The organism is Phyllobacterium myrsinacearum (genome assembly GCF_002980555.1).
Taxonomy (GTDB): domain Bacteria; phylum Pseudomonadota; class Alphaproteobacteria; order Rhizobiales; family Rhizobiaceae; genus Phyllobacterium; species Phyllobacterium myrsinacearum.
Map to the genome: position 1 here is coordinate 228,939 of NZ_PVBT01000005.1, position 183,052 is coordinate 411,990.

Consider the following 183,052-nt stretch of genomic DNA (forward strand, 5'->3'; position numbering starts at 1 on the left):
GTGCTTTCCCGGATTATCTATGGCGCGCGCATTTCCCTGACCATCGGCCTCATCGGCATCACCATCAGCTTTGTCCTCGGCATCATCATCGGCGGGCTTGCGGGATATCATGGCGGGTGGTTTGACCTGCTCGTCCAGCGCGTCATCGAGGTATTGCAATCATTGCCTAGTCTGCCGCTATGGATGGCGCTTGCCGCCATCATGCCGGTGACATGGAGCCCGATCATCATCTATTTCGGTATTACGCTCATTCTTGGCATGCTGGACTGGACGGGCCTTGCCCGTGCGGTGCGCTCCAAGATTCTGGCGCTGCGCGAAGAGGACTATGTTTTGGCCGCCCAGTTGATGGGCGCGAAAAGCGGACGCATCATCGGGCGCCATCTCGTTCCGGGATTCATGTCGCATCTGATTGCAACGGCAACCATATCCATTCCAGGCATGATTCTGGGTGAGACGGCGCTGAGTTTTCTCGGCCTCGGCCTTCGCCCGCCCATCACCAGCTGGGGTATTCTGCTGACCGAAGCCCGCAGTGTCAGTGTGATCGCCTTCTATCCCTGGCTGCTTTTTCCAATGATTCCGGTCATTCTTGTTATTTTGGCGTTCAATTTTCTGGGAGATGGGTTGCGCGACGCCGCAGACCCCTACAGATAAGTGGAAAGTTGACATACCAATGGATTTGCATTCTCCCAGCCGTCCCGAATGTGCTGTGCAGGTGAACCTGCCAAGGCCATTCGTCTCAAAGAGGTTTTGACCATGATGCGGCGTTTTGAAGATGCTCGGATCCTCATGTACAGCCACGATACGTTTGGCCTCGGCCACCTCAGGCGCTGCAGGACCATCGCCCACTCGCTTGTCGAGGACTATCGCGGGCTTAATATACTCATCATCTCCGGTGCGACCATCGCCGGGGCATTCGACTATCGCGCCCGCGTTGACTTCGTGAAGGTTCCAAGCGTGATCAAGCTGCGCAACGGCGAATACACCTCGCTTGCCCGGCACATCGATCTGCATGAAACCCTGAAAATGCGCCAGTCGATTATCCGGCACACCGCTGAAACGTTTCAGCCGGATATATTCATCGTCGACAAGGAGCCCATGGGCCTGAAGGGCGAGGTCGAGGAAACCCTGGCCTACCTCAAGTCACGCGGCACGACGCTTGTGCTGGGTCTGCGCGAGGTCATGGACGCACCGCATCTGCTCGAGGCCGAATGGAAAAAAGCCAACGTGATGCAGAAGATCGACCAGTATTACGACAATGTATGGGTCTATGGCCCGCCGGATTTCTACGATCCGCTGGTTGATCTCGACGTGCCGGCCGGGGTGCGCAACAAGATGGAATTTGTCGGCTTCCTGCAGCGCAGCCTGTCGCATGACAAGGCTTCGGTGCATGTGCCGGAGGGCGACTACATCCTGGTGACGACCGGCGGCGGCGGTGATGGCGCCGATCTCGTCCACAACGTCATCCATGCCTACCAGCAGGACCCGACGCTGACGCACAAGGCCTTCATCGTGCTCGGGCCCTACATGCCCGCCAAGCAAAGGGCCAAGCTGGTGAAAAAGGGCGGCAAGATCCCCTATATCGAAGTCATCGAGTTCGACAACCGCATGGAAGAGCTGATTGCCGGTGCCAAGGCCGTGGTGGCCATGGGCGGCTACAACACCTATTGCGAGATCCTGTCGTTCGACAAGCCGGCGCTGATTGTGCCGCGCATCCAGCCGCGTGAGGAACAGCTGATCCGCGCGCAGCGCGCCTCGGAGCTTGGTCTTGTCGATATGCTCCTGCCGGAAGAGGCCGAAAATCCGCAGCTGCTGGCCGAAGCGCTCAAGCGCCTGCCCGAACGCGCGCCGCCATCGAAAAGCGGCAAGGGGGAAGGCATGCGCCTGGAAGGGCTGGTCCATATCTCGACCATCGTCGGCGACTGGCTGGATGAACGCCAGCAGCAGCAACCTTTGGCCGTTGCCGAGTAAAGAGCCGATTTTGCCCCTACGCCGTAAAACACTGGTGGTGCTGAAAGGCTATCCGCGCCTGTCGGAAACCTTTATCGCCCAGGAACTGCTCGGGCTGGAACGCGCCGGGTTCGACCTGACGCTCATCTCCATGCGCAAGCCGACCGACAAGAAGCGCCATCCCATCCATGATGAGATCAAGGCGCGGGTGGTCTATCTGCCGGAATATCTGCACGAAGAGCCGCTGAGGGTGCTCCGGGCACTGTTTGCCGGCCGGTCAAAGCCGGGTTTCAAACCTTTGCTGCGGCGCTTCTGGGCCGATCTTCGCCGCGATCTGACCCGCAACCGGTTCCGCCGCCTCGGCCAGGCCCTGGTGCTTGCCCATGAATGGCCCGATGCCGGGGAATGGCTGCATGCGCACTTCATCCACACGCCCGCGTCGGTGACCGCCTATGCCAGCATCATGACCGGCGTGCCGTGGACATGCTCTGCCCACGCCAAGGACATCTGGACCTCGCCGGACTGGGAACTGACGGAAAAGCTGGCGGAGGCCCGCTGGAGCGTCACCTGCACCCGCAGCGGCTATGAACATATGCGCGCGCTGACCGATCGCCGGGAACAGGTGCACCTCAGCTATCACGGCCTTGACCTGGCGCGATTCGGCCATTTCACCGAGGCACGATCCGGCCGCAACGGTTCGGACCCGGCCGATCCGGTGCAAATCCTCAGCGTCGGACGTGCGGTGGAAAAGAAGGGCTATGACGTCCTCCTGCGCGCGCTGGCGGCTTTGCCCGGCGATCTCGACTGGCGGTTTGTCCATATCGGCGGCGGTGACCAGCTGGCCAGGCTCAAGCCGCTGGCGCAGGAGCTTGGTATTGCCGGCCGCATCACCTGGAAAGGCGCGCTCGCACAGGAAGAGGTGCTGGCGCATTACCGCCGCGCCGATATTTTCGCGCTGGCCTGCCGCATTGCAGCGGATGGCGACCGCGATGGCCTGCCCAATGTCCTTGTGGAAGCCTCAAGCCAGAATCTCGTCTGCATCTCCACCAATATTTCCGGCGTTCCGGAACTGTTGACCGACCGGGAGAATGGTTTTGTCGTGCCGCCGGAAGACCCGGCGGCCCTGGCGCAGGCGCTGGAAGAAGCAATCCGCACACCGGCACTACGCCATCGTCTCGGCCATGCCGCCGAAGCGCGCGTGCGCGAGCACTTTGATCACAATTCCAGTATCCGGCAATTGACCAGCCTGTTTGAAACCGAATGGCGGAGGACGCAATGACCGCCCCCCGTGTCCTCATCTATGTCCAGCATCTTCTCGGCATCGGGCATCTCGCCCGCGTCAGCCGTATTGCCGCGGCGCTTGCCCGCGATGCTTTCGATGTGACGGTCATCACCGGCGGATTGACTGTTCCGGGATTTCCGGGCCCCGATGTCAAAGCCGTGGCCCTGCCCGCCGTTGTCGCCAGCAATGCCGGCTTTTCCGGTCTGGCGGATGCGAACGGCAATCCCGTTGACGAGGACTTTCTCCATCGCCGCCGCGATCTTTTGCTCGAAACATTTCATGCCGTCCGGCCCGATATCGTCATTATCGAGGCCTTTCCCTTTGGCCGCAGGCAAATGCGCTTCGAACTGCTGCCGCTGCTCGACGCCATAGCGGCGGCCTCGCCCCGGCCCAAACTCGTCACTTCCGTGCGCGACATATTGCAGGAGCGGTCCAAACCCGGACGGGACGAGGAAACCGTTGCGCTGATCAAGGCGCATTTCGATCATGTGCTTGTCCACGGCGACCCGGATTTCGTCACCCTGCCCGAGACCTTTCCGCTGGCCGCCGAAATCGCCGGGAAGATCATCTATACCGGCCTTGTGGCCGCGCCTGTTCCCGCACTCCCGGCGGAAAGCTTCGACATCGTCGTTTCTGCCGGCGGCGGTGCCGTCGGCCTCGACCTGATCCGCGCGGCCCTCGAAGCAGCGAGTATCTCGAGCCGTCACGGCCGCTGGTGCCTGATAACCGGCCCCAACCTGCCTGACGCCGATTTCGCCGCACTTGCGCGCGGCACGCCCGGCAATATCAGCCTGGTGCGTTTCCGCAAGGACTTCCCTTCCCTGCTGCAGGGCGCGGCGCTGTCCATATCGCAAGCCGGTTACAATACGGTCTGCGACGTGCTGCGCGCGCAATGCCGTTCGATCCTTGTGCCATTCACCGCGGGCGGCGAAACCGAACAGACGGTGCGGGCAAACCGCCTTGCGGAACTCGGCCTGGCGGTGGCGCTGCCTGAGAACGGCTTGACCGGCCATCTGCTCGGCGAGACCATCAAGGCATCGCTCGCTCAGCCCAAGCCCGGTGCCCATCGTCTCGACCTGAACGGGGCGGAACGCACCGCGACGCTCTTGCGGGACATGCTGTAGCGGCACCTGGCTCCCAGCAACAGCGGCGGCCGATCCATCCGAATGGCGGCCAGAACATTCCAGGTTCATTACCACTTGTTATCCCGCCTGCTGTATAGTCGCCCCAATACAGTGTGGATGAGATCACGCGAATGCCAGTAATACGGCCTTACAAATGGCAGATTGTGCCGCAAGTTGCTCTGGTTATCGCTCTCATCATCTTGGGAAGCCTTGCCGGATCATGGATCGGCAGGCTTGTCATCATCCGCAGCGACCGCGGGCACATGCTGTCCTTGTCGAACCAGTTGCTGAAACGCGCCGACTTCGTTTTCGCCGAGGCGGATACGATCCTGTCCAAAGCGAATGCAACCGGCTTTCCATTCTGTTCGGCCAGCGAGATCGACTACCTGCGCGATACGCTCTTCGATACAAAATATCTGAAGGACATCGGACGCGTGCAGGATGGGGCATTTCATTGTTCCGCAGTGTTCGGTTCGGCAAAACCCTCGCCGCTCGCCAAGCCGGATCTGGCAACGAATGACGGCACGCTTGTCTACGCCAATACACCCCTGGCCATTTCCAACACCACGGCGCCCATCATCGGCAGGGGCAATGCGAATGTCGTGCTCGACCCCACCGCTTTCGACGCCATGACCGATCCGAACTATAGTTTCGGCATCCTGTTCAAGCCGCCCGGCGCGCAAAATCCCGTCGCGATGTTCGGCGGGCTGGAAGCGGGCAAGCGGCATGAAAAGCTGCCGGAGGGTGCCGGGCGGGACGGCGATATCGTCTTCCGCAATCTCTGCGGCGAACGGGCATGTGTTTCCCTGCAGGCCCATGTCACCGACCTGGAGGAGGACGCGTTTCCGATTGAGGCCAGCATCACGGGACTCGGCGGCACTCTCGGCGGGGCACTCGCCCTGATCATCCTCCTTTTGCAGCGCAAGCGGCTGTCGCTCGGTGCCAGACTGGCCCAGGCGCTCGACAAGCGGCGTCTTACCGTCGTGTACCAGCCCATCTTCGATATCGGAACGAACACGCCGCGCAGTGCCGAAGCACTGGTGCGCTGGGTGGACGGCAAGGAGGCCATTCCGCCGGACATCTTCATTCCGGTCGCCGAAGACGAGGGGCTGATCAAACGCGTTACGCTCTCTGTCCTTGATCGCGTTCTGGCCGATATGACTGCCTTCCTGCAAGCCGACCGGACCTTCCGCATCAATATCAACATATCGGCTGCCGACCTCATCGATCCGGCATTTGCTTCGGCGCTGGAACAGCGTCTGCGGCAGGCCAATGTCAGAAGCGAACAGCTCGGTCTTGAAATTACCGAGCGCTCGACAGCCAATGCCGCTGCGGCGGTTGACGCCATCCGGACGCTTCGCGCCCGCGGCCACAGAATCTATATCGATGATTTCGGCACCGGCTATTCCAGTCTGGCCTATCTCGGCAACCTCAACGTCGATGGCATCAAGATCGATAAATCATTCACCCAAACGATCGGAACCGGCTCGGTAACCGTCTCGATTGTTCCGCAGATCGTCGACATGGCCCGTGTCCTCAACCTCGGGATCGTTGTCGAAGGTATCGAGACGGCCACGCAGCGGGACTATTTCGCCGGGCTGCAAACGCCGATCGACGGTCAGGGATGGTTTTACGGCAAGCCGGTCAGCGCCGCCGCAATGCAGGAACTGGTGCAGGAAAAGTTCTAGAGCCGCGGCGCCCAGAACGGCGCGGTATCCTTGAATGCCCGCCATCTGCCAATCAGCTGCTTGCCGCCCGCAGCCTGGCGGTGCCCCTGCCAGCCGATGATGGCCCCGACGGCCCGGTTTGCCTCCGCGCCGAGGGAATCATGGTCGAGCGTCTCCATGAGCTCATGCGCGCTCCTGATGTCGTTCGCCTCACCCAGAAGATCCTGCAGCCGCGCCAGACGCTTGATGTATTTTGCGGTCACCGGCCGGCTGGAATAGAGCGGCAGAAAAAACTCCGCGGCATAGCGCAAGCGCTTCAGGCCAAGACGCAGCCGGTGGCGCGCATCGGCGTGAAGATGGCGAAAGCCGTGCCCGCGCCTGCGGACCTGCCGTTCCACCCGGTCCAGCACCCGCGCCGCAAACTGCCCCAGCGGCTCGGTCAGTATGCGCAGATCCTCGCTGGCAATATCGTTGCGCCAGCTTCTCAGTTCGATCACAAGCCCGAGGGACAACAGGAACCGGTTGGTCCTGGGATCGCCGATAATACGCCGGACGGTCTGGTAGGCCTGATCGTGAGCGGGCATGCATGCGGCACGAAACGCGGATATATTGACATGCGGCAGAGCGGCTTCTTCAATCTCCGTCAGGGTCGAATGCAGGAAAACGTCCCAGTTTCGGGCGGGACCCAGCGCCTGCCCGAACAGTTTTGCCTCGGTATTGAGGCTTTCCAGCGACGGGGCCTGCAACTCGCGGCCGAGAAAATGCAGCGCCACACGCAATCGCCGGAGCGCGACACGCAACTGGTGGACGCCCTCCGGCTCCAGTCCGGTTTGACTGGCGCTGAGATTGGCCATGATCTGCTGCTGGCAATTGGTCAGAAGCTTGGCGATCGCCTCGTCGACCGTATCAGCCCTGACGAAGCCGGACGGTGCCGCCTTGACCGCCGATGGTTCATCGCCAAGCGCCAGGGCATAGCCCCGCGCCGACTTGCTCTGCGTTTCCAGGCAAAGCGGCGCAACGTCCATCAGATTGAGACCGAACTGATAAAGCGCCGCGACTTTCCCCTGCTTCAGCTCGAGTTCGACTTCCGACAGCGGCACGCGTGTCGCGCCAAATTCAATGACGCCGTCATCAAGCGCCAGTTCGATCCGGGCGTCCTGATGGTCGAGCACAAGCAGATGCCGCCGGACCCTGGTCGCAAAAACCGGTGCCAGCTCGTCCGCTGTCATCCCGTCCAAGGGCGCGCCGATTTCGGCAAGCGGCAGCAGGGCAAGGTCCGGCTCCATGTCAGGCACCACCGCCTCCCACTCATTGCGCTGCAAAGAGCCGTGCGCCGCTGCCCGCTTGACGGTCTGGACATGATGACGGCCCTCGCGCCGGACACGCAGAGACAACCCCGCCGCAAACAGCCGATGGTCGGAGGTGTCGTAATAGGTGGCTTCAAGCCGCCGGATCAGGCCCTTGTTGCGGGCGGCCTGCTGAACCGCCGCGGAGGCGCGAATGTCATCGAGCATACCGGCGGGGACGCGCAGCTTCAGCTCAATCTCGACAGGAGCACGCAGCGCAATGGCAACGGCATCGGTACCCGAACCATCCTCTGTTCCCTGAACCGAAGCTCCAGCCATTCCGTCCGCTCCCATCGATCGTCCCGTTGCACGGGCCATACTATCGCGTGCGCGCCATCTTGGTAGCGCAAATATTGTTGAAGCTGCATGGCCCGCCGGACCGGGCGCCGTGGCGGTTGTCATGAGCGTATTACATTCCGGTTCTAGACCCTACCGGAAAGGTCTCCTTGCGCGATTGCGGGGGGTGCGGTCTCTTCCCAAGACCGGCTCCGAGACCACCCGCCACACTGTCTTGTCAAAGGATTTTTCCATGCGCCACCTGCCGTCAATCCTGTTGCGGTTGCTTGCAACCTCCATGGCCATCTTTCCCGCTGCAGCCTTTGCCGATAATTCGGTTGCGATCAGCGGTGCAACGCTCGTCAACAAGGGACTGGTCGGCGTCGGACGGATCCCGGCCAATCAGCGCGACAAATTCGGTGAAACCTTCGGTTCCGGCTCGGGCATGGCGATGAACCCGGCCGACTGGAGCCGCGACGGCAACAGCTACAAGGGCACGATGCTGCTCCTGCCCGACCGCGGTTACAATGTGGCGGGTACAACCGACTATCGCCCCCGCCTCAACATGCTGTCGATCCGGTTCACGCCGGTGGCCCCCGGTGCAACACCGTCCGCCGACAAACAGCAGAGCGGCGTCGAGGCGGCACTCACCGACACATTGCTGCTGGTGGACGACAAGGGTGCCGATACGACGGGCCTTGATCCCCAGTCCGATGTCCGCGCCGCAGCGGGGGATTTCCCGATGCTGCCGCAGGCCGCCAATGGCAAGATATCCCTGGACAATGAAGCCATCGTCCGCCTCGCGGACGGCACGATGTTCATCAGCGACGAGTATGGACCGAATATTTACCGCTTTTCCGCCGAGGGCCGCATGATCTCGGCTACCCAGCCTCCGGCAGCGCTTGTTCCCATGCGCCATGGCAAGGCGAATTTCTCCTCCAACAATCCGGGGCCTGGCGCACAGGCGCCCGATCCGAAGGATCCCGATACCGGCCGCCAGAACAATCAGGGCCTGGAAGGCATGGCGCTGACACCCGACGGCAAGTTCCTGATCGCCGTTCTCCAGTCGGCCGCCCGGCAGGATGGCGGCGATTCCAGTTCAACCCGCCAGAACACCCGCGCCCTCGTCTATGACGCTGCCGATCCCGCCCATCTGAAGCTGGTGCATGAATATGTCGTGCCGCTTCCTGTCTTCACCAATGCCAAGGGCAAGAAGGCTGTGGCCGCGCAGAGCGAAATCGTGGCTTTGTCCGATAAGGCATTCCTGATGCTGGCACGCGACAGCGGCAATGGCTATGGTCTTGACGGCGACACGTCGCTTTACCGCAACATCACCGTCGTTGACACTTCGGCGGCCACCGATATAGCCGGAAGCGGTTTTGATGCCGACAAGGCCGTTGCCCCCAAGGGCGTTCTCGACCCTTCCATTACACCGGCAAAGCTGACCCCCTTCATTGACATCAATGACAATGCAAACCTGTCGCGTTTCGGCCTGCACAACGGTGCGCCCAATGACCGCAACAACCTGTCGGAAAAATGGGAAGCCATGGCGCTTGTCAGCGTCCTCGATCCCAAGCTGCCGGACGACTATTTCCTGTTTGTCGGCAATGACAATGACTTCCTGACCCAGGATGGCTTTCAGGTCGGCGCGAGCTACAAGGCCGAGGGCGGCGCGGATGTCGACACCATGTTCCAGGTGTTTCAGGTCACCATTCCCGGACTGCACAAGTAATCCGTTTGGCATATCAGCGGAGAGGGACGCCCCTCCGCTGATGCCGCCCTCCATGCATGCCCGTTCATGTTATATGGTCGGGTAAGCTGCGTACCATGGAGCAAAACAGATGCTGCGACTTCTCCTGCTTCGCCACGCCAAATCGGACTGGCCAGACGGTGTTGACGACCACGAGCGCCCGCTTGCCGAGCGCGGCCGCCGGGCGAGCCCCCTGATGGCCCGGTATATGGCGGGGGAAGGCCTCATACCGGATCTCGCCCTGGTCTCGACGGCGCGGCGGACACAGGAGACATGGGAACTGCTTCGTCCCGTCATCGGAGACGATACACGCTGGCGGGAGGAGCCGCGTATCTATGAGGCGCCGGCACGGGTGATCCTGGATGTCGTCAGAACGGCGGAACCCGGGATCGGGACATTGCTGGTTGTCGGCCATAATCCGGGGTTGCACGACGCGGCCCTCCGGCTTGCTGGCAGCGGACGGGAGTCCGATCTAACCCGCCTCCGGCAGAAATACCCCACAGCGGGCCTTGCTGTCATTGATTTCACCGCCGCACGCTGGTCCGAACTTGCCGATCAATCCGGGGAACTGGAACGGTTTGTGACACCGAGGACAATCGGCCATGGGTGAGGCCATTCGCTCAAACCCCGATTCCATCGGCACTCATGCGCTGGAAATAGCTGCACGGAGGCGATCATTTCAACTTTCAGCTGTTGATTATGACAATCATTTTTCGAATATGTGACAGGACCATTCACTGCAAACCGCGATTGGACGTCAGGATGCGCCTTAGAGAACTTCAGGAAATCAGGTACGAAGAGGAAACCGCCAACCTCAAGCTTTCGGGCCTCAACCCGTTCAAGGAAGCCAAGAGCGTCAACATTTCCATCGACAATCCCGAAGCATTCCTCAACGCGATCAAGACGGCGCTTGCGGACCCTGACGGCAAGCCTGTGAAATTCGGCAAGGTCAAATAAGCCTCCACTCCGGTTACCAAACAGCTTCTCCTGGCAAATGAAAACGTGGCAAGCCAGCAAGATAATGCTTGCCACGCAGCGCGTTATTCCGTTCATTCTCGGGACGACCCAGCCAAGGCCCCACGCGCTATCCACCATGTCCCCAGTGTTGAACCAAAGGAGCTCCTGTGACTGAACCGACCATCGCGCCCGCTCCGCCCGTCACCCTGGTCATATTTGGCGCAACGGGCGATCTGACCCGGCGGCTGCTCGTTCCCACCGTCCTCAACATGACGCAGAGCGGGCTTGTGAGCGACAGCCTGCACATTCTTGGCATCGGCATTGAACCTGGCGACGACGAAATGCTGCGCGCCAAGCTTGAGGACTTTCTCACGACATCCAACATCAAGGCCAATTACAGCGCCGAGACATGGCAGGGGCTGCGCTCGCGCATTTTCTACCGGCAGGGTGACTTCACGCAGGATGCCATCTATGCGGAGATTGCCGGCCAGCTCGGAGCACAGGCCGGGCGGAACGCCGCCTATTACCTTGCGGTGCCGCCGCTTTTCTTCGGCGATATCGTCGACAAGCTCGCCGACCACGACCTGCTGAAAGAAACGGACGGCGCCTTCCGCCGCCTTGTGATCGAAAAGCCGTTTGGCACCGATCTCGCTTCGGCCAGGGCGCTCAACGCCAGGATATTGAACCGGGTGCCGGAAACGCAGGTCTATCGCGTCGACCACTTCCTCGGCAAGGAAACCGTGCAGAACATCATGACGGCACGGTTTGCCAACATGATGATCGAATCCCTGTGGAGCAACAATTTCATCGATCACATCCAGATCACCGCGGCCGAACTCGTCGATGTCGGCACCCGCGGCAAATTCTACGATGCGACGGGCGCACTCCGGGACATGGTGCCCAACCACCTGTTTCAGCTTCTCGCCATGGTTGCCATGGAGCCGCCCAACAGTTTCGATGCCGAGGCAATCCGCGACGAGAAGGGCAAGGTCCTGAAGGCCCTGCGGATCTACTCGAGCGAAGAGGCCGGGCAGAACTCGGCGCGCGGCGCCTATACGTCGGGCGTTTCCGGCGGCAGAACCATACCAAGCTATACGGACATCCCGGATGTGGCACGCGACAGCGCAACGGAAACCTATGTCGCCCTGAAGCTTTTTGTCGACACATGGCGCTGGGCCGGTGTTCCCTTTTATCTGCGCACCGGCAAGGCCATGACGGCGCGTGATACCGAGATCGTCGTCACCTTCCGCCAGGTTCCCTTTGCTCAGTTCAAGGGGATGGGGCCGCAGCGCCGCCTGACGCCGAACCGGCTGATTATCCAGGTGCAGCCGGACGAGGGCCTGCACATCGAAATATCCATCAAGTCGCCCGGCCTTTCCGTCGAGACGATGCCGGTATCCCTCGATTTCAACTATGCGGATTTCTTTGATATCGGCAAACTGACCGGCTATGAATCCCTGCTCTACGACCTGTTCGTCGGCGATCAGACCCTGTTTCAGCGGGCCGACAGCATCGAAGCGGGATGGGCGGCCGTACAACCCTTTCTCGATCTGTGGGCGACGTCGGCAGAACGCCCTGACCCCTATCCGGCAGGCAGCATGGGGCCGCAATGCGCCGATGCACTGATCGAGCGCGATGGCCGCAAATGGCACCAGCCCGATGTGGAGCACCGGGTGAAAGCCAAGGTTTCCTGACTTGATCTGACAAGAAAAACGAGAGGGACGGATATGACCGAGACATTCGTAATTGCACAGGGCGGCGGGCCGACGGCAGTCATCAACCAGACCCTTGCGGGCGCCACGCTGGAGGTGCGCAAACGTTATCCCGGTGCCCGTGTGCTTGGCGCAAAGCACGGCGTGCGTGGTATTCGCGCCGGCAATTTCGTCGATCTTACGGCGCTGCCGGAACAGCAACTGCGCCTGATCGCGGCAACGCCCAGCGCCGCGCTGGGGAGCACGCGCGACAAACCCGACGCGGCCTATTGCGAGGCGATCCTGAAAAGCCTGCGCGACGTCGGGGCGACGGCCTTCATCAATATCGGCGGGAACGATACCGCGGGCACCCAGCAGATCCTGGTGGAAGCGGCAGGCGGGGATATTGCCTTTGTTCACGCGCCCAAGACCATTGACAATGATCTGGTTGAAAGCGACCACACGCCCGGTTTCATCTCCGCTGCCGAGTTCATCGCCGGCGCTTTCCTCAGCATCGATCTCGACTTCCGTGCATTGCCCGGCATCTATGTCGGGATCGTCATGGGCCGCCATGCGGGATTCCTGACCACCGCGGCCGCCGCATGGCAGCATGACGACGCGAGTGCGCCTCATCTTGTCTATGTGCCGGAACGGGCTTTTTCGGCAAAGCGGTTCATCGACGACGTGCGCGAAGCGCAGAGCCGCCACGGTCGCTGCATCATTGCCATGTCGGAGGGCGTGACCGGCGAGGACGGGCGCACCGTGGTTGAAAACCTTGTTCCCGCCGATCGCCTTGAACGCGACGCCCATGGCAATATCCGCCTGTCCGGCGGAGAATTGGGAATGGCCATCGAACAGCTTCTGCGGGACGGCTTGCCGGGCGCCCGCGCACGGGTGGATACGTTCGGCTACCTGCCGCGCGGCAATATCGCCACAACCAATGCGACCGACGCACAGGAGGCTTTCGAGGCAGGGGCCTTCGCCGTCGAAACGGCTGCGCGGGGCGGCGGGTCGGTGGCGCTGCAATATGCCGATGGCAGCACCCGTCCGCAGATCGTTCCGCTTGCCAGCGTTGCCGGCAAAACACGCCACCTGCCACACGATTTTCTCGAACCGGAACGCAACCGGATTTCAGCACCGTGCCGCGCCTATTTCGAGCGGCTGCTGCCAAAGCGCTTCACGCTCGCCGACCCGCTCGCATAGGCGGCGTCACCCGCCATTGACCAGGCGAAGCACAAGCTGCTGGATGTTGCCGCCCTCGCCCATCTCGACCCGGTCAAAATCCCGTCCCTTCTGCCGCTGGGCAAGGGAAAGCCCGGAAAGGCGCTTCGTCATCTCGACCCGGATTTTCCGGCAGCCGGGATCATCCGGCACCGACAGGCCGATGGTGGCGGCCTCGATCCCCTTGACCATGTCCTTGATCGTCTCGCCGTGCACCGCTTCATGGGTGCGCACACCGGCAATGAACGTATCCCAGCTCGCCTGCACCGAAGCCGGCAGCCGCTCGGCCGGCTTGGGCAGCGTATAGGTGATGATCAGTTTCGGCGTTGCGGAAACCAGGGTGCAGGCATTGCCCTGCCGCTCATACTTCCTTTGCCACGTCAGTTTGAAATTGGTGTGGGCGATCGTCCTTGTGGCACCGGCGATGATGGGGCCCCGCTCGCCGATCGACGCGTAGAGCGCTGCACCGGACGTTCCGGCAATGGCGTAGGTTTCCACCTGTTCCACGGCTTTCCATGCCGCCTGTGCCGCCGCAGGCATGCCGACAAGGCACGCGGCAACCAGGCAGTACCCTGCAGTTTTTATCATATGGCCCCTTCCCGCCGCATCCGGGCGAACTGCATCAGGCTCCCGATGCTGCCGCCTTGTCCCGCACGGGAAGCTTCCAGCCGGGCCGGATGAAATGGCAGGTATATCCGTTGGGGTACCGTTCCAGATAATCCTGGTGTTCCGGCTCCGCCTCCCAGAAATCGCCAACCGGCGCAAGCTCAGTCACGACCTTTCCCGGCCACAGACCGGAGGCATTGACATCGGCAATCGTGTCCTCGGCAATCCGCTTCTGCTCTTCATCCGCGTAGAAAATCGCCGAGCGGTAGCTCAATCCCAGATCATTGCCCTGGCGGTTGAGCGTTGTGGGATCGTGAATCTGGAAAAAGAACTCCAGAATCCGGCGGTAGCTGATCTGCTCGGGATCGAAAATGATCTCGATGGCTTCCGCATGGGTGCCATGGTTGCGGTAGGTCGCGTTCTCGACGTCACCGCCGGAATAGCCGACGCGGGTCGACAGGACGCCCTCATAACGGCGAATCAGATCCTGCATGCCCCAGAAACAACCGCCGGCAAGCACTGCGCGTTCTCTCGTCATCCGATTTCCTCCACCTGATTGAGATAGGCTCCATAGCCTTCCGCTTCCATGTCATCCCGATGGACGAACCGGAGCGAGGCCGAGTTTATGCAATAACGCAGCCCGCCGCGTTCCTGCGGGCCATCGGGGAAGACATGGCCGAGATGACTGTCACCATGGCTGGAGCGCACTTCAATGCGGACCATGCCGTAACTGTCGTCGCGCAGCTCGTTCACATGGGCAGGCTCGATCGGCTTGGTAAAGCTGGGCCAGCCGCATCCCGATTCAAACTTGTCGGATGAGGCAAACAGCGGCTCGCCGGAAACGATATCAACGTAAATGCCCGGTTCCTTATTGTCGAGATATTCGCCCGTTCCGGGACGTTCGGTGCCGTTCTGCTGCGTGACGCGAAACTGCTCCGCAGAGAGTTTCGCGATCACGTCAGAGTTCTTTTCATATTTGCGCATATGTTTCCCTTCCATCAGGGGTCAGCGTGATTGCGGCATGTCCGGCCAACCATGAAGTGTTGGTGCATATTTGTGTCCGCCCGCCCCGGTTATCAAGCCCGGAGCGGCGCAAACATCATCCGCTGCAAGCGTTTACACTGCACCATAGCGCGCGCGGATATGGCCGATGAAGTGGTCCGCATTGAGCTTTTCGCCGGTGGCGCGTTCAAGCAGTTCCGGTGTCGACCAGCGCGACGCCTGAGACCAGATCTTGTCACGCCGCCAGCCGTTGATGGCCGCAAACTCTCCCCTGGCGATGTCCCTGTCGGCAGCCGGGTATTCCTTTGTCAGCGCCGCCCATTGCTGCGCCGCCATCATCGCCCCAAGGGTATAAGACGGGAAATAGCCAAAGGCACCGCTTGCCCAATGCACATCCTGCATGGGGCCGTCGGCCGGGTTGTCGATCGTCGATAATCCGAGGTACTCGCGCATCTTCGCATCCCATGCCTCGGGCAGGTCAACCGGCTGCAATCTGCCCTGGATCAGGTCCTGCTCGAGTTCGAAACGCAGGATGACATGCAGCGGATAGGTCACCTCATCGGCATCGACCCGGATCAGACCGCGTTCGACCCGGTGAACATGCGGGATGATGTCGTCCATGGACCAGGATTCACCCAGATATTTGTCGACAACCGGCAGAGCCCATTGCCAGAATGCGGGGTTGCGGCCGAGCTGCTTTTCGACAAACAGGCTCTGGCTTTCGTGCACCGCCATTCCCCGCGCTTTCCCCAGCGGCCAATGCGACCACTTTTTCGGCAGGTTCTGTTCATAGAGCGCGTGGCCGGTTTCATGTAGCACGCCCATCAGCGAGGAGAGAAACTCCGTCGTCCGGTAGCGCGTTGTTATGCGCACATCGCTCGGCACGCCGCCACAGAACGGATGGTGCGACACGGAAAGGCTGCCATGGGAAAGATCGAAGCCAACCGCCGCCATCATGGCAAGACCAAGCTCGCGCTGCCTGTCGACCGGATAGACGCCGGACAAGGGTTTCAGCGGGCGTTTTGCCAACCTTTCCGCCTGCACGGCCAGCGCCTCCGGCACGAAGTCCTTGAGGAAAGTTTTCAACGTGTCGAATACCGGCGCGATATCCGCCGTGCGATTGCCGGGATCATATTGCTCGATCATCGAATCATAAAGACCAAGCCCGAGAACCTGCGCGCGCATGGCTGCTTCTTCGCGGGCCAGTGCAATGACACCTTCCAGCGCCGGCAGGAACCCCGCCCAGTCATTCTTGGCACGCAGGTCGCGCCACAACTGTTCACAACGCATACGTGTGTTCGTCTGGCGCTCGACGAATTCAGCGGGCAGGCAGGTCAGGTTGACATAGTGCCGCTTGAACTCCCTGACAGCCGCGGCCTGCTCCTCGTCCAGGTCCTCCCGCTCCGCCGCATCAATCCAGCCGGCGATTTCGGACGCGGATGCCTGGCGATGGTACATCCCCGCCAGCGTGCCCATGGCTTCCGCCCGCTTTTCGCCGCCGCCAACGGCCATGTGGATGGCCTCGTCGGCGCCGAGAATGGCAAGCGCGTGTTCCAGGGCTTCAAGCCTGTGGCCGAGTTCATCGAGTTTCTGGAAGGACATTCTGTTCCCCTTGGGCGAATCCTGATTCAAAACAGGGCCAGAGAGGACTTCAATTTTCCAGCGAGTGCAAGATTGAATCACGCGCCGGGATGTCAGGAGTGTGCATCGGAGAGATTGACAACCGCGGTTTCGAGGCGTTGAAGTATGGCGTGCAAGCCGCAATTTGATGCCCCTTGCCGCCAACCCGATCCCGATCCCGCACATATACAGCTCGCCTGAGGTCTTCCGTGACCCGTCAACCACTATCCCGGCGAGTGGAAAGCCAGAACAACTCATGTCTCAATCGGTTGAACGTTCAAAACGTCCGTTGATTGTTGCCTCCATCATGCTGGCAACATTCATGGTCGCCATTGAAGCCACCATCGTCGCCACGGCAATGCCGCGCATTGTCGGGCAGCTCGGCGGTTTCACCTATTACAGCTGGGTCTTCTCGGCCTTCCTGCTGGCACAGTCGACGACAACGGTCATTTACGGCAAGCTGTCCGATATTTTCGGCCGCAAACCCATGCTCATCGGCGGCATTGTCATTTTCCTCGCTGGCTCCGCACTGGCCGGTTTTGCCTGGTCGATGACGTCATTGATCGCATTCCGCCTGCTACAGGGGCTCGGCGCCGGGGCCATCCAGCCCGTGACGATGACCATTGTCGGCGATCTCTATAAGCTTGAGGAACGCGCCAAGGTGCAGGGCATTCTGGCCAGCGTCTGGGCGATTTCCGCCGTGACCGGCCCGCTCGCCGGCGGCCTGATCGTCGATCATTTTTCCTGGGCGTGGATTTTCTGGATCAACCTGCCGATCGGCCTGCTGACGATCATCGGCTTTACGCTGTTCCTGCATGAAAAAATCGAGCCGCGCAAAGCCCGCATCGATTATCTCGGCACCATCCTGTTTTCGATCGCGATCGTCTCGCTGATGGTCATCCTGACGGAAACGGATGCCGATCTGTCGATCCTCGCCGCGCTGGCTGCGGTGTTCATCGTGACTGCCATCCTGTTCTTCCTGCAGGAGCGCCGGGCGCCGGAGCCCATCATTTCGCTTGCCCTGTGGAGCCGCCGCCTGATCGCCACCAGCAACATAGCAACGCTCCTTGCCGGCATGGCGCTGATCGGGTTGACCACCGTCCTGCCGATCTACGTGCAGGGCGTACTGGGACGCTCACCGCTCGTTGCCGGTTTCACGCTGACCATGCTGATCGTCGGGTGGCCGCTTGCCGTGATGCTGTCCATCCGGCTGTTTCGCGCGTTTGGAATCCGCAGGACCCTGCGCGCCGGCAGCCTGATGTTTCCAATCGGTGCTTCCTTTCTGCTTTTCCTCACGCCCGACAGCAGCCCGGTCTCGGCCGGCATCGGTTCCTTCCTCATGGGTTTCGGCATGGGGCTGATCAGTGTCACCAGCGTCGTCCTGGTCCAGGAAAGTGTCGAATGGTCGATGCGCGGCAGTGCCACGGCATCGATCATCTTCTCGCGCAGCCTCGGCAACACCCTCGGTGCAACGACCCTCGGCGCCATACTCAACATCGGGATTGCGCATTTCGGCAGCGGCGATCTTGCCAGCAAACTGCATGAGGTGATCAACCAGCCATCGGGCTTGTCCAGCCTGGCGACCAACCCTGGCATCCGCCTCGTGTTTCACTCCGCCTTGCACTGGAGTTTCTGGGGCGTGTTTACCGTCGCCATCCTCACCTTTGCCACGACCTGGCTGATCCCCGTTTCACGCGAGGCGGGCCGCAAGCCGCCGACACAAACCGAGATGCAGGAGGCGCTATCGTCCTGACGGCAAGCCGCGGTTCCGGCGGTGGAGGGGCTGCCGCATCATTCCGGCAGCCCTGCCTTGCGCAGCGCATCGAGATAGCGCTGCAAATGCTCGGGGTTGCGCCAGGGAACGCCGGCACGCGTCGTGGCAATGCTGGTCCCGGGGGCCGCTGCAAGCAGACGATCAAGCGCGATGCGGCAGGCATCCGCATCCCCCGTTTCCCCTAGCACCGCCAGAAGAACCCGGTGACCGGTCGGAAAATTGGGATTGAGATGCAGCGCCTTGCGTGCCCATTCCGCCGCAGCGTCATAATGCCCGTCGGCAAACTCGGCCATGCCGAAAAATGCGAACGTCCAGTAATTGGCCGGATCGCGCGGGCTGAGCCGTATGGCCATCTTCAGGGTTTCGCGCGCATTGCCGCTTTCCCCCGCGAGCGCATAATATCCGCCGCCCCACATGCGCGCGAACGCCAGATTGGGATTGATATCGATGGCCGTTTCCAGACATCTGCGCGCATCGTCGAACCGCCGCGTGAACAGGGCGACCGAACCGAGGATCGTATGCGCCTCGGCATCCCGCTCATCCAGTTCAACCGCGACGCGCGCCATTTCGTGGGCCTCGTTCATGGCCTGCGGCGGATTGGGGCTCCAGGCGTACAGCACATCGATGATATCGCACATGGCATGCACCACCCGTGCCCGTGCCAGATTCGGATCAAGGGCTATCGCCTTCAGGGCGAAATCCTTGGCCGCGGCACTGTCTTCCCTTGTCCAGCGCCAGGCATGCCAGTTGGCACGCATCACATAGTCCCATGCGCTGAGGTTGGCGGGATCTTTGCGGCGCGCCCGCTTCATCTCGGCGCCGATGAGTTCTGGCGTCACCACGCCAACGATGCTGGCCGTGATGTCGTCCTGGACGGCGAAAATATCGTCCATCTGCCTGTCGAACTGCTCGGCCCAGATGTGATTGCCGGTCGCCGCATCAATCAGCTGCGCGGTGATCCGCACCCGGGGACCGCTGCGCCGCACACTGCCTTCCAGCACATAGCGCACACCGAGTTCTCCCGCGACCTGCTTTATGTCAACGGCACCGCCCCTATATGTGAAGGATGAATTGCGGGCGATGACGAAGAATGCCTGGTTGCGTGCCAGGCCTGTAATAATGTCTTCGGCAATACCGTCGGCAAAATACTCCTGGTCCTTGCCGGCGCTCATATCCTGGAACGGCAGGACGGCGATGGCCGGCTTGGCGACATCCCCGGCCGATGGCGCATCGGATCGGGGGCGTCTGGCACCCGCCATGATCTCCAGCACAACCCGATAGACGCGTATACGCTTCCTGATGTTCTTGACCTGCCGTTCGCCAAGATCTTCAAAGGTAAAGGCCACCTTGCCGGCGACCTGTTCAAACACATTCGCGGTGATCGAGATTCCACCCGGTTCAGCCAAGGCTTCCATCCTTGCGGCGATATTGACGCCGTCGCCAAAGATATCATCACCATCAATGACGATATCGCCTATGTTGATGCCTGCACGATATTGAATGCGATGTTCGCGCGGCATATCCGCTTCAGCGTCTGCCACGCCGCGCTGGATCAGAACCGCGCTTTCGACTGCGTCGACCACGCTGGCGAATTCGACAAGCAGCCCGTCGCCCGTCGTCTTGACGATGCGTCCATTGTGTTCCCGCAGAACCGGATCGATGAGCTGCTGACGATGAACGCGCATGCGCGCTATCGTGGCAGCCTCGTCGGTTTCCATATGGCGCGAATAACTGACCATATCGATTGCCAGAATGGCAACCAGTTTGCGTGCAACGCGGTCGATAGCCAACACTGCTCCCCATCTGAATGGCTCTGCAACCGACTTTATGAGTCTCTGCCAGCCAAGTCCATGTGAAACAGGCGATCGGAACAGCAATCACCAAGCCGCGATCCCATCGATAACTTCGGTCTCTAGGTGGAACTACCAATTTCCAAATCGATTTAAATGACTAAAGTGTGTTGTGAGGGCTTTAGTCTTCACATGCACTCTTTTTCAATGACCAAGATCTTTTTCAACGATCGAAGGCACCGGTCTGGCAACAGACCGGTGTTTTATTGTGTATTCCCCTGCGGCAATCCCAGGTGGATGGCGTCCCAACAACCATGCCACGTTGATTATATTCAGCAATTTCGAAAGCTTTCATCAAAACGGATTTAAAGCGCCGATCCCACGATTTTGCCGGAATCGAGGAGCACGATTTTTGCGTGCCGCCTTCAAAGCACACCCTAGTCCTGCTGCACATCTGTGCTTTGCAATGAGGTGATCAAGATGCGAATGATCCGGACTTGTCTTGCCGTGCTTCTGATGCTCGGCTCCCTCTCCATTCCCGGTCTGGCCCGGGCCCAGGCGCCGCTGGAGAAGAGAATCGCTCTCGTCATCGGCAATTCGGCCTATCAGACCGCTCCGCTGCCGACACCGGCCAACGATGCCGGCCTGATTGCACAAACATTGCAGGCCGCCGGGTTTGATGTCGTTGGAGCGAGGGATCTCGATCAGGATTCATTGCGCCACACGTTCCGGGATTTTCTCGACAAGGCAACGGCCGCCGGACCCGACGCCGTCGTCTTCGTCTATCTCTCCGGTTACGGACTGCAATATGAGGGCGAAAACTATTTCGCCGGGATCGATGCGAAAATGACCCGTGCGACCGACGTTCCCGTCGAAACCATACGGGTCTCCGACTTCACCAAATCGCTTGCCGCATTGCAGAACAAGGGCACCATTCTGGTGCTGGACGCAGCCCGAACCAATCCGTTCGTCCGATCGGATCAACCGCTGGCAGGCGGATTGTCCATCGTCGATCCCGACCCCAATGTCCTGATCGGCTTCAACGCAGCGCCCGGCACCGTCGCGCCGCCGGAGGCCGGACCTTACGGTGCCTATGCGCACGCCCTTGCCGAGATGATGCGTGTCGGCGGGCTGGCGCTTGATGACGTCTTCGATCGCACGCGCCTGCGGGTGAGCGATGCGACCAAGGGCGGGGAACTGCCCTGGAATGCCTCGAAATTCCGCACACCCTTCCTTTTCTTCGACAAAGGCCCCGATGCGCCGGCACAACAGGTCTCCGCGCTGCAAGGCAGCGCCATGCGCGCCAAGGCCATCCGCGATTTCGATGCCCGCGATGCCTATCTCGCCGCGCTCGATCGCGATACGCTGCGCGGGTATGAAGATTTTCTCGCCGCTTATCCCAATGACCCCATGGCCAAACGCGTACGGGCCATTGTCGCTGCCCGGCGCGAGGCGATCACGTGGCGGCAAACCTGGGTCGCCGATACACCGGAAGCCTATTGGTCATATCTGCGCCGCTATCCGCATGGTCCGCATGGCTGGGATGCCCGCCGGAGGCTTGACCATTTTGAAGCCGCGCTGGAGCCGCCCGCATCCTTCACGGTGATTGCCTACGACGTGCCGCCGCCGCCCGAAACGGAAATCATCTATGTCGACCGGCCGGTCCTCTATTTCGATGATCCCGAGTTCGACTTTGCGCCGCCACCACCGCCGCCGGTGATTTTTCTGCCGCCGCCCCCGCCGGATTTCGTCGTGCTGGCGCCACCGCCCGCACCCGTCGATCTCTACGTCCTGCCGGTGCCTGCCTTCGTACCCGTGGCCGAGTGGGTGCGCCCGGCGCGTGACATTGCCCCGCCCGAGAACAATGTGATCTTCAACAATATTCATAACACGGTGATCAACAACACCACGACAATCGTGCAGGATCCTGCGGCCGCCCCCAGCCCCGGTCTGAGCACCGGCGCGAAAGTGGCAGGCGCCGCCGTTGTGGCCGGAGCAGCGGCCGCTGCCCTGCACGTTGCCCTGCCGCCATCGGTGCAGAAGAAGGCGGCAGTCATGCCAAAGCAAAATCCCGTTGCGCCCGCCAAACCCGCCGCGCCGGGCCCGATACCCGCAGCGGTCAAACCGCAGGACAGCCATTCGCTCCCCGGCACCAATGGCAGCCGCCTGCCTCTCATCAATGGCAAAGCCGCACTGCGAAACCCGGCGCCGGCGCAGACACCGGCCCCGCAGGCTGGAACCAAAGCACCCGGGAAAGCCAGCACCGCGGCGGTCAAGCCGCCTTTGCCGGGGCACGCACTCCCGGCCCAGGCGACCCCAGGCAGTGCCGCACCGCTTGCGCCCGGCAAAACGGCGGTCTCCACCGGCTCGGGCAAAGCGAGGAAAAATGCCCTGCGCGCTGCCACCCAGCCCAATGTCACGGTACAGGCTAGCCACAAGGCCGCGCCAAACGTTCAACCACGCCGGATTCCGCCAGTGGCTGCAAAACTGAATGCCAGTCCGCGCCCGCACGATCAGGCGGCTCTCCGTCCGCCGGTTCAACGGGTGCGGCAACAGAACCAGGCACGGGTCAATGCGCCGGTGAGCAGACCGTCCGGTGCCATGCCGCAAGCGCATGCGCAAATGCAAATGCAGCCGCGCCGCCAGGTCCAGGCACGGCCGCCGGCCGCAAGGCCCCAGGCGCATGCGCCGCAAAAACCCGGCATGAAGAAAGAGTGCGGTGGCCGGGATCAGCCCGCCTGCCCCAAATGAGAATCGGCATCTGCAACGGGAAACGCCGTTGCGATGCACCACCCTTTATTCGGCGGAGTGAGAGCATGCGCAGAGGTCGAATAGCACTTTTTTCAATCTGTGGGCTGGTCCTGCTCAGCCCGTTCCATGCCGCAGCGGCGCCTGCCGCCGACAACCCTGCGGTGCAGATCGTGCGCGATCTTGCGCTGGTTGACGCGGTCACATGGGGCGTCAATCCATCGGCCATGGCGGCCTATCACACACTTGGCCGGGAAAAATGGCTGCAAACGCAACTCCATCCCGCGTCTGACGTCCTGCCGGCGGCGGTCCGGACACAGATCGATGCCTTGCCGGTCAGCCAGAAATCCGCCTTTGATCTTGCCACGGACTTCGACGCACAGGCGCGCGCCGCCAGCCAGACGGCCGATCCCGACCAGAAAGCCATTGCGCAAAAGGCTTTTCAGGATGGCATGAGCGATATGGCCCGGCAGGCCGCAACCGCCAGCCTGTTGCGGGCGCTCTATTCGCCCGATCAGCTGCGCGAGCGGATGACGTGGTTCTGGTTCAATCATTTCAACGTGCACCAGTACAAGGCCAATCTGCGCATCCTCGTCGGCGATTACGAGAACAAGGCCATCCGCGCGCACGCGCTCGGCCGGTTTCATGACCTGCTGGAGGCGACGCTGCGTCACCCCGCCATGATCCGCTACCTCGACAATGCCGACAACGCCGTCGGCCATATCAACGAGAATTACGCCCGGGAGATCATGGAGCTGCACACAATGGGCGTCGGCTCCGGCTATACGCAGAAGGATGTCGAGGAACTGGCACGTATCCTCACCGGTGTCGGGATCGATCTCAAACCGGACAATCCCAAGCTGAAACCGGACCAGCAGCCGCTGCTCGTGCGTGACGGCTTGTTTGAATTCAATCCGGCACGCCATGATTTCGGCGACAAGGTGTTCCTGGGGCGAACGATCAAAGGGCGCGGTTTTGCCGAAGTTGAAGAGGCGCTCGACATACTGTGCAAACAGCCGGCAACGGCCCAGCATGTGTCCCGGCAGCTCGCCACCTATTTTGTCGCCGATGTCCCGCCCCCAGCCCTGGTTGACCGGATGGCGCAGACCTTCATGCGGACGGATGGCAATATCGCCAGCGTCCTCGACACACTGTTCCATTCCCCCGAATTTACGGCTTCGCTTGGCGGGCATTTCAAAGATCCGGTCCGCTATGTTCTTTCCGCCATCCGTCTTGCCTATGACACGAAAGTCATCGTCAACAGCGCACCGGTGCAGAACTGGCTGAACCGCCTGGCGGAGGGCCTCTATAACCACCAGACCCCCGACGGCTATTCCATGATGTCGACGACGTGGAACGGATCGGGGGCAATGATGACGCGCTTTGAGATCGCCCACCAGATCGGGTCCAATTCAGCCGGGCTTTTCAAGGCGGCAACACCCGACGCAGTGGACCAGCCGGCATTTCCGCTCATCGAAAACGGGCTGTATTTCTCCAGCCTGCATCTGAAGCTTTCAACGCCGACACAGACCGCCCTGGACAAGGCGATTTCACCGCAGGACTGGAACACCCTGTTCCTGTCCTCGCCCGAATTCATGCAGTAGTGGCAACCCGAGGAGAAGACGATCATGCATATCAATCGCCGTGATCTCATTGGTGGACTGGCAGCCCTGACCTCCATGACGGTTGCCGGGCGTGTCTGGGCGGCGCCCAAAACGGACGCACGCCTGCTCGTGGTGTTCCTGCGCGGCGCCTATGACGCCGCCAATGTGGTGATTCCAGTCAGCAGCGATTTCTACTACGCGTCGCGGCCGAACCTTGCCATCGCCCGTCCCGACGCGGCCAATGCCGCCTCGGCGCTCTCCCTCGACGTCAACTGGGGCCTGCATCCGGCCCTGAAGGACACGATCCTGCCTTTCTATCAGAAGGGGCAGGCAGCCTTCATTCCATTCGCCGGTACCGACGACCTCACACGCAGCCACTTTGAAACCCAAGACACCATCGAGCTTGGACAGGACGTCAACGGCACACGGGATTACCGGTCCGGCTTCATGGCGCGCCTCGCCGGCGCCCTCACGCGCGTGCGGCCCATCTCCTTCACCGACCAGATGCCCCTCACCTTCCAGGGCGGCGAGCCGGTCCCCAACATCGCCATCAACAGCGTGGGCAAGCCAGGCATCGACAGCCGCCAGGCGAGTCTCATCAGCGCCATGTATGACGGACAGCCATTGGCCGGCTCGGTGCGGGAAGGCTTTCGCGTCCGCGACGATGTCTACCATGCGATCACCGATCACATGATGGAAGCCAGCCGCGGCGCTGTCTCCGCCAAGGGGTTCGAGCTGTCCGCACGCCGGATTGGCCGCCTCATGCGCGAGCAGTTCAACCTGGGTTTCGTCGATGTCGGCGGCTGGGACACCCATGTGAACCAGGGCGCGGCAAACGGTTATCTCGCCGACAGGCTGAGCGAGCTTGGCCGGGGAATTGCCGGGTTCGCCGAAGAGATCGGCCCGCAATGGCAGGACACGGTCGTGGTGGTCCTGTCCGAATTCGGCCGCACGTTCCGCGAGAACGGCAATCGCGGCACGGATCACGGCCATGGCAGTGTCTACTGGGTTCTGGGCGGCGGTATCAAGGGCGGCCGCATCGCCGGTGAACAGATCGCGGTCGATCAGGCCCATCTTTTCCAGAATCGCGACTATCCCGTTCTGACCGATTACCGCTCCCTGCTCGGCGGACTGTTCCAGCGCATGTATGGCCTGGACCAGACCGGGCTCAACCGCGTCTTTGCCGCCGTGCAGCCGCGCGACCTCGCCTTGATATGAAAGCCGGCCAGCGCCAATGTCTCCGTAGACTCAGCTTCCGGCCAGGCTCTTGATCGAGTCCCAGAATGGCTTCATCTGATCGGACTGGGTGGAGAAATAGCCCGGAGCGATGACGAGAAACGCCCAGAGGAAGCCCGACGGAATATTGGCGAGCTGAAATCTGAATTCGCTCATTCCAGCCACCCCGGCGACAACCGGAATGACGGCCCGGACCGGACCAAAGAAATGGCCGAGAAAAACGCTGAAGACGCCGTATCGCTCGAAAAACCGCTCCGACCGCTCGACCATGGCCGGATAGCGGGAAAATGGCCAGTTTCTCAATATGGGCTCGTGAAAGTACCGCCCCACCCAAAAGGAAAGCGTATAGCCCACGCATGCGCCGATACCGCCGGAAACAAGCAGCGGCCAGAAGGGAAGCCCGCTCGCTCCGAAGAGGCCGCCTATGCCCAGAAGGATAATCGTGGAGGGAACAAGCAGGGAGAGCAGGGCCAGGGATTCAACCAAGCCGAGCGCAAAGACGATGACTGGCGCCCATTTTTCATGTTCCCGCGTGAAGGAAATCGTCGCTTCGATAATATTGGAAAGGTCCATTGTACCTGACAAGAATGAGAAATCGTGGTGGTTGCAAAATGGCGGCAACAGAAAGGGACAGACCGGACAGGCCTGTCCCTTTCATGGTGGTCTCCGGCCTTCCGGTTATTTCGAGAAACCTTTTGTCGGATCTGCCGGGAATGCCGCATTGGCCTGTTCGCCGCGCAGCAGTTTCAGGGCTTCGATCAGCTGCAGGTCGTCCTTCGGATCCGGCGGGACATAGGCGATCGAGCCCGATCCTTCCGCATCCTCCTGAACGCCCTTGATATGGCCCTTCAGGCTGGATTCGCTCATCGGTTCGGCCCGGCCCTTCAGATCGTCCGGCAGCGGCTGTTCGACCGTGATATCCGGCACGATGCCCTTGCCCTGGATCGACTTGCCCGCCGGGGTGTAATACAGCGCCGTCGTCAGCCGCAGCGCGCCGTTCTCGCCTAGCGGAATGATCGTCTGCACCGAGCCCTTGCCGAAGGACCGCGTGCCCAGCACCGTCGCCCGGCGTTGATCCTGCAATGCGCCTGCAACGATTTCAGCCGCACTGGCGGAACCGCCATTGATCAAGACGATCATCGGCTTGCCATTGATCAGATCGCCCGGACGGGCATCGAAGCGGGTGATGTCCTGCGGGTCGCGGGCACGGGTCGAGACGATCTCGCCCTTGTCGAGGAAGGCGTCGGAGACGGCAACCGCTTGGTCCAGGAGGCCGCCGGGGTTAAGGCGCAGATCGAGCACAAAGCCCTTGAGCTTGTCGGCGGGAACCTTGCTCTGAATGTCCTTGATCGCCTTCTGCAGGTCTTCGAAGGTCTGCTCGGTGAAGGAAATGACCCTGACATAGCCGACATCGTTCTCGACGCGGTATTTGACGGCCTTTACCTTGACCACATCGCGCACGATGGTCAGCTTGATCGGCTTGTCGGCGCCCTGGCGGATCAGGGTCAGCTCGATGGGAGTGTTGACATCGCCGCGCATCTTGTCGACGGCATCGTTCAGCGTCAGGCCGCGAACTTCGGTCCCGTCGATCTGCGAGATATAATCGCCAGCCAGAACCCCCGCCTTGAAAGCGGGCCCGTCTTCCGTTGGCGTGATTACCTTCAACAGCTGGTTTTCCATGGTGACTTCAATGCCAAGGCCGCCAAACTCGCCCTTGGTCTGCACCGACATTTCCTTCGCCTGGTCGGCGTTCATGTAGGACGAATGCGGATCGAGCGATGTCAGCATGCCATTGATGGCGCTTTCGATCAGCTTCTGGTCATCCGGCGGCGTGACATACTGGTTGCGCACGCGCTCGAACACTTCACCGAAAAGCGACAGCTGCTTGTATGTGTCACTGCCCGCAGCTTGCGCGGCGGTTATATGCAGCCCGCCCTGCACAGCCACCATTGCCGTCGCCCCCATCAGGGCCCCGGCCATGAGAAGCGTTAACCTGCGTACCATTTGCATTCCTTCCAGAAAATCTGCGTGCCCAAAAAAGAGCAACAGGATCATTATATGCCAACCAAGGCAGGATTAACACGACCAGAATATGACCGACGCAGGCCGCGATCCAGAATGATACACTGCCGCTTCCGGTAAATTACACAAGAGCCGTTCACATGGCTTTTTGGCCTGAGTGCAACATATTTCGCTTGCTCCTATAGCCACTGGAGGATGCAGATTGGCAGCCGATTGTCAAACAGCAGCCGTGTGTTGACGCCCTCAAACGACGAGCGGCGCGCAAATTCCGGTGGCAGGGCGGTGCGCAATGCAGAACAGTGGCAGTGAACTGGACCATATCCTGGCAAAGCGCCGCCAATTGCGCCAGAACACGGCGCAGGCGCTTGCGCGCATCCAGAAAGCGCACCGGCAGCACCGCCAAATCCGTACCCCGCACATCCGGTCCGGTTTTCACCTCCAGCTGTGGCTGCAGGCGTGCCTGCGCTCCATGGAGGTCAGGGCCTGCGCGCATCTGGTTGCCCTGTTGAACTGGTGTTCCCTGCGCCTCGTCTGGTTTGCGCTGCCCCGGCTGGCCGCCGGCCGCCTGACAAAGCGGCATGCCCGAACCTTGCGGCGGGTCATCGGAAAACTCAACCGGATTGGCATGGGGATTGTGCGCTGGCAACTGCGCCGCCATGGTTGAAACAGCGGCAGCCAATCCGGCGATCCGCGCAATTTTTTCCGCTGCCCATTTTCCGTCATGACACTGTCATGATCGTCCTTCTTAAGTCCCTTGCAAATGCTTCGGCAACGATGGCAGAGTACCGCGAATAGCGTTCTTTATTCATTGCATTCAAGCCATTAAGGGCCTGGCTCATGGCGTTTCAAAAGTATACACCGCCTGCCATCGGGCGCTCGATGTGGCTGAGCATGTGGGATCTGATGGCTTTGCTGCTGGTAATCGGCGCCATTGTGCTGATCGCCTACGGTGCCCGCGTGACCACGGTTCCGCTGTCGACACTTGAGGCTGCCCCGCTCTCCCTCGATCCATCCAACCTGCCGGTTTACGCGCTTCGCACCATGCTGCGCATGCTTCTGGCCATCGCCCTGTCGCTTGTCTTCACGTTCATCTATGCCGCAGCCGCCGCCAAGAGCCGGCGTGCCGAGATGGTGCTGGTTCCCATTCTCGATATTCTCCAGTCCGTGCCAATCCTCGGCTTCCTGACCTTCACGGTCACCTTCTTCCTCAACCTGTTTCCCGGCAGTGTTCTCGGCGCTGAACTGGCGTCCGTGTTTGCCATCTTTACCAGCCAGGCCTGGAACATGACGTTCAGCATGTACCAATCCATGCGCAACGAGCCGAAAGACCTTGAGGAGGCAACGCAGAGCTTCCACCTGACGGGCTGGCAACGCTTCTGGCGGCTGGACGTCCCGTTTGCGATGCCCGGTCTTGTCTGGAACACCATGATGTCAATGTCGGGAGGCTGGTTCTTCGTCGTGGCCTCGGAGGCGATCACCGTCGGCGACACCACCGTGACCTTGCCGGGGGTCGGCTCCTACGTCGCCCTTGCCATCAAAGAGCAGAACATCATGGCAATCTTCTATGCCACGATGGCCATGCTCGCCGTCATCCTGCTCTACGATCAGTTCCTGTTCCGGCCACTCGTCGCCTGGGCCGACAAGTTCCGCTTTGAAACAACTTCGTCGGAGACCGTTCCGAGTTCCTGGATGCTCGACCTCTTTCGCCGGGCCCGGATCACACGCTTGCTGGCCGCCCCGCTCGCCTTTCTTTCCCGTCTGGTCTGGAACCTGCGCTTGCCGGCGCTGCCGACATTCGGCTCGGGTGATGCAAAGCCCGCGACCTCGCGCCTTCTCGACCGGCTCTGGCTCGCCTTCATCGTTTTGGCCGCAGGCTATGCCGCCTATATCAGCATCATCTATCTCAAGGCCAACATCGCCTGGTCCGATGTTGCAACCGCCGTCGGCAACGGGTTCATCACCCTGTTGCGGGTGACCGTTCTGATGATACTTGCGACCCTTGTCTGGGTACCTGTCGGTGTATGGATCGGATTGCGGCCGAAACTCGCGCAGAAAGTCCAGCCGCTAGCCCAGTTTCTGGCCGCTTTTCCAGCGAACATCGCATTCCCCGCCTTTGTCGTGCTGATCGTGCATTTCGGACTTAACGCCAATATCTGGCTCAGCCCGCTGATGATCCTCGGCACGCAGTGGTACATTCTTTTCAATGTCATTGCCGGGGCCAGTGCCTTTCCCAGCGATCTCAAGGAAGCCGCGAACAGCTTTCATCTCCGTGGCTGGCGCTGGTGGTTCAAGGTCATTCTCCCCGGCATTTTCCCCTATTACATCACCGGCGCGATCACGGCATCCGGCGGCGCATGGAACGCCAGTATCGTTGCCGAAGTGGCCAGCTGGGGTGATACGCAGCTGACGACACCGGGGCTTGGATCATACATCGCCAATGCCACCACGGCCGGAGATTTCCCGCGTGTCGTGCTTGGCATCGCCGTCATGTGCATCTTTGTTACGCTGTTCAATCGCCTGTTCTGGCGCCCGCTCTACGCCTTTGGCGAGCGGCGCCTTCGTCTCGGTTAGTGCCGGATTATCGGATCAAAGGAATGTTCAATGCTTGATCAAGCTGACAGAAACCTGCTCGTCGACATCCGCAATGTTTCCCGGTCCTTCAAGAAGGGCAGCGGCAACGATGTCATGGTGCTCGACGATGTCGATCTGAGCATCAGGGAAGGCGAGATCGTCGGGCTGCTCGGACGCTCCGGCTCGGGAAAGTCGACGCTGCTGCGGATCATCGCCGGTCTCATCGCACCGTCTTCGGGGGAAGCAAAGTGCCGTGGTTCCGTCATCCAGGGGCCGCCCCTCGGCATTTCCATGGTGTTTCAGTCCTTTGCGCTTTTTCCCTGGCTGACAGTCCTCCAGAACGTGGAACTTGGTCTTGAAGCGCAGGATGTCGACCGGTCGGAGCGGCGCAAGCGGGCGCTTGCGGCCATCGATCTCATCGGTCTGGACGGGTTCGAGAACGCCTACCCCAAGGAACTGTCCGGCGGCATGCGCCAGCGTGTCGGTTTTGCCCGGGCGCTGGTGGTTCATCCCGACCTCCTGCTGATGGACGAACCCTTCTCGGCCCTTGATGTCCTCACCGCCGAGACCCTGCGCACCGACATGATCGACCTGTGGATCGAAGGGCGCCTGCCGATCAAATCGGTGCTGATCGTGACCCACAACATCGAAGAAGCGGTGCTGATGTGCGACCGCATCCTGATTTTCTCGTCCAACCCCGGACGGGTCGCGCAGGAACTCAGGGTCGATCTTCCGCACCCGCGCAATCGCCTCGATCCGGTCTTCCGGCAACTGGTCGACAATATCTATGCCCGCATGACCCAGCGCACCGAGCCGCGGCTGCCATCCGTGGAAGGCATTCCGGGCACGGGAATGGGCATGATCTTGAACCCGGTTTCAACCAATATCCTGGCTGGCCTGATCGAGTCTCTGGCGGGCGAACCATATAATGGGCGCGCCGACCTGCCTGTGCTTGCCGGCACGCTGCAGATGGAGGCCGACGAGCTGTTTCATCTCGGCGAAGCCCTGCAGCTCCTGCGCTTTGCCCATCTGAACGAGGGCGACCTCGTCCTGACCGACGCCGGCATGCGCTTTGCCCATCTCGATACCGATGCGCGCAAGAAGGTTTTCGCCGAACACCTCGTCACCTATGTTCCGCTCATCGGCCTTATCAGGCGCGTGCTTGACGAGCGGCCGACACATACGGCTCCAGCAGCCCGTTTCCGCAACGAACTGGAAGATTTCATGAGCGAAGACTATGCGGATGAGACGTTGAAGACGGTGGTGTCCTGGGCGCGCTATGCCGAGCTGTTTGCCTATGACGAGCAGGCCGAGCTTTTCAGCCTGGAAAACCCTCAGTAAGGGTTGAGCCGTGGACGATCGGCATTTATGGGAGTTGGGGCCGGTTTCGCGGCGAACCGCCCTTGGCGCGTTTCAAGATCAGTATGGCGATGAAGCCGGATGCCACGACGCCGAGCAAAATCGCGCTCGGCGCTTCGATGCCAAACAGGGATGCAACCCCAAAAAGCAGCAGAAGCCCCAGCAAAGCCAGACCGGCCGTCCGCTCGGTCCGCCATTGATACCGGCATGATGCCCACAGAACGGCCATGCCGACGGCAAGCGCCAGCACGCCGATAATCATTGAGCTCAAGACTTCCGAAAACTCTGCCACTGCGATCCTGCCAACGGTCGATGGTGCGCTTTAAACTTCACACAATCATGATGCCATATACTGCATCGCGAGATGCGGCTTAATAAAGTCGCAGCCGCGTCAATTGCGTGGCGGACATTGCCGGACAACCGTGACATTTCGCGCCGCTGTTTTCTGTTGTTTCAGCAGCTCCAGACGCGCATGGCGTCTACACTCGGAACACATTTGCCTGTAGCCTACACCGCGCTCGAAGCAATCGATCGACATCCATGAGCCAGATTGAGGGAAACACTTTATGAGTGGCGTATGCACGCAAGGGGTAGACACCGGCTTTGTGGCCTTGGGTACTGCCAAGGTCGCCGTGCTGGGCGTGGTGCAGGGCATTACGGAATTGCTGCCGATATCATCAACCGCGCATATGCGGCTGGTTCCGGCGCTTCTCGGCTGGCAGGATCCGGGATCGGCTTTTTCGGCGGCAATGCAGCTGGCCGCTTTGACGGCGGTGATCTGCTATTTCCGGCGCGATATTTATACCATAACCGGGGGATCGCTCAGTGCGATCAGGACAGGCGACTGGATGTCGCCCCAGCTGCGCATGGCCATCGGCATCGTGCTCGGCACTGTGCCGATCGTCATTGCCGGCCTGCTTCTGGCGCCAGTTCTCAACGCCTGCGACAGTCCCTTGCGGACCTTGCCGGTCATCGGCTTTTCCTGTCTCCTCATGGGTGTTCTGCTCGCCGTTGCCGAATGGGTGTGCCAGCATAAACGCCCAGCGGAGAGCATGCGGCTGCGCGATGCGCTCATCGTCGGCGTCGCCCAGGTCGGCGCCCTGATCCCCGGCGTTTCACGCTCCGGCTCAACCCTGACAGCGGCCCTGTTTCGCGATTTCACGCGGCAGGACGCTGCGCGCTTTTCCTTTCTGCTCGGCATTCCGGCAATCGCGCTGGCGGGCCTGCATGAGCTTGTTGTCCTCGCCCGCGCACATCTTCCCTTTGAAGGCTGGATGATCCTGCTCGTCGGACTTGTCGTCGGATCGCTGTCATCCTTTGCCGCGCTGTGGGGACTGATGCGTATTCTGGAGCGTTTTTCAACGCTGCCCTTCATCTGCTACCGGATTCTGCTCGGCGTGGTGATCCTCTGGATCTCATACGCCTGACGGATCTGCAGTGAAGGACGGGCGATAAACAGGGCGCTGTCCCGTTTATCGCCCGGAGTATCACGCTACATTGTCGTCATCAGTATCGCTGTCCTGTGCATCATCATAGGCGTCATCAAGACGATCCATTTCGGCATAGTCGTTCTGCGTACCGGTGCCTTTGTCATCATTGTAGTAATTGTTGATGACCGTCTCGCCGGCTTGCGGCGTATTGCCGGTGGCGCCGCCCGAGCCGCCAAACAGCGAATTGCCGCCCATCATATTCTTGATGCCTTCAAACATGAGCGCACCACCGGCCACGCCGGCTGCCGTGGTCAAGGCGCCCTGCAGAAAGCCACCGCCCTGGGCCTGCGGTTGCGGCGGTGCTGCCCAGCGCCCGGCCTGCGGCGGCTGTCCTTGTGGTGCATAGGCGTCCTGGGGTGCTGCCCCGCCACCGCCCCAAGGCCCGCTGAACCGGCCGGGAGACGGCTGGGACGGCTGCGCACTTTGGGAACTGCCGAAGATCGATCCCAGCAAGCCGCCCGACTGTTGTTGCGGCGGCGGCGCATTCTGCAAATCCTTCACCTGCGCTTCCAGGGCCTGGATACGCTCGTTGCAAGCATTCAGGCCATGTTCCTGGACGATGACGGCCTGAGCCAGGAGATAGGGGGCCGAGGGCTGGCTCTTGATCTGTTCCAGAATGAAGCGCTCGGCTTCCGGGTCCCGGGGCGTATCGGCCGCCTGCCTTGTACGGTCAAAGAGGCCACTGAGAAGTTTCTGTTCATCGGCATTCATTTTCACTCACCTCCTTTTAGGGGAAGCGTGATCTCGATCCAGATTCATGGCATTTAGATGGCCTTAACAAAATGTAATTTTGCAGCCGCAGCGGCCTTCCCGGCAATGTTTTTAGCCGCATAAATGGTTGCGGGCGCCGGAATAGCCGAAGCGCTCGCGTTCACGCCATCCGGCACTTCGTCCCCTAGAACGAGTTGACAATCGGGCCGGTCTGCATCCGCGCGATCATCGTATGGGCGTGATAATGCATCGCGCATTTTATGGCATAGATCTGCATCACCACCGGCGAGCGGCGGCGCTTCAACATGCTCCATATCCGCCGGCGATAGGTGCGGCGCAATTCCCTGTCGGGAACCTGGCGCATCAGGCGCAGAAAGATGCCGGCGGCTTCGAGCATCCATTCCGCGTTGAGTTTTGCAAATTGCAAGGGATGGCGGCGCAAATGGCGCAGCCGCGTCCGCTCGGGTTCTATGCGTTCATCGAGATAAAGCGCGTCGAGCCGGTCGAAATAAGCCTGCGGCTTGTGAAGATCCTGCATGACGGCGAGATAGCCGTCGCGCAGTGCCTCGCGGCTGAGGTTGAGCGGAATGACATTGGTGCCAAATGGCTGCTGATCCTCGGGATCCAGCCGCCCCTCCTTGAGCAGCCGCGTGTAGAGCGGCGTCTTCGGTATGGCCGCCAGCATGCCGACCATCGCGTTGACAATCCGCGCTTCCTTAATGAAGGCGCGCTGCGCGTCGAAAATCGAGGCATCGTCGCTGTCAAAGCCGAGGATCATGCCGCACCACACTTCCATGCCTGAACGCTGGATCATATGCACCTTTTCCAGCATGGTGGCGCCTTTGCGCACATTCTGCAGCTTTTTCGTCTCGCGCAGCGCCGCCTCGTTCGGGGTTTCAATGCCGATGAAGACGACGCGAATGTTGGTATCGACCATCAATTGCATCAGTTCGGGATCATCCGCCAGATCAATGGAGGCTTCGGTCACGAACGTCATGGGGTAATTGTGCGCGACCTGCCAGGCGATGACCTCACGCAAAACCTCCTTTATCGCCTTCTTATTGCCAATGAGGTTGTCATCGACAATAAAGGCCGTGTCCATGCCTGTTGCCAGCAATGCCTCCACTTCGGCCAAAATCTGTCGACCCGTCTTGATACGGGGCTTGCGGCCAAAGACAACGATGATATCGCAGAACTCGCAGGTAAAGGGACAACCGCGCGAGAACTGGATGCTTCCCACCGCATAATCGTCCATTTTCAGAAGATCGAAACGCGGCACCGGAACCGTGCTCATATCGGTCTTGTCTGCCTGCTCATACCGGCGCGAATGCCGGTGTTCAGCCCATTCGGTCAGGAATTGCGGCCAGGTTTCTTCGGCTTCACCAATAAATGCCACATCAGCGAGATTGGCGAAATAGTTCTCCTGGACGGTGATCCATGGACCTCCGACCACGACAAAGCAGCCGCGCTTCTTCAACTCCGTGATGATTTCCTTCATGCGGAAGCGCTGCACGATCATGCCGGTGACCCCGACAATGTCGGCGCTGGCGCACAGGTCATAGTCGATGTCTTCAACGTTCTCATCGATGAGCGTGACCGTGTGTTCGGCAGGGGTCAGGGCCGCCAGCAAAGGCAGGCAGGCGACGGGAAGGTTGGCCTTTGCGTCGAATATGGGCAGGGCATGTTCCAGCCCCCAGTAAGACGCTTCAAAGCGCGGATTAATCAGCACGATATGGGGCATTGCAGTCACCCTTTTGTTTGCTGTTAAAATGCTATGTGTCTGTCCCGTTTCCGCTTGCGAATGGCATGCCTGTCCCTGAGGCTGATCCCTGCGACCTCATCGCCTTGAGAAAAATCCTGTTCCCGCCTGTATACTCCCCAATATCCGTCAATGATATCTCCAACTCTCGGCCAAAATGTGATGCGGAGAACAGCAAATTCATTGCGGACTCAGCTCCGGACACCGCTCCTCTGACGCGTGAACCAGCGGATGCTGCCGGCAACCGCAAAAGCGAGCAGCGGCCACTCTGCCCAGAACGTCCCGCGCCAGGTAATAAGATTGATGGCAAGGAGGACGGAACCGACAATGGCCAGCAAGGCGACAAAACGGTCGAGACGGGTGGTTCGCACCCATAGAAGAGCAGCAAGAGCCGCAATGGCCAGAAGCGGCCAGGCTGCCCAGAAATAGCCGTCCCATGTGAGAAAATTGATGGCGGCAAGCCCGGCGGCGATCGCGCCCAGCACACCGAGCCGTCCTCCTTTGAACGGCAACGGTTGCGCCTGTGCCCGGGTTTGGGCTCCGCGCAAACGGTCATGCAGCGGCGGCTGCCCGGATTGCGGCGCTCTTTGCGGTCGAAGCCCCTTGTCTTCGCCAATCCGCACGGCGTAGCTCGGGATGCCGCCTTCAATGTTCTTGAGCGAAAGCTGGCCCAGATAATCAAACCCGACGGTCAGCTTGTTGCGGACCTGATCGAAAACCGTGCTGGAAATCACGATGCCGCCGGGAGGGGCCGAAGCCTGCAACCGCGCGGCAACATTCACCCCGTCGCCATAGATATCGTCGCCTTCGGCAATCACATCCCCAAGATTGATGCCGATGCGGAAAAGCATGCGGGCATCGTTCAAACGTTTGGCGTTATAACCGGCGAGTTCGTTCTGTACATCGATCGCCGCACGCACCGCCTCGACGACGCTGGAAAACTCGGCGATGAGCCCATCGCCCCAGGTGTTGATGACCCGGCCGGCATGCGCTTCGATCAGCCGCTTCATCGCATCGCGGTACTGGTTGAGCGTGTCGAGCGTCCGCTCTTCATCCGCCTGCATGAGACGGGTGTAGTCCTGGACATCCGCGGAGAAAATCGTGGTGAGCTTGCGGCGCGTTTCAGACATGGTTTTCATTTTCCCGGTTCCTGGCTCTGGTAAGAAATCCATCCGATGTGGGGCGGAGAATATAGCGTGTCGCTGAAAGTGGGAAGCACCTGCCGGGGCAGGAGAACAAATATCGGGATCTGCCGTTCGGGCAGCGCATCGCAATGGGCTTGACATAGTATTTTTATTACTAGTATATGTATAACTATGAAAACAATCAAACGCTCCCCGATCGCCCTCGCAATCCTCGCCATGCTGTATGAGGCACCCATGCATCCCTACCGCATGCAGCAACTCATCAAGGAACGCGGCAAAGATGAGGTCATCAATGTCGCCCAGCGCGCCAGTCTCTATCAGACGGTCAACCGGTTGGAACGGGAGGGTTTGATTGCCTCGCAGGGCGTCTCCCGCGATGAGAACCGGCCCGAACGCACCATCTATGAGCTTAGCCCGGCCGGGCGCGCAATCATGCTGCAATGGATGCGGGAAATCCTTTCCACGCCATCACAGGAATTCCCGGATTTTCCCGCGGCGATCTCGTTTCTGCCGCTGCTGACGCCCGACGATGCCCGGCAGCAACTCGAACAGCGCGCTGTCGCGCTGCAGGCGGAAATCGACCGGATCGAACAGAATTTGCGCCACGCAATCGCGATGCCGGTGCCCCGTCTCTTTCTCCTGGAAATGGAATATCTGAACGCAACCTACAGCACGCAGCTTGCATGGGTGCGTGCCGTCATCGCCGACCTTCAATCCGGCAAACTGACCTGGAGCGAAGCCTGGCTTCGCCAGATTGCAATGGAGCTTTCCCAGCCCAGCGAACACTCTTCTTCCTAGCGAAAGGCCAAGACCATGAAAACGAATAGCTTGCAGGTGATTATCATCGGCGCAGGGACCGGAGGGCTTTGCCTTGCGCATAGTCTGAAGCGGGCCGGCATCGGCGTCCGGGTGTACGAACGTGACCACACGCGGCGCGACGGCCTGCATGGCTATCGCGTCGGCATCAGCCCTGCGGGAAGCCAGGCGCTCAAGAGCTGCCTGCCGCCCGAGCTTTTTGATCTCTTTGTTGCCACCTGCGCGCGGGCACCGCGCCATTTCAACATGCTGACGGAGAACATGTCCGAGCTGATATCCATGCCGGTCCCCGGCAGCGATGATCCGGTCGACAGCGAAAAATCGGTCAGCCGCATGACGCTGCGCCAGGTCCTGCTCACCGGACTTGAGGATTGCGTCGTGTTCGGCAAGACATTCTCAAGCTACCGGAACAATGAAGACGGTACTGTCACCGTCGTCTTCGATGACGGTTCAACGGATACGGGCGATGTGCTGGTCGGTGCCGACGGCGCCAACTCGCGCGTTCGCCAGCAACGCCTGCCGGACGCACGCATGGAGGATACGGGCATCGTCTCCATCGGCGGCAAGGTTGCGCTCACACCCGAAACCAGAGCGCTTCTTCCCGACAAGGTTTTTCACGGCATATCGATGATCATGGCACCGAAGGGCTATGGCGCCATTCTTCACGTCATGGAATTCAAATGGGACAATGACGGCGTGAAGCAAGGGGTTGGCGGCAATGACGCCGATCTGATTGCCGGGTGGCCCGGACTGCTTTTCGACAACACCCGCGATTACGTCATGTGGGGTGTCTGGGGTGCGCGCAAGAACCTGCCGGAGGACCCCGCTTCCCTCCCCGGCTCGGACCTCGCCAGGATCGCCGCAAAGATGACCCGGAACTGGCATCCCGACCTGCGCCGTCTGATAGCGCTTTCCGATCCCACCACCATCTTTCGTGTCAATATCCGCACGTCGGTGCCGGTTTCCCCATGGCAGTCGTCGAACGTGACGCTGCTCGGCGATGCCATACACACGATGACACCCGGGCGCGGCGTTGGTGCCAATACCGCCATGCGGGATGCTGCCCTGCTCTGCCGGCGGCTCACCGAGGTACGCGGCGGCAGGCCGCTGGTTGAGGCCCTGCACGACTACGAAGCTGAAATGCTGGAATACAGCGCGCGGGCAGTGCTGGAATCACGCAAGCAGATGGACGCAAACGGCCTCAGCCACAGGCCCGCGCTCGGCCGCATCCAGCTGGCTGTCATGCGCGGCGCATTGCGCATCATCAATGCCGTTCCGGCCCTCAAGCGCCGCATGGAGGACGCCGAAACCCGCCTGCGCAAAATCGACCACACGCATGAATTTACGGCCTAGGCCGGATCGCTTGCCGGGGATGGAGGCCAGCGCTTGAGCGCATCCATTCCCGCCTGCGTCAGGGCATAGACACCCCTGTCGACACGCTCGAACCATCCGTAGACATTGCCGCGCAATATCTGCGGAGCATTGGGGGCCACCGCGCGCAGATCGCGCGGCCGCAAGTGACCGCGCTGCAGCGCCTCGGCACAGGCAAGCGCCTGTTGGCGGTATGCCGTCATTATCGGCTCGCGGGAACCGCCGCCCGATGTCGGATCTCCCTTGCGGCGCCGGTGCTCCGCGACCAGCCGGGAGCGCTTGCGCGCATTGTTTCGCGGCATCGGCGCCGCCGGGCTGACAATGATGCTGACCACGCCGCCATCCGATACGCCCAGCATGCCGAAACCCAGCCGGCGGCAGAGGTCACGGAACCGGCGATCGCTTTCGCGCCCCTTGCCCCGCGCCGACATGCGCGCCGCAAGCCAGACTTCATCGCTGAAAGCCGCTCTGTTCACCGCCTGCAGGATAAGCTCGAGATTGAAACTGAGCTTGAGTTCGCAAATGACCACCAAAGGCGGTTCACCGTCACTTAGCGCGACGATGTCACAGCCGACAACCTCACCTTTGACGCTGTAGCCGGCCTCTTCAAGAAAGCCTTTGATCGGGAGATAGAGTGCAGTCTCCAAGGTGCATCCTTTGCCATACATGCCATCCCCCCGCGTTCGCAAAGCGACCGTGAGAGCGGGTGTCGCCCTATAGCATTTGAGCAGGCAGAGCGAAAAGGGTCAGACGACGGCAAGCTCCGTTTCCGGATCGAACAGGTGCACATTGCCCGGCGCGATAAAGAGTTCTGTCTTGCGGCCCTTGCTCACCCCGGGCCTGCCGCTATGGGCCGCCACCACCGGCTGGGAGGCTATGGATGCCGTCACGAATGTCATGCTGCCGGTGGACTCGACGGCGTCCACAACGACCTTGATCGCCAGGTCGCCTGTTTCGCGCGTGAAGGCAAGATGCTCCGGGCGCAGGCCGGCCAGCAAACGCCGGCCGGGAGCCAGTGTACGGTCGAGTGCAAGGGATTGAGCCTGATCCTGCTCCAGCATCAGCCTGTTGCCATCGGGCCCAACCGTCACCGGAATGAAATTCATGGCGGGCGAACCGATAAATCCGGCAACGAACCTGTTGGCGGGCCGGTCGTAAAGATCAAGCGGGCTGCCCTGCTGTTCCACCACCCCGGCGCGCATGACAACGATATGGTCGGCCATCGTCATGGCCTCGACCTGATCATGCGTCACGTAGACCGATGTCGCCTGCAAGCGTTCGTGCAGCTTGCGGATCTCGCTGCGCATATGCACCCGCAGCGCCGCATCGAGGTTGGAAAGGGGCTCGTCGAAGAGAAACACCTTGGGGTTGCGCACGATGGCACGTCCCATGGCGACGCGCTGGCGCTGGCCGCCGGACAGGGCTTTCGGCAGCCGGTCAAGCAGGGTGCCAAGACCCAGCGTTTCCGCTGCCGCCCGCGTGCGTTCGGCAATCTCCTGCCGCGGGCGCCGCTTCAGGCGCATCGAATAATTCATATTGTGCTCGACATCCATGTGCGGATAGAGCGCATAGGACTGGAACACCATCGCCACATCCCGCTCGCGTGGCGGCTTGCTGACAACGCTTTCCCCGGCGATGCGCAGATCGCCAGAACTAGTCTTTTCGAGGCCAGCAAGGGTGCGCAGCAATGTCGACTTGCCGCAGCCGGACGGCCCCACCAGCGCAACGAAGGCACCCTGCTTGATGGCAATATTGATGTCCTTCAGCGCGTGAAACCCGCCATAATGCTTGTTCAGGTGGTCGATTTCGATCTGAAACATGGTTCACCTCATTTCAGCGCGCCGGCGGTAAGACCGCTGACGATGCGCCGTTGCAGCAGCATGAATACGAAAAGGATGGGTGTGACGTAGATGGCGGCATAGGTCATGATCCCGTTCCAGTCGCTGGCGTCCGGACCCATGAAGGTTTGCAGGCCGACCGTCGCCACCTGCAGCTCGTTCTTGGCAATCAGCGACCGGGCATAGACATATTCACCGAAGGATTGCAGGAAGATCAGCACCGAGGTGACGAGAATACCGTTGCGCGCCAAAGGCAGCATGATGTTGAAGAACGCGCCGATGCGCGAGGAGCCGTCAACGAGGGCTGCATCCTCTAGCTCGCGCGGCACCTGCACAAATGTGGCCCGGCACAGAACGATGTAAAGGGGCAGCATCTTGGCCGTCTGCGCCAGGATCACCGCCACGCGCGGGCTGGCCAGGAGTCCGATCTGATTGAACATGACGAAGATCGGCGTCACCATCAGGGAGGACGGCAGCACCTGCATCATCAGGATGGCGAAGAGCGCCATGTCCATCCAGATATTGCGGACGCGCGAGAGAACATAGGCGCATCCCGTTCCCATGAACGTGACGAGAATGGTGACCCCAACCGCGATCAACAGCGAATTCCAGATATACCGCCCCATGCCGCGGGCCTGCCACACCTCGACAAAACTCCACTGGGGGGCGGTTGGCCAGAACGTCGGCGGATACTGAAAGATCTCCGAACTGCCTTTGAAGGCGGTGAGATACATCCAGTACAACGGGAACAGGTAGATGGCCGTCATCACCAGACCGATAGCGAGGAGGATGTAGCGTTTCACCGGCTCTCTCCTCAGTAACTGTGTTCGTGGCGGGTGGAACGGACATAGACGGCGGCAACGACAATGACGAAAAGGATCATCATGACCGAAACCGCACTGCCCAGCGATATTTCATAGGTCTGGAACGACAATTGCCACGACCAGTATTGCGCGACATTGGAACTGTCGGCGGGCCCGCCCTGCGTCAGGGCCGCAATAAGATCGAACTGCTGCAGGGTGAAGATCACACCGAGTGAAATGACTGCGCCAAGCTGCGCCCGCATCAGCGGCAGCGTGATCGACCGGAAGCGTTCGAAAGGCCCAGCCCCGTCAAGTTCGGCGGCCTCGTAGACATCGCGCGGAATGGCAGCAAGGCCAACGGAGAGCAGGATCATGTTGAAGGGAATGCCGAGCCACACATTGGCAATGATCACCGCATAGAGCGCCACGTCCGGATCGGACAGCCAGAAGACGCGCTCACCGGCAATCCCAAGCGACATCAGCACATAATTGATGACACCGAAATCCCCGGCGAACAGCCATTTCCAGATCGCTCCGACCACCAGAGCCGGCATGATCCAGCCCGCCAGGAACAACCCGCGCAGATAGGTGGCTCCGGGGAAATCCTGCTGGAAAAACAGCGCAAGGCCAAAACCGATAGACAGCTGGAAGACAATTGACAGGACGACGAACTTGACGGTGTTCCACAGCACCGCCGTCGCAATCGGTTGCGATATCACATCATAGTAATTCTGCAGGCCGACGAAGGGGCGGCTGAATGAGGTGATCGTGAACATGTCCACCGTCTGCAGCGACATGATGATGTTGTAGACAATGGGAAATGCCGAAAATGCGATCAGATAAAGCAGTGCCAGGCCGAGCAGCAGGATATCGAAGCCGCTGCCATCCCTGATGGTCCTGATGATGCCCTGCATAGTGCCCTCCCGCCCCATGTGGATTGTTGGCCTGTCCCCGCAGAACGAATGCGAGGACAGGATGCAGTCTACTTTTTCAGAACCACGTCAATCTGCTTCTGCGCCGCCGCCAGCGCCGCTTTCGGATCGCTCTTATGGGTCAGCGACGACTGAATGGCGGTGTAGATGGCCTTCGAGATTTTCGGCCATTCCGGATGCGGACCGCGATTGCGCGCATATTTCATGCTTTCCTCGAAGACCGCGTAGATGGCCGGAATCTTGGGATTGTTGGACTGAATCCTCGCGGCAGGCAGAAAGCCGAACCGGTTCCAGACATCCGGCATCTTGCCGTAGAGAAACTCCAGCAGGATGAAGGCTTCCTTCGGGTGCTTGCTGTTAGCGAGAATGACATTGTCACCCTCGCCCAGGGCCGAAGCTCGGGTGGCGCCCTCATGCGGAACCGGCAGCAGTGCGGCGCGGAAATCGAACTTCGCTTCCTTGCTCATGCGCGGCAGCTCCCATGGCCCGGAGATCGCCATGGCCGCATTGCCGGCATTGAAGGTGCCGGTCGAGTCATATTGCCCGCGGATGAGCGTATCGGGCGAAGCCAGCTTTTCGTCCAGCAGCTTGCTCCAGAACTGCAGGACTTTGACGCCGCCATCCGTATCCACCTTGTTGTAGTCGCCGCCCGCCATCTGCAGCCACGGCAGAAACTGGAACGTCCCCTCCTCCGTTGCAACGGCGGAAAAGGCCATCCCGTAAATGTTCTTTGCCGGATCGTTCAGCGCCCTGGCCGCGGCATAAAGCTCATCCCAGGTCCGCGGCGGCTTGTCAGGGTCAAGCCCCTTCGCCTTGAACATGTCCGCGTTGTAGTAGAGCGCCAGCGTGTTGGCGCCGCGCGGAACGCCATAAATCTTGCTGTCCCACGTTACCGACGACAGCGGGCCCGGGAAAATATCATCCTTCTTGATCACCTTCGATTCCGCCAGCATCGGCGAGAGATCAAGAAGCAGGCCGCGCGAGGCGAAGAGCGCCACTTCGGGATTGTCGATATAGGTGACATCAGGCGATTCACCGGTCGCGGTGGCGCGGGCAAGGTCGTTGACCATGTCGCGGAACTGCACGGTTTTGACGTTCAGTTTGATGTCCGGGTGCGCCTGCTCGAACTCGTCTTTCAGAAGATAGATATACTGATCCGGCCGGTCGATGGTCCAGATATCAAGCGTCACCGGCTCGGCATGCGCTGCCGTGCCGGACAGCATCAATGCGGCAGCGGCAATCCAATGCGAAATGCTCTTCATAGGCTTCCTCCTCATGTTGCTTGACGCTGGCAGCGTGCTTCTTGGCGGCACCTATACCTTCGTCGCGTTTGCTCTCCATTGTCACCGGAACGCCCGTCCGGATGCGGGCCCGTTCGGGGAAATCAGGGGTTGGCGATAAAATCACCGCCACGGCTGTGTTTGAGGTAATTCAGCGAATGCACCTGCCCGGTCATTTCCAGATCGTTGCGATAGACCGGATCGTGCCAGCCCTCGATATCAATCGACCCAGACCAGCCGGCCAGGCGCAGTTCCGATATGACATCGGTCCAGTTGGTATCGCCGAATCCCGGCGAGCGCATGAACACGAACTTCTCCTTGCCGAAAATCCCGTGTTCACGAATGACCTCCCAGCGGATCGTGGCATCCTTGCCGTGAACGTGGAAAATCTTGGGCGCCCATTTGCGGATCTGCGGCAGGGGATCGATGAGATAGACCATCTGGTGACAGGGCTCCCACTCAAGCCCGAGATTATCGGCCGGCACTTCGTTGAAAATCATCTCCCATGCATCCGGCGTATGGGCAATGTTCCAGTCGCCGGTTGCCCAGTTGCCATCCATGGCACAGTTCTCAAAGGCAAGTCGCACACCCTTGTCGGCCGCCCGGCGCGCGAGTTCGCCCCAGACTTTCTTGAACTGGGGCAGACTGTCTTCAATCCGCTTGCCGCGCACCCGGCCGGTGAACCCGGCAATGGTGGTGGCGCCGAAGAGATGGGCATTGTCGATCAATGCTTCCCAGCCTTTCAGCGTCTCACGATCAATATCGGTATCCTCCAGCGGATTGCCGAACATGCCGAGGGTCGAGATTGTCACATCGGCGTCGCCGATGGCATCCTTCAACTGCCCTGCGAGCGCCGGCAGGTCCTTGTTCATCACCTGCCAGAAGAACGGCTCGATGCTCTCGAAGCCATGCGGCAGGATGGTTTTGACATAGGCGGCAGGATCAGGCGCATTGCCTCTGATCATGGTGCCGATGCGGATCGATTGTGCCGGATTGCTCATGCCAAATTCCTTCAGATCGTGATTTCAATGCGCCGTCCGCTTTCGGCGCTTTGAATCGCACCGAACACCATGGCGAGGCTTTTGATATTTTCGCTTCCGGCCGTTTCCGGCGCGTCACCGCCCCGGCTTGCCGCGATGAAATCCTGCATCACTCCGAGGTGACCGCCGATGCGGTGGGACGCATCAAGGGGAGGTATCTCGACGGCGGTCACCCCGGAGAACAGGCCGTCCTTGCCGGAGGTGACGGCTTCGGCCCGTATGTCATCATGCCCGTCCCAGACGATCGTTCCCCTGCTGCCAACGATCCGCCAGCTGCTTTCCCAGCTGGTCCGCAGGCCGTCGGCGCACCAGCTGCCGCGATAGGTGAAGACTGCGCCATTGGTGAATTCGAAGATGGCGGCGGCTGAAGAACCCTGACTGTACCAGGAATTGCCCGGCTCCCACTCCCGCGCATAGACCGCGCTGGCGGCGTCCCCGGCAAGAAAGCGCGCCGCATCGAACGTGTGGATTGCCATGTCCAGGAACAGCACATGGCGCATTTCCTCGCGAAAACCACCGAAATGCGGCCCGAGAAAGAAATCACAATGCAGGCTGGTCACCTCGCCAATGACTCCGGAGGCAACAAGCTGACGGATGCGGCGGATCTGGGCGAGATAGCGCCTGTTCTGCACGACCGCATGGATACGCCCGGCCTTTCCTGCACGCCCGACAAGATCGCGCGCCTCGTCCATGGTTTCAGCCATCGGCTTTTCCGACAGCACGTGGCAGCCGGCATCAAGCCCGGCGGCCACGGTCGCATGGCGGGCGCCTGGAACGACGACATCGAACAAAAGGTCAGGATTGGTCTTTGCCAGAACAGCGGAAAGATTGTCGGAGGCGATGGCCGCGGTAAGACCAAATTCTGCGATGCGCGCCTGCGCGCGCTCCTTCGCCAGATCGACAACACCGACAATTTCGATGTCACCCATGGTCCTTGCTGCCTCAAACCATGCTTTGCTCATGGCTCCGCAGCCGACTAAAACGGCACGCTGCATTGTCTCTCCTCCCAACGAAATTCACCAGAAACCGGTTAAATCGGTTGCAAATGCCTTCCGTAAACGTTTACGATTTCATATCGGCGAATTATTTTTGTCAATCCCCCTTTCGGTGTTTTAAGAATGAAAGGGCATCAGCGCCGAGTCGCACAGGGAGAAAAAGCGTGAGCATCCGGGACCTTGCCCGCCATCTCGACATTTCGATCGGAACAGTTTCCCGAGCCCTCAACGGGAAGGCTGACGTCAACCAGGAAACGCGCGAGCGTGTGCTTGAGGCGGCGAAGCAACTTGGCTATGTGCCAAACCAGTCCGGCCGCAGCCTCCGACAGGGTACCACCAACACGATCGGCTTCATGATTGAATCAACCATCGAGACGGTCGATACCGGCGGCAGCTTTTTCATGCCCGTGTTCGAAGGTGTCCAGTCGGTGTTCCGACGCCATCACCTCGACCTTGTTGCACTTCTGTGCGGGACCGACGAAGAGCCTGCCGCCTATCTCAACCGTGTGGTTGCGCGTCGCTTCGTCGACGGTCTGATCATATCGGCAACCACACGCCACGACCCCCGCATCGATTTCCTGCTGGAACGCAAGATTCCCTTCATCACGCTGGGCCGCAGCGAAACAGCGGGTGACTACCCCTGGATTGACCTGGATTTCGAAGGTGTCGCCACGGCGGCGGTCCGGCGGCTTGCCGGGCTGGGTCACAGCCGCATAGCCATTGCTGTACCGGCCAGTGACATCAATCTCGGCTACATCTTTCTCGATGCCTACAAACAGGCGCTCGCCGCCAGCGGCATCGCCTTTGATCCGGCCTATGTGTTCCGGTCCCATGCCAATGAGGAGGGCGGTTACCAGATTGCAAGCGCGGTCCTTGCACAGGCGCAGATGCCGACAGCCATCATCCTCGTCAATGAAAACATGGCCCTCGGATTATACCGGCGCTTCTACGAGTCCGACGTTCATCCCGGCCGCGACATTGCCGTCATCGGTTTCCGGGAAAGCACCCAGAGCCGGTTTCTGTCGCCCACGCTGACCTGTTTCAGGATTTCCCTGCGCGACCTTGGCATCAAGCTGGCGGAATCCCTGCTGTCAACCATGCCCGCTTATGAAGACCATTATCCGCAGGATAGGGTGCAGCTTGTCTGGCCGATGCAGCTGATCCCCGGCGAGAGCGACAGATCTTGATACACGACCTCGATGATTATCCCGCCGCAAAAGGAGGTGCGACGCACACTTTCGAGCGCGTCAGGAACCGCACTTCACGGCCATTATCCAGCGAAAACATGCCGCCGCGGCCCGGCACGACATCGATGATCAGCTCGGTATGTTTCCACACATCGTATTGGGAGGCGCTGATATAAACCGGCGCGCCGCCGATTTCGCCCAGACAGACATCCTGATCGCCGACGATGAAGTCCCCTTGGGCGTAGCACATCGGCGACGAGCCGTCGCAACAGCCGCCCGACTGGTGAAACATGATCGGCCCGTATTCCGCCTGCAGCGTCCCAATGAGATCGAGAGCCGCTGCCGTGGCACTGACCTGGTTTTGCATGATGCCTCCCCAATGGTGATGCTGGCGGCACCACGCAGGCGCCGCCAGCTTTGCAACGTCAGAGCGCTCAGAAGAACCCGAGCTTCTTCGGGCTGTAGCTCACCAGCATGTTCTTGGTCTGCTGATAGTGATCCAGCATCTTCAGGTGGTTTTCCCGGCCGATGCCCGACTGCTTGTATCCGCCGAATGCCGCATGCGCCGGATAGGCGTGGTAGCAGTTGGTCCAGACACGCCCTGCCTGAATGGCCCGGCCAAAGCGGTAGCAGGTGTTTGCATCCCGGCTCCATATGCCGGCACCAAGGCCATAGAGCGTATCATTGGCAATCGACAGCGCTTCGTCATTGTCCTTGAAGGTGGTGACCGAAACAACGGGGCCAAAGATTTCCTCCTGGAAAATGCGCATCCGGTTATGACCCTTGAACACCGTCGGCTTCACATAGAAACCGCCAGCGAGATCGCCGGCCAATGCGTTGCGCTCGCCGCCGGTCAGCACTTCCGCACCTTCCTGCTTGCCGATATCGATGTAGGACAGGATTTTTTCCAGCTGCTCGCTGGACGCCTGGGCACCGATCATCGTGGCGGGATCAAGCGGGTCACCCTGGACGATTGCCTCGACACGCTTCAGCGCGCGTTCCATGAACTTGTCATAGATGGATTCATGGATGAGGGCGCGGCTTGGGCAGGTGCAGACCTCGCCCTGATTGAGGGCAAACATGACGAAGCCTTCAATCGCCTTGTCGAAGAAATCATCATCCTCCGATGTCACATCCTTGAAGAAGATGTTGGGTGACTTGCCGCCCAGCTCCAACGTCACCGGAATGAGATTCTGGCTGGCATATTGCATGATCAGGCGACCGGTTGTCGTCTCGCCGGTAAAGGCAATCTTGGCAATGCGCGGACTGGATGCAAGCGGCTTGCCTGCCTCGAGGCCGAAGCCGTTGACGATGTTCAGAACGCCCGGCGGCAGGAGATCCCCGATCAATTCGGCCAGCACCAGAATGGAAGCCGGTGTCTGTTCCGCGGGTTTCAGCACCACGCAATTGCCAGCGGCCAGTGCCGGCGCGAGTTTCCAGATCGCCATCAGGAGCGGGAAATTCCACGGGATGATCTGGCCGACAACACCGAGCGGCTCGTGGAAGTGATAGGCGACGGTATCATGGTCGATCTCGGAAATGCCCCCCTCCTGCGCCCGGACGACACCGGCAAAATAGCGCAAGTGATCAATTGCCAGGGGCAGGTCTGCGGCGGTTGTTTCGCGGATCGGCTTGCCGTTGTCCCAGGTTTCAGCCTGCGCCAGCAGCGTCAGATTATCCTCCATGACCTGTGCGATCTTGTTGAGGATGACGCTGCGTTCGGCAACGCTGGTGCGGCCCCACGCGTCCTTGGCGGCATGGGCCGCGTCAAGTGCGGCCTCGACATCGCTGGCATCGGACCGGGCGATCTCGCACAGGACCTGGCCATTCACCGGCGAGGTATTGTCGAAATACCGCCCTGCCTTCGGCTCAACAAACTTGCCGCCAATGAAATTGCCGTAGCGTTTCTTGAAATTGGGTCGAACGGTACGGTTGAATTCTACCTTGTTCATGGTGTTCCTCCCTGTTGCAGGACCTGGCGTCGTGAAAACACCGGAAAGGCCATCTGCACACTGATTGATACCGCCTCCTGCGGCCTGGAGAGGATCGCGCGCAGAGGTGCAGGTGTCATCCCGCAGGAACCATGCGGGCGAGCGCATTGTCTCACTTTTGAGACAATTGCCGGTGGCAATCAGCCAGTACGCCGCAGCGTCAGTGAATACCGAGTTTCTTCAACTTGCGATGGAGAGTGGCGCGGCCCATACCCATCATCGTGGCGGCAAGCGAGATATTGCCATCGGCTTTGGCAAGCACGCGCTGGATGACGCTGCGCTCAGCCGCAGCAAATTCCTGCTCCACATCCATGCTTTGCCCCAGGAGGCTGGCCGCCGGCAGCGGCTTGCTCAAGGATTCATCGGTCAGACCCAGAACATGCCGGACAGTGCGGGACGCCCCGATGACAAGGTCGTCTTCGTCGACGGCAATCAGCGCGCTGGCACTGCGCTCATAGCTCACATCCGGCCCGAGCTTGGCGAGCATGATCCGCGCCTTTGGGAAGGCGAGGCGAAAATTTTCTGCTTCCACACGGCGCGCGGCATCAACGACAGCCATGGCGATCAGTTTGACGAAATCTTCCGTGAGGTCGTGACGCGCGGATGACACGTCAATGGCCGCCATCAGGCGCCCGCAATGATCGAATATGGGGGCAACCGTGCAGGACAAGGCCGTATTGCGGCTGCGGAAATGCTGATCCCGGTGAATTGTCAAAGCCCGCTGTTCGGCCAGGGCGGTCCCAATGCCGTTCGTGCCTTCGCGTTCCTCGCTCCACACGGCACCGGTCCACAGACCGATCTTGCAGAAGGTCGCATCGTCCGAAACGCTGCCGCGGCGGTCGACCGGCACCCCGTCCTTATCCGCCAGGAGCACGCAGCATCCGGCACCGCCAACGGCGGAATAGAGGCGATCCAGTGTGGCTTGGGCCGTGGTGATCAATGACCCCAGCCGTTCGCGGGCGTCCGTCAATTCGCGTTCGCTCAAAAAATCCGGCGGCGTCCCCTCCTCGGGATTCAATCCGTATAGGCGCATGGAGCGCCCCCAGGAGGCAACCAGCGCAGACTGTGCTGCAGCGCTTCCCAGAAGGGCGGACTGGATGTGTTCTGCATGCTGTCCATCGTAGCGCGAAGCCATCGGTCTCCTCCCAAAGTCCCGGCGTCCTCATGCTAGGGTAAGCTAGTTTGCTTTTCGGTCAAGGGTACGCCCTGGCGGATAAACCGGCACGCGGCGGCAATGGCCGCGTGCCGCGTTGATTTCGCCCTAGGACAGGTGGTGCACGGTCTGAAGCCCATAGACCGGCGTTGGGATGCCCTCCATGCGGGCTTTCAGTTGGAGTGACAGGTACTGCGAATAGTGGCGGGACTGGTGCAGATTTCCGCCATGGAACCACAGGGCCTGCTGCTGCGTCGGCTTCCACATATTGCGCTGTTCGCCTTCCCATGGGCCCGGGTCCTTCGTGGTATCCGAACCGAGCCCCCAGCATTTTCCGACCTTGTCGGCGACCTCGCGGGAGATCAGATCCGCCGCCCAGCCGTTCATCGAGCCGTAGCCCGTGGCGTAGACAATCAGATCCGCCGGAAGCTCCCGTCCGTCCTCCAGCACCACGCCGCCTTCGTTCAGCTCGCGGATATTCACGCCGCTGACCAGCTTGATCTTGCCGTCGGCGATGAGGTCGCAAGCGCCGACATCGATGTAATAGCCGGAGCCGCGGCGCAGATATTTCATGAACAGTCCGGAGTCGTCGTCACCGAAGTCCAGCATGAAGCCAACCTTTTCCAGCCGCTCGTAAAAGGCCGCATCCTTTTGGCGGATCTTGTCGTAAACCGGTTTCTGGAACTCATGCATGATGCGATAGGGCAACGAGGCAAAGATCAGATCGGCCTTGCGCGTGGTCATGCCGTTGGCGACGGCGCGTTCGGAATAAAGATCGCCCAGGCCGATGTCCATCAGGGAATCGGATTTGACGATGTGGGTCGAGGAACGCTGCAGCATGGTCACGTCAGCGCCCGCTTCCCACAGCGCTGCGCAGATATCGTGGGCGGAATTGTTGGACCCCACGACCACGACTTTCTTGCCCGCATAGGCTTCGGGGCCGGGGTGCTGGGACGAATGTTGCTGCTCGCCCTTGAATACGTCCATTCCCTTGAATTTCGGCCAGTTGGCTTTGCCGGACATGCCGGTTGCCAGGACAAGCTGTTTCGGGCGCAGCATGATTTCCTTGCCGTCGCGCTCGACGATGACGGTCCATTCACCCCGCGCGTCGTCATAATGTGCCGATTTGCAGACCGTGGAACTCCAGTAATTCAGCTCCATCACTTTCGTGTACATCTCGAGCCAGTCGCCAATCTTGTCCTTGGGGGCAAAGACCGGCCAGTTATCGGGGAACGGGATGTAGGGCAGATGGTCGTACCAGACCGGATCGTGCAGGCACAAAGACTTGTAGCGTTTGCGCCAGCTGTCCCCCGGACGCTCGTTCTTTTCGATGATGATGGTTGGCACGCCAAGCTGCCGCAAACGGGCCCCGAGGGCGATGCCGCCCTGCCCGCCGCCAACGATGACGCAATAGGGCTGGACGGAATAGCCAAGCTCAGCCGCTTCCGCCTCACGCCTTTCCTTCCAGCTCTTCCGTCCGGGTTCGCTGCCGTGCTGTGCCCCCATGGGCCGTAGAAAACCCTTCGGTTCCTCATGTCCCTTCAATTCGGACATGGTCGTCAGCAGCGACCATATGCGGCCGTTCCTGAGGCGGATGTGCCCGTATCCGCGCGCCGTGCCGGTATCAAATTCGATCCAGCCCTGGGTGACACCGTCCTCTTCGGTGGCCACTTCCTTCATGTCCTGCCGCAGGTCATGCGGCTTGATGCGCGCCAGCTGTTCGGTCAGCATGGCGCGGATCTGGTCATGGCCTTCAAGGGTCTTCAGGTTCCACGTGAACGTGACAAGATCACGCCAGTAGCAATCCTCCTGAAACAGGTTGACTGCCGCTTCAATATCGCCGTTCGCGAAAGCCTTTTCGAGCTTCCCGAGTACTGTTTCAATCTTCTGGTGGGGGCTGTCGTCAAGCATGAAATCTCCTCCATTCTGCCTGCCAATCGTATGAACTCTGTAAGATCGGATGCGGGCTCCTCCAGCCCGCCTGACCTATGACGTCAAATCGATCAAAATCTTGAGATGTTTTCCCGCGGGATCGAGAAGGGTATCGAAACCCTCCGTTACCGCCTCATCCAAAGTGATCCGCTTGGTAACGACCTTATGCGCAGGCAAGAGGCCTGAACTGATCAGTCTGATGACCCGCGGCCAATAATGCGTCGGGTAGGCCCACGACCCGCGGATATCGATGTCCTTGAAAGTAACCTGGAACCAGTCGAGCGGATTTTCATGCGGATGAAGCCCCGTCTGCACCACCACCCCCTGCTTGCGGACGGCATCGGTGCAGGCTTTCAAAGCGTGCTCGTTGCCCACGCATTCAATGGCCACATCGCAACCGACGCCGCCTTCGGTCCTCGACCGGACGATGTCGCCGACCAGTTCGCGCTTCGGGTTGATGGTGATCAAATCCGGCAGGATGCTGACGGCCAGTTCCAGCCGCGTATCGTTGATATCGGAGAGGAACAATTGGGCGGCACCGGCCGCCCTTGCTGCAAGCAGTGTCAACACGCCAATCGGACCCGCGCCGGTCACAAGGACACTGCTTCCCGCCGTCACCCCGCCGCGATCACAGGCATAAACCGCCACGGCCGCCGGTTCGACCAGCGCCGCTTCCTCGTCGGTCATTTCGTCCGGGATGCGCTGCACATTGTATTCATTCAGCAGCGCATATTCCGCCATGCCGCCGGATTGCCAGCTCAGCCCCGCCAGGGCCAAATCCGTACTCAGGTGGAAAAGACCCCGATCGGCAAAATAATCGCCGGACCGCGGCATGATCAAAGGCTGGACCGAAATCCGGTCACCCGGTTTAACCGACGTCACCCCCGCGCCGACTGCTTCAACAACACCACCAAATTCATGTCCCAAAATCTGCGGCCCCTTGGCCCCGGTGAAGGGATGCGGCTCTACCGGGATAAAGATAGGCCCGGACACATATTCGTGCAGATCCGTTCCGCAAATGCCGACAAACCGGTTGCGGATCAGCACCTGCCCGACCTGCAGGGCCGGCGAAGGCGCATCAATATCTTCAAGACGAAGGTCTTTCGCCGCATGAAAACGCAGTGCTTTCATTCATTCCTCCCGGCCCTGCTCGCGGCAGTGCCTGTCTGTTGGTCACCTCAAGCGTCCAGCCATGCGATCAACACACGCGGCTGGCCCCGCAAAACCAGTGCAAGGAACATGCCAGCGGCAGAAATTATCTTATCCACATGATTTCAAAAGACTTTTGTGGAGACGGCAAAACCGGCGCCAGCGTGACTGTTGCAATCTGCCACAGCTGTGGCGCAGCACCCTGCAACAGTTGCAACACCCGGGAAGCCTGCAATCAGTGCGCGGCTTTTTGGCGGATACGGCGCAGTTGCCTGTGAACGGTTGAACGGTCGACACCAAGCAGACGGGCCGCGGCAGAAATGTTTCCGTCCGTCGCCGCCAGTGCAGCGGTCAGCCGCGCATGTTCATCAAGCAGTTCGTGTCCGGTGCTGACCGGACAGTTCCCGGCGCGCCGCTGGATGTGCTCGGGAAGATCAGTGAGATCGACACAGCCGTTTTCACACAGGGCCGACGCAACATCCAGAACATTGAAAAGCTCGCGGATATTGCCCGGCCAATCGTGCTGCCGCAACGCCAATACGGCTTGCGTTGAAACAACGGGAGCCGATCCCGTATCCGCCGTGCATTTCTTCAGGATTTCCGCGAGCAGCCAGTCAAAATCGCTGCGGTCCCGCAACGCCGGCAGTGACAGGGTGGCAGCGTTCAGGCGATAGAACAGGTCCTGACGAAACGTGCCGTTACGCACGAGTTCGGCAAGGTCGCGGTGCGATGCGGAGAGGATGCGGACATTGACCGGTTTGGCGCGCGACGCCCCGAGAGGCAAAACCTCGCCTTCGGCCAGAACGCGCAAAAGCCGGCTCTGCAGCGCCACAGGCATGTCACCGATTTCATCGAGAAACAGCGTTCCGCCGTCGGCTTCCTCGACCAGCCCCTTGCGTCCTTTCGCCAGGGCTCCAGTAAAGGCACCTGGTGCATAGCCGAACAGTTCGCTCTCGATAAGCTGCTCCGGCATAGCTGCGCAATTGACGGCGATAAAGCGTCCGCTGGCACCGCTGCTGTCGTGGATGGCACGAGCCAGATATTCCTTGCCTGTTCCGGTTTCGCCCTGGATCAGAATCGGCAATGACTTGCCGGCAAGCTTTGCCGCCTTTGTCTGCAGCCCAGCCAGATGCGGATCGCCGCCGCTCAACCGGCGCAGCGAGGCGGGGATGCGCTCCTGAACAACCGGCACGCCGCGCGAGGGGTAGTGCGGCTCTATCGCATGGGCGAACAGAACATTGCCGTCACGCGCAAACACCAGCCGGTCTTCGGAGGGCCTTGTGCGGGTGAGATTGCCGAGATCATCCACGTCCATATCGAAGAAGCGCGAAATGGACTGCCCGATCAGGTTCGCCGGACGGCGCCAGTCGAGCCCCGAGGCCCGCGCCATGATCTTTGCGCCATCATGGGTCATGCCGATAATGCGTCCCGCGCCGTCGATCGAGATCGCCGCCTCCGGATCGACGTCGAGAAACTCGGGAGAACGCGAAAACCGCAGCACCCATTCATTGCGTGTCTGGGCCATGAGATTGGCAAGCTCGATCCGCCGCGCTGTTGCCGTCACCAGATGCAGTGCCAAGTTCTGGCTCGCCTTGATCTGCGGTGAACGCAGCAGCGAAATATCAAGCACGGCCGACAGCTGCCCCTGCGCATCATAGATGGGCGCGGCAGTGCAGGTCAGCGGTGTGTGGGTGTTGTCAAAATGATCGGTCTGGTGGATCGTTAAGGGCTCGCCCGTTTCCAGGCAGGAGCCAACGGCGCAGGTGCCCGCCCGCGCCTCCGACCATTCCGAGCCGAGATAAAGGCCCGCCTTGCGCAGATTGTTGTCAAAGAGCGGATCGCCGAGGAATTCGACGGCGATCCCGTCGCGATCGGACAACAGGAGCACGTAGTTCTGGCCGGCAACATGGCGAAACAGGTTTTCAAGCCCCGACCGCGCGATTGAAATCAGCTGCTCGGACTGCTGCCGGTGCTCGCGCAGCTGTGTTTCGGGAACGATATAAGCCTCGCATGCCTGTGCCGGGTCCAGCCTGTGCTGCTTGATGCAGCGCAACCAGGATTCGACCACGGTTTCATCGCGATCGGTCGAGCCTCCCAGACTTACCGTCTCGATTTCACGAATATGCTCCGAATGCAGCGACATGAGATTTTGCCATGCGCCTCCCAGCGCACCGCTCTCCCTTCTTCAGCCAGGCCAGTCTGCACGAGTTGCGCCAATTGTAAATGCGCAAGGGCTTCACAACCAATGCAACCGCAAGCCAAGCTGCTGTGCCGCCGCCGGAATAACCGGCGCCCTAACCCGCGCGCCGGATGGCCAGAATGTCGGCGAGGAAATTCTGAACGTGGTCGAGCACCTGCATCCGGTCGTGCGAAATGCCGGGAACAAGATCGAATTTCACCGCCACACCGGCATTTTCAAACGAGCGCCGCAGCGATGACAGCCGCTCGGGCCGCGTGCGCCCCGCATCATTTGCTCCCGGCATCCAATTCGTGCTGCCCTCCGCAATGGTGATTTCCCATGTTTCCAGATCGGCATCGCCGACGACCATATGCATGGGAATACGGGCCAGCCCCTCCCGGTCGAACCTGATGCCAAATCGTTCCTGCAGATTGCGGATGCCCACCCACCAGTCCTTGTCCGGATCAAGCAGGGTCACCGAACCAGGCGCACCGATTGATGCGGCCCAAAGTTTTTGCGGATGCAGTATGGCAAAGCGGTGGGTGAAGTGACCGCCGCCGGAGAACCCGAACATGGCGAACATATCCCAATTCTGCTGGTATTTTGCGGCGACCTCCGCAACCATGTCCAGAAGAAGAAGATCGTAGCGGATATCGCCCTCGATCATGAACTTGTAGCCGCTGCGCGCATCATCGCCCCGGACGCCGACGGGGAAAACGGGGCAAAGAATGGCGCAGTTGTTCCAGCGGCCGAATTCGGCAAAGCCATCGCGGAAATCGAGAAACGATGTGCGTCCCGTACCGTGCACAGCCACCAGAAGATCGACCTTCCCGCCCTCGCCTGCAATGGGAGGCACGTAAAGGCAATAATGAAACCGGGGATCGGATTTGCAGGCAAAAATGGCCGTGCGGCCAAGATCATAGATCGCTTGCGCCCGGCTTTCGGATGATGGTGACATGCTATTCCTCACGACAATGTTTCAAGGCCGGCCACCGGCCGATTTCCTGCCAACCTCGTCAAAACGCCATCCCAGTTCGACGCCACCATTGTCGGTGCTGAACAGAGCCGGAATGGCCTGCAGCAGTTTGCGGGTATAGTCCTGTTGCGGATGATCGAAGATCGCGTCACGGCTGCCCTCTTCAACGATGACGCCATTGTTCATGACGATCACCCGGTCGGCGATCTGTTCGACCACCGCCAGATCGTGGCTGATGAACAGGCACGAGAAGCCGTGTTTTCGCTGCAGCTCGGCGAACAGCTTGAGCACCTGCGCGCGGACCGTCACATCCAGCGCCGAAACCGGCTCGTCGGCAATGACGAATTGCGGCCGCCTGACAACGGCGCGGGCAATGGCCACGCGCTGGCGCTGGCCGCCGGAAAGCTGGTGCGGGAAACGCGTAGCGAACGCTGCAGACAGGCCCACCTCGTCAAGCACCTCCGCAACGCGGGCGCTCTTCTCTTTGCTCGTCAGTTCCGTGGAATGGCGGAGCGCTTCCCCGATCAGGCTGCCTATCGTCATGCGCGGATCAAGCGAGGAGTAAGGATCCTGAAACACCATCTGGCAATTGAGCCGATAATCCGCATAGTCCGCCGCCGATGGCTGGACGGACTTGCCATTGAAGAGGATCTGGCCGTCCGTCGGTTCGATCAATCCGGCAATGGTGCGTCCCAGCGTGGTCTTGCCCGATCCCGATCCGCCGACCACCGCAACGACCTCTCCGGGCATCACACTCAGGCTGACACCGTTCAGAGCCCGCTTGGGCTGCCCCTTGCGCAACAGGCTCCGGCGCGCGGCAAAGTCGACGATGAGGCCGTCAACGGTGATCCTTGCCATGGGCGAAACCTCTACAGCTCTTGCAGGCATGCGGTGCGGCAGGGCGGAAAGCAGTTTGCGGGTATAGGGATGCTGCGGTGCGCGCAGCAGATCCCGGGTATCCCCCTGCTCGACGATTTCGCCCTGCGACATGACCACGACCCGGTCTGAATATTTTGCCACCATCGCCAGATCGTGGCTGATCATCAGAACCGCCGTGTTGTTCTCACGCGTCAGGTCAACCATCAGTTCGAGCACATCGCGCTGGACGACGGCATCCAATGCGGTGGTCGGCTCATCGGCAATCAGCAAGGCTGGTTTGAGCAACATCACGGCAGCCAGCATGATGCGCTGGCGCATGCCGCCGGAAAAATGATGCGGCATGGCCGCGAGCGCCGTCCGCGGGTCGCTCAGGCCAACCCGGGCCAGCATGTCGACAATGAGCCTGTGGCGCTCCCGTCCCGTCAGCCGCCGGTGCAGCCGCAGCCCTTCTTCCAGCTGGCGGCCGATTGTCATCGACGGATTGAGGGATGTCATCGGCTCCTGAAAAACCATGCCGATCCGGGCACCGCGCAATGCCTGCAGATCGCGCTTGTGCATGCCGCCGATTTCCCGGCCTTCGAAACATATCGTTCCCGCGGTACGCTGCACCGCGGGCGGATTGAGGGCGATGACCGCACGGGCTGCCATCGACTTTCCCGAACCGGACTCGCCGACAATCCCGACGATCTCACCCGCTTTGACATCGAAGCTGATGGTCTTGAGTATTTTGATTCCCGTGCGTGCCACTTCGAGGGAAAGTCCGCGCACGTCGAGCAGTGGTGCGTTCTCCTGCATCGTCAGCCCCTCATCCTTGGATCAAGTTTGTCACGCAGCGCATCGCCGAGAAGATTGATCCCGAGCAGGGTCAGTGAGATGCAGAGACCGGGAAATATGGCCAGCCACACCGCCTGGGATATGAAGGGCCGTCCGCTCGCCAGCATGTTGCCCCATGTCGGCGCGGGCGGCGGCACGCCGAGGCCGAGGAAGCTGAGCGCGCTTTCGGCAAGCAGCACCCAGCCGAACATCGACGTGGCGAGGACCGTAAGCGGTGCGACACAGTTGGGCAGGATGTGGCGGCCCATCGTATAGGCGTTCGAATTGCCCATGACCCGCGAGGCCTCGATGAATTCCCGCTCGCGCAATGACAGGACGTTGCCGCGGACAATCCGCACGACAGTCGGGGTATAGGCGAGGCCAAGCGCCAGAATGATGCCATACTTGTTCGCCCCGACAATCGCGAGCAGGCCGAGCGCCAGGAGGATGCCGGGGAAGGCAAGCAGCGCGTCATTGAAGGTCATGACGATGCGATCGACCCAGCCGCGGAAATAGCCCGTCAATATCCCGATCAGGGTGCCGGCGGTTACGGCCAGCGCCACGGTGAGCAGGCTTATCCAGAAACTGGTCGCCGCTCCGGCCAGCAGCCGGCTGAGCACATCACGGCCGAACTCGTCCGTTCCCAGCCAATGGGCAGCACTTGGCCCGGCAAGCCTGAGTTTGAAGTTGAGGCCGAGCGGATCATAGGGCGTCCACACCGCCCCCATGAACGCTCCGGCCAGCAATGTTCCAATCAGTGCGCTACCGAGAAGCGCGTTCGGAGCCAGATTTCTCATTCGGCAGTCACCCTCGGATCAAATAGGGGATAAAACAGATCGACGACGAGGTTCACCAGCACATACACCGTTGCAATGAGCAGGAGGCAGCCCTGGATGACGGGATAGTCCCTGGCGAAAATGGCATCGACAAGCAGACGCCCGAGACCGGGTATGGTGAACACCGTTTCAACCACAGCGATACCGCCGAGCAGATTGCCGAGGACGATGCCGATCAGGGTCCAGGTCGGGCCAAAGGCATTCTTGAAGGCGTGCCGCCAGAGAACTGCGGATTCCGACAGGCCCTTGGCCCGGGCGTGGGTAATGTAATCCAGCTGCATGACTTCCAGCGTCGAGGCGCGCGCCATGCGCAGGATCACACCGATCTCATGCAGGAAAAGCGTTACCACCGGCAGGATGATATAGAGCAGTCCCTGCGGAAGATTCTGTGACATGGAGACATAGCCAAGCACCGGAAGCCAACCCATCTTCAGCCCGAAAAACAGCAGCAGGAGCAGCCCCATCCAGAACGCCGGAATGGAGAGCAGGATGGTTGCACCGCCGACCAGTGCCACGTCCGTCATGCTGTTTTGCCGCCAGGCCGCGATCATCCCTGCCGGTACGGCAACAATGCTGGCCAGGAAAACCGCAATCAGCACGATTTCCGCACTGATGCGCAGGCGTGCCAGTATCAGCGGCAGAACCTCCTGCTGATTGGTGATCGACCGGCCAAAATCCCCGTGCAGCAGATTACCGAGCCAGATCGCAAACTGGGCGGGAATGGGCTGATCGAGCCCCAGCCTGGCGCGCAGATCCGCAAGGCTCGCCGGATCCGCCAGGTCACCCAGCATCAGCGATGCCGGATCACCGGGAATGAGGCGGATGAGAAAGAACACGGACACCGCCACGATGAACAATGTCGGGATTGCTGTGCCAATGCGGGTAATGGCGAACTTCAGCATGCTGACCTCTCAAGCCTGCGGGAACGCGGCCACTATTGTTCGAGACTGAGTTCCCAAAGACGCAGCTTGGACTGCCAGACAGGCGTGCCCTTCAGCCGTTTGCCGTTGACGGTTTCGCCGGTCCCGTTGCAGTAAATGATCAGGGGAACATCGTGCAGCAGCTTTTTGTGAAGCTCGTCGAAGATGGCCTGCCGCTGCGCCTGATCCGACACTTCCATGGCTTTGGCAATCAGCTCCAGCGCTTCGGGGTTGTCCCAGACCTTGCGCGGCTGTTTGTCCTTGGGCCCGGAGAACTGCTCGAAGCTCAGAGCCGGATCGAGGCGCGCGGAATAGGAGAAGGACATCATCTGGTATTTGCCGGAATTGTAGCGGTCGAGCTGTGTTGACCAATCGAGGACCTCAATGCGGGCATTGATCCCCACGGCCTGAAGCATGGCCTGTGCCACCACCGCCGCATCGAAACTTGGTGCGGTGGGCCGCTTGTTGGCGATGATGTTGATTTCCTCGCCCTTGTAGCCGGCCTTGGCGAGCAGGTCCGCCACCTTTGCCGGATCAGGGGCGAAGGCTTCTTTCTGGATGTCGCTGTAGTAGCGCGAGCCGGGGAAGATGGCGGAATTGTTGGGACGGCCGGTACCGTTGGTCGCCTGTGCGACAAGGGTCGGAAGATCGAGCGCCGCAGCAATGGCTTGCCGCATCTCCACCTTGGAAAGCAGCGGATCCCTGGTCTGCATCAGGAATGTATGCTTGGAGGCTTCCGCTCCTGCTGTCACGGTGAAATTCGCATTGGCTGAAAACTCCGGAATGTCGGTGCTTAGAACCGATGCGACGTCAAGGGCGCCGGACAAAAGTCCGGCTTTCACCGTGGCCGGATCTGGCACGACGAGGAATTTGATTTCCTTGATCAGCGGGCGCTTGGAGCCGACATAGCCATCGGCCTTGTCTCCCGCTGGCGACACGTAGTTTTCAAAGGCGTCGAGGGTGATGTATTCCCCGCGCTTCCAGTTGCCAAACTTGTATGGGCCGGTGCCGATGGGCCTGTCCCAGCTTCCGTCAGCCTTGACAGACGCTTTCTGCAGCACGGCGGTCATTCCGCAATCCGTGCGCGCCAGCGTGTCGAGAAAAATCGCGCTCGGGTGATTGATCTTCATGACCACGGTTTGCGGGTCGGGCGTCGTGACGGCATCCACCTTGAGACCGTTGCGGCCGTCAAATTCCGGCAGGCAGCGCCACTCGGTCTTGGGGTCCATGTAGCGGGTCCAGCTCCACAGCACATCGGCGGCGGTCAACGGTTCGCCATTGTGAAAGGTGACGCCGGACCTGAGCTTGAATGTATAGGTCAGCCCATCCGGCGAAAGCTCGAAGCTTTGCGCAAGCAGCGGACCGACGGAGCCGTCTTCCTTGTAGCCGACAAGCCCCTCCACCGTGTGCAGAACCACCGCATCCGTATAATCGTCACGGTTGACACCGGGATTGGAACTGCGAATGTCAGCCGGAATTGCCGCCGTGATCGACTGGGCGGCGGCGGGGACCGCAAGCAGCCCCAATGCCAATGACATCAAAATAGCATTCTTCATGTTCTGAACCCCATTATTCATCCGGGCTTAGGTGCCCGTTGGTTGAAGAAGGAAAGATTTCCGTCCTTTAAGCGGCTGCGACTTGAACCGGCTCCGACCGAAGGCTGTAGCGGGTGAAGTTGCGGTTGATGGCCGGCAGGCATGCAACCTCCATGGTGCCGCTGGCGGGGTGCATGATGACCATGGCAACCGTGGCCGAAAGATTGCCTTCGGTGTTCAATCTCGGCGGCCTGCAAACGGCATAGGGCGTCAGAAAGTCATCGAAGAAGGCGCGCTTAATATCGGCGATGCCGAGTTTTTCCCCGGCTTCCTCCAGTATCTTGCGCACGCGCCAGTCCCGGTATGGGCTTTCCGGCACATGCGGCAGCCCCGTATCCCGCAGTTTCGACAGTGCCACGGGACTCACCCAGTGATTGGCGTGAACAACCAGACCATTGGCCGGCAATATCTGGAACACCTCGTCAGGTGCGCATTCAAGATCGATGGCAAAGCCCGCGCCGGTCGAGAGGATCATGTTGTTGGAACAAGCCTTCGGCGTTCCCGCCACCGCCCGCATCGCAAGGGCAAAATGCTCCTGCTCCAATGCCTTGCGACGGATCAGCGCCAGGGGAACACCCTGCTGCCGGTAGTCGCGATCGGATTCAAGATAGTTTGCAGTGATGCAGACACCGGCGCTGTTCATGCCGTTCCGCGCAAGACCGCCTGCTTCGACGAATGTCAGGAAATCAGGGCCGTCCTCCTGTAGAACCCGCAGGACAATGGCCGTCTCGGCGCACTCCGTCTTCCAGTCCCAGTTCTGGCCATGAATGACGGTGCCATCCAGGCTTCTCTCGGGAAGAATGACCGCCCCGGTGCACCCGTCATCGATCTCATCCTCTTCGTCCAGTGGCGCGTTCTTTTCCAGACGCGCCTTGGCAATGACTTCAGTGCGGGCATTGATCATGACGATATCGTCGAAAGCAACGCCGGCGCCCTCGGCGATGCCGCGCATCTCCTCGATGTAGTGCGCACCGAAATTCGCAATTTCACCGGCAAACTCCTCGATGAGGCGGGTCTTTTCCGCTGCGCTGTAGCCCAGCTTGGCAAGCTGGTCGCCATACAGCGCAACACTTTTTTTCACACGCTCGGGTACCGCAGCGCCGTATTGGCGCCCGCGCTCAAATGGCGTCCCTGAGACGGTTACGAAGGGAAAGGATGTCGGATAGGAATTCATCGTTGCGCCTTATAGTGTATTTTGTTTAATTTACGTACACTTTAATACACAATGATTGCGTGTCAATTGGCTTTTATGCAAAAATAAGCCGCATAGGATATGGAGCCAGAATTGACCGTCAGTGACCTGCAAATAGAAATCGCCCGCCAGATCGTTTCCTTGGCCTCGTCGGAGCGGTGGCCTGTCGGAGAGCGCGTGTCGGATTTTGCCCTGGCCAGAAGGCTGGGTGTCTCGCGGTCACCCATCCGCTCGGCCCTTGCCTTGCTGGCAAGCCGCGGCGTTCTGGCCCACGCGCCTGGACGGGGCTACGTCCTCGCTCTCCTGCCGGATGGCAATGGCGATATCGATGGCATCGCCCCGCCTTCGGAACTGGAGGATATCCACAAACGGCTGATGGCCGACCGGGCGACAGGCGCAATACCGATGGAGGTGTCAGAGACGCAGCTGGCAGAGCGCTATGACGCCACGCGGGGTACCATTCGCAAAGTCCTGCTGCGGTTTGCCGCCGAGGGTCTGGTCCAGCGCCAGAGAGGCCATGGCTGGGCTTTTGCCGAAAGCCTCGATACCGACCAGGTTGAGGAGGAAAGCTATCAGTTCCGCATGATCCTGGAATGCGGCGCTCTGCGCCATCCGGGTTTCAGGGCGGACAAGGATCATCTTGCATCCATCCGCGCGGCGCAGGCGGATATCATGCGCATTCCGCCCGCCTCGGTCCAGCGGGATCAGTGGTTCAGCGTCAATGCGTCGTTCCACGAAGCGCTGGCCGTCTGGTCCGGCAATCGCTTTCTTGTCCAGGCCGTTCGCCAGCAGAACAGCCTGCGGCGCATTACCGAATATGCCTATTTCGAGCGGCTTCCGCACGAACGCATCCGTCAGGTCTGCATCGAACACATCGCCATTCTCGACGCCCTTTCCGAAAACGACCTGACCTTTGCCGAGGCGCTTTTGCGCCGTCACATCGAAGGCGCCAGCCGCTATGAGGTGGACTAACGGGATGCTGGGAACACCATCCGCCCGGTCATAATCAACCCGTTTTTCCAGTGATTCCCAAAAAAACAACCATAACTAGAAATAAAGACTCCAGACGATAGAAACTGCCGGCATATTCGCGTATTGCAGACAACGATAAATATGTGCGGGGGTGCATCCAATGAATGAAGCCATTCGGGAACTTTTGGCTAAGGTAGGCGGCTTGCCGGTCGCCGTCGAACAGATCAGCGATGAAGAAGACCTATACAATGCCGGGTTGTCTTCATTCGCGTCTGTCCAGCTGATGCTGGGCATCGAGGACAGATTCGACATTGAATTCTCGGACCAGTTCCTCAACCGCAAATCCTTTGCCAGCATCAAGGCTATCGAGCGGACAGTGGAAGCGATCCTCAAGAACAATGAGGATGCCTGATGAACGCCGGCGCCGGTAACAGCCTGCAGCAGCGCGCAACACGCGTTGCCGCCATCGCCGCCCAGTTCGCCGACAATGTCGATACCCAGGCACGCTTTCCGCGCGAAGCTATCAGCGCGATGAAGGCCGAACATCTGCTTGGTATCCAGATTCCCGCCGATCTTGGCGGCGAGGCGGCACAGGTCGAGCAGATTGCAGAAATATGTTCCATCATCGGACAGTCCTGTGCTGCCAGCGCGATGATTTTCGCGATGCATCACATCAAGCTGTCGAGTCTTGTCGAACATGGCCAATCTGCGCAATGGCACCGGGCCTTTATGCGCCGGGTTGCGGCCGAGCAGTTGCTGCTGGCTTCTGCAACCACCGAAGGCGGCATTGGCGGGGATTTGCGCAACAGCATATGCGCCATCGAAATTGACGGCGATGTCTGCCGCCTTGAAAAGAATGCGACAGTCATTTCCTACGGCACCGAAGCCGATGCGATCCTGATCACCTCCCGCTCGGGCGCGGAGGCCGCATCCTCCGACCAGGTCATGACCGTTTTTGTCAAGGATCAGTATACGCTCGAGAAGACAAACGGCTGGGATACCCTCGGCATGCGCGGCACCTGCTCGGAAGGGTTCGTTTTCCGGGGAGCTGGCAGCACGGAGCAGATCCTGCCCCACCCTTTCGCGGAAATCGCGGCGCAATCCATGCTTGCCATGGCGCATCTCCTCTGGAGCGCGCTCTGGTACGGGATTGCAGTCGATGCCGTCACCCGGGCCCAGTCCTTCGTCAGGGCAGCAGCCAAGCGTGCGCCCGGCGTTCAGCAGCCGGGAGCATTGCGCGTCGCCGAAGCGTCGAACATGCTGCAGATGCTGAAGTCCGAAATCGTCGCCTGCCTCAACACCTACCGGCATGCCAAGGACGACAGCGACAAGCTTGCCTCCATGGGCTTTGCCATCACGATGAACAACCTGAAGGTTGGCGCGTCGCAGTCCATTCTGCAGATCATCAATCATGCCATGCTTGTCTGTGGCATCATGGGTTACAAGAACGGAACACCCTACAGCCTCGGCCGGCATTTGCGCGACGCCAATTCGGCACAGCTCATGGTTTCCAATGAGCGCATTCTTGGCAACACCGCCACGATGCTGCTCATCCATAAACAGAACACCAGTCTTTTGGGGTAACGGGGTAACACGGCATGGACGCTCAAATATCTTTTCTCGACCGCTTGTTTTCGGCCGGTCTCCTGCTCGATACCGGCGTTGACGGTCTTTATGGACGCAGCGGCCGTTTCGAGGACGTCATCGCCGCATTCGAGCGGCTGATTGACCGCACCGGCGGCGGCGATGGTGCAGAAGCCATCCGCTTCCCGCCCGGGATGAACCGCGCCATCTTCGAAAAAAGCGGCTACATGAAGAGTTTTCCGCAATTGGCCGGAACCATCCACAGCTTCTGCGGATGCGAGCTTGACCATGTCAATCTCATCCAGTGCATGGATGCGGGCAAGGACTGGACGAAGGAACAGGAAGCGACTGATATCGTGCTGACGCCGGCCGCCTGCTATCCGCTCTATCCCGTCATTGCCCAGCGCGGCGACCTGCCGGCAGACGGCGGACTGTTCGACCTGCAATCCTATTGCTTCCGGCACGAACCGTCGAAAGACCCGGCACGCCAGCAGATGTTCCGCATGCGTGAATATGTCCGCATGGGCAAGGCCGACGACGTGATGGAATTCCGCCAGCTCTGGATCGAGCGGGGCACGGACATCATGCAGCGGGTGGGTCTTCCCGTTCACATCGACGTTGCCAACGATCCGTTCTTTGGCCGCGCCGGGCGCATGCTGGTCAACAATCAGCGCGATCAGAACCTGAAGTTCGAACTGCTTATCCCGATCACGTCAACCGAAAACCCGACCGCCTGCATGAGCTTCAACTATCATCAGGATCATTTCGGCACGAAATGGGGCATTCAATTCGCCGATGGCACGACGGTCCATACTGCCTGTGTCGGATTTGGCCTGGAGCGGATTGCACTCGCCCTGTTCCACCACCATGGCCTCGACATCGAAGCGTGGCCGGAGCAGGTTCGCCAGGAATTGTGGGGCTGACCGGCGGCATGCAAGCTGTTTTTCCCCATATCGATCCGCAGACATACCGGCCGCATGCCCTGCATGCGCAGGACCGGATTTGGCCGGAGACCAACTGCTACGTTGATCTGTGGATCGAGGTTCTTGCCGCACAGAACCTGCCGCCGGAAGCAATGCTGGGCTTCACCCTGAACCAGGATTTTGAAGGCGACCAGTTTACCTTTTTCAAGGTGCCGCTGGAGGATCTGGAGACGCTCTATGGCATTCGCGTCGGCGAGCTTGCCATCTTTGACACGGTGGAAAGCCACGTGGCCGCACAGATGGCACGGGGCCGCCTCACCCTCGTGGAAATGGACAGCTATTTCATGCCGGACACCCATGGGGTGGGCTACCGCAGCGAGCACGGCAAGACGACGGTTGCCATCAACCGCATGGATACGCAAAACCGCAGCCTCGATTATTTCCACAATGGCGGCTTCTTCCACCTGGACGGCGACGATTTTGACGGCCTGTTCCAGCGTCATCTGACCGCTGAGGATATGCCGTTCCTGCCCTACACGGAATTTGCAAAATTCCCGGACAGGCCAGCCAGTGCGGCCTCGATACGCGAGATATCCGCGCGTCTGCTGCCCGGCCATTTCGCCCGCCGGCCCGCAGCAAATCCCATTCGCGCGTTCATGGATGTGTTTCCGCTGCAGGCCGAGGCCGTGGCGGAGCGGCCCTTTGCATTCTTCCACAAATACGCCTTCAACACGATGCGCCAGCTGGGCGCAAACTTCGAACTCGCCGCCAGCCATCTCGCATGGCTGCGCCCGGACGGGTTCTTTGCGGCGGCCGCAAACGACGCGATCCGCATTGCCGAGGTTGCCAAGGCGGCGCAGTTCCAGCTTGCCCGTGCCGTCACGCGCAAGAAATTTGCTCCGCTGGCCGATGCGCTCATGCCCGCCGCCGATGCGTGGGATCGCATGATGGATGTTCTGGCTTCGGAACTCGGCCATCCCAAAGTGCATGCCGCCGAAAGCCGCGTGGACGCTTGACGCGGATGGAGAGCGTGCCGCGGCCGATCAGCACCGGAGACGGCCAGCACCTCGACGATGCATGGCATCTCATCCTGACGGCGTCGGGCGAGGCATCCGGGCCGGATCAGCTGCGCCGCGAAAGCGCTTTGCCGGATGTCCCGGTACCGGGCACGGTGGCCGAAGCCCTGGAACGGGCCGGCCGCTTTGAACGCGGCGCTCCCTTTCCGCTCAATCAACAGGATGCCTGGTATATCCGAGCGTTCGGCAACGAACCGGCGGGAATGGCCATTCTTCGTTTCGAAGGGCTGGCGACAATTGCCGAAGTCTATTGGAACGGCAGCCGAGTTTTGCAGTCCGCCAATATGTTTCTGGCATCGGACGTTACAGTCGAATTGACCGGCAAGGACGAGCTTGCCATATGCTTTCGCGCATTGGCGCCTCTTCTTAACCGGAAAGGCCCCCGCGCACGCTGGCGTACCCAACTGATGAACGAACAGGGCCTGCGCCTGCTGCGGACCACACCTCTGGGCTACATGCCCGGCTGGTGTCCTGAAATTCATCCGGCAGGTCCATGGCGTCCTGTAAAGCTGTTGCGGCTGGACGAAGAGCCGATAGCCAACATCGACATCCACAGCGAATTGACCGGCGGAGGAGACGGCATCCTCAGCGTAAGTTTCGCTTATTCGGGATCGTTTGAACGCCCCGTTGTGGAATGTTCCGGCTGCAGCATCGAAGCCGTTCTGAACGAAGACGGTCGCTGGCATGCGCGTCTTGATATACCGGGCGCGACTCCGTGGTGGCCCCACACACATGGTTCACCGGTGCTGCATGATGTCGTGCTGCACGCCGGGCAGGAAACATATCGGCTGGGGCGCACCGGCTTCAGGAGCCTGGAAATCGACCGGGGTGGGGACAGCCAGGGCTTTGCCTTGATCGTCAACGGCAAGCGCATTTTCTGCCGGGGCGCGGTCTGGAGCTCCGCCGACATTGTCCGCCTGCCGGGCAAACGCAGGGATTACGCACCCTGGCTGCGCCTTGCCGCGGATGCCGGAATGAACATGATCCGCGTCAGCGGCATAACGGCCTATGAAAGCAATGATTTCTTCGATCTGTGCGACGAACTCGGCATCCTGGTCTGGCAGGATTTCATGTTCGCCAATTTCGATTACCCGGTGAAGGATGCCGAATTCGCAGCGCAGGTCGGCGCGGAAGCCCGGCAGTTCCTCAAGCGAACGCACGCGGCCCCATCTCTGGCGGTCCTGTGCGGCGGCAGCGAAATCTACCAGCAGGGCTCCATGCTGGGCTTGCCGGAAACCGTTTGGAAAGGGCCTCTGACCGAGGAAATCCTGCCATCCCTGTCACGCAGCCTGCGTCCCGACGTGCCGTACATTGCCAATTCACCATGCGACGGTGCCCTGCCCTTCATTGCCAATGCCGGCGTCAGCCACTATTACGGTGTCAGCGCCTATTGCCGGCCGCTGGACGATGCGCGCCGCGCCAATGTCCGCTTCGCTACCGAATGCCTGGCGTTTTCCAACGTTCCGGAAGCCCGCACATTGACAGCGCACCTGAATGTGCCTGCGGTCCACCATCCCCGCTGGAAAGCAAGGGTGCCCCGCGACAACAATGTATCCTGGGACTTCGAGGATGTGCGGGAAGCCTATCTTGCCATGCTGTACGGCTTCGATCCCACGACACTGCGCCGCGAAGACATGCCATCCTACCTGCACCTGTCCCGGGCGGTAACCGCCGAAGTGATGGAAGCCACTTTTGCCGAATGGCGGCGGCCGGGAAGCAGTTGCTGGGGCGGACTGGTCTGGATGCTGCAGGATCTTCTGCCGGGGGCGGGCTGGGGCATCATCGACAGCACGGGTGAACCGAAGGCCGCGTGGTACGGTTTGAAACGCGCCTGGCGCACCGTCAATCTCACCCTCACGGATGAGGGCATTAACGGGTTGGCGCTTCACATCGTCAATGAACGGCCGCAAGGGCTGGAAGCCAGCGTGGAGGTCACGTCCCTGCGCGCCGGGAAACAGCCGGTTGTATCGGGCCGCCGTGATCTGACGCTCAAACCGGGCCAATCCATGACACTGGCGGCAACGGATCTGTTCGGCGCTTTCTTTGATACAACCTATGCCTATCGTTTTGGCCCGCTTTCCCATGATGTGACCGTAGCGCGCTTGAAGGACCCGCAATCCGGTACGGTTCTCGCCGAGGCTTTCCATTTTCCGCAAGGCCGCACGAAAGCCTTCCATGACGCGGCAATTGAAACCGCCCTTACACTGGAAGGGAATGTCTGGTTCCTTGAGCTGACGACGCCCGTGCTCGCCCAGTCAGTCCATGTGGATATCGAGGGCTATCGCCCCGATGACAACTGGTTTCATCTGGCGCCTGGCGAGCCCAAGCGGCTCGGACTGAGCCCCCGGGACGGCACCACGCTTTCGGCCCGCCCAACCGGAGAGATCCGTATTGCTGGAAGTTCCCGCATCGTCTGGTTTGAGTGATCGTCAGCCCTGAAAACGCAGTGCCATCCGTTCGAGCGCGTCAATATAGATAGTGCGGGCATGTTGCGGTGTGAGATTGTGATCCGCATCGGGGATCTTCTTGACCGACACATTGGGATACCCGGCAATCCTGTCTTCCCGCGCATCGAAATAATAGCCGAAATATTCAAGCCCCGGATCCCGGTAGCTGTAGAGCAGTTCAACGGGAATCTGCCTGTCCTTCAGCACGCCGAATGCCTTGTAAACCGCCCGGCCTTCCGTCGTCCGGCCGCGAAGCAGATGCCGTGCCCGTTTGGCAATGCGCCGGCCCATTCCTCCGGCAACGTTTCGGGCAATGCCGGCAAAATCCAGTTCGCCGCGGACAAGACGTTTGAACGTCGAGGCGCGCAACAGGCGGCTGCCATATTCTTCCAGGGTTCGGCTGCCTTCGCGCACGGCCTCGTCGACCGAACGTCCCGGTTCCCAGTAAAAGGTAATGGGATTGACGAGGACCGCACCGGACAGCCGCGGGTCGGCAACGGCGCTCTGAAACCCGAGATAAGCGCCGCTGCAGCGGCCCGCAGCGATGATCGCCGGCGTGCCGAGGCCATTGAGAAAAGACAGCGCTTCGGCAACATCGGCATTCTGCGCATCATGATAGAGTACCTGATCGGGAACGCCGGGGACTGGCGGACTATCGGATGCATTGGCCGTATCAAACCGGAGCGAGGCGACACCGCGCCGTGCCAGCGCGCGCGCTATGGTGACAATCGTTCGTCCCCATCCCGCATGCCGGTCATAGGCAGAGGTCAGGAACAAGACCGTCGCGCCGCGCCTTGCCCCCTGCGGCTCGCACAAAACGCCATAAAGCCGGTCACCACGACCGAAACGCAGCGGGGTTTCGCAGAAGTCATCGCCCTGCAGCGTCCCAGGTTTCACATCCCGTATGGCAGGTGCATGGACTTCAGGAGACGCGATGCGTCCCGCAACGCCGGCAGCCCAGTCGGCAATACGGCCGGCAACCGCAAGCGGCAGCTGCGAAATGACAGGATTGGAAACCAGCTTGTCATAGCTGGTATAGTCCTCAAGTATCGTGTCGATGCCGAGCTGGCTGAGATGCGCTGCGAACTCCCGGTCGGACGGCCGGTCCACCCGCGCCAGAACCAGGCATTCCGGCGCAATTTTGCTGCCAAGCGTCATCAGGTTTGCCCGGCGCAATCCTTCCGCCACTTCCGCGGGCAGTTTCAGCGACGCAATAGACACGCCAGTTTTGTCGCGCTGGGCTTCCGGCAAGCCAAGGTCGGCGTCGACCATGCCGGACCAGATCGACAGTTCGCGCGTATAATGGCGGCCTGAAACGACCGGAGCCATGAACGCGATAGCGTCGAGCCCGCCGATGTGGCCCGCAGCGTCGGCGGCAATCACGCAACCCAGGCCCTGGCTCAGAACAATGACGCGCTGGCAGCCTGAGAGGTCCTTCAGCAATGCCGCCCCGGCCACAAGCGCATCACTCCAGACCGCCAGCCCTTTGGAAAAGTCACCACCATCCAGCGCGTCGCCGGTTCCCGGCCAATCGAAGCGGAAGGAGGGAATGCCCTTCTCTGCCAGTTGCTCTGCAATGATGCGCCAGAATTTGCGGGTACACAGTTCTTCAAGCCCCCATGGGCTGGCGAAAAGCACAGCTGTATTACCCGAATGATCCGTATCAGCCCGTTGAAAAAGTCCAATCGTCTGATTGAAAACAACAGGCTGTGCGGCCGCCCGCCCCCCTATCCTTACAGCGTCCGCAAATTCCCCAGACTGCCTATGGATTTCCTTGTTCATGGTCCGCCTCGCCCCCGATGCTGAATGGATTGATCTAGCAGAGGAACAGGGGCAATGGCCACCCGCGCTTGTCATTCCGGTTACCAAACACATAAGAATTCAGCCGGCTGCGCGTGAGGGCCAACAGCTGTAGTGACAATCGGCCCGAGTCTCCATTAACATCAGGCCCGGATTACCTTGGGGCGGCCAATGGTTGAATCAGACTGTATGCCTGCTTCGCGCCGGACACCGCTGACCCGTATAGTGACATCGCGGGAGAAAAACATGGCCTCATACAAATATGGAAAGTACCTGCTGAGATACGAGAGCGATCAGTTTGACAAGGAATTCGAGCCTGGGTCTGTCCCCTACAATTCCGGTATTTACCGCTGCAAAAACTGCGGGGAGGAAATAGCGGCACCGGAAGGCGTGCCGCTGCCGGCGCAACACCGGCATTCGAACAGCCTGCCAATCGTCTGGCAGCTGCTCGTCTATGCGGCTCCGAGAGACTGAACATCCGCACATCGCCAGCGGGCGGCGGGCCTATTACATCGCTGCCCATGAGCCGGCCGCGCGCGCCAGGAGCCTTTCACAACAATGAGTGTTCCACAGCCAAGCTGCCCGGATTCGCAAATTGAAAGCCTAAACGCTTTTCAATTACGCCGAATGCGGCCATAGTTACGGCGTTCGAATTGGAGGATTAAATGAAAAAAATTCTGATCACGGCAACAATACTCTTTGCTGCTCTTGGGTCAGCGGCACAGGCTGACGGAACTCTGGACAAGATCAAGTCCTCTGGCACCATCACGCAGGGTGTACGAGAGTCATCCGGATTGGCCTATACGCTCGGCAACGGCGTCTATACCGGCTATCACTACGATGTCTGTCAGAATATCATCGCGGACATCAAGAAGAAGCTTGGGCTTGAAAAGCTGGATATCCGGTATCAGCCCGTCACATCGCAGAACCGCGTGCCCCTGGTCCAGAACGGCACCGTCGATCTTGAATGTGGTTCGACCACAAACAATGCCGCCCGCGCAAAGGATGTGGCATTTGCCGATACCGTGTATGTCGAGGAAGTGAAAATCGCTGTCCGCGCCAACTCGAACATCAGCAAGCTGGAAGACCTGAACGGCAAGAACGTGGCGACCACGACCGGCACCACCTCCGTGCAGACCCTGCGCAAGAACAAGCGCGGCAAGGACATCAGCTTCAACGAGGTCTATGGCAAGGATCACGCCGACAGCTTCCTCTTGCTGCAGAGTGGCCGCGCCGATGCCTTCGTGATGGACGCCTCGATCCTCGCAGCCAATATTGCCCGCGCACAGAAGCCAAGCGATTTCAAGGTCCTGCCGGAGGTCCTTTCGGTTGAGCCCATCGCCATCATGATCCGGAAGGATGACCCCGAGTTCAAGAAGGCGGTCGACGAAAGCATCGTGGAACAGATCAAGGCGGGTACAATCGCCAAACTCTACGACAAGTGGTTCATGCAGCCCATTCCACCGAACAATGTTTCGCTGAACATGCCGGCGTCGGAAGCCACCAAGGAAGCATGGGCCAATCCGAACGACAAGCCGACCGAAGACTACAAGCAGCCCGGTCAATAGGCTTGGGCTTACCAGGGATCAGGGCCGGGAAACGCAGTACCGGCCCTGTTAATGCAACACGTGCGGATGGGCGATAAAGCCTGTCGGCTGACGGCGCGACTGCGGAGGCCGGCTGGGACAAACCTCCGGTCACTGCCCGCAGCCGGATTCAAATTGGCCGGGCTGGGATCGGTTGGCGAGCGGGTGGGCAAGGTATGATGGCGTATTGGCAGAACGTATGGGATCGCTGGCAGTTTCTTTGGGATGACCGGGGTGACGGCGTCACCTACTTTCAATGGATGCTATCGGCTTGGGGCTATACGGTTGCCGTGGCCGCCGCCTCACTGGTCATCGCCCTGGTGTTCGGCATCCTCATTGGCACCTTGCGCACGCTGTCGGGACACCGGATCATCTCCGCCTTCGCGGCGGGATGGGTTGAACTTTTCCGCAATATTCCCATCCTCGTCCAGCTCTTCATCTGGTTCTTCGTGATTTCCGAACTTGTTCCGGGCATGCGGAGCGTACCGGGCTTCGTTTTGGCCTGCTGTGCGCTCGGCTTCTTCACGTCCGCCCGCATTGCCGAACAGATACGCGCCGGTATCCAGGCCTTGCCGACAGGCCAGCGTAACGCCGCCTATGCCGTCGGCTTCACCCAGTTCCAGACCTACCGCTATGTGATCCTGCCACAGACCTTCCGCATCATCATTCCGCCACTGACCAGCGAAGCGATGAATATCGTCAAGAACTCGTCGGTCGCCTTCGCGGTCTCGATTCCCGAACTGATCAGCTTCGCCATGCAGACGCAGGAAGAGACCTCGCGCGGGGTCGAGGTCTATCTGGCAGCGACAGTGCTCTATGCGGTGACCGCGCTGGTGGTCAACCGGGTCATGGCCTTCATGGAACGGCGGATGCGCATACCCGGCCTGACACTCCAGACGCAGGGAGCGCATTGATGGCTACGCTCGACTTTTCATTCTATACATGGGCCAACATCAGCAATTATCTGCTCAGTGGCCTCTATTTCAGCGTCGCGCTCACGATCGCCGCCACCGTTGGCGGCATTGCTCTTGGCACCATCATTGCCCTGATGCGGCTGTCCAACATCAAGCCGCTGGAATATATCGCGACCTGGTATGTCAATGTATTTCGCAGCGTGCCGCTGGTGATGGTGATCCTCTGGTTTTTCCTGCTGGTGCCGTCCGGTTTCTACGACCTGTTCCCCGGCGGAAGCGGCCAGAAATACCGGGCCGAGATTTGCGCCCTGATTACCTTCGTCGTGTTTGAAGCGGCCTTCTTCAGCGAGATCGTGCGCGCCGGCATCCAATCCCTGCCGCGCGGCCAAACCAATGCGGGGCAGGCTCTCGGCATGACCTATGCGCAGAACATGCGCTACATCATCCTGCCCCAGGCGATCCGCAACATGCTGCCGGTCTTCCTGACCCAGACCATCGTGCTGTTCCAGGATACCTCGTTGGTCTATGCCATCGGTGCCTACGACATCCTCAAGGGTTTCGAAATCATGGGCAATACGTTCGGCAGGCGGATCGAAACCTATCTCCTGGCCGCCGTGGTCTATTTTATCATCTCCTTTTTCTTGTCCATGCTCGTCAAGAAATTGAACCAGAAAATCCGCATCGTGCGCTGAACTGAAGGACGCAATCACAATGATCGAAATGAAAAGCGTTTCCAAATGGTATGGCACGACCCAGGTCCTCAACGACTGCTCCGTCAAGATCAACAAGGGAGAGGTCGTTGTCGTTTGCGGGCCGTCCGGCTCGGGCAAATCCACCCTGATCAAGACCATCAACGCGCTTGAACCCATCCAGAAGGGCGAAATCTGGATCGACGGCGTCGCCGTTCACGACAAGGCCACCGACCTGCCGAAATTAAGAAGCCGCGTCGGGATGGTCTTCCAGCACTTCGAACTGTTTCCGCATCTGTCGGTTACGGACAATCTCATCATTGCCCAGGTGAAGGTGCTTGGCCGCCGGCGCGACGAAGCCAAGAAGCGCGGCCTGCAAATGCTGGAGCGTGTCGGCCTCATCGATCATCAGCACAAATTTCCCGGCCAGCTTTCCGGCGGCCAGCAGCAGCGCGTGGCCATCGCCCGTGCGCTCTCCATGGATCCCATCATCATGCTTTTCGACGAGCCGACATCGGCCCTCGATCCGGAGATGGTGGGCGAGGTGCTCGACGTCATGGTCGGCCTCGCCTCCGAAGGCATGACCATGATGGTGGTGACGCATGAAATGGGTTTTGCCCGGAAAGTCTCCAACCGCGTCATTTTCATGGATGTCGGCGGGCGCATTCTCGAGGATACAACCAAGGACGAGTTCTTCGGCAAGATCGAGGACCGCCAGCCCCGCACACGGGAATTTCTCAACAAGATTCTGCAGTACTGACGCCTGCGGCATCTGATGTCACCGGCAAGTGCCTGCGCTATATCCTGTTCGAGCGCGGCACTCCTGCCAGCTTTCTGTAACCGGATGGCGTCAAGCCGCACTCCCGTTTGAAGTGGCGGTTGAAATTGGAGATATTCTTGTATCCCACATTGAAACAGACCGACGTAATCGGCTCATCCAGCTCATTGATCATATTGCACGCCCGGCCAATCCGCAGCTTGTGAACATAATCGACGAAGTTCTTGCCCGTCGTTCGCTTGAAATAGCGCGAAAAAGTCGACGGCGTCATTTCCGCCAGTTCCGCGGCAACCGACATCCGGACCTCGTCGGTGATATTCCCAAGGATATAGGCGGTAACCCGCTGCATAACGGCCGCACTGCCGGGGTCGAGATTGGGCGCGTAGTCATGGCTTGAAAGAACGGTCTTCTCATCCGTTTCGCTCATCAAGGCGATCAATTCGAGGAACAGCGCAAACCGCTGCAATCCCTGCGCTGCCCCGATCCTGCGCATCAGGTCAATGCCCTGCTTCTCAGCGCGGCCGTGAAACTGCAAGCCGCGCAGAGCCTGCTCCAGGAGTGCCCGGGGCGCGGCCATCTCGGGCATGGTGCCCGCGGCGCGCGCAAAGATCTGCGGATCAAATTGCAGAACCATGTCCCGCCCCGACAAAGTTTGGTTGCCGAAATTCGTGCTGACCCATTCGTGCGGCAGATTGGAGCCGACAAGGCAGAGATTTCCCGGATGGAAATCTCCGATATAATCACCGACAAAAGCGGTGCCACTCGATTGGGTAATCAAGTGGATCTCATATTCCGGGTGATAGTTCCAACAGGCAAGCCGGTAGGGATAGTCGTGTGTAAACCAGCGGAAGGAGTGACCCGGATCACACAGAATGTGTTCGAGTTCCGCGCTCTTCGAAGCTCCTATTACGACCATTATCCTCTTGCCTTGTTGTTCAGGACAAACTGCGGATCAATGTCAGTTCACTCTCCCGGTCGAATATATGAATATGTCTTTCATCGACCGTCAACCGGCAGGGTTGTTTGCGTTGCGGGCATGCGTTGGAATCGAGCAGCGCGCCAATTTCAACACCGCCAAGCTCAAAATTCACCAGTGCTTCGTTGCCGAGATACTCGATGAGGTCAACGACGCCCGCAATAATGTTGCCGTCATTGCCGTCGGAAGCGGGGACCAGATGGGCAGGCCGGATACCGACAATGACCGTCTGTCCGTCTTGGAGACGGTAGCGCTCCTTGCTCACTCTCAATCGGGTTGCAGCATTGGTGAGCACGAAGCTCGCTCCATCCGACGAAACCACCATATCGATGAAATTCATGGACGGTGTCCCGATGAAGCTCGCAACAAATTTGCTGCGGGGATTCTCGTAGATTTCCTTCGGTGTTCCCAATTGCTCGATACGGCCGTCTTTCAGAAGGACGATCCGGTCGGCCAGCGTCATCGCTTCCAGTTGATCGTGGGTTACGTAGACAGTGGTGGTCCTGAGTGATTGATGCAACCGGGCGATTTCAACCCGCATATGGTTGCGCAGCTTCGCATCGAGATTGGACAGGGGCTCATCAAAAAGAAACACGGCGGGTGTCTTGATCATGGCGCGGGCAATGGCCACCCGCTGCTGCTGCCCGCCGGACAGCGCCGCTGGCTTGCGCCCGAGATAAGGCTCAAGGCCAAGCATTGAGGCCACATCGTTCACCCGCTGTTCAATCTCGGATTTTGCAACCTTCAGGCGCTTCAGACCAAAGGCAATATTGTCGAAAACACTCATATGCGGATAAAGCGCATAATTCTGAAACACCATGGCAATGTCCCGGTCGCGCGGCGGCAGATCATTCACCACCTTGCCCGCGATGCTCAACTCCCCGTCGGAGATTTCCTCCAGACCTGCCAGCATCCGCAGGATGGTGGACTTACCACAACCGGAAGGGCCGAGGAAAACCACGAATTCGTTTTCCCTGACCGCCAGGTTGAATGCGTGCACAACCTGATGATTGCCATAGCGCTTGGTGATTTCATTGCAAACGATCGCGGCCATCACTGAGCGTCCTTCCCAAGATGTATCTGCAGTTTTATGTCACGCGGCCGCCCTTCAGCCGCCCGTTCAAATGCCTGCACGCTCTCTCCAAACGGATATGTTTCGGTGATCAGCGGCTTGAGATCGACCTTTCCCGAGGCAATGAGCGCCAATGCACGATCATAGACGTTGGCATAGCGGAACACCGTTTCGATCCGCACCTCCTTCGATTGCGCGGAGACGATATCCAGTTGAACCGGCTCAACCGGCATGCCGACAAACACTGCGGTTCCGCCAGGGCGAATGAACTCAAAAATCCCCTTGAATGCGCTGGGATGCCCGCTTGCTTCAAAGACGACGTCAACACCCCAATTGCCGGTAAACTCCCGTATGAACCCGGCAAGGTCGCGCTCGCGGCTATTGACTGCAACAATGCCATCGTAACACCCGGCTATTTCAAGCTTGGGATTCTGGATATCCGAGATGATAACCGTACTGCATCCCCCTGCGAGGGCGGCAAGCGCCACCATGATCCCGATGGGTCCAGCGCCGATCACCAGCGCCACGTCACCCGGCGAAACGCGCGCCTTGGTGACAGCCTGCATACCGACAGCAAGAGGCTCGATCATGGCACCCTCGGCAAAAGAAACATTATCCGGCAGCTTGAAGGTCAGGTTGGCGGGGTGAACGACATAAGGCGTCAGGCAGCCATGAATCGGCGGTGTCGCCCAGAAGACGACATCCGGGTCGAGATTATAGAGGCCGAGCCGGGTGGCGCGCGACTTGTCGTTGGCTATCCCCGGTTCCATGCATACCCTGTCGCCCGGCTTGAGCGCACCAACATTTGCGCCGACCTCGACCACCACCCCGGAAGCCTCGTGCCCCAGCACCATGGGCTTTTCGACGACATAGGGTCCAATACGGCCATGGGTATAATAATGCACATCGCTGCCGCAGATCCCGACGGTTTCAACCGCGATTTTCACGTCGTCAAGACCGAGAACAAGCGGCTGTTCCATGTCGCGCAGCGCCAGGTGACGGGTTTTTTCCAGAACAAGAGCCTTCATGCCCACTAGTCCTTTTTCTTGAGTGCTGAATTGATGAAACCGCTCATGACGCCAACGAAAATCAGCGGCGGCAGGGACAGAACGATGACCGACGCGTTCAAGATGCCCCACGGCACGTTGCGGCCGAGCAGGGTGAATTCCGAGGCGATGATCGGAAGCGTCTTGGCATCCGAGGTCGTGAGCATCAGCGCGATCAGGAATTCGTTCCAGACGAGAATGAAGCTGAAGATCACCGCACCGGTCAATGACTTCGCTGCGATCGGCAGAGCCACCTTGAAGAACACGGCATAGGCGCCATAACCGTCGACAATGGCCGCTTCCTCAACCTCGCGCGGCACACGCGTGAACGCCGGAATAGCAAGCCAGATGATCGTTGACATGGTCAACAGCGTATAGGTGATGATCAGTGCCGTCCTGCTGTCATACAGACCGAGATCCAGCCAGATGGCGATGAGAGGTATGGCCACGGCAACGGGCGGCAAAAAACGCAGCGACAAAACAAAAAACTGAATGTCATCGGAAAAGCGATTGGGATAGCGCGCAACCGCATAGGCGGCCGGTATGCCAAGCACCGCTCCGATCAGCACCGATGCGCCCGCGATGACAACCGAGTTGATCAATCCATGCTGAACGTTGTCACGTCCCAATACATAGATGTAATTGTCGAGCGTTGGCGTGAAGAACAGCTTCGGGGTCGTCGAGACAATATCGACGAGTTGCTTGAACGAGTTCAGGAACACCCAGAAAATCGGGAAAATGGCGATGAAAACGAGGATCGCGAGTGCCAACTTCGCCGTTGGAGATTTTGATTTTACTGCCATTTGCGCACCCATTTCCAAAGAACCGTGAAGGTAATAATGGTGGCGAGCATCATCAGAACCGCCATGCTGGAGGCGTAGGAAATTTTGCCGGCTTCCACGAAACCTTGTGAAAAGGCATACATATCGAGCGTTTCCGTTGCGATGCCGGGACCGCCGCGCGTCATGACATAGATGAGGTCGAATGCACGCAGTGACTCAACCATCTTGACGAACACGAGACTGATCAAGGGCGCCGCAAGCATGGGAATGCCGATATAGAAATGCACTTCCCAGGTCTTCGCATTGTCGAGCCGCGCCGCTTCAAAGGGTTGCGGCGGCAAGGTCTCAAGCAGTTTCAAGACAATGACCGAAAAGAAAAGTCCCCATTGCCAGACATCGACAACTGCGACCGATGCGAGTGCCGTTGCGGGCAGCGACAGAAAATCAATCGGCGCGCCAGTCAGCAGCTTGACCGGATAGTTGATCAAACCGAACAGCGGATTGAACATGAACTTCCAGACGAAGGCAGCGGAGACGCGGGGCAGCATCACCGGAATAATGAAGAGGATCGAAACCAGGCTTCGCATGCGCGGTGAAGCGGTCTCGAAGAGGAAGATTGCCAGGAGCACTGCCACCACCAAGGTGGCCGTCACCGTCACCACTTCCCAGATCAGCGATATCCATATCGCATTGACGAAACGCCGGTCACCGAACAGATCGATGAAGTTGGCAAACCAGACGTAGCTGCTGTTGGGAAAACTCAGTTCCCGATTCTGCAGCGCAATATTGACTGCAGCGATCGTCGGCACGAATGCCAGGATGGCCAGAATGATCAGTGGCGGTATTAGAAAAACCGCAGGAAGAGTTGTTTTTCGTTTCATTCCGGCAATCCTGTCAAACGATTGGCCAGCTGCCCTGGGGCTCCGCATGACGATGATGCGAAGCCCCGGACAGCGCGACGGGAGGATGTCGCCATGGGTTAGCGGCGGGCGATCAGCTTGTTGGCGTACGCTTCGAGCTCATCGAGCCCGCCCTTGATGTCGGTGCGCGTGCCGGTGATCAGTTCTTCGAGAATGATACCCCAGCGGTCGCCCAGATCCGGCCAATCGGCATTGACCCAGAAGTTGACATCCGTGTATTGCGCCGTCTCGTTCAAGGCATTGCCGATTTCAGCGCCGTATTTCTGCTTGAAAGCATCGCTGTTGATGACACTGGTGCGATTGATGTCGCCAAAAATGCCCCGCTCCAGCCGTCGCTCTTCATTCTGTTTGGATGTCGCCCAAGCGATAAACGCGCCCGCGCATTTCCTCGCCGCATCATCGGCGTTGGCCTTTGCCCCGATAGCGAGGCCATGTCCGTAGCCACCGCCAACCAATGGGCGCGGCGGAACGGTATAGCCAACCTTGCCGGCAACGGATGATTGCTTTGGATCTTCGGTCTGCCCGGCCAGCGGACTGGACTCGATGATCATGGCAACATTGCCTGAATTGAAGGCCTCGGTGACTTCCGTCCAGCTGCCGGTCTGGGTGCCGGGAGCGGAATACTGGAACAGTCGAAGATAGGTCTCCGTCGCTTTTACCGCGGCATCCGAGTTGAATGCCGGCTTGCCGTCAACAAACCACTGGCCGCCAAATGCCTTGAAATAGGTCATCCATCGCCAGACATTGGCCCCGGAGCCACGGCCGCCGCGCAACGCCGTTCCATAAAATCCCTTGGCCGGATCATTCAGCTTGGCGAGTGCGGCCTCGTATTCATCCAATGTCTTCGGCGGCGTGATCCCTGCCTTTTCCAGAACGTCCTTGCGGTAGTACAGCAGATCGCCTCCGCCCTGGATCGGCGCGAAATAGGCGACGCCATTGTAACTGGCGACCTTTTTGCGGCCCGCATCGAAGTCATCATAACTGGCATCTGCAGGGTAATATTCAAGCAGCGGCACAATCCATTTCGACTCGGCAAACAACGCGACATTGGCTTCGTCAATGTAGTAGACATTATACTTGCCTGTTGTGGCCGCCTCCGCCCTTGATTTGGCACGGCGGTCATTTTCGTTCAGGTAATCGAATTCGAACGATGCGCCCGACAATTTCTTGAATTCATCTTTGTAGCTTTCAAGCAGGGTAAGACTGTCGCGCGGCTGGGCCAGAACCCGGACGGTACTGGTACATATCTGCGCATTCGCCACATTTGCAAAAACGAGCAGGCTGACACCGCTCACAAGAGCAGTGCAATAAGACATTCGTAGCATTGGTTATCCTCCCAAAGTTCCTTTTTCCCAGGATATGGCAGGCGTTTCTCCTCTCACCCGCTCAATCCGGCAAGAAAATTGGCAGAGGAAAATGAGCTCCGATAGCAGCAAATTTTCAAAAAACTGATACGAATTTGCAAGACTTACCCATCATCGGCTGCTCCAGCAGCCGATGGCAAACCACGCAGGCTTATTGTCATTGCACCGGTAGGCAGCAAGCCCGCCTTTGGTCAGGCCGTCACTGGGCGCCGACCGGCCGCGGCGGGTAGATGGCCTGCACCTGCGCGGCCCTGGGTGCGCCTGATATCGCACCCGTTGTCATGGCCGAGGTTGCCGGGGCGGTTTTTCCGGCAACCAGCATGTCTTCGTGCACCCAACCGATCATGTCGGTGGCGGGAATCACGATATGATGCCATTTGCCGGTCTTGCCATAGGACCGCATTTCGCGTCCCTTTTCCACGGTACCCGCCGGTTCGGATTTATCCCACGCATTGCGCCGCAAAGTCAGCCTTTCCCGGGCATAGACCACCGACGGCGTCATGTTGGGCATATTGATCCCGCGTGGCAGGTGAATGCCTGTCCGGTCTGTAGGACCAACGGACAAAGCTGGGCGTTGCAACGGTTGTGGCTGCTGCAATGCTGTCCGCTGCAGCGGTGTGGGCACCACCGGGCTCTGCGATTGCGCGCCGACGGGAATGGAGGGGCGCGGAACCGGTGCAGTGAACGCGGTCGCGGGGCTACTGTCCTGGCGCGGCGCGGCTTTCGCAGTCTGTTTGCCATCTGTTTCAGGTTTTGCAGCCGCGGATCGGCTGGTCTGCGCCGCTGGACGCTCAAACCATCCGGCGAAGGCTTTCAGCGGGCCTTTGTGCTGGGTTGCCGACCATATGCTCAATGCACCGACACCGGCAATCACGGCAAGAGCCAGAAATATACCGGTGGAGGACCCACGGGAGGCGGCCCGTGAGGATGTCCGCCTGGGCGAACGTGACGGTGAACGGGTGCTGCGCTTTCTCTTGGCCATATAAATCCTGCCCTTTTCGGCCCGGTTGTGGTTGGGCCAGATCACTATCGGGTTTGACAACACGCCTGAGCGTCGAATCGCGATGTCATCCAGCCTGACAGGGCTTCCTTGGTATTTCGTTACCGGGCAGCAAAGACACGACATAGCAGCGGCCCGAGGGATAAGACCGCTGGAGCCGCCGGCGCTTTCTGGATCAGATCTGCGCTTCGATGGCGGCCTTGTCTATCACCGACCAGACCAGTGCAATCTTCCCGTCGCGAAACTGGTAGAACACGTTTTCGCTGAAAGACACCTTCCTGCCATTGATGGGAAGGCCAAAGAAATTTCCCTTGGGCGTCACGTTGAACAGGAGCCGGGCGGCGATATGGGATTGGTCGGAGACCAGCAGGTCAATATTGAAATACAGGTCCGGAATTTCGACGAAGTCCTTCACCAGCAGCCCTCGATAACCCGTCAACCCGATCAGCTTTCCGTTGTAATGCACGTCCTCCTGAACGAAATTTCCGAGGTTCGGCCAGTCCTGCCTGTTTAGGCAGGATATATAGGCCTTGTAGATTTCCGCGAGGTTTGTCTCAGTCATGAAAACTGCTCCTTGGCTACCGGTGAGGTTGGGGATGAGGCGAATAGGTGCGTCGGCGACGCAGTAAGACTCAACTTATGACAACATGCCAGCACTTATCCAAATCGGGCGCGAAGCAGCCATATAGGCATGAGCAATCCGGGTGCCGGAACAAAGGTTCTGGAAACATTCTGTAAAGCAACTGGACAAATCGCGATAAGTTCAATCTATTGTCACGGACATCCAACTTAACTCAGTGTTATTGCAGGGGGATTGAGCAATGAACATGAAAAGCTTTCTCACATTACTTGTTTTTTGTTCCACAATGATATTTTCGGCAGGTTCTGCTTTTGCTGACGCCGCCTATACGACCGGAAATGTCAATCTGCGCACCGGTCCGGCAACACATTACGCGCGCGTTGGTACTCTGGCCGCGGGAACACGCGTCAATGTCCTGGCCTGTCAGTCAAACTGGTGCCGGATCGGCCGGCAGGGGATCCGGGGATGGGTGTCGGCCAACTATCTCGATCGCATCGCCGTTCACAGGCCTGCCATCGTGGTACGGCCAACAATCATTGTACGCCCCCCCTATCATCACGGTCACCGTCCGCCGCACCGGCCTCACCGCCCTCGTCCGAATTGCAAGATCGCACCGGGATTCTCTTGCCGGTGATATCGACGGCACGCTCCTTCAGCCGCAGAGGTTGAAGGAGCGTTCTTCTGCGCACCATTAACTGTAAATCGCCTTACAACTCAGTAATATTCAGATAAATCATTTTCATTCGACAGATTAGAGTGTAGAAACGCTTTCTGCGTTCTGAAACTTCACATCTATCAATACCAATCTTAACTTGAACACAACTGATATCTCCCCATAGTGTTGTTACGAGTAGGTATGCGTCGATGAAATTCATTTTCCGCAATGTTCTCGGATTAAGTCTACTCTTGTCTTCCAGCCTCTTTTTTCATGCCCATGCCATGGCTGAACCAGGCATTTGCATCCGGCTCAGACAGCAGCTCAAGCTGCCGGTCCGGGAAGAGCCGCAGACTAGCAGAGCCGTTCAGACGCAGGCGATCAAACTTCAGCAGGCGCGCGCCCGCGCCAGCCAGGCGGGTTGCGGCAACACGCTCTTTTCCCGGGGCGATCCAAAGCAATGCGCGCGTTTTCAGCGGAATATCGAAAGCTTGATGAACGGGCTTGAGAGACAGAAGCGCGCAGAACTCCACTCCATAGGGTCCGCTCCGTCCAGGGCGCGCATTCTTGCGTCCCTCAAAGCAAATGGCTGTTCCGAAGAGCGGCGGCCGGGGCTGCTCGAAGCCCTTTTCGGCAGTTCCACTCCCGAGCCTGCAGTGATGAAGACCGCAACCCTTCCCCGGCAGATGATTGAAAGAAAGCGGCCGAGGCAACCAAGTCAAACCACCGATGCATCGAGTAGAAAACTTTACCGGACACTGTGCGTGCGAACCTGCGATGGATATTATTTTCCAATCTCTTTCGCGGTCCAGACCAGATATTTCGATCGCGACCAGAACACCTGCAGTGAAATGTGCCCCGGATCGGAGGTAAAATTATACTCCCATGCCATACCGGAGCAGTCTTCCGAGGACATGATCTCCGTTGAAACCAAGACCCCCTACAAGGATCTGCCAGCCGCGTTCAATTACCGGATTGTCGGTGCCCCGGCCGCAGCGCAATGCACGTGCCATACTGCGCAACCATCACTGAATGCGGCAGCGCCGGCAAGCCAAAAAGCCTCAACCGTCATTGGTCCCGAACTGCCAATGGCGAAACATGGCGCCAGGGATGAACGGGCAACAGACTTGGGTACCGCATCCAGTGACGGCGGCAACCCTTTTGGCATGATCCTGGCAGCACCCGCCCAAGAAAATAACCGGCGTAATGTACGCATAGTCGGTTCGGCATATCTCCCCGATGACGAAGGAAAAATCGATTTCAAGGCATCACGGCCATCCGAACCGCTTTTTGCCCAAGACCCCGACCGGGCAAACAGGTTCACCTTCGGCATGGCCATCGAAACGGTTGCAGCCGATATACTGAAGCGGCTTGGAGACTAGGCCGTGCACGCGTAAATCTGGTCGAAATGCGCCTGAAGGGCATGGCAATTGACCTCCGTTTCAAACCAGCGCCGCCACATATTGCGCGATGGGCAGACAGGAGGTCAGCCCCGGACTTTCAATGCCAAACAGATTGACCAGACCTTTTACACCATGCGACGATGGCCCCTCGATAAGGAAATCCGTCACCGTTTCGCCTGCGATACTCAGTTTTGGCCTGATGCCGCAATAGGCAGGCTGGAGAACCCCATCGGGCAAAGCAGGCCAGTATTTCCGTATCGCCTCATAGAAGCGCTCGGCCCGCGCCGGATCGACCGAATAGTCAATGGTATCCACCCACTCGACATCCGGGCCAAACCGCATGCTGCCTCCCAGATCGAGTGTCAGGTGGATACCCAGGCCTCCGGGCTCCGGCACAGGATAAATCAGATGCTGAAACGGCGCGGTACCTGGCACCGAGAAATAGTTTCCCTTTGCATATCGGCGCTCCGGCACGTGATGCTTCGGCAATGCCGCGATTTTCGCCGCCAGTTCAGGCGCGTTCAGCCCGCAGGCATTGATAAACACATCGGTGCGGAATTCGTACGGCCGGCCGGTTTCCGTCTCGATTGTGTGAACGACAAATCCGTCGCTGTCAGCCTCCACGGACACCACCTTGGTGTGGGTTGCGATCATTGCATCGTGCGCCTGCGCATCTCCAAGCAGCGCCAGCATCAGGTCATGGCAATCAACGATTCCGGTAGACGGCGACATAATCGCGGCCGTGCAGTTCAGTTCCGGTTCGACGCGCCGGGCTTGCGCGCCGGAAAGGAATTGCAGATCACTCACGCCGCATCTGCGGGCGCGCCCGGCAATTTCGGTCAGGGTCTCAACCTGCCGGTTGTCTGTCGCAACGATCAGTTTGCCGCAGCGCTTATGCGCTACGCCGTATGCATTCGCAAACCGGTAGAGCGCCGCATTGCCATCCACGCACAACCACGCCTTCAAACTCGTTTCCGGGTAATAGAGGCCGGCATGGATTACACCCGAATTGCGGGAGCTGATTCCATTGCCCACCCCTCCGCTCTCCTCGGCAATGAGCGTTTCAATTCCTCGCCTTGCAAATTCACGCGCTATGGCAATCCCGATGACGCCACCACCCGCAACAACGCAGCCTATGCGATCCACTCTTCACCCCATCGTCTCACGGAATCATGATGTCAGTTTTTTCTCCAGGCTCTGCAGCGTCTCTATTATCTTGCTGCCGACCCGCTCATAGCTGGGATAATGCAAGAGGTGTTCCTTGTCCCAGTCAGCCGGTGAAAGATCATTGGCACCATCTTGCGGCGCAAAATTCTTCAGCTCGTTGAGAAACTCCTGAACCGAGCGCGCCGTCGGCGGAGTCCCGGTTGCCGCGTACAGGAAAAGAGCCCGCAGCCAGAACTGGATCGCCATCATCTCTGTCCGTATCTGCTCGTCCTCAATCATGGAAATCCTGGCTCACACGCTACGCCCTTCACGCCCATTTCTTTACCACTATTGTGAGCCGGATTGGTAATTGGTCTGACGGATATCAGGTATATCCTTAAGCGTTCGGCTGACATGTGAAGACAATAAAAACGATTATCTTCCGATATCTTTCAATGGACACGGCAGCGCCAATTGTCACCCTTCGATTCTTGCCCGCATCGTATTGAGGACCGGGATACGTCGAACGGCTTAGCCGCCTTTCAACTGAAGAGACAGCTTAAACCGGCTTTCGCAAAGCGCTAAAATCAATGCTGCCTGTGTGCCGTACGACGTAAATATCTGCCCGGCGAACAAGCGCTCGAAAAACGGTCGACAATCATTCAGAGAGGTCAGAGGGTGAGCGCTGTACGCCGGGCATTTTTCATGGCGATACTGGAACAGTATTCGCAAGTGATCGTCAGCGTGGCGATGATCACGATCCTGTCGCGCATGCTGAGCAGCAGCGAGATCGGGATAGCCGTCATCGGCTTGGGAATTGGCACGATTGCGCTCACGGTCAGGGAGTTCGTCACGTCGGAATACCTCATTCAACGTGGCACGCTCACACGCGAAGACATACGAACCAGCTTCACGCTGACCCTCGGCTTCTCCATGGCCATAGGCTGCGCCCTGTTCTTTTCAGCGCCGTTCCTTTCCCGATTTTATGCCGCGCCCGAGCTGCTCGCATTCATCAAAATACTGGCCTTTGCCGGCGTCATCGATGCCGCTGTCTGTCCAATCATCGCCCTGCTGCGCCGGGATCTCACCTTTGGTGCGGTAACCCGCATCAACGCCATCGGAAGCATCACCAATGCGGTCGCAACCATCGCATTTGTCGCCCTGCATTTCGGCTTCATGAGCTTTGCCTGGGGAACGCTCGCCTCCGCCGTGGTCAGGATGCTTCTCGCTTTTCATACCAGACCAATCTTCTGGATGTTAAACCCCTGCTTGAAGAGCTGGCGGGCGGCTTTCGCCTTCGGCTCCTACAAAGGCGCCTCAACCCTCCTGGACCGCTCCTATGAGGCACTCCCCCAGCTTGTCCTGGGCAGGATCATGCCGCTCACGGCAGTCGGCCTCTACAATCGTGCAAATCTCGTCTGCGGCCTGCCGGACAAGATCCTGCTTTCAGCAATCTTCTCCGTCGCCTTTCCCGCATTTGCATCCGAAGTCAGGGCGGAGCGCGACGTCAAAGCGGCTTATCTGCGCATCATAAGCTACATCACGGCCCTCTATTGGCCGGCAACCCTGGCAATGGCCATTCTGGCCTATCCGATTGTCCGCATCGCGCTTGGCCCGCAATGGACCGAGACGGCACCGCTGGTCCAGATTTTTGCGCTTGCGGCGCTCTTCTGGTTTCCCAATATTCTGACTTTTCCCGTTCTCGTCGCGATGGGGGCAAACAGACAGGCATTCGAAGCCAATTTCATTGGCCGGGGGCTGTCGATGCTTGTGATCTGCGCCGCCAGCTTTTTCGGGCTCTACGCCCTGGCACTGAGCCAGTTCATTGTCCTGCCCTTCCAGATGTATCTTTCGCTGGTCTATGTCCGCCGGCAGGTCCCCTTCGCCTGGGGAGAGCTGTTCCAGGTTTTATACAGAAGCGGCCTGGTCACGATGTATGCCATTGCCGGTCCACTGCTCGTTCTCGCCGCCAACCGCTTCCAGTTCGACATGTCGATTGCGCAAGCCTGCATTGCCGGTCTGCTCTCGGCCATCGGATGGCTGGCAGCGCTGGCTTACTTCAGGCATCCGTTCTTCGACGAAGTGGAAAACATTGCAAGGATCGCAATGCCTGCACTGCTGGCAAGGATAAACACCGCGGTTGCCAAATGAGCAGCCCCGCGCTTCGCTTCAAGGATTGGATCTTCGACAATGAAATCCATTGACGTGGTCATACCAAACTACAATTACGCCCAGTATCTGCAGGACTGCGTCGACAGTGTACGCAGCCAGCCTGCCGAGAGGCTGCGCATCCTGATCATCGACAATGCCTCCACCGATGACAGCGCTGTTATCGCCAGGACGCTGGCGAGTGCCGATCCCAGAATAGAACTGATGCTGCGCCCCAGAAACCTCGGGGCGCATGCTTCCTTCAACGATGGCATCGACTGGGCCCAATCGGACTATTTTCTGATCCTTTGCTCGGACGATTATCTGGCTCCGGGCGCGCTCGCCAGGGCGATGAGCTTCATGGAGGAAAATGACGACGTTCACTTGACCCATGGCAGGACGCATTTTCGTGCAGACGCCACCGACGGCGATCATCTGCCGGACACCCCCTTGCTTTCGGATTGGTCAAAACAGGACGGCAAATCCTTTCTGACCTCTCTCTGTCAAAGCGGCAGGAATTTTGTGAGCGGGCCCACGGTGATCGTGCGTACGGCGATCCAGAAGAAAGCCGGGTATTACAAGCCCGCTCTGCCCCACACCGACGATCTTGAGATGTGGCTGCGTTTTGCGCTTCACGGTGCAGTGGGCCGAACGGACAATATTCAGGCAGTCGCAAGAGTCCATGCTTCCAATCAGTCCGCGACCGTTCGCACCCTGGAGCAATGGAGCGTCGAATTCGAGGCGGCGTTCCGGTCATTCTTCGAGAATGACGGGGCAATTCTTCCCGAAGCGGAAGCACTTCTGCGGCAAGCGCGCGATGCGCTGAGTGAACGGGCCTACTGGTCGGCAATCGCGCAAATATGCCGGGGTGAACCGGGCGCTACAGCGTTGATGCGTCACGCTATCCGGCTGCGGCCATCCGCAGCCTGGCTGCCACCGTTCCGCTATCTGCTCAACAGATCAGACGCCTCGGCATTGATAGGCCGCAGCGCAAAGGCCCTCGGCCGGCGGCTTGGTACATCCATGACCTCGGGCGGCCGGTTATAATGACATGGCGAACTGTGCCGTGAAAAGCGGACCGATAACAGCTTCTTCCAGCAATTTTTCCTGGATGAAAAGCTGCCGTTGAACGCGCGCATTCGCTCTGGCCAGCTCCAGATGCACCTGGTTGAGGTTTGCAAGCATGCGCCGGGTCTGGTCTTTCAAAACTTCGACATCAAAGGTTTCAATGTGCTGGCACGCGTGCTGGTCATATTGGGCCAGGAGTTCATCGTTCTTCTGGGCATATCCGAGCGAGATCGTGGGGCGGGCGAGCTTCAAGGCACAGACAACATTGTGATAGCGCGTCACAACCACGATATCGGTCTTGCCGATCTCCCGCATCAGGTCGTGGAGCGTGGCGCCATGCTCCACCGTGACGCGCTCCTCTGGCCTGTCGCGGGCTGGCACCGAGAGTCGCTCGGTAATGTCACCCACGGCCTTCCAGTCGCGCTCGTCGCCGGTCAACAGACGGACATTGTGCCCCTCATCGAGCAGCCACTGGATGAAGGAGGCCAGCTTGCCGATATAGGAGCGATAGATTGCTTCACCAAACACCGCATCCTTTGACCATCCGCGGTAATCCATCACGCCGACGCCAACGGTCACCGGGCTGTTATATCCGGGAGACGGGAAAGATGGGGCTGGAAGCCGGAACGCAATATCGGGGAACAGGCCATCGCGCTCGACAGGAAGGCTAATCCTTTTCATATAGGCCAGGGAGTAGCTGTCCCGATAGGACCGGTACTGCGCCATCCTGGCCGCCGAACGCAGAAACCAGCGGCTGAGGGGATGCTCGATCGGCCCCGCACCGATGCTGACGAACGCGATGTTCGCCCCCCGCAACCGGGCGGCCAAACACCAGCGAAACAGCACAAACGGCCAGCCAAAGGGCGTCTCCTGGAAATCATCCAGAATACCGGTGCCGGGAATGATCAACAGGCCAACGCCGCTCAAGCTTGCAAACAGCATGTAGATGCTGGCGATACGGCGCGGGATATCGGCAAGAAACGCATTCATACGAATGAACCACGGGTCTTGCAGAACCAGACCGCTGATCCCGATCGACTTGATCTTATATTCCTTTTCGACCAGTTCCGGATTGGAACAGATACACATGAGTTCGGCTTCGAACGGTAATGAGCGCAGGAAATTCACCATAGCTTCAAGCGAGCCGTCATTCCCGGTATTACCGCTGCCAAACTGCCCCAGTAAGCATATTTTCATCCCTACATCCTCAACATCGCGCGCGATCAATCGGATATCTTGCAGAGCAAAGTTTGCGGCTGCCGCCCGGCAAAAAACACATGGCCTTTGGAACAGCGCGGCCAGCCTAATGAGCAAGGGGCTTCACCCAAAGGGTTATAGGCCTCACCCGCCGCGACACATTCAATTCGCGCGCCTCCCGGTCCATGCTGTTTTCCGGATGAAGCCGAAACACGCAAGGACAGGACTTCATGAAGTTCGCATATTTCGTCCGCCCCCATATTGGCGGCACATATACGGTGTTCAGACAGCTGCGGGCCGCCCTGGCTGAAAAGGACATAGACGTCCGCTGGCTCGGGATGGCCTCCTACGGCGTGCCCTGCGATGCCCAATGGCTTCCAGAGTTCTCATACGGTTCGCTTGTGGAAACACCCAATGGCGCGAGCGAACGGGATCAGGCTGAAGCCCTTGCGCAAGCGCTCGAAGAAGGCCAATTCGACGGAATATTCATCAATGTCCTCAGCGACCGAATTCAAACGAATATTGCGCGTTATCTTCCCGACAGGTTCCTGCGCATCATGATCGTGCACAACATCACTGCCGGCACTTACAGCGCGGCAGGCGCGATCAGGGACCACGTGCACGCAACCGTCGGGGTTTCCGACCGCATTTGCAGTGACCTGGTCAGGAAACTGGGCTTCCCCGCCGACCGAACCTTTGCAATTCCGCATGCTGCGGGCACATCGGCCGTGCGGCAATTCAAAAGGGAACCCAGCCCGGACGATATATTGAGGGTCATTTTCCTTGGCCGCGTCGAGGATGCGTCGAAAGGGGTGCTCTGGCTGCCGGATATTTTCGCGCATCTGCCGCAATCCATCCACCTCACCATTGCGGGTGATGGTCCGGACCTCGAACGACTGAAGTCAAGGATGGCGCCGCATCAACGGCAGGCCGCTTTCCTCGGCGCTGTTCACCCAGAAGCCGTTTTCGATCTCCTGCTTCGGCATGATGTGCTCATCATGCCCTCGCGTTTCGAAGGATTTGGCCTGACCATTACCGAAGCAATGTCAGCCGGCTGCATACCGGTTGTTTCGCGCATCCGGGGGGTTACCGACACCATCGTCGATGATGGCACCAACGGCTTCCTCTTCACCATCGGCAATGTCCGGGAAGCCGCAGAGATCATCGGCCAGATCCATTCCAGCCCGCAAACAGCGCATTGGATGTCCGATGCGGCCCGGTGCAAGGCAGACGGCACATTCACCATCGGGAATATGGCGGAACGGTATGACGGCGTCATCCGGCAGATCACGGCGCATAGGCCCGCAATCGCACCATCACTCAGAATCAAAGACTGGGCCATGCCGAAAGGTCTGCGCCCGGGTTTGCGAACTTTCGTACCGCGCCCGGTGAAGAATTGGCTGCGCATGATGCGGGAGCGCATTTGAAGATATCGCGGCATATCAGGCAGAAGGGGTTTGGCACATGGCTGCATCCATCCACAATTTCGAAAAGTCCGATCACCTGCGCGAACTGGCACATGATCTGGTGCCCGGCGGCGCACATACCTATGCGAAAGGCGACGACCAATACCCCGTGCTGTCACCCGGCTTCATAGCCCGGGGGTATGGCAGCCACATCTGGGACATCGATGGCAATGAATATATCGAGTATGGCATGGGCAACCGTGCGGTGGGACTGGGCCACGCTTATCCTTCTGTCCTTGAGGCCGTCATGCGCCAGCTCCAGCGCGGCTGCAACTTCACCCGCCCGGCCGAAATCGAGGTCGAATGCGCAGCGACCTTCCTTGCGACGGTGCAGTCAGCCGAAATGGTTAAATTCTGCAAGGACGGCTCCGACGCGACATCGGCAGCCGTTCGACTGGCCCGGGCTGTCACCGGGCGGGATATGGTCGGTGTTTGTGCGGACCATCCATTCTTCTCGACCGACGACTGGTTCATCGGTACGACGCCAATGAATGCAGGTATACCAGCTGCCATTCAGGCACTGACCGTTGGATTCAAGTATAATGATCTCGAAAGTGCACGCGCGCTCTTTGAACGGCATCCCCACAGGATCGCCGCGCTCATACTCGAGCCGTCGCGTACGGAAGGCCCGGCGCAACCGTTCCTGAACGATCTGATGGAGTTGTGCCACGAGAACGGGGCTTTGCTCATTCTCGACGAAATGATCACGGGGTTCCGCTGGCATGCAGGCGGTGCGCAGAAACTCTACGGTATCGAACCGGATCTCTCATGCTTTGGCAAAGCGCTGGGCAATGGCTTCTCCGTCTCGGCGCTCGCCGGCAAACGCGAATTCATGAACCTCGGCGGCATCACGCAGGTGGTCAAACCGAGGGTATTCCTGCTGTCGACAACGCACGGCGCAGAAACCCACGCGCTCGCCGCAGCAATTGCCACCATGCGAATCTATCAGAACGAACCGGTGATTGAACATCTTCACGCACAGGGACGTCGGCTGAGAAGCGGTGTTCAGCAGTCGATTGCCCGGCATGATCTTGCCAGCTATATCGGCGTTACCGGCCGTGATTGCTGCCTTGCCTACACCACTCTGGATACCGAGCGCTTGCCCTCGCAGGCGTTCAGAACATTGTTCTTGCAGGAAACGATCCGCCGCGGTGTTCTCATGCCATCGCTGGTCGTAAGTTACACACATACGGACGAGGATATCGACCGCACGATAGATGCGATCGATGGGGCGCTGGCCGTCTACAAGAAGGCGCTGCAGCACGGCGTGGACAAGTATCTCGTTGGCCGCGCTTCGCAGCCGGTTTTCCGCCGCTTCAACAGTCCCGACACGCCTGCGCCCGTTTTAAAACGCGTCAGCAATGCTTGACGCGTTTCCAAGGCTGGTTCTGCAATGGGCGCTGTTGTTGCTTCTGGGGTTGTGCACGCCGGCGGAGGCAGGGAAAACAGCGTTCCCCCTGCAGGTCTCGGTCAACCAACGCCATCTGGAAGATGCGGCCGGGCGGCCATTCCTGATAGTAGCGGACACGGCCTGGTCCCTCATAGGGGACCTGTCCCGCGAAGAAGCCGATCACTACCTGGAGGATCGCAGGAAACGTGGTTTCAACACCATTTTGGTTTCGCTCATCGAGCACCGCTTCAGCCGCAACGCGCCGGGTAATTTCTACAGGCGCAAGCCATTTGCGGCAGGCGGCTTTGCCGCCCCCAACGACGCGTATTTCGATGATGCCGAATGGATCCTGCGCCGGGCGCAGGACCGCGGATTTCTCGTTCTGCTCGTCCCGGCCTATCTCGGCGTGAATGGCGGAGACCAGGGATGGTATGGCGAGATGCGCAATGGCGGCGTGGCGGCAATGAACGCCTATGGAACCTATATCGGCAAGAGATTCAGTAAATTCAACAATATTATCTGGGTACAGGGTGGTGATTACGATCCGCCGGACATGAACCTGGTCGATGCCCTGGCCGGATCGATAGCCCGCGCCAACCCCAGCGCATTGCAAACGGTGCATGGCGGGAGAGATGCACGGACGGACCTCGTCTGGCAGGCATCCTGGAAGAGGCTCGATACGTTCTACACCTATGGCAATGTTGCCCAGGCAGCGCTTGTTCAATATCGCGTATCACCGGCAAGGCCGTTTTTTCTCATTGAAGGGCTGTATGAGGGGGAGAACGGGGCAACGGAGGAAACGGTCCGGGCAACGGCATATTCCGCCCTTCTGTCCGGTGCCGGCGGCCAGGTATTCGGCAACAATCCCGTCTGGCACTTTTCCGGTCCCGGTGTGCATGAGGAAACCGGGACCTGGCAGAAAGCGCTCGCAAGCCGCGGTGCCCAAAGCATGACCTATCTCACGCAATTCTTCGAAACCATTCCCTGGTGGGAACTTGAACCCGATCAGGGCAAGTTGCTGACGCCGCAACGCCAGCCCGCCTCCAGCATCGCTATGGGCGCCCGTTCTCCCGGCGAAAGGCTTGTCGTGGTCTATCTCTCAGGCGCGGACAGCGTCGCCCTCCAGGTGAAGGCGGACTGGCCGTCAACCCGCGATATCCGCTGGTTCGACCCGTCCTCCGGACAGTACATGGCTGCCACCGAGCCGACGGCGGGCGTTGCCGGCGCGTTGGAATACCATGTTCCGGCGGCCCGGAATGCGTCGGGTTACCGGGACTGGCTTCTCATTGCCAAACAGCGCGACTAAGGCAGATCAGGCAAAAGAAGTAGGCGCTTCGCCGAAGGTTCAGCCAATTGCATTCTCGATCCTCCAAACTCCTCTCTCGTCCGAGCCCGCCCACTGGAAGTACCGTGGCATCAAAGACGGTTTCTTGGAAAGGGTTGGAACAATGAAGGTACTTGTGACAGGACATCGCGGCTATATCGGTTCAGTCATGGTTCCTTTCCTGCAAAAGGCGGGCCATGAGATTCACGGATTCGACAGCGAACTCTACCGGAATTGCCACTATGCACCCGGCGGGACCCTGCCCGACATACCTGGGGTGTGCAAAGACATCCGTGACGTCACTGCAGACGAATTGGAGGGCTATGATGCTGTTATTCATCTCGCAGCGCTCTCCAACGACCCGCTGGGGAACCTCAACCCGGAGGTCACCTACGATATCAACCATCGCGCAAGCGTTCATTTTGCGACGACTGCGAAGAAGGCTGGCGTTCCGCGTTTTCTCTACGCCTCCTCATGCAGCAATTATGGTCAATCCGGCAGCGCAACAATCGATGAAACCGGGGAATTGAACCCGGTCACGGCCTATGGATGTTCGAAAGTATTGGCCGAGCGCGACATTGCGGAACTCGCCGACGATACGTTCAGCCCGACCTATCTGCGACCGGCAACGGCCTATGGCCTGTCACCCATGCTGCGTTTCGACATCGTCTTGAACAATCTCGTGGCATGGGCGGTGACGGAAGGTGTCATCCTTCTGAAATCCGACGGAACGCCATGGAGACCAATCGTCCACATCGAGGATATCTCGCGGGCTTTCCTGGCCGTGTTGCAGGCTCCCCGGCATGCCGTACACAACGAGGCATTCAATGTCGGGCAGTCCGAACACAATTACCGTATCCGCGATATCGCTGAAATCGTCGCGGATATCGTTCCGGGCTGCCGACTGGAATTTGCTCCCGGTGCCGGCCCCGATACCCGGTCCTATCGGGTCAGTTTCGACAAGATCAGGCGGGTTCTTCCGGATTTCAAACCGCGCTGGGATGCACGGGCCGGGGCCGAGCAATTGCATGCGGCCTATATCACTTCGCATTTGACGTTGGCGGAGTTCGAAGGGCCCCGCTATCAGCGGATCAGTCATATCCGCCAGCTGCTCGACGACCGGAAACTCACCTCCAACCTGCGCCGCCTGTCAGCAACGGAGCGCCATTCCGCACTATCCGATGCCATTATATGACCATCCCGCACCCGTTGATAACAACATGGTAAATGCGCCCGACCGGACAAGGTCCTCCGTTGGAACAGCGACAGACATGGGTCTTGCCATTCACACCCTGGCTGCCCGCCTGTTTCCCATATGCCGCAGCATCACGGGCAACGGCGTCCGTGACACCTTGGCCATTCTGGGTCAGCAGATCGATATGGCCGTGCACGAGGTTCCCACGGGCACGCCGGTGTTCGATTGGGTCGTACCTCCCGAATGGAATATTCGCGATGCCTATGTAAAGGATGGTTCCGGCCGCAAGCGCATCGATCTGGCCAAATCCAATCTGCATGTGGTCAGCTACAGCAATCCCATTCACCGCGTCATGCAGCTAAGCGAACTCAGATCCCATATCCACACATTACCGGATCAGCCCGATCTGATCCCATATCGAACCTCATACTACAGCGAGCAATGGGGCCTGTGTACAAGCCATAATGCCCTTCTTGGACTGGCGGATGGCGAATACGAGGTGCTCATTGACGCGGAAAAGACCGACGGACATCTCACCTATGGTGAATATCTGCACAAAGGCAGCACTGACAGGGATGTGCTGTTTTCCGCCCATATCTGTCATCCCTCGCTTGCCAATGACAATTGTTCCGGTCTCGCCCTCTTGACCCTGTTGGGCAAAAGCATGCAGTCCCGCAAGACACGCTACAATTATCGCTTCCTCTTTGCGCCTGGAACGATCGGGGCGTTGACCTGGCTTGCCCGCAACGAAGACAAGGTTGCGCGCATCGATCATGGCCTGGTCGTATCGTGCGTCGGAGACGGCGGCGGCCCCACCTACAAGCGCAGCCGGCAAGGCAATGCCATGATCGACCGGGCGATGGAAAGCGTCCTGTGCTGCGGCAACCGGCAGGCGATCATGCAGGATTTCAGCCCCTACGGATATGATGAACGGCAATATTGTTCCCCGGGATTCAATCTTCCCGTCGGCCTGTTCCAGCGCAGCGGCTTTGGAACCTTCCCCGAATATCACACCTCCGCGGACAACATGGCGCTCATCACGCCCGAAAATCTTGCGTTCTCCTACCAGATGATCAGCGAAGTCATTGATATCATTGAAACGAACTGGACCCCGGTCAACCTTTTTCCCAAGGGCGAGCCGCAACTGGGCAGGCGCGGCCTCTACGCCTCGCTGGGAGGTGACAAATCAGCGGTGCAGACCTCGATGGCCTTTCTCTGGGTTCTCAATCTCGCTGATGGAAATTACAGCCTTCTCGACATGTCACTGCGCTCCCGCCTGCCCTATGCGGATATTTTCCGCGCCGCGCAATTGCTGCTGGAAAAAGGATTGCTTGGCGGCGAGCTGCCGCAGGCATGATGGAATGGACACGACCTGAGGAGCCGGCAGGCTCCTGATATCCCTTGCTGCACTCATGTTTGGGTCAACTGCAAAGCTGCGCGCCGAGAAGCGGCCAGGACCGGTCCTTCTCGGAAAGGACCGCGGGCGGCGCCGGCCAATCGATGGCAAAGGCCGGGTCATCAAAGCGCACACCATCGGCAGCGGCTGGGTGGTAAAATTCTGAAATCAGATAGGACACCACGGCATCATCGCTCAGGGTTTGGAATCCATGCGCGAAACCTTTGGGTATATAGAGCTGGCGATGGTTACCCTCCGACAGTTCAAACCCCGCATAACGCCTGTAACTCCGCGAATCCGGCCGCAAATCGATGATCACATCCCATATTGTGCCCCTTATGCAGGAAACCAGCTTGACCTCCGCGTGCGGCGCCTTCTGGAAATGCATGCCGCGCACCGTATGCATGGTCAGTGAATGCGAGGCGCTATGCTGCACAAACTCGGCGGCAAGCCCGTGTTCACGGAATTCCTGTGTGCAAAATGTCCGGGCAAATGATCCGCGCGCGTCGTGATGAGGCAGCGTCTCCACAAGCCATGCTCCACTCAGTTCTGTCTCGGTGAACCGCATCTGTTCCCGCCTCATCCCCGATGATCTCCCAATAGTGGGCACGATCTTGTCAGAGCCCCGGCATGAATGAAACTCTCCAATAGGCGTAGCGAAAGCTGTCCTTGAGGGTGATCGCGGCGCTACCGCGCCCTTTTCGCCGCGGTGCCGTTTCAAAGCACACCGTTTGACGGAACGCCGCTTTCACGGGTCATCCGTTCGGATGATCCGTTTGATCGCATTGGCAGGTCGCCTGCCATCCCGTGAGGCCATAGATTCAGACTGGGGAAGACAATCCCCCGCATCCAGGACACCGGCAATTCATCGGGAGCGAAGGCATGAATCTACTGACGAACACGTTTCCCCTGGCGAACCAATCAGGCAGCAGGCCCCATGTCTGCCGCCTTTGCAGCACGCCCCTCAGACATACATTCGTCGATCTCGGCATGTCGCCGCCTTGCGAGAGCTTTGTTTCCCGCGACCGGCTCGATGAGATGGAACCCTATTATCCATTGCACGCCTTCGTTTGCGAGGAATGCCTTCTCGTACAATTGAACGAGTATGTCACGCCGCAGGCCATCTTCGAGGAATATGCGTATTTTTCCTCCTATTCGACCAGCTGGGTCGAACATGCGAGAACCTATTGTCACCAGATAGCCAAGCGGTTGCAGCTCGATAAGCAAAGCCTCGTCGTCGAACTCGCCAGCAATGACGGGTATCTGCTGCAGCACTTCATCCCGATGCATATTCCGGCTCTCGGCATAGAGCCGGCCGCAAACGTCGCCAAGGTTGCAATCGAAAAAGGCGTTGCCACCCGGGTGGAATTCTTTGGTGAAGCCTATGCCCAACAGCTGGTTTCGGAAGGCCTGCAGGCCGACCTCATCGTCGGGAACAATGTCCTGGCGCAGGTTCCCGATCTCAATGATTTCGTCGCCGGCATGGTTACGCTGCTGAAACCGCAAGGCGTCATAACCCTTGAATTTCCGCATCTTGAGAAATTGATGTCGCAGGGTCAATTCGACACGATCTATCACGAGCATTTCTCCTATTTCTCGCTGCTGGCCATCGAACATCTGGCGAAACGGCATCACCTCAAAATTATCGATGTGGAAGAGCTGACGACCCATGGAGGGTCGCTGCGGGTGTACCTTACCCACGCCGCCAGTACATGGCTCGTGCGGGAAAGCGTTGCCCGGATCAGGCAGGGTGAAATGAACGCGCGTCTGGATGAGCTGGCCACCTACACCGCCTTCGCCGGCCGCGCCCGCAAGGTCAAGCGCGATCTCCTGACCTTTCTCATTGCAGCCAAATCTGAAGGCAAGACGATTTGCGGCTATGGCGCGCCGGGCAAGGGCAACACCCTGCTCAACTATTGCGGCATCGGACCCGACTTCCTCGATTTCACCGTGGACCGCAATCCCTACAAGCACGGCCGCTATACACCCGGGATGCACATCCCGATTGAACCGGTGGAGGCGATCGACCGGCTCAAGCCCGACTACATTCTCATTCTCCCCTGGAACCTCAAGGACGAAATCGTGAAGCAAATGCATCATGTGCGCGAGTGGGGTGCCAAATTCGTCGTGCCCATTCCGGGTATCGACATTGTTGATCCGAGAGGTGACGAGCTATGAAAGTGGTTCTGTTCTGCGGCGGTATGGGTACCCGTATTCGCGAGTACTCGGAAAATGTCCCCAAGCCCATGATTCCACTCGGCTCCCAGCCTATATTGCGCCACGTGATGCAGTATTATGCCGACTATGGACATGAGGATTTCATTCTGTGTCTGGGTTACAAGGCGAATGTCATCAAGGATTTCTTTCTCAACAGCCGGCCGCAGACATTTGCCGATTGCGTGGTCAGCGGCGACGGGACTGTCGAAGTCCTGGGTGAATCCCAGAAAGACTGGCGCATATCCCTGATTGACACCGGCATCTGGCGCAATATTGGCGAGCGCCTCTGGGCCGTGCGCGACCAGTTGCGCGGCGAGCGCATCTTCCTCGCCAATTACAGCGATGGACTGACCGATGTCGATCTGGACGACATGATTGAAAAATTCGAGGCAAGCGGCAAGATTGCCTGTTTCCTCGCGGTGCGCCCGCCACTGACCTATCATCTGGCGGATATTGCCGATGACGGCCGCGTTTGCGAATTCCGATCCTCCGACCGTTCGGATATCTGGATCAATGGGGGGTATTTTCTCATGCGCGGTGAAATATTTGACTACATGCGCGAGTCCGAAGAGCTGGTGCTGGAGCCCTTCAGCAGGCTTATCAAGGACAACATGCTCATGGCTTACAAGCATGAGGGGTTCTGGCGTTCCATGGATACGCTCCGCGACTGGCAGGCGTTGCAGGAAATGGTGGAAAGAGGGGAAATGCCGTGGATGATCCATGCGCCTGCCCGCTCTAATTCCAGAACGCAAAAGGTGAAAGCTTTATGAGATCATTGCCCTTTGCCCGCCCCGGGCAACGGCTGTCGGTGTTGTGTCTCGGCGCCCATTCCGATGACATCGAGATTGGTGCCGGCGGCACAATCCTGCACATGATTTCAGGCGGCGCCTTGCTTGACGTTCATTGGTGCGTGATGAGCAGTTCGAGCGACCGCGCCACGGAAGCACGCGCATCGGCCGATGATTTCCTTGCCGGCGCATTGTCAAAGACGATCGAGATCGCCAATTTCGAAGACAGCTACTTTCCCAGTCAAACGCGTGAATTGAAAGCTTGGCTCAATGCGTTGCGCGGCCGCATCTCGCCCGACATTATTTTCACCCATGCGCGCCACGACGCACACCAGGATCACCGCGAGATCAATCAGCTCACCACGAACGTGTTCCGGGACCACCTGGTGCTGGAATATGAGATTCCCAAATGGGACGGCGACCTGACCGAACGCAATGTCTACCTTCCCTTACCCGCTGAGATCATGCAGCGTAAAACCGAACTCCTCCTCAAACATTTCGGAACCCAGCGGTCCAAGGACTGGTTTGACGAGGATACGTTCCGCGGCCTTGCGCGCCTCAGAGGCATGGAATGCCGTGCACCGAGCCGGTTTGCAGAAGCTTTCACGGTCCGCAAACTGATGCTCGGCATGGGCACTGTTCAATAGGCAAATTGCCCGCTGTGCAATCCATTTGCCTCATTCCAGAAGAACGATCCTTTCACCACGTCCCATTTTTTCCAACCAGACACATCGTCATGATCCGAACGGAGCCAACATGGCCCGTCCTGATTCGGAACCGCCGTTTTACAACGCCTGCGCGGTCTATAAGGCAGGTCTAAATCACGCCCTAAAGCCCGTAATACTCTCGTTCTATTTTGCGCGGGCTACTTCTCTATTTTAATTATACTAATGGATTAGTCACTCCCTAATTGCTCGCTTGCTTCCCATCCAAAGGACTACGCGTGGGGTTAAAGACTTTCTTCAAGGGAAAGCGTAAATTGATATTGCCAAAAGAAGTGCAATTGAGCGGAACAATCCGTTCATGACAAATAAATGTGCAGCAAAGCATCTAACTTGGGGATAAATTATGGAAAATATGCGTAGCAGCCATGCCATAGATGAATCAGTAGATGAAGTTATTCATGAGATTGTCGAAAGCAATGACAATTCATCTTACACAATAAGCTCCAATGAGAACAAATTTCAAAAGTATTCTACCAGCGACTATTTGCTTATTATCGACCGGCGCGCCCTTGAGCGAGAGTGTCTCGCCCAGGCTCTGGCCGCCCATCACATGGGCATGAAGGTCAAGACCTGCGGTTCACTGCAGGAATGGCAAACTTCCAATCAAAATGCCGCTGGACTGCGTGCCGTGCTCGTCAACACGGGCAACCGCAACCTGGGCGACGGCGATCTCTCCGCGGAAATATGCGAACTGGTCGAAGCCTTCCAGAGGGTGGCCGTCGTGATGGTCGCAGACAATGATGACCTGACCACCATTCTCAAGGCACTCGAACTGGGTGTGCAGGGTTATATTCCGACGACAGTTGGAATCGAGATCTGCATGCAGGCCATCGAACTTGCGATTGCGGGCGGAAAATTCGTTCCGGCAAGCTGTGTTCTGTCCCTCAGGAAACTCATGGGCGGCCGCAGCGACGAATTCCGGCATATAACGACCTCGTTCACCGCGCGGCAATCGGCCGTTGCCGAGGGATTGCGCCGGGGCAAGGCCAACAAGATCATCGCCTATGAACTCAATCTCTGCGAGAGCACGGTGAAGGTTCACATACGCAACATCATGAAGAAGCTGGGTGCAACCAACCGGACAGAGGTGGCTTACAAGATCGGTGACATGATTCCACACGAATCCAGATTTTGATGCCGGCTGGATCGCAGCCGCTCGCCATCCGATTTTGCAGGGACTCGCGCAATGATCTTCTCCGACAGCATTCCTCACGCATCAGGGCCGGCAATCCATCGCCTTGTGTCAGTTGTTCTCAAGCGGCGCAAAACCATGCTCGCGGCGTTGTCGGCATGCCTCTTGCTGACCACCGCCGCCTATATGACAACACCGGCCCAATATGTATCCGAGGCAATCCTTGCTCTGGACGTGCGCAAATTGCAGGCCCTGCCGACGGAATCGGTCGTCTCGCCTTTGCCGCAGGAAAGCCCGGTATTGCGCACCGAACTCGATATTATCAGCTCACGCATGATGGCGGGCAAAGTGCTGACGCGGCTTGATAGCCTGAACTTCGATGCAGACGGGCGCATCAATCCCGCCGATCAGCAACCGCCAGCAACCGCCGATGGCAATGATCCGGTCAGCCCCTTGCCCGCGCAATCGGACGAGGACCGCAATCGCAGCCGGATCGACAAACTGCTTTCCAACGTCAGCGTGGTGAATGACGGCCGCTCCTACACGATCTACATCAGCTACAGGGCGGACAACCCCCTGTACTCCGCTGCGGTGGCCAATGCCTTTGGCGAAGCCTATCTTGACTATCAGGTCGATCTGCAGACATCCGCAACCCGGCGTGTAAGCGACTGGCTTGGCGGAAAACTTGTCAGCCTGCGCGCAACACTTGAACAATCGGAGCGGGCTGCAGCGGATTTCCGTGAAAAGTCAGGCCTTGTCAAAGCCAACGGCATGACCCTGCAATCGCAGCAGATTGCCGCCCTCAACACGGAACTTGCCAATTTGCGCGCCAAGCTCGCGGGCGCCGAGGCGCGCCTTTCCACGGCAATCGACGCGTCGAACAACAAGGCCGGCGTTGCATTGTCTGAAATTCTGGGTTCGCCCGCCATCCAGCAATTGCGCGCCGAGCAATCGCGGGTCGAGCGGTCTCTCCAGGAAATCAGCGAGAGCGGTGCGATGCAAAGTGTGCAGCTGCCACAGCTGAACTCGCAACTGGCCTCGCTGAAGAGCCAGATTGCCGGCGAAGTGCAGCAGGTCATCGATAGTCTGCGGAACGAAATCAACGTCACCCACCGCCAGCAGGCGGCCGTGGAGGCGAACCTCAAGGAAATGCAGGAAGGCATGTCCGCGGCCAACCAGGCCCTCGTGCACGCCGACCAGCTCGACCGCGAGGCCAGTGCAAACCGGGCGATCTACGAGAGCTACCTGACCAGATACAAGCAAACCATAGAGCAGGACGGCATCGCAACGGCTGAAGCCCGCATGATCTCGCGCGCCGTCCCGGCACGGTCGAGGGCAAGCCCGCATCTGTCGACCTGGATGGCGCTCGGCATCATTGGCGGCTCATTCCTGGGCATATGCGCGTCCTTCCTTCTGGAAATGAGGGACAAGTCGATCCGTTCGGCACAAGCGCTCGAAAGTGCCACCAGAACCCCCATCATCGGCCGCATCCCCAAATTGTCCAGCCGCGAGCGCAAGAATGCCGCGCTCATTGTCAGCGAAGGGCGCTACAGTTTTGCCCGCGCGATTGCGGATCTGCAGGCGCATCTTCTTTTGTCTTCACCCCAAAAAATGGCCCGTGCGGTTGCAGTCACATCCGCAGGAACCCAGGAAGGCAAAACGCTTATTATTGCCGGTCTGGCCCGGTCATTGGCAGCAACGGGTGTGCGGACCATCATCATCGACGCCAATTTCACCGCTCCTATGGTCGGGCAGGAATTCGGCGATCAGTTCGGGCCCTATCTGGAGGATGTAATCAGAGGCAGGCACACCCTGGAAGCCGTCATTCAGCACGACGTATTTTCCTCGATCGACTTTGTGGCAACGCAAGCCTGTACCGTTCCGGCCGAATTCCTGCTGGGGCACGAGCAATTTGCCAAGGTGATCCATGCCCTGAAGCATCAATATGACGTCGTGCTTATCGATACGCCAGCCGTGTGCCTGGGCGCGGACGCAATCCGTGTGGCCTCGCTCGCCGATACCACAATCCTTGTCGCACAATGCGAAAAAGCCAACATGGATGACATTCTCAACGCCGTGAAGATACTCAGTTCCGACGGACGAAAACTCAACGGCATTGTCCTCAACAGCGATCCAAGCATCAAGGATGCCTCTCCTCCCGACCAGCTGCCGCCGGCACCCGCCACGGCAAAGCGCTTTGTGCTGGAAATCGCCAGCTACAAGAAACTCCGCTCGTCAGCGGCCAAGGTATGAGGGCGAAAATGCTCAAACAACAAAGGAAAAATCCGTCCTCCCTTCTATCACGAATGAGCCGGATTCTCATCGCAGGAACCGTATCCTCCACGCTCTTGCTTTCCCTGGCGGCAGCGCCGGCCCGGGCCAATCAGGAGCCGTACAGGATTGCATCAGGGGATGTCCTGCTCATAACAGTCTATGGGGATACCGGATTGACAGGGATCTTTCCTGTCAGCGTCGACGGAACAATTGCCTACCCCATTCTTGGCAATGTAGCAGTTGCCAATCATACGATCAGCGAAATCGGGCAAACCATCACACAATCGCTCCTGCAGCATATACCCGGTCTTTCCGTCTCCGTTGCCGTGAAGGAATATGCTCCGGTCTTTGTCATTGGCGATGTGCAGAAACCCGGAAAATATGAGTACCGGCCCGGAATGATTGCCCTGGAATTGTTTGCCTTGAGCGGAGGTTTGCGGCAGGCGGCCGACAAGCTCGACACGGCGGGCATCCAGCTGGTTGCGGCGCGGCAGGAATATACCGACACGTCGTTGCAGCTCTTTGCACAGGATGTGAAGCGCGTGCGCCTTGAAGCCGAACTGAACGGAAAACAGTTCGACTATGACCTGACGGCAAGCGTCGACGCGATCGATGACAAGGCCGAGCGGCAGCGGATCGTTGATTCCGAGCGCAAGCTTTTCGATCTTCGCCTTTCCGCCCTGGAAAGCGAAGCCACCGCACTCGAGGCACAGAAGCAGAACTATGCGGAAGAAATCACCACGCTGGAAGAAAGCACGAAGTTGCGCAACGAGGAGATTTCGCTTCTAGAGCAAAATGTGAAAGCGTCGCAGAGTCTGGTGGACAAAGGGCTTACGGCGCAATCGACCCTGCGCGATACCCAACGCCAGCTTTCGGCAATGCGCCGGGATGCGCTCGAATTCGGCTCCTTCCTGGCACGGGCGAAACAGAATGAGAATGCGATTCAGCAGCGCCTGCTTGCCCTGCACGATTCGCGCTCCAACGATGCGGCCAAGGACTTGCGGGACATTGATCTCGATATCATGAGACTGCGCAAGAAAATGACATTCATCGCACAAAGCATGGGTGAAATCGGTGCTGCGGCCCAGCGTGTGTCGTCGCGCGAGGAAACGGTCAAGCTGACCTTCACGGTGGTTCGGGTGGTGGACGGAAACTATCAGGAAACCGCGCTGGCGGAACATGACGAGATCAAGGCCGGCGATATTCTGCGCGCGCAACTTGAACTGCCCAATACGGCCGCACCCAAAGCGATCGTTCCCAAGGCCATCAACTGACCGTGTGCGCGTTGTAGTCACCGGGATTCGTCATCACCCCGCCTGCACCAACCCCTGCGAAGACGCTGAGGATGCCTGCCAACGGCTGTAGAGATCGCGAATGCCGGCCTCCAGCTCAATGCGCGGACGCCATCCCATGGCCTCCATCTGCGAACAATCCAGCAGCTTTCGCGGCGCGCCGTCCGGCTTCGATGTGTCGAAATCCACGCAACCGCGATAATCCACGATCCTGGCGATCAGGAGTGCGAGATCGCGGATGGAAATCTCCGCCCCCGAACCGATATTGACGTGGCTGGCCGAGGCATGGTTTTTCATCAGAAAGACGCAGGCATCCGCAAGGTCGTCCACGTGCAGAAATTCACGCCTGGGCGTTCCCGTGCCCCATACAATGGCGCGGGCATTGCCCGTCTCCCTGGCCTCATGCATTTTGCGTATCAGCGCCGGCAAAACATGGGACTGCTGCAGATCGAAATTGTCGTTCTGTCCGTAGAGATTGGTTGGCATGGCTGTGATGAAGCATTGCCCGTACTGGCGCGCATAGGCCTCCGCCAGTTTCAATCCTGCGATCTTGGCAATCGCATAAGCCTCATTTGTCGGCTCAAGGCTTCCTGTCAGCAGTGCCCGCTCCTCGATGGGCTGGTCGGCATATTTAGGGTATATGCAACTCGAACCAAGCCACAGGAGTTTTTCCACATCAAGCCGGTGCGCGGCATGCATGATGTTCATGGCAATCATCGTATTCTCGTAGAGGAAATCGGCGGGGTGATGGGCGTTCGCCAGGATCCCGCCAACCCGTGCCGCAGCGATGAAAACAACATCCGGCCGCGCAACCGCCATCCATTCCTCTGTCTCGCGCTGACGCGTCAAATCAAGCTCGGCGTGATCAACGGTAATGAGGCGGCATTCCTCCTGCTTCAGCCGCCGCACCAGGGCGGAACCGACCATGCCGGCATGTCCGGCAACCCAGACCCGTTTGCCCCGAAGCGCGAAACTGTGCCGGGACACCTCAACCATAGAAGTCATTGCGGCTTTCTTCCCGCATGATCGTCCTCATATCCGATTCAACCATTTCCGATACGAGATCCTCAAAGGCGGTCGTATGGCTCCAGCCCAGCTTGATGCGGGCCTTTTCCGGGTTCCCCAGCAGCAGGTCAACTTCCGCGGGCCTGAAATAGCGCGGATCGATCTCGATGATCTCCTTGCCGCTCTTGCGGTCATAGCCGATTTCATCAACACCGCTGCCACTCCATTCGATGGATTTTCCAACCGTCGAAAATGCTCGTTCGACAAATTCGCGCACCGTATGGGTTTCGCCTGTCGCCAGCACATAATCGTCGGGATCATCCTGCTGGAGAATGCGCCACATCCCGTCGACATAATCGCGTGCATGGCCCCAGTCTCGCTTGGCCTCAAGGTTTCCCAGACGAAGCTTGTCCTGCAATCCACGCTCAATCGCGGCGACGGCACGCGTGATTTTCCTCGTCACGAATGTCTCGCCGCGTATCGGGCTTTCATGGTTGAACAGGATGCCGTTCGAGGCGTGAAAGCCGTAGGCTTCCCGATAGTTGACGGTTATCCAGTAGGCATAGAGCTTGGCCACCGCATAGGGGCTGCGCGGATGAAACGGCGTGCCTTCATGCTGAGGCGCTTCTATGCTTTTGCCGAAGAGCTCGGATGTCGAAGCCTGATAAAAGCGGCAGGTCTTTTCGATCTTCATGATGCGCATCGCCTCCAGCAGGCGCAATGTACCCATTGCATCTGCATTTGCGGTATATTCCGGCGTTTCGAAGCTGACCTGCACATGGCTTTGCGCTCCAAGATTATAAATCTCGTCGGGTTGGATTTCCTGAACCACCCGGCAAAGGTTGGTGGCGTCGGTCAAGTCACCGAAATGCAGGTGAAACCGGACATCATCATCGTGCGGATCCTGATAGAGATGATCGATACGGGCCGTATTGAACGACGACGATCGACGTTTCAGTCCGTGCACGATGTAGCCCTTCTTCAGGAGAAACTCGCTGAGATAGGCTCCATCCTGTCCCGTAACCCCAATGATCAATGCCTTTTTCCCAGTCATTCGCAATTCCCGTCCGTGTGTCCTTGAAGCGTGGTGACAAACGCATTGCCGCGCCGAATTCCATCATGGGGAAACCCGCCACCGGCAATGGATGGAAGCCAAGTATAGGCGGTGGCACCGAATAGGCACTTCGGTAATAGGGATAGGAATGCTGATGAAAAACAGCGATTCCGTCATGCGACGGCCGATAATGACACGACGGCATGCACATCTGTCCGCCTCACCCTCTCCGGAAGGCGTAGAGGCTTAAGCCCGCCAGAACCGTCCGTAGTGCGTTTGTTGATCTTGCTTGCGCGCGCCGCGACCTGCGAAACTTCATTCCTAGCTTTGCCTGCGCCCGCACAAAAGGGCCCGGGTATAGGAAGGATCCGGAATGAGAATTGTCTTCGCAAACCGCTATTTCCTGCCCGATCAATCGGCCACGAGCCGCATGGTATCCAGCCTGGCGTCCGCGCTTGCGCACCGTGGCTTTGACGTCACGGCAATCGCAAGCCGCACGCTGCACGACCATTCGGGTGTCGTTCTTCCGGCGGAAGAGATGATTGCCGGCGTTGCGGTGAAACGGCTTTGGGCCACCCGGTTCGGACGTCATCACCTGGCAGGAAGGATCGTTGACTATCTGACCTTCCACATGTCGGTTTTCATATGGTGCCTGAGATATCTTCGCCCCGGCGACATGTTTGTCGTTTGCACCGATCCGCCTTTGCTATCGGTGACAACCGCCCTGCCGGCCCTGTGGCGCAATGCGCGGACAATAAACTGGGTCATGGATCTTTTTCCTGAAGTTGCCATGGAACTGGAGATGCTTTCAAACAGAGGCATTCCGGGAAAAATCAGCAAGATGCTGCGCAACTGGTCCATGCGCAAATCGACCATGATTGTCTGCCCGACCGAAATGATGGCATCTTACCTGCAGGACGGCGGCATTCCGGCCAACCGGCTCCGTGTCATGCACCATTGGTCGGACGGCAGCGAAATCTATCCGGTTCCACGATCAGTCAATGGCCTGAGACGTCACTGGGGACTGCAGGATAAATTCGTCGTTGGCTATTCCGGCAACTTTGGCCGGGCGCATGACTTTACAACCCTGATTGAAGCGGCAGCCCTGTTGAAGGACGACAGCGATATACAATTCCTCCTGGTCGGGGGCGGGCAGCAGCGGGCGCGCATCGAGGAAATTGCCCAGAAACGCCAGTTGAAAAACATTCTGTTCAAGCCGTTGCAGCCTCCGGAAAGCATTTCGGAAAGCCTGAGTGCTGCCGATGCGCATATCGTCTCGCTCATCCCGAGGCTTGAGCATTGCATTGTCCCGAGCAAGTTTTACGGCATTCTGGCCGCTGGCCGGCCCACGCTCTTTGTTGGGGCACCCGATGGGGAGGTTGCAAACGTGATTGCATCAACCCGGTGCGGCGAGGCTGTCGAAATCGGCGAAAGCCAGAAGCTTGCGGCGCTGATCGTCCAGTTGAAGAATTCCCCCCAGCAATGCACCCAGATGGGGCGCAACGCACGGGACCTGCTGGAAACCGTCTATTCGCGCGACAATGCCGTGCAGTCATGGTCCGACGTCATGTCGGCGTTTCAGCAACCGGGTACGGATCCGTTGAGGTCCACCATTTTCAGGTCAGCATGATGGGTGGAACAGTTGTCGTCAGTCAGCTGGGAGCACGTATGCACTATGCCGTGCCCCGCATACTCGCCGCGCAAGGCCGGCTTGCGCATTTCTATACGGATATCTGCGCAACCGATAGCTGGCCACGTGTGATCAACAGCGTGCCCCGGTCGATGCTCCTCCCGTCTCTCAAGCGCTTGATCGGCCGCGTGCCCAAGGGCGTGGCGCCTGACTTGACCTCGACCTTTCCCGCATTCGGCGTCATCTCGGCAATCCGCCGGCTGAGAGTCACAAATGTCGTTGAACAAACCAGGCATGCCGTCTGGGCCGGGACCCATTTCTCGCAACTGGTGGCATCCAGCGGATTTCATGGAGCGGCCGGCCTCTATGCGTTCAGCGGTGATGCTCTTGAACAAATGCAGGCGGCCAAAGCCGAGGGAATGTGGACGGCGGTGGAACAGATGATCGCGCCGCGCGAGGTTGTTGAAGAGCTTGTGCAACAGGAACAACGCAGTTTTCCTGACTGGGCAGGGAAATATGAAGTGAACCGCTACGCACAAACCTTCGCCGCGCGTGAGAAGGCCGAATGGGCCCTTGCGGACATCATCATCTGTCCCTCCGAATTTGTACGCTCCAATGTTGTCGCTTCCGGTGGGCCTTCCGAACGATGTGTCGTCGTTCCCTATGGCATCGACGCTGAATTCGAGGACCGCAAGACCCTTCGAACGGATGGTCCCCTGCGTGTGCTGACCGTCGGCGAGGTGGGATTGCGCAAAGGCTCCCCCTATGTGGCCGAGGCGGCAAGGCTGGTTGGACCATCGGCACAGTTCCGCATGGCCGGGCCAACCATACTGTCGGCTGACATCCGGCACAAGCTGGCTGCAGTGGTGGAGCTGCGCGGCATCATACCCCGGTCGGAGATGATAAAGGAATATCAATGGGCTGATGTCTTCCTTCTCCCCTCGATATGTGAAGGTTCCGCCACCGCGATCTATGAGGCGCTCGCTGCAGGCCTGCCAGTCATTTGTACCGAGAATGCCGGCAGCGTCGTCAGGGATGGAATAGAAGGCTTCATCGTGCCTATCCGCGATAGCGAGGCGATCGCAGATGCACTTCTGCGGCTTGCAAAAAATCCGGCATTGCGCGCCCGCATGTCGAGCCAGGCACAGGAGCGGGCTTCGGAATTCACTGTCGAACGCTATGGCCATCGCCTTATGGACGCCCTGGCTCCCCGTCTTCAAAAGCAATTCGCGGCGGAACAACAGCCATGAAAACACACGCCGCACAGCCATTGTCTGAACAGACGCCAAGCAGGAGAGTTCCGCTATGCGCATAGTTCATATCATTTCCTCCATAGACCCCGTCCATGGCGGCCCGCAGGGCGGATGCATTCGCCTGGCAGCGGCGCAGTCCAGTCAGGGCCATGATGTGCATATCGTCAGTTATGGAGGACCCGACATACAGAGACGGGCTTTTGGAGCCGCCGCGACCGTCCCGCATTTCGCAGCGATAAAATGGCATTTGTTGCCGGATCCGGATTGGAAGGAGCGCATTCTTTGCCTACGGGGCCGCAAACAGCTACGCGCAATTGTGGACACGGCATCCTTCGTTCATGTCCACGGTGTCTGGGAACCTTTGCTCAAGGTCGCGGCAAAGATCGCACATGGCAAAGGCATCCCGTATTGCGTGCAACCGCACGGAATGCTCGATGTCTGGAGCATGAAACAGAAAGCCTTCAAAAAGCGGCTTGCCTTGCTTTTGGGTTACCGCGCAATGCTGAACAACGCCAAATTCATACTGGCGCTGAACGCGGACGAAGCCCAATTGCTCAAACCGCTGGAACTCGCATCGCCCAATCTCATCATTCCCAACGGCGTGTTTCTCGAAGAATTCGAGGCGCTTCCATCGCACGGGTTCTTCAGAGAACGTTTTCCGTCCATCGGCAACAAACGCATCATTCTGTTTTTGTCGCGGCTCCATACCAAGAAGGGCCTGGATATCCTGGCAACGGCCTTCGCGCGCGTCGCCGGTTCCTATCCCGATGTCGATCTGGTTGTGGCTGGCCCGGACGGCGGCGCACGCGACGCCTTCATCAATCTGGTCAGCCAGCTGCACCTGAATGACCGCGTTCATTTGGTTGGCGGCCTTTATGGCAAGGACAAGCTGCGCGCCCTCGTCGACGCCACCTGCTTTTGCCTGCCAAGCCGCCAGGAAGGCTTCAGCGTCGCTATTCTCGAGGCGCTTGCATGCGGATTGCCGGTTGTGATCAGCGATGCCTGTCATTTTCCGGAAGTCCGCTCAGCCCGCGCCGGCGCTGTGGTGACCCTTGCACCGGAGGACGTCGCATCCGGTCTTTGCGATATTCTCAGCGATGCGGGAATGGCGCATGCCATGGGCCGGAATGGCCGTCAGCTTGTTCGCGACCAATACACCTGGCCGCGGATAGCCGCATCAACCATCAATGGCTACATGCAGAGCATTCGCCCGACACTCCCGGCATCGTGATGCTGCACAGGCATGGGTTCACAAGGGACCGCCGCGCCGGAGCCTGACCGGTTTCGCCGGATTGCCGACATAGATCATCCACGGATCCAAGGCGCGCGCGGCGACCGCCCTTGCGCCAAGGACGGCGCCCTCCCCGATGACGACACCGGGGCCGACAAAGGCCTCCGCCGCCACCCAGGCGTTCGCCTCGATTCTGATCGGACGGCTGGTCAGCGGAAAATCGACGTCATCGACGTCATGGGTGCCTGTACACAAATGGGCGCGCTGTGAAACGATCGCAAAATCGCCGAATGTTATCTCGGCGACGTTGTAACAAAGCACACCTGGCCCCATGGATGCATGCTGTCCCATAACGAGATTACCGGGCCACCAGATCCGCGCACTGCCGCGAACAATAGCCGTGGGATGAATGCGCGCGCCAAAGCGCCTGAGCAGCCAGATACGCCAGCGGCTGCACGGCGACGGGGTCCAGGCAGCCAGAAGGGTCCAGCAAATAATCCAGCTCAATCGCATCAGTCTGAATCTCAAGGCGAAAGTCGCACCGCCTAAGCGAGGCAATGGCTCTCCTGACGTGTCGAGGGCCGTATCGGCAAAACGTGATCGCATCGTATTTCTCCCTTAAAACATTGCCCGGCCGGCGGCGTGCCGGCCCGGTGATCCCCGCCTAGCCCGATGCGGCCGGGTACAGGCGCAGAGGCGCTGTAGTGGCGAGCGATTGCACCGGCGGCGCGTGAGATGCCGGGCGCCGCGCCCATCCAAGGGCGGGCACCAGGAAAATCAGCATGTGCACCCACACAATCAGCGCCCAATCCGTCTGATGGGAAATGGCATGCATGGCCGGGACGATCGACAGCATGTAGACGATCTGCGCTGTCGTCGCGCCGGCATTGGCCGAGACCCACAATCGGCGGACGATATAGGACAGGAGAAGAAATTTCAGGGCACCAAAATACCAGAACGACTGAAAAGCATCCGCCATTCCCGTTTCTGTTGTCCCGGTCAAAGGATTGTATTCGCGGCCCAGGGATGGCAGTTTTGCCATCAATGCGGTTTTGAACTTGTCGCCAAAAATCTGCGCGGGAACATAGTTGAAGACGAGACGGTTCCAGTGGAACAAGCCATAGTCGAATTCCAGCGACATATCGGTGTTGTAAACCCGCAATATGGCATTGCGCATTTCCGGCCCGCCGTTCTTCAGAAGATTGTCGAAATTGGATGTGATGTCGATCCGGGAGATGTCGCCCCAGATCGGTCCGGAATTGGCGCGCGTTATGTCACGGTAGTCGCTCATCGAGCTCATCAGCAGCATGCCGATCACAATGCCGATGACGGCAAATGCGCGCGGCACGACCCATGATCTCTGGAACCAGAATGCCAGAACGAATATCGCAATCAGTTCCACCGCTTCAGCCCGCTTGCCCGTCACCACGATCCGGTCGAGATAGAAGACCAGATCCCCGGCAATGATGATGGCAGCCATCCAGGAAATGCGGCGGGCGAAACACAGTGCGGCAATGGCGAGGCCATAGCTCATGAACCGGGCAAAGAACAGCCATGCCACGGGCGCGCCGCTCATCTGGACGCCGACGGAAACGTCACCGGGCAACCGGCTCAGCTTGTAATAGAAATAGGCCCCCGTAACCGACAGCAGCAGTGAAACAATCAGAAGCTTCCTCTCTTCAAAGGACTGGTGAAGGAAGCGGAACGGCTGGGCATTTGCCGACCATCCGATCCGGCACATGATCAGGCAAAGAATCGAAAACGCTATCGTCTTGACGTAGGCTCCATGCGGCAGGAACGGGTCCGCCGCGAGTGCTGGAATCTGCGGCAGGATAAAGCTGAATGTGATGACGCCGACCAGAAACGGAAACTGGTAAATCCGTTCGCGCTGCAGGAGACCCCAGCCGATCAGCCAGAGAACTGCAGCGAGCATCAACCATGTGAAAAGCCAGTTCATGCCAGCATCCCCGCGGCAAAGGTCCGGGCATCCCGTTCGCCATGATCTTTCCACAAGGAGGCACGCAGCATATACCAGAGGCTCTTGGGGTATTCCTTGAAAATCTGAACGCCGTCCTGCTCGACCGCGATCCGCCAGATGGGAACGTCCGGCTCGACGGGAACCGACTGCCACTGGATGTTGAACGCGATTTGTCTGAAACTGTTCAGGGCGCGCCGCGAATGAAACCAGCTGGTGACGAGAATAGCTTTACGCACCTGCATGCGTTGCAGGATAGGACTGGAGAAAAGCGCATTCTCCCAGGTGTTCCTGGACTGGCACTCAACCGTGATTGATCCGGCTCCGACGCCGAAGTCTATCAGGGACTTGCGTATCCAGTAGCAATCCCCATCGCCGGTTATCAATATTTTCTGCGCCATGCCAGCCTGCCACAAACGCGCGGCCTGGGCGGCCCGGGCAGGCCCGTCTCCGCCCAGAATAACGATGATGTCCGCCTGGGTAGCGGGGCTGCGGGCGCTCAGCAGCGTGTTGGCAAACAGGATTGCCAGGGGATAGCTGCTCAGGGCACACAGGCCGAGGAAAAGGACAGCGGTGAACCTCCAGCGGCGAACCGGACGTCCGCCTTTCCGCTTCGAGATGGGCGCAGGCACCGGCGTCATATCGATAGACCATGTTCGCGGCGGCGCTGCTCCTGAATCTTGATTACAATCATGTATTCGTAAGCAGCAATCAGCCGGCAATAGTGGTAGCCCTGCCAGCCATCGAGGAATCCGCCGCGCAACAGATACATATAGGCAAAGCGGGCTGCCGGACGGAACGGTATCCGGTATGACAGTTCTTTGAGCGCTCTGCGCCGGGCTTCGGGAAGCGGGCTGAAAAACTCCTTCCACGGGATGCCCTTGTCGCGCAGGATCTGCAGCGACTCCTTCGCTTCAAAGCCGGAATACCTGTTGTGCTTGTCGAACCAGGCAGTCAGGCCCTTGCTGAAACTGTAGTGGATGAAGTGGGATTCCAGCCGTCCCGTCGGGCCGTCCCCCACGCAACGCGAATGGCATTCGCGCTCATATCTTACTCGCTCCGGGCGGCACAGCCGGGTTATCCAGGTCGGATAAAGGCTGCTGTGCTTGACCCAGCGCCCCATGAACATGTTCTTGTAGCGGACGCGGAAGAGCGCTTCCGGCCGGTCGGGATCACGCGCAATGGCCAGCATTTCATCGCGCAGATCGTCGGGGGTAATTTCGTCCGCATCCGGCATGTAGACCCAGGGATGCTTGAATTCGATTTCCTTGAGGCCGTACATGCGCTGCCTGGTTTCCGTTTCATATTTGTGCTGATAGATTCGCGCCCCCGCCGTCCGGGCTATCTCAAGCGTTTGATCGGTGCTGAAGGAATCCAGAATGACGATATCATCGCACCAGGACAGGGATGCCAGACAGGCCGGAAGACTTGCTTCCTCATTCAGCGTCATGATCAGGACAGATACTGACACGCGAACACTCCATTCGTAGGTGCTAAACGGGATCCGACAATATGCCGGGGTTCGGCTGCACCGGTTGATGATTGGTGCCGAAGTTCTTGCCCGCCTCGGGGCGCAGAAGAACGGGCGGAATAGAATTGAGCTGTCCCATTGTTGCCGGACGCATGCGCACGGCCTGGCCGGCGCCGCTCGCCAGGAAAACAAAGGCCGAATGAATGATGACCGGGACGAATAGGCCAAATGTCATCAGGTAGTTGGAGGCTCCCGCCAGGATGCCGGCGACCCCGACGCCACCGCAAAGCGCGGACGATGCCACGATGATATTCGTGGTCATCGCATGGGAGTGCGACCTGTCCAGCAGCAGATGATGCAGATGCCAGCGATCCGCCGTGAGCGGGTTGCGGCCCGCATGCAGCCTTCTGACGATAAGGCTCATCGTATCGGTAACCGGCACGACGACGATCCAGAGCAAGACGGGAAAGGCAATCTCGGCCCGCCGCGACAGGGTGATGATCAGATAGGCAATGACGGCACCCAGCGCAGTGCTGCCGGCATCGCCAAGAAATATTCTGGCGCGCGCGGACCAGGGGCTGCGCATGTTGAACAGGAGAAAGCCGCACACTGCAGCCAGGAGCACGAGGCTGGAGCAGCCCAGCGCTCCAAGCCCCTTGTAGAAAGAAAGCAGGCTGATCCAGAAAATGGCGGCAGCCGCGCAGCCGCCTGCAAGTCCATCCACGCCGTCAACCATGTTCCATGAATTGATCAGGCCGATAACAAACAGAATGGCAATGATCGTCAGGACAGGCAGTGCTGAACCGGCGAGAGCCAGGGGCAGCATGTTTGCCACATAGATGCTCGGTCCGGCCAGCGGGATGACCAGAATGGCGCTGGCGAAAAATTGTACAACGAGCCGGGTTCGCGCCGAAAGTTCCATCCGGTCGTCCATCACGCCAATGCTCAGAACCATCAGAATGCCGATCCAGAAACTGACCGGGAACGCTGCGGCGCCTCGGGAGAAAAGACTGACCAGAAAAAATGCCGAAAAGATCGCGATGCCACCGCATAACGGAACGACATTTTCGTGCTGTTTCCGGCTATCGGGATAATCGACGAGGGCCAATGCATGGGACGTCTTCTTGAGAAATCCTATGAGCAATACTGTCATGGACAGCGTGGCAAGACAGCTGGTGAACCAGAAGAACAAGGTCTACCCCCACTTGGTGATGCATTCATCAATGCCAGGTGTCATCACCTTCATTGTTGACGTGAATGCTTTTCCGAAAAGGTAGCGCTGCCCTGAAACCAGTTCTATTTAGGAGAAATGACGAGAAGGTCCGTCTGAAGTATGAGGTAGTATGGACCTTTGGACTACGGTGGCAAAGGCGGGTGCCTATGTTTCTGCCACGCACGGTGCGTCCTTCGGGTGCGTGCCCGCCAATGCCTGCAAAAGGTTTAAGCAGAACAAGCCCATCAGACTATATTTTCTGCCCAAGTAAAAACTTGGAACTATCAAAATCATGACCTGGGCCGCGTCAAGCAAACTATCCGGCCTACCCGAAACCGCTCCAGACTATCAATCAGCCTAGGCAAGTCACGCCCGCGTCACTCCCAAGTAATTAACTTAATCTTTATTAATGCCGAATGGGCATTGCCGCGCGGACGGGCATTTTGAATTACGCGCGAAAAATAACGAAAAAACAAAAACTTACAGGTCTATTCCTGTCAAAAATGGGGGCAAGCATGAATAGTAATGTGCCTTTTAACCTAAGCGAATGCATGAATAGCGAACCCGGAAAGAACTTTGAAAGCAAATCCGACAACAGCATCTTCATTTATGCTGAAACAGGGGTCGTTTTCCAGGGACTGGTCAAGTCATTGGAAAGAACATTCGCCGATATCCGGATAACGCTGTCGAGCTTTCTTCCCGATGCCCAGGATCCCGACCCGGGCATCGGCTTGGTCCTCCTGCAGACGGAGCTGATCACCGATCTTCCCGACTGCATCGAGCGCTGCCGGATATGTTTTCCCAATGCATCCATCACGCTGATGATCAATGGCGATGGATGTGCATCGCAGGGATTGAACAGATTGTTCTGCGACCGGAGAATCCAGGGCCTGCTTCCGTTCACGCTGAAACTCGACATCTGGCTGGCTGCCATATGGCTGCTGCTCAATGGCGGCGAATACTACCCCTACGGCGTCATGCAGTCGCTGGAAAAACTGGCAAAGGACGGCCATGCCCGCCATCAGCAGCCGTCTCTGGCGGACGGCAAACGGGCGCATCTGTCCGCCGCCAAGCCCATCGATACTTTGACATTGCGCGAACATCAAATTCTCGAGCTGCTCTCCGAAGGGCTGCAGAACAAAACCATCGCCGACCGCCTCAGCCTGTCCGACCACACGGTCAAGGTCCATGTCCATAATCTCATTCGCAAGCTCAAGGTGCACAACCGGACACAGGCAGCCGCCGTCTACCGCAATCACATCGATCACGAATCCCTGCAATCGGCCTTCAGCTGGAACACCGAGCGCGCCTTCAGCCGCAATACCGAAATCACAGACCTCATCATCAATATCTGACGGAGCGCACCATGAATCCGCCTCTCCTGGAAGGAGACGGGCGCGCGTCGGTCTGTTTCATGCTGCGCAACCGATCGGGGGCCTGAATGGCGGATACCCCTATCGTGATCTCGCCGTCTTTGGCGGCCATGGAGCAACCCACTAAACTGCGCCATGGACATCGCCCCTCCTCTGGGGCTGCGGCAAAACCATGCACAATAACGGCGCAGGCTGGACAAGCGAGCGGACTTGGCGCGGGAGCGTCTACGCGATACGCACAGACGCCGACCCCCCCTAAAAGCAGCCAGAGGAAATATAATAGATGCATTCTGGACAATCATGAATATATCAGCGAAGCTACCTGTATAAACTCGCTAAAATATAAGTATATAAATAAAAATTGGAAATAAATATCAAAAGATACGGGAGAATTCATTAAAATTAACTTCCTTATAATTCATGCATTATACCAGCCATTCACGCCATATTTGGCGCAATGAAAATCCGCCCGCATTTTATATCAAAATCAACCATTTCCTGTCGACTTCGAGCTCAGCCTACGCCCTTGGGTGAAACTCCCGCCAACCTGCTTAATTCAAATTTATTACGACTAAAGTTGATAATGACTATAGAGAACTACTGCAACCTATAGTAGATTTCATTACGAGGGCCGGAAGTAAACAACAATAATATGCATTTCTAATCATAAATAAGGGTGACATACGGGGGCTTTAGCCATTATGCGGTTGACAGTTTTGGGAGAGGCAACGGTTATGAGTATTGGCGGGCACCTGGTCCCGCGCGTACCGGCGAACTTTCTGCGAATTGTCACCTATATCCTGCTGGAGAGCAATTGCCACTCGGTGGCGCGCAGCAAGCTGGCACAAATACTCTGGTCGGAAACCGACCAGACTCACGCCAGCGTGAATTTGCGCCAAAGCCTTGCGCGCATCCGCCGATTCCAGGAGCAACTAGGCATCACCCTGATTGAAAGCGACGCTGTCTATGTCAGGCTCAATTTAGCCTCGGTCGAACAGGGCCTTCTCGATATCGATCTGATGGAGTTTCTCAGCTGCGCCGCACGGGGAGGAGCCGAACCCGCTCTCAGGATCTGCGAACTTTATCGGGGCGACCTTCTGATACAAAATGAACCCGACAACTCTGACTTCGACGAATGGCTGGATATCAAGCGCGTCAAAATTCGCGATGATGCGATCGTTGCCCTGCGATCGGCTCTTGATCAGCCTCATTTCAATATTGACGAGAGACGGCAATGCGCGCGCAAGCTGATCGACATCGACCCCTATCAGGAGGTCGGCTATCGCATGCTCATGCAAACGGCATCCCAGCTCGGGATGATCACGATGGTCGAACGAACGTTCCGGGAATGCGCGAAGAAACTGCGCGATGACCTGGATATCGATCCAGAGGCTGAAACAATCGAGCTATACCAGCATCTGCACACCAAAAGATCGCTCAACTTGCCGCAACCCGTCATTCATTCACCGGTGCTGGGGTCCTTGTCTCTCAACGATGCTGACCATCACCGGTCCTACTTTCTTCAGCCGGCAAATTCGCTCGAACTGTCAAGACAGCCCATCCTGCCAAAGATTATTGTATTGTACCTGCCGCAAACCCTCGCAGACCCCATGGAGCAGTTGGCAGCCTCCCTGGTTGACGATATCACGATAGGATTGTGCCGCCTGCGTACGCTGTCCGTGGTCGCTCCCTATACATCCATCCGGGTTGTGACGGAATCGAGCATCAACGGCTTCTCCGACCTTCACGAACAATTGGGCGTGGATTTTGTCTTCGACAGCAGACTGATGCGCGGCGATGGCTTTTGCTTCCTCTCGGTAAAACTCATCAATACGCGCACGCGGGAGATCGTCTGGGCGGAAAAACAGAAATTTGATTATACGCTGCCTGAACAGCAGTACCGCCACCTGTCCATGCGCATCGTCCTGTCCATCGTCACCACCATCGAACGGGAGGAGCTGGACCGCTACAACCGGCTGATCCAGAATCCCGATGCCTATTACTGGTACCTTGTCGGCAAGCGTGAAATCGACAGCCTTGATCTGACGAAAGTCCGTACCGCGCGGGATGCTTTCAAGAATGCCCTGATCGCAGCGCCGGATTTCGTGCCCGCCTTGAGCGGTGTCGCGCGAACCATGCAGCGCGAATGGCTTGTTCTTGCACGCAATGACAAGGATATCCTGCTTGAAGGCGAACAAATCGCCAAGAAGGCCGCGCCCAACGACCCGGATGACGAACGGCCTTTGCGCGAGCTGGGCACCATCAATATGTATCTTGGCAAGTATGATGAAAGCCTGGAATATTTTGATCAAAGTGAGACGCTCAACCCGCAACATGCCGACCTGCTTGCCGACTACGCCGACGCCTTGACCCATTCCGGCGAGCTCGAACTGGCTCTCAGCAAAATCCAGCACGCAATTGCGCTGAACCCCCTGGCGCCCGACTATTACTACTGGGTGGGCGCTGGCACCTTCCATTATCTCGATCGCTATGCCGAGGCCATCGCGTTTCTTCAGAAGATGAAAAATCCGCGAGCGGCCGCCCGCTTGATGGCAGCATGCTGGGCACGATTGGGTGAACATGAACAGGCCGCGGAATACAGAAATTATGCTCTGGAAGATAACCCGTCTTTTCGAATTGACGAATGGGTAAAATCGATGAGCCTCAGAATGCCTGCCCACCGTAGGATGTATGAAGAATCTCTACGCGAAGCGGGATTCCAGTGACGCAACGTCCAATACAAACAGGGGAAAACATGCATGGAAAAGTATTTCATCATCGGGGAAGCCGGGACTGATGAACTTTGGCTTGTCAACACGGCGGAAAATCGCGTTGAAAAATTGAACAGCGCTGCCGCTGGATCCGTTATCGAAACCATCAATACAGCGCGAAAGAACGGAATTACACTCATCAAGGGAGTAAGTATCGCGATTGTTACAAACAGCAGGACGGGGGCTGATGTAAAAATGTCAATTACCGATCCAACAGTTAAATAAAATAGAAATGTCGTTGGATAAGAAATCTCATCGATAATATTCAATTGATATAGAAACGAATCAAAGTACCGTTGCCATGTGGTTCTCCTTCATGGAAAGGTTACTCGCATGGCAAAGTTTTACATCATCGATGAGCCAGAGACCGACACGCTCTGGCTGGTAAACCTGGAAGAAAAAACCGTTGAGAGTCTTGATCGGAGTATGATTGAATGCTCCGGATCGGCTGGGTATGACTTCATAAAGACTATCAGTAATCGATCAGAAAATATAATGATTACTGAAGGTTACCGGAATGGCCCAGCGGAAAGACTCTCGTCCGCGAGCCCCTTGCAATAGGCTGCGCTATTCCAGGGGATCATCGCATTTATCGATATAGGCACGATGATAACGGTTCGCTGGAGTAACAATGCAGCAATTGGCCGAAACTTCCATACTGAACAGGCTGGCGGCGGATGAAGTCAATCTTTGTTCCGCCGCCCGTCTGGAGCAACGGTCGTCGACACGACTGATCGACGCGGATCTGACGGTGCAAAAACTGCGTCCGCACTTTCCCCATCTCGGCATCGTCCGGCTGGCCGAGGTAACCGGGCTGGACCGGATAGGAATCCCGGTGTGGATGGCTGTCCGCCCCAACAGCAAGACTCTGGCCGTGAGCCAGGGCAAGGGGATCACCACAGCCCATGCGCGCGCGTCCGCTGTCATGGAAGCGGCTGAGATCGCCATAGCCGAAAACATTCCCCTCGCATCGGTCCGCGCCAGCCGGCAGGACTTGCTGCAGGCCGGCAGGACCGTCTTTGACGGGCGGATGCTGGTTATGAAGGGCGCCGACGAACCAGCACCCGAGCTCATCGATGAATGGCTTGAGGGCTATGACCTTCTGCGGAACAGAACGGTATTCGTACCCAGAGAACTCGTATCGCTCGACTTCACATCAGCGCGAAAAGCGCGGCATTACTGCCAGTCGACCGATGGCCTTGCCTCGGGCAACTGCCTGCTTGAAGCTGTTATTCACGGCCTGTGCGAGCGCGTGGAACGCGACGCGACCGAACTATGGCGGTTCAAGCGCGACAGTGCCGTCCATGCCCAGTGCGTCGACCCGGCGGTGTTCCCGGACGCCGGTATCCGCTGGCTGGCAGACAGGATCAGTGGGGCGGGTTTCCTGCTGCGCCTTTTCGATATTCGTTCCGATATCGGCCTTCCGGTATTCATGGCAACCATCAACCCGGTTTCGCGGAAAGGCACCTATCTGCATTTCGACCTTTCTGCCGGGTATGGGTGCCACCTGTCGCCGCGCGTGGCCGCCATGCGGGCGATCACCGAGGCGGCCCAGACGCGTATCACCAATATTTCCGGCGCCAGAGATGATTTTGATCCCTCGGAATATGCGCAGCGCCTTGCTCCTGATCTCGGTGTCTACATAAGGGCAGAGCCGAGGGCCCATTGGCACTTTGACGAACCGGAACCGTCAGAACCTGCGCGCCTCGATGCCTATCTCGACCCGTTGCGCAACCGCGGTATTGGCAGTGCGGTCGTTGTTCCCCTGGGCGGTGAAGCCTATGGAATGTCCGTTTGCCGCGTCCTGATCAACGAGCTGGAAAGCCCAGCCGGCATACGCAAACACCGCTTTGGCGGAAGGGCGCTGAACGCGATGTTGCTGCAATGAAGATTCTGTTTGCAGGCCCAAGTCTTTCCAGAACCGAATTCGTGCCCGTGCGCACAAATGAAGATCGCCTGCTGCCCGATCGTTCTCTGACGTGCCGGGGGCCGGCGAAATGCGGGGATATCACCCGCGCGGTGGATGAAGGCTACAGCATGATCGGACTTGTCGACGGCCGTTTCGAGGATGTGGCCGCGGTCTGGCACAAGGAAATACTATACGCGCTTTCGCAGGGCGTCACCGTTCTCGGCGCGGCAAGCATGGGTGCGCTGCGTGCGGCGGAATGCCATCCATTCGGCATGATCGGCATTGGGGAGGTTTTTGCGCGCTACGCGTTCGGCGGATTGGAGGACGATGCCGCGGTGGCACAGGTGCATGCACCGGCCGAGTTTGGCTATACTGCCTTCACAGAAGCCATGGTCACCGTTGATGCGACGCTGGATGCGGCGCTGCATGTATCGGCAATCACGCCCGGCGAACATGTCTTGATCCGCGACAGAGCCAATGCAGTGTTCTTCAAGGACAGGAGCTGGGCACGCATATTCGAGGCCCTGGCTCCCGATATCATTGACGCCGCCGGACGGCTCAAGCCTTTCATTCGCAACGTCAAAAGACAGGATGCGGAGGCCCTGTTGAACGTGTTGCTTGAAGGCAAAAACCCTGCCGAAGCCGGGGGATTGACGGCAGATTCCACCAGCTGGCTCTTCAACGAAACGACGCAGTGGCGAAAACTGCGGGCTCAGCACTGAACGGATCCGCCGGGGTTTCAAAAAGGACTATCCTTGGAAGATGTAAGCGACAGTACATCTTCGATGTATGATCCCTCCTCCAAAAGGATGCGGCCTTCGCTCTGGGTTGGCTTTTTTCAGCGCCCAGTAGGCCGATTTCAGCATCGGACAACCGCCAAAATCCAAAGCGTTTCCCGCCATGCCTTCCTATAGGATGGTCATCGGAATATTTGGATTGAAAGTTGCACTGTAACCACGGAGGGGACTATGTCACCAACTACAGAGCGGCACCGGCCACTCAGCCGCGCGCGACGACACTTTCTCGGCGTGGCGCTTTCCACGAGCGTCAAGGTCGCGGCAATCACAGGCTTGGCCACGGCCATGTCTTCCTTCCCCGCGCGGGCCATGGGAAGGAAATGGTGGAGACATGGCGGCGAGCCCGGCCATACCCCCGGCGGCGACAATCAAAACTGCTTTCTCCGGGGCACCTCGATCAGGACCCCGGCAGGTGAGGTTCATATTGAAGATCTTCGGATCGGCGATGATGTGGAAACCATGAACGGCAAAGCTGCCGCCGTGAGATGGATTGGACGCCAGGTTTACAAAAGGAACAGCCCGTCCTGGGCGGCCAGCGTCATGCCAATCCGTATTTCACGCCACGCTTTCGATCAGCAAACGCCCCACGCGGATCTCTACCTCTCGCCCAATCATGCACTGTATGTCGATGGCGTTCTGATCCGCGCGAAGGATCTGGTGAACGGCCTGTCCATTGCTCCGTCGCTTCCCCCTGACCGGGAGATCATCGAATATTTCCACATTGTGCTTGATACCCATGACGTGATCTTCGCCGAGGGTGCTCCTGCTGAAACATTCCTGCTTCGCGACAGTAACCACGAGAGCTTTACCAACTTTTCCGAATATGCACGCCTTTACCCCGCAGGCCTCGGCACACCCATGGTGCCCTTCGCGCCGATCATTGGTTATGAAGGCGGCCGCGAGAACCTGATGGCTCTTCTGCGCCTCGGCCTGCCCCGCTTCATCGGCTTGCGTGATCCGGTTCAGGACGCCCGCGACAGATTTGCCTTGCGTGCCCGGGAAACCGCAGGCACCGACCGGATGCACGCCATGGTGTAACGAGAAGCGCCGCGGCAAGGAATAGGTAACCGCTTGAATGCGACAAGCAGGCGTTCCCCTCCGGGAACACCTGCTTCGACATGTTCAGCAAGAGCGCTTACCTGGCTCAAGTCCGGCTAGTCCTCACACGGCTTCAGCGCGTTCTCCGCCCGTTCGGAAGCCTCCGATGCCTTCATGAAAGCCATGCAGCGCCTTGATATGATCGGCAAGCCGCAATGCCAGCGCGACAATTGTCAATGTCGGCATATCGTTGCCACAGGTCGGAAACACCGAACTGCCGGCGACGTGCAGGTTGTGGATGCCGTGCACCGTACAGTCCTGGTCGACGACGCCCCTATGCGGGTCGACATGCATCCGGGTGGTTCCCATATGATGATTGCATCCGATGATCGAAAGCTCAGGCTCTGCAGCCGGCCGCTCGAGATCGACATGTCCGACGCCGGATGCCTCAAACTCATCCTTAATCAGTCCCAGCATCCGTGAGTGGGTGTGCTTTTCCAGATCGCCGACACGCCAATCAAGTGCTGCCCGGTTGAGGCCCAATCTGTCCCGCTGCGCCGACAGCGTAACCCTGCTCTCCCTGTTGGGAACGGGTTCGATGACACTCTCGATCTGGAAATAATCCGACTTCGCGGCGAGCCGCAGCTTCCGGTAGAGCAGGGATGCCATGAGGTTGGGACTGCCAAGCGCAACGGTGGCAAATGTTCTCAATTTGAAGTCGCGATAATGCCGCCACCGGATGGCATTGTATATCTCGTGGAAACGCTCGGTCAGCGTGCTGTCCTCGCCCGCCCGGCATGCCCGGAAATAGGTGCGGCACTGCACCAGGTGTTCGTCCCGCTGAACCTGTTCCGTCAAGCCGAGATGCGCGCTTGCGCTGGTACCATCCACGGCAAGCTTGGGATTGTGATAGGTGTAGCGGGCATCGTAAAAGCGAAACGCGGCGGCATTGACCGCAGGTATCATCTGGCCAAGGCGAATACGCGGGTGCTCCATGAAATAGCGGCCGACCACATCGTGCTGGTTGCCAAGCCCTCGCTGATCACACCGGTTGGACAGCAGGAGAAGACGGGCGTTTTCGATCCCGCCCGCGGCTAGAATGACTCTTTGGGCCCGCACGAACATCATCTTTTGCCCATATGTCGCCACGTGCACGCCGGTTACAGTTGATGGATCTTCATGCGTCGCGATCTCGGTTGCATTGGCATTCAGCAGCACTTTCGTCGTTTGCGCGGTGCGTAGAAACGCCTCATAGTCGCGGCCAAACCGCGTTGGCGGGCTAAACTTGCTCACCATCGTCTCAAGCGAGGCATCATTCAGCTCCAGCAGTATGGAGCGGTCGCCCACGAGATGTTCGTGCCAGAACTGCGGTTCGAAACCGTGATTATTGACTTGGACCAGGTCGCTTGCACGGGCATAGAACCGCTGCATCTCCGTCAGATCGAACGGCCATCCACTGTTGGGCACCCAGTGCCGCGGTTCAAAATCAATGCCGATGAACGGTCGTATCCACCCGCCCCAGCAATTGGAACTGCCGCCGAATTGCCGGGTTCTCGTCGCCTGAAGGTCGTAGGGGATGCCAAGGTTTTCGCCCTGGTAGAGGGATTGTGACGCGGCATTGAAGTTCAGTCCACCGCCTTCAAGAACGATCGTTTCAATGCCCCGTTTCTGGAATTCGAGCGCAAGCGTGATCCCTGCGACGCCGCCGCCAACGATGCATATCGCGGCATCCAGAACTGAACCCGCTGGAAGTTCTCTGGCGTCAACAAACATGGCGTGAAAGCCCGGATTGAGCAAAGCTGAAAACAATATTGAGCGATATGGCGTGTTCCATTGCCGATCGACCTCAAGCCAGAACGAGCAAGACCAGTGTTATGCTCACAGAGACAATCCGCCGGTTGGCGGCTTGTCTGTCCCCATCGGATATTTGAGGGCGATTATAGGGCCGGATGGCCTCCAGGCGGAATATGCTGCGACGGCTAGGACGAGTAGCCCTTTTGCTTAGAGCCCTCCTCATTCGGGCTACTGGTTGCACAACCGATTGGGTACAGTTCAAAGCTGGGCAGCTTGCCCGAGCGCCGTGGCGCCGCCGGCAGCCTGAACAGCCAGACTTCCCAGAGCAACACCGGCATTGAGGCAGGATTGCGGGTCCAGCCCGTCGAGCCAGGCATTGATGAACCCGGCATCGCATGCGTCGCCTGCGCCAGTTGTATCAACGACGGCAACACTTGGAGCAACGCTGTAGAAATAACGGCCATCCACCATCAGATGGGCACCGCGCGCACCGGATTTGACGACAACGACGGGAAAGTTTTCGGCAAGCTTGCGCAGGCTTTCAACCGGATCGGACAGGCCGGTGATCGCCGTCGCCTCTTCCTCGTTCGGCAGGAAGATATCCACACCCGCGCAGTTTCCGATAAAGGCGGGATCAAAAATCAGGGTTTCATCCCAGCTGGGATCGAGGGAAACCGTCAAGCCGTGCGCCTTCGCATTCCGTACCAGATCAGGGATCTCAACGAGAGTGGCATATTCGGCGATATGAAGATGTGTTGCCTTCTCCCAGGCGAGCGCCGGCAGCAATGTCGCCGGTTGCGCTGACCCGGCCCGGCGTGAGAGAAAGGCCCGCTCTTCACTGTGATTGATTGCAACCGAAACCTGCGGGCCGGCATCGGGCGCCTGCTCAAGAAAGCGCAGATCGATGCCGCTGGCCCCGAGTTGATCCAGCAGCCCCATGGACAGGGAGTCGGTACCAAGCCGGGCAAGAAGCGCCGTGTTCCTGCCCGTATGGGCCAGATAGGCCGCGACGATGAACGCGCCGCCGCCGCCGGTGATGGCCATATTGCTGGCAAAGACTTCACGCCCGAGCACCGGCATTGACTCAAGCCCGGTAAAAATCAGGTCACAGTAAATCCTGCCGATACTCAGAACGGCATTCTTTTCGGCTGAATTGGATTTCATAAACGGCCCAGCGACTTCTCGGTTTTTGCATCGAAGAGATAGAGTGCCGTTGGTGCGGCATAGGCAGTGACGGTGCTTCCCGTCGCCGGGATCAGTTTGCCCGGCGCTGTTGCAATGACCGATTGTCCGGCAACGTCGAAGTGCACCAGCGTTTCGGATCCCAGCGGCTCGACCGCCGACACGACGCCCTCCAGTTTGAAGTTACCCGGCGCTGCCTCGCCGATCACCAGGTCGTGCGGGCGAATACCGATCAGCATGGTGCCACCGGCTTCCACGGCAACGCCCGTATCGGTGCGGCGACCGGGAATGAGGTTCATTGACGGACTGCCGATGAACCGCGCGGTGAACACATCCAGCGGGTTTTCGTAGATCTCCATCGGCGTTCCTGTCTGCAGGATATGACCGTCGCGCATCACGACGATCCGGTCGGCCATGGTCATGGCTTCCACCTGATCGTGGGTAACATAGACGATGGTCGTACCCAGCCGCTGATGCAGACGCTTGACCTCGATGCGCATCTGCGCCCGCAATTGCGCGTCAAGATTGGACAGAGGCTCGTCGAACAAGAAGGCAGAGGGATTGCGCACCATTGCACGGCCGATGGCGACGCGCTGGCGCTGGCCGCCGGACAATGCCGAGGGACGCCGTTCGAGCAAGGCGGTCAGCCCAAGCATTTCGGCAGTCTCATCAATGCGCTTGTCCTTGTCTTCCCTCGACATTTTGGAGGTATAAAGACCGAAGCCAATATTCTGCCGGACGGTCAGGTGCGGATAAATGGCATAGTTCTGGAACACCATGGCAATGTTGCGTTGCTTGGGTTCACGTTCGTTGACCACATCGCCGCCAATACGCAGCGTGCCTCCGGAAATATCCTCGAGACCCGCAATCATGCGCAGCGTCGTTGATTTGCCGCAGCCGGACGGACCGACAAAGACAACGAATTCGCCGTCGGCGATTTCAAGGTCGATGCCGTGGACCACATTGGTCTTGCCATAGCGCTTGACCAGGCCCTGAAGTTCAATTGTCGCCATCAGGCAGCTCCTACCAATGCTTTGAAATTACGGTCAAGTTCATGGGCCGCCCGGCTCTCGCTGGTGGAATGATCGGCAGCCAATTGCGCGAAGACCGAAGCCCGGTCGCGATAGGATGACAGTGCCGCGGCCATGGGCTCCGCGGCGGGGCCGCCGAACCGGCTGCGCACACGGACAAAATAGTCGGGCGATACGATTTCGGCGAATTGATCGCGATCAACCGACGGTGTGCGCCCGGTCGCATGTTCGAAAGCCGCCAGAAACGGCTCGAAGCCGCCGGTGGGCAGATCGCCCTGTTTGGCAACGACTGCCCTGGCAACCGTAGCGGCGATTTCATGGGCTTCCCGGAACGACAGGCCTTCGCGGCGCACCAGTGAATCGGCAAGTTCGGTGATGGTGATGCAGGAGCGGCGGATATTGCCGGCGACACGTTCGGAATCGATACGGATTGCCGATACGAACGAAGCCATGAGATCGAGAACGCGCGCCGCGGAAACAAAGGCCTCATAGCCCATCGACTGGGTTTCGCCCTCGCTGTCATTCATGTCGGTGAATGGAGTATTGTGCATGACGTCAAGCACGGTGCGCGCCCGGCCGAATGTTTGGCTTGCCAGCAGCCGCATATGCTCGATGGGCACAGGATTGCGCTTCTGCGGCATGATCGACGAAATTTGCACCAGCGCATTCGGGACATAGACCTGCCCCACTTCAAAGCTCGTCCAGAACTGGAAATCCTGGATCAACCGGCCGAGATGCAGAAACATCAATTCGATGGCACTGTAGGTGGAGGTAATATAGTCGACCGCGGCGATGCAGCTGTAGGAGTTGCGCAGCGGAGCGGAAAATCCGAGAAGCTCTGCCACGCGGGCGCGATCGATCGCAAATCCGGAGGTAGTGATGGCCGCGGCACCCATGGGGCTGAGATCGACGATCTGCCGCGCTTCTTCGAAGCGGTTCATGTCGCGTATCAACACTTCGATGACGGCAGACAAGTAGTGGCCGAAGGTGGTCGGCTGTGCCGGCTGGCCATGCGTGTAGGCAACGATCAAGGTTGCTTTCTCGCGCTCGGCCGCATCGATCAGAGTATCAAGCAGGTGGCGCGCCTTGCCCATCAGCGCATCGATGCGTGCCTTCAGTCCAAGCTTGAAAAGCGTATGATCAATATCATTGCGCGAACGGGCCGTGTGGAGGCGTCCTGCGATATCGGCACCAACCCGTTGTTTCAGTTCCTTCTCGATCAGGAAGAAGAAGTCTTCCACCTCTCCCGTATAGATGAGCGAGGCCGGATCGATGTCGCGGTCAATGGCTTCGAGCGCGACCGCGATTTTGGCCGCCTGCGTGCGGTCGACGATGCCTGTTTCCACCAGCATCACCAGATGGGCGCGATCGATGCGGCGGAAGCCATCGACATGATGCGACTTGGCACCGTCAAACAGAGGCCGCAGCACCGCTTCCTTGTAGACCGGATCGGGAAAGAGGCTTTTGTCGGAGAGACGCGGATCATTCAACGTCATAGCGATTATCCTTTCAGTCCGGCCAGCATCACGCCGCGCACGATATAGCGCTGCAGCACCAGAAAAACGATGAGCGTCGGCAGCGTGGCGATGGCTGCGCCAGTCATGATCAATTCCCACTGGATCGACTGTTCGACGGCAAAGCTCGAGAGGCCGACGGGAAGCGTGTAGAGTTCCTTGCTCGTGGTCACGATCAACGGCCAGAAGAAGGCCGTCCAATTGCCAAGGAAGGTGAAAATGGCAAGGGCGGACAGCGCCGGCGTAACCAGCGGCATTGCCACTTTCCACCAGATCTGGAACTCGTTCAGACCATCGATCCGCGCAGCTTCCAGAAAGTCGTTGGGGATGGTGTCAAAGAACTGCTTCATCAGGAAGGTCCCGAACGCTGTCATCATGCCCGGGAACATGATGCCCCAATAGCTATCCAGCCAGCCCAATTGGCTCGACATGAGGTACCACGGGATAACCAGCATCTCTGTCGGTATCATCAGGGTTGACAGGATGGCGAGGAAGATCAGATAGCGGCCACGGAATTCGAACTTTGCCAGCGTGTAGCCAACAAGGCTGTCGAAGAAAACATTGGAAAGCGTCACTGTGACAGCGACAAGGCTGGAATTGAGAAACCAGCGCATGAAGCGGCCGTCGAGCAGCACTTTGGCATAGTTTTCCAATGTCGGCGCTGCAGGAATAACACGCAGATCGTAGACCTGGCCTGCCGTCTTCAGCGAGGTGGAGAACATGAAGAGCAGTGGCGTAATCATGATCAGGCCGCCGATCAGAAGGAGTGTCCAGACGAGGATCTGGGCGGGTCTTATGTTGGCGCGGTACAATCCTGCCGGCTTCGGGAGAGCAGTGGTCATATCATTTATCCCTCAAGACGCGCAGTTGCAGCAATGACACCACCAGCAGGATGGAAAACAGCACAACTGTCTGCGCTGCCGCATACCCCATCTGGTAGGATGAAAAGGCGGTCTGGAAGATCATCAGCACCAGAGGCTTCGTCGAGCCCAGGGGGCCGCCAGGGTCATTGGTGGTCATGTTGTAGACCTGATCAAAAATCCGCAGGAAGCCAATGGAGGAAAAAACCACCAGAAAAACGGTCGTTGGCTTGAGCAGCGGCAAGGTGATGCGGCGCAGAATGGCCCACTCGCCGAGGCCGTCGATGCGGGCAGCCTCATAATAGGTACCTGGAATGGCGCGCAGACCGGCCATGAAAATGATGATCTGGAAGCCAAGACCGGCCCAAATCGACGTCACCATGATCGACGGCAACGCCTGATTGACCGACCGGATGAAGGGCTGCTGCGGCAAGCCGAAAAGCCCGAGGACATCATTGATGACACCGATCGGCGCCGGCTGATAAAACCATCGCCATACCCAGGCCATAGCGGCGGCCGTGGTCAGAAATGGCAGGAAATACAGTGCCCGGATGAAGGCGTGCATGAAGCGCACGCGATCGAGATAGTAAGCAATGGTGAACGCCAGCAACAGGCTGATCGGGGTGCCGATCAGCAGATAGGTGAAGGTATTGCGGAAGACTTTCCAGAACTGCGGATCGCTGAACAACCGCTCGTAATTGCCCAGACCGATGAACACCGGCGGACGCATCAGATCCCAATCCGTCAGCGACAGCCAGAAGGCTTGCAGCGTCGGATAGAAACGGATGACGCTGTAGAACACGATAGGCAGGGCAAGAAACGACCAGACCCAGATCAGCCGCTTGGTTTTCATGGATAGCCGGTCCCACACGGGCCCGGTGGGGCGGCTTGCGGCCGCCCCTTCCGTATTGACAGGTGTGGAAACCATTGGACGATGCCCTTACTTCTTGGCGGAATCGATGATTGCCTGTTCGGCCGTTGCCGCCTGGGCAATCGAGTCTTCCGCTGACTGTCCTTCCAGAAGAACGCGGTTGGCCATGTCCATGGCCGTCTGGCGCTGCGCAGCCTCATCGACGAATTGCGTGGTATGCGCATATTCAAGTCCCTTGAGGAACGGGCCGAAAATCGGATCGGCCAGATTGGCGTCCGTCAGGGCGGCGGAACGGCGGGCGGGCAGCTCGCCCACAGTCTTCAGCCAGATGTCCATGGCTTCCGGCGAGGAGATATAGGCCAGGAACTTCTTCGACGCTTCGAGCTTTTCCCCGCTGACGCGCGCGCCAATACCATTGGCGAAATAGCTCGCGTAATTGGACCGCAGGCCTGCCGCATTGGCGGGCAGTTCAGTGACGCCCCACTCGAAGGTATTGATCGTCTTGAAGGAGCCGAGACGGAAAGTCCCGTCGATGGTCATGGCCGCCATACCTGCGCGAAACGCTGCCTGGCCTTCATCCATGAAACCGACCTGGCCGATCTTCTTCTCCGTCTGCAGGCTGGTGTAGAACTTCAGGGCCTTGATGCCGGCCTCACTGTTATAAGTCACTTTTGTATTGTCGGCCGAATAGGGTTCGCCGCCATACTGCCGGATAAGAACCTCACGCCACCACTGGTGATCCTGCCCCGTCATATCCAGCGTTGTACCGGCAACGACAAGGTTTCCGGCGGCATCGCGCTTGGTTGTCGCAACGCCGGCCGCAACGAAATCGTCCAGTGTCTTCGGCGGATTTTCAATCCCCGCCTCTTTCAGCAGCTTCTTGTTGTAGAACAGCGCCAGCGAGCGGACAGCTGTCGGCAGGCCATAATAATCGTTGCCCCGCTTCATGGCCGTCACGATGGGAAAGAAATCGCTTTCGATCTTGTCGTGCGGGAACATGTCGGTCGGGAGCGGCTGCAGCAGCTTGCCCGCAACGAACTTGTCAAGCCATCCGTAGAACAGCTGCATGACATCCGGACCCTTGCCGCCCATATTGGCTGCAACAATGCGTGTCTGATAGTCCGCATAGGGGAAAGTCGTCTGCTTGACGGTGATACCGGGATTGGCCTTTTCGAAATTGGCAATCAGCTGATCCATTGCCTTGACGCGGGTATCGTACACATACTGCCAATATTCGATTTCGACCGCCTGCGCCGTTCCGGCAGCAAAAGTGGCAAATCCGGCAAGCAGGCCGGCCAATAGAATTCCTTTACGCATATAACCTCCTGTGCCCTGCCATATCCATCATCGGATGCAGAGCTTCCCTGTTCCCCAGGCACCGGCGCTGCAGTCCGCATCGACGATCCCCATGACCTCATCCCACCGCACGGCAATGTTTTTGCTGCAGCAACCCCGAACGTTGTCGTGGCTTACATATAAGCTTCACCGTCAGCGATGATTTGTCAATAACATACTTTACTTGAATTATTGTATTGCGTCAGAACGCCTCTTGGAGGTATCGATGAAAGACTGGAATTGAGGTTCGAGACATGGCCCGACAGACGAGCGGTACGCATCAGATTGCCATCGGTAAAAATCCCGAGCGCAGCCGGCATCACAACCGGCGTGTTGTCCTGGATGTGGTACGCATTCACGGCTCGCTGGGACGCATGCACATCGCCAAACTGACACAGCTGACCGCCCAGGCGGTGGCCAATATCGTCGACGAGCTGGTCAGCGATAATTTGCTGATGGAGGTCGGGCGCCTCCGGTCCGGCCGCGGCCAGCCGCCCATTCAGTTCGCCGTCAATCCCGACGGGGCCATTACCATCGGCATCGAGATTGCCGCGGATCACATGGTGATCGTTGTTTTGGACCTTGCGGGGCAGGTGCGTTCCAGAGAAATCGTTCCCGTCAAGAACACCACGCCCGAGCACTTTGTTCCGCGTTTTGTCGGCGAGGTCGACCGGATTCGCACGCTCTTCAAGGCGAAGCTCCTGGGCATCGGCGTGGTCATGCCGGGACCCTTTGAGATCGATGGCATGACGTCCGTTGGTCCGACCACCCTTCCCGGCTGGGGTACGATCGACGCTGCAGAGATGCTGTCCGAGGCCAGCGGCGAACTGGTCATCGTCGAGAACGACGCGACTGCCGCCGTGGTCGGCGAGCGGCTGTTCGGTGCCGGGCAGACGATTTCCGATTTCTGCATGATCTATTTCGGTGCCGGTATCGGCCTTGGCGTCATTCACGAGGGAACGCCGTTTCGCGGCGCTTTCGGCAATGCCGGTGAAATCGGACATATCGTGGTTGCCCCGCGCGGAAAACAATGCCCATGCGGCCAGAGCGGCTGCCTTGAACTCTATGCCTCGCTGCATGCCCTGAAGGAAAAACTGCGCGAAGCCGGCATCGCCGCGAGCGAGTTTTCCGACCTTGAGACCCTTCACGCCGGAAACCATCCCGTTCTGAGAGCGTGGATCGGTGAGGCCGCAGATTATCTGAGCCCGATGGTTTCGATGCTGGAAAATATTCTGGATCCGGAAACCGTAATGCTGGGCGGAGCCATGCCGGATGCTATCATCGATGACATCATTTCCGCCATGCACAACCTGCCTGTATCCGTCGCGAGCCGCCGTGTACGCTCCCTGCCGCGTGTCCAGCGCGGCCAGACGGGTCAATTGACCGCCGCACTCGGCGCCGCAGCACTGCCGCTGTTCGAGGTCGTCACCCCCAAACTTGATACATCACCCACAGACATAGCCCATAACACGTTATAAGCGGCAGGAGGATACCGTGCTGACGTCCCATGAGCGGATCGAACGACAAAAATCCCGGCCAGCCCTGGCCCGGCTGCACCATGCATTGTCCCGGTTGACATCGACGGCAACTGTCATGAACACCGGCGCGCATCCGGATGACGAGCAGAACGGTCTCTTGGCCATGTTCCGCTTTGGCCTCGGAATGCGGGTTGTGATCGCCTGCTCGACCCGTGGCGAAGGCGGACAGAATGCGCTCGGGCCGGAACGGTTGGGGGCACTTGGCGTGCTGCGATCGCGGGAATTGGAAGAGGCAGCCCGGCAGATCGATGCCGATGTCCATTGGCTCGGACACGGACCAGAGGATCCGGTGCATGATTTCGGCTTTTCCAAGGATGGCGACGCGACATTTGCCCGGTGGGACGAGAAGCGCATCATCGAGCGGCTGGTACGCGCCTATCGGCAGGAGCGGCCTGATATCGTCATTCCGACATTTCTGGATGTTCCCGGACAGCATGGCCATCACCGTGCCATGACCCGCGCCGCTGAAGCTGCCCTTGCGCTTGCCGCGGATGCGGGTGCTTATCCCGAACATTGTGCCGAGGGCCTGACACCATGGCGCGTGGCCAAATATTACCTTCCCGCCTGGCCGGGCGGCGGCGACACCTATGATGACGAGATCCCTCCGCCGGATGCAACCATTGCCATCGATGCTTCAGGCACGGAACCGGCAACGGGCGCCGCTTACGATCATATCGGCGAATGGTCACGCGCCTATCATGCCTCCCAGGGCATGGGTGTCTGGCGCGATACGCCGCGGCTGTCCTGGCCGCTGCATCTGCGGCATGGCCCCAGGGGAAGCCAATCCGAGCATTCCATTCTTGAAGACATCCCGGCAACACTCGCAGATCTTGCCGGCGCCGCAGGCCATTCCGCAGGCAGCGTGCTGCTGGCTGCCCATGACGCGATCAGCAACGCCATCCAGGCCTTTCCAGAGCGCGACCGTATCACCATGTTGCTCCTGGATGCTGCCGGTTATATCGACAGTATCGAAGCGCTGGCCTCGCCAGACTTCATGGCATGGCACGGACATCGGCTGGATCGCAAGCGCCGGGAAATTGACGCGGCATTGCTTGAAACGGCGGGGATAGACGTGCGTGCGGTTACAGAACCGCAGCACCTTTCCCCCGGAAGCACCGGCCGCATTACGGTGCATATGGACAATCCGTCAATCCCGCTCCCGGACGGCATATCGATCACGCTGCCGTCTGACGTAACTGTTGTCCGATCGCAGGATGCCGCAAGGTCCCGCTCTTTCGACATCAAAGCGGCTGCAACGGCTGCGCTGACCAATCCATATGGACACACATGGTCCAGCCTTGGTGGAAACGGCGCGGCTTTCGCCAATGTTACCGCCAGAATTGGCAACCGGCAGGTTCAAGGCACGTTCGATCTTGAAGAGCCATTGAGCATCGTGCCCAAGCATTCCCTGACGCTCCTGCCCGAGGCTATCATCGCCAGACGCGGCGATGCGATGCGCAGCTGGCCGATCCGGGCCGATGGGATGGATCCCGCAGTTGCATTGCGCTTTGATGCGCCGCCCGGCTGGACAGTCAGGCCGCAGGACGGCCAATGGCTGCTGTCCGCCCCTGAGATGCTGCCCGCCGGGCTCACCCAGATCACGCCGGAAATATCCGGACATCCGGCCATGCGCAGCACACCCATTTCCTACCCGCATACCGGGCGCTGCGTCTTCATCGCCCCGGAACGGCTACGGGTGCTCGCACTGGACTTGAAGCTGCCGGAAGGTGCCAAGATCGCTTACGCCGGCGGCGGCGCCGACAGGGTCGCCCTGTGGCTTCAGCGCATGGGACTGGATGTCACGGAACTTGATGCGGAGGCTCTTGGCGGCGACCTCTCGCGCTTTACCACCATTGTCGTGGGCATTTTCACGTTCGGCCTGCGAAAAGACCTGAGCGCAGCGACGGAACGCCTGCATGGCTTCGTTGAAAATGGCGGCCACCTCGTCACGTTGTATCATCGTCCCGGCGACGGCTGGATTCCCAGCGTCACGCCGCCGCGCTATCTGAAAATCGGATCACCGTCACTGCGCTGGCGCGTGACCGATCCCCATGCCCGGGTAACCATATTGTTGCCCCGGCACCCCTTGCTGACGGGTCCCAATATCATCGGGCCAGCCGATTGGGACGGATGGGACAAGGAACGCGGGCTTTATTTCGCATCGGATTTTGACGATGCCTATGAGCCGCTTTTATCCATGCATGACGCCAATGAACAGCCACTAAACGGCGGGCTGATTTCGGCCCGCATCGGCAAGGGCAGGCACACCCACACCGGCCTTGTCCTGCATCATCAGCTCGACAGACTGGTGCCGGGCGCGTTCAGACTGATGGCCAATCTCGTCCAGCCGGCCTGAAATCCCAGGCCGGCGGTTTGTTCAGCGCGATTCTGCGTTCAGCCGCTCGATTCAACCCTTCGACATATCCAGCGGCGGCTCGACGCCAGCCTTGAGCGGGCTGACATAGGGCGTACGGGCCGTCTGCTGGGCGAGCGCATGTTTGGAATCCTCAAGCAGAACCGGGTTGGTGAGAACCGCCAGGCCGAGTGCCGCCATGGCCTTGCCCGCATGCACCATGGCTTTGTGCGCAGCCGGTGCCTTGCCCTGTGCAACCACCTGCCATGTATGGAAAGGCGTGCCGATAGCGACCGTCGGCGCATGCACCTGCACCGTCGGAACGACCCAGCTGACATCCGCAATATCGGTGGAGCCGATGAAAGGTCTGCGCACTGTATCAAAGGGCACAAGAAACTCCGCCAGCGGCGCATCGGTAACCGGCATGCCGATCGCCTGATAGACGGACGCTATTTCCTGCTCTGACAGCGTTTCACGAATCTGCCGGGCAAAATTGCGATCATTGTCATCAAAAGCCGGGGCGCCAAGTTCTTCCATCGCACGGTACAGCGCCTGCTCGAGCGGCTTGTTGCCCAGCGTATTGGAGACGGCACTGATGATCTTCATGTCAACGCGCGTCTCGGTCATCATCGCCGCACCCTGCGCAATCTTGTGGACCCGCTCCACCAGATCGAGCATGCCGGGCAAATCCATGGCGCGAATGGAGTAACGCACCCGCGCATGGGCCTGCACCACATTGGGCGCGATTCCGCCCGTATCGAGTATGGCGGAATGCACCCGCGCATCGGACGGCATATGCTCGCGCATGTAGTTGACGCCGACACTCATCAGTTCCAGCGCATCCAGGGCACTGCGCCCAAGATGCGGAGAGGCCGCCGCATGGGCCGCCCGTCCGGTGAAAACAAAGTCAGCACGGGTGTTGGCCAATGACAGGGCAGGCGCGACTTCCCAGAAACTGTAGGGATGCCAGGAGATTGCAACATCCACATCATCGAAGGCCCCGGCCCGCACCATGAAGGCCTTCGCCGCTCCACCCTCTTCGGCCGGGCAGCCATAATAGCGCACGCGTCCGGCGATGCCCTTCTCGGCCAGAAAGTTCTTCAGCCCCACTGCCGCCAGCAGGGCGCCCGCACCCAGAAGATTGTGGCCGCAGCCATGTCCATTGCCGCCAGCTTCAACAGCGCTGTATTGCGTCATCCCGGCTTCCTGAGACAGGCCCGGCAAGGCATCATATTCCCCGAGGAAGGCAATGACCGGTCCACCCTCTCCGGCCTCACCGACAACGGATGTGGGAATGTCCGCCACACCTTCCGTGATGCGGAAACCGTGATGCAGCAGTTCCGCCTTGTGTTCGGCAACCGACCGAACTTCCGTGTAGCACACTTCCGGCATGGCCCAGACGCGGTCACTCATTTCAATGAGCCGCTGCTTCTCGTCCTCAACCTTTTGCCACAACCCCTGACGGTCATTCATGCTCATCTGCCTATTCCTTTATCTCTCAGAGTTGTGCCGCATCATCGAAGACCAGCGCGGAAGCCGGTGGAACGGTGCCTTCAAACCAGAATGCCGCAGCGGCACGCGACATGGCGGCGCCGTCATGGCCTACCCCTTCCACCCTGATTAACCTCCAGTTGAATTCCATCCCAAGGCGCTTCGCCTCGCGCTCGGCAAACCCGTAGACGAAGTGCGCGCGTGCATAACGTGAACGCCCCTGTGCAAGCGCTTCCGGCTGGGAGGGCAGGTTCGGATCATCCTCGGCTATGTCCTGATCGCCGGCGAAAATATGCATCGGATAGGCAAGCCAGCGCGCAAGCTCGTTCTCGGACAGCCCGATTCCGCCCATCCCCTCGGGAAATTGCCGTTGCAGGTCCGGCAAGGTGTACCAGCCGGGATTGGCAGCAATGACCGCGGAAAAGACACTGGGATCCTGTGTCGCCAGCAGCCGATGTGCAAACTGGCCGCCGGCGGAATGCCCGAACAGCCTGGCCCGTGCCTGGCGTGTTACACCACTGGCCTGAAGCGCGGCAAAGATGCGGGCCGGAACACCGTAGAGCCATTCCTCTCGCTTGCGCGCCTCGCCGCTTGCTTCCATGACAAGGCCGTTATTGTAACTTTCGGCCTCTGGAAACTGCGCATCGGAAAATGTCGGCGCAACAATCAGCAGCCGGTGTTTTTCGGCGGCGGGTATCCAGAAATCCCGATACTCGTCGCCATTGCGCAGCATGCCGTGCTGAACAATGACCACGGGATCGTCAGGACCATGGGCTTGCGGCCGGTAGAAGTGAACCGTCAGCGGCCGGTCAGGATGAAACCTGTCAATGAGGGGTATCGCACTGCTTCCGGTCGTGGGGATGAGAGGGACGGACGTCATGATATCTCCGAGTTATGCAAATGGCAGGCCGCACTCTGCCCTGAAGCGACGTCCTTGAGTTCGGGGCGGCGTTCACGGCATACCGGCATCGCCTGGCCGCAGCGCGGATGAAACGGACAGCCGGTTGGCGGGTCGAGCGGCGATGGCAAGTCCCCCTTGAGCGGCTCAAAACTGCGTTTGCGCCGGCTGATGGATGGGCTGGCATGGATCAGCGAGGCACTGTAGGGATGTGCCGGCTTGCTGAAGATGGCCGCGGCGGAGCCAATCTCGACGATGCGTCCGAGATACATGATCGCTATGCGGTCGCTGATGTGCCGGACGATACCCAAATCATGGCTGACAAACAGATAGGTCAGCCCGTAACGCTCGCGCAAATCCATGAACAGATTGATGACCTGCGCCTGGATGGACACATCAAGCGCGGAAACCGGTTCGTCGCAGACCAGAAAATCAGGCTTCACCGCGAGCGCGCGGGCAATACCGATGCGCTGGCGCTGTCCGCCGGAAAACTGGTGCGGATAGCGGTCCCGGTAGGCCAGATCAAGGCCGACTTCCTCCAGTGCCTGATTGACGGCACCGGCAATTTCGTTCCTGGGCATCAGCCGGTGCACTTTAAGGGCCTCCCCAACGATCTGGCTGACACGCATGCGCGGATCAAGAGAGGCATAGGGATCCTGGAAGATCATCTGCACCTTGAGCAGGAAATTCAGCCGCTCCTTGCCCTTGAGTTTGCCGACCGGCTGCCGGTCATAGATCACCTCACCGGCACTTGGCTGGTGAATGCCCGTCGCCATGCGCGACAAGGTGGATTTGCCGCAACCCGATTCTCCGACGAGGCCCAGAACTTCGCCGCGCTGGATGCTCAGGTCGACCCCGTCAACGGCACGCAGAACACGTGGCGGCGCAGCCTGGCCGGCGAGGGCCAGAATACGTTCGGCCATGGAGGATTTGGCATGGAAGTGTTTCTTGACACCCCGCATTTCAAAGAAGGGTTCGGTCACGGCCTGGCCTCCTGAACTGGCGCCGGACCGGCGGCTTGCGGCACGGGGTTATGGCAGCGCAAACTCCGGCCATCGATCATCTGCTGGACCGGATAGCTTTGGGAACAGACCGGCTGCACCCGTTCACAGCGCGGCCGGAACGGGCAGCCGCTCGGGCGGTCATCAATCCGCGGTGCATTGCCGTCAATCTGATGCAAACGCTCGCCTGGCCTGACCATACCGGTGGATGAATTCAGCAAACCAAGCGTATAGGGATGCAAGGGCCGGTCGAGTACGTCATCAACCGTGCCGGTTTCCACAATCTGGCCCGCATACATCACGGCCACGCGGTCGGCGAGTTCAGCCACCACCGCCAGATCATGGGTGATCCAGAGCACGGCCGTACCGGTTTCACGCGCCAATTTCTGTACCTCATAGAGAATCTGGCTCTGAATAGTCACGTCGAGGGCCGTTGTCGGCTCATCGGCAATGATCAGGTCCGGATTGTTGAGAAGCGCTATGGCAATGGCCACGCGCTGGCGCATCCCGCCGGAAAATTCGTGCGGATATTGTTTCAGCCGCACGTCCGGCGAGGAAATCCCGACGCGCCCGAGGGCTGCCACCGCTTCCCTCGCGGCCTGTGCCTGACCGCAGGCGCGATGTTCAAGGATCGCCTCGCACATCTGCTCGCCAATGGTCAGCACAGGATTGAGTGTTGACAACGGGTCCTGAAAGATCATGGCGATGCGGTCACCGCGCAAATTGCGCAGGCGCTCGTCGGACGCCCCGCGCAGATTCTCGCCATTGAACAGCACGTCGCCCGCGACGATTTCACCGGGCGGATCGATCAGCTGCACCAGCGAGAAGCCGGTAACGGATTTGCCCGAACCGGATTCACCGACGAGGCACAAGACTTCGCCGCGCTCAACCGTCAGGTCAATGCCGTCCACTGCGGCCCACGCACCGCCAAGCAGATGAAAAACGGTTTTGAGGCCGCGTACTTCCAATAAAGATGCCATCACCCACCCTTCACATTAAAGCTGCGGCGCAGGCGGTCGCCGACAAAGTTGAGTGACATGATCAGCAGCACGAGAGCGAGGCCGGGGAAGACGGCAATCCAGTATTCGCCGGAAAGCAGATAATCGAACCCGTTGGCAATCAGCAATCCGAGCGAGGGCTGGGTTACGGGAACGCCTACCCCGAGAAATGACAGCGTGGCTTCCAGCGTGATCGCGCTGGCAATATTGATGGTGGAAACCACGAGGACTGCGCCAATCGAATTGGGCAGCAGATGCGCAAGCATGATGTAGGGTGTCGGCAGCCCGAAATTGACCGCCGCCTCAATATACTCCTTGCGGCGCTCCACCAGTGCCGATGCCCGCATCAGGCGCGCATATTGCGCCCATTGCACCAGTATGATGGCGAAAATCACCTTGTCGACGCCGCGCCCCACCGATGCCAGCAGGACGAGGGCGACAAGAATGGACGGAAAGCCCAGCATGAAATCGACGATGCGCATGATCAGCGCGTCCACCATCCCGCCCAGCTGGGCGGCAAGCAGGCCCGCCGCAACCCCGATCGTCAACGCGCCCAGCGTTGAAAGCAGGCCAACCAGGAGGCTGGTGCGCAGCCCATACAGGATGGCGCTGACCATATCGCGGCCTTGCGCATCGGTTCCCAGCCAGTAGACCGAACCGCTCATGCTCGCGGCCCCGGGCGCCAGCCGGTTATCCATGACGCTGAGCGTGGCAAGATCATAAGGGTTTTGCGGGGCAATCAGCGGGGCAAAAACTGCAAGCAGAACGAGACAGGCCAGCAATATGCCGGCACCGCGTGTCGTCGGCCTTTTACGGATACCGCGCAAGACTTTCCGGCGCAACGGCGTCGCCGTATCGTCCGGAATGATCGGCTTGTTCATACCATATCTCCGGATAGTTTTACGCGCGGATCAAGAACCGCATAAAGCACGTCGACAATGAAATTGACGGCCACGAACAAAAGCGTTGCCAGCATCACATAGGCAACAACGACAGGGCGATCCAGCTGATAGATGCTGTCGATCAGCAATTTACCCATGCCCGGCCAGGAGAAGACTGTTTCCGTGATCGTGGAAAAAGCCACAAGGCTGCCAAACTCGATACCGACCACAGTCACAACAGGGATGAGGATGTTGCGCAGCACATGCCGGCCAACAATACGCCGGCGCCTCACCCCCTTTGCCCGGGCAAATTTCACATAATCCTGTGTCATAGCTTCCGTCGTGCCGGCAGCCACCAGACGGATCATCAGCGCCATGTTCGGTATGGCGAGATTGAGCGAAGGCAGGATCAGATGCCGTAAACCATCCGTGGTAAACAGGCTGGTCTGAATGCCGAGAAATGCAACCGTTTCGCCCCTTCCGGCGGTTGGCAGCCAGCCGAGCGCCACGCTGAACAACAGAACCAGCATCATCCCCTTCCAGAAACTGGGCAGGGAAAAGCCGATCACCGTGCCCGTCATGATCGCCCGTGACGGGCGGCTGTCGGGGTTGAGCCCGGCCAGCAGACCCAGCGGAATACCGATCACGGCGGCTCCCGTCATCGACAGGAGCACCAGTTCGAACGTAGCGGGCAACCGGGCCAAGATCAGGGAAACGACCGGCACGCCGTGCACGAAGGAGGTGCCGAGATCGCCTTTCAGGGCATTGACCAGAAAGGTGAAATATTGCTGCCACACCGGCAGATCCAGTCCGAGCCGCTTGATCAGCGCCAGCCTTTCGGCGGCGCTGACCTGCGGTGGAACCAGCAGTTCAACAGGATCACCAATGCCATAGACGGCAAAGAACACAGCGACGGATACCGCAACAAGAACCAGTGCACTCTGGATCAGCCGCTGAAGAATATAAGCTGTCATGGCATATCACTCAGATTTCTGTCCCGTGCCGGCTTATTTCACCGGCTTGACGGACATCGCCAAAGTGAACTGGTCTGAACGGCCTGTGTAGGTGAGGTTGGCCTTGTGTGCCCACACGGCGCTTTCGAAATGCAGCGGGATGAACGCGAAATCCTTCATCATTTCGGTCTGAGCCTGCTGCAGCAGGGATGAACGCTTGGCATCGTCCAGCGTCGAAATCGCCTCCAGGATCAGCTTGTCAAATGCGGGGTTGGAATAACCGCCGTAGTTGGAACCGCCAACCGTGCCCTCCTTGTTGGGCGTTGCCGGCCACTGACGCAGGAAGGACGAGGCCTCACCGCTGGTCGATCCCCAGCCACCGAGCGCCACACTCAACTCCTTCTTCGAACGGCGCGGGAAATAGATGGCGCGGGTCATGGCGTCAACGTCAGCCTTGATGCCGACCTGCGTCAAATATTGCGCCACGGCCTGCGTGATTTGACTGTCATTGATGTAGCGGTCATTGGTGGTGGAAAGCGTCAGCTGAAAGCCGTTTGCATAGCCTGCTTCGGCGAGAAGTTTCTTGGCTTCGGCCGGGTCATAACGCAGCTCCGGCGGATTGGGCAGCGTGCCGAACATGCCGGTCGGCAGGAACTGGTAGGCGGGTTCAGCCGCACCGTCCATCAGGCGCGCGACGATTGCCTTGCGGTCGATGGCGAGCGACATCGCCTGGCGCACACGCACATCCTGCAGCGGGTTCTTGCCGTCGGCAGCCTTGACAAAGGGGCTTTGCGCGCGACCGACATCAAGCTGGTAGTAGATCACCCGCGTCGTCGGCGTAATCACATAACCGAAGCGCTTGTCATCCTTGATACGGGCGAGATCGCGGGCAGCCGGATTTTCAATCACGTCATAGTCGCCGGCGAGAAGACCGGCCAGACGCGGTGCCGCATTGGGGACCGGCAGAAAACGGACGCTTTCCCACGGTTCGGCATCGCCCCAGTATTTGTCATTGCGGTCGAGATCGATGGCGGAGCCCCTTGTATAGCTCTTCAGCTTGTACGGGCCGGTTCCGATGGCGAGCTTGCCGTCATTGAAATCCCCGACCACCGGCCAGGTACCGGTAACGCCGCAATTCTTGCCAATATCGAAACTGAGCTTGTCGTGCTTGACGATGGAAGAGCTCAAAATACCGACGGTGCCGAGGAATGTCGGCAGCAGCGGTTCAGGCGCCTTTGTGGCGATGACCACCGTATGCGCATCCGGCGTTGTGACGGACTCGAAATTGCCGGTAATGTCGGCGAATGAACCGGCAATCGCGGTTTCGTTCTTCAGTGTACGGCAGAACGTAAAGACCACGTCATCGGCCGTGAAGGGCGATCCGTCCGAGAATGTGACACCCTCACGCAGCTTGAACGTCCAGGTGTTCTTTCCATCATTTTCCCACGAGGTCGCGAGTGCCGGATGCAGCTTCTGCTTTTCATCCTGCCGCGTCAGCCCTTCAAAGATGTGGGCAGTGAGCGCATTATTCGGCGTAAGATCGTGATAATGCGGGTCGATTGCGGTCGGCTCGGAGCCGAGAGCAATGCGTAAAGGCTGTGCATGGGCAGAGCCGGCGAAAAGACATGTTGTCAGTAGGCATGCCAATAGTGTCTGTTTATGCATAAAGTTCTCCGTTCCCCAACGTCTCGTCATTTTTGACATGTTTATTTTCAAAAATAACGTATATGAAAATTTTATGCCGTCAACACCGGAAACGCGTATGTCAAAAACGTTGAACCCAAAATCAGATTTCTCCAACCGCATGTCTGCCGCTTACCCTTCCCTGAGCAAATCGCACCGCAGGATTGCCGACTTCGTGCTGGCAAGGCCGCTTGATGTTGTCGCGATGTCCATCGAAGGCCTGGCGCAGTCGAGCGGAAGCTCCACGGCAACCATCACCCGCTTCGTCCGCGCGGCCGGCTACAGCGGCTATGCCGAGTTCCGCGAAAAAATCGTTTCGGATTTTCAGTTCGTGCCGGAAGAAATCCTTGCCGTTAACGATACGGACAAGGACACAGGCCGCAGAAACCTGTCATTGCACAGCCTGCTGGCGGACAATGCGGACAACATCAGGGACACAATAGCCAATATTGACAATGCCACCTCTTCCGGGTTCATCGCAGCGCTGATCAACGCAAAGCGGATCATCATTCTGGGCACCGGTGCAAGCCACTACGCGGCAACGTTTCTGGAAGAAGGCCTGGCGCTGTACACGGAAAAAAGCGTCTCCAACATTCTGTCGAGAGGAGCCTCTGAATATTCCAACAATTTCGTGCGATCCGTGGACGAAGGCGACGTCGTCATTGCCATCTCCATGCCGCGCTATTCAAACAATACGGTGCAGCTGTCGAAAGCGGCCAAAGAGAAAGGCGCTTTGATTCTGGCAATCACCGACAGCCCGACTTCGCCCCTGGTTCCCATCGCCGACATCATTCTGTTTGCACCCGCCCGCAACCGTCTCTTGCCGAATTCACCCGCAGCGATTTTCGCGCTCGCGGACGCCATTGTCACCACCGTTGCGGCCCGCCGTCCGGATATTGTCGCCTCGACAATCGGCGTCCCGCCCGAAGACCTGTTCCTGTGATCCCTACTTCTCGGCAGCTGCGGCAAAATCCGCGCGGAAGGCCGCAAGATCAGCAATACTGACATCCGACACCGCCCAGAATGTCAGACCGCCACTGGACCATTCGGCAAAATTATAGCCTTCGCGTGTCCTGCTTGCCGCGGCAACGGGAGATGCAGGCCAGACGAAAACATTGATGACGTGACCGTGCCGGCGGTACACCAGAACCGCGACCACCCTGCCATTGATATAGTCCACGCGGCCGCCGACGAGGGGAAAACCTTGTGCCGAAAGGTCGATGACCGGCGGAGAATAATCGATCTTGCCATTGAACCAGGGCTTGACCGTATGCTGGTCGGAAGTCTGCACGTCGGTCAGGTGGTCAACGAGCAGGGACCGCACATGGCTGGCAAGAATCTGATCCTGGAGCACGCCTGTCTGAGGCGGCACCGACAATACAAGGAAAACACTTGCGGCCAATGCTGCGAGTGACGGAATAAAGCTCCAGCGCCTGATGAAATCGGCGGCTCTCCACCATGTGCCGAGGCGATGTGCCGATGCGGAAGAGCCTGATGGCGCTCCGTCAACCTCATGTGAAAGCGCTGTCACGATCCGCTCGCGAACACGCTCGGGCATCTGCCACCGGACACCGTCCTGACCGATGATATCTTTCAGTTCCCTGTATTTTTCCAGCTCCGCCGTACAACTCGCACAGGTGGCAAGGTGGTCTTCGAATTGCAGCGCATGCATTGGATCGAGCTCACCATCGATGAAGCCGTGCAGCATGACAGCCCAGTCAGAGCATTTTTCCGGCCTGGTCTCGCTCATGATGCTGCCGCCTCGCCGCTGGCTTCACCGTGCCAGATCTTGCCGAATTCCTGCCGGGCACGGGCGAGCCGTGACATCACGGTTCCAATCGGCAGTTCCGTGATGTCAGCGATCTGCCGGTACGACAGCTGTTCGAGTTCGCGCAACACCAATATTTCACGCAAGGCATCGGGGAGCGAATATATGACCATGCGAACATGCTCGGATTCCGTCTTGCGGATCAAAGCGGTCTCGGGCGTATCTTCTTCAGAGGCGATGTCCGCGCCGATAGGGGGCGTCGCCCCGTCATTGTTGTCCGTCAGAGGCATTTCAAAACGAGCCTTGCGGCGGTTTTCCTGCAGCCAGACGTGGTAGCAATTCCTGACAATGGCAAAGACCCAGGATCGCGTGTCACCGCCGCGATACCCGTCAAAGCTGCGATAGGCGCGCAGGAAAGCGTCCTGGACAATATCCTGCGCGGCATCCCCGTCCCGGCTCAGAAAACGGGCAAAATTGTAAGCGGCGTCCAGATGCGGAATGATCAGCCGGTTAAACCGTGCTGCAGCATCGGCCGCAGCGCGCACCTTTTCCGGAGCGAGACCCGGACCTGCCAATCCTGCCATGTGCACAATGAGATCCGGCAATCCACCGCCTTGTCCGCCAAGGGCGCGACGCGACAGCACATTTGCCAGAAATGCACGCATACCCGCCACCCGCGACCGCCAGGCAAGCGCTGCATGGGTGGAATCTGGAACAAGCATGGATATGGTTGCAGGGGGCGTTTCTGTCATGATGTTCCCAAGCGGCACGGTCACCGCACATGAATCCTCTTCGAAATTCCAAAAGCCGTTTGTTACCTAGATCGACCGGAACGCCGGATTATTCCCGAAACCCGCAAATTATTTCGCTGCTGGCGCAGAATGCTCATCTTACACCGTTTTACGGTGCCTTGCGCAGCTCTTGCTCGTCAGAATTACCGCAGTATTTTCAATGCCTTGCATAAAAACCCGCGGCCAATGCGAATAAACGCCTGCTGATCTCAATCTATTTCATCAGCGGAGGCAGTTCGAACCATGTTCTCCGTTTGGCTAGAGCTTTCCATTGAAGGAGAATTCCAATGTTCGACATCACACGTCGCGCCGTTCTCGGATCCGCGGCCGCTGCGGCGGCCTTCGGGCTTTCCAGGCAACTCGAATTTATCCCGCCGGCATGGGCTGAAACACCAGTCGAACCGTCCGTGGGCTTCTACAAATACAAGGTCGGATCGGTCGAGATCACCGCCGTCTATGACGGCATCTGGCGCAAACCCCATGACCCGGCATTCATCAAAAATGCTTCTGTCGATGAGACCAAGCAGGCCCTGGCAAAGGCGGGCCTTACCACTGAATTCATGCCAATTCCGCTGACTGTCGTCGTGCTCAAAATCGGTGACCGGCTGGTGATGATGGACGCAGGCTCCGGCGTTGGCCAGTGGCAGGCGAATGCTACCCATCTGCCGGCGAACATGCAGGCGGCCGGAATAGATCATACAAAGATCGACACCGTCATCATCTCCCATTTCCACCCCGATCATGTGTGGGGGCTGATGGAAAAGGAGACGAATGCCCCGGTGTTTCCGAATGCCGAACTGGTCGTGAACGAGACCGAATACAACTGGTGGACCGAACCGGGACGCGTTGACAAGCTGGCGGAAGGCCGCAAACCGGCCGGCAAGCGCATTGCCCAGGTTTTCCCGACATGGAAGAACTGGCATCTGGTCAAGGATGGCGCGGAAGTCGCCCCCGGCATACATCTGATCGCGGCCCCCGGGCATACACCCGGACACTCCACTTTCCTTGTCGCCTCCGGCAACGAGCAATTGCTTGTCTCGGCTGACACGATGTACGTGCCTGCCCTGCTTGCACCCCACCCGGAATGGCAAGGCAGCTACGATCAGGATGGCCCGACCGCCATCACCACCCGCCGCAAGCTCATCGATCGTGTGATCGCCGACAAAATACGGATCTGCGGTTCACATTTTCCATTCCCCGGCTCGGGCACCTTCGTCAAGGACGGCAATGCCTATGGCTTCACGGCCACCGTTCAAGCTTAGAAACACAGAGGAGACAGGATCATGATCAAGAATGCATTCATCGGCTTTGTAAGCCTTGTCACTGCCGCAACCCTTATGCCAGGCACTGTAGTCGCCCCTGCCTACGCCGTGGACAACATGGAGACGGCGGGTGCTCCGGATCTGACATCGGCGCGCGCAAAGATCGCAGCAAAAAATTATGCCGGCGCTTTGGAGGAGCTGCGAGGGCTGGCCGAAGACAGTCCACAGGCCGACGTCTACAACCTTCTCGGCTACACACTGCGCAAGACCGGTGATTTCGAGACATCTCTGACCTATTATACCAAGGCCCTGGAGCTCCAGCCCGATCACAAGGCCGCCCGCGAATATCTCGGTGAACTCTACGTTGAGACCGGGAAAATGGACAAGGCAAACGAGCAGGTGGCGTCGCTGACACGGCTTTGTCCCAATGGCTGCGAAGAGCTTGAAGACCTGCAAAAATTCATTGCCTCAAACGGTACCAAATAACGCAAAGGCGGGCGGCCGGGCGCCGCCCGCCTTTTCCGCCAGTCCAAAGGGAGAAAACGTCGTGAACATGATGGCAAAAGGCACGCATCTCGCCGATGTTTTGATGCTGTTCAGCCGGCTGTTGCTGGCCTGGATATTCCTGCACGAGGGTTTCACGCTGGCCGCAAATCTGGACGGAACAATTGCCGTCATGGCAAAGCTCGGTGTGAATGCACCGCTTGCCCTGGCGACCATCGCCCTTCAGATCGGTGCTGGCCTATCCATCGCTTTTGGCTTTTACGCCCGTCTCGGCGCTTTGGCACTGGGGATATTCTGCCTGCTGACGGCGCTGCTGTTCCACACCAATTTCGCCAGCCAGAACGAGCTGCTGCATTTCGAAAAGGACCTTGCCATTGCGGGTGGCATGTTTGCCCTGGTCGTTGGCGGCGCCGGGAAGCTGTCCGTTGATAATTTGTTGCGGCCGCAGCCGCTACAGAGCTGACTGTGTCCGGGCCCCCGCCTAGACGACTGCGGCTCAGCGGCGGCTGAAAGATGCAATGGTTTTCAGTGCGCCGTCGAGCGCAGTTCCCTTCTCGTCCTTGAGTGCCGCCTCGCGCAGACGCCTGATCCAATCAGCAGCATCGGCACGCCCCCTCAAATCATCAAGGCTTGAGAGCACACGATCAAATTTCGACTGCCCGCGTACATGCGTATCGCTGTACCCCTTGATCAACCGGCGGCAATGGATGATTTCAACACCAAGTGCGTAATCATCCCCCGCGCGGTCGAGCGCAAGCTTATACCAGCGTTGGAGATGATCCATTTCTACGTGATGGCGCAGAAGCGAGCGGCGCCAGCGGCGCAGGCCGCCAACGCACCAGAGCATGGCGAAGCCCGACATGCTGTCCGTCCGGATATGCCGGCCGCGATTGATGCGCCGGTCCACCCAGGCAAAGAGTTTTGGCCGCTTTTCGATGTAGCGACCGAGAGAGAGCGGCAGCGTGCCGCAGAATTCTTCCGCACGCGGATGAAAATACTCGGTCAGCTGCAGTACTGCCGCGTCATTGATGCCGACTTCGGCGCGAACGCGTCCATCCCGTTTGGACCGCGTTTTCAGATCAGCCACCCGGATCATGTCGTCATAGCACATGGCATTGGCAAGATGCTTTGCAGCGGCAATCGACAATGCGCAGGTTTCCGCCGCAAGGTCCGCCTTGACGGCCATATCCAGACGGTCGAGATATTCAGCCCCATAGGCAAGGTCCTGATAATCCGTGACTTTGCGCAATCCGCGCAGCGCCATATCCTGAACGGGCATCGGATAAGCCGCGATACGCACATTGAGCTGTTGCCACTGCGCGAGAAGCCGGGCGGGTCCCTTTGCCTGTTTCCCTGTGGGCCGCGCTTCTGACGCCGCTGCCGGCTCGGCCTGGCCTGCCTTGCTGGTTTGGTCATAGGCCGCTGCAAACGCCCGCAAGCTGGCAGCTGCCCCCCGGCCCGAACCACTGAGGATGCTCGCATAGCTCTCGCGGTCAAATGGCAACGCACCCGATGCGGCCAGTGCGCCGAACAGGCTTGCCGAGATCATTGATCCCGCCTCAAGCGCGACTTTTTCCAGATCAAGACAAACGAGATGCCGCGCCGCATTCTTCATCGTTGCCATCACCTGATCTGACGGCGCCCGCCCGTCGCCGGGCTCGATCTTCTCCGAAACCGCAGCGATGCGGTGGGAAGATGCAATCAGTGTCGTGCGGTTTGGCGTGACGAACCCCCGCATGACGGCGCGTCCCGCCTCCATCAGCTCCGCCGCGATCAGGATGTCCACATCCCCTTGAGCCGGCGCCAGGGCAAAGACTGGCATGCGGCCGGTATCCCGGCACATCTCGACATAGTAAATGGTCGCGCCAGTGCGCTGCGCGACACCTGCCACCGATGTGGATTGCGCCCGGTAGCCATTGTGTTCGGCAACGGCAGTGATCCAGTCGGCCAGCACACCGCCGCCCTGGCCGCCAACCGCCAATATGGCAAGTTTTATGATCGCGCCGGTGTCCTCCGCGAGGGTGCCGGCGAGCGATGAACCAATCATGTCACGCATCCAAAAACTCCAGCCGCCGCTTTTCGCGCCTGTTTTGCAGCGCTCTGATCATCTTCCGGCGCAGCCTGTCGGCGAACTGCCGCCATGGACCTGGATTGTGAACCACGTCAGCCCTGTAGAACGATGGGCACAGCACGGCGGCATCCGCCACCTCCCCGCAATTGCCGCAACCAACGCAGCTTTGGTCAATATGGGCCACCGGATCATCCCTGAGCGGATCATCCAGTGTTTTTACCGACAGTGACGGGCAACCGGACAGCCGCATACAGGCATGGTCACCGGTGCAGATATCTTCATCGATGCCGAATTTCGGTTTGACGACGGTCTGACCCGCTTTGATCGCCGTGTCTATCAGAGGTTTTTCCCGGCGTTGCCGGTTCAGCATGCACTCGGACGATGCAATGATAACCTTCGGGCCGGTGTCAGGCGTGGACAGAGCTTCGCGCAAGGTATTGCGCATCCCGTTGACATCATAGGTGTTTTCAATGTGACGAACCCATTTGACACCCATGCCTTTTACGGCCTCGGCGATCGGATGCTTCGTTGATTTCGACCGGTTGCTGGCACGCGACGAGAGAATGTCCTGACCGCCGGTCGCTGCAGAATAGTAATTGTCGACGATAACAATGACGCCGTCATTGCGGTTGAAGACAGCGTTGCCAATGGACGAGGTCAGACCATTGTGCCAGAACCCGCCATCACCGACAAACGAGATCGAACGGCGCCTGGCGTCCGGAGAATTGAAGGCCGAAGCCGAAGCCGGGCCCAATCCGTAGCCCATCGTCGTTGCCCCAAGCTCGAATGGCGGCATGATCGAAAACAAGTGACAGCCGATGTCCGATGCGATGTGGTGCGGCCCAAGTTCCTGCTCGATCAGTTTGGTTGCGGCGAAGATGGGCCGTTCCGGACAGCCGGTGCAAAAGCCGGGCGGCCGGCCCGGCACGATAGCGGCCAGGTCGGACATGTCCTGGGAAATATCCGTGGTGTTGGGTGCCCGTATGTGAGCGGGCAGCAGCTGCGATGCACGCTCGCGCAGAAACGCGCCGATGCCATCGAGCATCACCTGGCCGGTATATTCTCCGGCCATCGGCATGACTTCCTTGCCGATGACCCGTGTCGTGTGACAGGCCTTGTGCAGCATGGACGCGAATGCCTGCTCGATATAGTTCGGCTGACCTTCTTCAATGACCAGAACCGCATCCTTGCCGTCGCAGAAATTCAGGAATTCATCTTCAACCAGGGGATAAACGGCATTCAGCACATAAAGCGGCACGCGGGTCTCGCCATAGAGATCGGCAAGACCAAGGCGCTGCAAAGCACGGACAACACCGTTGTACATGCCGCCCTGCAGCACGATTCCGACCCGCGCGATATCCGGACCAAAGACCTCATTGATCTTGCGCGAACGGATAAATTCCACGGCCGCCGGCCAGCGCTTCTCCACCTTCTCCTTCTCATGCAAAAAGGAAGCCGGCGGAAGAACAATGCGCTTGGTATCCCGCCGCGGCGCATCCAGCGCATTCGCCACGGTCATCCGGGGGCGTTGATTGTCCTTGGCAGTGAATTGCCCGTGGACATGGCAGCAGCGAATGCGCACCTGCAACATGACCGGCGTATTGGAGGCTTCGGAAAGCTCGAAACCATCCTCCACCGACTTTACGATCGATGGAAGATTGGGGCGCGGATCCAGCAGCCAGACCTGGCTTTTCATCGCGAAAGCATGGCTGCGTTCCTGCATGATCGAGGACCCCTCGCCATAATCTTCGCCGACGATGATCAGTGCACCGCCCGTCACGCCACCCGACGCCAGATTAGCAAGGGCGTCGGAGGCCACATTGGTACCGACAGTGGATTTGAAGGTTGCTGCGCCCCGAATGGGATAATGCACCGAGGCCGCAAGCATTGCCGTCGCCGTGGCTTCGGACGCACTTGCCTCGAAATGCACCCCCAGCTCACCCAGGATATCCTGCGCATCGGCAAGAACGTCCATCAGGTGACTGATCGGGGCTCCCTGATAACCGCCGACATAACCGACACCACATTGGAGCAATGCCTTGGTGATCGCAAGAATGCCCTCACCGGAGAACTCTTCGCCCGCGCCGAGCCGAAGTTTCTCCACTTCTTTTGCAAAGGACCGTTCAGCCATCGGAAGTTCTCCTGTATCAGATTGCCAGTCCGCGCGCCGCCATTTCTACGCCTTGGGTATGAGCGCCAGCACGCGGGTCGGGCTGCCGGTGCCATTCTTGATCTTCAGCGGCGCTGCGATGAGGATCGCGCCCTTTGCCGGCAAACGGTCCAGATTGCATAGGCTGGCAAGGCCATAGCGGTTGGCCTGATGCATCAGGCTGTGCGCCGGAAACGGCGGGGTCATGCCGCCGGCCTGCCCCGCATCGGTGCCAATGGTCTCGCTGCCCCAGCCGATTGCGCCGGTCGCAATGATGTACTGGATGGCTTCGGCAGTTGGTCCCGGCGTATGCGGACCCGTCTCGTTGGCATTGAGGAAATCAACCTCCGAGGCATTGCGCTTGTACCAGTCCGTGCGCATCACGACCCACTCGCCGGGGCGGATGGCGCCGTGCTTTTCCTCCCATGCCTTCACATGATCGGCGGTCAGAAGGAAATCGTGATTTTCAGCCGCTTCCCTTGAACAGTCGATGACATTGACGGGCGCGACAAAATTTTTGACCGCGATGGTATCGGTCGACCCGTCGGCGTAATCCTTACCGGTGATCCAATGCCGCGGCGCATCAAAATGCGTGCCGGAATGCTCGCCGAGTTTCAGCCAGTTCCACGCCCACCACGGACCATTCTTGTCATAGGCCGATATCTCGTGAATCTCGATCTTTGGCGTGTCCACGGCAAGTTCCGGCGGCAATTTGATCAGGGGCGTTTGCGGACTGAGTTCCGCTGCGAGGTCGACGACCTCCACACCGCCGGACAGCAGCAGGTCAGCCAATTGGCCAAGCAATTCGTTGGTTTTCATTGAAATGTTCCTCTCGTTTTCCGCGCTCTTTCAGTCGCTGTTCCCGCTGTCGATGCTACCGCGCAATGGCAGTCTTTGCACCTTGTGATTGCGCTCCATGACGCTCGATCAGGATGTGGAGCGCCTTCTCGAACCGGTGAATTTCCTCCATCGTATTGTAGTGAACGAGGGAGAGCCTAACTGCGCCGCTGTCCATGCTCAGATTCAGCCGCTTCATCAGGCGCGGTGCATACATATGGCCGTCGCGGATGCCGATCATCATGCCGGACATTTCTTCGGTGACGAGCTTCGGCGACAGATCGCCAATATTGAAACAGAAGGTCGGAACCCGCTGATCGATACGCGCCATGTCGTCAATGCCGTAAATGGTTGCGCCGCAATCCTTGAGTACGCGCAACATCTCGGCCGCGAGCTGAAGTTCATAGGCGCGGATTTTGTTCATGCCGGCCACGATGTTGTCACGGCGCTGCCTGTTGTTGGATGGAGCGAAATTGCGGCCGATGGATTCGAGATACCGGACCGCGGCATCCATTCCCGAAACATTCTCGTAGATGAATGTTCCAGCCTCGATCTTGTAGGGCGGCACATCGGGAATGAAATCCTCGCGAAACGTCGGCAAGCGCTTCAGTGTTTCGAAGCGTCCCCAGAGAAAGCCCATATGCGGGGAAAAATTCTTGTAGCCGGAACAGACGAGGTAATCACAATCCCACGCCTGGACGTCGATCAACCCATGCGGCCCGTAATGCACGCAATCGAGGAACACTTCCGCGCCTGCCGCATGCGCAACTCTGGCAACCGACGCGACATCGACGATCGACCCGATCGAATGGGCGGTAACGGTGCAGGCCACGAGCCGGGTGCGACTGGTCACCAGTGGCACAAGGTCGTCAACATGCAGGTTTCCATCTTCGCGCATGCGCCACCAGACGAATTTTGCCCCGGCGGACTCCAGCGCCAGCCAGGTAGCGATGTTGGCATCGTGATCCATGTCGGTGACGATGATTTCATCGCGTTCACCCAGCATCTGGCCGATGCCGAGGCTGACCAGACGAATGAAGGACGTCGCATTCATCCCGAAACAGACTTCCTGCGGGTCGCGCGCATTAATCAGCAGCGCCACACTTTCCCGCGCGTCGGCAACGGCCTTGTCGACCTGCACGCTGCGCCCATAACGGCCGCCTCGTTGAACATTGAAGTCGACCAGATGCGATTGAACGGCATCAAGCACGCTTTGCGGGATCTGAGCCCCGGCCGCGTTGTCGAAGAAAATGAATTCACCGGCCTTCTGCAAGGCGGGAAACATCGATCGCACAGTGCTGACCGGAAACTCAATTTCGTTGGTATGGGGCATGACGGATTCCCTTGATGTTCGGCGGCTGTGCCGATGTGTCGAGTTGTTGATGCCGCTTGCTTATCGCGAGCGCTGCTGCTTGCTGCGTTCCTCAAGGTGACTGACCAGCCGCACGAGCGGCCAAAGGAATGCAAGATAGATGATGGCTGCTCCGACCAGAGGTGTCGGATTGGCCATGAGGGCCTGGGCATCGGTCGCCTGCTTCAGAAGGTCCGGCATGGCAACGACGGAAGCGAGCGACGTATCCTTGTAGATCGACACGCAATTGCTGGTGAGCGGCGGAATGACGATCTTGATTGCCTGCGGAAGTATGACCTTGTGCATGGTGACCCAGAAAGGCAGACCGAGCGCAGATGCCGCTTCGAACTGCCCGCGCGGGATGTTCTCGATGCCAGCACGGCACACTTCGGCGGTGAAAGCCGCCAGCACCATGGACAAGGCAATCGTGGCGGATGTGAACGATGTGAAGCGGATGCCCGCTAGAGGCAGCGCGTAATAGATCAGGATGAGAATGACCAATATGGGCAGGGCGCGGAAAATATCGATATAGAAGACCGTCGCATATTTCAGCGAGCGTGGCCCATAAAGCCGCATCAGGCACAAGACAAGGCCGCCTGCGCAGCCGAAGACAATGGCCGCGCATCCCAGAAAGATGGTGTTACCGAGCCCGCGCAACAGGATCGGGAATGACTCAACCAGTATTTCCCAGTTGAAGAAGGTATTGATCAGTTCCATCGGGTTACCTGCGCCTTGAAGAGGCCTCTGGTCAGCACGCGGTTGTGCTGGCCGGCGCAATGCCGGCCAGAGAATGCCAATCGCTATTGAGCCTTTGGAACAGGCAATACGGTCAGGGTGCTGGTGCCCGGCTCCGGCGCGGTGCCGAACCATTTCGTATGAATTCCAGCCATCGTGCCATCGGTTTTCATCGCGGAAATCGTCTCGTTGACCTTCTCGATCAGCGGGCTCGTTTTCTTTGCCATCATCGCAAAACGCTCGCCGGTGGGAATGCGCACCAGTATCTGCAATCCCGGCATTTTTGTCATGGCATATTGAAAGCCGGCAAGTTCGCCTGCACCCCCGTCAATCCGCCCATTCTGTACCTCCATAAGGAGGTCTTGCTGCGTGTTGTAACTCTTGACTTCGGTGATCCCGAGTTTCTGGGAATTGGCCTTTGCCCAGGCATCCCCGGTCGATCCGGCCACCACGCCAATGGTCTTTCCCTTCAGCCCATCGAGTGACTTGAGCGCCGAGCCGGATTTCCCGACCACAGTGCCATCGCTGTCATAATAGGGCTGCGTGAAAGACTGATTCTTCAGCCGCTCATTCGTGATCGAAATCGAGGAAATAGCAAAATCGATGCGGCCGGAATTCGTCGCCGCAAACAGCGCCTGAAATCCCATATCCTGGATATCGGCGGTCAGGTTGAGGCGTTTGGCGACCTCGCGCACCACATCGATTTCATATCCTTCGAAATCGCCGGATGCTGTCTTGTATTCCCATGGCGGGTTTGCCGGATAGGCTCCGACAACGATTGATTCAGCGCTCGCCGAGGCGGCCGCAAAAAAACTTGCTGCAACAAGGATTCCCATTAGACGTGAACGGTTCAGCATTTTGTTTCCCTCTGTTTTTACCGTTTCAGTTGTCTTCTCTCAGGCTCATGCCCTCATCTTCATTCGGGCGTCATGGTCTCCATCGGGTGTTCATGTCATTGGATCATCCGCTTGAGCGAATGGCACAGCTCATCAACGTTGCTGCGGCTCGTCGCAAATCCGGGGGAAAGACGCAGGGTCGATCCGCGTGCATCACAATACAGGCTTTGCTCGCGCAAGACCGAAACAAGACGGGCCGCATCAATAGTCTCCGGCAATGAAAGCATGACGCTCCCGCCTCGCCTGCCCTGATCCAGAGGTGAGCCGAGGGACCAGCCGTTTTCCAATGACTGTTCTACAATAAGGCTGGTCAGGGCAGCATTCTGGGCGGCGATGGCATCGACGCCCGTGCCGATTGCCCATTCAAGGCCCGGCAGGGATGCTACAGACGCCAATATGGCTGGCGTCCCATGATCAAAGCGGCGGGCATCCGATGCGTAGGAAAAGCGGTTCAGGTCCCAGGAGAAAGGGTTTTCCTGACTGAACCAGCCGCGAAGTTCCGGCTCGCAATCGGCAAGCAGCTCCGGCCTTACCTGTAGAATACCGGCACCTGAGGTTCCGCAAAGCCATTTGAGCGAGGTGGAGACGACAAAATCCACATTGTTTGCCGTGAGCGAGAAGGGTGCGACGCCGACGCCCTGCGTGATATCGGCACCGACAATCGTGCCCATGCGGCGTCCGTGCTGTGCCAGCCGCCCGATATCGCAACGATGTGAGGCAGTGGAGGTAACGAATGTCAGCAGCGCGACGCCGACGTCGTCCTGCCAGCGCGCAAGCATATCGTCATCGCGAACCCATTTTTCCCCCGGCCGCAGCGGCACGGTATCGAGGACAAAACCAAAACGGCCGGCAATCTTCGCCAGCATGAAATGCAGACTCGGAAAGCAGTCTTCGGCAATGAGGAAACGGCGCCCGGAAAGTGCGGTTTTGGGAAGACCGCCAATCAGGCTGTACAGGGCGGCCGTCACGTTCTCAGCCGTTGTCAGCGAGCCTGCCGGTGCGCCGATCAGTCCGGCCCATGCATCCATGAACCGCTGCCGCGCGGCAAGTGCCGCAGGCCACTGCCCGTCATTTTCCGCACACCATACCTGTGAAAATGCCGTCAGCGCGGTGCTCACGGCGGCTGCCTTGCCAGGAAAGGTACCGATCGAATGGTAGAGAAAATAGCCTGACATGCCCGCCTCTTGTCAATTTGTGATCATTTGATCACAAATCTAAAAAACCGTCAATTGCCCCTCACCTGCATCTTGCAAAAACGGTTCTGCGCATTCAGCTTGCGGGAAAGATGCCGGGCGGATGTGCTGCGGCCTTGAGCGCCTCAAAGAAATTCGGCTCTCTTGGACCATGGCGCCTCGTGACAGCTTTGCTTGATTGTAATCGTTACCTGTTTCAGGCTATCAGCCATAGAGTGAACAGCCCGGCGGATTTGTTCCCGAATGCAGGGGAACGCACACCGGCGCAGCGAAGAAGGAAATGTCCAGGTGGAAATGAGTTTTGGGCCGGTTTCTTCACGCACCACCATTCAGGACGGCGTTTATCAGCAATTGCGCCAGGCCTTGATGAATGGACAGTTCGACCCTGCTCAAAGCCTGACCATCGCCGGATTGGCCGAGACATTCGGCACCAGCAACATGCCGGTGCGTGAGGCGCTTCGCCGCCTTGCCGCAGAAAATGCGCTGGAGATTGCCGCGAACGGCTCAGCACGGGTTCCCATCGTTACCGTGGCAAGGCTGGACGATCTTTGCCGTGCGCGCATTGCCGTGGAAGCTTTGGCAACGGAACTTGGAGCCCCGCTTTTAACGGAAGCGGATCTCGAGATTCTCGAAAAGATCGTTGCGGAGCAGCGGGCAATCGGCCGCCAGGAAAATATCTACACGCTCATCGGTAAGAACCAGCAATTTCATTTCACCATATACCGGGCTTCCGGGTCCGACGTCCTCAATCAGCTCATTGAGACATTATGGCTGCGTTTCGGACCTTACATGCGCATGCTCTCGACCCATGTGGCACCCTTGATCCGCGCGGGCGAGTCGGAACCATCCGGACGCCACGCCACCATTGTCGAGGCCCTGCGGCAGAAGGACTTCGCCCGCGCCAGGGACGAAGTCATTGCCGATATTCGCGCGACGCAGGATGTCTTGCGCGCTCTTTGCCCGAAATAGCAGGCAGCGTTCACAGACGCTGATACCGCGCAAGCAGATCCACCAGCGTCTTGGCATTGATCGCATCGACCCGGACCCGGTCATATGACGTGCCCCCGAGGCTTTCCGCCGCCAGCATCGCATTGACGACAGCCTCTTCAACGCAATCGACAACAGCCGAATAAATTGGGTCAAACTGTTCGTCATTGATGATCTCGAGCGGCAGGTGTGTGCCGGACTTGTGACGCATCGGCTGTTTGTTGGCCGTTGAGAAGGCGAGGAAAATATCGCCTGAATTGTTGCCGCCCGGCGTGCCGTTACGGCCAATTCCGATGGTGCAGCGGCGTGCAATGCGTTTAAGCTGGTGCGGTGCCAGCGGCAGATCGGTTGCCACGACGACAATGATCGATCCGCGCTCCCTGAGCTGGCTGGCTGGCGTGCCGTCACGCAGATGTTGTCCAACCGGAACGCCGCAGATCGTCAGCCAGTCACGCTGGCCGTGATTGGCCTGCACCAGCACGCCCAGCGTGTATTCTGTTTCACCAATTTCCACGACGCGGGAGGACGTTCCAGTTCCGCCCTTGAAGCCATAGGTGATCATTCCGGTGCCCCCGCCGCTGTTACCCTCGGCAACGGGACCGGCAGCCGCAGAATTCAACGCGGAAAATACGTTCTCTGCCGTCACATGCTGGCCATTGATGTCATTGAGCAAGCCATCATAGGTTTCCGCAACGACCGGCATCACCCACAACAGGTCTCTGGCATTATAGGTATCGGGATAACGTTCAAGCATCCACTTGATCGCGGCATGATGGGCAATCCCAACACTGTGCGTGTTCGTCAGCAGGACCGGCCCTAGAAAATAGCCGCCATCCTCGATCCAATGCGACCCGGTCATCTCGCCATTTCCGTTGTACCGGTGGATACCGGCATACACGATCGGAGGCTCGGCATCCTCGGCATGCGGTATGATTGCCGTCACGCCCGTGCGTACCGGCAGCTGGCGGCCTGCCCGTGGCGCATTCTCGATGATCGTCTCGAACCCCACCTTTACGCCCCTGACATCGGTGATCGCATTGAATGGCCCGGTTCTTCCCTTGAAAGGCAATCCCAGCTCACGAGCGCGCGGAGTTTTATTGTCGTTTGTCATGATTGTGTCTCGTCGTTCAGGATTTTTGGCGGGACCGGAAATAGAGGCCCAAAGAGGCGATGATGACAGAGAACATCAGCATCATCACCGCAATGGCATTGATTTCCGGCTTTATTCCACGGCGCATCATGGAAAAGATGAACATCGGCAGTGTCGTAACGTCGACGCCGGCGATGAAATAGGTAATGACCAGATCATCCATCGAAATGATGAATGCCAGGAGTGCCCCGCCGATGATCCCCGGCATCAGTTGAGGCATGACCACGCGCCTGAACGTCATCCACTCATTGGCTCCAAGATCGGCCGAGGCGTGTTCGAGCGTGCGGTCCATGCCGGCAAGACGCGCCGAAACCACAATGAACACATACGAAATCAGAAACGTGCACTGGCCGATGATGATGGTTCCGATGCCAAGGTGAATTCCGGCCGAAACAAAGAAGATGAGCAGCGCAATTCCAAGCACGATATCCGGCATAAGCATGGGCAAGAACAGGAGAACGCGATAGAGCCTCTTGCCGAAGAAATGGAAACGGTGCACCGCCAATGCGGCGGCTGTGCCGAAAAGCGTGGCGACCGCCGTCGTTGAAAGCGCGATCAGCAAACTGTTGCGCACCGCCTGAAGCAGTTGATCCGTCGATTCCAGATAGAGTGCGTTCTCCGAAATCGTCGTCTTGAAGCCGAGAACCTGAGCGTACCACTCCGTGGTAAAGCCGGACCACGTCATCATGTTCACGGGATTGGCGTTGAAGGAGTAAACCATGATCAGAAACAGTGGCAGGTAAACAAAGACAAAGAACAGCACGGTGTAGAATGCGAGGATGCTGCGTCCGATCGATCTGATGAGTTTCATGATTATCTCCTACCGGCCGGGTGCAGGGATTTGGCTGCCGCGGCTTTCCTGCCGGACATAGAAGAACAGGAGGACAAGCATGACACTCATCACAAGCATGGCCAGCGCGGACCCGAACGGCCAGTTTCGGGCGGACAGAAACTGCTGTTCGATGAGGTTGCCGAGCATCTGAACCTTCGCGCCGCCCAGAACCGCCGGGACGACAAAGTTCCCAAGCGCCGGGATGAACACGATGATCGAGCCGCCGACGATACCGGGCAGCGTGAGCGGCAGGATGATCCGCAGGAAGGTTCGGACCGGACCCGCTCCCAGATCCTGCGATGCGCGGACGAGCGACCAATCAAGTTTTTCGACACTTGCATAGACGGGCATGAACATGAACGGAATGAAGATATAGACCATGCCGACAATGATCGCGCCGTCGGTATAGATCATCTCGAGCGGCCGATTGATAAGACCTGTTTTCAGCAGAAGCTCATTGATGAGACCAGTTTGCCGCAGGAGCAGAACCCACACAAAAAGCCGAACGATCAGACTTGTGAAGAATGGCAGCGTGATGAGGAACAGGCTAATATTCTTCCAGCGCTCGGACAACCGGCTTATCTGGAACGCGGCGGGATAACACACCAGAAGCGTAACGATGACCGTCAGGGCTGCAATTCTGATCGACCGGAGAAAGATCGCGATATAGATCGGATCGTATTCCTCAAAAGCCGGATCAGCGAACCCGAGAATGCGCCCGAAATTGTCAGGGTAGAAGTGCCATTCGACGCCGCCATAAAGACCCGGCGCCAGAAAACTCGTCACCATCATGATGAAGAGCGGCCCAAGGAAGAAAATGGCAAGGAACAGGCTCAAGGGGCCCAGCAATGTCCCGAGTTGAAGGCGGTCGCGCGTCTGGAGATTCATGCGGAAGCCCCTCCTTTGGCATTGCCGGGCATGAGATGGACGGCAGCGGGATCATAGGTCAGCACGGCCTTGCGCTCCTGTTCCACCGCTGCAATCCTTGCCGTATAGGCGGCCGGGATGATCGCCGACAATTTGCGGCCCCGCGCGGTGCGCCCCAACAATTCGAATGACGATCCGACGAACACGATCTGTTCGACCTCGATTTCGATGGAAGGATCCGGCGTACCGGCTGCGGAAAGCGAGAGCTGTTCGGGACGGATCAGGGCGGTCACGGGATTGCCGCCGTGGAACGCCTCGACACCATGCAGGCAATGAATGACATCGCCTTCTCCCGTCACCACGGACTGCCCGCTGACGGTTCCCTCAAAGAGATTGCTTGCCCCTATGAAGCTGGCAACAAAGGCATTGGCTGGCTTGTCATAAATCTTGCGCGGTGTATCGAGCTGCTGGATCGTGCCGCCCTGCAGAACCGCAATGCGATCCGACATGGTCAAGGCCTCCTCCTGGTCATGCGTGACGAAAATGAATGAAATACCCAGTTCATGCTGGAGCGTCTTCAATTCGATCTGCATGGCTTGGCGCAGGTTGCGGTCAAGCGCCGACAGGGGTTCGTCAAGCAACAGCAATTTTGGCCGGGCAACGATGGCACGCGCCAGGGCAACCCGCTGCTGCTGGCCGCCCGAGAGCTGGCGCGGACGCTGGCTTCCCAGATCTTCAAGGCCGACCATGCGCAGAGCCGCATCGACGCGCTGCTTGCGTTCGCCCTTGGGAACGCGGGCAACCTCCAGCGCATAACCGGTATTCTCACCCACGGTCATGTGCGGAAACAGGGCGTAATTCTGAAAAACCGTGTTGACTGGCCGCCGATGCGGCGGCGTATCGACCACGTTCTCCCCGTCGATCATGAGGCGCCCCGTATCCAGCGCGACGAATCCATTGATCGCCTGAAGCAATGTCGTCTTGCCACAACCCGATGGTCCCAGCAGCGTCAGAAATTCGTTGCGCCGAACGTCAAGATCGATCCCGTTCAAGGCATTGATCGTCCGGCCTCCCGGAAGCGAAAATGACTTTCGCGCATTCTCCATTCGAACAATGGAATCCTGCATCTTGTGTTCCCCTTTGGCATGTTACTTAAATAACTCTTGCGCCTTTCTGATATAGAGATATCATTTAGCACGTGAAGTCAACGGCTCGTCAGAAGCCGGCACGAGACACGCAAGGGAACCAAGAACAGGCACAAGGTGCCGAATGAGGAGAACGGAAAGATGACCCAAAAAAGTTACGCATCCGCGCTCGGCACAGTGCGCCGGCATGCATTCATTGCCGTGATGACCGGCACCATGCTGGCCAGCTGGAGCGCGGGCGTTCACGCAGCCGATCAGTTGAACATCTATAATTGGGGTGAATACATCAACCCCGAAGTCCTGAAGAAATTCGAGGACGAAACCAAGATAAAGGTCAATCTCGCCACATACTCGTCGAACGAGGAAATGCTTGCCAAGATTCAGGGCGGCGCGACGGGATACGACATCGTGTTTCCCTCGGTGCACATGCAGGACATCATGGCCAAGCTCGATCTTCTGCAAAAGACCGATATCAATCAGTATGAAGGCTTCAAGAATATCGATCCGTCGTTCCTGCGCACCAAGAGCGACACAAAGGGCGAATACTGCCTGCCCTATGCCTGGGGTTCGGTCGGAATCATGTACAATCGCAAGATTCTCGGCAAGGACATCACCGGATGGCATGATTTGCTGGCGACGGTGAAAGAGAAGAAACTGAAGTTCACGCTGCTTGACGATATGCGCGAAGTGCTTGCGGTTGGCCTCATCCTCAATGGCAACACTATCAATTCCACCGATCCCAAGCAGTTGCAGCAGTCGGCCGATACGATCATAGCGATGAAACCGCAGGTCGCAGCATTCACCTATGACTCACGGCCGTTGGTGCAGTCGGGCGATGTTGCGGCGGCGCATTTTTTCGTCGGCTCAATGGTTGACGTGTTCGGCAATCAAAAAGATCTGGGCTATGTTATCCCGGAAGAAGGAGCCACCATGTATCAGGAAGACATGTGCGTGCTCAAAAGCGCGCCAAACAAGGACAATGCGGTCAAGTTCATGCAGTTCTACACCCGGCCGGAGGTTGCGGCCCTGAATGTCTCCCAACAGACCAATGGCACGCCCAATGTCCCGGCCCGGGCATTGACACCGGACAGGATCAAGAACAGCACGGAAATCAACCCGACGGCAGAGACGATGAAGCGGCTGCAGATATTTGAAGATCTCGGCGCAAACCTGCGTCAGGTCGACCGGGTCTGGACCCGGGTCAAAACTGCGCAGTAAATAGACCTATCCGGCCAGCAGACCAACCTGGCCGGAACCCGGCCAAGATGGAGGAGCCGCCCATGAGCAAGCTCATACTGGAACGCGTCAGGCACCAAGAGATGCGGCAATCCAATTCCGACAAGCTGATTTCGAGCTATCTCGAACGCAACATCAATGAATTGCCGTTTGAAACCGCACGGTCAATTGCCGGCAGGGTCGGTGTCAGCCCCATGACCGTGGGCCGTTATCTGCGGCGCCTGGGTTTTGAAGGCCTTGACCAGCTGAAGGATGAACTCAGGCGCGGGAACAGCAATCCCGCATGGCAGGTCAAGGGACCTCTCGAAGGCCTGCAGGCAGATATTCGCGATGGCGAATTGCTGGCCGGCCTTATCAAACAGCAGATCGACAATCTTGGCCATATCTACGAACTGACAACGAAGGCCGAATGGCGGCAGGCTGTGACGACGCTGATCGAGGCCCAGGAGGTCTATGTGGCGGCTTTTCAGAATGTACGCGGCATCGCCCAGTATTTCGCCGCCCAGCTTTCCTATGCGCGGCCGCGGGTGGAATTCATCGATGGTCTCAACGGCACCTATGCCGAACTGCTCGACGGTTCCGTGGAGAACCGGTGCCTGTTTCTTTATGATGTGCGCCGGTTCGCGGCAAAGGCACGTCCCTTGGCCATCGAGGCCCGCAAATCCGGCGTCAAGGTCATTCTGTTGACCGATGAGTTCTGTCCGTGGGCGGAAGACGTGGCTGATGTCGCCCTCATCCTCCCCGGCGCTCACGGGCCACTATGGGATGGCGCGGCAACCATCACCGCCGTTCTGGACCTGATGGTAAGCAATATCATCGTTCTCCTCGGCGAACAGGTGAATGAACGCGTGGCCAATCTGACGAGGCTGCAGAATTGCTTCGGCGACTTCGAGGCGTGATGCTGACCCGGTTCGATGATGCCGCCCGGCAAACCTAAAGTTGTATCGAGGCTGTTTTCAGATCGGCGTATTTGTCGAGCGCACGCAGCCGGTCTCCGGCTGGCGCGCTGCTCCTGGAAAAGCAGCTAAGGTCTGTTCATGAGACGCGCCAGCTTGAGAACCTCATCCTTTCCCAGATAATGCGGCCCGTCGAAAAGATAGATGTCGTACCCTTGCATGGCCGCGATTTGCGGCAGCAGTTCTTCCGCCGTCGCCGCCCGAAATTTCCCGCCAGACAATGGCCGGAAAGCTTCCACAATCACTTTGACCCGGTCACGGCCCAGGGTCTTTTCAAGCACATCCGCATATTTCCGCGCTGTCGCCGGGCTGCGCGCTTCCACCCCGACACCATCCTGAAGGAAAACCCCGACGTCGCGGGGAAGCCAGCTTTCCAGCCAGTTTGCCAGTGGCCGGGCTCCAATATTGGCGCTGTCATAAACACTGATCCAGAGCGGACGCGGCAGCAGTGCCAGCGCCGCTTTCATTGTTTCCGGGGCCTCTTTCCACGTGGGGTCCACCTCCACGGGGAAATAATATCCCCCGATGCTGAGGGGCAGGGAAGTCTTCGCCAATGCGGCGGATTCCCTTGCCAATGGCAGGGCATTCTCCCGCGCCCGCTTCTCATCGAAATAACCAGCCAACCCCAGGATGACATGTTTTGCCCAGGGTTCGCGGGAAATCCGCAGCCAATCGGGTTGTTTCATTCCGGCTTGGCCCTTGCCGGCAAAGCTGACATCATCCACCCTGCTCCACTGGATGAGCAGATGATCGGCACCCAGTTCCTGCCAGTTTCCGGCAATATCGACAGTGGCATTGTCGACCTGCCAGACGATGCCTGAAACGGAAAGGCCGCCACGCCACCATCGCTCTGCAAGCATGTTCCCTCCGGAAAGCCAGACAATCAGTCCGAGCATGGCAGCGATGAGCAGCCAGATGGCCGTGCGGATGAGATAGCCGGGCATCAATAAGCCACGCTCAATCCGGCAAAGACCCCTCCAGCCCGGTCATCGCCCGCCACCCTGACCCGATATTGCACGGTGAGGTCGACATAGGACATCGGCGCCCGGTATTTGTCTTCACGAAACCAGTAACGCGCATTGAGACCCGGGCCGGCACCCAGCGCGAATTCATTGGCAAGATCGCTGTCGAAATTTGCCGCGACCGCCACGAAGGGGGTCAGCACCAGATGATCGTCGATCGAATCCATGCGGAAACTGCGGCCGAGCCGGGCCTCGCCATTGGCGATATTCTGGCCTGACTCTACATAGCGGCCGGCCTCCGCGTAATATTGCCCGGTCCACCAGGCAGGCACATCCACCCGCAAATCCGTACCGAAACCGTCCGAAAGCGCCGCGCGCAGGAGCGTGTCGTTGCGGCTGTACTTGCCGATCTTGAACAGCTTGCTTGCTTCCAGCACGAAGTTGTAGCGGCTGAACGGCTTCCAGCGCGCGCCGACGCTGCCCTGCGTGGTGGAAAAACCAGTGGGGCCGTTCAGTGAATCCGTCAGCGTCGTGAACTGCCGGGCGAAAAACTCGAAAGTTGCCCCATCCCGGTAGCCGATAACCGGGGGCCGCCAATACACTTCCGAACCCAGCTGCAGAATGCGGCCGCTGTTGCTCAATGGCTGGAATGTGCCATTGGATACACCGCTGCTGCCATAGCTCAGCGTCGAATAGGCCCCGAATTCCCGGGTGAGATCAGCCGTTTCGCGCCGCAATCCGAACAGCGCCTGCGGCTCGAGATTGAATTCCCCCTGCTCCTGCGCATCGATGGCCTGGTGCAGCAGGGAAACCGCTTCTTCATTGCTGTAGACACGGCGGGCGGCATAGGCCGCATCAATGAGCTGGGAACCATGCAGCTCTCCTTTGCGCTTCGCCAGTTGAAAGGCCTCATGGGCCGTCGCGTCGTCACCCGCCTGCGTGGCAAGATAACCAAGACTGACGGTGTTGAGCGTTGCGAACTGTCCCGCAGCCCTTGATGCCGCAAACAGTCCGGCTGCTTCCCTCTTCTTGTTTTCAGCATTGAGCAAGCCAATCCTGGCGGCAGCCACTTCATCGCGCTCCGGCGGTGTTGCTGCCATCTGCTGCGCCCGCGCCAGGGCAGCTTCTGCGCCCGCGAAATCCTTCATGAGCTGCAACGCGCGGCCGCGCCGGATCCAGACGGCATATTCTGCAGAAGCGCCAAACGGCTGCAATGCGGCAAAGGCCGCTTCCGGATGGGAGGACGCCAGCGCTGCATCGGCAAGGGCGAGGCGCAGGAACCGCTTGCTGTCTTTGCTGCCTGGAAGCTGCAAGGCCGCGCTGAAGTCATCAAAAGCGCCCTTTTGGTCACCCAGCCCCGCCTTCAGGACACCGCGTTGCCGCAGCAGATCGGACGTGCGCCCGAAACGGCTTATGGCTCGGCCGGTTTCGACAAGTGCGTCGGATTGCCTCCTGTTCTGTACCAATGTCTGAATGAGCAGGAGACGGAAATTGCGATTGTCCGGCGCCCGCCTGACCGCTTCGCGCGCGAAGCCGAGCGCTTCGCCATAGCGCTGCCTGCGGATTGCCGCATAGGCGGCATTGGCCGCCCGATCCGCGGGGGACTGTACCGATGCCTGTGCCGCGGATGTGTCGAGCGCGCGCTGACGGATCGCCAGTTTCTGTGCCGCAAGCGCATTGGCAAGCAGCGTGTGATAGGCCGCATTGGACGGATCAAGGTCAACGGCCTCCCGGGCCTTGCTGACGGCCGTGTCATAGTCGCGGCGATCATAGGCGCGATAGGCGGCATCGGCAGCCTGGTACGCCGGCGTCGCTTGCGACGGCGCGCCGCTTCCCTGCGCCGGAGATGCGTTTACCGGCGGCTCGGACGGCTTTTTGTCCGTAACCGCCAAATTCTTCAGCGCCGCGCGGGATGCGGGAGACAAGAGAGGGTCGTCTGCCGCCTGCAGCGCTTCCCTTCGCGCATCCTCACTCTGCCCGGCTGCCGCCAGGGCCTGCACCAGCAGCGTGCGCAAGCGCCCCACATCGGGCCGTTGGCGGATGGCCTCGCGAACCCGTGCAGCGGCAACGCCATAATCGTGGCGGGCAAAGGCATCGTAAGCTTCTTTGGCAATCTCATAGGCAGGACCGGTCAACGGCAGTTCGTCTTCGGTGCTGCCCGCTTGCGGTGCACTGTTCCCAACGCCTTCGCCCGCAGTCTGCGCACGTGCCGGCAGGGTTGCAGCCGTGCCTTGGAGGAGCGCCAGCAGTAAAGCCAGACCACAGGAATGGAGCCTCGTTCTGTGCTGATTCCCGGAGAGACCGAAGGCGGCTGCAGTCCTTCCCATCAGCGCTTTTCCTCCACCGGTCCCGCATGCCCTCGCGCTGCGCGCTGCTGTTGTTCCCTCAACGCCCATTGCAGCGCATCTTCCGAAATGATGTTCTGTGTCACGAGGTAGCTGCCCACCAATCCATCCCGTTCCGGCGAATATTTCATCATCGCCTGTTCAAAAGCCGGCCGCGAAACATCCCCACGTTCAACCAGCAAATCGCCAAGGAGCGGAACATTGGCATCGAAATGCCGGGCCCCCGACGCTCCGCCCCTGCTCTTCTCGGTGAGAAGACGCAAACCAGCCGTCACATCCCTGTCGCGCACGATGAACTGCTGCGGCACGTAACCCAAGGCCGCGCGGACCTGCTCCTGCGCAATGTCCTGCAACGGGGACGCCATTGCGAGGCGAATCGTGCCTTCATCACCGTCCGGCAATGCGAGAATGCGCCAACGGATGCTCAATTCAAGCGGAAGCTGGTGCTTTGCCGCAAGAATTTCTTCTTCACTGATCGAGGTCAGGTCCAGTCCGGCGTGAAAGGCAATCGCCTCGGCCAGAATATCTTCGGTAAGCCATCCCTCCTCGACCAGAATGCGGCCGAAGGGAGCATGCCGCTCGCTTTGCTTGTCGAGCGCCGCCTGAAGATGTTTTTCATCGATCGCCTGCCAGGACACCAACAGTTCACCCAGCTTGCGGCGTTCCGAAACCAGACCGTCGCTCGAGGGAAAGTCATGCATCGTCTTGTCCCAGACGAGACGTGTGCCCATGATAAGGTGCGACAGATACTGTTTCCACGCGCGCGACATCGCCATGAAGTTCACGAAATTGCCGACAACCATGCGCGGGATCGACAGGAGCCCATGTTCCCAGCCAAAGGTGCGGGCGGTGAAATAGAACCGCTGTATGATGCGCAAGGTCAGCGCAATGGCATTCAGGCCCAGGAGAATGCCAATCCAGCTATTGGTGGCCATCAGCGGCGGATAGCTCTCCGCCAAAAAACCCGTCATGTAGGCGAATTGGAACAAAAGATATTGTGCGACAAGTACATAGGCGAAAATTGCCACGAATGCGGTCACAGCTCCCTTGCGGTCGCGCAGGAGAAAATAGCGGTCGGCAAGCGAGCCGTGCCAGCCGAAATAGGCCCACCCCTGAAAGCAGATACCCAGCGACCAGCGCGCTTTCTGGCGATAGGATGTGCGGAACGTATTGGGGAAATACTCGCGCACGCATAACGGCATCCGCACGACACTTTCCCTCGCCTTGCCATAGCCGAACCAGGTCGCGCTCTTGACGCGATACTCGACCGGGAATCGTGCCAGAATGGAATGCATACCATGCGCGGCCAGCCGCACGCCGATATCGTAGTCTTCCGTCAGCGTTTGTGTATTGAAGGGCTGATTGTCCGTCTCGGCGGACAGTGTGAGAAGCGCGCGCCGGGAAAAACATGTGCCGACACCAGCCGACGGCACCGTCTTGGCCAGACTTTCCCGCACCACGAGATCCTTGCCGTGCCACTCGGCGAATTCGTCCATATAGACACCTGCGACAAGTTCGTACCAGTTCCGCTCCAGCGATGCGACGGGTATCTGGATCAGGTCCTTGCGGGGCAGGAGGTAGTTGAAGAACTGCAATTCCAGCGGATGCAGCACATCTTCACTGTCATGCAGCACCACACCGGCATAGCTGATGTGCTGTTTCGCCTCCTGGGCGAAAATCGCCTGCACCACCCAGTTCAGGCAGTCGGCCTTGCAGGTCGGTCCGTTATGGGGCACCTCCACGCGCACGAGATGCTTGTACCGGCGGCGCATGCGCTCGACTTCGGTGATGGTGGCAGAGTCATTGCAATAGGTCCCGACAAAAATGGTGTAGGCCCTGTAGTCGAGCACTTTCACCATGTTCTCCAGCATGGAGGCGATCACGTCATATTCCAGCCAGGCCGGTATCATGATCGCGATGTGCTGCTCCGGCTTGAGACGCAGCTGTTCGGGCAGCAATGGCTTGTAGTGCCGTTTCGCCGACAGGCCCCGCCGGATTTCGCGGAACCAGTACCATCCGTCGATGAAGAGGTCATCGATGCTGGAAAGAAGAATAATGACGGCAAATACAATTACGGAATATTCCAGCCACCGGTAATAGTCTGCCATCAGATAGGGCCAGTAGAGCGACATTCGGCGGGTGTGCCTTATGCCTGATCGCTACCCGCGCGCTTCCTTGCACGCTGTGCAAGAAGGAGCAGGAGGAGGAACGCCGCAATAATGATGACGGTAATCAGCCAGGAAAGATTGTGTGCCCAGAAATCGGGATCAAGGAGCTTGCTCCAGGTGAAGGGCTCATTGCTTGCCCCCTGACTGCCATCTTCGTTCAAATAGAGCGGAACACCGCTGCTGCTGGTCGAAGCCAGGATTCCCTCCTGCCCCAGAACGGCGATATCCCCGCGGGCAAAGCGAAACGGGGCGTCGAATTGCGGCCCCTGGCCGATGGTCCGGTAGCTGATACCGGGCTGTTTCATGTCCGTGACGGCCTGCAACACCGCGATGCGGTCAAGACCCGATACGTCGTAGAAAATATTGCCCTTCTTGTCCGCGATGGAGACCCGGTCTCCGGCCACCTTCACCGCCTCGGCAGCGCCGGCCACGGCGACGTCGAAGGCGAGAAACGGCTTTTGCGGCGTCAGGGATGCATTGGTGGCGCTGGCGCTGAAATCGGCACGCGCCGGCGATACTCCAGCCGCATCAGCCACATGGATTACAGCCGGCAGGGTTCTTGTCGCTATTGCCTGCCAGGCCTGCGGAACCATGACGACGGAATCGCCCGAGAGCTGGCTGACCATTCCGGAGAAGTCCTGGGCTGCCGGGGCGGATTTGAGCCATATCCGGCTGCCGGGCAGGACAGCGGCCGGAAAAGCCTGCGGCACTTCGCGGCAATTGTCGCTTGCCGGCTGGCGCTGGAACTGCACCCGCACGGTGTTGCGGGGCAAGAGGGTGTAGGATGGCACGGCCACGGAAATGCGTTCGGGTTTACCGTCGGCGGCGAGGCGCTTGGCGCCGAGGAGATAGTCATTGATGAATACGGAAGCCACCGGCGACGTGGCCGTTGCACCGGGTGCGGCGGCCACTTCGATATCCATGGTCGATGGTACCTTGCCGGCAAAAAGCCCTGCCCCCATGTCGAACGTCGTCGTCCAGTCACCGCGGGCGACAACATCGAGATTGCCCGCCGCCTGATCGATCGCACCGAGCGCGACACTGTCCGCGCCAATTTCGGGCTTGCCGACCGTATTGAGAACCAGGCGGCTTGCAAGAGCGGTGCGCCTCCACAGGGAATCGAAGAGGTTCGAAGCGGCGGCAGCGGCATCGGGGGCGACCGCAATGACCGGGCGGCCCGCCATTGTACGGATCTCTACAGCCTTGGGCCCGGCCGGTTGCAGCAGCGTATCATTGCGGGTCGAAAGCGCATCGAGCACTCCCGCGGCCGCGGGATCAGCCTTGGCCAATTCACCGGCCACCGCGTCAAGCGCCGCCTTGAGCCCGGCGGCCAGCGCCGGATCGGCCACGGCAATATGGGCCCGCACTTGCGGTGCATTGAGAAGCAAAAGCGCTCCGACTTCCGCGTCGCTTGAAAGGGTGATTTTTCCGCCTTTGGCGAGCGCCGCAAACGCCGGAACGGCGGCAAGCGGCGCCGGAATGTCCAATCCCGTTACATCGACTTCACTGCCCGGCTTCGGCAGGGCCACGATTTCAACGGCCTTACCCGCCCGTTCCAACGCCACGCCCAGACGCCAGGCAGCATCATAGCTGGCGTTTTCAAGCGTATCGGCGGCGATCAGCAGCAGCACCTTGCGCGGCAAGGCCGACCAGGCTCCGGCAATATCCTTCACGCCGGAAGGGTCGTAGCCATAGTCGAAATAGGAATCCGGCGATATCTGCAGCACATTGCCGATGGATCGTTCATCATCGCACAGGAAGCGTCCGGTGACGGACGACCATGCCAGTCCAAGCCGTACAAAGCCGGACGGACGCGGTGCGCCATCCACGCCGATGCGGATATTGGCATCGCCCGCGTCATCGGCCGGCGATCGCGCGGCAACAACATTGCCGTCGAGCGCCAGCGTATAGGTTGTTCGTCCGCCATCCGCACGCAGATAATGGCCGTTGATCACGAGACTTGGTTCGGCAAGGCTCACATTGGCAGGAACGGGAAGGTAGATTTCGCGCCGAGCATCGGTGGAACCGAGCACGACAGGCTGGGTCAGACCAAGATCTTTCAGGCTGATTCTTTCGCGGATCGTTGCGGCTCCGGCGAGCGACTTGACGGCATCGCCAATCTCGCCGGCATTGGCGCAACTGGCCGCAGCGCAGATAAGTGGTGACGACAGAATGATGCGGCGAAGACGAACCAAACAAACCATGATGAACCTGCTTAATTTGAACGTGCCAAACCGAATTCGTCATGCAGCGAATGGAACAACCGCCTTGCCTGCCAAGGCCGCGGCGATCCGCTTCGATGCCATGCCGTCGCCATAGGGATTGAGAATATGGGTAAAGCCGGAATAGTAGCCGGTATCATCCAGAAGGCGTTCCACCTCTCCCTTGATACGCACGACATCCGTGCCCACAAGCCGGACGCCCCCAGCCGCCACAGCTTCCGGCCTTTCCGTGACGTCGCGCATGACCAGAACCGGCTTGCCCAATGAGGGAGCTTCTTCCTGCACGCCGCCGGAATCCGTCAGAACGATGTCGGCCTTGTTCATGAGATAGATGAATGACAAATATTCCTGCGGCTCGATCAAATGAATATTGTGCTGGCCGGATAGAAGCTCATGAACGGGGCCGCTTACGTTGGGATTGAGGTGAACCGGATAAACGATCTGCAGATCGCTGCGGCGCGCAAGTTCCGCCAGCGCCTTGCAGATGTTCAAAAAACCATCGCCAAAGCTCTCGCGGCGATGGCCGGTGACGAGAAGTATGCGGCGCGGGCCGTCCAGGAAGGAAAACTCCGCATCGAGCCGTGTTCTGATTTTCAGATCGCTCCGGATACGGCCTGCCGTTTCCACCAATGCGTCGATGACCGTGTTACCGGTGACCAGGATTTCGCCGCTCAACCGTTCCGCCTCCAAATTGTCGGCGCTTGTCGCCGTCGGAGCGAAGAGCTTTGCGGCGGCCACATCGATAACGCGGCGGTTGAACTCTTCCGGCCACGGCTTGGCAAGATCATAAGTGCGCAACCCCGCTTCCACATGGCCGATCTTGATATTGCGGTGAAAGGCGGCAAGGCTCGCGGCCATTGCCGTGGTGGTATCGCCATGCACGAGAACGTAGTCAGGCTGTACCTGTTCGAAAATGGCATCAAGTCCGGAGATGACTTTGCCGGCGAGACCATTCAACGTCTGATTGGGTGACATGACGGAAAGATCATAGTCCGGTGTGATGTCAAAGAGGCTGAGAACCTGATCCAGCATCGTGCGGTGCTGACCGGTAACACAGGTTATGGAGTCAATATCTTCTTCAGCGGCAAGAGTTTTGACAACCGGTGCCATCTTGATCGCCTCGGGTCGGGTTCCGAACACCGATAAGACTCTCATGGATCAATCAACCTTTGTGTAGATTCGCTTGGTCCGTCCTTAGACATACCTTAATCTGATCAATCTACCAAGAGGCAGTGCATATGGAGGCCTGCCGGCGGCGAACGGCGTATCATGCACATTGCTGGCTGAAAGCACTCATCCGATCCAGCGCGGCCGGCATCACTTGAGTTTGAAACCGAGAGATTTGACCACTTCCCTGAGCTTGTGCCGGTTCTTCAAGGCTTCCTTTGTGGCAATGCGCCGGCTCATTTGCTCGGTCCAGTCGATCTCCGGCATGCGCTGCTTTCGTTGAAAGCCACGCAGCACATCATTGTAGCCGCTGAAATCCGGCCCGTCGTCACCGGAGCCATATTGCTCACTGTGCAGAACAGCAGCCTGCGGCAGGCGGGGTTTGACGCCGGTCACATCGCTCGGATCCGGATAGCCCACCGTAAGTCCGAAAACCGGAAACACTTCGTCGGGCAGCGCCAGTTCCCGTGCCACGAAGCCCGGATCGTTCCGTATGGCGCCGATATAGCAGGTTCCAAGCCCCAGCGACTCCAGGACGGTGACGGCGTTCTGCGCGGCAAGAGCCGCATCGATGACACCAAGGAGAAAGCTCTCCAGATAGTCGAGGCCGTGCGATGTGGATTGTTGGCCACCGGCAATTCCGCGCAACCGCGACAGGTCCGCCAGCCAGATGAGCAGCAGCGGTGCCTGCTCGATCTGTCGCTGACTGCCGGCGATCGCATTGATCCTGGCTTTGCGCTGTTCGTCGGCCACGGCAACAACACTCCAGGCCTGGAGATTTGAGGAGCTGGGCGCCGATTGCGCGGCGGCTATCGCAAGCTCCAATGTCGCTGCTTCCACGGGCACAGGCAGGTAGGAACGCACGCTGCGGTGTGACAGGATCGTATCGATCGTATCCGTCCATGGGGTACCGGCAAGCTGAGGCTGTTCCGCGCCGTACCGGCGCTGAAGCAGCGAGCCAAGTGCGGCGTCATCGTGTGGTTCGCTGCGATGAAGGGCCTGTCGAGACATGGGACTATCCTGTTGTAGAGCCAAAATTCAATGCGCCGTGACGCGCCAGCGCAGGAGATAGGCTTCACCGGCAGCAGCAAGCCGGTTGAGGAGAAAGCCGACAAGGCCGAGGATGATGACGCCAACCATGACCAGAGCCATATCAAACCGCTCGCGTCCAGCAATAATCAATCCGCCGATGCCGGGGCCAACGGCAAGAAAATACTCGGCACCAACGGTTGCCAGCCAGGAATAGATCAGGCCGAGATGAACGCCAGTGGCGATCGACGGCATGGCGGCGGGCAGGAAGATGCGGGTGACACGCTGCACCGGCGTAAATTTCAACGCACGGCCAACCTCGATCAGATCGCCCGGCACATTGCGCATTCCCTCATAGGTATTCAGAACAACCGGAATGAAGGCGGCAATGGCAACAAATACAATCTTGGCTTGTTCGCCGAACCCGAACCAGATGGAAATCAGCGGTATCCAGGCCAGAAGGGATATTTGCTTGAACCCGTTGAACGAGGGGGTGGCAAGCGCATCGGCCCATCGCGACAACGCCAAAAGGGTGGCGAACACAACCCCGATGGCCGAACCGATGACGAACCCGGCGATGTTGCGAAACAGGCTGGCGGCAAGCTCACCGAACAGGTTGTTATCGACAAGTTCCCGCTTTGCCGTGAGGAAAACATCTTCCAGAGAGGGAAGAAAACGCGCATCGACCAAACCGCTGCGGCTTGCCGCCTCCCAGAAGATCAGCAGCAGCACAGGCAAGGTCAATCCGCGCCTGATCTTCACGGCATTCTGCGTGCGCAAGGCAGCCAGCACGCTCATGCCTCGCCTCTCTTCCAGCGCTGCAGATAGCTTTCGGCGAGATCAAATCCCTTGTCCATCACAAAGCCGACGATACCGATGACAATCATCGCCACGATCACCACATCGAGCCAGAACATCTGGCGTCCCCACACCAAAAGGTAGCCAAGCCCTTCCGACGATGCGAGCAGTTCCACGCCGACAAGCGCGGTCCACGAATGCGTCAGACCATAGCGCACGCCGGTAAAGATCGAGTGCGCAGCACCCGGCAGAACGATCAGGCGCAACGTCTGCAGGCGGCTGAACCGCAAGGCACGGCCGACTTCGACATAGTTTGCGGGAACCGAACGAATGCCGGCCGCGGTATTCAGTGTCATCGGCACCAACGCACCCTTGGCAATGACGATGATCTTCAAGGCCTCGCCGATACCGAAAATCAGCATCAACAGCGGAATCCAGCCCAGGGTCGGGATCTGCGCAAAAGCCAGAAAGAGCGGCCGCACATAGTCATCGACGGTACGGGACAGCCCCATGGCCATGCCCAGGGATAATCCGGCCATCGCCCCGAACAGAAATCCGTAGACGACACGCCGCAGACTCATGCCCGCATGGTAGGCAATTTCGCCGGAGACAATCATTTCCACGGCGGTGGTATAGACATAGGCGGGCGATGGCAGGATCTGCTCGGGCAGCCAGCCGCGGCTTGACGCCAGCCACCAGTACAAAACCAGCATCACCGGCAGGATCAGGCCGATGGCGGCACGCCGCGCGCCGCGCCGGTTTGCCAACCCTTTCCATCCAACCGTCTTGTTGCTGCCGACAGCGCCAGTTGCGCTGCTGGCCATATTGGTAAAGCTGCTCATGCTACGGTCTGCCACCCAATGCTATGCCTGTTCAGGAACCGGCTGGCTTGCCGTCGGCACCATAGGCCTGCCAGAAATTCTGCAGCCCGAGTTTTTCAAGCGAGGCTTTCAGATATTTCGGCTCGAACCATCCATCCGTGCTCACCTCGCGGCGGATCAGCCCGAACGCCTTCGCCTTGACGCCCTGCTCCTGATATTGCGAGACGAGGAGACCGTCGATCAGCGGCGAATTGCGATAAGCGAGCGTATCGTTGCTGAAATAGTCTTCGAGAATGGGAACCGGTGTCCCCGATTTGTGCCAGAGCTCGAACAGCGCGGCACGGTTCGGCTCGTCGGATGACCATTGCGCTGCCTTGACGAACGCATCGACAACGCGCTGCGTGATCTCCGGGTGCTTTTCAATGAAATCCTGCCGCGCAATGATACCGGCATTGCGCCCATAGCGCGGATCCTGCCCCTTGGTCGTATAGATGACCTTGGCATTGCCCTTGGCCGCAAGATTGATCAGCTGCGTATCGCCGAACGCGGCGTCGATATCCTGACTGGTCAGCGCAGCGACTGTACCGGCGCTGTCGAGATTGATGACCTGGATATCCTTTTCCGACAGGCCATTGGCCTCCAGTATCTTGATCGCCGAGAGATGGCCGTTGGTGCCGCGCTGATAGGCAACTTTCTTGCCTTTCAAATCCGCAACCGACTTGATATCCGCGTCCTTGGCCACGGCGAGGTAAAGCGGCTTGCGCGCCCCGCTGGCCAGGAGAAATCTGGTCTTCAGACCGTTCGCCCGGCCGATCAGCGCCGGAAGATCGCCCTGATAGGCGAAGTCAAGCTGATCATTGCTGAACCCCTCATTGACGGCGGGTCCGGCCCCCTTGAAGAAGAACCATTCGATCTTGATGTTGGGATCGTTGGCGAATTCCTTTTCAAGATATTCGCCAGCCCGCGCCGTTGCAGCCGATGTGCCCTCGGCGAAGGGCCGGTTGTCGACGCCGATGGCCGCGTAGCCGACATGGATCGTCAAAGGCTCGGCCGCACGTGCGGGCGCCGCCAGAAGGGAAACGGTGAAGACGGCAAGAGCCGTCCGCCGCAAAATCGTTGAGAACATCAATTCATATCTCCGTTGTGGAAAAAGCCGGCCGTGCTGGTTTGGTGCGATGCGCGGCATGAATGGGGTTGGCGGACGCGGCGGGTCGCCTTGCGGCAGACGGCCGGGTGACCGGCTTCGGCGCTTCGCCGGTCGTGCCGTTGAGAATATCGAGCACCCCGTTGCGGATGGCGGCGAGCTCAGGGGATGTACGCTCGCGCGGATGCGGTAAATCCACCGGTACAATCTGCCGGATCCTGCCCGGGCGCGGCGACATGATCACCACCCGGTCTCCCAGATAGACGGCCTCATCGACATCATGGGTCACCAGCACCATGGTGATCTTTTCCGCGGCCCAGATCTGCTGCAGCTCGCCTTGCAGCCTTGCCTTGGTAATGGCATCCAGCGCTCCGAAGGGTTCATCCAGGAACAGCACATCCGGCCGGTTGACGAGACCGCGGGCAATCCCGGCACGTTGTGCCATGCCGCCAGACAGTTGATGCGGATAGGCTTTTTCAAAACCCGACAGGCCCACAAGCGCGATCTGCTCGCTCACCAGCTCGCGCTTTTCCGCCTTGGAAAAAGCCGCATTCTCCAGCCCGAGTGAAACATTGCGCTCGACGGTCAGCCACGGGAAAAGCCTCGGCTCCTGAAAAACGATCCCCCGGTCAAGGCTGGGGCCGTCAACGCGCCGTCCTCCATGCTCGATCACGCCGTCATGTTCGACATCAAGGCCTGCACCGAGGCGCAGCAGGGTGGACTTGCCGCAGCCGCTCGCCCCGACAATGGTTACGAACTCACCCGCCTTGATATCAAGACTGACATCGTCAAGCGCGGTGAGCGCCGTGCCATTGACGTTGAATCGCCGGGTGACATTGCGGATTTTCAGATGAGCAGGGCTGGTCATGACGCCACCTCTTTCGCTGTCAATCGTTTCATTCGGCGGCAACGGCCGCATGCGCCGGATGCAGCGGCTCGCGCAGTCCGAGATGACTGCGCAAGGTGCGGCCAGCATAGTCCGTGCGGAACAGGCCGCGGCGGCGCAACTCCGGAACGATGTGTTCGACAAAGTCCGTAAGGCCGGCCGGCAGATGCGGCGGCATGACGTTGAAGCCGTCGGCAGCGCCGGTGATGAACCACTCTTCCATCTGGTCGACGATCTGTTCGGGTGTTCCGACAATCTGCCAATGACCGCGCGCGCCTGCCACGCGCAGATACAACTGGCGGATGGTCAGGTTTTCCCGGCGGGCCAGATCAACCAGCAGCTTCTGCCTGCTCTTGCTGCCATTGGTTTCCGTGACCTCTGGAATGGGTCCGTCCAGCGGATATGCCGACAGATCGACATCGCCCGCCATTCCGTTCAGCAGCGATAGTCCCACCGCGGGATGAATGAGTTCCTGGATCTGTTCGAATTTTTCCCGTGCTTCAGACTCAGTCTTGCCGATGACCGGGAAAATACCCGGCATGATCTTCAGAGCGTCAGGCGAACGGCCAAAACGGGCAAGCCTGCCCTTGACGTCGCTGTAGAAGGCGCGCGCATCCTCGATCGTCTGGTGAGCCGTGAATATGACTTCAGCCGTGCGGGCGGCAAGATCCTTGCCCGGTTCCGACGAACCCGCCTGCACGATGACCGGATGACCCTGCGGCGCGCGCGCGACGTTGAGCGGCCCGCGAACCTTGAAGTGCTTGCCGCGGTGATTGAGCAGATGCTGCTTGGCTGGATCGTAGTAGATGCCGCTATCCTTATCGCGCAGGAATGCGTCCTCTTCCCAGGTATCCCAGAGCCCGCGCACGACATCGGCAAATTCCTCGGCGCGCTCATAGCGCTCGGCATGGGCAACATGATGGTCACGGTTGAAATTCTGCGCTTCATCTTCGCTCGCCGAGGTCACAAGATTCCAGCCGGCACGGCCTGCGCTGATATGATCAAGCGAAGCAAACTTCCGGGCAATGTGATAGGGTTCGTTATAGGTGGTGGAAGCCGTCGCGACGAAGCCGACCCGCTCGGTCAGCGCAGCGAGCGCCGAGAGAAGCGTCAACGGTTCGAACTGCGCGACGTAACGGATAGCTGTGCGGCTGAGCGCTTCGGTGTCCGTCCCGCGCGTACCGACACCATCGGCCATGAAGATCAGGTCGAACTTGGCTGCTTCCGCGATCCGCGCCAGCTCCGCATAATGTGCGAAGTTCGACCCGGCATCGGCCTGTGCCTGCGGGTGCCGCCAGGCGGCGATATGGTGCCCTGTCGGATAGAGAAAGGCCCCCAAACTCAATTGGTCTGTCCGTCTGGTCATGGATGCTCCAGGATCAAGAATGAAGCTGGAAGCCTAACCGCCGCGTTTTAATCTCGACAGAAATGGTATTCTTTAAATCAGGAGGTTTCGGGTTTATTGTGCCGATGCGGTAAAAACCCCAGAGAAATTCCAGCCGGTATCGTTCAGTCGGCAACCGCCTTCATGGCGCGCTCGCCGGCAAGTTGGGGTGCACTGCCGGTTGCACGCTGGTCGAATGATCGCCGCGCCTGTTCAACCTCGTGTTCATGCTCCAGCGCCCAGGTGCATAAAGCTCCAAATGGTTCCTTCAGCGTGTGGCCGAGCGGCGTGACACTGTATTCGACGGCAACCGGAGAGATGGGAATGACACGCCGCAATACCATTCCATTTCGTTCCAATCGCCGCAGAGCTTCGGCGAGTGCCTTCTGTGTGATGCCGTCGATGCGGCGCTTTATTTCGTTGAAACGCAGGGGATTGCCACAGAGCAACGACAGAATGAGCACAGACCATTTGTCCGCGATCTGATCGAGCAGAAGGCGGCTGGAACCGTGAACCGTGCACACCGTGTTTCGATTCTCGGTCATGGTGGTTTCCTCCTGTATACCTGATCTACATTAAGTGCCTTATTGACACTAGGTTTACAATATATACCTCAGTACTTCAACACAACCGGAGTACCTATCAATGTCTGCACCGCACGTGGCTGCTCTCTTCAAGCCATTCAAGATCAAATCACTGGAACTTCAGAACCGCATCGTCATGGCGCCGATGACGCGCACATTTTCCCCCGGCGGCGTCCCCGGCGACAATGTGGCCGCCTATTATCGCCGCCGTGCTGAAGGCGAAGTGGGACTGATCCTGTCGGAGGGAACGGTGATTGACCGCCCCGCCTCCAAAAACCACCCGGATATTCCGTTCTTTCATGGCAAAGCGGCCTTGGAGGGATGGGCGCACGTCATCGAAGAAGTGCATGCTGCGGGCGGCAAAATGGGACCGCAGATCTGGCACACCGGATCAACGTCTCATCCGACGACGGACTGGCGTCCGCCATCACCGGTTGAAAGCCCCTCCGGTCTTGTCGGTCCCGGTGAACCGCGCGGCAATGCCATGACGGACGAAGACATTGCCGATACCATCGCTGCGTTCGCGCGGGCAGCCGCCGACGCCAAACGGCTGGGTTTTGATGTGGTCGAAATCCATGGGGCGCACGGCTATCTCATAGACCAGTTCTTCTGGGCAGGAAGCAATAAGCGAACGGATCATTTTGGCGGAGCGACGCTCAAGGAAAGGGCACGATTTGCGGCCGAGGTCGTCAAGGCTGTCCGCAATGCTGTTGGCCCTGATTTCCCTGTTCTCCTGCGCGTCAGCCAATGGAAGCAGCAGGATTACAGCTACCGGCTGGCGGAAACACCGGGCGAGATGGCCGATTGGCTCGTGCCCCTTGCCGAGGCAGGCGTGGACATCTTTCACGCTTCGCAGCGGCGGTTCTGGGAGCCCGAGTTTCCGCAAATCGACGGCGACGAGGGCCTGAACTTTGCAGGCTGGGCAAAGAAACTGACGGGCGCAGCCACCATCAGTGTGGGATCCGTGGGATTATCAGGTGAATTCCTGGCTGCTTTCGGCGGTGAAAGCTCCCAGCCCGAGAGCCTGGACAAACTGGTGCGCCGTCTGGAACGCGAAGAGTTTGACCTGATCGCCGTGGGCCGCGCCCTTTTGAACGATCCCTTGTGGATCAGAAAAGTTCGCGATGGCGACACGCAGAACCTGAAAAGCTTTAGCCCCGCCGCAATGCTGGAACTGGCATAAGCCACCAGCCACACCAATCATCAAAGCCATGACGCAAACGCATCATGGCTTTGACAGCCGGTTGAGATCGAGGGCCTCGCTCAGGCACATGACGACACTGTGAAAGTGTCTGGCGCCCCAACGTGTCTGGTTTCCCTCACTGTGAATGTTTTCACTTATCCACTCGGTTCTTGGGTGAGCGGAGACCTCAACGAACTCTAGTCTGTCGAGACTATTCCATTGTTTTTGTTATGAACTTCGTCTTATTACGCAATTAGATCAGCCTTAGCTTCTTCATTGCTGACTTGGATTGTGGTGAGAGGCTCGTGGATAAGTCTGGAACTATCCAGGTTTACGTTCCCGTCCGGCCTGACTGGGTCTGCGGCCGTCCATCTACCGATTTATCACAGTATTTGTAGTTCTGCTCGGCTGTACAGCATTGGTTTTGAAGGTTTTCCGGTGTCCCCTGCCCTCTCCGCTTTAACTCTTCCACCCTCTCCCCATCCCCGTTTCACCCATCATCGGCATATATAACTGTTCGTTTTCTTGTGACTTGCGAGTTTGTACATGGCGGGTTTTCCGGCGGTGTCACCGCTGTTTGCCGGCCAAGCGGCGCGGTTTGGCCCATGCGATCACGCCCCTGCAAC

Annotated in this window: 156 protein-coding genes (1 of these 156 running past the window's edge); 66 read left to right on the forward strand and 90 right to left on the reverse strand. The window is 58.9% G+C overall.

Annotated features, from left to right (window positions below; all coding sequences use genetic code 11):
* The 5 genes from C5750_RS17610 to C5750_RS17630 form a co-directional block, all read left to right on the forward strand.
* Window positions 1-651, forward strand: the 3' portion of a protein-coding gene (locus tag C5750_RS17610) for an ABC transporter permease (protein WP_105735230.1). Its footprint begins 525 nt before the window's first position; only the last 651 of its 1,176 coding nucleotides appear in the window; its start codon lies beyond the left edge, outside the window; it ends in the stop codon at window positions 649-651.
* A gap of 102 nt (window positions 652-753) precedes the next feature.
* Window positions 754-1,968, forward strand: coding sequence for a glycosyltransferase family protein (locus C5750_RS17615; RefSeq protein WP_105735404.1), 1,215 nt, complete (start codon window positions 754-756; stop codon window positions 1,966-1,968).
* A 10-nt stretch (window positions 1,969-1,978) separates the two neighbouring features.
* Complete coding sequence (locus tag C5750_RS17620) at window positions 1,979-3,226, forward strand: glycosyltransferase (protein WP_199538033.1); 1,248 nt, start codon at window positions 1,979-1,981, stop codon at window positions 3,224-3,226.
* A complete protein-coding gene (locus tag C5750_RS17625; protein ID WP_105735406.1) occupies window positions 3,223-4,353 on the forward strand; it encodes a glycosyltransferase family protein in 1,131 nt (376 codons plus the stop codon). The genes C5750_RS17620 and C5750_RS17625 overlap by 4 nt, the downstream gene beginning before the upstream one ends.
* A gap of 131 nt (window positions 4,354-4,484) precedes the next feature.
* Entirely contained in the window at window positions 4,485-6,041 is a 1,557-nt protein-coding gene (locus C5750_RS17630; RefSeq protein WP_105735232.1) for an EAL domain-containing protein, read from the forward strand.
* Here C5750_RS17630 and C5750_RS17635 read toward each other — a convergent pair.
* Window positions 6,038-7,645 (reverse strand): CYTH and CHAD domain-containing protein, encoded by a 1,608-nt coding sequence (locus C5750_RS17635; protein WP_158531306.1) that lies wholly within the window; start codon window positions 7,643-7,645, stop codon window positions 6,038-6,040. The genes C5750_RS17630 and C5750_RS17635 overlap by 4 nt on opposite strands.
* A gap of 295 nt (window positions 7,646-7,940) precedes the next feature.
* On the opposite strand from C5750_RS17635, the gene C5750_RS17640 reads away from it, so the two are divergent.
* From C5750_RS17640 to C5750_RS17660, 5 genes are all read left to right on the forward strand, one after another.
* Window positions 7,941-9,374 (forward strand): esterase-like activity of phytase family protein, encoded by a 1,434-nt coding sequence (locus C5750_RS17640; protein WP_245421163.1) that lies wholly within the window; start codon window positions 7,941-7,943, stop codon window positions 9,372-9,374.
* Window positions 9,375-9,483: 109 nt separating this feature from the next.
* Window positions 9,484-10,002 (forward strand): SixA phosphatase family protein, encoded by a 519-nt coding sequence (locus C5750_RS17645; protein WP_105735234.1) that lies wholly within the window; start codon window positions 9,484-9,486, stop codon window positions 10,000-10,002.
* A 152-nt stretch (window positions 10,003-10,154) separates the two neighbouring features.
* A complete protein-coding gene (locus C5750_RS17650) occupies window positions 10,155-10,349 on the forward strand; it encodes a hypothetical protein (protein ID WP_105735235.1) in 195 nt (64 codons plus the stop codon).
* Window positions 10,350-10,516: 167 nt separating this feature from the next.
* Entirely contained in the window at window positions 10,517-12,043 is a 1,527-nt protein-coding gene (zwf, locus tag C5750_RS17655) for a glucose-6-phosphate dehydrogenase (RefSeq protein ID WP_105735236.1), read from the forward strand.
* A 33-nt stretch (window positions 12,044-12,076) separates the two neighbouring features.
* Entirely contained in the window at window positions 12,077-13,243 is a 1,167-nt protein-coding gene (locus C5750_RS17660) for a diphosphate--fructose-6-phosphate 1-phosphotransferase (protein ID WP_105735237.1), read from the forward strand.
* 6 nt (window positions 13,244-13,249) lie between these two features.
* Here C5750_RS17660 and C5750_RS17665 read toward each other — a convergent pair whose 3' ends face one another.
* From C5750_RS17665 to C5750_RS17680, 4 genes are all read right to left on the reverse strand, one after another.
* Window positions 13,250-13,849, reverse strand: a complete 600-nt coding sequence (locus tag C5750_RS17665; protein ID WP_105735238.1) for a DUF922 domain-containing Zn-dependent protease — start codon at window positions 13,847-13,849, stop codon at window positions 13,250-13,252.
* Between the two features lie 34 nt (window positions 13,850-13,883).
* Window positions 13,884-14,405, reverse strand: coding sequence for a peptide-methionine (S)-S-oxide reductase MsrA (gene msrA / locus C5750_RS17670; protein ID WP_105735239.1), 522 nt, complete (start codon window positions 14,403-14,405; stop codon window positions 13,884-13,886).
* Window positions 14,402-14,851 (reverse strand): peptide-methionine (R)-S-oxide reductase MsrB, encoded by a 450-nt coding sequence (msrB, locus tag C5750_RS17675; protein WP_105735240.1) that lies wholly within the window; start codon window positions 14,849-14,851, stop codon window positions 14,402-14,404. Before msrB ends, msrA begins: the two co-directional genes overlap by 4 nt.
* 132 nt (window positions 14,852-14,983) lie before the next feature.
* Complete coding sequence (locus C5750_RS17680; RefSeq protein WP_105735241.1) at window positions 14,984-16,471, reverse strand: carboxypeptidase M32; 1,488 nt, start codon at window positions 16,469-16,471, stop codon at window positions 14,984-14,986.
* 274 nt (window positions 16,472-16,745) lie between these two features.
* On the opposite strand from C5750_RS17680, the gene C5750_RS17685 reads away from it, so the two are divergent.
* Complete coding sequence (locus C5750_RS17685; RefSeq protein ID WP_105735242.1) at window positions 16,746-18,242, forward strand: MDR family MFS transporter; 1,497 nt, start codon at window positions 16,746-16,748, stop codon at window positions 18,240-18,242.
* A gap of 38 nt (window positions 18,243-18,280) precedes the next feature.
* Here the strand turns inward: C5750_RS17685 and C5750_RS17690 are convergent, their stop codons facing one another.
* A complete protein-coding gene (locus C5750_RS17690) occupies window positions 18,281-20,053 on the reverse strand; it encodes an adenylate/guanylate cyclase domain-containing protein (protein WP_105735243.1) in 1,773 nt (590 codons plus the stop codon).
* Window positions 20,054-20,533: 480 nt separating this feature from the next.
* Here C5750_RS17690 and C5750_RS17695 point away from each other — a divergent pair, with 480 nt between their 5' ends.
* The 3 genes from C5750_RS17695 (at window position 20,534) to C5750_RS17705 (ending at window position 25,623) form a co-directional block, all read left to right on the forward strand.
* Window positions 20,534-22,804, forward strand: a complete 2,271-nt coding sequence (locus tag C5750_RS17695) for a caspase family protein (protein ID WP_105735410.1) — start codon at window positions 20,534-20,536, stop codon at window positions 22,802-22,804.
* 65 nt (window positions 22,805-22,869) lie between these two features.
* Window positions 22,870-24,405: a DUF1800 domain-containing protein gene (locus C5750_RS17700; RefSeq protein ID WP_105735244.1), complete on the forward strand. Its 1,536-nt coding sequence runs from the start codon at window positions 22,870-22,872 to the stop codon at window positions 24,403-24,405.
* Between the two features lie 30 nt (window positions 24,406-24,435).
* Complete coding sequence (locus tag C5750_RS17705) at window positions 24,436-25,623, forward strand: DUF1501 domain-containing protein (RefSeq protein WP_105735412.1); 1,188 nt, start codon at window positions 24,436-24,438, stop codon at window positions 25,621-25,623.
* A 30-nt stretch (window positions 25,624-25,653) separates the two neighbouring features.
* On the opposite strand, the gene C5750_RS17710 is transcribed toward C5750_RS17705, so the two are convergent.
* Together C5750_RS17710 and C5750_RS17715 are read right to left on the reverse strand one after the other, a co-directional pair.
* A complete protein-coding gene (locus C5750_RS17710) occupies window positions 25,654-26,214 on the reverse strand; it encodes a DedA family protein (RefSeq protein ID WP_105735245.1) in 561 nt (186 codons plus the stop codon).
* A 105-nt stretch (window positions 26,215-26,319) separates the two neighbouring features.
* A complete protein-coding gene (locus tag C5750_RS17715) occupies window positions 26,320-27,645 on the reverse strand; it encodes a S41 family peptidase (RefSeq protein ID WP_105735414.1) in 1,326 nt (441 codons plus the stop codon).
* 307 nt (window positions 27,646-27,952) lie between these two features.
* Here C5750_RS17715 and C5750_RS17720 point away from each other — a divergent pair, with 307 nt between their 5' ends.
* The 3 genes from C5750_RS17720 to C5750_RS17730 all read left to right on the forward strand — a co-directional run bounded on the left by C5750_RS17720 (window position 27,953) and on the right by C5750_RS17730 (window position 31,575).
* Window positions 27,953-28,327, forward strand: coding sequence for a hypothetical protein (locus tag C5750_RS17720; protein ID WP_105735246.1), 375 nt, complete (start codon window positions 27,953-27,955; stop codon window positions 28,325-28,327).
* 173 nt (window positions 28,328-28,500) lie between these two features.
* Window positions 28,501-30,234 (forward strand): ABC transporter permease, encoded by a 1,734-nt coding sequence (locus tag C5750_RS17725; RefSeq protein WP_105735247.1) that lies wholly within the window; start codon window positions 28,501-28,503, stop codon window positions 30,232-30,234.
* Between the two features lie 30 nt (window positions 30,235-30,264).
* On the forward strand, window positions 30,265-31,575 hold the full coding sequence (locus C5750_RS17730) for an ABC transporter ATP-binding protein (RefSeq protein ID WP_105735248.1): 1,311 nt from the start codon (window positions 30,265-30,267) through the stop codon (window positions 31,573-31,575).
* 25 nt (window positions 31,576-31,600) lie between these two features.
* On the opposite strand, the gene C5750_RS17735 is transcribed toward C5750_RS17730, so the two are convergent.
* Window positions 31,601-31,864, reverse strand: a complete 264-nt coding sequence (locus C5750_RS17735; RefSeq protein WP_130502115.1) for a hypothetical protein — start codon at window positions 31,862-31,864, stop codon at window positions 31,601-31,603.
* Between the two features lie 295 nt (window positions 31,865-32,159).
* Here C5750_RS17735 and C5750_RS17740 point away from each other — a divergent pair, with 295 nt between their 5' ends.
* Window positions 32,160-33,020 (forward strand): undecaprenyl-diphosphate phosphatase, encoded by an 861-nt coding sequence (locus C5750_RS17740; RefSeq protein ID WP_105735250.1) that lies wholly within the window; start codon window positions 32,160-32,162, stop codon window positions 33,018-33,020.
* A gap of 60 nt (window positions 33,021-33,080) precedes the next feature.
* Here the strand turns inward: C5750_RS17740 and C5750_RS17745 are convergent, their stop codons facing one another.
* From C5750_RS17745 to C5750_RS17755, 3 genes are all read right to left on the reverse strand, one after another.
* Window positions 33,081-33,794 (reverse strand): DUF2076 domain-containing protein, encoded by a 714-nt coding sequence (locus tag C5750_RS17745; protein WP_105735251.1) that lies wholly within the window; start codon window positions 33,792-33,794, stop codon window positions 33,081-33,083.
* Window positions 33,795-33,978: 184 nt separating this feature from the next.
* Window positions 33,979-35,535 (reverse strand): B12-binding domain-containing radical SAM protein, encoded by a 1,557-nt coding sequence (locus C5750_RS17750; RefSeq protein ID WP_105735252.1) that lies wholly within the window; start codon window positions 35,533-35,535, stop codon window positions 33,979-33,981.
* Window positions 35,536-35,744: 209 nt separating this feature from the next.
* The gene (locus C5750_RS17755; RefSeq protein ID WP_105735253.1) at window positions 35,745-36,683 is read right to left on the reverse strand and encodes an adenylate/guanylate cyclase domain-containing protein; all 939 of its coding nucleotides are present in this window, start codon (window positions 36,681-36,683) and stop codon (window positions 35,745-35,747) included.
* A 186-nt stretch (window positions 36,684-36,869) separates the two neighbouring features.
* On the opposite strand from C5750_RS17755, the gene C5750_RS17760 reads away from it, so the two are divergent.
* Both C5750_RS17760 and C5750_RS17765 read left to right on the forward strand, forming a co-directional pair.
* Window positions 36,870-37,496 (forward strand): PadR family transcriptional regulator, encoded by a 627-nt coding sequence (locus C5750_RS17760; RefSeq protein WP_105735254.1) that lies wholly within the window; start codon window positions 36,870-36,872, stop codon window positions 37,494-37,496.
* Window positions 37,497-37,511: 15 nt separating this feature from the next.
* A complete protein-coding gene (locus C5750_RS17765) occupies window positions 37,512-38,867 on the forward strand; it encodes an FAD-dependent oxidoreductase (RefSeq protein ID WP_105735255.1) in 1,356 nt (451 codons plus the stop codon).
* On the opposite strand, the gene C5750_RS17770 is transcribed toward C5750_RS17765, so the two are convergent.
* The 7 genes from C5750_RS17770 to C5750_RS17800 form a co-directional block, all read right to left on the reverse strand.
* Entirely contained in the window at window positions 38,864-39,532 is a 669-nt protein-coding gene (locus tag C5750_RS17770) for a DUF2161 domain-containing phosphodiesterase (RefSeq protein ID WP_105735416.1), read from the reverse strand. The two genes, C5750_RS17765 and C5750_RS17770, sit on opposite strands and share 4 nt — an antisense overlap.
* A gap of 99 nt (window positions 39,533-39,631) precedes the next feature.
* Window positions 39,632-40,705: an ABC transporter ATP-binding protein gene (locus C5750_RS17775; RefSeq protein WP_105735256.1), complete on the reverse strand. Its 1,074-nt coding sequence runs from the start codon at window positions 40,703-40,705 to the stop codon at window positions 39,632-39,634.
* Between the two features lie 8 nt (window positions 40,706-40,713).
* Window positions 40,714-41,490: a carbohydrate ABC transporter permease gene (locus tag C5750_RS17780; RefSeq protein ID WP_105735418.1), complete on the reverse strand. Its 777-nt coding sequence runs from the start codon at window positions 41,488-41,490 to the stop codon at window positions 40,714-40,716.
* 47 nt (window positions 41,491-41,537) lie between these two features.
* Window positions 41,538-42,440 carry a carbohydrate ABC transporter permease gene (locus C5750_RS17785; RefSeq protein ID WP_105735257.1) on the reverse strand — a complete coding sequence of 301 codons (903 nt, stop codon included), beginning with the start codon at window positions 42,438-42,440 and terminating at the stop codon, window positions 41,538-41,540.
* A 68-nt stretch (window positions 42,441-42,508) separates the two neighbouring features.
* Window positions 42,509-43,720, reverse strand: a complete 1,212-nt coding sequence (locus C5750_RS17790; protein ID WP_105735258.1) for an ABC transporter substrate-binding protein — start codon at window positions 43,718-43,720, stop codon at window positions 42,509-42,511.
* A 122-nt stretch (window positions 43,721-43,842) separates the two neighbouring features.
* On the reverse strand, window positions 43,843-44,739 hold the full coding sequence (locus tag C5750_RS17795; protein WP_105735259.1) for a sugar phosphate isomerase/epimerase family protein: 897 nt from the start codon (window positions 44,737-44,739) through the stop codon (window positions 43,843-43,845).
* 11 nt (window positions 44,740-44,750) lie between these two features.
* On the reverse strand, window positions 44,751-45,773 hold the full coding sequence (locus tag C5750_RS17800; RefSeq protein WP_105735260.1) for a Gfo/Idh/MocA family protein: 1,023 nt from the start codon (window positions 45,771-45,773) through the stop codon (window positions 44,751-44,753).
* A gap of 164 nt (window positions 45,774-45,937) precedes the next feature.
* Between C5750_RS17800 and C5750_RS17805 the strand changes: the two genes are divergently transcribed.
* Window positions 45,938-46,960, forward strand: coding sequence for a LacI family DNA-binding transcriptional regulator (locus C5750_RS17805; RefSeq protein ID WP_245421152.1), 1,023 nt, complete (start codon window positions 45,938-45,940; stop codon window positions 46,958-46,960).
* A 16-nt stretch (window positions 46,961-46,976) separates the two neighbouring features.
* Here the strand turns inward: C5750_RS17805 and C5750_RS17810 are convergent, their stop codons facing one another.
* From C5750_RS17810 to C5750_RS17865, 12 genes are all read right to left on the reverse strand, one after another.
* Entirely contained in the window at window positions 46,977-47,327 is a 351-nt protein-coding gene (locus C5750_RS17810; RefSeq protein WP_105735262.1) for a DUF779 domain-containing protein, read from the reverse strand.
* A gap of 67 nt (window positions 47,328-47,394) precedes the next feature.
* Entirely contained in the window at window positions 47,395-48,912 is a 1,518-nt protein-coding gene (gene adh / locus C5750_RS17815; RefSeq protein WP_105735263.1) for an aldehyde dehydrogenase, read from the reverse strand.
* A gap of 199 nt (window positions 48,913-49,111) precedes the next feature.
* Window positions 49,112-50,086 carry a GAF domain-containing protein gene (locus C5750_RS17820; protein WP_105735264.1) on the reverse strand — a complete coding sequence of 325 codons (975 nt, stop codon included), beginning with the start codon at window positions 50,084-50,086 and terminating at the stop codon, window positions 49,112-49,114.
* A 126-nt stretch (window positions 50,087-50,212) separates the two neighbouring features.
* A complete protein-coding gene (locus C5750_RS17825) occupies window positions 50,213-52,015 on the reverse strand; it encodes an NAD(P)/FAD-dependent oxidoreductase (RefSeq protein WP_105735265.1) in 1,803 nt (600 codons plus the stop codon).
* A gap of 75 nt (window positions 52,016-52,090) precedes the next feature.
* On the reverse strand, window positions 52,091-53,167 hold the full coding sequence (locus C5750_RS17830) for a 2,3-butanediol dehydrogenase (RefSeq protein WP_105735266.1): 1,077 nt from the start codon (window positions 53,165-53,167) through the stop codon (window positions 52,091-52,093).
* A 253-nt stretch (window positions 53,168-53,420) separates the two neighbouring features.
* On the reverse strand, window positions 53,421-55,328 hold the full coding sequence (locus tag C5750_RS17835; RefSeq protein ID WP_105735267.1) for a sigma-54-dependent Fis family transcriptional regulator: 1,908 nt from the start codon (window positions 55,326-55,328) through the stop codon (window positions 53,421-53,423).
* A 151-nt stretch (window positions 55,329-55,479) separates the two neighbouring features.
* Entirely contained in the window at window positions 55,480-56,322 is an 843-nt protein-coding gene (locus tag C5750_RS17840) for an alpha/beta hydrolase family protein (protein ID WP_105735268.1), read from the reverse strand.
* Between the two features lie 21 nt (window positions 56,323-56,343).
* The gene (locus C5750_RS17845; protein ID WP_105735269.1) at window positions 56,344-58,014 is read right to left on the reverse strand and encodes a dipeptide ABC transporter ATP-binding protein; all 1,671 of its coding nucleotides are present in this window, start codon (window positions 58,012-58,014) and stop codon (window positions 56,344-56,346) included.
* A 2-nt stretch (window positions 58,015-58,016) separates the two neighbouring features.
* A complete protein-coding gene (locus C5750_RS17850; RefSeq protein ID WP_105735270.1) occupies window positions 58,017-58,829 on the reverse strand; it encodes an ABC transporter permease in 813 nt (270 codons plus the stop codon).
* Window positions 58,826-59,770 (reverse strand): ABC transporter permease, encoded by a 945-nt coding sequence (locus tag C5750_RS17855; RefSeq protein WP_105735271.1) that lies wholly within the window; start codon window positions 59,768-59,770, stop codon window positions 58,826-58,828. Before C5750_RS17855 ends, C5750_RS17850 begins: the two co-directional genes overlap by 4 nt.
* Window positions 59,771-59,802: 32 nt before the next feature.
* Entirely contained in the window at window positions 59,803-61,344 is a 1,542-nt protein-coding gene (locus C5750_RS17860; protein ID WP_199538078.1) for an ABC transporter substrate-binding protein, read from the reverse strand.
* 67 nt (window positions 61,345-61,411) lie between these two features.
* Complete coding sequence (locus tag C5750_RS17865; RefSeq protein WP_105735273.1) at window positions 61,412-62,557, reverse strand: C45 family autoproteolytic acyltransferase/hydrolase; 1,146 nt, start codon at window positions 62,555-62,557, stop codon at window positions 61,412-61,414.
* A gap of 111 nt (window positions 62,558-62,668) precedes the next feature.
* On the opposite strand from C5750_RS17865, the gene C5750_RS17870 reads away from it, so the two are divergent.
* The 6 genes from C5750_RS17870 (at window position 62,669) to C5750_RS17895 (ending at window position 69,556) form a co-directional block, all read left to right on the forward strand.
* The gene (locus tag C5750_RS17870; RefSeq protein ID WP_245421153.1) at window positions 62,669-63,547 is read left to right on the forward strand and encodes a GntR family transcriptional regulator; all 879 of its coding nucleotides are present in this window, start codon (window positions 62,669-62,671) and stop codon (window positions 63,545-63,547) included.
* A 160-nt stretch (window positions 63,548-63,707) separates the two neighbouring features.
* Window positions 63,708-63,959 (forward strand): acyl carrier protein, encoded by a 252-nt coding sequence (locus C5750_RS17875; protein WP_105735275.1) that lies wholly within the window; start codon window positions 63,708-63,710, stop codon window positions 63,957-63,959.
* Window positions 63,959-65,131 (forward strand): acyl-CoA dehydrogenase family protein, encoded by a 1,173-nt coding sequence (locus C5750_RS17880; protein WP_105735276.1) that lies wholly within the window; start codon window positions 63,959-63,961, stop codon window positions 65,129-65,131. The genes C5750_RS17875 and C5750_RS17880 overlap by 1 nt, the downstream gene beginning before the upstream one ends.
* A gap of 14 nt (window positions 65,132-65,145) precedes the next feature.
* Window positions 65,146-66,054 carry an amino acid--[acyl-carrier-protein] ligase gene (locus tag C5750_RS17885; protein WP_105735277.1) on the forward strand — a complete coding sequence of 303 codons (909 nt, stop codon included), beginning with the start codon at window positions 65,146-65,148 and terminating at the stop codon, window positions 66,052-66,054.
* Window positions 66,055-66,062: 8 nt separating this feature from the next.
* A complete protein-coding gene (locus C5750_RS17890; RefSeq protein WP_105735420.1) occupies window positions 66,063-67,070 on the forward strand; it encodes a DUF1839 family protein in 1,008 nt (335 codons plus the stop codon).
* A 14-nt stretch (window positions 67,071-67,084) separates the two neighbouring features.
* The gene (locus C5750_RS17895) at window positions 67,085-69,556 is read left to right on the forward strand and encodes a beta-mannosidase (protein WP_425350481.1); all 2,472 of its coding nucleotides are present in this window, start codon (window positions 67,085-67,087) and stop codon (window positions 69,554-69,556) included.
* Between the two features lie 3 nt (window positions 69,557-69,559).
* On the opposite strand, the gene C5750_RS17900 is transcribed toward C5750_RS17895, so the two are convergent.
* Window positions 69,560-71,215, reverse strand: coding sequence for an alpha/beta hydrolase (locus C5750_RS17900; protein WP_245421154.1), 1,656 nt, complete (start codon window positions 71,213-71,215; stop codon window positions 69,560-69,562).
* 408 nt (window positions 71,216-71,623) lie between these two features.
* Between C5750_RS17900 and C5750_RS17905 the strand changes: the two genes are divergently transcribed.
* The 5 genes from C5750_RS17905 (at window position 71,624) to C5750_RS17925 (ending at window position 75,326) form a co-directional block, all read left to right on the forward strand.
* On the forward strand, window positions 71,624-71,851 hold the full coding sequence (locus C5750_RS17905) for a hypothetical protein (RefSeq protein WP_105735280.1): 228 nt from the start codon (window positions 71,624-71,626) through the stop codon (window positions 71,849-71,851).
* A gap of 191 nt (window positions 71,852-72,042) precedes the next feature.
* Complete coding sequence (locus tag C5750_RS17910; protein WP_105735281.1) at window positions 72,043-72,945, forward strand: amino acid ABC transporter substrate-binding protein; 903 nt, start codon at window positions 72,043-72,045, stop codon at window positions 72,943-72,945.
* 194 nt (window positions 72,946-73,139) lie between these two features.
* Entirely contained in the window at window positions 73,140-73,877 is a 738-nt protein-coding gene (locus C5750_RS17915; RefSeq protein WP_105735282.1) for an amino acid ABC transporter permease, read from the forward strand.
* Window positions 73,877-74,569 carry an amino acid ABC transporter permease gene (locus C5750_RS17920; RefSeq protein ID WP_105735283.1) on the forward strand — a complete coding sequence of 231 codons (693 nt, stop codon included), beginning with the start codon at window positions 73,877-73,879 and terminating at the stop codon, window positions 74,567-74,569. Before C5750_RS17915 ends, C5750_RS17920 begins: the two co-directional genes overlap by 1 nt.
* A gap of 19 nt (window positions 74,570-74,588) precedes the next feature.
* On the forward strand, window positions 74,589-75,326 hold the full coding sequence (locus C5750_RS17925; protein ID WP_105735284.1) for an amino acid ABC transporter ATP-binding protein: 738 nt from the start codon (window positions 74,589-74,591) through the stop codon (window positions 75,324-75,326).
* 37 nt (window positions 75,327-75,363) lie between these two features.
* Here the strand turns inward: C5750_RS17925 and C5750_RS17930 are convergent, their stop codons facing one another.
* From C5750_RS17930 to C5750_RS17965, 8 genes are all read right to left on the reverse strand, one after another.
* Window positions 75,364-76,260 carry an AraC family transcriptional regulator gene (locus tag C5750_RS17930; RefSeq protein ID WP_105735285.1) on the reverse strand — a complete coding sequence of 299 codons (897 nt, stop codon included), beginning with the start codon at window positions 76,258-76,260 and terminating at the stop codon, window positions 75,364-75,366.
* A gap of 19 nt (window positions 76,261-76,279) precedes the next feature.
* Window positions 76,280-77,374: an ABC transporter ATP-binding protein gene (locus C5750_RS17935; protein ID WP_105735286.1), complete on the reverse strand. Its 1,095-nt coding sequence runs from the start codon at window positions 77,372-77,374 to the stop codon at window positions 76,280-76,282.
* Window positions 77,374-78,420 carry an NAD(P)-dependent alcohol dehydrogenase gene (locus C5750_RS17940; protein WP_105735422.1) on the reverse strand — a complete coding sequence of 349 codons (1,047 nt, stop codon included), beginning with the start codon at window positions 78,418-78,420 and terminating at the stop codon, window positions 77,374-77,376. The genes C5750_RS17935 and C5750_RS17940 overlap by 1 nt, the downstream gene beginning before the upstream one ends.
* A 5-nt stretch (window positions 78,421-78,425) precedes the next feature.
* Complete coding sequence (locus tag C5750_RS17945; RefSeq protein ID WP_105735287.1) at window positions 78,426-79,241, reverse strand: carbohydrate ABC transporter permease; 816 nt, start codon at window positions 79,239-79,241, stop codon at window positions 78,426-78,428.
* Complete coding sequence (locus C5750_RS17950; RefSeq protein WP_105735288.1) at window positions 79,232-80,101, reverse strand: carbohydrate ABC transporter permease; 870 nt, start codon at window positions 80,099-80,101, stop codon at window positions 79,232-79,234. Before C5750_RS17950 ends, C5750_RS17945 begins: the two co-directional genes overlap by 10 nt.
* 98 nt (window positions 80,102-80,199) lie before the next feature.
* Window positions 80,200-81,456 (reverse strand): ABC transporter substrate-binding protein, encoded by a 1,257-nt coding sequence (locus C5750_RS17955; RefSeq protein WP_105735289.1) that lies wholly within the window; start codon window positions 81,454-81,456, stop codon window positions 80,200-80,202.
* Between the two features lie 247 nt (window positions 81,457-81,703).
* The gene (locus tag C5750_RS17960; RefSeq protein ID WP_130502116.1) at window positions 81,704-82,486 is read right to left on the reverse strand and encodes a hypothetical protein; all 783 of its coding nucleotides are present in this window, start codon (window positions 82,484-82,486) and stop codon (window positions 81,704-81,706) included.
* Between the two features lie 193 nt (window positions 82,487-82,679).
* Entirely contained in the window at window positions 82,680-83,066 is a 387-nt protein-coding gene (locus C5750_RS17965) for an ester cyclase (protein ID WP_105735291.1), read from the reverse strand.
* Window positions 83,067-83,370: 304 nt separating this feature from the next.
* Here C5750_RS17965 and C5750_RS17970 point away from each other — a divergent pair, with 304 nt between their 5' ends.
* On the forward strand, window positions 83,371-83,718 hold the full coding sequence (locus C5750_RS17970; RefSeq protein ID WP_245421164.1) for an SH3 domain-containing protein: 348 nt from the start codon (window positions 83,371-83,373) through the stop codon (window positions 83,716-83,718).
* A gap of 230 nt (window positions 83,719-83,948) precedes the next feature.
* Window positions 83,949-85,121 carry a DUF2865 domain-containing protein gene (locus C5750_RS17975; RefSeq protein WP_105735293.1) on the forward strand — a complete coding sequence of 391 codons (1,173 nt, stop codon included), beginning with the start codon at window positions 83,949-83,951 and terminating at the stop codon, window positions 85,119-85,121.
* A gap of 60 nt (window positions 85,122-85,181) precedes the next feature.
* Here C5750_RS17975 and C5750_RS17980 read toward each other — a convergent pair whose 3' ends face one another.
* Window positions 85,182-86,288: an NAD(P)/FAD-dependent oxidoreductase gene (locus C5750_RS17980; protein WP_105735294.1), complete on the reverse strand. Its 1,107-nt coding sequence runs from the start codon at window positions 86,286-86,288 to the stop codon at window positions 85,182-85,184.
* Between the two features lie 24 nt (window positions 86,289-86,312).
* Window positions 86,313-86,588: a hypothetical protein gene (locus C5750_RS17985; protein WP_105735295.1), complete on the reverse strand. Its 276-nt coding sequence runs from the start codon at window positions 86,586-86,588 to the stop codon at window positions 86,313-86,315.
* Window positions 86,589-86,966: 378 nt separating this feature from the next.
* Between C5750_RS17985 and C5750_RS17990 the strand changes: the two genes are divergently transcribed.
* Together C5750_RS17990 and C5750_RS17995 are read left to right on the forward strand one after the other, a co-directional pair.
* Entirely contained in the window at window positions 86,967-88,439 is a 1,473-nt protein-coding gene (locus C5750_RS17990) for an oligosaccharide flippase family protein (RefSeq protein WP_130502117.1), read from the forward strand.
* A 39-nt stretch (window positions 88,440-88,478) separates the two neighbouring features.
* Window positions 88,479-89,483, forward strand: a complete 1,005-nt coding sequence (locus tag C5750_RS17995) for a glycosyltransferase family 2 protein (RefSeq protein WP_105735297.1) — start codon at window positions 88,479-88,481, stop codon at window positions 89,481-89,483.
* On the opposite strand, the gene C5750_RS18000 is transcribed toward C5750_RS17995, so the two are convergent.
* Window positions 89,478-90,701, reverse strand: a complete 1,224-nt coding sequence (locus C5750_RS18000) for a polysaccharide pyruvyl transferase family protein (RefSeq protein WP_105735298.1) — start codon at window positions 90,699-90,701, stop codon at window positions 89,478-89,480. The genes C5750_RS17995 and C5750_RS18000 overlap by 6 nt on opposite strands.
* A gap of 230 nt (window positions 90,702-90,931) precedes the next feature.
* On the opposite strand from C5750_RS18000, the gene C5750_RS18005 reads away from it, so the two are divergent.
* The 5 genes from C5750_RS18005 (at window position 90,932) to C5750_RS18025 (ending at window position 97,433) form a co-directional block, all read left to right on the forward strand.
* Window positions 90,932-92,128, forward strand: a complete 1,197-nt coding sequence (locus tag C5750_RS18005; RefSeq protein WP_105735299.1) for a glycosyltransferase family 4 protein — start codon at window positions 90,932-90,934, stop codon at window positions 92,126-92,128.
* A 37-nt stretch (window positions 92,129-92,165) separates the two neighbouring features.
* A complete protein-coding gene (locus C5750_RS18010) occupies window positions 92,166-93,536 on the forward strand; it encodes a glutamate-1-semialdehyde 2,1-aminomutase (RefSeq protein WP_105735300.1) in 1,371 nt (456 codons plus the stop codon).
* Window positions 93,529-94,863, forward strand: a complete 1,335-nt coding sequence (locus C5750_RS18015) for a glycoside hydrolase family 140 protein (RefSeq protein WP_105735301.1) — start codon at window positions 93,529-93,531, stop codon at window positions 94,861-94,863. Before C5750_RS18010 ends, C5750_RS18015 begins: the two co-directional genes overlap by 8 nt.
* 142 nt (window positions 94,864-95,005) lie before the next feature.
* A complete protein-coding gene (locus tag C5750_RS18020) occupies window positions 95,006-96,076 on the forward strand; it encodes an NAD-dependent epimerase/dehydratase family protein (RefSeq protein WP_105735302.1) in 1,071 nt (356 codons plus the stop codon).
* A gap of 25 nt (window positions 96,077-96,101) precedes the next feature.
* Entirely contained in the window at window positions 96,102-97,433 is a 1,332-nt protein-coding gene (locus C5750_RS18025) for a DUF4910 domain-containing protein (protein WP_105735303.1), read from the forward strand.
* 64 nt (window positions 97,434-97,497) lie between these two features.
* Here C5750_RS18025 and rfbC read toward each other — a convergent pair whose 3' ends face one another.
* The gene (gene rfbC, locus C5750_RS18030) at window positions 97,498-98,040 is read right to left on the reverse strand and encodes a dTDP-4-dehydrorhamnose 3,5-epimerase (protein WP_105735424.1); all 543 of its coding nucleotides are present in this window, start codon (window positions 98,038-98,040) and stop codon (window positions 97,498-97,500) included.
* 314 nt (window positions 98,041-98,354) lie between these two features.
* Between rfbC and C5750_RS18035 the strand changes: the two genes are divergently transcribed.
* The 6 genes from C5750_RS18035 (at window position 98,355) to C5750_RS18060 (ending at window position 105,882) form a co-directional block, all read left to right on the forward strand.
* A complete protein-coding gene (locus C5750_RS18035; RefSeq protein ID WP_105735304.1) occupies window positions 98,355-99,650 on the forward strand; it encodes a class I SAM-dependent methyltransferase in 1,296 nt (431 codons plus the stop codon).
* Window positions 99,647-100,459: a glucose-1-phosphate cytidylyltransferase gene (locus C5750_RS18040; protein ID WP_105735305.1), complete on the forward strand. Its 813-nt coding sequence runs from the start codon at window positions 99,647-99,649 to the stop codon at window positions 100,457-100,459. Before C5750_RS18035 ends, C5750_RS18040 begins: the two co-directional genes overlap by 4 nt.
* Window positions 100,456-101,124, forward strand: coding sequence for a PIG-L deacetylase family protein (locus tag C5750_RS18045; protein ID WP_105735306.1), 669 nt, complete (start codon window positions 100,456-100,458; stop codon window positions 101,122-101,124). The genes C5750_RS18040 and C5750_RS18045 overlap by 4 nt, the downstream gene beginning before the upstream one ends.
* Before the next feature lie 562 nt (window positions 101,125-101,686).
* Window positions 101,687-102,337 carry a response regulator transcription factor gene (locus C5750_RS18050; protein ID WP_245421155.1) on the forward strand — a complete coding sequence of 217 codons (651 nt, stop codon included), beginning with the start codon at window positions 101,687-101,689 and terminating at the stop codon, window positions 102,335-102,337.
* A 51-nt stretch (window positions 102,338-102,388) separates the two neighbouring features.
* Entirely contained in the window at window positions 102,389-104,587 is a 2,199-nt protein-coding gene (locus C5750_RS18055) for a GumC family protein (protein ID WP_105735307.1), read from the forward strand.
* Between the two features lie 53 nt (window positions 104,588-104,640).
* The gene (locus C5750_RS18060) at window positions 104,641-105,882 is read left to right on the forward strand and encodes a polysaccharide biosynthesis/export family protein (protein ID WP_105735308.1); all 1,242 of its coding nucleotides are present in this window, start codon (window positions 104,641-104,643) and stop codon (window positions 105,880-105,882) included.
* A 33-nt stretch (window positions 105,883-105,915) separates the two neighbouring features.
* Here the strand turns inward: C5750_RS18060 and C5750_RS18065 are convergent, their stop codons facing one another.
* The gene (locus tag C5750_RS18065; RefSeq protein WP_162800152.1) at window positions 105,916-106,905 is read right to left on the reverse strand and encodes a GDP-L-fucose synthase family protein; all 990 of its coding nucleotides are present in this window, start codon (window positions 106,903-106,905) and stop codon (window positions 105,916-105,918) included.
* On the reverse strand, window positions 106,889-107,959 hold the full coding sequence (gene gmd / locus C5750_RS18070) for a GDP-mannose 4,6-dehydratase (RefSeq protein WP_105735310.1): 1,071 nt from the start codon (window positions 107,957-107,959) through the stop codon (window positions 106,889-106,891). Before gmd ends, C5750_RS18065 begins: the two co-directional genes overlap by 17 nt.
* A gap of 373 nt (window positions 107,960-108,332) precedes the next feature.
* Between gmd and C5750_RS18075 the strand changes: the two genes are divergently transcribed.
* The 3 genes from C5750_RS18075 to C5750_RS18085 are packed head-to-tail and all read left to right on the forward strand — an operon-like array spanning window position 108,333 to window position 112,073.
* The gene (locus tag C5750_RS18075; RefSeq protein ID WP_245421156.1) at window positions 108,333-109,589 is read left to right on the forward strand and encodes a glycosyltransferase family 4 protein; all 1,257 of its coding nucleotides are present in this window, start codon (window positions 108,333-108,335) and stop codon (window positions 109,587-109,589) included.
* Entirely contained in the window at window positions 109,589-110,839 is a 1,251-nt protein-coding gene (locus C5750_RS18080; protein WP_105735311.1) for a glycosyltransferase family 4 protein, read from the forward strand. The genes C5750_RS18075 and C5750_RS18080 overlap by 1 nt, the downstream gene beginning before the upstream one ends.
* A 55-nt stretch (window positions 110,840-110,894) precedes the next feature.
* Window positions 110,895-112,073: a glycosyltransferase gene (locus C5750_RS18085; RefSeq protein ID WP_105735312.1), complete on the forward strand. Its 1,179-nt coding sequence runs from the start codon at window positions 110,895-110,897 to the stop codon at window positions 112,071-112,073.
* 18 nt (window positions 112,074-112,091) lie between these two features.
* Here the strand turns inward: C5750_RS18085 and C5750_RS18090 are convergent, their stop codons facing one another.
* From C5750_RS18090 to C5750_RS18110, 5 genes are read right to left on the reverse strand one after another with little or no spacing between them, the layout of a single operon-like run.
* Window positions 112,092-112,679 carry an LbetaH domain-containing protein gene (locus C5750_RS18090; RefSeq protein ID WP_105735313.1) on the reverse strand — a complete coding sequence of 196 codons (588 nt, stop codon included), beginning with the start codon at window positions 112,677-112,679 and terminating at the stop codon, window positions 112,092-112,094.
* 58 nt (window positions 112,680-112,737) lie between these two features.
* On the reverse strand, window positions 112,738-114,030 hold the full coding sequence (locus tag C5750_RS18095) for a hypothetical protein (RefSeq protein ID WP_245421157.1): 1,293 nt from the start codon (window positions 114,028-114,030) through the stop codon (window positions 112,738-112,740).
* Window positions 114,027-114,689 carry a YdcF family protein gene (locus C5750_RS18100; protein WP_105735314.1) on the reverse strand — a complete coding sequence of 221 codons (663 nt, stop codon included), beginning with the start codon at window positions 114,687-114,689 and terminating at the stop codon, window positions 114,027-114,029. The genes C5750_RS18095 and C5750_RS18100 overlap by 4 nt, the downstream gene beginning before the upstream one ends.
* Window positions 114,686-115,519: a glycosyltransferase family 2 protein gene (locus C5750_RS18105; RefSeq protein WP_105735315.1), complete on the reverse strand. Its 834-nt coding sequence runs from the start codon at window positions 115,517-115,519 to the stop codon at window positions 114,686-114,688. The genes C5750_RS18100 and C5750_RS18105 overlap by 4 nt, the downstream gene beginning before the upstream one ends.
* A gap of 22 nt (window positions 115,520-115,541) precedes the next feature.
* Entirely contained in the window at window positions 115,542-116,711 is a 1,170-nt protein-coding gene (locus C5750_RS18110; RefSeq protein ID WP_105735316.1) for an MraY family glycosyltransferase, read from the reverse strand.
* A 572-nt stretch (window positions 116,712-117,283) separates the two neighbouring features.
* Between C5750_RS18110 and C5750_RS18115 the strand changes: the two genes are divergently transcribed.
* The 6 genes from C5750_RS18115 (at window position 117,284) to C5750_RS18145 (ending at window position 124,620) form a co-directional block, all read left to right on the forward strand.
* The gene (locus C5750_RS18115) at window positions 117,284-118,087 is read left to right on the forward strand and encodes a helix-turn-helix transcriptional regulator (protein WP_110003338.1); all 804 of its coding nucleotides are present in this window, start codon (window positions 117,284-117,286) and stop codon (window positions 118,085-118,087) included.
* Window positions 118,088-118,839: 752 nt separating this feature from the next.
* Window positions 118,840-120,831, forward strand: coding sequence for an AfsR/SARP family transcriptional regulator (locus tag C5750_RS18120; RefSeq protein WP_158531353.1), 1,992 nt, complete (start codon window positions 118,840-118,842; stop codon window positions 120,829-120,831).
* Between the two features lie 33 nt (window positions 120,832-120,864).
* Complete coding sequence (locus C5750_RS18125; RefSeq protein ID WP_105735319.1) at window positions 120,865-121,101, forward strand: hypothetical protein; 237 nt, start codon at window positions 120,865-120,867, stop codon at window positions 121,099-121,101.
* Between the two features lie 406 nt (window positions 121,102-121,507).
* On the forward strand, window positions 121,508-122,764 hold the full coding sequence (locus C5750_RS18135) for a YcaO-like family protein (RefSeq protein ID WP_105735321.1): 1,257 nt from the start codon (window positions 121,508-121,510) through the stop codon (window positions 122,762-122,764).
* Window positions 122,761-123,507 (forward strand): TfuA-like protein, encoded by a 747-nt coding sequence (locus C5750_RS18140; protein WP_105735322.1) that lies wholly within the window; start codon window positions 122,761-122,763, stop codon window positions 123,505-123,507. The genes C5750_RS18135 and C5750_RS18140 overlap by 4 nt, the downstream gene beginning before the upstream one ends.
* A 348-nt stretch (window positions 123,508-123,855) precedes the next feature.
* On the forward strand, window positions 123,856-124,620 hold the full coding sequence (locus C5750_RS18145; protein ID WP_245421158.1) for a Hint domain-containing protein: 765 nt from the start codon (window positions 123,856-123,858) through the stop codon (window positions 124,618-124,620).
* Window positions 124,621-124,743: 123 nt separating this feature from the next.
* Here the strand turns inward: C5750_RS18145 and C5750_RS18150 are convergent, their stop codons facing one another.
* From C5750_RS18150 to C5750_RS18180, 7 genes are all read right to left on the reverse strand, one after another.
* Complete coding sequence (locus tag C5750_RS18150) at window positions 124,744-126,393, reverse strand: GMC oxidoreductase (protein WP_130502118.1); 1,650 nt, start codon at window positions 126,391-126,393, stop codon at window positions 124,744-124,746.
* Window positions 126,394-126,672: 279 nt separating this feature from the next.
* Entirely contained in the window at window positions 126,673-127,578 is a 906-nt protein-coding gene (locus C5750_RS18155) for a carbohydrate kinase family protein (protein WP_105735325.1), read from the reverse strand.
* Window positions 127,575-128,609 carry an ABC transporter ATP-binding protein gene (locus tag C5750_RS18160; RefSeq protein ID WP_105735326.1) on the reverse strand — a complete coding sequence of 345 codons (1,035 nt, stop codon included), beginning with the start codon at window positions 128,607-128,609 and terminating at the stop codon, window positions 127,575-127,577. Before C5750_RS18160 ends, C5750_RS18155 begins: the two co-directional genes overlap by 4 nt.
* Window positions 128,609-130,123 carry an argininosuccinate lyase gene (gene argH, locus C5750_RS18165; RefSeq protein ID WP_105735327.1) on the reverse strand — a complete coding sequence of 505 codons (1,515 nt, stop codon included), beginning with the start codon at window positions 130,121-130,123 and terminating at the stop codon, window positions 128,609-128,611. The genes C5750_RS18160 and argH overlap by 1 nt, the downstream gene beginning before the upstream one ends.
* Window positions 130,124-130,128: 5 nt before the next feature.
* A complete protein-coding gene (locus C5750_RS18170; protein ID WP_105735328.1) occupies window positions 130,129-130,983 on the reverse strand; it encodes a carbohydrate ABC transporter permease in 855 nt (284 codons plus the stop codon).
* A 1-nt stretch (window position 130,984) separates the two neighbouring features.
* Window positions 130,985-131,929: a carbohydrate ABC transporter permease gene (locus C5750_RS18175; protein ID WP_105735329.1), complete on the reverse strand. Its 945-nt coding sequence runs from the start codon at window positions 131,927-131,929 to the stop codon at window positions 130,985-130,987.
* A gap of 12 nt (window positions 131,930-131,941) precedes the next feature.
* Entirely contained in the window at window positions 131,942-133,189 is a 1,248-nt protein-coding gene (locus C5750_RS18180; protein ID WP_105735330.1) for a sugar ABC transporter substrate-binding protein, read from the reverse strand.
* Between the two features lie 272 nt (window positions 133,190-133,461).
* Between C5750_RS18180 and C5750_RS18185 the strand changes: the two genes are divergently transcribed.
* Both C5750_RS18185 and C5750_RS18190 read left to right on the forward strand, forming a co-directional pair.
* On the forward strand, window positions 133,462-134,685 hold the full coding sequence (locus C5750_RS18185) for an ROK family protein (protein WP_105735331.1): 1,224 nt from the start codon (window positions 133,462-133,464) through the stop codon (window positions 134,683-134,685).
* Window positions 134,686-134,701: 16 nt separating this feature from the next.
* Entirely contained in the window at window positions 134,702-137,101 is a 2,400-nt protein-coding gene (locus C5750_RS18190; RefSeq protein ID WP_105735332.1) for a PIG-L family deacetylase, read from the forward strand.
* Window positions 137,102-137,152: 51 nt separating this feature from the next.
* Here C5750_RS18190 and C5750_RS18195 read toward each other — a convergent pair whose 3' ends face one another.
* Genes C5750_RS18195 through C5750_RS18225 form a run of 7 tightly spaced genes read right to left on the reverse strand, consistent with a single transcriptional unit; the run spans window position 137,153 to window position 144,985 of the window.
* Entirely contained in the window at window positions 137,153-138,571 is a 1,419-nt protein-coding gene (locus C5750_RS18195; RefSeq protein WP_105735430.1) for a M20 family metallopeptidase, read from the reverse strand.
* 25 nt (window positions 138,572-138,596) lie between these two features.
* Entirely contained in the window at window positions 138,597-139,469 is an 873-nt protein-coding gene (locus tag C5750_RS18200) for an alpha/beta hydrolase-fold protein (protein ID WP_105735333.1), read from the reverse strand.
* Window positions 139,466-140,470, reverse strand: coding sequence for an ABC transporter ATP-binding protein (locus tag C5750_RS18205; protein ID WP_105735334.1), 1,005 nt, complete (start codon window positions 140,468-140,470; stop codon window positions 139,466-139,468). The genes C5750_RS18200 and C5750_RS18205 overlap by 4 nt, the downstream gene beginning before the upstream one ends.
* Window positions 140,467-141,468: an ABC transporter ATP-binding protein gene (locus tag C5750_RS18210; RefSeq protein WP_199538090.1), complete on the reverse strand. Its 1,002-nt coding sequence runs from the start codon at window positions 141,466-141,468 to the stop codon at window positions 140,467-140,469. Before C5750_RS18210 ends, C5750_RS18205 begins: the two co-directional genes overlap by 4 nt.
* Window positions 141,468-142,367: an ABC transporter permease gene (locus C5750_RS18215; protein WP_105735336.1), complete on the reverse strand. Its 900-nt coding sequence runs from the start codon at window positions 142,365-142,367 to the stop codon at window positions 141,468-141,470. The genes C5750_RS18210 and C5750_RS18215 overlap by 1 nt, the downstream gene beginning before the upstream one ends.
* Window positions 142,364-143,341, reverse strand: a complete 978-nt coding sequence (locus tag C5750_RS18220; RefSeq protein ID WP_105735337.1) for an ABC transporter permease — start codon at window positions 143,339-143,341, stop codon at window positions 142,364-142,366. The genes C5750_RS18215 and C5750_RS18220 overlap by 4 nt, the downstream gene beginning before the upstream one ends.
* A gap of 33 nt (window positions 143,342-143,374) precedes the next feature.
* Window positions 143,375-144,985 (reverse strand): ABC transporter substrate-binding protein, encoded by a 1,611-nt coding sequence (locus tag C5750_RS18225; RefSeq protein WP_105735338.1) that lies wholly within the window; start codon window positions 144,983-144,985, stop codon window positions 143,375-143,377.
* Between the two features lie 97 nt (window positions 144,986-145,082).
* On the opposite strand from C5750_RS18225, the gene C5750_RS18230 reads away from it, so the two are divergent.
* Window positions 145,083-145,946 (forward strand): MurR/RpiR family transcriptional regulator, encoded by an 864-nt coding sequence (locus tag C5750_RS18230; protein ID WP_105735432.1) that lies wholly within the window; start codon window positions 145,083-145,085, stop codon window positions 145,944-145,946.
* Between the two features lie 3 nt (window positions 145,947-145,949).
* On the opposite strand, the gene C5750_RS18235 is transcribed toward C5750_RS18230, so the two are convergent.
* Entirely contained in the window at window positions 145,950-146,753 is an 804-nt protein-coding gene (locus C5750_RS18235; protein ID WP_105735339.1) for an anti-sigma factor family protein, read from the reverse strand.
* On the reverse strand, window positions 146,750-147,436 hold the full coding sequence (locus C5750_RS18240) for a sigma-70 family RNA polymerase sigma factor (RefSeq protein WP_425350486.1): 687 nt from the start codon (window positions 147,434-147,436) through the stop codon (window positions 146,750-146,752). Before C5750_RS18240 ends, C5750_RS18235 begins: the two co-directional genes overlap by 4 nt.
* A gap of 413 nt (window positions 147,437-147,849) precedes the next feature.
* Here C5750_RS18240 and C5750_RS18245 point away from each other — a divergent pair, with 413 nt between their 5' ends.
* From C5750_RS18245 to C5750_RS18255, 3 genes are all read left to right on the forward strand, one after another.
* Window positions 147,850-148,824 carry an MBL fold metallo-hydrolase gene (locus tag C5750_RS18245; RefSeq protein WP_105735341.1) on the forward strand — a complete coding sequence of 325 codons (975 nt, stop codon included), beginning with the start codon at window positions 147,850-147,852 and terminating at the stop codon, window positions 148,822-148,824.
* 75 nt (window positions 148,825-148,899) lie between these two features.
* The gene (locus C5750_RS18250; RefSeq protein ID WP_425350487.1) at window positions 148,900-149,310 is read left to right on the forward strand and encodes a tetratricopeptide repeat protein; all 411 of its coding nucleotides are present in this window, start codon (window positions 148,900-148,902) and stop codon (window positions 149,308-149,310) included.
* A gap of 67 nt (window positions 149,311-149,377) precedes the next feature.
* Window positions 149,378-149,791 carry a DoxX family protein gene (locus C5750_RS18255; RefSeq protein ID WP_105735343.1) on the forward strand — a complete coding sequence of 138 codons (414 nt, stop codon included), beginning with the start codon at window positions 149,378-149,380 and terminating at the stop codon, window positions 149,789-149,791.
* 33 nt (window positions 149,792-149,824) lie between these two features.
* On the opposite strand, the gene C5750_RS18260 is transcribed toward C5750_RS18255, so the two are convergent.
* The 7 genes from C5750_RS18260 to C5750_RS18290 all read right to left on the reverse strand — a co-directional run bounded on the left by C5750_RS18260 (window position 149,825) and on the right by C5750_RS18290 (window position 158,542).
* Window positions 149,825-151,384 carry an indolepyruvate oxidoreductase subunit beta family protein gene (locus C5750_RS18260; protein WP_425350482.1) on the reverse strand — a complete coding sequence of 520 codons (1,560 nt, stop codon included), beginning with the start codon at window positions 151,382-151,384 and terminating at the stop codon, window positions 149,825-149,827.
* Entirely contained in the window at window positions 151,377-153,530 is a 2,154-nt protein-coding gene (locus C5750_RS18265) for a thiamine pyrophosphate-dependent enzyme (RefSeq protein WP_105735344.1), read from the reverse strand. The genes C5750_RS18260 and C5750_RS18265 overlap by 8 nt, the downstream gene beginning before the upstream one ends.
* A gap of 45 nt (window positions 153,531-153,575) precedes the next feature.
* A complete protein-coding gene (locus tag C5750_RS18270) occupies window positions 153,576-154,367 on the reverse strand; it encodes a cyclase family protein (protein WP_105735345.1) in 792 nt (263 codons plus the stop codon).
* A gap of 55 nt (window positions 154,368-154,422) precedes the next feature.
* Window positions 154,423-155,718, reverse strand: coding sequence for a cysteine desulfurase-like protein (locus tag C5750_RS18275; protein WP_105735346.1), 1,296 nt, complete (start codon window positions 155,716-155,718; stop codon window positions 154,423-154,425).
* A gap of 60 nt (window positions 155,719-155,778) precedes the next feature.
* Entirely contained in the window at window positions 155,779-156,453 is a 675-nt protein-coding gene (locus C5750_RS18280) for an amino acid ABC transporter permease (protein ID WP_105735347.1), read from the reverse strand.
* An 83-nt stretch (window positions 156,454-156,536) separates the two neighbouring features.
* Window positions 156,537-157,328 (reverse strand): ABC transporter substrate-binding protein, encoded by a 792-nt coding sequence (locus C5750_RS18285; protein WP_105735348.1) that lies wholly within the window; start codon window positions 157,326-157,328, stop codon window positions 156,537-156,539.
* Between the two features lie 95 nt (window positions 157,329-157,423).
* Window positions 157,424-158,542, reverse strand: coding sequence for an aminotransferase class V-fold PLP-dependent enzyme (locus C5750_RS18290; protein WP_105735349.1), 1,119 nt, complete (start codon window positions 158,540-158,542; stop codon window positions 157,424-157,426).
* Window positions 158,543-158,854: 312 nt separating this feature from the next.
* Between C5750_RS18290 and C5750_RS18295 the strand changes: the two genes are divergently transcribed.
* On the forward strand, window positions 158,855-159,529 hold the full coding sequence (locus C5750_RS18295; protein ID WP_105735436.1) for a GntR family transcriptional regulator: 675 nt from the start codon (window positions 158,855-158,857) through the stop codon (window positions 159,527-159,529).
* Window positions 159,530-159,539: 10 nt separating this feature from the next.
* Here the strand turns inward: C5750_RS18295 and C5750_RS18300 are convergent, their stop codons facing one another.
* The 4 genes from C5750_RS18300 to C5750_RS18315 are packed head-to-tail and all read right to left on the reverse strand — an operon-like array spanning window position 159,540 to window position 163,523.
* A complete protein-coding gene (locus C5750_RS18300; RefSeq protein ID WP_105735350.1) occupies window positions 159,540-160,658 on the reverse strand; it encodes a DmpA family aminopeptidase in 1,119 nt (372 codons plus the stop codon).
* A gap of 16 nt (window positions 160,659-160,674) precedes the next feature.
* The gene (locus C5750_RS18305) at window positions 160,675-161,508 is read right to left on the reverse strand and encodes an ABC transporter permease (RefSeq protein WP_105735351.1); all 834 of its coding nucleotides are present in this window, start codon (window positions 161,506-161,508) and stop codon (window positions 160,675-160,677) included.
* 9 nt (window positions 161,509-161,517) lie between these two features.
* Window positions 161,518-162,417 (reverse strand): ABC transporter permease, encoded by a 900-nt coding sequence (locus C5750_RS18310; protein WP_105735352.1) that lies wholly within the window; start codon window positions 162,415-162,417, stop codon window positions 161,518-161,520.
* The gene (locus tag C5750_RS18315; RefSeq protein ID WP_105735353.1) at window positions 162,414-163,523 is read right to left on the reverse strand and encodes an ABC transporter ATP-binding protein; all 1,110 of its coding nucleotides are present in this window, start codon (window positions 163,521-163,523) and stop codon (window positions 162,414-162,416) included. Before C5750_RS18315 ends, C5750_RS18310 begins: the two co-directional genes overlap by 4 nt.
* A gap of 159 nt (window positions 163,524-163,682) precedes the next feature.
* Here C5750_RS18315 and C5750_RS18320 point away from each other — a divergent pair, with 159 nt between their 5' ends.
* Window positions 163,683-164,759, forward strand: a complete 1,077-nt coding sequence (locus tag C5750_RS18320; protein ID WP_105735354.1) for a polyamine ABC transporter substrate-binding protein — start codon at window positions 163,683-163,685, stop codon at window positions 164,757-164,759.
* A 62-nt stretch (window positions 164,760-164,821) separates the two neighbouring features.
* Complete coding sequence (locus tag C5750_RS18325; RefSeq protein WP_105735355.1) at window positions 164,822-165,676, forward strand: MurR/RpiR family transcriptional regulator; 855 nt, start codon at window positions 164,822-164,824, stop codon at window positions 165,674-165,676.
* A gap of 125 nt (window positions 165,677-165,801) precedes the next feature.
* Here C5750_RS18325 and C5750_RS18330 read toward each other — a convergent pair whose 3' ends face one another.
* The 12 genes from C5750_RS18330 to C5750_RS18385 all read right to left on the reverse strand — a co-directional run bounded on the left by C5750_RS18330 (window position 165,802) and on the right by C5750_RS18385 (window position 181,204).
* Window positions 165,802-166,677 carry an alpha-amylase family protein gene (locus tag C5750_RS18330; protein ID WP_105735356.1) on the reverse strand — a complete coding sequence of 292 codons (876 nt, stop codon included), beginning with the start codon at window positions 166,675-166,677 and terminating at the stop codon, window positions 165,802-165,804.
* Window positions 166,677-169,022, reverse strand: coding sequence for an NfrA family protein (locus C5750_RS18335; RefSeq protein WP_158531354.1), 2,346 nt, complete (start codon window positions 169,020-169,022; stop codon window positions 166,677-166,679). The genes C5750_RS18330 and C5750_RS18335 overlap by 1 nt, the downstream gene beginning before the upstream one ends.
* Window positions 169,022-171,172 (reverse strand): glycosyl transferase family protein, encoded by a 2,151-nt coding sequence (locus tag C5750_RS18340; protein ID WP_105735358.1) that lies wholly within the window; start codon window positions 171,170-171,172, stop codon window positions 169,022-169,024. The genes C5750_RS18335 and C5750_RS18340 overlap by 1 nt, the downstream gene beginning before the upstream one ends.
* Window positions 171,173-171,186: 14 nt before the next feature.
* A complete protein-coding gene (locus C5750_RS18345) occupies window positions 171,187-173,412 on the reverse strand; it encodes a cellulose biosynthesis cyclic di-GMP-binding regulatory protein BcsB (protein WP_105735359.1) in 2,226 nt (741 codons plus the stop codon).
* A gap of 39 nt (window positions 173,413-173,451) precedes the next feature.
* Entirely contained in the window at window positions 173,452-174,585 is a 1,134-nt protein-coding gene (gene wecB / locus C5750_RS18350; protein ID WP_105735360.1) for a non-hydrolyzing UDP-N-acetylglucosamine 2-epimerase, read from the reverse strand.
* Between the two features lie 162 nt (window positions 174,586-174,747).
* Window positions 174,748-175,608 carry an NADPH-dependent oxidoreductase gene (locus C5750_RS18355; protein WP_105735361.1) on the reverse strand — a complete coding sequence of 287 codons (861 nt, stop codon included), beginning with the start codon at window positions 175,606-175,608 and terminating at the stop codon, window positions 174,748-174,750.
* A 27-nt stretch (window positions 175,609-175,635) separates the two neighbouring features.
* Entirely contained in the window at window positions 175,636-176,424 is a 789-nt protein-coding gene (locus C5750_RS18360; RefSeq protein ID WP_105735362.1) for an ABC transporter permease, read from the reverse strand.
* Window positions 176,421-177,266 carry an ABC transporter permease gene (locus C5750_RS18365; protein WP_245421160.1) on the reverse strand — a complete coding sequence of 282 codons (846 nt, stop codon included), beginning with the start codon at window positions 177,264-177,266 and terminating at the stop codon, window positions 176,421-176,423. The genes C5750_RS18360 and C5750_RS18365 overlap by 4 nt, the downstream gene beginning before the upstream one ends.
* Window positions 177,267-177,297: 31 nt before the next feature.
* Window positions 177,298-178,371: an ABC transporter substrate-binding protein gene (locus C5750_RS18370; protein WP_105735440.1), complete on the reverse strand. Its 1,074-nt coding sequence runs from the start codon at window positions 178,369-178,371 to the stop codon at window positions 177,298-177,300.
* 4 nt (window positions 178,372-178,375) lie between these two features.
* The gene (locus tag C5750_RS18375) at window positions 178,376-179,257 is read right to left on the reverse strand and encodes an ABC transporter ATP-binding protein (RefSeq protein WP_105735442.1); all 882 of its coding nucleotides are present in this window, start codon (window positions 179,255-179,257) and stop codon (window positions 178,376-178,378) included.
* A gap of 28 nt (window positions 179,258-179,285) precedes the next feature.
* Window positions 179,286-180,641 carry an LLM class flavin-dependent oxidoreductase gene (locus C5750_RS18380; protein ID WP_105735363.1) on the reverse strand — a complete coding sequence of 452 codons (1,356 nt, stop codon included), beginning with the start codon at window positions 180,639-180,641 and terminating at the stop codon, window positions 179,286-179,288.
* 143 nt (window positions 180,642-180,784) lie between these two features.
* Window positions 180,785-181,204, reverse strand: coding sequence for a winged helix-turn-helix transcriptional regulator (locus C5750_RS18385; RefSeq protein WP_105735364.1), 420 nt, complete (start codon window positions 181,202-181,204; stop codon window positions 180,785-180,787).
* 100 nt (window positions 181,205-181,304) lie between these two features.
* On the opposite strand from C5750_RS18385, the gene C5750_RS18390 reads away from it, so the two are divergent.
* Window positions 181,305-182,426 carry an NADH:flavin oxidoreductase gene (locus tag C5750_RS18390; RefSeq protein WP_105735365.1) on the forward strand — a complete coding sequence of 374 codons (1,122 nt, stop codon included), beginning with the start codon at window positions 181,305-181,307 and terminating at the stop codon, window positions 182,424-182,426.
* Window positions 182,427-183,052 lie beyond the last annotated feature (626 nt).

Coding starts and splice junctions, on each gene's coding strand:
- C5750_RS17615 (WP_105735404.1), top strand. CDS start 754: ATGATGCGGCGTTTTGAAGATGCTCGGATCCTCATGTACAGCCACGAT.
- C5750_RS17625 (WP_105735406.1), top strand. CDS start 3,223: ATGACCGCCCCCCGTGTCCTCATCTATGTCCAGCATCTTCTCGGCATC.
- C5750_RS17630 (WP_105735232.1), top strand. CDS start 4,485: ATGCCAGTAATACGGCCTTACAAATGGCAGATTGTGCCGCAAGTTGCT.
- C5750_RS17635 (WP_158531306.1), bottom strand. CDS start 7,645: ATGGCTGGAGCTTCGGTTCAGGGAACAGAGGATGGTTCGGGTACCGAT.
- C5750_RS17640 (WP_245421163.1), top strand. CDS start 7,941: ATGGCCATCTTTCCCGCTGCAGCCTTTGCCGATAATTCGGTTGCGATC.
- C5750_RS17645 (WP_105735234.1), top strand. CDS start 9,484: ATGCTGCGACTTCTCCTGCTTCGCCACGCCAAATCGGACTGGCCAGAC.
- C5750_RS17650 (WP_105735235.1), top strand. CDS start 10,155: ATGCGCCTTAGAGAACTTCAGGAAATCAGGTACGAAGAGGAAACCGCC.
- C5750_RS17660 (WP_105735237.1), top strand. CDS start 12,077: ATGACCGAGACATTCGTAATTGCACAGGGCGGCGGGCCGACGGCAGTC.
- C5750_RS17665 (WP_105735238.1), bottom strand. CDS start 13,849: ATGATAAAAACTGCAGGGTACTGCCTGGTTGCCGCGTGCCTTGTCGGC.
- msrA (WP_105735239.1), bottom strand. CDS start 14,405: ATGACGAGAGAACGCGCAGTGCTTGCCGGCGGTTGTTTCTGGGGCATG.
- msrB (WP_105735240.1), bottom strand. CDS start 14,851: ATGCGCAAATATGAAAAGAACTCTGACGTGATCGCGAAACTCTCTGCG.
- C5750_RS17680 (WP_105735241.1), bottom strand. CDS start 16,471: ATGTCCTTCCAGAAACTCGATGAACTCGGCCACAGGCTTGAAGCCCTG.
- C5750_RS17685 (WP_105735242.1), top strand. CDS start 16,746: ATGTCTCAATCGGTTGAACGTTCAAAACGTCCGTTGATTGTTGCCTCC.
- C5750_RS17695 (WP_105735410.1), top strand. CDS start 20,534: ATGCGAATGATCCGGACTTGTCTTGCCGTGCTTCTGATGCTCGGCTCC.
- C5750_RS17700 (WP_105735244.1), top strand. CDS start 22,870: ATGCGCAGAGGTCGAATAGCACTTTTTTCAATCTGTGGGCTGGTCCTG.
- C5750_RS17710 (WP_105735245.1), bottom strand. CDS start 26,214: ATGGACCTTTCCAATATTATCGAAGCGACGATTTCCTTCACGCGGGAA.
- C5750_RS17715 (WP_105735414.1), bottom strand. CDS start 27,645: ATGGTACGCAGGTTAACGCTTCTCATGGCCGGGGCCCTGATGGGGGCG.
- C5750_RS17720 (WP_105735246.1), top strand. CDS start 27,953: ATGCAGAACAGTGGCAGTGAACTGGACCATATCCTGGCAAAGCGCCGC.
- C5750_RS17725 (WP_105735247.1), top strand. CDS start 28,501: ATGGCGTTTCAAAAGTATACACCGCCTGCCATCGGGCGCTCGATGTGG.
- C5750_RS17730 (WP_105735248.1), top strand. CDS start 30,265: ATGCTTGATCAAGCTGACAGAAACCTGCTCGTCGACATCCGCAATGTT.
- C5750_RS17740 (WP_105735250.1), top strand. CDS start 32,160: ATGAGTGGCGTATGCACGCAAGGGGTAGACACCGGCTTTGTGGCCTTG.
- C5750_RS17745 (WP_105735251.1), bottom strand. CDS start 33,794: ATGAATGCCGATGAACAGAAACTTCTCAGTGGCCTCTTTGACCGTACA.
- C5750_RS17750 (WP_105735252.1), bottom strand. CDS start 35,535: ATGCCCCATATCGTGCTGATTAATCCGCGCTTTGAAGCGTCTTACTGG.
- C5750_RS17755 (WP_105735253.1), bottom strand. CDS start 36,683: ATGTCTGAAACGCGCCGCAAGCTCACCACGATTTTCTCCGCGGATGTC.
- C5750_RS17760 (WP_105735254.1), top strand. CDS start 36,870: ATGAAAACAATCAAACGCTCCCCGATCGCCCTCGCAATCCTCGCCATG.
- C5750_RS17765 (WP_105735255.1), top strand. CDS start 37,512: ATGAAAACGAATAGCTTGCAGGTGATTATCATCGGCGCAGGGACCGGA.
- C5750_RS17775 (WP_105735256.1), bottom strand. CDS start 40,705: ATGTTTCAGATCGAAATCGACCACCTGAACAAGCATTATGGCGGGTTT.
- C5750_RS17780 (WP_105735418.1), bottom strand. CDS start 41,490: ATGACGGCCATCTACCTGTTCCCGTTGTACTGGATGTATCTCACCGCC.
- C5750_RS17785 (WP_105735257.1), bottom strand. CDS start 42,440: ATGCAGGGCATCATCAGGACCATCAGGGATGGCAGCGGCTTCGATATC.
- C5750_RS17790 (WP_105735258.1), bottom strand. CDS start 43,720: ATGAAGAGCATTTCGCATTGGATTGCCGCTGCCGCATTGATGCTGTCC.
- C5750_RS17795 (WP_105735259.1), bottom strand. CDS start 44,739: ATGAGCAATCCGGCACAATCGATCCGCATCGGCACCATGATCAGAGGC.
- C5750_RS17800 (WP_105735260.1), bottom strand. CDS start 45,773: ATGCAGCGTGCCGTTTTAGTCGGCTGCGGAGCCATGAGCAAAGCATGG.
- C5750_RS17810 (WP_105735262.1), bottom strand. CDS start 47,327: ATGCAAAACCAGGTCAGTGCCACGGCAGCGGCTCTCGATCTCATTGGG.
- adh (WP_105735263.1), bottom strand. CDS start 48,912: ATGAACAAGGTAGAATTCAACCGTACCGTTCGACCCAATTTCAAGAAA.
- C5750_RS17820 (WP_105735264.1), bottom strand. CDS start 50,086: ATGGCTTCGCGCTACGATGGACAGCATGCAGAACACATCCAGTCCGCC.
- C5750_RS17825 (WP_105735265.1), bottom strand. CDS start 52,015: ATGCTTGACGACAGCCCCCACCAGAAGATTGAAACAGTACTCGGGAAG.
- C5750_RS17830 (WP_105735266.1), bottom strand. CDS start 53,167: ATGAAAGCACTGCGTTTTCATGCGGCGAAAGACCTTCGTCTTGAAGAT.
- C5750_RS17835 (WP_105735267.1), bottom strand. CDS start 55,328: ATGTCGCTGCATTCGGAGCATATTCGTGAAATCGAGACGGTAAGTCTG.
- C5750_RS17840 (WP_105735268.1), bottom strand. CDS start 56,322: ATGTCACCATCATCCGAAAGCCGGGCGCAAGCGATCTATGATCTTGGC.
- C5750_RS17845 (WP_105735269.1), bottom strand. CDS start 58,014: ATGCAGGAGAACGCACCACTGCTCGACGTGCGCGGACTTTCCCTCGAA.
- C5750_RS17850 (WP_105735270.1), bottom strand. CDS start 58,829: ATGAGAAATCTGGCTCCGAACGCGCTTCTCGGTAGCGCACTGATTGGA.
- C5750_RS17855 (WP_105735271.1), bottom strand. CDS start 59,770: ATGCTGAAGTTCGCCATTACCCGCATTGGCACAGCAATCCCGACATTG.
- C5750_RS17860 (WP_199538078.1), bottom strand. CDS start 61,344: ATGAAGAATGCTATTTTGATGTCATTGGCATTGGGGCTGCTTGCGGTC.
- C5750_RS17865 (WP_105735273.1), bottom strand. CDS start 62,557: ATGAATTCCTATCCGACATCCTTTCCCTTCGTAACCGTCTCAGGGACG.
- C5750_RS17875 (WP_105735275.1), top strand. CDS start 63,708: ATGAATGAAGCCATTCGGGAACTTTTGGCTAAGGTAGGCGGCTTGCCG.
- C5750_RS17880 (WP_105735276.1), top strand. CDS start 63,959: ATGAACGCCGGCGCCGGTAACAGCCTGCAGCAGCGCGCAACACGCGTT.
- C5750_RS17885 (WP_105735277.1), top strand. CDS start 65,146: ATGGACGCTCAAATATCTTTTCTCGACCGCTTGTTTTCGGCCGGTCTC.
- C5750_RS17890 (WP_105735420.1), top strand. CDS start 66,063: ATGCAAGCTGTTTTTCCCCATATCGATCCGCAGACATACCGGCCGCAT.
- C5750_RS17905 (WP_105735280.1), top strand. CDS start 71,624: ATGGCCTCATACAAATATGGAAAGTACCTGCTGAGATACGAGAGCGAT.
- C5750_RS17910 (WP_105735281.1), top strand. CDS start 72,043: ATGAAAAAAATTCTGATCACGGCAACAATACTCTTTGCTGCTCTTGGG.
- C5750_RS17915 (WP_105735282.1), top strand. CDS start 73,140: ATGATGGCGTATTGGCAGAACGTATGGGATCGCTGGCAGTTTCTTTGG.
- C5750_RS17920 (WP_105735283.1), top strand. CDS start 73,877: ATGGCTACGCTCGACTTTTCATTCTATACATGGGCCAACATCAGCAAT.
- C5750_RS17925 (WP_105735284.1), top strand. CDS start 74,589: ATGATCGAAATGAAAAGCGTTTCCAAATGGTATGGCACGACCCAGGTC.
- C5750_RS17930 (WP_105735285.1), bottom strand. CDS start 76,260: ATGGTCGTAATAGGAGCTTCGAAGAGCGCGGAACTCGAACACATTCTG.
- C5750_RS17935 (WP_105735286.1), bottom strand. CDS start 77,374: ATGGCCGCGATCGTTTGCAATGAAATCACCAAGCGCTATGGCAATCAT.
- C5750_RS17940 (WP_105735422.1), bottom strand. CDS start 78,420: ATGAAGGCTCTTGTTCTGGAAAAAACCCGTCACCTGGCGCTGCGCGAC.
- C5750_RS17945 (WP_105735287.1), bottom strand. CDS start 79,241: ATGGCAGTAAAATCAAAATCTCCAACGGCGAAGTTGGCACTCGCGATC.
- C5750_RS17950 (WP_105735288.1), bottom strand. CDS start 80,101: ATGAAACGAAAAACAACTCTTCCTGCGGTTTTTCTAATACCGCCACTG.
- C5750_RS17955 (WP_105735289.1), bottom strand. CDS start 81,456: ATGTCTTATTGCACTGCTCTTGTGAGCGGTGTCAGCCTGCTCGTTTTT.
- C5750_RS17960 (WP_130502116.1), bottom strand. CDS start 82,486: ATGGCCAAGAGAAAGCGCAGCACCCGTTCACCGTCACGTTCGCCCAGG.
- C5750_RS17965 (WP_105735291.1), bottom strand. CDS start 83,066: ATGACTGAGACAAACCTCGCGGAAATCTACAAGGCCTATATATCCTGC.
- C5750_RS17970 (WP_245421164.1), top strand. CDS start 83,371: ATGATATTTTCGGCAGGTTCTGCTTTTGCTGACGCCGCCTATACGACC.
- C5750_RS17975 (WP_105735293.1), top strand. CDS start 83,949: ATGAAATTCATTTTCCGCAATGTTCTCGGATTAAGTCTACTCTTGTCT.
- C5750_RS17985 (WP_105735295.1), bottom strand. CDS start 86,588: ATGATTGAGGACGAGCAGATACGGACAGAGATGATGGCGATCCAGTTC.
- C5750_RS17995 (WP_105735297.1), top strand. CDS start 88,479: ATGAAATCCATTGACGTGGTCATACCAAACTACAATTACGCCCAGTAT.
- C5750_RS18000 (WP_105735298.1), bottom strand. CDS start 90,701: ATGAAAATATGCTTACTGGGGCAGTTTGGCAGCGGTAATACCGGGAAT.
- C5750_RS18005 (WP_105735299.1), top strand. CDS start 90,932: ATGAAGTTCGCATATTTCGTCCGCCCCCATATTGGCGGCACATATACG.
- C5750_RS18010 (WP_105735300.1), top strand. CDS start 92,166: ATGGCTGCATCCATCCACAATTTCGAAAAGTCCGATCACCTGCGCGAA.
- C5750_RS18015 (WP_105735301.1), top strand. CDS start 93,529: ATGCTTGACGCGTTTCCAAGGCTGGTTCTGCAATGGGCGCTGTTGTTG.
- C5750_RS18020 (WP_105735302.1), top strand. CDS start 95,006: ATGAAGGTACTTGTGACAGGACATCGCGGCTATATCGGTTCAGTCATG.
- C5750_RS18025 (WP_105735303.1), top strand. CDS start 96,102: ATGGTAAATGCGCCCGACCGGACAAGGTCCTCCGTTGGAACAGCGACA.
- rfbC (WP_105735424.1), bottom strand. CDS start 98,040: ATGCGGTTCACCGAGACAGAACTGAGTGGAGCATGGCTTGTGGAGACG.
- C5750_RS18035 (WP_105735304.1), top strand. CDS start 98,355: ATGAATCTACTGACGAACACGTTTCCCCTGGCGAACCAATCAGGCAGC.
- C5750_RS18040 (WP_105735305.1), top strand. CDS start 99,647: ATGAAAGTGGTTCTGTTCTGCGGCGGTATGGGTACCCGTATTCGCGAG.
- C5750_RS18045 (WP_105735306.1), top strand. CDS start 100,456: ATGAGATCATTGCCCTTTGCCCGCCCCGGGCAACGGCTGTCGGTGTTG.
- C5750_RS18055 (WP_105735307.1), top strand. CDS start 102,389: ATGATCTTCTCCGACAGCATTCCTCACGCATCAGGGCCGGCAATCCAT.
- C5750_RS18060 (WP_105735308.1), top strand. CDS start 104,641: ATGAGCCGGATTCTCATCGCAGGAACCGTATCCTCCACGCTCTTGCTT.
- C5750_RS18065 (WP_162800152.1), bottom strand. CDS start 106,905: ATGACTTCTATGGTTGAGGTGTCCCGGCACAGTTTCGCGCTTCGGGGC.
- gmd (WP_105735310.1), bottom strand. CDS start 107,959: ATGACTGGGAAAAAGGCATTGATCATTGGGGTTACGGGACAGGATGGA.
- C5750_RS18075 (WP_245421156.1), top strand. CDS start 108,333: ATGAGAATTGTCTTCGCAAACCGCTATTTCCTGCCCGATCAATCGGCC.
- C5750_RS18080 (WP_105735311.1), top strand. CDS start 109,589: ATGGGTGGAACAGTTGTCGTCAGTCAGCTGGGAGCACGTATGCACTAT.
- C5750_RS18085 (WP_105735312.1), top strand. CDS start 110,895: ATGCGCATAGTTCATATCATTTCCTCCATAGACCCCGTCCATGGCGGC.
- C5750_RS18090 (WP_105735313.1), bottom strand. CDS start 112,679: ATGCGATCACGTTTTGCCGATACGGCCCTCGACACGTCAGGAGAGCCA.
- C5750_RS18095 (WP_245421157.1), bottom strand. CDS start 114,030: ATGAACTGGCTTTTCACATGGTTGATGCTCGCTGCAGTTCTCTGGCTG.
- C5750_RS18100 (WP_105735314.1), bottom strand. CDS start 114,689: ATGACGCCGGTGCCTGCGCCCATCTCGAAGCGGAAAGGCGGACGTCCG.
- C5750_RS18115 (WP_110003338.1), top strand. CDS start 117,284: ATGAATAGCGAACCCGGAAAGAACTTTGAAAGCAAATCCGACAACAGC.
- C5750_RS18120 (WP_158531353.1), top strand. CDS start 118,840: ATGAGTATTGGCGGGCACCTGGTCCCGCGCGTACCGGCGAACTTTCTG.
- C5750_RS18125 (WP_105735319.1), top strand. CDS start 120,865: ATGGAAAAGTATTTCATCATCGGGGAAGCCGGGACTGATGAACTTTGG.
- C5750_RS18135 (WP_105735321.1), top strand. CDS start 121,508: ATGCAGCAATTGGCCGAAACTTCCATACTGAACAGGCTGGCGGCGGAT.
- C5750_RS18140 (WP_105735322.1), top strand. CDS start 122,761: ATGAAGATTCTGTTTGCAGGCCCAAGTCTTTCCAGAACCGAATTCGTG.
- C5750_RS18150 (WP_130502118.1), bottom strand. CDS start 126,393: ATGTTTGTTGACGCCAGAGAACTTCCAGCGGGTTCAGTTCTGGATGCC.
- C5750_RS18155 (WP_105735325.1), bottom strand. CDS start 127,578: ATGAAATCCAATTCAGCCGAAAAGAATGCCGTTCTGAGTATCGGCAGG.
- C5750_RS18160 (WP_105735326.1), bottom strand. CDS start 128,609: ATGGCGACAATTGAACTTCAGGGCCTGGTCAAGCGCTATGGCAAGACC.
- argH (WP_105735327.1), bottom strand. CDS start 130,123: ATGACGTTGAATGATCCGCGTCTCTCCGACAAAAGCCTCTTTCCCGAT.
- C5750_RS18170 (WP_105735328.1), bottom strand. CDS start 130,983: ATGACCACTGCTCTCCCGAAGCCGGCAGGATTGTACCGCGCCAACATA.
- C5750_RS18175 (WP_105735329.1), bottom strand. CDS start 131,929: ATGGTTTCCACACCTGTCAATACGGAAGGGGCGGCCGCAAGCCGCCCC.
- C5750_RS18180 (WP_105735330.1), bottom strand. CDS start 133,189: ATGCGTAAAGGAATTCTATTGGCCGGCCTGCTTGCCGGATTTGCCACT.
- C5750_RS18185 (WP_105735331.1), top strand. CDS start 133,462: ATGGCCCGACAGACGAGCGGTACGCATCAGATTGCCATCGGTAAAAAT.
- C5750_RS18195 (WP_105735430.1), bottom strand. CDS start 138,571: ATGAATGACCGTCAGGGGTTGTGGCAAAAGGTTGAGGACGAGAAGCAG.
- C5750_RS18200 (WP_105735333.1), bottom strand. CDS start 139,469: ATGACGTCCGTCCCTCTCATCCCCACGACCGGAAGCAGTGCGATACCC.
- C5750_RS18210 (WP_199538090.1), bottom strand. CDS start 141,468: ATGGCATCTTTATTGGAAGTACGCGGCCTCAAAACCGTTTTTCATCTG.
- C5750_RS18215 (WP_105735336.1), bottom strand. CDS start 142,367: ATGAACAAGCCGATCATTCCGGACGATACGGCGACGCCGTTGCGCCGG.
- C5750_RS18220 (WP_105735337.1), bottom strand. CDS start 143,341: ATGACAGCTTATATTCTTCAGCGGCTGATCCAGAGTGCACTGGTTCTT.
- C5750_RS18225 (WP_105735338.1), bottom strand. CDS start 144,985: ATGCATAAACAGACACTATTGGCATGCCTACTGACAACATGTCTTTTC.
- C5750_RS18230 (WP_105735432.1), top strand. CDS start 145,083: ATGTCAAAAACGTTGAACCCAAAATCAGATTTCTCCAACCGCATGTCT.
- C5750_RS18235 (WP_105735339.1), bottom strand. CDS start 146,753: ATGAGCGAGACCAGGCCGGAAAAATGCTCTGACTGGGCTGTCATGCTG.
- C5750_RS18240 (WP_425350486.1), bottom strand. CDS start 147,436: ATGCGTGCATTTCTGGCAAATGTGCTGTCGCGTCGCGCCCTTGGCGGA.
- C5750_RS18245 (WP_105735341.1), top strand. CDS start 147,850: ATGTTCGACATCACACGTCGCGCCGTTCTCGGATCCGCGGCCGCTGCG.
- C5750_RS18250 (WP_425350487.1), top strand. CDS start 148,900: ATGCCAGGCACTGTAGTCGCCCCTGCCTACGCCGTGGACAACATGGAG.
- C5750_RS18255 (WP_105735343.1), top strand. CDS start 149,378: ATGATGGCAAAAGGCACGCATCTCGCCGATGTTTTGATGCTGTTCAGC.
- C5750_RS18260 (WP_425350482.1), bottom strand. CDS start 151,384: ATGCGTGACATGATTGGTTCATCGCTCGCCGGCACCCTCGCGGAGGAC.
- C5750_RS18265 (WP_105735344.1), bottom strand. CDS start 153,530: ATGGCTGAACGGTCCTTTGCAAAAGAAGTGGAGAAACTTCGGCTCGGC.
- C5750_RS18270 (WP_105735345.1), bottom strand. CDS start 154,367: ATGAAAACCAACGAATTGCTTGGCCAATTGGCTGACCTGCTGCTGTCC.
- C5750_RS18275 (WP_105735346.1), bottom strand. CDS start 155,718: ATGCCCCATACCAACGAAATTGAGTTTCCGGTCAGCACTGTGCGATCG.
- C5750_RS18280 (WP_105735347.1), bottom strand. CDS start 156,453: ATGGAACTGATCAATACCTTCTTCAACTGGGAAATACTGGTTGAGTCA.
- C5750_RS18285 (WP_105735348.1), bottom strand. CDS start 157,328: ATGCTGAACCGTTCACGTCTAATGGGAATCCTTGTTGCAGCAAGTTTT.
- C5750_RS18290 (WP_105735349.1), bottom strand. CDS start 158,542: ATGTCAGGCTATTTTCTCTACCATTCGATCGGTACCTTTCCTGGCAAG.
- C5750_RS18295 (WP_105735436.1), top strand. CDS start 158,855: ATGAGTTTTGGGCCGGTTTCTTCACGCACCACCATTCAGGACGGCGTT.
- C5750_RS18300 (WP_105735350.1), bottom strand. CDS start 160,658: ATGACAAACGACAATAAAACTCCGCGCGCTCGTGAGCTGGGATTGCCT.
- C5750_RS18305 (WP_105735351.1), bottom strand. CDS start 161,508: ATGAAACTCATCAGATCGATCGGACGCAGCATCCTCGCATTCTACACC.
- C5750_RS18310 (WP_105735352.1), bottom strand. CDS start 162,417: ATGAATCTCCAGACGCGCGACCGCCTTCAACTCGGGACATTGCTGGGC.
- C5750_RS18315 (WP_105735353.1), bottom strand. CDS start 163,523: ATGCAGGATTCCATTGTTCGAATGGAGAATGCGCGAAAGTCATTTTCG.
- C5750_RS18320 (WP_105735354.1), top strand. CDS start 163,683: ATGACCCAAAAAAGTTACGCATCCGCGCTCGGCACAGTGCGCCGGCAT.
- C5750_RS18325 (WP_105735355.1), top strand. CDS start 164,822: ATGAGCAAGCTCATACTGGAACGCGTCAGGCACCAAGAGATGCGGCAA.
- C5750_RS18330 (WP_105735356.1), bottom strand. CDS start 166,677: ATGCCCGGCTATCTCATCCGCACGGCCATCTGGCTGCTCATCGCTGCC.
- C5750_RS18335 (WP_158531354.1), bottom strand. CDS start 169,022: ATGGGAAGGACTGCAGCCGCCTTCGGTCTCTCCGGGAATCAGCACAGA.
- C5750_RS18340 (WP_105735358.1), bottom strand. CDS start 171,172: ATGTCGCTCTACTGGCCCTATCTGATGGCAGACTATTACCGGTGGCTG.
- C5750_RS18345 (WP_105735359.1), bottom strand. CDS start 173,412: ATGGTTTGTTTGGTTCGTCTTCGCCGCATCATTCTGTCGTCACCACTT.
- wecB (WP_105735360.1), bottom strand. CDS start 174,585: ATGAGAGTCTTATCGGTGTTCGGAACCCGACCCGAGGCGATCAAGATG.
- C5750_RS18355 (WP_105735361.1), bottom strand. CDS start 175,608: ATGTCTCGACAGGCCCTTCATCGCAGCGAACCACACGATGACGCCGCA.
- C5750_RS18360 (WP_105735362.1), bottom strand. CDS start 176,424: ATGAGCGTGCTGGCTGCCTTGCGCACGCAGAATGCCGTGAAGATCAGG.
- C5750_RS18365 (WP_245421160.1), bottom strand. CDS start 177,266: ATGAGCAGCTTTACCAATATGGCCAGCAGCGCAACTGGCGCTGTCGGC.
- C5750_RS18370 (WP_105735440.1), bottom strand. CDS start 178,371: ATGTTCTCAACGATTTTGCGGCGGACGGCTCTTGCCGTCTTCACCGTT.
- C5750_RS18375 (WP_105735442.1), bottom strand. CDS start 179,257: ATGACCAGCCCTGCTCATCTGAAAATCCGCAATGTCACCCGGCGATTC.
- C5750_RS18380 (WP_105735363.1), bottom strand. CDS start 180,641: ATGACCAGACGGACAGACCAATTGAGTTTGGGGGCCTTTCTCTATCCG.
- C5750_RS18385 (WP_105735364.1), bottom strand. CDS start 181,204: ATGACCGAGAATCGAAACACGGTGTGCACGGTTCACGGTTCCAGCCGC.
- C5750_RS18390 (WP_105735365.1), top strand. CDS start 181,305: ATGTCTGCACCGCACGTGGCTGCTCTCTTCAAGCCATTCAAGATCAAA.